Source organism: Nocardioides jejuensis, from assembly GCF_004337475.1.
Taxonomy (GTDB): domain Bacteria; phylum Actinomycetota; class Actinomycetes; order Propionibacteriales; family Nocardioidaceae; genus Nocardioides; species Nocardioides jejuensis.
Genome location: NZ_SJZJ01000003.1, coordinates 1 through 192,498, shown reverse-complemented (window position 1 = coordinate 192,498; position 192,498 = coordinate 1). Strand labels below are relative to the sequence as shown.

Below are 192,498 nucleotides of genomic sequence, written 5' to 3'. Positions count from 1 at the left end.
GGTCATGGGCGGCTTCGGCCGTCCATGACCGCGTTCGTGGGGCTCAGTTCGAGCGGACGGACGTCGTGACGGGCATGTGGAGGGCGGCCTGCGATTCGGTGGCGACGTCGAGTCGCAGGGTGCGGAACGGCTTGAGTGCACGGATGTCGTCGGACATGCGGCCCTCGCCGAGTTCGAGGTTCACGCCGCGGGGGAAGCGGGCCGAGCCAGCAGCCAGCACGTTGGTCTGGTTGAAGGTCTCCTGCCAGCCGTTCGCTCCCTGGGTGTAGGAGGTGAGCGAGGAGACGCGGTCGCCGGAGCGGAAGGTCTTCTGGCGCGGGGTGGCGGCGGAGAAGCCGACGTCGAGGCCGCCGGTCTCGTTGGCCACTCGGGCAGTGCTGGTCTTGGCGTTGATGTCGACGTCGAGGTCGGTGACCCACTTGGGGAAGCCGTATCCGTCGTGGCCGCGGACCTGCGCGATCTCGGTGTTCACCGGCAGGGAGAACACGTAGGAGTGCAGGTGGTCGTTCTTGAGGTCGGTGATCAGGTCGAAGGCTCCGAGCCCACCGTGGCGGGCGGGGCGGACTGCAACGCCGACCGCTGCCTCGGTGTAGAAGTCGATGTCGGCAACGTCGTAGCGGAAGAAGATGACCGACACGAGACCAACGCCGGGGACGAGTTCGAGCGGGGACAGTTCCTTGGGCAGGCGGGCGCGGATGGCAGACGACGGGGCGAGCAGCGTCAGTCGCGCGGACGACATGGCGTAGTAGAAGTTCGGGGTGTAGGTCTCGCCGATGGGCGAGTCGACCTTGGTCTTGCTGAGGCCGCGGAAGAAGTCGACGTTGCGGACCCGGGGGTCGGCCTCGATCTCGTCGAGGTTCGGGTTCATCCGGTAGCGGTCGTACAGGCCGCCCTTCGGGACGCTGACCGTGCGGCTGCCGAGTTCGAACTTGACGGTGTCGGCCTTGGGGGACGATGCCATGAGAGGGGCTCCTTTGCCTGTTGATGTTTGCGGTGCTTACATCACGTTAGCGGCCGATGTGTGCACCGTCAACACCTTGGAAATGTGATCCACGACAGACCACGATGAACGCCAGGAAGATTCGCCGCCCGAAAGGGCGTCTCACCCGACCCGTCCAGGACTCCCAGACCGCAAGCACGTATGTAAGAGTTGCTTACATCACCCGAGGGCGCCACCCCTGAATCGCAATCAGCATTCATCACGGAGCAGAGATGACGAGCACGAACACCGCGGTACCCACCGCACGCAAGATCTCGACCCTTGGCCTCGCGATCGCGTTCGGAGGCGCAGTCGTCCAACTACTGCTCGGCATCTACTACCTCTCCATGGCGCATGCGCCGCAGCCGCACTCACTGCCGATCGGCATCGTCGCGTCCGCGGAGCAGCGGGCCCAGATCGAGCCGCGCCTTGAAGCCGGGGACCAGTTCAAGGTCGAGGCCTACAGGGACGCCAACTCCCTGATCGCCGCGATCAAGAAGCGCGACGCTTACGGCGGCGCCGTATTGGACGGCGACAATCACACGCTGTACGTCGCCAGTGCCGCATCGCCAGCAGTCGCGAACATCCTCAAGGCTGCCTACAACTCCGCGCACGGCGATCAGGTCGCCGCCACCGTTGAAGCCTTGGCCAAGCAAGGGCGAAGCGTCGACATTGCGACCGTTCAGCGCGTCGCCGCCCCCTCGACGATCGTCGACGTCGTGCCGCTTCCCAAGGACGACTCGAACGGTGGATCTCTTGGCTTCATCATCCAGGCGCTCACCCTGGGTGGCTCCATCGCCTCGGTGGCACTCGGACGTCTCGGCAAGTTGACCGAGCGGTCCATGGGCCGCGGAGTCCGTCATGCGGCGGTGCTCGTCCTGTATGCAGCCCTCAGCGCCGGCGTCGCCTTGGCGGCAATGTCGATCTTTGGGGTCGGCGACGGAGCCGCGACCTGGGCGTTGTTCGGAGGCCTGTCACTCGCGTCGCTCGCCATCACCGCATCCGTCGCCGGCGTGGTGGCACTCGTCGGCCCAGCAGGCACGCTTCTCGGCGGGCTCTACTTCTCGCTGGGCATCATCATTTCCGGGGCATCCATCGCGCCGGAGTTGCTACCCGACGGGGGCCGCCTTGCGGGGCAACTTCTGCCACCGGGCGCCGGTGCGACGGTGGTGCGCGACAGCCTGTATTTCCCGGACGCGACGACGGTCGGCGCCTTTGTGGTGCTCGGGTGCTTCGCTGGCGCGGGCCTTCTGGTGGTCCTGTTGACCAATGCGCTCGATTACCGGAGGCCCTTCGAACGCCGCCAGGAGTCCCGGCCTGCGTAGGTCGCCCGCGGGCCCCCGCCTCTCAGCGGCCGGTCGCCCGGATGGCGCCGGCAGACAAGACAGCGGCGAAGGTCGTGCGAACCCGACGGGCGGTTGCGTCCAGGTCGGAGGCATCGAGTTTGCCGTCGAGATGCAGAACTGCCAGGCCGTGCACGAGCGCCCAGCAGGCGGTCGCGAGTGCGTCCAGGTCGTCGCCTTCGAAGAGGTTGTGCAACGCCGTGGCGAGGAGGTCGCGGAGTTCCTGAGCGGCCTCGATGACCTGCGGCGCCGAGTCGGTGCATTCGTTGCCGAACATGAGGCGGAAGACGGCAGGGCGGCGGAGGGCGAAGTGGACGTACGCGACAGCGAACTCGATGAGCCCGTTGACCGTGGCGGGGATGCCGTCGCCGTCTCCGACGAGTGCGACCTTGAGGTCGACGAACCCGTCCGCGGCGAGCGCGGCTTCCAGGGCGTCACGGTCATCGAAGTGACGGTAGGGCGCGGTCTGCGAGACGCCCGCCCGCCGGGCAAGTGCCCGCAGGGAGAACGGCGTTCCCTCTTCGAGCATCTCCATGGCGGTGGCCAGCAGGGTCGCTCGAAGGTCTCCGTGGTGGTAGGTCACATTTGTTGATGTTGACACTGCTCACTCCTCCTCGTACGCTGATGTAAGCAACGTAAACATACATCACTGTTTGAGGAAGGCCCACATGCGCAGCCCCATCTACACCCCGATGACCCTGCCCAACGGCTCCGTTCTGCCGAACCGGCTGGCCAAGGCAGCCATGGAGGAGAACATGTCCGCACCCGGACAACTCCCCGGACAGGACCTCTTCGGCCTGTACCGCCGCTGGAGCGCCGGCGGCGTCGGGCTGATCATCACCGGCAACGTGATGGTCCACGCGGAGGCCCTGACAGGCCCCGCCGGCGTCGTCCTCGATGAGCACACCCCCATCGAGCCGTTCAAGAAGTGGGCCGAGGAAGCCAAGAGCGGCGGAGCAAGCGTCTGGATGCAGATCAACCACCCCGGCCGCCAGATCCTCGCCAACATGCCCGGCGTCGCCTGGGGCCCGTCCGACACCCGCGTCGACCTCGGCAAGAACAGCAAGCGCTTCGCCACCCCCGTCGCCATGACGGCCGAGCAGATCAACGAAACCGTTGGCCGTTTTGCCACCACGGCCCGCCGAGCCGAGGCCGCCGGATTCGACGGAGTCGAGATCCACGCCGCACACGGCTACCTCCTCTCCCAGTTCCTCTCGCCGCTCTCCAACCAGCGCACCGACAAGTGGGGTGGAAGCCTGGAGAACCGCGCCCGCCTCCTGCTCGACATCGTCCGTGAGGTCCGCGCCTCCGTCTCGCCGAAGTTCGCGGTCGCCGTGAAGTTGAACTCGGCCGACTTCCAGCGGGGCGGCTTCGACCTCGACGACGCCGCAAAGGTCATCGCCATGCTGGAGCCGCTCGGGGTCGACATCGTCGAACTGTCCGGCGGCAGTTACGAGGCACCTGCGATGACCGGCCAGGCGAGCGACGAGCGCACCCGGTCACGGGAGGCCTACTTCCTCACCCTCGCCGAGGAACTCTCGGCCAGCAGCCCCCTGCCCCTGATGCTCACCGGCGGCATCGTCCGTCGCGCCGTCGCCGAGGAGGCCCTCGCCAGCGGTGTCGACATCGTTGGCATGGGCACCGCACTCGCAGTCGACCCGTTCCTGCCGCGGAAGTGGCAGGACAACCCCCACGCGAAGGTGACGCTGAAGCCGATCAACATCAAGGACAAGGCCGTCGCCTCGGCCGCCGGCATGGCGCGCGTCCGCCAGCAGTTGCGTCGGCTGGGCGCCGGCCGCCGAACCCGGCCGGGCATCAACCCGAAGGTCGCTCTGGTCAAGGAGACCATCCTGCAGGGCCGCGCCCTCAAGCAGTACCGCACCTGGCTGGAGAGCCGCACGGCCTGAGCCGCACAGCCGCCCCGAACCGCTTCCACAACCTTCATTGGAGATCCAATGCCTGATCGTTCGACCCCGCGACAGTTCGACGTGGTGCTCTTCGGCGCCACCGGCTTCACCGGAGGGCTCACCGCCGACTACCTCGCGGCAAACCTCCCCTCAGGCGCCACCCTTGCCCTCGCGGGACGGAACCAGAGCAGGCTGGAAGCGGTTCGGGAACGCCTCGCCACCATCAACCCGGCGTTTCGCGACGTCGCGCTCCTTCATGCCGACTCCACTGACCGCGAATCCCTGGATGCGGTGGCCAGTGCAGCAAGGGTCATCATCACGACCGTCGGGCCGTACCTGGAGTACGGAGCACCCCTCGTCGCAGCCTGCGCTGCCGCTGGCACGGACTACGTCGACCTGACCGGCGAACCCGAATTCGTTGACCGCATGTACCTCGATCACCACCTGACCGCGGAAAGGACAGGCGCCCGCCTCGTCCATGCGTGTGGATTCGACTCGATCCCGCACGACCTCGGGACGCTGTTCACCGTCAAGCAGTTGCCGACCGGGGCACCCCTCAAGGTCCGGGGGATCGTGCGGACCAACGCCACCATCTCGGGCGGCACGCTTCACTCGGGCCTGGGACAGTTGGCGCGCCTGCGCACCATGCAGCGCACTGCAGCGGCCCGCAACCGCGTCGACACTCCCCCTCCCGGACGGACCTCGCGCGCAAGGTTCGGCGTGCCGCACCGGGACAAGGCCACCGCAACGTGGCTCATCCCGCTGCCGACCATCGACCCCGAGGTGGTCAAGCGGTCTGGGCGCGCACGCGACGACTACGGCCCCGACTTCACGTACTCGCACTATGCGGGCGCCAAGAACCTGTCAACGGTCTTCCTGTCAGTTCTGGGGTTCGCTGCAGCGCTGGTCGCCGTGCAGGTTCCGTTCATTCGACGGGCGATCGGTCGCCGAATTCCGCAGGGCGAGGGGCCGTCCCAGGAACGCCGCGACAAGACTCAGTTCACGGTCGACTTCGTCGGCCGCGGCGGGGGCAAGTCCGTCCAGACTCAGGTCTCCGGTGGCGACCCGGGCTACACCGAGACCGCCAAGATGCTCGCCGAATCAGCCATGTGCCTCGCGTTCGACACCAATCCACCCACGGCGGGCCAGGTGACCACCGCGACGGCGATGGGCGAAAACCTGCTGCGCCGACTCGCCAAGGCGGGCATCAACTTCTCCGTCGTCGAACCCGGCCAGCGCACGCGCCACTTGCGTTCCGTCTGACCACCCACGACTCCGTCCCCACGTCACCGCAGCCTTCCAAGGAACCCGCCATGACTGAGATCGACCCCGACTCCCCTGTCCTTGTCACCGGCGGCAGCGGTTATGTCGCCGGGTGGATCGTCCGGTATCTCCTGGAGGCTGGTCGGGCTGTGCGTGCGACCGTCCGCGATCCTCAGAAGGCCGCAGGGCTCGGTCATCTCCACGCGCTGGCTGCCGCTCACCCAGGTCGGCTTTCACTCCATCGCGCAGACCTCCTCGACGAGGGCAGTTTCACCGAGGCCATGGCGGGATGCGAACTGGTCATCCATACGGCGTCACCGTTCCTTGTCGGCAAACTCGACAACCCGCACGACCAACTGATCCGGCCAGCACTGGAAGGCACCCGCAACGTTCTCGCGAGCGTCGACGCCACGCCATCAGTGAAGCGGGTGGTGCTGACCAGCAGCGTGGCGGCCGTCTACGGCGACAACGCCGACATGGCCGGCAAGGCTGCGTTCACAGATGCGGACTGGAACACCACGAGCAGCGCCACGCACCAGGAATACAGCCATTCCAAGACCCTCGCCGAGCGCGAGGCGTGGAAAATATGCGCGGCGCAAGACCGGTGGGACCTCATCACGGTCAATCCCGGACTGGTGCTCGGGCCATCCATGACGACGAGCAGCGTCTCCGGGAGCATGACGACGATGGGCCACTTCGTCGACGGTTCCCTCACGCTTGGCGCACCGGCACTCTCATTCGCGGTCGTTGACGTTCGTGATGTCGCACTGACGCACCTGTCAGCCGGATTCACGCCCGATGCACGGGGTCGCTACATCGCAGCCTCGGGCGCCCTCAGCCTGCTGGACATCGGCAAGGTCCTGGGCAACGCCTTCGGCCGACGCCGAAGTTTTCCCCGGCGCGAACTACCCACGTCCGTCGTCCGGTTGGTAGCACCGGCAATCGGCCTCACTCGGTTCTATGTCGACCGCAACGTGGGTTGGCCGATTCGATTCGACAACTCTCGCTCCCGAATTGAACTTGGAATCGACTTCCGGCCACCGCAGGAGACGATTACCGACCACTTCGAGCAGATGATCACTGACGGAATCGCCAAGCGATAAACGATCACCGCCGACCCCTCGCTGCGGACCCCGGCCAACTCCCGCGGCCGGGCTCCACCCACGGCATGTGCGGTTCAGGCGACAACCAAGCCGATGTCTGCGCACGCCCTCGTGAGGACCTCCAGACCGAAGGCCTCGGTGGGACCCACGACGCCCGCGGACGATGCTCGTCCGTTGACCAGTTCGATACCTGCCCAGGCCATGAGTTCGGCAGTCAGGTCGTAAACGTTCGGGCCGACGACATGCACTTCGGACACTGCCTTGCCCGCCGCGTTCCTCGCGATCGCGACGGTATGAGCACCGGTCCGGGCACGCTCGGCAGCATCGGGCCCTCCCGTCGGGCCCACCGTCTTGGCCAGGACCTTGTCGACTGCCCTGGCTCCGCGATCCGTCCTTGCAACGGTGGTGGCAACGGCTGTGACGAGCGGAAGAACGCGGCTCATCTCGGGGAACCACCCGTTGTAGACAGTGACCGATGCCAACTGGGGGTACTCACGAGGCAGGAAGAGCACCTCTGTGCCGGTGGCGAGTACAGCCGCCTTGCGATGCCCGCTGATCGTGAAGGTCTTGACCTTCGAGGCGGCGCGCCGGTCGACGAGGGTCCGGTCGTGCCAGAGGGTGACGGGGAGTGTCATGCCCTCGGCGACGGTGGTGCGAGTTCCGTGGCTGAGGCCCTTTCCACCGCGAAGCGACCCGTCGATGAAGTAGCCGATGTCGAGCGAGGCGATCTGTGCACCAGCCCGTTCGATTGCAATTGCGCCCGCGAGGAATCCGGGCACGTAGTCGTTGCCGAAGGCTGGCAGCATGGTCGCGCCTGTCTCGCGCGCGCGAAGGTCGTGCCGTTCCCGAAGGTCGTGAACGAAGCCGACTTCGCCGGTCGAGTCGATGTAGTGGGCGCCCTCGTCCGCGGCGGCCTGCGCAGCGTTGTAGCCGACCTGGTCGAAGGGCCCGACGGTCGTCATGAGGACGTCGCCTGCCCCGACGAGCGCGCGCAGGCTGCCGACATCCGCGGCATCGGCGAGTCGGTACTCAAGGCCGCCGAACTTCTCCGCGGCAGCCTTGATCCGGGACTCGGTCTTGCCCGCGACGACGGGCTTCACTCCGCGGCGGAGGAGGCTCCGCACTGCGAGTTCACCGGCATAGCCAGTGGCTCCGAAGACAACGATCGTGCCAGTCATGGCTTCTCCTCTTGCGTTGGGCATGCCGGTCTGCACACTCGACAGTGTTGACACCGCATACATTGCCTCATATTCTCGATGTTAGCAACGCCAACATTGAGCGACGGGAACATCGGATGAATCGGAAGACAATGGCCCTGCTCGTCCTCAAGGTCGAGTTGTTCGCCTTCTTCGTCGCGGCCGCAGCGCCCTCACCTCTCCTCGTGCCGTTTCAACACGACTTCGGGTTCAGCGCTGCAATGCTCACGGTCATCTTCGCCACCTATGCAGTGGCACTGATGGTGGCGCTGCTCATCGCTGGCGGACTGTCAGACCACATCGGTCGGCGACCGGTCATCATCGGCACGCTCCTCCTGGAGTCGGCGGCGATGCTGGTCTTCCTCTCCGCCCAGAGCGTCGAATGGCTGCTGGCCGGTCGAGCCCTGCAAGGCGTGGCGACAGGCGTCGCGGTGGGAGCACTCAACGCCGCCATCCTCGAAGCCGCTCCCGAGGACTCGCGCCTGGGGGCCCTCATCAACGGCTTTGCACCCCTCGCCGGCCTGGCGGCTGGCGGCGTGGTTACCGGACTGCTGATCCAGAAGGTCTCCGACCCGGCAACGACCACCTTCATCGTCCTGGCTGCGTTCTTCGGTCTTGGCGCGATGGCATCCGTGCGGCTGCCCGAGACGAGTCGCATGCGTCCCGGAACTCTCCGGTCGCTCATCCCGAGGATGTCGTTGCCGCACACGGCACGAGCAACCTTCCTGTCCCTCGTTCCGGGGCTCATCGCACTCTGGGCCACCAGCGGCCTCTACCTTTCGCTCATCCCGGTGGCGATGCGCGAGGTGTTCGACGTGAAGTTTGCTCTTGCGGGCGGACTGGCCATCGGCCTGCTCAACGCCTCGGGCGCGGTCGCTCCCCTCTTGCTCCGCAGGTACCCGGCCTCGTTGAACACCGTCCTCGGCAGCACTGCTCTCCTTCTCGGAGCAGGACTGGCAGCAGCGTCCGTGCTGCTCGCATCTGCGCCAACGTTCCTCGTCGCGACCGTCATGTCGGGCGCGGGGTTCGGCCTCGCATTTTCAGCGAGCCCGCGACAGGTCATGGAGTTCGTTCCAGCCGACCAGCGGGCTTCGACGTTCGCCTCCATCTACGTCGTGAGTTACGTGGCCTTCAGCGTGCCCGCTGTTCTCGCGGGAGTCCTCGTCCACCCGTTCGGCCTTGATGACGTTCTCCTGGGATATGCCGCCGCTGTCATGGTCGCCGCCGGGCTCGGCGTCGTCACTTCTCTGCGGGAGCGTGCGCGTGAGCAGACCACCGATGTCGAAGTCCTGGCAGCCTGACCGCGGATCCGGAATACGAAATCGGTCGGCGTACGCTACGCAAGGCATCTAGCCATGTGGCCAGACATTTCCTGAAGGGACGGTGAGCAGGGTGGCAACACCAGAGACCAAGCAGAGTTACCACCACGGCGACTTGCGCGCTGCCCTCCTGACCAGCGCGATGGAAATGCTTGAAGAGGGCGAGCCGTTCTCACTGCGTGCCGTCGCACGCAAGGCTGGGGTCTCCCCGACCGCACCGTACCGACACTTCGAGGACCGCGAGGCTATCGAGTCGGCGCTGGCAGCACAGGGCCTCAAGGACCTGATGGCTGACCTCACGAACGCCGGCGCGATGCCGTCCAAGCCCGACGACCTCGCCGACTTCGGCATTACCTACGTTAACTTTGCGCTCCGTCGACCGGCCTTGTTCAAGTTGATGTTCGGTCAGGAATGCGACGTCGAGAACGACCAGCGTGTCGAAGCGGCAGCCAAACTGCATGACCTTCTCGCCTCAGTCATGGAGAACGTCTTCCCCGGCCAGGACGCCCACTCACTCGCATCCGGCGGCTGGGCCCTGGCTCACGGACTGGCGTTCCTGCACCTCGACGGCAAGATGAAGGCCGCGACCACGGACGAGGTTGCGGCGCGAGTGCGCGCAGCGTTCCACGCCCTGCTGTCGGCCCAGATCCAGCCGAAGGCCGACTGACCGGTCAGTCGCGGGACAGAGCCATCCCGGCGGCGCGGCCGCTGAAGATGCAGCCGCCGAGGAAGGTGCCCTCGAGCGCGTTGTAGCCGTGGACGCCGCCACCGCCGAAGCCGGCGACCTCGCCCGCGGCGTACAGGCCCGGGATGACCGCGCCGTCCGCCGCGATCGCCTGGGAGTCGAGGTTGGTCTCGATGCCGCCGAGGGTCTTGCGCGACAGGATGTTGCAGCGCACCGCGATGAGCGGGCCGTGCTCAGGGTCGAGGATCTTGTGCGGCTTCGCGACGCGCATGATCTTGCCCGTCCGGTCGCGCCGAGCGTTGTGGATCGCCATGATCTGCGCGTCCTTGGCGAAAGGGTTGTCGACCTGGCGGTCGCGCGCCACGATCTGCCGCTCGATGTCGGCCGGGTCAAGGGCAGGACCGCGTGAAATCTTGTTCATTCCGGCGACCAGGTCGGCGAGGTTATCGGCGACGACGAAGTCCTCACCGTGCTGCTTGAACCGCTCGACCGGGCCGGTCGCGCCCTTTCCCAGGATCCGGTCGGTGAGCATGAGCCGGACGTCCTTGTTGGTCCAGTCGGGGTTCTGCTCGGAGCCCGACAGTGCGAACTCCTTCTCGATGATCGTCTGGTCGAGGATGAACCACGAGTAGTCGTAGCCGGTGGACAGGATCTGGGTCATGGATCCGATCGAGTCGGCGCCGGGCACACCCGACATCCCCTGCAGCCGCTTGCCGTTGGCGTCGAACCACATCGACGACGGGCCGGGCAGGATCCGGATCGCGTGGTCGGGCCAGATCGGGTCCCAGTTGTGGACGCCCTCGACGTAGGCCCACATCCGGTCCTTGTTGACCAGTGTGGCCCCAGCCTCCTCGGAGATGGCGAGCATCCGGCCGTCCACGTGCGCCGGGACGCCGGCGATCATGTGCTCCGGCGCGGGGCCGACCCGGTCGGTCGGCCAGTTGCGGCGCATGAGGTCGAAGTTGTGGCCGATGCCGCCACTGGTGACGACAACTGCTGGGGCTTCAATGGAAAAGTCGCCGACGACGTCGCGGTTGGACCTCTCCCCGCGTGGTGCCTCGTCGGGCGCGAGCAGGGAGCCGCGTACGCCGACCACCGCGCCGCCCACGGTGAGGAGCGCATCAACCTGGTGTCGGAAGCCGAACTGCACGAGGCCAGCCTCCTCTGCTCCCAGGACGGGCTCCAGGAAGACCCGGACCACCTCGGGGCCCGTGCCCCAGGTGATGTGGAAGCGCGGCACAGAGTTGCCGTGGCCTTCGGCACGGCCGTCGCCCCGCTCGGCCCAGCCCACGAACGTCAGGGACTTCAGGCCCAGGTCGCGGACGTAGTCGCGCTTGCCCTCGTTGGTCCAGCGGACGTACGCCTCGGCCCACTGCTGCGGCCAGAAGTCCTCGCCGCGGCCCGGTCCGTCGGACCCGTCGCCGAACCGGTCGAACTGCGCGCTCCCTTGCCAGTCCTGCCAGGCAAGGTCGAAGGAGTCCTTGATGCCCATCCGTCGCTGCTCGGGACTGTCGACGAAGAAAAGCCCGCCGAGCGACCAGAACGCCTGGCCACCGAGGTTGTGGCGGTTCTCCTGGTCGAGGACCAGGACCCGCTTGCCGGCCTTGGCCAGCTCGTGGGTGGCGACGAGGCCGGCGAGGCCGGCGCCGACGACAACCACATCGGGACGAAAAGACACGGTCGCCTCCAGGCGAGGATCGGGGTTGTGGCGATCGTCGTCCCGATCCCCCGTGCGACACCATCTGAATCACCTATCGTGATAGCGGTATCTATCAGATCATCACAATGCCGGGATGTGGGTCCGTGAGCGTTCCTCGTACTGAGACTGCAGCGCGTGCGCAGGCTGACGCCGCTGAACTCGTCGATGCTGTGGTCGCAACGGTGTTCGGCACGATCCCGGCCTACGCGACACTTGATGCCACGCAGGTCGACGAGGTCAAGTCGATCGCAGGATGGACGCTGCGGCGGGTCCTGGACCTTTGGGCGACCGGAACTGAGCCGAACGCGGAGGATGTTCGGCGGTTTCGGAACGTCGGCGGGGTGCGGGCACGCGATGGGCGGCCACTTCCCGCGGTGCTGCGTGCGTATCGGACTGTCGGACCGCATCTTCTTGACATCGTGTCCGAGCGCTACGGAAATGCCCTGTCCGTGCCGGATGTGACCGCGCTCGGACGGACGTACCTTTCTCTGCTCGATGTCATATCGGAGGCGATCCAGGAGGGATACGACGCGAGCACGCGAGCGCTTCTCACGGACCGCGATACGTCGCTGCGCTTGCTGGCGTCCGACATCATGCGCGGACGGCAGACGCACGAAGGGAGCCTCGCTGCGCGTCTGCGCGAACTCGACACGCGGCTTCCGAAATCCTTCGATGTCCTCATTGTTCGGCCAGACGAGGGAGCCACTGGCGCCTCACAGCGGCTCGCAGATGGTCCCGTAGGGGGCGACGCGCTCCTCCAGGCATCAGTCGACGGGCTGAACGTTGCGATGTTTCATCAGGCCGACAGGAGCCTTGTGGGTTCAGGGCTTCGGACTACGGGCACCTGTGGCGTATTGCTGTCAGGGGTAACGACGAGGTCGGCGCCACGACTCTTCCGGATCTCGGCCAGCGCGCTTCACCACCCGGCGTCGCGTCCCGACGTCTTGTTCGGTCGAAGCGATGTGGAGGCGATTGCGGTGCTCACTGGCCATCCGGACGCTGATGGCGACGCTTTCGTCCAGGACACTCTTGGACCGCTGCTCAACGAGCCGGAACTGCTGCGAACGCTGGAGGCTGTTCTGTGGATGGGGTCTGACATCAAGGCCGCGGCAGAACTTGGGCTGCACCCACAGACAATTCGTTATCGCCTGCGGAGCATCGCGGCGTCGACTGGGCGCACCACACGCAGCCAATGGGACCGGTTCGTTCTACACGCCGCCCTGACCGCACGGGGATGATGCGCGCGGCCGACTCCGCTCAGGGTGACTTCGCCAGTCTCCGGTTCTCGATGTGTTGTACAAGATCGACGTGGTCGTCGCGCACTCTGCATGCGTTGTCTACGAACCGGGTGACAGCAGGCGACCGCTCCCCGGTGTGCCATGCGAGTGCGACGATCGACCCAGGCCAGTCCGTGACCTCGACGTAGCGCACGCCTTTCATGGGCGCGTAGGTGGGGACCGCTGCGCTCGTGATGGCTATCGCGGATCCGGCAGCGACAAGCGCCAACTCTTCGGTGACGGACGAGAACGGAACGAACTGTCCGGGAACGCCGGGCGGACGCGCGGCCACAAGCCCCCAGAACGCCCGATAGACGTCGTCGCTCGTGCCAGAGAGGGTCAATGGCCATTCCAGCAACTCAGCGACGGTGGCGGATGACTGTGCCGAAAGTGGGTGGGAGTCTGCGACGGCCGCGATCACGGGGTCCACGAAGAGTGGTTCTGTCTCGATCTTCGCCGTTCCCTGCGGCAGCCGGATGATGGCGATGTCGGTGACTCCGGAGGCGAGCCCGGCTGAAGGGTCGGTCTGCGGGAACTCACGCATGTCGACTGTCACCTCGGGATAGGTCTCGCGAAATGAACTGAGAATCGGCCCTGTGAGTTCGAGCGCTGCGCCTGCACAGAACCCGAGCCGGATCCGCCCGGTCAGGGCTCGATCAGCGCGACGGACATCGGCCACAGAAACGTCGAGGTCGTCGACGATCCGTCGCGCGACCTCGACGAACGCAGCGCCGGCCGCCGTCAGGGTGACGGTACGAGTGGTCCGTTCAAAGAGCCTGACGCCGAGTTCTTCCTCAAGTTCCTTGATCTGGCGGCTGAGGCCTTGCTGGGTCAGGAAGACGCGCGCGGCAGCACGGCTGAAGTGCAGTTCGTCTGCGGCGGCGAGGAAGTAGCGCAGTTTGCGTGTGTGAACGTCGATACCGCGGATGTTAGACCGCCGTACGCGATCCGACATCGGTGATCAGATCGAATCTGCGGTCACGACGGCAGCGGAGCGGGTTCGTGGGACTGCGGGCAGTGCTCCGATCGTGACGACAGCCAGGAGGAGGAATGCCCAGGTCGGTGCGTCCACAAGGACCCCCGTCACACCAGTGACGACGAGCGCACCTAGTTGCCCGGCAAGCCACACGAGACCCGCAGCCGCGCCGGCGGCATCGCCCGCTGCTCGCTCGCTGATCTCCAGGACTATCGGCAACGCCGGAAGGAGCAGGGCGCCGACGACGACAAAGCACGCGAGCGCAACGCTCATGGACGGGGCCACCGCGAGGAGGACGCACGCGATTGTGGTGGCGGCAATGCCCGCGATGAGGGTGCGGCCCTGGCGGTTGTTCTGGGCGGCCCAGACTGGCACTGCGGCACAACCGATGACGCCTGCAACGACGTTGATCAGCAGCAGGATCCCTGCCTGGTCGGCGGTAACTCCTGCGGGCTCCAAGAGGGGCTGGCCCCAGGTGGTGAGGGCCGTGAAGGTCCCGAACGGGACTGGCACCAGCAGGCACATGCGTCGGACGGCTGGATTGCGCCACGCCGCGAGAAAGTCGCTGAGGCCGCCCGAGGGACCGGACGACGCGAAGCGTGGAGCCTGACGAAGGGCGAGGAGCACAGCGCCGCCGGCGAGGACGCCGATGATGGCGTCCAGGTGGAGGACGGCGGTCAGGTCGGCCATGGTGGCGAGCAGGAACGCAACGATCATTCCGGCGAAGGTGGCAGCCGAGGCAAACGCGATTCCCTTGGCCCGGTCACGTTCGGCGAGGTAGCGCGCAGCCATGGGGGTCATGGCGGTGAGGACGAGCGGCTGCGCGATGGCGACGAGGGTCTGCCCCACGAGGGCGGCGGCGTAGTCGTCGGAGAGGACCCGGGCGATGCCGCCGAGTGCCGTGAGCGCCGCGCCGACGATGAGGGTGGGGCGCATCCAGCGATCGAGTGAGAGGCCCGCCGGGATGGCGAGGAGGACGTACCAGAGGGGGAAAACGTTCGCGAGCCAGCCGATGGCGGTCTCGGAGACGCCGTAGTGCTCCGCTGAGGCACTGGTGACTGGGGCATAGGTCAGCCAGAGGAGTTGCGTTACGGCGCCGAGTGCCGCGAACGCAACGATGGTCAGCCACGAGCGCCGGTCGGTGATGTGGTCCATGTGAGAAGGATGAACCTCGGAGGGCGAGTCGCTGAAACAACAAGGTTTCGACCGATTGACGGCATTCCTGATGTGAGTGAGGTTCGGGGATCCGCAACTGAACCCGCATCTTGTTTCGCGGCCGCCCGATTGGCTGGTTGACGTGTCGCCCGGAAGGCGCGTTCTCCGTCGAGTCGGGCCTACCTTGGAGGTGCGACGCGCCACACAGAGCGACAGGAGTGTTGACACTGTAAACACTCCTGTCTAATCTTCATGTAAGCATCGTCAACACCGAGCCCCGGAAACGGAAGAGCGAACCATGCCCAAGCGCATTCTCAACGTCGTCACGAACGTCGCCCACTACGACGACCCGGGCCACCCCACTGGCCTCTGGCTGTCGGAACTGACTCACGCCTGGCATGTCTTCGAGGAGGCTGGCTACGAGCAGACCCTCGTCAGCCCGGCCGGCGGCAAGGTCCCACTTGAGCCGCGAGCCCTCAAGTTCCCCAACTACGACAAGACCGCCAAGGCGTGGTTCAACGACCCCGCGAAGATGGCGCTCCTGGAGAACACCCTCAGCCCCGACGACATCAACTCCGCCGACTACGACGCCATCTACTTCACGGGTGGCCACGCAGTCATGTACGACTTCCTCGACAGCGCGGGCCTGCAGCGGATCACCCGCGAGATGTACGAGCGCGGCGCGATCGTGTCTTCGGTGTGTCACGGCTACTGCGGGCTTCTCAACACGACGCTGTCCGATGGCACCTACCTCATTGCCGGCAAGCACATGACCGGGTTTGCGTGGCGCGAGGAGGAACTCGCCAAGGTCGACAAGTTGGTCCCCTACAACGCTGAGAAGGTCGCCAAGGAGCGCGGCGGCCTTTACGAGAAGGCCCGCCTCCCCTTCGTGCCGTACGCCGTCGTAGACGGCAACCTGGTCACCGGCCAGAACCCTGCGTCCGCCAAGAAGACGGCGAAGGAGGTCGTCGCCCTCCTCAACAAGTAGGGCGATACACGAGCGGTTCCCGGGCCACTCTGTCCCTCCCGGAGATTCCCGGGTGGCCCGGGAACATCGTCCATCGAGCGGCCGCATTGAAGGCGTCGCCCTCGGCACAGGAAGGCGATCGGTTGATGGCTGCGACACTCGGACAAGCGGTCCAGACACCCGAGGACGTAGTGGCTCTGACTGAGTCCGAGCGTCGCACCTTGGCGCGGTGGATCAATCTCATCGACCACCCCGCCCAGGAGAAGCGTGCTCGTATGCGCCGCCTTGGCGTCCTCGTGGCGATCGGTGGCGCGGTATCGCTCGGCCCATGGATCGGTCTGCTGATCGCCACGCTCCCGTCTCAGCATCACACGAGTGCTTGGGCGGTGGCGTGGATCGGGTTTGACGTCGCGCTGACGGGTGCCATGGCCGTCACTGGCTGGCTCGGCTTCCGCAGGCGCCACATGTTTCCCGTGGCCTTGGCAGTGTTGGCGACGCTGTTCACTACCGACGCGTGGTTCGACGTGACCCTGTCGTGGGGTTCGGCTGAGCAGACCGGCAGCCTGCTCTCTGCCGCCTGCGTCGAACTCCCCCTTGCCGCTTTCGCCGCTGTCGGCGTGTACATGCTCATGAATGGACTGGCGAAGATGAGTTGGCGCGACCAAGGGCGCCTGGGGCGGGTACCGCGGCTGAGCCGCGTGCCGTCGATGCTGATCCGCCAAACGGTCGAGGCGGACCCCGACGCGCCAACCTCCTGACCTGTCCAGGGTTAGGCACGCACCGACGACTCTGATTGCCCGAGCGTCATGCGATGAGCACCCGACGAATGGCGTCTGCGACGGCACTCGGCGACTCCCACGGGGTCATGTGGCCGGCGTCCGGGATAGGCGTCGCAGTGATGTGGTCGTCGTTGCGAAGCGCCGCGAAGGATGCGGGGTCGACCCGCTGGTCGAGTTCGCCGAAGACGACATCGACGGGGCAGGTCAGGCCATCAAGGCGGTTCCGGAGAGGACCGTCGAAGAGGTAGGCGTCGATGTTGGCCGATGCCCTCACGAAGGCGCGGCGGCCCGTCGCGCGTAGGTCTCTGACCGCCCTGCTTGGCACGTCTGTTCCGGGGGCGAAACTCGTCTGGGCTCCCTTGGCGAGAGCCGAGTCGGGCAGCAGGTGCCACACGATCTCGCCGACCACGGGCAGGGCCAGGATTCGCTCGCCGCCGCTACGGGCGCTGAGCCGGCTTTCGATGGATGGGGGCGTGTTGACGAGGATGAGTCGGTCAACAAGTTCGGGATAGCGCTCAGCAACAGCGGTGGCAATGAGGCCGCCCATCGAGTGACCGACAAGTACGGCAGGCTCGTGACCGCGACCGATCCTGCGGGCGACCGCATCGGCTTCGGCCTCAATGCTCAGTTCACGACCGACCGAGGGCGCGATGATCCGATCCGCGTCGTGTCGGATCAGCGGCGTGACGCTGTCCCACGTGCCGGGCGAACCAGCGAGGCCGTGGATGAGAACGACGGTGTTCACGAGGCCGCGACCTTCGCCGCCTCGACGGTGCCGAGAGTGTGCTTGGAGGCGTCGAAACGCGAGGTGGCGTTGCGGAAACTGATGGTGGTGCCTGGCCAGAGGTTGCTGTTCCGGCCGGTCGAGTCGAGGTACCAGGAGTCGCAGCCGCCGGAGGTCCAGACGGAGCCGTCGGTGAGCCGGTCGACCTTGCTGACGAAGGCCGCCTGCGCGACGGCGGTCGGCTCGATGGTTGCGGCGTTGGCCTTGTCAGCGTGGCTGATGGCCTTGCGGACGTAGTTAACTTGCGCCTCGAACATCGGGATGACCGAGTTGTGCCCGAGTCCGATGTTCGGTCCGTGCATGAGGAAAAGGTTCGGGAACCCGGCAACCGAGGTGCCGAGGAAGGCCTGCTGGCTGTCGCCCCAGTGCTCGGAGAGTGTTGTGCCGGACGGGCCGTGGACGCGGTCGGTCAGGGGCAGGCGGGAGGTGTCGAAGCCGGTGCCGTAGATGATGACGTCGACGTCGTGCTGCACGCCGGCAGCGTCGATGACGCCGGTCTTCGTGACCTGCTTGACGCCTCCGTTGATGACGCTGACGTTCGGGTTGTCGAGGCTGGCCCAGTAGTCGTTGGACAGCAGGATGCGCTTACAGCCCAGCCGGTAGTCAGGGGTCAGGGTGGCGCGCAGGGCCGGGTCGGAGACCTGTGAGGCGAGGTGCTTCTTCGAAGCCCGCTCGGCCGCCTTCATGAGGACCGGGTAGCGGAACGCAGTGACGAGGAGTTCACGCTGCAGGTAGATGCGCGTCCGTGCGAACTTCTGCGTGAAGGGGCGCTTGGCGAATCGGTCCTGCTCACGCTCAGTGATGGGGTGGTCGTGCTTAGGCATCACCCAGGGGGCAGTGCGCTGGAAGACCGTGACGTGGCCAACCTGGGGCTGGATGGCAGGGACGAACTGGATGGCGGACGCGCCGGTGCCGATAACCGCGACTCGCTTGCCTGTCAGGTCGACATCGTGGTTCCAGCGGGCGGAATGGAACGCCTCGCCCGTGAACTTGTCGATGCCTGGCAGGTTCGGCATCTTCGGGTCGGCCAGGGCACCGGTGGCGAGGATGAGGTGCTCACCCTCGTAGGTGTCGGTGCCGGCCCGGACGGTCCACACGGCGCGGTCGTTGTCCCAGTCGGCGCGCTCGACGGTGGAGTTGAGGCGGATGTGCGGCATCAGGCCGGTGTCGCGGGCGACGTTGCGGAGATACTCGTGGATCTCGGCCTGCTTGGCGAACTGGGACGACCAGTTGGGGTTGGGCGCGAAGGAGAACGAGTAGATGGCGCTCTCCACGTCACAGGCAGCGCCCGGGTAGGTGTTGTCGCGCCAGACGCCGCCGACGTCGGAGGCCCGCTCCAGGACGGTGACCTCACATCCTGCTTCGCGGAGTTCGTAGGCCGCACCAAGGCCGGCGAACCCTGACCCGACGATGATGACCCGGGACTGCTTCGCACCCACTGCTGCTCCTTGTTGTGCCTTTGACGCCCGTGCGGCCTCTTCACGCTCTAGCGTCCGACCAAACTGGAGCATGGAATATGGGCGATGGACGGAATATGCATCGCTGAAACTGTGCAGACGCATAAAGTCGAACCGTGGAACCCGACGTGAACCCGACACCCGCCCCGGCTGTGGGCGGACCGGCGATGGCCCTGATGGCTGCCATCGCGAACGATCTGAGGGGGTACGCCACTGAACTGACCGAGCAGTACCGCGCCGCGGCAGCGGACTACGGCACCGTCGTCTCCGACGCGTTCGAGGAAAACACCGCAGCCGTGCTGCAGATGGCCTTCCACAGCCTCACGGACCCGACCTACACCACGAGCCTCGACGACCTGCGGTTGCTCGTGACGGAGTGGGGAGCCCAGGGCATCCCCCTGGAACTGGTCGCCCACAGACTCCAGGTGGGGGCACGCCGGCTCATGGAAGTGGCCCGTGACCGGGCGAACGAATTCGGCGTCTCGGCGGACGACATCGCGCAAGCGCAGGACTTCGCATGGCAGTGGGCGACGGAGCATGCAGCGGTCATCTACGAGGTCCATCAGGAGCGGGCGCTCGCTCAGGCATCCAGCACCGCTGACTTCATGCGCCGCTTGCTCGCTGGGACGATGCCGCAGTTGGAACTGCGGACCATGGCACCCCGACTTCGTCTCGACCTCGACACGCCCTACGTGGTTGCGTGTGTCCGCTGGGGTGACGCACGGACCCTTTCCGACCTCAGGTCGCGGCTGCGGGTTCAGGGTGGAACATCGAAACTCCCGGTCGTTGACGCTGTCGTTGACGGCACGCACGTTGCGCTGCTGCCGCAATCGCCACCATCGCCCACCGCGGAGGCCTCCGTGGGCATCAGCCAACCCCGGCCACTCAATGAGGTGGGGACGTCGTACGACGAAGCACTCCGCGCGCTCCAGATTGCCGAGACGTTCGACCTCAACGGCATCCACGGGCTCGGCGACCTCGGGGCCCTGCCCTTGTTGGCCACCGCCGCAGACGACGCAGCCGCGCTCCTCGACGACCGCCACCTCCAGCCGCTGCGCGCACAAGGCCGCGCGGCCGAGGAAATCCTGGCCACCGTCGGGGCCTACCTGCGGTACGACCGTCGTGTCGAGGAATGCGCTCGTGCCCTCATGGTGCACCGCAACACGGTTCGGTACCGCCTCACCCGATTCACGGAAGTGACTGGTCTCGACCCGGAACACACCTCGGACCTCGTGGTCATCTGGTGGCTCCTCAATCGGACCAAGCCCGCTCCCGAATGAAGACCACGCCGACCTGCACCAGCGACGAGGGCTTTGCTCAGGGCGGCGCTGGGTTCGTGCCGCGGAGTCGATGAATCCGCTACGCGTCCGTCGGGTTCAGCGCCTTGAACAAGCCACCAGCAACCGCCCCGCCAAGCAGACACGCAACGACATAGACCCAGAGGTTTCCCCAGGCCGACAGGTGCGCAATCGTCACACCCAAACCAACGGCAGGGTTGAAAACTCCACCAGAAACCGGACCGACCGCGACGGCGCCAGTGGCTACCGCGAAACCAATCGCAAGGCCGTAGAAACTGTTGCCGTCGTTCGCGCGAGCCGTGGCCACGTTCAGCACGACCCAGCAGAGCGCGAACGTGAAGATGGCCTCGGCCAGGAACGCAGCCCACAGATCGTGGCCTTCGAAGGCCGGCCCAGCCTTCGGGTAGCCGTAGAAGACATGTGCGACACCCGCAGCGAGGGCTGCGCCAGCGAACTGCGCAGCCCAGTACGGCACCAGGTCGCGTGCGGCGAGCCGTCCTCGTACGAACACTGCCAACGAAACGGCCGGGTTGTAATGCCCACCGGACACGTGGCCACCTGCGTACACGTTGACCATGAGCGCGGCACCAATCGCGAACGGCGCCAACGCCGACCCCGAACGCACCGCGGACACAATCACCAGAACGAACAGGAACGTCCCTATCAACTCGACGAAATACTTGGCGTTGCGAGCCATCAGAACCTCCGGCAGAGAGTGCGTACTGCGCCGACTATCGCACTGGCAACGACTCGATGTCGACACTGCTCACATCGAGGACTTCCGTCCACCCACCCGTCGCGACGCGGGGCCCGATTCGCACCAATCAGGCGTCGGCAGCCGATGTCGAGATGCAGAGAACATTGGCGAGCCTGTGGGGGGACAGGGGTTGACGAATGCGGCGCGGCCGCCGAACTTGTCAATCCTCGGAACAGGAACCCAAGCAGCACCCGCCCAACGACAGAAGGGGCCTAACCCAACAGGTTCGGCCCCTTCGTACTGTCAACTTTCACGGACGTCATACACAATCCGATGACGGCCCATGTCGTCGCAGTGACACAGCATGCGACAGATCAGCGCTGCATGTCGACGAACCGCGAGTAGTGGCCCTGGAAGGCCACGACGATGTCGCGGGTCGGACCGTTACGGTGCTTGGCGATGATGATGTCGGCCTCGCCGGGACGGGTCGACTCGCGCTCGTAGACGTCGTCGCGGTGGAGCAGGACGACCATGTCGGCGTCCTGCTCGAGCGAACCGGACTCACGCAGGTCGGAGACCGCGGGGCGCTTGTCGGCACGCTGCTCGGGACCACGGTTGAGCTGCGAGAGCGCGATGATCGGGACCTCGAGCTCCTTGGCGAGGAGCTTGATGTTTCGCGAGAACTCCGAGACCTCGAGCTGACGAGACTCGACCTTCTTGCCGGAGCTCATGAGCTGCATGTAGTCGATCACGATGAGCTTGAGGTCGTGCTTCTGCTTGAGGCGGCGCGCCTTGGCGCGGATCTCCATCATCGTCATGTTGGGCGAGTCGTCGATGAAGAACGGCGCGGAGGAGACCTCGCCCATCTTGCGGGCGATCTTGGCCCAGTCGTCGTCGGTCATCTGACCGGTGCGGATGTGGTTGAGCGGCACCTTCGCCTCGGCGCTCAGGAGACGCATGGTGATCTCCGAGCGGTTCATCTCGAGGCTGAAGAAGCAGCTGGTCAGGTTGTTGTGGATCGAGGCGGCGCGGCAGAAGTCGAGGGCGAGCGTCGACTTACCCATCGCTGGTCGGGCCGCGACGATGATCATCTGGCCCGCGTGCAGGCCGTTGGTCAGCTCGTCGAACTCGGCGAAGCCGGTCGGCACGCCGTAGACGCCGGCCTCACGGTTGCCGATCGCCTCGATCTCGTCGAGCACGCCCTCCATGACGTCGGAGAGCGGGACGTAGTCCTCCTTGCGGCTGCCGTCGGCCAGGCCGTAGACCTCGGCCTGGGCCTGGTCGACGAGGCCGGCGATCTCGCCCTCACCGGCGTAGCCGAGCTGGACGATCTTGGTGCCGGCGGTGACCATGCGCCGGAGGATCGCCTTCTCCTTGACGATCTCCGCGTAGTACATCGCGTTGGCCGCGATCGGCACGTTGGCCGACAGCGTGTGCAGGTACGGCGCGCCGCCGACCCGCTCCAGCTCGCCGCGACGACCGAGCTCGTTGGCGACGGTGATCGGGTCGGCGGGCTCGCCGCGGCTCAGCGACAGGTCGATGATCGCGTCGTAGATGACCTCGTGCGCCGGACGGTAGAAGTCGACGCCGCGCAGGATCTCGCCGACCTCGGCGACCGCGTCCTTGGAGAGCAGCATCGAGCCGAGCACGGACTGCTCGGCCGCGTTGTCCTGCGGCGGCGTGCGGTCGCCGACGCGACGCGGCGCCTCACCCGGCTCGTACGCCGCGGGGCCGTCGCCCCAGCCGTCGTCAGAGGGCTCGGGGGCCGGCGGGACGCTGTCGAACTCGGTCACGCTCATGGGCTGACGGTAGGCGCTACGCCCGATAGAACCCAACAATGTGACCCATGGTTATCCACAGGGCATGTGGACAACTGGGGTATTCCGTGGAGGACACGCCCGTGGAATGTGCATCAGCTGCGGAGAACCCTGTGGAAAAGCATTCACAGACCCTCGGTATGTGGCACCTGACCTGCGCAAACGTATTTCCACACCTGTGGAGAAAAAACAGTTCACGGCGCGTCGGATAGGTCATGACACCCGTCAAGCGCCTTGTTGGTTTGTCGACAATCGGTAAGTGACCCGCGGGTATGCACAGCTTGTCCACCGCCCTGGCACCGGGCTGCGGCCTGACCTGCACGGATAGCGTGCACCCGTGACCCGACGCCCCGAGGACCGCGCCATCCTGCGGCTGGCCTGGCCGGCGTTCCTCGCGTTGGTGGCGGAGCCGCTCTTCGTCCTCGCGGACGCCGCGATCGTCGGTCACCTCGGCACCACCCAGCTCGCCGCGGCCGGCGTCGCCGGTGCGCTGATGACCACCCTCGTCGGCCTCTGCATCTTCCTCGCGTACGGCACGACCTCCTCGGTGGCTCGTCAGCTCGGCGCCGGCGACACCCGGGGCGCCCTCGCCCACGGCGTCGACGGACTCTGGCTGGCGGTGGCGATCGGCATCCCCGTCTCGGCAGTCGCCGGGGTCCTGGCGCCCGACCTCGTGCACCTGCTCGGAGCCAGCCAGACCGTCGCGGCACCAGCCACCACCTACCTGCGGATCGCCCTGGCGGGCACCACGCCTCTCCTCCTGATGCTGGCCGCGACCGGCGTGCTCCGCGGGCTCCAGGACACCCGGACACCGCTCGTCGCGGCGGTCGGCGGCAACGTCCTCAACATCGTCCTGAACCTGCTGCTCGTCTACGGCCTCGGCCCCATGGACGGGCTCGGCCTCCCCGGCTCGGCCCTCGGCTCGGCGCTTGCCCAGCTCGCCACCGCGGGCCTGCTGGTCGCGGTGGTCGCGCGGGCGGCGCGACGTCACGGGGTGGCGCTCGCCCCGGACCTCGGCGGGGTGCTCGCGGCCGGCCGCGCCGGCGTACCGCTGGTGGTGCGGACGCTCACCCTGCGCGCGGCCATCCTCCTCACCGTGTACGCCGTCGCCGCACTGCCCGCCGCAGACGGCGGGGCCGATCGCGGGCTCGCCGCGCACCAGGTCGCGATGGCGGTCTGGGGCTTCCTGGCCTATGCGCTCGACGCGATCGCCATCGCCGCCCAGGCGATCACGGGCCGCGCACTCGGCAGCGGCGACATCGCAGCCACGCGACGCCTGACCACGCGAATGCTCCAGTGGGGCGTCGCCGCCGGCGTCGTCACCGGACTCCTGCTCGCGGCCTCTGCACCATGGCTCGGGCACCTCTTCACCAGTGACCGCGGCGTCGACGACCTGCTGCTTCCCGTCCTGCTCGTGGCGGCGCTGGCCCAGCCTCTCGCGGGGGTCGTCTTCGTGCTCGACGGTGTGCTGATCGGGGCTGGCGACGGCCGCTACCTCGCGTACGCCGGCACTCTCGTGCTGGTCGTCTACGCCCCGCTGGCCCTGCTCGCGCCAACCCTGACCTGGCTGTGGGTGGCGTTCGGCTTCGGCTTCATGGCCGCGCGCGCCGGCGTACTCCTGCATCGGGCACACGGCACCCGCTGGATGAGGACCGGCACTACGCTGACGCGGTGACCAGCACCCCCGCAGCCGATGCCGCCACCCCGACCGTCCGCCCGATGGTCCTGATCGGTCTCGGCCTGGTCATCTACCTGTTGAGCCCGGGCGTCACGTCGACGACGAAGTCCGGTGACGTCACGCTCCACGGCTGGGACTACCTGCCGGACTGGGCCGGCTGGCTGCTGATCGCCATCGGCACCTGGGCGTTCGCGCGCAAGCTGCCCAGCTTCCGGCTGATGCTCGGGTCGGCGCTCGTGGCGATGCTCGTGTCGGCCGCCCTCTGGGTGCCTGCGTGGCGCGACGAGATCCGCGGCCCGGGTGCCGACCCCGCCCTCCTGTGGGCGGTGTCGCTGCCCGCCCTGGCCTGGCTCGTCCTCTACTGCCTCGCGCTCGCCGGTCTCTCCCGACCCGAGCCGGGAGCCTCGTTCTGGTGGAAGTACCTCGCGGGCATGAACGCCGGCGCAGCCCTCCTGCCGGTCCTCGTCTACGGCGGCAAGATCACCCAGCTCGAGGGACTGCTCGCCGTCCTCGGGTTGATGGGGGCCGTCGGCACGATGGTGTTCAGCTTCTATCACTCCGGCCGCGCGTGGGCCGTCGTACGTCGGACGTCGTGACAGTTTCGCTTGAGGTGACAGTTCGGAACTGTCACGGCTAGCCAAAGTGTCAGTCTGACAGTTTGGCGCGCCCCCGAGCCCCCGCGCCCCCGCGCCCCGCGCTCCCGCGCATGCGAAAGGCCCCGGCCCGCCGAAGCGGACCGGGGCCTTCCTGTGTCAGACGTGTCAGGCAGCGACGACGTTGACGGTGGCGGTGGCCACGATCTCGTCGTGCAGCTTGACGGTCACGGTGTGCGCACCGAGCGACTTGACCGTGGTCTTGACCGCGATCGTGCGCTTGTCGATGGCCTCGCCCGCGACGGCCTCGAGGGCGGTCGCGATCTCGGCAACGGTGACAGCACCGAACAGGCGACCCTCGGCGCCAGCCTTGACCTTGACGGTCGCGGCCGAACCCTCGAGCTTGCCCTTGATCTCCGTGGCGTGACCGAGGTCGCGGGCGGCGCGCGCGAGGCGGGCAGCCTTGATCGACTCGACGGTCTTCTCCGCGCCGCGCGTCCACGCGATCGCGAAGCCCTGCGGGAGGAGGAAGTTGCGGGCGTAACCGCCACGCACCTCGACGACGTCGCCAGCGGAACCGAGACCGGTGACTTCCTGGGTCAGGATGATCTTCGCCATTTCAAAGTCCCCTTTCTCAGCGACCGGTGGACGTGTAGGGCAGGAGCGCCATCTCGCGCGCGTTCTTGATCGCGATCGCGATGTCACGCTGCTCCTGGACGGAGACGCCGGTGACACGACGAGCGCGGATCTTGCCGCGGTCGGAGATGAACTTGCGGAGAAGAGCGGTGTCCTTGTAGTCGACCTTGGTGACACCCGCTGCCTTGAGCGGGTTCGCCTTCTTCTTCGGCTTGCGAATAACAGGCTTCGCCATTGTGGTGCTTCCCTTCTAGAAGCCCGGCTCACGCCGGAATGGTGATGAGTTTCGTCAGGCCCCTACGGAGCCTGGGGGAATCAGAACGGGGGCTCGTCGCCGCCGACGCCGGGGGCGCCCCACGGGTCGTTCTGCTGCTGGGCGGGGGCCGCCGGAGCGCCCCAACCACCCTGGCCACCCTGAGCCGGCGCCGCGGGCGTGGCCCACGGGTCGTCGGCCGGAGCGCCACCAGCAGGAGCACCCTGGGGAGCACCGCCGCCGAAGCCACCGCCGCCGCCACCCTGACGGGTGGTGCGGGAGACCTTGGCGGTCGCGTACTTCAGGGACGGACCGACCTCTTCGACCTCGATCTCGAAGACGGTCCGCTTCTGGCCCTCACGGTCCTCGTAGGTCCGGGCCTTCAGGCGACCCTGAACGACGACACGCATGCCGCGCTGCAGGGACTCGGCAACGTTCTCCGCGGCCTGGCGCCACACCGAGCAGGAGAGGAACAGCGCATCGCCGTCCTTCCACTCGTTGGTCTGGCGGTCAAAGGTGCGCGGGGTCGACGCGATCCGGAAGTTCGCCACTGCAGCGCCAGAAGGCGTGAAGCGGAGCTCCGGGTCGTCGACCAGGTTGCCAACTACCGTGATGACGGTCTCGCCTGCCATGTCAGGTCCCTTTTCTGATTCGTGGATGTCCGGTGCGAAGCATCATCGTGGCGACCACCGACAGTGCGGTAGCCGATGTCCACGATCAGGCGTTGGCGCGGAGGACCTTCGTACGCAGAATCGACTCGTTCAGGCCGAGCTGACGCTCGAACTCCTTGACGGTCGCCGGCTCGGCGTTCAGCTGGAGGACGGCGTAGATGCCTTCCTCGTTCTTCTTGATCTCGTACGCCAGACGGCGACGACCCCAGACGTCCACGTTGTCGACGGTGCCACCGTCGTTGCGGATGACGTTCAGGTACTTGTCGAGGGACGGCTCAATGGTCCGCTCGTCAAGGCTCGGGTCGAGAATGACCATGACCTCATATGCACGCATAGCTGTCTCCACCTCCTCTGGACTCGGCGGCCACGGGATTTCCGTGGCAGGAGGGCTACTGCGATGTCCCTTGACGGATATGCCGACGAGGGACAGGGCAGGCTATCAAGCAGTCCCGGCGGCGACCCAATCGCGCAGGACCTTCCTAGACTCCTCCCCATGACTGCCCGACTCGGAGCCCACGTCGACCAGACCGACCCCATCGCGGAGGCTAAGGCCCGCGGCACCGACGTCGTCCAGTTCTTCCTCGGCGACCCGCAGAGCTACAAGGGCCCCGTCATCGCGTACGCCGGCGGCGCTGACGCCCTGCGCGCGGATGCCGAGAGCGCCGGTGTCGACCTCTACGTCCACGCGCCGTACCTGATCAACGTCGCCACCACGAACAACCGGCTCCGGATCCCCAGCCGCAAGCTGCTCCAGTCGCACATGGACGCCGCCGCGTCGATCGGCGCCAAGGGCCTGATCGTGCACGGCGGCCACCTCAAGGACGACGAGGACCCGGCGATCGGCTTCACCAATTGGCGCAAGGCGATCGAGGCGACCGACATCAAGGTCCCGCTCCTGATCGAGAACACGGCCGGCGGCGACAACGCGATGACCCGTCGCCTCGAGGCGATCAAGGGCGTCTGGGCCGCCATCGAGGGCACTGCGCAGGCCGACCAGGTCGGCTTCTGCCTCGACACCTGCCACGCCCACGCGGGTGGCAACCCGCTCGAGACGATCGTCGAGGACATCCGCGCCATCACCGGCCGCATCGACCTGGTGCACGCCAACGACAGCCGCGACGACTTCGACTCGGGCGCCGACCGCCACGCGAACCTCGGCGCCGGCCACATCGACCCCGCGCTGCTCGCCCAGGTGATCCGCGACGCCGGCGCGCCCGTCGTACTCGAGACTCCTGGTGGGGCGGCGGAGCACACGACGGACATGGCGTGGCTGCGGGAGCGCTGGTGACGGACCGAGTTCGTCACGCCCACGCCACCCGTACGCCGCCGGCCGGTCACCGTCCGCGGCTAGCGTCCGGCGCATGAGCCTCACGCTGTACGTCGACGGTGCGCGGCTGCGAGGCCACCTCACCGCAGTCAGCGATCGCCTTCCGGACCTCGTGCCCGTGGTCCGCGGCAACGGCTCGGGCCTCGGCAACAGCCGCCTCGCGCTCGAGGCCCAGCGGATCGGCGCGGACGTCCTCGCGGTCGGCACCGCCGACGAGTGCGGCCAGGTCGGCGGCCTCTTCGACGGCGACGTGCTGGTGCTGACGCCGTACCGTCCGTTCGGGCCGAAGGCCGACGTGGCGCGCGAGCGGCTGATCCACACCGTCAGCCGGCTGGAGGATCTCGACAGCCTGCTCGAGGCCGACCCGACGGCACGGATCGTGCTCGCCCGGATGACCTCGACCCGGCTCCACGGCCTCTCCGCCCGCGAGCTGCGCGCAGCCGCCCATCGCCTCGCCGAGGTCGGCGTCGGCACGCCCGGCGGACCCACGCTCGAAGGCGTGCTCCTCTCGTTCCCGCTCGCCGGCCCGGGCCGACTGACCGAGCTGCACCGCCTCGGCCAGGACGTCCACGCCAGCGGACTGCCCACCCGGACCCTCTGGGTCGCCAACCTCGGCGAGCCCGAGGTCCTGGCTGCCCGCGGGGCCTGGCCGGACCTCCACCTGCGTCCGCTGCTCGGCGACGAGCTGTGGCTCGGCGGCGCCGACGCGTTCTCCGTACGGGCGCACGTCCTCGACCTGCACCGGCTCGAGCGCGGGTCGACGTTCGGCGAGTTCGGGCGCACGGTGCCGCGGCGCGGCAACCTGATCGTGGTCTCCGGCGGCATGGCCCACGGCATCGGCCTCGAACCACCCACGGCCGACCTCAGCCTGAAGTCGCGAGCCACCTCGCTCGCCCGCGGCAGCCTCGACGCCGCCGGCCTGGTCCGCTCGCCGTACGTCGTCGACGGCAAGCAGCGCTACTTCGCCGAGCCGCCGCACCTGCAAGCCTCGCTCGTCTACCTCCCCGAGGACGCGCGGGTGCCGGAGATCGGTGCGGAGGTCGAGCTGCGGGTCCGCTTCGCGACCACGACGTTCGACCGCACGATCGTCAGCTGAGCGCCGGTTCCGGATCCCGCTCGCGCACTACGTCGTACGCCGGCTGGCGGATGTCGCGGAGCACGATCGCCACGAGGTACACCTCGGCGAGCACCCGGATCACGATGATCAGCCAGTAGAAGACCGGCTGGGCACCCGCGCCCGAGTCGAACTGCCCGTCGAGGTACCACCAGACGCCGGCGAAGTAGAGCAGCTCGCCGGCCTGCCAGATCAGCTGGTCGCGCCAGCGCGGCCGTGCCATGACGGCCAGGGGCAGCAGCCACAGGACGTACTGCGGCGAGTAGACCTTGTTGAGGATCAGGAACCCGGCCACGATCAGGAAGCCGAGCTGCGCGAGGCGCGGCGTCGACGGCGCGCGCAGGCCGATGACGAGGACCACCACGCACCAGACGGCGAAGCCGAGCAGGGACACGTCGTTGACCAGCTTCGTGCCGACCGGCACGCCTGCCTGGGAGAGCACGAGCCAGAGGCTGCCGAGGTCGGCGCCACGGTCGTTGTTGAACCGCCAGAAGTGCATCCACTCGTCCCAGCCGGTCAGCATCGCCGGGAGGTTCGTCACCAGCCACGCCACAGCAGTCGCCGCGAGGACCTTCGCGAACGTGCCCCACGCCCGCCAGCGGAAGCAGATCACCGCGATCCCACCCAGCAGGAAGAGCGGGTAGAGCTTGGTCGCACACCCGAGCCCGATCAGTACGCCGGTCAGCACCGGCCGCCGTCGGGCCCAGGCCAGCAGCGCCCCGGCCACGAGAGCGACCGCGAGCAGGTCCCAGTTGACCAGCGCGTTGGCGATCAGCACCGGCGAGGCGGCGAAGAGCGCGGCGTCGTACGGCCGGCGGCGGTGCACGCGGGCGAGCGCGGCTGCGGCCGCCAAGGTCGCGAGCGCCAGGCCGAAGGTCGTCGCGACGATGAAGCCGCGCTGCTCGTTGAGCACCCCGGGCTGGCGGAGCAGGTCACCCTGACCGACGTCCGCCCGGGCCTCGACGGACCCGCCGCCGACCAGCCAGTGCGAGACGTGCGCAGCAGCCCACGCGGCGTACGCGATGCCGACGGGGTACTCCATGACCTCGTACTTCGCACGCACCTCGGTGTCGTCGTCGTACGGCCAGAGCAGCTCGGCGAACCCTCGCCCCGTGTAGAGGTAGGGCACGTCGGAGTAGCACATCTTGACGTAGCGATCGTGCCCGTCGCCCCAGTCCTCCGACCAGCAGGGCTGCTTCTGCAGCATCCCCAGGGCGAACGCCAGCGTGGCCAGCGCGAGCACGACCCGCACCGGCGTCCACCAGCGCGCGGGGCGCGCGTGGCTGCCGACCGGGCCGCCGATGCCCTCGCTCAACGCGGTCAGGACCGGGTCATCGAGCGAGGGCGCGACGCGCTCGGTCACGGGGTCGACGTCGTGTGAACTGCCCGCGGGTTCGGCGGACAGGTGGTGTGGTCACTTCCGATCATGCCGCAGGGCACGCCGCCACCAGATGGGCCGCCCGTGGGCGGAGTAGACGCCGGGTCAGTCGGCTTCGTCGTCGGCTTGGTCGGCCCCGTCGTCGGCGTCGCCGACTGCGTTGCGGTGGCGGTCTTCGTCGGCTTGGCCGTCTTCGTCGGCGTCGCGGTCTTGCGCGGCGCGACGCAGTTGTCCTGCGACGGCGTCTGCTTGCCCGTGCAGGTGGGCTTCTTCGTCGGCTGCGGTGCGTGACCGGTCTCCGGCGCGTTGCCGTCGACATACGCCGGGGCGGGCAGGCTCTCGACCGGCTCGCCGTCGAGCGCCTCGCGCATGGCCGACGCCCAGGTCATGGCCGGGAAGTGACCACCGAACTCGCTGGAGATGTAGCCCGCGAGCGGCAGCGGCTGACCGCGGTCGCCGGTGCGGTTGTACATCACCGCGGTGGAGAGCTGCGGGGTGAAGCCGACGAACCACGCCGACGAGGTGAAGTCGTGACCACCGTTGGGGTCCTCGGAGGTCGCCGTGCCGGTCTTGCCGGCGGCCGGGCGGCCGAGGGCGCCGGCGGCCGTGCCGGTGCCCGACTTGATCACCTGCTGCATGGCATAGGTGACGTCGGCAGCAACGTCGGAGCTGATCGCCTCGTGCGTCTGCGTGCGGTGCTTGTAGAGGACCTTGCCGTCACGGTCGACGACCTTGTCGATGACGTAGAGCTTCGCGGCCTGGCCGCCGTTGGCGATCGAGGCGTACGCGTTGGCCATGTTGACCGGCGCGATCGTGGCCTGGCCGAGCGCGATGCCGGAGTTGTTCTCCAGGCCCGGGCTCTGGAACATGTTGTTGACGCTGCCGTGCTTGGCGTACTTCGGGATGCCCAGCGCGTACGCCGTGTTGCGGATCTTGTCGGGACCGTCCGGGATCGACATCGTGAGGTCGGCGAAGGCCGAGTTGATCGACTGCTCGGTCGCCTTGATCAGGTTGACCGGGCCCCAGTCGTGGCCGGCGTCCTCGTTGGAGACGTACACGCCGGTGCCCTGGCCGTTGTAGTAGTACGGCGAGTTGCCGTCGAAGCTGTCCTTCAGCGAGTAGCCGGCGGTGAGGCCAGCCGCGAGCGCGAACGGCTTGAACGACGAGCCGACCTTGTCGCCCGCGAGCGCCCAGTTGACCTGGGACTTGAGGTAGTCCTGGCCGCCGTAGAAGCCACGGAGCGCACCGGTGCCGGGCTCGACGTTCGCGATCGCGGTGTGCAGCTGGTCGAGGCCACTCGGGCGGTTCGCGTTGATCGCGTCCTCGTCGGCCTGCATGACCTTCTTGTCGAGGGTCGTGTAGACCTTCAGGCCGCCGCCGTCGATCTCGCTCTCGGTGGCGACGCCGAGGCGCAGGAGCTCGCTCTTGACCAGGGACATCGCGTGTCCGCGCTGGCCGGAGAAGACGCTGCCCGAGCGGTTGCTGGTGAAGTGCGGCAGCTGCTTGCCCGCGTCGGCGGCCTCGATCTGGGTGATCTTGCCCATCGTGACCATGCCGTTGAGCACGCGCTTCATGCGGTCGAGCAGCGCCGCGGCGTTCGCCTTGCCGTTGTCGGGGTTGTAGAGCGTCGGGTTGTTGAGGATCGAGGCGAGCATGACGCCCTGGCGGAGGTTGAGGTCCTTGGCGTCCTCGTGGAACCAGCTCGCCGCAGCGGCCTGGATGCCATAGGCACCGCGGCCGAAGTAGATGGTGTTGAGGTAGCCCTCGAGCACCTCCTCCTTCGACATCTCCTTGTTGATCTTCTTCGCGACGATCGCTTCCTTGATCTTCCGCTTGTAGGAGTGCTCGGAGGAGAGGTAGAGGATCTTCACGTACTGCTGGGTGATCGTCGAGGCACCCTGGCTGTCGTTGCCCTTCGCGTTGGAGAGCGCAGCGCGGATGATGCCCTTGATGTCGATGCCGCCGTTGGTCCAGAACGTGCGGTCCTCGGCAGCGACGACCGCGTCCTTGACGTTCTGCGGCATCTCGGCGAAGGGGATGCGGTCGCGCTTCTGCAGCGCGAACTGGCCGACCTCCTGGTGGCCCCCGCGGTAGTAGACGTGGGTCGTCTCGGTCTCGAAGTCCTTGTTGGGGTTCGGGATGTCGATCGACTTGTAGAGCACCGTGATCGCAAGGACACCGAGGAGCGCGAGCACCACCCCGATGATCAGCACCGGCTTGATGAGTCGACGCAGCTTCGCCGCTGCTCCGGTCGAACGCTTGCCCTGTGCTGCCACTGACGGCCTCCGCGAATCCTGCCGGCGCCCGCCGTACGCCGCGGCGTACGGGTGGCCGGTCCTGCTGGGGTGTGCGCTGGACAGGGTACGCGGCAGGAGCACGGCCGTCAGGCGGCCCGCGGGACGCGTCGTCAGGAGCGTCCGGCAAGTCCTTGCAGACCCCAAGGACACGCCCGGGGTTCACGTCACATTCACCCGGGAGCGATATATCGCTACGATAGGTTGCATGGCACGGCGTGGAGACACCATCGAGTTGGCAGTCCTGGGACTGCTGCACGAGTCACCCATGCACGGCTACGAGCTCCGCAAGCGTCTGAACCTCATGCTCGGATGGCGGAGCCTGCTCTCCTATGGCTCGCTCTACCCGGCGCTCAAGAAGATGTTGCGCGCCGGCTGGATCGAGGAGCACACGGTCCTCAGCGGGGCGACCAGCCGTCGTCCCCGGATCGTCTACGAGCCCACGGACGCGGGTCGCGCCGAGTTCGTGCGGCTGATGTCCGAGGCCGGGCCGAGTGCCTGGGAGGACGACAACTTCGACATCCGCTTCGCGTTCTTCTCGTCGACCGACATGGAGATCCGGCTGCGGGTGCTCGAGGGGCGCCGGATGCGCCTGCAGGAGCGCCTCGAGCGCGTGCAGGGTCAGCTGTCGCTCACCCAGAAGGAGATGGACCGCTACGCCGCGGAGCTCCAGCGCCACGGCGTCGAGCAGGTGGAGCGAGAGGTCCACTGGCTCTCCGAGCTGATCCAGGCCGAGCGTGCCGGCACGACTGCACCCCAGCAGCCGCCCGGCGCCAAGGCCTGACCCAGACCTGAATCAGACCAACAAACACTTCGCAGCAACGAGCAGGAAGAGGAAACGATGGGTTCCGTACGTGTAGGCATCGTGGGAGTCGGCAACTGCGCCACGTCCCTCGTCCAGGGCGTCGAGTACTACAAGGACGCCGACCCGCAGGGCACCGTCCCGGGTCTCATGCACGTCACGTTCGGCGACTACCACGTCTCCGACGTGAAGTTCGTTGCCGCGTTCGACGTCGACGCCAAGAAGGTCGGCTTCGACCTCGCTGAGGCCATCGGCGCCTCCGAGAACAACACGATCAAGATCACCGACGTGCCGCCGACCGGCGTTCTCGTCCAGCGTGGTCCGACGCTCGACGGTCTCGGCAAGTACTACCGCGAGACGATCGAGGAGTCCGACGCCGAGGCCGTGGACGTCGTCCAGGCGCTCAAGGACGCCGAGGTCGACGTCCTGGTCTCCTACCTCCCCGTGGGTTCGGAGCAGGCCGACAAGTTCTACGCCCAGTGCGCGATCGACGCCGGTGTTGCCTTCGTCAACGCCCTCCCCGTCTTCATCGCCTCCGACCCGGAGTGGGCTGCCAAGTTCGAGGCTGCCGGCGTCCCGATCGTCGGCGACGACATCAAGTCGCAGGTCGGCGCCACCATCACGCACCGCGTGATGGCGAAGCTCTTCGAAGACCGTGGCGTCACGCTGGACCGCACGTACCAGCTCAACGTCGGCGGCAACATGGACTTCAAGAACATGCTCGAGCGCGAGCGTCTCGAGTCCAAGAAGGTCTCCAAGACCCAGGCCGTCACGTCCAACCTGACCGGTCCGCTGTCCGGCAAGGTCTACGACAAGAACGTCCACATCGGTCCGTCGGACTACGTGGCGTGGCTCGACGACCGCAAGTGGGCCTACGTCCGCCTCGAGGGTCGCGCCTTCGGTGACGTTCCGCTCAACCTCGAGTACAAGCTCGAGGTCTGGGACTCCCCGAACTCCGCCGGCATCATCATCGACGCCGTCCGCGCCGCGAAGATCGCCAAGGACCGCGGCCACGGTGGCCCGGTCATCGCGGCCTCGGCGTACCTCATGAAGTCCCCGCCGCAGCAGATCGCCGACGACCTCGGTCGCGCGATGCTCGAGGCGTTCATCAAGGGCGAGTGAGCAACGCGAAGGCCGCCGATCCCCTCAGGGGGTCGGCGGCCTTCGTCATTTCGGTCCCGCCGCAACTGGACAGAAGTGGCAGATCCGGGGTGCCGGAACCTGCCACTTCTGTCCAGTTCCGCGCGGTGGCGGCTCAGAGCGTCTCGATGTCGGCCTTCAACGCAGCAAGCGTCTGCTCCATGCCGGCCTGGAGCTCGGCGCAGAAGTCCTTCGTGCCACCCATGAACACCGTGGTCAGGCCGACCGACAGCGTCTTGATCCCGTCGGGCGCCTCGCGCCGCTGCACGACACCGGTGCCGCGCGGGGTCGGCTCGAGGTCGAAGGACCACACCGTGCCGTTGTCGAGGATCCGGAAGGCCAGCTTCCGCTCGCGGTCGAAGTGGACGATCTCGCCGAAGGTCGGCCAGACCAGGAGGCCGCGGCGGTTGAGGTTGGCGAACTTCGTACCGACGGCGGGCTTGCCGAGGACGACGGTGCGCTGGTTCTGCGGGGACCAGCGCTGCATGTTGGCGAGGTTGGACAGGCGGTGCCAGACCTCCGCGGGCGGAGCGGCGATCTCGACGGAGGCTTCCAGGGGCGCGACATCGTGAAGGGCCATGCCCGAAACGCTACGCGCGCAGCCGTGCAACCTGCGGGAGCCGCGGCGTACGTCGTGTCCGTTGTCGAGGCGTTCACCGCGGGTCCAGCCACCGGTCCCCGGCTCCTCCCCCGGGGCTGCGAGAACTGGCCGCGTGGTGACGATGACCCGCCGTGCGGCGGTGCAGACAGGCCTCTACGGAGTCGGCGCGGCGGCGCTGATCGGTGCGACGGGCGGCTGGTCCAGGACAGCGGACGAGACCGAACGCCAACCGGTCTTCGCGCGCGGCACCACGCTCGACAGCACCATCGCCCCGAGCGGCCGCTCGGGTTATCGCCGGCTCGCCTCGCGCGACGGTGAGCCGGTCGTCGTACGCCACGACCTCGCGGCAGCGCGATCCGGCCGGACCGAACGCCGCACCGGACTCGCCGCGCTCGTCCAGATCACCGACCTGCACATCGTCGACACCCAGAACCCGATGCGGTGGGAGTACCTCGACGGCAAGGTGGGCACGGCGTACCGGCCGCAGGAGCTGCTCGGCGCGCAGGGTGCGAACGCTCTCGTCGGGGCGATCAACGCCCTGTCCGTCGGACCGCTGACCGGCCGCCCGCTCGACGCGGTGATCGCGACCGGTGACACCACCGACAACCACAGCGGCACCGAGCTCGACGTGCTGCTCGGCGTGCTCGCCGGCGGCCAGGTCACCCCCGACAGCGGTGGCGCCGACTACGAAGGGGTCGCGAACGCCGGCCTGTGGCGGCACTGGCAGCCGGGCTCGGAGGGCGAGGACCGCTACGCCCGGGCCGGCTTCCCCCACCTGCCCGACCTGCTGCACGCCGCGATGCGCCCGTTCTACGCGCCCGGCCTCGCCGTACCGTGGCTGATGACGATGGGCAACCACGACGACACCGTGATGGGCACCCTGATGACCCGCCCGTTCGCTGAGGAGTGGGCGACCGGCACGCGCAAGATCTACGACGCCCGGGGCGATGCCACGCTCTTCCTCGCCGAGCTGGCCGCGTGCACGGAGCTCGACCCCCGCCGCATCGACCAGGCCGCCGGCCTGCTGACCGACCTCGCGCGTCGCGGCGACACCCGCACGGTGACGGCCGACCCGCGCCGGGCCCCGTTCACGACGGACGAGTACCTCGCGGCGCTGCGTTCCCCGCGCTTCGCGGGCGCCGGTCCGGTCGGCCACGGCTACGAGGCAGACGCCGATGCCAGCCGCCTGCACTACGTCCATCGCCTCGGGGAGAAGGTCGTCGCGATCAGCCTCGACACGACCAACCAGGCCGGCGGCGCCGACGGGTCGATCGGCGCGGGCCAGCTGGCCTGGCTCGGGGAGAAGCTGGCGGAGCACGCCGACGACTACGTGCTGGTCTTCAGCCACCACCCGTCGTGGACCATGTCGAACCTGGTGCCCGACCCGCGCCTCCCCGGCGAGGCCCGCCACGGCGGCGACGCCGTGCTCGACCTGCTGCACGAGCACGCCAACGTGCTGGCCTGGGTCACTGGCCACTGCCACAGCAACACCATCAAGCCACGTCGCCACCGCGATCCGCAGCGTTCGTTCTGGGAGATCAACACGGTCTCCCACATCGACGCTCCGCAGCAGGCGCGGATCATCGAGGTCGCCGGCAACGGCGATGGCACCGTCTCGCTGCTCACCACGATGCTCGACGCCGACTCACCGCTGCGTCCGTCGTACGACGACCTGTCGACCGCCGCGCTCGGCGGCCTCTACCGGGAGATCGCCTTCAACGACCTCGGCCAGCGGGAGCGCGGCGGCGATCCGTCGGACCGCAACGCCGAGCTGGTGCTGACCGACCCCTTCGCCTGAAGAAGGATCCGGTCGGGTCAGCCCCGAGCGGCCCACCAGTCGCGCAGCGCCGCCTCGGCCTGCTCGGGCGTCTTCGGACCCTCGTCGAGGCGGAGGTCGAGGAGCCAGGTGTAGGCCTCGCCGACCGCGCGGCCGGGACCGATGCCCAGGATCTCCATGATCTGGTTGCCGTCGAGGTCGGGCCGGATCGAGGCCAGCTCCTCCTCCTCCGACAGCCGGGCGATCCGCGCCTCGAGGTCGTCATAGGTACGCCGGAGGCGGGCCGCCTTGCGCTGGTTGCGCGTGGTGCAGTCCGCGCGGGTGAGGATGTGCAGCCGCTCGAGCTGGTCGCCGGCGTCGCGCACGTAGCGGCGTACGGCGGCATCGGTCCACTCACCGGAGCCGTAGCCATGGAAGCGCAGGTGGAGCTCGACGAGCGAGGAGACCGCGTCGATCTGCTCGTTGGAGAAGCGCAGCGCCTGCATCCGCTTGCGGGTGATCTTCGCGCCGACCACGTCGTGGTGGTGGAACGTCACCGCGCCGTCGTCCTGGAACCGGCGGGTCCTCGGCTTGCCGACGTCGTGCATGAGCGCCGCGAAGCGCGAGACGAAGTCGGGTGCGTGGCCCCGCTCCTCCTCCAGGTCGATCGCCTGCTCCAGCACGGTCAGCGTGTGCTCGTAGACGTCCTTGTGGCGGTGGTGCTCGTCGCGCTCGAGCGCGAGGGCCGGCAGCTCCGGCAGGACGTACGACGCGAGCCCGGTGTCGACGAGGAGCCGCAGGCCCAGGCGCGGCTGGGGCGCGAGCACGAGCTTGATCAGCTCGTCGCGCACGCGCTCGGCCGAGATGATCTCGATCCGCTCCGCCATCTCGGTCATGGCCGTGACGACCGACGGATCGACCGCGAAGCCGAGCTGCGCCGCGAAGCGGGCGGCGCGCATCATCCGCAGCGGGTCGTCCGAGAACGACTCCTCCGGGGTGCCGGGTGTCCGCAGCACGCGCTGGGCCAGGTCGATGATGCCGCCGTAGGGGTCCTCGAGCTGGCGGCCGGGGATGGTGAGGGCCATCGCGTTGACGGTGAAGTCGCGGCGGCGCAGGTCGCCGTGGAGGCTGGTCCCGTAGGCCACGGACGGCTTGCGCGAGGAGGGGTCGTACGACTCCGAACGCCAGGTCGTGATCTCGATCTGCCAGTCGCCCTTGCGGGCGCCGATCGTGCCGAACTCCTTGCCGAGGTCCCAGACCGCGTCGGCCCAGCCCTTGAGGATCCGCTCGGTCACGTCCGGGTGGGCGGACGTCGTGAAGTCGAGGTCGTTCTGCAGCCGGCCGAGCATCGCGTCACGGACCGGACCGCCGACGAGAGCGAGCTCCTCGCCGGCCTGCTCGAAGCGTGCGCCGAGCTCGTCGATGACCGGAGCAAGCCGGTCGAGCTCCGCAGCCACCCGCTTCTGGACGTCGGCCAGGAGAAGCGGGGCAGGAGTGGGCGCAGACACGAGGGACAAGAGTAGTCGCCGCCGCCGTGGACCTGTGCGGGCTGCCCTAGGGTGAGGGCGTGATCCGACTGCTGGCTGCCCTCCTTGCGCCGCTGGTCGTGATCGCCGGACTGGTGCTTGGACTGCCCAGCCATCACGGCGAGGAGCTGCAGCGCGTCGTCGGCATCCAGGCGGATGCGCCCCAGGAGGCGCCCGCTGCCCTCAGGGAGGCCCTGGCCGACTCACGCAGCTCGACGCGCTCGGCGCTCCGGTCCACCGCGGCCCGGACGACGGCCACGACCGCGAGCTCGACGACGGACAGCGCAACGCCGACCACCCTCCCACTCGGCGTCACCATGACCGGCCTGTCGACGGCGGTCGTCCCGAAGGACAAGGCGGTCATCGTGCGTGGCCGGGTCGTCAACGACAGCGCCGAGACGTGGACCGACATCAACGTCTACGCCTGCACCTCCGGCGTACCGATCACGAGCAGCCACGAGCTGGACCACGCGGCACAGGCGACCACCGACGACGTGGTCTGCGGCCGCACGGCGGTCTTCACGACCATCGACTCGCTCGCCCCGGGCGCGTCCGCGGCGTACCGGCTGAAGGTGGATCGCGACCGGCTCGGCATCGGCGACCGGCCCGGCGTCTACTGGTTCGGCGTCCAGGCCCTCGGCTCATCGGCGGAGGGGCGCGACTCGGTCGCCGACGGCACCGTCCGGACGTTCCTCCCGCAGGTCGGAGACACCGCCGTCCGGCCCTTCGACCGGGCCGCCTTCTCCCTCGTCCTGCCGATCCGGGCCCGCACGCTGCACACCGCCGACGGACGCCTCGCCAACGCGGACACCTGGGCGCGCGACCTCGCCCCGCAGGGCCGGCTGAGCAACGTCCTGGCGCTCGCCGCGAGCGCCCCCGCAGGTGACGCGACCCTGCTGGTCGACCCCGCCGTGGTGGAGGCCGCCCGCCAGATCGCCGCCGGCAACCCCGCCCGCGACCTCGGCACCGCCACCCACGCCACGGATGACGCCTCGGCAGACGCGACCTCCGACGACGCCCCGCAGGATGACGCGGGCAAGGCCGCCGCAGCCGACGCCGAGAGCTGGCTCCGCACCTTCACCACCGTCGCGAAGCGGCTCCCCGTGCTGGCCCTGCCGTACGGCGACCTCGACGTCGCGGGCGCCTCGCACCACGACACCCGCGCCCTGACCCGGGCCCGGCAGGAGTCGGACGCGGTCTTCGCGGACCTCGACGTCGCGACCACGCCGGCGATCGTTCCGCCCAACGGCCTGCTGCCTGCCGAGGCGCGTACGCAGGCCGACGGCGCGACCGTCATCGTCTCCTCCACGGCACTTCCCGAGGACCTGGCCGAGGCGGACGCCGTGCCGTCCGCCGTCACCATCGGCGACCAGCGGGTGCTCGTCGCCAACAGCAGCCTCGCGCTCGGCGGGCCCGGCCCCACCGACGGCAGCCAGGCCCTCGCGCTGCGCCAGCGCCTGCTCGCCGAGGGCCTGCTGCGCTCCGGTGAGGGTGCGGTCGATCCGGCGCTCGTCGTCCTGCCGCACGACGCCGACCCCGGCCCGCGGATCACGCACTTCTTCGACCAGCTCGACCGCCCGTTCGTGCGCATGAGCGGATCGCTCACCGCCTCCGCGACCGCGCCGGCGATCGACGAGCTGGCCTACCCGGCCGGCCAGCTCGATCGCGAGATCCCCCGGAGCACCTTCGCCGAGTCAGACCACCTGACTGACCTGGGTCAGACGCTCGACCGGATCCTCCCGCGCAACGACGGCGTCGGCTCCGCCGCGGCCCGCGAGGCGCTGTCCGCCACGTCGTACTTCGCGCGCGACAGCTCGCTCGCCGCGGCCGGCCTCCAGGGCACCGCCACCGCGAACCTCGGAGGGGCGGTCTCGTGGTTCGCCGACCGGCTCGCGAGCGTCGACGTCGCCGTGCCCCGTTTCGTCATCCTCGGCTCGACCGAGGGGCCGTTCGCGATGACCGTCACCAACGACCTGACCCGGTCGATCCGTCTCGGCATCCGCGCAACGACGAGCGGCGGGCTCGACATCCGCGCCCCGCGCACGATCGACGTTCCCGCGTCGTCGAGCCGCACGGTCAACCTCGTCGCCAAGACCACCGAGCCCGGCGTCCACTCCCTCGTCCTCGTCGTCACCGACGAGGACGGCCACCCGATCCGCAAGTCGCAGGACATCTCGATCCGGTCGCGCGACGTCGGCTGGGTGATCTGGCTGATCATGGGCGGCGGCGCGACGCTGCTCTTCGCTGCGATCGTGATGCGCTGGCGCAAGCGGCTTCGCGCGCGTTCCGCCGTACCCAAGGAGACACCGTGAGCGAGACCCGAAGCGTGATCGGCAACAGCGCGGTCATGGCAGCGGGCACCGTGGTGTCGCGCATGAGCGGCTACCTGCGCTCGATCCTGCTGGCCGCTGCCCTCGGCACCGCCCTGCACGCCGACATCTTCAACATCGCCAACTCGGTGCCGAACATCCTCTACGTGCTGCTGCTCGGCGGCGTGGTCAACGCGGTGCTCGTGCCCCAGCTGGTGCGGGCTGGCCGGGAGGACCCGGACGGCGGCGAGGCGTTCACCAACCGGATCATCACGCTGGCGGGCCTGTTCCTGATCGCGGTGACGGTGATCCTCGTGGTCGCGGCGCCCGCGGTGATGAACCTCTACCTCGACAGCTCGTACAACTCCCCCGAGCTCGCGGCGCAGCGTCAGTCGGTCATCGACTTCGCCCGCTTCTGCCTGCCGCAGGTCTTCTTCTACGGCATGTTCGTGCTGATCGGGCAGGTGCTCAACGCCCGCGGCAGCTTCGCGCCGATGTTCTGGGCACCGATCGCCAACAACGTCATCTCGATCGGGATCCTGGTCGTCTACCTCGTCGGGTTCGGCCCGGCGCGCGATGCCTGTGCGGCGTACGACAGCGGGCCGGAGATGCTGCTGGGCCTCGGCTCGACGCTCGGCATCGCCGCCCAGTTCCTGATCCTGGTGCCGTACCTGCGCAAGGTCGGCTTCCACTACCGGCCGCGTTTCGACTTCCGCGGCTCGGGGCTCGGGCACACCGCCCGCCTCGGCGTGTGGACGGTCGCGCTGATCGTGGTCAGCCAGATCGCGAACCTCTTCGTCGTGCGCCTCGCCTCCAGCGGCACCGCGCACGGCGCGCTGAACGCGTGCGGTGCGGGCAGCGGCAGCCACGGCACCGGTTACACGATCTACTCCAGCGCCAGCCTGCTGACGCTCGTGCCCCACTCGATCGTCACGGTCTCGCTGGCAACCGCGATCCTGCCCCAGCTGACCCGGCTGGCCCACGACGGCGACCGCGCCGGCATGGCCCGGACGGTCAACAGCTCGCTGCGCTCCGCCCTCACCGTGGTGCTGCCGTTCGTGCTGCTGCTGCCGATCATCGCGATGAACCTCTCCAGCCTGGTCTGGGGCTACGGCGCGGCCGCCAAGTCCTTCCGCGACTTCGACCAGACGGTGATCGTGCTCGGCTTCTCGCTGATCTTCTTCACCTCGCACTACCTGATCGTCCGCGGCTTCTACGCCCTCGAGCGGACCCAGCTGGTCTTCTGGATCCAGTGCCTGATCGCGGCGGTCAACATCGCGCTCGCCTACTTCTTCGTGGACCGCGCGCTCGCGCACTCCGTCAGCCCCGCACTCGGCATCGCCTACACCGGTGCGTACGCCGTCGGCGCGCTGACGGCGTACATCCTGCTGGCGCGGGCACTCGGCGGCCTGGGCACGGCGCGGCTGGTGCGCTTCCTGGTCCGGATGGTGCTGGCACTTCTCCCGGCGCTGGTCGCCGCGTGGTTCGTCGGCGGGGAGATCGACAACGTCATCGGCGACAACGCGAACAAGTTCGCGATCCTGGTCTTCCTCGGCGCCGTCGGCGGTGTCTACGGCCTGGTCTTCCTGGTCTTTGCCCGGTTGTTCCGGATTGCCGAAGTGACCGAGGTGGTCCAGGGCTTCACCCGGCGCATTCCGGGCCTGCGCTGACCCTCCACGGCTACGTCCGAGCGACTAGGGTTTCCCCCAGCAGCTCCGAGATCGAGGCGAGGAGGTTCGGCGATGCGACCCGGTGACATCCTCGCGTCGCGCTACCGCCTGACCGTGCTGCTCCACGACCGCAACGGCGGTCGCTTCTGGCGGGCGCACGACCTCGTGCTCGCCCGCGACGTCGCGCTGCACCTGATCCCCGAGGACGACCCTCGCGGGCCGCTCCTCGAGGAGGCCGCGCGGCGTTCGGCCACGGTGCAGGACCCCCGCCTGCTCCGCGTCCTCGACAGCGCGAGCGTCGACGGCCTGCACTACGTGGTCAACGAGTGGGGCGAGGGCGCCTCGCTCAACAACCTCGTCGCCGAGGAGCCGCTCTCCCCGACCCGGGCTGCCTGGCTGGTCTCCGAGGTCGCCTCGATGATCGCCGCCGGTCACGAGGCCGGCGTGGCCCACGGCCGGCTCGTCCCGGAGAACGTCCTCATCGACACCACCGGTGCCGTGAAGGTCATCGGCTTCGCCGTCGACGCCGCGCTCCACGGGCTCCCGCCCGGCCGGGCCTCCGCAGACGTGACCGACCTCGGCGGCCTGCTGTACGCCGCACTCACCGGTCGCTGGAGCGGCGTCTCCGAGTCCGGCGTTCCGTCGGCACCGATCGAGCACGGCCGCCCGCTGCGGCCGCGCCAGGTGCGTGCCGGCGTACCCCGGGTGCTCGACGGGATCTGCGAGAGCCTGCTCGGATCCGGCACCCGCTTCGGCAGCGCCGACGAGGTAGCCGAAGCCCTCACCGACTACATCGGCGACCCGGCGACCGTGGCCGCCGCGGAGGCCGACCGGCTGCGCACCGGCACCACCCCCGTACGCCGCACCGGCACCGACGACACCGACGCGACAGGGGCCCTCGCCGCCGTTCCTGCGCCGGTGGTGCCGGCGCCCGACGTGGTCACCGCCGCAGACCCGGTCGCGCCCGATGACACCGTCCTGACCCCGGTCGTCGCGGCCGACGACGACGTCGAGCGCACCCAGATCGGCGCACCTCTCTTCGACGGCTCCGACCCGGAGTCGGCCGCGATGGCCGACCCCGACTGGCACACGCCGTCGGAGGACGCGCCGGCCCCGCCTCCGCCGTTCGAGAAGGTGCCCGAGCGTCCATTGTTCGCGCCGGACCCGCCCGAGGGGCGGCTGCGCCGTCTGCCTCCCCCGACGTCGGCCGACGCCGGGTTCTGGCCGTTTGGCAACACCGGCGAGCTGCCCGCCACCCCGGCGTACGAGGAGCAGGAGCCGGCCGAGCCGGTGCCCGGACGCAGCTGGCTGCGTGGCGCCCTCGTCCTGCTCGCGATCCTGGTCCTGCTGCCCGTCGCCTACGTCGTCGCCGGCCTGATCCAGGGCGACGGCGACCCGTCGGGGTCCGGCAGCAGCGGGCCCAGCGCGTCGTCGACGCCGATCGCCGGCGTGATGGCGACGGCGTTCGACCCGCTCGGCGACAACGAGGAGCACAACAGCGACGCCAAGCTGGCCGTCGACGGCAACGCGTCGTCCGCCTGGAGCACGTCCGGCTACGACCAGAACCTCGGCCCCGGCGGGCTCAAGGCCGGCGTCGGCCTCGTCCTCGACCTCGGCTCGAGCCAGACGGTGAGCTCGGTCGACGTGACGGTGCAGGGTGGCGCGACCTCGCTGCAACTCTTCGCGGCGGGCGACAGTGCCCCCGGCTCGGTCGATGGGCTCGACTCCGTCGCGACCGGTGACGGCAGCTCCACGATCACGCTCACGCCGAAGAAGTCGGTCACGTCGCGCTTCCTCGTGCTCTGGCTGACCAGCCTGCCGCAGGTGTCGGGCCAGTTCCGCGGCGCCGTCGCCCAGGTCGAGGTCCACGGGTGAGCGACCGCGGGTCGGAGGCGTCGGACGCCGACCTGCTCGCCGCCCACGTCGACGGCGACCACGAAGCGTTTGGCGTGCTCTTCGGCCGTCACCGCGACCGGCTCTGGGCGGTCGCGCTGCGCACGCTCGGCGACCCGGAGGACGCCGCCGACGCGTTGCAGGACGCCATGGTCTCGGCGTTCCGGCGCGCGTCGTCGTGGCGGGGCGAGGCGGCCGTGACCACCTGGCTGCACCGGATCGTCGTCAACGCCTGTCTCGACCGCGTGCGCCACGAACGGATCCGCACCGCCGACCCGCTGCCCGACGACCTCGAGACCCGGCTGCGTACGCCGGAGCGCGCGCCGGTGGATCCCGCCGCCGTGGCGGAGGCCCACGCACGCCGCGACCTCGTGCTCGACGCGCTCGCGTCGCTGCCCGCCGAGCAACGCGCCGCCCTGGTCCTCGTCGACATGGAGGGCTACTCCGTCGCCGACGCCGCCACGATCCTCGACTGCGCGGTCGGCACGGTGAAGTCCCGGTGCGCGCGTGGCCGGTCCCGCCTGGCGCCCCTGCTCGGCGTACTCCGTGAGACCGGGGACACGCCCGATCCGGGGAACCCGCCAGCCGACGTGGACGTCCCATCCACAGCACCCAGCCGCGCACCACCCGCTGACGGCACCGTCCAACCCGCCTGACCCCGCACGCCTGATCCCGCACCCGCTGCACCACCGAGGAGGTGACCATGTCCGACGACCTCACGCCGGCCCAGACCGAGGCCGTACGCCGCGCCCTGCGCGCCGCCCGCCACGAGGCACCGCTGCCGGACGCGGTCGCCGCACGCCTCGACGACCGGCTCGCCGAGCTCGTGAACGAGACCTTCGGCGGCGAGCCCGCCGCGTACTCCACGGTCGTGCCGATCGACCGCTTCCGCCGCCGCAACCGCCGGATGACGCTGCTCGTCGCCGCTGCGGCGGCGACGGTCATCGGCGTCGGAGGCACCCAGTGGCTCCAGCACACGAGCGACTCCCACTCGCTCCAGACGGCCGACCGCGCCGAGGCGACGGCGCCGTCCCCGTCGAGCCTGGCTGGTGCCGATGCCGGCGCCCACGACCTCGACAACACCTTCGACAACCTCAGCGGCACCACCTCCGGTCTGGTGCAGCTGCGGCTGACCCCGGAGCAGCGCGCTTACCTCGCGCACCACGACATCACGCAGGTCCGGCCGATCCGTCCCGTGCTGGCATCGGCGAAGTCGCTCAACAACGTGCGAACCGACTCGGTGCCCCACGCCCAGGTGGACACCGACGGCCCCACCGGGGAGCTGTACGCCGCTGCTGCCGCCGTGTGCCGCACGGACCTCCCGCCGGACCTCCCGGTCGACACCCGGCTCTTCCGCGGACTCCTCCGGTCGAAGCCGGTGATCCTCGTCCTGCGGCCCGAGGACGGCGCGACGTTGGTCGCGGCGTACCCGTGTGACGGCGGCGCACCGACGACGCTCCCTCTGGACTGAGCCCAGGAACGGAACAACGCGCGCCTAGGATCGGTTGAGCACGCCAGCAGCACACGTCACCCGATCCACCGGCCAGGAGGCCATCCGCTCATGAGCGAAGTCCGCAACGTCATCATCATCGGCTCCGGTCCGGCCGGCTACACCGCCGCGGTCTACGCCGCGCGCGCCAGCCTCAAGCCGCTGGTCTTCGAGGGTGCGGTCAGCGCCGGCGGTGCCCTCATGCAGACCACCGAGGTCGAGAACTACCCCGGCTTCCGCGACGGCATCATGGGCCCGGCCCTGATGGACGAGATGCGCGCCCAGGCCGAGCGCTTCGGCGCCGAGCTGGTCACCGACGACGTCACCGAGGTCGACCTCACCGGCGACATCAAGGTCGTCAAGACGTACGACGGCGAGTTCCGCGCCCGCTCCGTCATCCTCGCGATGGGCTCGGCCCACCGGAAGCTCGGTCTCCCCAACGAGGACGAGCTCTCGGGTCGCGGTGTCTCCTACTGCGCCACCTGCGACGGCTTCTTCTTCCGCGAGCAGGTCATCGCGGTCATCGGCGGCGGCGACTCCGCGGTCGAGGAGGCCACCTTCCTGTCGCGCTTCGCCTCGAAGGTCTACCTCGTGCACCGCCGCGGCGAGCTCCGCGCGTCGAAGGCGATGCAGGAGCGCGCCTTCGCCGACCCGAAGATCGAGATGGTCTGGAACGCCGAGGTCGCCTCCATCAACGGCACCGAGTCGCTCGAGTCGATCACGATCCGCGACACCGTGACCGGCGAGACCCGCGACCTGGAGACCACGGGTCTCTTCGTCGCGATCGGTCACGACCCGCGTTCGGAGCTGGTCAAGGGCCAGGTCGACCTCGACGACGAGGGCTACGTGCTGGTCAGCTCGCCCAACACGCACACCAACGTCACCGGTGTCTTCGGCGCGGGCGACCTGGTCGACACGCACTACATGCAGGCGATCACCGCGGCGGGCTCCGGCTGCGCGGCTGCCCTCGACACCGAGCGCTTCATCGCGGCGCTCGACCACGCGGCATCGACCGCCGGCAGCGCCGAGGCGACTGCCGTCGAGGCCGGCTGCAACTGATCACCTGCGTCGGGAATGCATCCTCCCGACGTACTGTTTGAACCCCCGTACCAAGCCTCTGAGCTGACTACCCCGCGCTCGCCAACACCGGTGAAGCAGGGCAACCGAAAGGGAAAACCGTGGGCAACATCCCCGCCGTGACCGACGCCGCGTTCGACGCCGACGTCCTCAAGTCCGACAAGCCGGTCCTCGTGGACTTCTGGGCCGAGTGGTGCGGCCCGTGCCGCCAGGTCGCCCCGATCCTCGACGAGATCAACACCGCCCACGGCGACAAGCTCACGTTCCTCAAGATGAACGTCGACGAGAACCCCGTGACGCCGTCCAACTACCGCGTCACCGGCATCCCGACGCTCGCGGTCTTCCAGAACGGCGAGATCGTCAAGACGATCGTCGGCGCCAAGCCGAAGGGCGCGCTCCTCAAGGAGCTCGAGGCCTTCATCGGCTGACACGCCCCACGCGAAACCCGGGTTTTGGTCCGCCGAAACCCGGGTTTTTGCATGCCCAGACCCGGGTTTCGGCCAGCGCACGCCGCCGCGGGGCACCTGCGACAATGACGACGTGCGCCAGATTCGACAGAGCAAGAAGCTGCAGGGTGTCCGGTACGACGTACGCGGACCGATCCTCGTCGAGGCGCAGCGGCTGGAGGCCGAGGGCCACCGGATCCTCAAGCTCAACATCGGCAACACCGGCCCGTTCGGCTTCGAGCCGCCCGAGCAGATCGTGGCCGACATGGTCCACCACCTGCACAAGGCCGCCGGCTACAGCGACTCCCAGGGCATCTGGTCGGCCCGCACGGCAGTCATGAACTACTACCAGGCGCACGGCCTCCGCGCGGTCGGCGTCGACGACATCTTCATCGGCAACGGCGTCTCCGAGCTGATCTCGATGGTGCTGCAGGCGTTCGTCGACGACGGCAACGAGATCCTCGTGCCGGCCCCGGACTACCCGTTGTGGACCGCCGCGGTCACGCTGTCGGGCGGCACCCCCGTGCACTACCTCTGCGACGAGGAGAACGGGTGGAACCCTGACCTCGCCGACATCGAGGCCAAGATCACCGAGAACACCCACGCGCTGGTGATCATCAACCCCAACAACCCGACCGGCGCCGTCTACTCCGAGGACGTCGTCAAGGGTCTCGTCGACATTGCGCGGCGGCACAACCTCGTCGTGATGGCCGACGAGATCTACGAGAAGATCCTCTTCGACGACGCCGTCCACCACCACGCCGCGACGTACGCCGGGGACGACGTGCTGTGCCTGACCTTCTCGGGCCTGTCGAAGGCGTACCGGGTCTGCGGCTATCGCGCGGGCTGGGTGATGGTGTCCGGGCCGAAGGAGATCGCCACCGATTTCCTCGAAGGCCTGACGCTGATCGCCAACATGCGGATGTGCTCCAACGTGCCGGCGCAGCACGCGATCCAGGCGGCGCTCGGCGGCTACCAGTCGATCGAGGAGCTGATCGTCCCGGGTGGTCGCTTCTACGAGCAGTCGATGCTGGCCGACCGGTTGCTCAACGAGATCCCGGGCGTCTCCAACGTCCGGCCGAAGGGCGCGCTCTACTGCTTCCCGCGCCTGCACCCGGAGATCTACCCGATCGAGGACGACCAGCAGTTCGTCATCGACCTGCTGCGCGCGAAGAAGCTGCTGATCACCCACGGCACCGGCTTCAACTGGCCGAAGACGGACCACTTCCGGCTGGTCACGCTGCCGGACGGAGGCGTGCTCGCTGAGGCGATCGAGCGGATCGCGGACTTCCTCGAGATCCGCCGGCAGGGCTAGGCGTGTCTGACAAACCGCCGCGTAGCAGGCGCAGGGTTTGTCAGACACGCCCTAGTCCCGCACGGCCGGCGGGGCCGGCTTCGGCTGCTTCACCGGGCGTACGGCGCCGAGCAGCGCGCCGATCGCCTGCTCCACCTCGTCCTTCCACGACAGCGTCGAGCGCAGGTCCATCCGCATCCGCGGGTACGCCGGGTGCGCGCGCTGGGTGCGGAACCCCACCGCCGTGAGGAACCCGACCGGCACCACGCACCCGCCACGATCCGGGAATGAAGGCGCCGAAACCCGGGACTCGACGCGCGAAAACCCGGGTCTCGACGCACCGAAGGCTTCGATCGCGACGACGCCCCGGTCGACCAGGTCCTTCGCGGCCGCACGCACGAGCAGCCGGCCCAGCCCGCCACCCCGGTACTCCTCGGCGACCTGCACCGTCAACAGCTGCACCGCATCCGGGGTGACCGGCGCCGTAGGCAGGCCCGCACTCCCGGGAGCGAACGCCGGCGGCGCATAGAACGCGTGCGCGGCGACCCGGCCGTCGTCGAGCAGCACATGGCCGCAGGCGCCCCACTCCAGGAGCACCGACGCGACCCAGTCGCGCTTCTGCTCGGCCGCTTCGTCGGGCGTGAGGCGCTCGCGGCGTACCGGATCGAGCTGCCAGAAGAGGCACTCGCGCGCATGTCCCTCGAACGCCGCGAGGTGGTCGACGGTCAGCCGGACCGGACGACGGGACAAACCCATGGACGCCACCTCCTAAACTTGTCTCCATCATGAGCGACATCTCCCGACGCAGCACGCGGCTCGACCAGTACGTCGACAGGTACGCCGCTCGCACCGAGGGGATGAAGGCCTCCGAGGTCCGCGCACTCTTCTCCGTCGCCAGCCGTCCCGAGGTCGTGAGCCTCGCCGGCGGCATGCCCAACATCAGCGACCTCCCGCTCGACGTGGTCGGCAAGGGCATCGCCGACCTGATCGCCCACGACGGCCCGGTCGCGATGCAGTACGGCTCCGGCCAGGGCACGCCCGAGCTGCGCGAGCAGATCTGCGACGTCATGCGCCTCGAGGGCATCGAGGCACACCCGGACGACATCGTCGTCACGGTCGGCTCGCAGCAGGCGGTCGACCTGGTGACGCGCATCTTCATCGACCCGGGCGACGTCGTGCTCGTCGAGGCTCCCAGCTATCTCGGGGCGCTCGGCGTCTTCCGCGCGTACGAGGCCGACATGGTCCACGTCGAGATGGACGAGCACGGACTGATCCCCGAGGCGCTCGAGCAGGCCATCGCGGCAACCAAGGCGGCCGGCCGGACGATCAAGTTCCTCTACACGATCCCGAACTATCACAACCCCGCCGGCATCTCCCTGAGCGAGGAGCGCCGCCCGGAGATCCTCCGGATCTGCCGCGAGGCCGACATCCTCATCCTCGAGGACAACCCCTACGGCCTGCTCGGCTTCGACGGCCGGATCCACCGCGCGCTCCGCGCCGACGAGGCCGAGGGCGTCATCTACCTCGGCTCGTTCTCCAAGACCTTCGCTCCCGGCTTCCGGGTCGGCTGGGCGCTCGCGCCGCACGCGGTCCGCGAGAAGCTCGTGCTCGCGCAGGAGTCGGCCACGCTGTGCCCCAGCGCGTTCTCCCAGATGGCGATCTCGCGCTACCTGGAGAACCACGACTGGCTCGGCCAGGTCGAGGCGTTCCGCACGATGTACAAGGAGCGCCGCGACGCGATGATCAGCGCGCTCGAGGACTTCATGCCGGCTGCCTGCCGCTGGAACGTCCCGACCGGCGGCTTCTACGTCTGGGTGACCCTCCCGCAGGGCATCGACGCCAAGGCGATGCTGCCGCGCGCCGTCACCGCCCGGGTGGCGTACGTGCCGGGCACCGCGTTCTTCGCCGACGGCTTCGGCTCCTCGTCCATGCGGTTGTCCTTCTGCTACCCGACGCCGGAGCGCATCCGCGAGGGAGTACGCCGACTGGCCGGCGTACTGGAGGCGGAGATGGAGCTGCGCGAGACGTTCGGCGCGACCGGCACCATCCCGGCGATCCGCGCGTCGGACTACGACGCGCCCAGCAACGACCTTTCCTGATCCACCAGACATGGAGACGACCGTGACCGAGAACCCCGTGCCCGCCGCACGCCTGTCAGGTCGGATCGTGGTGCTCGCGGGCGGTCTGTCCCACGAGCGCGACGTCTCGCTCCGTTCCGGACGCCGGGTCGCCGAGGCCCTGCGCTCGGTGGGCCTCGAGGTCGAGGAGCGCGACGTCGACTCCTCGCTGCTGCCCGCCCTGCTGGCCGACAAGCCGGCCTGCGTCGTCCCGATGCTGCACGGCGAGACCGGTGAGGACGGCACGATCCGCGAGGTCCTCGACCTGCTCGGCATCCCCTACGTGGGCGCCGTCGCCGAGGCCTGCCGCGTCGCCTTCGACAAGCCGGTCGCCAAGACCATTGCCGAGCGCGCCGGGCTCCACACGCCGGCGTCCATCGTGCTGCCCGCCGAGTCGTTCCGCGAGCTCGGTGCTGCGGCCGTCATGGACCTCCTGGTCGAGCGGCTGGGGTTGCCGCTGATGGTCAAGCCGGCCAAGAGCGGGTCGGCGCTCGGCTGCACCGTGGTGCGCGCCGCCGACGAGCTGCCGTCGGCCATGGTGAGCGCCTACGCCTACGGCACGGTCGCGCTGCTCGAGCAGTTCATCGACGGCGACGAGGTGGCCGTGCCGGTCGTCGACGACGGCTCCGGGCCGCGGGCCCTGCCGGTCGTGGGCATCAAGCCCGACGGCGGCATCTACGACTTCAGCGCCCGCTACACCGCCGGCAGCACGACGTTCCAGACCCCGGCTGCGCTGTCGGACGAGCTGACCGCCGAGTGCCAGCGCGTCGCCCTCACCGCGCACCAGGCACTCGGCCTGCGCGACCTGTCGCGCTCCGACCTGATCGTCGACGCCGACGGGAAGGTCTGGTTCCTCGAGGTCAACGTCGCCCCGGGCTTCACCGAGACCTCGATCGTGCCGCTCTCGGTGCAGGCGGCCGGGCTCGACATGGGCACGCTGATCGCCGACGTGATCCAGGCCGCCGCACAGCGCTGACCTGCCGGCGTACGTCGGGTAGTGGTTGTTCCTGCCGAACAAGGTTTCACGCCGGATTCACCCCGTGCCGTCAGGAATCTGTCCTCCGGGACCGCCACCATGGCAGTCTGGGGCCCCTCTCCGGCTCCGACGCACGGTCGACCGGTCAGCCACCCGAGGAGCACCCCCGCATGGACATCACCTACCCGATCATCATCGCCGTCGCGAAGTCGTGGTTCCGCGTCGGCCTGAAGGTCGACATGGCGGGTGCAGAGAACGTCCCCGCCACGGGTGGTGCGGTCATCGCGTGCAACCACAACTCCTACCTCGACTTCATCGCCAGCGGCTACCCGGGCGAGCGCAACAAGCGCTACACCCGCTTCATGGCGAAGAAGGAGGTCTTCGACCACAAGGTCGGCGGCCCGCTCATGCGCTCCTTCCACCACCTCGCCGTCGACCGCTCGAACGGCGCCGAGGCCTTCCAGGTCGCCGTCGACGCGCTGAAGAGCGGCGAGGTCGTGGGTGTGTATCCCGAGGCGACGATCTCGCGCAGCTTCGAGATCAAGGAGATCAAGACCGGTGCCGTCCGCATGGCTGCTGCCGCGGGCGTGCCCGTCGTTCCGGTCGTGCACTTCGGCTTCCACCGGGTGCAGACCAAGGGCCACAAGCGCGACCTCAGCCGCGGCACGGCGGTCGTGATCCGCGTGGGCGAGCCGTACTTCCCGACCGGTGAGGACGCCGTGGCGGAGACCGCCGAGCTGCACCGGCGGATGGCTGCCCTGCTCGACGAGTGCATCGCGGCGTACCCGGCCGACCAGAAGCCGGCCGGCGCCTGGTGGCTGCCCGCCCGCCTCGGCGGTTCTGCGCCCACCCTCGAGGAGGCCGAGCGCCTCGACGTCGAGGAGAAGAAGGCGCGCGCCGAGCGCAAGGCCGCCAAGGCTGCCGAGAAGGCTGCGGCCAAGGGCTGACGCCTCAGGGCAGGGGCGGCAACCGCGTAGGAGCCGGTGCCGTCCAGCCACGCCAGATCGTGAGCAGCCGGAAGCCCGTCGTGGCGGTGACACCGATCAGGATCACCGCGACGGTGGGCGCATCGAGGCGCATCGCCGCCACGGTCAACGCCGCGCCGGCGAGCGCCGTGGTGCCGTAGAGCTGCGTTCCCGCGCGGAGGAGCTCCGGGACCTGTCGGGTGAGGACGTCGCGGAGCACGCCGCCCCCGACGCCGGTCATCACGCCCAGCATCGTGGCCGGGACCGGACCCAGTCCGTGCTCGGTCGCCTTGACCGCGCCGGCGACGGTGAAGAGCCCCAGTCCGAACGCGTCGACGATGTTGATCGCCCGCTGGAGCCGGCCGATGGCCGGGTGGAACCAGAAGGTGAGCAGGCCGCCCACCAGCGGAGCGCACAGATAGCGCCAGTCGGAGAGCAGCGGGGACGGCAGTGCCCCGATCAGCACGTCGCGCATCATGCCGCCGCCGATGCCGGACACCGTGCCGAGCACGGCGACGCCCACGATGTCCATGCGCATGCGCACTGCGGTCAGTCCGCCCGCGACACCGAAGACGAAGATCGCGAGCAGGTCGAGCGCCATCATCATGACCGCGAGTGAACCACGTCCGTGCCCGCACGAACGTGCTCCCCCGAATGGACGAGAGAAATGACTAATCGGGGGGTCGCCGCAGAGCCTCGACCGGCCTTCACTGGAAAGTGCATCCCTCGGAGCAGACACAGTGAGCAGACACAGAAAGGCGAGGCCATGAAGACCACCCCCATCGACAGCCGTACGGCGATCCATGTGCGCTCGCTGCTGCTCCAGCTGGCCCGTGACGAGGACGAGATCGCCGCCGACGAGGCCGCGACCACGCCGTACTGGGAGCCGGTCCCGGCGTCCGTCGCGGGCCACCGCGAGGCAGCACTCGCGCTGCGCGCCCAGGCAGACGAGCTGCTGACGGCGATCTGACGCGTCCGGCCCGGGTGAGCGGGTCGGCGCGCAGGTCTTCACCCGGGCGAAGACCTGCACCGCCCGAAGAAACGACAGGCGACGAGACCTTTCACCCAGGTGAAGATCTCGTCGCCTTGTGGTCGTTTCAGTCCTCGAGCACCAGCGGCGCGATCTCGTCGAACACGTCGCCGGGGCCGGGGTTCTCCGGCGCAGTGCTGCCGCCGAGGTGGTGCATGACGCCCCAGACCGCGTTGAGCGCGGTGGTCACCGCACCCTCGGCCCAGCCGGCCGTCCACGACACGTCGTCGCCGGCGAGGAAGAGGCCGCGGCACTCTGCCGGCAGCCGGTCCTGCATGAAGTGCGTGTAGAGCCGCTCCTGGTAGCGGTAGTGACCCGGCAGGTTCGCCTTGAACGCGCCCATGAACGCCTTCTCCGCCTCCCACGAGATCGTCACCGGGGATGCGATGACGTGCGAGCGGATGTCGACGCCGGGGTAGATCGCCCCGAGCGACTTCAGCATCAGGTCCATCCGCGCCTCGGCGTCGAGCGGGAGCAGCTTCAGGGAGTCGTCGGACCACGTGTAGCTGAGGCAGATCAGGCCCGGCTGCCCCTCACCCTGGTCCAGCAGGTACGTGCCGCGGCTCATCCGGTCAGTCAAAGTCATGCTCATCACCTCGCGGCCGGTCGCGGGGTCGAGGTCCTTCCAGAACGGGCGGTCGACGAGCACGAAGACCTTGCTCGAGCCCATGTAGTGCGTGCGCTCGATCGCGGTCCAGTGGTCGATCGGCAGCAGCCCCTCGTCCGTGCGGATCGTGTTGAGCAGCATCCAGGACTGGGCCGTGTAGACGACCAGGTCGAAGGTGTCGATCCGGCCGTCGGCGTCGTGGAGCGTGAACCGGTCCCCCGCCGTACGCCGGATCTCGGTGACGGCGGGCCGCGGCCGACCGTCGTCGTGGAGACCCTGCACCGACGTGCCCTCGGGCCAGTGCGCGGCACCGGAGACCGGTCGCGACCAGAGCCGCTCCGGCAGCTGCTGGGAGCCGCCCACGATGCCGCGATGGTGGTCGTCGGCCGCGGTGAGGACGACACGGAGGATCTCGAGGATGGAGTTCGGGTAGTCGGTGTCCCAGCCGCCGGTGCCGAAGCCGACCTGGCCGAAGATCTCGCGCAGCCGGAAGCTCTTGAAGGCGTCGCTGCGGGCGAGGAAGCCGTAGAAGGTCTCGTCGTCGTAGCGGCGGACCAGCTCGTTCCAGATCTCCTTGAGCCTCGCGGTGTCGCGGGCGCGGATCGCCTCCGTGAGGGCGCCGAGCTCGGCGTGCTCCTCGAGAGCGCGGGTCCAGGCCTCGGCGACCTCGGTGTAGACCTCGGGGAGGTCGGCCAGCGTGCGCGCGAAGTGGGTCTCGCCCTTGAGGTCGACGACGGTGCTGGGGGTGGCCTCGGACAGCGGGTTCGGGAACGCCTCGGTGTGCAGGCCCATCTCGTCGAGGTAGTGGAACAGCGTGGTCGACGACGGGGGAAACCGCATCGAGCCCATCTCGGCGACGATGCCCGGGTGCCCCTCGAAGGGGACCGAGCGCATCCGGCCGCCGATCCGGTCGGCCTCGTAGACCACCGGCCGCAGACCCATCCGGAGCAGCTCGCGAGCGGCGAGCATGCCGGACAGTCCGCCGCCGACGATGGCGACGCGGGTGCCGTGCGCGGCGGTCGGCACGGAGCCGATGCCGGCGGGGTGGGCGACGTAGTCGTCGTACGCGAAGGGGAAGTCCGGGCCGAACATCGTGATCGGCTTGGCGGGCCCGTCAGGGGTGGTGGCGTTGGTGGGGACGGCCGAGGTCATCGGTCGTGCTCCTCTCCGGTGGCTGGGGCGTCACCGGTGCGCGGCTGGATCAGGGATCCGTAGAGCTCCGGCCGGCGATCGCCGAGGTGAGTGTTGTCGGCGCGCGATGCCGCGAGCCGGGCCGTATCGATCTCGGCCAGCAACAGCTCGTCACCGGAGCCTGCACGGGCGAGGTCGGACCCGTCGGGGCCGACCACGCAGCTCTCGCCGCAGTACGTGAGCGGACCCTCGGACCCGCTCCGGTTCGCGTAGGCGAGAAAGACCTGGTTCTCGTAGGCGCGCGCGGGCACGAGCGTGCGCGCGACCACCTCGTAGGGGCGCATGAGCGCGGTGGGGACGGCGACGAGATCCGCGCCAGCCAGCGCGAGTGCACGCACCGACTCGGGGAACTCGACGTCGTAGCAGATCAGGATGCCGAGCCGGACGCCGTCGAGCTCGACGAGAGCATCGAGCGACGACCCCGGCGTGTACGTCGACCAGTCGACGTCGCCGTACAGGTGCGCCTTGCGGTGCTGAGCGAGGACGGTGCCGTCGCGGTGGATCAGGGTCGCGCTGTTGAAGATCTCCTCGCCGTCCCGCTCGGGGTGGCCGTAGAGGATCGCGATGCCCGCCTCGGCGGCGATCTCCGCGATCGCGTCGTGCCAGGCGCCGTCGGCGGGCTGGGCGACCTCGGCGATGCCGGGCACGGCGTACCCGCTGGTGAAGGCTTCGGGCGTGACCAGCAGACGGGCGCCGGCTGCCGACGCTTCGAGCGCGCGCACCCGGAGCCGGCCGAGGTCGGCCGAGCCGGTCTGCCAGACGGCGATCTTCATGGGGCGGCCTTCCTCAACGACCCTGGAGCGCCATCAGGGAGACCAGCTCGTAGGCCACGTGCGACGCCGCGACCGCGGTGATGTCCGCGTGGTCGTACGCCGGGGCCACCTCGACGACGTCGGCGCCGACGATGTTGGTGCCGGCCAGGCCACGGAGGATGCCGAGCAGCTCGCGGCTGGTCAGGCCGCCCGCCTCCGGCGTACCGGTGCCGGGGGCGTGGGCCGGGTCGAGGCAGTCGATGTCGATGGAGATGTAGAGCGGGCGGTCACCGATGCGCTCGCGGAGCGCCTGCACGACAGCGGGGACGCCCTGGTTCATGACGTCCATCGCGGAGGTGATGCCGAAGCCCATGCGGGCGTCGTCGGTCAGGTCCTCCTTGGAGTAGAGCGGCCCGCGGATACCCGCGTGCGTGAGCGCCTCGGTGTCGAGGAGGTCCTCCTCGAACGCCCGGCGGAACGGCGTGCCGTGGGTGTAGTCCGCGCCGAAGTAGGTGTCCCAGGTGTCGAGGTGGGCGTCGAAGTGCAGCAGCGCCACAGGACCGTGACGACGCTTCATCTCACGCAGCAGCGGCAGCGCGATGGTGTGGTCGCCACCGATCGTGACGATCTTCGAGCCGGCGTCGAGGAGGTTCGAGGCACCTTCCTGCACGGCGTCGAGGGCCTCGGGGATGTTGTACGGGTTGCAGGCGATGTCACCCGCGTCGGCCACCTGGACGGCGGCGAACGGGGAGACGTCGAGCCCCGGGTGGTACGGCCGCAGCAGCCGGCTCGCCTCGCGGATCTGGGCCGGCGCGAAGCGCGCACCCGGGCGGTAGGAGACACCGCTGTCGAACGGCACACCCATCACGGCGATGTCGGCACGACCGACGTCCTCGAGGCGGGGCAGCCGCGCGAAGGTCGCGATGCCGGCGAAGCGGGGCGTCTTCGAGGAGTCGACGGGACCGACCGGGGTGGTGGTCGGGGTGGACGTCTCTGACATGTCGGGGTCTCCGATCTGGGTGGGGTGGAACGGGGTCGCCGGCTCAGTCGCGCGACGGCAGGGCCGGCGAGAAGACCCAGAGGACCTGGGTCGTGCCGGACTCGAGGGCACTGCGGAACGTGTGCTGTGCGTGCGGCGCGAAGGTGAGCGTGTCGCCCTGCTCGAGGACGATCTCCTCGTCCTTGAGGGTCACGGCCAGGCGACCGGACACGACGAAGACGAACTCGACGTCGGCCGGCAGGCTGTACGGCTCGTCGCCACTGCCGCCACCGGGCTCGATCTCGCTGAGGATCGCCTGCAGCCGCTGCTCACCGCGGGGGGTGAGCAGGAACTCGGTCATCCCGACGCCGCCGAAGTTGATCACCGGGTACGCCGCGCGGCGTACGACGTCACCGGAGGGCGCATCGAAGAGCTCGCCGACGGAGATCTGCAGCGACTCGCAGATCCGCATGAGCGTCGCGACCGAGGCCGTGGCCTGGTCGCGCTCGATCTTGGAGAGGAAGCCCTTGGTGATGCCGGCGGCCTCGGCGACGTCGGCGAGGGTCATGCGTCGGGCCATGCGCACCGCCTTGAGCTGGGCGCCGAGCTGGGCGCTCTCGGGCTGCCGGGCCTCCGTTGCCGTCATGCCTCGCTCCTCCTCATGGATCCGGTGCCTGACGTGACGGGGGCCACGTCGGTTAACAGCATGAAACACCATCACCCCGTCATGAAACAAGGGTTGACAGTTGAGAAACCATCGATGCATGCTCGGGTGACCCAGGACACATGCACTCCGTCCGGTCCCCGCTCTCTGCCCCGTTTCGCCCCTCACGCTTCGTCCCCCGACACCCCGAGGTGAACCCGCATGAACCCGCTCCTCCGCCGCCGTCCCGTCGCCCTGCTGACCGCCGCCGCGGCCACCTGCGCGCTCGCCACCGCCTGTGGCAGCAGCGACTCCGGCACGCCGAAGTCCGACTCCACGATCGCCACCCAGAAGCAGGACGCTGCTCTCAACGCGAAGCTGCCTGCCGACATCCGCAAGGCCGGTGTCATCAAGGTCGGCACCGAGGCGCAGTACCCGCCGTTCGAGTCGCTGGCCGACGACAACAAGACGATCGTCGGTCTCGACCCCGACCTCGCTGCCGCGGTTGGCCAGGTCCTCGGCGTGAAGCTCGAGTACACCAACATCGCCTTCGACGGCCTGCTGCCGGCGCTCGACTCGGGTCGCTTCGACATGATCCAGGCGGCCGTGACCGACACCAAGGTGCGCGAGAAGCAGTACGACTTCGTCGACTACTTCATGACCGGCCAGGCGATCGTCGTGAAGAAGGGCAACCCCGACAAGATCGCCGGCGTCTCCGACCTCTGCGGTCGCCCAGTCGCGGTCCTCAAGGGCTCGACGCAGCTGAAGATGCTCGAGGGCTTCAACGACAAGGAGTGCGCCTCAGATGCCATCAAGGTGACCGCGCTCCCCACGGACAAGGACGCCCTGCTCCAGCTGCAGACCGGCCGCGCCGACGCGACGTTCACCCAGGACGCGGTGGGCGCCTACAACGTCAAGAACATCGGCGGCGGCAACCAGTTCGAGATCGCCAACTCCGAGGCGCTGCTCCCGACCCCCGTCGGCATCGCGTTCACCAAGGCGGACACGCAGCTCCGTGACGCGATCAGCGCCGCGATCACCGAGGTCATCAAGAGCGGTGCGTACGACGAGATCCTCGCGAAGTACTCGCTGAGCGGCGGCGCCGTCGAGGCGCCGTCCGTCAACGGCGCGGTCGACTGATGTCCGTCGCTGCACCCGAGGCGATCAAGGCGGTCCCGATCCGCCACTACGGCCAGTGGGCCACCGCTGCTGTCGTCATCGTCGCCGTCGGGGCCCTGGTCTGGTCGGTCGGCACCAACGACGCGATCCAGTGGAACGTCGTGGGCGACTACCTGTTCCGCCCGGAGATCTTCCACGGCATCGGCATCACGCTCGCCCTCACGGCGTTCTCGATGGTGGCCGGCATCATCGGCGGCATCCTGCTCGCGGTCATGCGGCTCTCGGGCAACCCGGTGCTGCGCACCGTCAGCACCGGCTACCTGTGGATCTTCCGCGGCACCCCCGTACTGGTGCAGCTGGTCATCTGGTTCAACCTGGGCCTCGTCTTCCCGGCGATCGGCATCGGGTCGCTCAGCACGAGCACCAATGACCTGATCAGCCCCTTCGGCGCAGCACTGTTGGCGCTGGCGCTCAACGAGGCGGCGTACATGACCGAGATCGTGCGCGGCGGCATCCTCTCGGTCGACCCCGGTCAGACCGAGGCGGCTCACGCGCTGGGCTACAGCGGCGCGAAGACGATGCGGCTGATCGTGCTCCCGCAGGCGATGCGGGTCATCGTCCCGCCGACCGGCAACGAGGTGATCACGATGCTGAAGACCACCTCGCTGGTCTACGCGATCGGCGCCCAGGACCTCTTCACCGAGGCCTACAACTTCGGCAGCAAGAACTTCACGCTCTTCGAGATGTACCTCGTCGCCTGCTTCTGGTACCTCGCCATGACCACGATCCTGACCACCCTGCAGTCGCGCCTCGAGAAGAAGTACGCCAAGGGCAGTCACGCCGTTCCGGCAGGTCCCGGCTTCGGCCGGGTCATCGGCAAGGTCCGCATGCTCCGTTCCCCCGAAGGAGGCGCGCGATGAGCGACGTCATGGTGAAGGCAGCGAACGTCCACAAGTCGTTCGGCCACGTCGAGGTGCTCAAGGGCATCGACCTCGAGGTGAAGAACGGCGAGGTCTTCTGCCTGCTGGGGCCCTCGGGCTCGGGCAAGTCGACGTTCCTGCGCTGCATCAACCACCTCGAGCGGGTCACCGCCGGCCGGCTCTCGGTCGAGGGCGAGCTGATCGGCTACCGCGAGGTCGGCGACAAGCTGCACGAGATGAAGCCGAAGGAGATCGCCGCCCAGCGCCGCGACATCGGCATGGTCTTCCAGCGGTTCAACCTCTTCCCGCACCTGACCGCCCTCGAGAACGTCATGCAGGCACCGATGAAGATCCGGGGTGTCTCCAAGGCGGAGGCGCGCACCCAGGCGCTCGCCCTGCTCGACCGGGTCGGCCTCAGCTCCCGCGTCGACAACTACCCGGGGCAGCTCTCCGGCGGCCAGCAGCAGCGCGTCGCGATCGCCCGCGCGCTCGCGATGAAGCCGAAGCTGATGCTCTTCGACGAGCCGACGTCCGCGCTCGACCCCGAGCTGGTCGGCGAGGTCCTCGACGTCATGAAGGACCTGGCGCGCGAGGGCATGACGATGATCGTGGTCACCCACGAGATCGGCTTCGCCCGCGAGGTCGCCGACACGGTCGTCTTCATGGACGGCGGCGTGGTGGTCGAGGCCGGTTCGCCGTCGCAGGTGATCGACAACCCGCAGCACGACCGGACCAAGTCCTTCCTCTCCAAGGTGCTCTGAGCATGGACGAGCGGCCGGTCGCCCTCTACGCAGCGCTCGACGACGACCTGCGCCCGGGCATCGCCGCGCTCGAGGAAGCCGGCTTCCGCGTGGTGGTCGCCGGGTCCGACGATCCGTCGGACCTGGCGGCTGCCGCGCCTGACGCCGTGGCACTGCTCGTCGGCTACGGCCGTGTCGACGACGCGGTGCTCGCAGCCCTCCCCCGGCTGCGGGTCGTCTCGCTGATGTCCCAGGGCCACGACAACGTCGACGTGGAGGCGTGCACCCGCGCCGGCGTCCAGGTCGCGCACCTCCCCCCGGTCGCCACCGAGGAGGTCGCCGTCCACGCCTGGGCACTGACCCTGGCGCTGGTCCGGCAGCTCCCGTTCTACGGCCAGGCGACGACGGCGACCTGGCTCGACCGGCCGGCGTTCCTGCCGCGCCGGCTCTCGGACCTGTCCATCGGGATCGTGGGCACCGGCCGGATCGCCGAGCGGTACGCCGCCCTCGCGCACGGCCACGTCGGGGCACTGCAGAGCTGGTCCCGCAGCGGGCGCTCGCTGCCCGGCGCGACCTCCGTCTCCGACCTGCACGCGCTGGCGGCGAGCTCCGACGTCATCTCGCTCCACCTTCCGCTCTCCGACGAGACGCACTACCTCGTCGACGACGCCTTCCTCGCCGCGATGCGGCCCGGGTCCTGGCTGGTCAACGTCGGCCGGGGCGGGCTCATCGACTCCGCCGCGCTCGCCCGCGCTCTCGACCGGGGCCGCCTCGCCGGTGCTGCCCTGGACGTGCTCGACGAGGAGCCGCCGCCACCCCGCCACCCGCTCACCGAACGGTCCGACGTACTGATCACTCCGCACGTCGGCTGGTTCTCCGCCGAGTCCGAGCGCGGCTACGCCGTCGAGCAGGCGGCCAACGTGGTCGCCTGGCTCCGCACCGGCGCCGTCACCCACCCCGTTTCCTGATCCCTCCCGAGGAGCACTCCATGGACGCCACCGAGTACGACCTGCGCTGTCAGCTCGCAGCGGTCTACCGCCTCGTCGCGCACTACCGGATGACCGACCTGATCTTCACGCACATCTCGCTGCGGCTGCCGGGTCCGGACCACCACTTCCTGATCAACCCGTACGGCCTGCTCTTCGAGGAGATCACCGCCTCCAACCTGGTGAAGATCGACCTCTCCGGCGAGAAGGTCGAGGAGTCGCCGTACCCGGTCAACCCGGCCGGCTTCGTCATCCACTCGGCAATCCACGCCGCGCGCGAGGACGCCCAGTGCATCCTCCACACGCACACCCGTGCCGGGTGCGCGGTCGCCGGGCAGAAGCACGGCCTGCTGCCGATCAGCCAGATCAGCATGGAGTTCTTCGGCCGCACGGCGTACCACGACTACGAGGGCGTCGCCCTCTCGCTCGACGAGCAGGAGCGGCTCGTCGCCGACATGGGCGACAACGACGTGATGATCCTGCGCAACCACGGCCTCCTCACCGTCGGGCGTACGCCGGGCGAGGCGCTGCTGCGGATGATCAACCTCGACAAGGCCTGCCAGATCCAGGTCGACGCCCTCGCGGGCGGCGCCGAGCTGGCGCTGCCCTCGGACGAGCTCGCCACCCGCACCGCGGCCCAGCTCGTCGGCCAGGACACCGAGGGTGACGACTTCGTCGACACGATGGCGCTCGACCTCGCCTGGGAGGCGCTCTACCGGCAGGCCGAGCGGATCGGCCCGGACTTCCGCAACTGATCGGACCCTCGCTCCGGCGCCACGACGTCGCACGTGCGAGGTGGTGCCGGGCCTGACCGCCCTCACCGCCGTCACGACATCGCACGTGCGCGATGGTGCCCGGCGCAGAGCGCCCGGCCCCGGGTGGCGACACCTCCCGGCGCGGTCAGACCGGCTGGACCTCGGCGAGCGCTGTCTCGGACGGGGCCCGCCGGCCGCCGCGCTGTGCGGCCGCACCCGCGAACACCACGACGGTGATGCCCACCAGCTGGCCCACCGACGGCGTCTGGTCGAGCAGGACCGCACCCCAGACGAGACCGATCGCGGGCTCGAGCGCCATCAGGGTGCCGAACGCCGTGTGCGTCATCCGGCGCAGGGCCAGCAGCTCGAGCACGAACGGCAGCACCGGCATCAGCAGCGCGAGGACCGCCGCCTCGGCGAGCAGGGCCGGCGTGAGGTGCGAGGCTGCCTGTGGAACGCCGACCACGGCGACCGTCAGGGCCGCGATCGGGACGGTCATTGACAAGGACCCGATGCCGCTGAACCGGTCGCCGATGCGCTGCGTGAGCAGGATGTAGCCGCCCCACCCGGCACCGGCGAGCGCCGCGAACGCGAGGCCGGCCACCTCGACGTTCCCCCGCCAGGGCTCGGTCATCAGCACGACTCCGACCAGCGCCAGCGCCGGCCAGACAAGCGCGCGACGATGCGGGCTGCGGGCCGCAGCGACCGTGAGCGGTCCGAGGAACTCCACCGCGACCGCCATGCCGAGCGGGATCCGGTCCAGCGCCTCCATGAACGCCACGGTCATCACGCCGGTGGCGATGCCGAGCGCGATCACGACGGGTACGTCGACCCGGCGCAGCGCACGCAGGGGCGGGCGCTGCACGAGCACGAAGACCAGCGCGCCGATGGTGAGGCGGAGCCACGCGGTGCCGGGCGCGCCGATGTCGCCGATCATCGGGACGGCCAGCGCGGACGCGAGCTGCACCGAGAACATCGCGGCGACCGCGAGCGTCCACGGCGGGACGAGGTCGGCGCGTGACTCAGCCACGACTGCCCCGCCGCGTCTCCCAGTCGCCGGCCTCGGAGAGGCGGCGGCGCTGCTGGCGGGCGGCAGCGCGGTCGAGTCCGGTGCCGCGCTGCTCCAGCCGCCCCGCGACGTCCTCGCGGAAGGACGCCGGCTTGTGGTCGTCGTACTTGAACTTCGCCTCGACACGGACCGGGGTCAGCCGGAGGCCGCGGATCCCCGGCAGCATCCGCGCATACGGCGCCTGCTCGGTGTCGACCGCGGCGTGCCGGCCCTCCGGCTGGAGGTCCTGCAGCTGCGCGACGAGGATCTCGGCCTTCGCGTCCGGGTCGTCGACGACCGTCGGCGTGCAGACGAACTGCACCGAGGCGTAGTAGCTCGTCGCGACGCCCTCGTCCTCCGGAGTGCCTTCCGCGGCGCGCCAGTACGACGGCACGAAGGCATAGTCGCCGATGACCGTGAGCCGGACCTCGGTGCTCGCCGCGAGGTGGCTCCAGACAGGATTGGGCCGCGCGAGGTGGAGGACGAGATCCTCACCCATGACGGTGAAGTGCGTGGGCACGGTGATCGGTGCCTGGCCGGGGTCGGTGTTGTTGACGGCGAGCAGGCCGAAGCGCTCGCGACCGGCCAGCCAGGCCTGCCACTCGGCAGCGCCGAGCGAGGCGTCCCAGGGGTGGATCAGCACGTCAGTCCTCCTCTCCGGTGGCTGCGTGGGTGGTCGGGTCGGCGTGGGTCGCCGGCTCGGCCGGGCGGGTCACGCCGACACCCGGCTCGAAGACCGCGAGCGAGAACCGCGCCGGGCCGCCGGCGTCGTGCGCGTAGGAGTGGGACAGGTCGCCGGCGAAGGTGAGCGCATCTCCCGCGCCCAGGCTGACGACCTCCTCGCCGACGGTGACGACGATGCGGCCGGTGTGGACCTGGAGCAGCTCCCGGGTGCCGGCCGTGTGGGCATCGCTCTCGTGGCGCTCGCCCGGCTGCAGCTCCCAGTCCCACAGCTCCACCACGTCGGGCGGCTGCGTCCCGGCGACGAGCACACCGCGACCCCCGTGGGCACCGCTCCACAGCGCAGCCCCCTCGCCCGCGCGGACCACCTTGACCGGACGCTGCTGAGGCGGCTCGACGAGCGCGGGCAGGCCGACACCCAGCGCGTCACTGAGGCGCAGGAGCGTGCCGACGCTCGGGTTGACCGCGCCCTGCTCGACGTTGATGACCATCCGCCGGCTCAGGCCGGCGGCTTCCGCGAGCTGATCGAGGGTCCAGCGCCGCTCGGTGCGCTCGTGGCGTACGCGCGCGCCGATCGCCTGGGCGAGTGCCGTGGTGCCGTCATCCATGCAGTGCACGATAGTGCGCTGCGAGTGCACTGCAAATCCATTTATTCCGTGCGTCACCCCGGAGCAGAATCGACGCATGGACGAGGTGCGCGTCGCGACCCCTGCTGATGCACAGGTGCTCGGCCGGCTGCTGGCCGACTTCAACATAGAGTTCGGCGCCGAGGGCCAGGACGCGGCTGCGTTCGCCAGGCGGTTTGCCTCCTTGCTGCACCGTGACGACGTCCTCGCCCTGCTCTCCGGGGAGCCGGATGCCCCGACCGGCTTCGCCTGGGTGACCTTCCGGCCCACGCCGTACGCCGACGGCCCACTCGCCCAGCTCGAGGAGCTCTACGTCCGCCCGGACCGGCGCTCGGCCGGCGCGGGCGCAGCACTGGTCGCCGCCCTGCGGGCCGAGTCCCGACGACGGGACGCACTGGAGATCCTGATCAACGTGGACGCCGACGACGCCGATGCGCGACGGTTCTACGAACGGCACGGCTTCGGCTGCAGCGATCCCGACTCGGGGTCGCTGATGCTCTGCTACCTGGGCTCGGTCGAAGCCTGATTGGGGTCATGCGGATGACAGAGCGGAACGCGCACAGGACCACGTAGCCTCCGTGCATGGCGATGCTCGAGGTCCCTGACGTGTTCACGATGCTCGTGCCCGACGGGTGGACCGCCACCCGCAGCGACGGCACCTACGAGCTGACCCGGCCCGGAGACGACGGCGCCGCCCACGTCTCCGTGTACGAGCGGGACGGCAGGCCGCTCAGCGACGAAGAGATCGACGGGGTGGTGGCGCAGTTCGTGGCACGGACCGGAGTCAGCGAGATGCCAGCGATCACGGTGCTGAACGAAGGTCGCTCCCAGCGCAGAGCGGTCACGCACTTCACGGCCGAAGCCGACGGTCAGGTGCTCGGCTGGGTCGTATTCGCGGTGATCTGGCCGGACCACCTGCTGCTGTGCTCGTGCACGGCGGGGCCGTCGTCACCGATGCTCGCCGAGTCGGAGCGGATGTTCGCGTCGATCTTCAAGCCAAAGCGCCGTCTCTTCCGACGAGGCTGACGGCGGCCGCGCGGGGCCACGTCCACGTAGCACGCAGGACGTACGCCAGGAGCACCAGCTCCAGCCCGATCGAGAGGCCGTAGAACAAGGTCCACGCCTCGCCGATCGCGTTGAACGCCGATACCGGGACGTACAGCGCCGCCACGACGAGGTTGACCACCCGGGCCGGACGGGCCGGCAGCGCCACCGAGAGCACGACCATGAGGGCCGGGATCGAGACGAGCGCGAGGAAGACGGTCAACAGCCCCTGGCTGATGTCGAACTCCCAGACGGAGCCGCCGCGAAGCTGGTCGACGTACCCCGGCTTGTAGAGCGCGAAGTAGTCGACGTAGATGTAGAGGAACATGAAGCTGGTCCAGCCGGCCGCGAGCTTCGCCCGGACCGACACCGGCTGATCGTGCAAGGTGGTGCTCATGGCTTCTCCGCTCTGAGGGGCCTGATCGGCGTGTGTCCTCAGGCTCGTCGCGGGAGGCCGCCGTGGACCATCGGGTACGTCCCCGACCCGCCCCGGATTCGTCCCCGGCTCGGCCCGCACCAGCCACTCGCGGGTGAGCCGCGGTCAGGCACCCATATCCGCCTGCGCGCGCATCGCGATCCACGCGTCCGCCCGCACCTGCGGATCAGCGAGGGAGCGCCCGAGCAGCGACTCGATCCGCTCGACGCGATGACGGACGGTGTTGCGGTGCACGCCGAGGTCCTCGGCGACCTTGAGCAGCGAACCGTGGTGCCGCAGGTAGGAGTCGAGCGCCTCGAGCAGGGTCGCGTCGTCCGCCAGCGGAGCGAGGTACGACGCGGCGAACGCCTGCGCGCGGGCGTCGTCCAGGAGTGAGAGGACGCCGCTGCGCACCCGGTCCGCCCAGGCCACGACCGGAAGCGTGGACGACGTCATCGCCAGCGCCTCGCCCGCCGTTGCGTGGCTCGTCGCAAGGCCCTCCCGTGCCGCTGCCTCACCGATGCCGACGCGCAGGCCCGCGAGCGCGAGCCTGTCAGCGAGGGCCGCTGCGTCGTTCGCCCGGGCGATGCCGACCAGCTCGACGCCCCCGTCGACCGGTGCCAGCGCCGCGAGCAGCGGCACCGCCTCGAGCATCTCCAGGCCGTCCTCCAGGCGCGGCAGGGTGCCGCGGCACCGCAGCACCACCGCCGTCCGCGGGAGCCGGGGGCGCGGACCCGAGCCCGCGCCGAGCAGGACCGCCGCGGTCCGCAGGTCTCCGGTCGCCAGCAGCTCGACGGCGCGGGAGCGCAGCCGGCGGTCCGCCTCGCGGCTGGCCCGGCGGCGCTGCTCGGCCAGCCCCAACAGCGCGATCGCGGTGCCGACCGTGCTGCGTTCGGTCTCGGTGACCCGGCCCGCGAAGCCGGCGACGAGGTACTGCGTGGGCCGGTCACCCACGCCGATCGGCTGCACGAGGAGTGTGCCGCCGGGCGACGAGAGACTGGCCGCAGCACGGAGACCCTGGGGCCGCATCTTCTCGACCGCCTCGTCGACGAGAGCGAGGTCGAGGAGCTCGGGCCGGGAGCCGAACGGGCCGACGACCAGACCGCCCCGTGCGCTCACGATCGCCGCCATGCCGCCGGCCGCCGCCAGCTGCTCCACAAGCGCCGCCGGATCATCCTCGCGCAGAGCCGCCTGGGTCAGCGCCCGCTGGGCGTCCAACGCCGCGCGCGTCGCGGCGTCCTCCTCCTGCTGGAGGTGGGCCGCGAGGGCCCGGCTGATCGCCACGAAACGGGTCTCCCGTGGCACGACGAAGAGGGCCATCCCTTGGTCCCGACAGGCAGCGGCGAGCGACTCGGGCATCGCCCGGTAGGTGAGCCCGAGCGCAAGACCGATCGCCACCACGCCGACGTCCAGCAGGCGTGCGACGTACGCCTCCCACTCCTGCGACCAGCCAGCCGTCTCGAGGCCCGTGGTGAGCAGCACCTCGCCACCCTCGAGGAACGGCGCGGGGTCGTCGAGCTCGCTGGTCGCCACCCAGCGGACCGTCTCGTCGCGGTGCAGGTCGATGACCGGGACCAGCCCGAGGGCGGTCTCGTCGAGCAGCCGGGCGAGGGTGACCATGGTGACAGTTTCGCACAATAGGATCGCCAAGATTGTGCAAAACAGGCATGCCAATCGATCACCGCGGAGGCCTAGCGTCGACGACGTACCCGACACGACGTATCTGCGGAGGACGCCATGACCATCACCACCCCCGACGCCACCACCACCGGCGGTCCGGCCCTGCCCCAGGAGCGCCGTCTCGTCACCGCGATCCCCGGCCCGAAGTCGCTGGAGCTGCAGGCCCGCAAGTCGGCCGCAGTGGCCAACGGCGTCGGCACCACGCTCCCCGTCTACATCACCGCAGCCGGCGGCGGCGTGCTCGTCGACGTCGACGGCAACTCGCTGATCGACCTCGGCTCCGGCATCGCGGTCACCACGGTCGGCAACGCCGCGCCGAAGGTGGTCGCCGCCGTGCAGGAGCAGGTCGCGGCGTTCACGCACACCTGCTTCATGGTCACGCCGTACGCCGGGTACGTCGAGGTCGCCGAGGCCCTCAACCGGGTCACCCCGGGCGACCACGACAAGCGCACGGCACTGTTCAACTCCGGCTCCGAGGCCGTCGAGAACGCGGTGAAGATCGCCCGCAAGTTCACCGGCAAGACCGGCGTCGTCGTGTTCGACCACGCGTACCACGGCCGCACCAACCTGACGATGGCGATGACGGCGAAGAACATGCCGTACAAGGACGGCTTCGGTCCGTTCGCCTCCGACGTCTACCGCGCCCCGCTCTCCTACCCCTTCCGCGACTCCGGCGTCGACGGAGCGGCGGCTGCCGCCCGCGCGATCGACCTGATCGACAAGCAGGTCGGTGCGGACAACCTGGCCGCGATCGTGATCGAGCCGATCCAGGGCGAGGGCGGCTTCATCGTCCCGGCCGATGGCTTCCTGCGCGCCCTCACCGAGTGGTGCACCGCCAACAACGTCGTCTTCGTTGCCGACGAGGTGCAGACCGGATTCGCCCGCACAGGCGCGATGTTCGCCGTCGAGCACGACGACGTCATCCCGGACCTCATCGTCACCGCCAAGGGCATCGCCGGCGGCCTCCCGCTGTCCGCGGTCACCGGCCGCGCCGAGATCATGGACTCCGCCCACGTTGGCGGCCTCGGCGGCACGTACGGCGGCAACCCGCTCGCCTGCGCCGCCGCGCTCGCCGTGCTCGAGACGATCGAGTCCGAGGGCCTGGTCGCGCGTGCCGCGAAGATCGGGGACCTGATGAAGGAGCGCCTGCACGCCCTGCAGGAGCGCGACGCCCGCGTCGGCGACGTCCGCGGACGCGGCGCCATGATCGCGGTCGAGCTGGTCAAGGCCGGCACCACCGAGCCGGACGCCGACCTGACCAAGAAGGTCGCGACCGCCGCCCACGCGCGCGGCGTCGTCGTCCTGACCTGCGGCACCTACGGCAACGTGCTCCGCTTCCTCCCGCCGCTGTCGATCAGCGACGCCCTGCTCGCGGACGCGTGCGACGTCCTCGACGAGGTCTTCGCGGTGACGGCATGACCGCGGTCGTCGACGCGCAGGTGACCGCACCAGTCATCGCACCGGGCGCCTCCGTCCTCGCCGACGCCCGCGCGCAGCTGCGTACCGCCACGGACGTCCTCGGCTTCGACCGCAGTGTCTTCGACATGCTCGCGACCCCGCGTCGCGAGGTCACCGTCTCCATCCCGCTGCGTCGCGACGACGGCACGTCGGAGGTCCTGATCGGCCACCGCGTGCAGCACAACTTCTCTCGCGGCCCGGCCAAGGGCGGCCTCCGCTACTCGCCGGACGTGACCCTCGACGAGGTCCGCGCCCTGGCGATGTGGATGACCTGGAAGTGCGCCCTGCTCGACGTGCCCTACGGCGGCGCCAAGGGCGGCGTACGCATCGACCCGCGGGACCACTCGCAGGCGGAGCTGGAGCGCGTGACCCGTCGCTACACCTCCGAGATCTCGCCGCTGATCGGTCCCGAGCGGGACATCCCCGCCCCCGACATCGGCACCGACGAGCGCACGATGGCCTGGATGATGGACACGTACTCCGTCCAGCAGGGCCACACCGTCCTCGGCGTCACCACCGGCAAGCCGATCAGCCTCGGCGGATCGCTCGGCCGGGCCACCGCCACCTCGCGCGGCGTCGCCCACGTGGCGTTCGCGGCCCTGGCAGACCGCGGCATCAAGGTCGACGGCGCCACCGCCGCGGTCCAGGGCTTCGGCAAGGTCGGCCGGTACGCCGCCCGCTTCCTCGCCGAGGCTGGCATGAAGGTCGTCTCGGTGTCGGACCAGTACGGCGCGATCGCCGACGAGCGCGGGCTCGACGTACCGGCCCTCGAGGCGCACGTCGACGCGACCGGCTCGGTCGTCGGCTTCCCTGGCTCCGACGAGCTGGACGGCGCGGCACTCCTCGAGCTCGAGGTCGACCTTCTCGTGCCCGCCGCGGTCGAGGGCGTGCTCAACGGCGGCAACGCCGAGCGCGTCAAGGCGAAGGTCATCGTCGAGGGCGCCAACGGCCCCACGACGCCCGAAGCCGACGAGGTCTTCCGCCGCAACGACATCCTGGTCGCCCCCGACATCCTCGCCAACGCCGGCGGTGTGGTCGTCTCCTACTTCGAGTGGGTGCAGAGCAGCCAGGCGTTCTGGTGGTCGGCCGACGAGGTGGAGTCTCGCCTCGCGGCCCGCATGGACATCGCCTGGCGCGACGTCAACGCCGCCGCCCGCCGCCTCGACCTGCCGCTCCGTGACGCTGCCACGGTCCTCGCTGTCGAGCGGGTCGCCCAGGCGCACCTGCTGCGCGGCCTCTACCCGTGAGCCTCCCACTCCGCAACTGGACAGAACTGGCACCGATCCGCGGCCTCGCCGCGCCACTTCTGTCCAGTTCCGACCTCACCTTCAAGGACCCCCGATGACGATCACCACCACGGCCGCCCTCGTGCCGGCCTCCGTCCACGCCACCATCAACCGCCTCGACCCCGAGCGTGGCCAGCACATCGCCGGAGCCGGCATCGCGGCCGGCACCGGCGCGACGTTCGCGGTCCTCGACAAGGCGACCGGCGACCACCTCGCGACGTTCGCCGACGGCGGAAGCACCGAGGCGACCGCCGCGGTCGACGCCGCGGCTGCTGCGTTCCCGGCCTGGGCGGCGACCCCGCCCCGGGTCCGCGCGGAGGCGCTGCGTACGGCGTTCGCGCTCATGGTCGAGCGCTCCGAGGAGCTCGCCGCGCTCATCGCCGCCGAGAACGGCAAGTCGCTCGCGGACGCCCGCGCCGAGGTCACCTACGCCGCCGAGTTCTTCCGCTGGTTCGCCGAGGAGGCCGTGCGTCCCGAGGGCGACTTCGCCGAGTCCCCGGCCGGTGGCACCCGGACCATCGTCACCAGCCACCCGGTCGGTGTCGCCGCCCTCGTCACGCCGTGGAACTTCCCCGCCGCGATGGCCACCCGCAAGGTCGGCCCGGCCCTGGCCGCGGGCTGCACCGTGGTGCTCAAGCCCGCGACCGAGACGCCTCTGACCGCGCTCGCCGTGGCCCGGATCCTCGAGGAGGCCGGCGTGCCGGCCGGTGTCGTCAACGTCGTCACCGGCACCGACCCCGGCGCGATCGTCGGCACCTGGCTCGCCGACTCCCGGGTCCGCAAGGTCTCCTTCACCGGCTCGACCGGCATCGGTCGACTGCTCCTCGGCCAGGCCGCGGAGCGCGTGGTCAACAGCTCGATGGAGCTCGGCGGCAACGCACCGTTCGTGGTGGCGTCCGACGCCGACCTCGACGCAGCGGTGGCCGGCGCGATGATCGCCAAGTTCCGCAACGGCGGCCAGGCCTGCACCGCGGCCAACCGGTTCTACGTCCACGCGTCCGTCGCGGACGAGTTCACCGCAAAGTTCGGTGCCGCCATCGAGGCCCTCACCGTCGGCAGTGCCTTCGAGGAGGGCACGGCGATCGGCCCGCTCATCTCGGCGAAGGCGGTCACCAACCTCTCCGCGCTGGTCGAGGACGCCGTCGCCCGCGGCGCCCGGATCAGCCACCGTGCCGCGTCCAGCCACCTCGACGGCCACTTCTACCCGCCGACGCTGCTGGTCGACGTCCCTGCCGACGCGGAGATCGTCCGCACCGAGGCCTTCGGCCCGGTCGCCCCGATCGTCACCTGGACCGACGAGGCCGACCTGCTCGCGCAGGTCAACGACACCGAGTTCGGTCTCGCGTCGTACGTGTACTCGGGCGACCTGCGCTGGGCGCTGAAGTTCGCTGAGCGGATCGAGGCCGGCATGGTCGGCGTCAACCGCGGCGTGGTCTCCGACCCGGCGGCGCCGTTCGGTGGCTACAAGCAGAGCGGCCTCGGTCGCGAAGGCGCCCGGGAGGGCGTCCGCGCGTTCACCGAGACCCAGTACTTCTCCGTGGACTGGAGCTGATCGCGATGCACGTCACCGACCGCGTGACCCTGCGGGCCGACGAGCTGCGCCGCGACACCGTCCTGCAGGCCTTCGAGCTGCTCCGCCGCCGGGTCGCCGTCGAGCGCACCGGAGCGCCCGGTGCCTCGGCAGGCTTCCCGTCGCTCCGGTTCCACGCGATCCCGCAGGAGGCCGGCACCCTCGTCGTACGCGCCACCCTGGTCGACGCCGGCAGCCGCTGGCAGCGCGTGGAGTACGACGCGACGTTCCGCGCCGCCACCTCCACGGGTACGCCGGAGACGCAACTGGTCGCCCGGGCCGTCGGTCAGACGTGTGCGCTGCCGGTGGCACCGGCGGCCGTCGTCCCCGCCCCGCGCGTGGAAGCGCCGGACGGCGCGCTCACACGCTGACCCCAGGCTCTGTCCGCGCGAGATCTCGCGCAAACACCGGCAAGCCCAGGAGGGGCCCAGCTCATCACTGAGCTGGGCCCCTCCTGGTGGTGCGTGACTGCGTCAGCCGCGGTGCGTGACCAGGCCGCCACTGACGGTGAGCCGGATCGGAGCCTCGGCCAGCTCATCGGCCGGAGCCTCAACCGGATCCACAGCGAAGACGGTCAGGTCGGCGCGAGCGCCCACTGCGATCCGGCCCGCATCGGCCGCACCGTCGGCGTACGCCGCGTGGGTGGTCATCCCTTCGAGCGCCTGCCTCCCGGTCAGCGCCTGCTCGGGCGCGACCGGTGCCTCCGACGTTCCGGGCGCTCGCCGCAGCCGGGCGTGGGTGAGCACCGCGCGGGCGTCGTACGTCGCGATCGGCCAGTCCGACCCCAGCACCAGGACGCCGCCGGCGTCCACGATGTCGCGGCACGCCCACGCACGGGCAGCACGCTCGGGGCCGAGCCGGATCGACCACTCGTCGCTGTGATCGGCCTTGGTGTAGCCGACGTGGCAAGGCTGCATCGAGGAGACCAGGCCGGACCGCACCAGGCGCGGCACCAGCTCGCGGGGCAGCGTCTCGAGGTGCTCGATCCGGTGCCGGATCCCGTGGGTCTCGACGTGCTCAAGCGCCTCGATGACGTGGCGGACGGCCGCATCGCCGATCGCGTGCGTGACCGTCTGGACCCGCGCTGCGGCGAGCTGCTGCACCGCCTTGGTGTACGCCGCGGGGTCGCGCCAGAACGCCTCGGTCCCGGTGCCGTGGCAGTCGGGGTGCTCGAGCCAGGCGGTGCCGCCCTCGACAGTGCCGTCCATGAAGAACTTCACCGCCTGGACCGCCCAGCGACGGCCACGTCGGGCCTGCAGGGCGATGACCTCGTCGACGGTCTCGCCGGGCATGCACCAGGGCGCGACCCGGAGACGCAGCGGGAGGTCTGCGGCCTGCTCGTAGCTGGCGAAGAGGTCGAGTGCGCCTGCCTCGGCATCCATGACACACCCACCGGTCAGACCGGTGGCGGCCATCCCCGACAGCGCCTCACCGAGGCGCTCGCGCAGCAGGGCGTCGGGAAGTGCCGGCATGACGGCCTGGACCAGCTCCATGGCGGCGTGCTCGAGCAGCATGCCCGTCGGCACGCCGTCGCTGTCGCAGATCACCTCGGACCGCTGCTCGAAGCGACGGGGGCCGGTCACACCGGCCCGGCGCAGCGCCTCGACGCTCGCGATCGCCGAGTGGCCGTCGTACAGGCGGATGAAGGTCGGTCGACCGGGCAGGACCTCCTCCAGGACCGCGTTGGTCAGCGGGCCTCCACCGAATGCGTTGTGGTCGAGGCCCCAACCGACGATCCAGCCGCCCTCACCCGCAGTCGCAGCCGACAGCGCTCGACGGAGGTCGTCGAGGTCGAGGCAGCTCGTGAGGTCGGCTCCGTAGAACGTGGCTGCTCCGAAGAGCGGGTGCATGTGACCGTCGACAAGGCCCGGCGTGGTGACGGCGCCACCCAGGTCGACGACCTCCGTACCCGCACCGCGGAGGGCCAGCGCGTCGTCGTCGAGGGCGACGATCCGGTCCCCCGCCACAGCGATGGCGTGAGCCGTCGGCCGTGCCGGGTCCAGGGTCCGGACAGCGGTGCCGACGACCAGGAGGTCCGCGCTCACGGGAGCGACGCCGTCTCGCAGGCGGCAGCGAGGGAGTCGAAGACCTCGCGCCGATTGCGTCGCAGCCAGAACGCCCACCCGAGGCCGATCACGCACGTGACCGGGATGGTCAGCAGCAGGACCTGGTTGACCAGGCCCGTGGTGTTGGTCAGGAACGAGATGTTCTTCGCGGCCAGGACCGCCGCGACGATCATCAGCGCAGCGGAGACCAGCGGAGCGATGACGGTGCGCCAGATGCCCTCGCTGGTCACGCGGCGGCGGAAGTAGACGACGACGGAGACGGCCGCAGCGACCTGGAGCAGAAGGATGCCGAAGATGCCCGGCGTGTTGACCCAGATCAGCAGCTGCGTCCAGGGGTCGGCCTTGGCGAGGGCGAAGCCCACGACGATCGCCAGGGCGAGCGCGGTCTGCGCGAGCCCGGCGACGTACGGCGCGCGGGTCTTGGGGTGGACCTTGGCCAGCGCCGACGGGAGCAGGCCCTCCTCGGCGATCGCGAGCGAGTAGCGGGTGACCGCGTTGTGGAAGGCGACGAGGCTGGCGACCACGCTGGTGGCGATCAGCAGGTGCATGGCGGTGGTGAACCACGAACCGACGTAGGTCTCGCCGGCGACGAAGAACATGCCGACACCGTGCTCGGTGGCTGCGGCGACCGCGCCACCGGCGCCGAAGGCCTGCACGATGGCCCAGACGATGAAGGCGTAGGTCCCGGCCAGCACGGCCACGGCGATGTAGGTGGCGCGCGGGATCGTCCGCCGCGGGGTGCGCGTCTCGGAGCGGTAGATGACGGTCGCCTCGAAGCCCATGAAGGCAGCGAACGCGGTCGGCAGGATCACGGTCATTGGCTGAACGAACATGTTCGACGGAGCGAAGGACTCCAGGCCGAGTCCCTCCTTCGAGCCGCCCTGCACGACGATCGCGATGGCGAGGATCAGCAGGAGCGCGGTCTCCGCGGTGAGCAGCACGGCAAGGAACTTCGCGCCGAAGTCGACGCTGCGGAAGCCGACGTACCAGACGATGAGGATGCAGCCGACCGCGTAGACCCACCACGGCTGGTCGATGCCGAAGACCTCGGCGAAGGTGCCCTGGATGGCGACCCCCGCGAGCCCGTAGACGCCGATCTGCAGCGCGTTGTAGGAGACCAGCGCAACCAGGGCGGCGATGACGCCGCAGGTCCGGCCGAGGCCGACGGCGATGTAGGAGTAGAACGCACCAGCGTTGTCGAGATGCCGCGACATCGTCGTGAACCCGACGGCGAAGATCGCGAGCGCGACGCCGGCGAAGACGTACGCGGCGGGCGCGGCGATGCCACCGATCATGATCGCGAGCGGAGCGACGCCCACCATGACCATCAACGGGGCAGCGGCGGAGACGACGATGAAGACGAGGTCGCTGGTGCCGAGCGCGTTGCGCTTCAGGCCGGGACCGGTGGCGGTCTCCGGATTCGACGGCGTGGTGGTGGCCATCGGGACTCCTTTATCGAAAACGATTAGATTTAGGTTCTGAGCTACTGTAAGTCGGGTCACACCGAAATGGGAAGGGGTCGGAATGTCCGAAGTTCCGCCGCGCCGGGCAGGCCGCCCGAGCAAGGCCGTCCTCGACAGGGGCCGCATCGGCAGCGCCGCGCTCGAGCTCGTCGACGAGACCGGCGACTTCACGCTTCCTGCGCTCGCGCGCCGGCTCGGTGTCCAGGCCGCCTCGCTCTACCACCACGTCGAGGGTCGGGCCGGCGTCATCGAGCTGCTCCGCGAGCAGGTCGCGGCGACCATGGATCTGCGCCCGCTCGACTACCCCGTCTGGGACCAGGCGCTTCTCGGCTTCTTCCGGTCCTACCGCGATGTCTTCGCCGCGCACCCTCGCGTGGTGCCCCTGCTGACCACGGCCACCGTGCGTTCGGCCAAGGTGATCGAGGCCTACGACCGGATGGCTGCCCGGCTCGCCGAGGCCGGCATCCCGCCCGCCCGCGCCATGCGCATCCTGACCGCCCTAGACAACTTCGTGATCGGCTCCGCGCTCGACCTCGCCGCCCCGGATGTGATGTGGGAGGTGCCTTCAGGCGTCGAGGCACCTGCCCTCTCCGCCGCGCTGGCGGCTCAGCCAGCAGGGCGCAACCGCGCCGATGACGCATTCGAGGAGGGCCTCACCCGGCTCCTCGCCTCGCTCGCCACGGAGTTCGGAGTGACTCGGTGACGGACCCCTTCGCCCCCGTGGACTGGCGTGATCCTGCTCGGCTCCGCCACTCGTTCGCGGCGATGGAGACCTTGTTCCCGACGGCTGCCGTCAGCACGGGACCGCCCGCTCCACTCCTCACCTCACCCGCCGACCTCACCTCGATCGTGGTCCCGGGTGGCCACGGCACCGTCGCCGACGTCCTTGCGTCAACCGAGACGGATGCCTGGGTCGTGCTCCACCGCGGCCGCGTCGTCGTCGAGGGTTACAGCCTCCCGATGGGTCCGGCAACCCGACACCTCCTGATGTCGGTGAGCAAGTCGCTCGTCGGCGTCCTCGCCGGCGTCCTCTGCGAGCGCGGCGTCCTCGACCCCGCGCAGCCCGTGACGGCGTACGTCCCCGAGCTCGCGGACAGCGGCTACGCGGGGGCGACGCTGCGCGACGTCCTCGACATGCGCACGGGCGTGCACTTCTCCGAGGAGTATCTCGATCCCGATGCCGAGGTCTGCCTGCTCGACGAGGCCGTCGGCTGGGCCCCCGCACGCCCGGGCAGCCCGGCCACGCTCCGGGAGTTCCTGGCCCGCTTGACCGCAGATCGCACCCACGGTGGCTACTTCCAGTACCGCAGCTGCGAGACCGACGTGCTCGGCTGGGTCCTCGAGGCAGCGACCGGTCAACCCTTCGTCGAGATCGCCACCGACGTCCTCTGGAGCCGGCTCGGCACCGAGGCCGAGGCGACGATCACCGTCGACGCCGAGGGCACCGGCATGTTCGACGGCGGCATCTCCGCCACGCCGCGCGACCTCGCACGGTTCGGGCAGATGCTGGTGCAGGACGGCGAGTCCCTCACCGGCGAGCAGATCGTCAGCCGGGCCTGGGTCGATGACCTCTTTGCCGGCAATCCAGACCTGGTGGCCGCATTCGCGGCCGGGCCGTACGCCGACCTCCTCCCGGGAGGCCACTACCGGAACCAGTTCTGGGTGCCTGCAGGCGGCACGGTGATCCTCTGCGTCGGCATCCACGGCCAGCTCGTCTACGTCGACCGCGCGACCGGGATGGTCGGGGTGAAGCTGTCGAGCTGGCCACTCCCGACCGAGGGCGAGCGGATGGAGAAGACCCTGGCCATGTTCGCGGCGATCTCCGAGAACCTGGATCAGAGATGAGCAACGACACCCCACGAAGAGATCTGCACCAGCGCACCGGCCTCCTCCTCGTCGCGGTCCTCCTCGTCGCCGCCAACCTGCGCCTCGGGGTGACCTCGCTCGGCGCGCTTCTCGACCAGGTCCAGGACGCCACGGGGATGCCGGCAGCCATGGCGTCCTCACTGACCTCGCTACCGGTCCTGTGCTTCGCGCTCATCGGCGCGACGGGCATGACGCTGGCGCGGCGGGTCGGCGTACACCGCGGCATCGGCCTCGCCCTCGTGCTCCTCACCGCGGGACTCGTCGTGCGGGTCCTCGATGGACCCGCACTCCTGCTCGTCGGCACCTTCGTGACGTGCGCCGGCATTGCGCTGGCCAACGTGCTGCTTCCCGCCGTGGTCAAGGAGCACTTCCCGGACCGGGTCGGCTCCGTCACGGGTGCCTACAGCGCGGTCCTCTCGGGTGGCGCCGCGCTCGGTGCCGCAGCGGCCGTCCCGGCCGCAGCCGCGACCGGGAGCTGGCGCGGAGGCCTCGTCGTCTGGGCACTCCTGGCGCTGGCCGCACTCCTCGCGTGGGCTCCGTTCTGCCAGGCCCAGGACCACGGATCCGGTGGGGCTCGCGGGCCGATGCTCTGGCGGAGCCCCGTCGCGTGGGCCGTCACCCTGCTCTTCGCGATGCAGGGCGTCGCGGCGTACGTCGTGATGAGCTGGCTGCCGACCATCTACATCGACGCGGGCTTCAGCCACGGCGAGGCGGGCCTCCTCCTCGCGGTGTCGATCCTCGTCGGCGTCCCGGTCTTCTTCTGCGCTCCCTCGCTCGCGACCCGGCTGCGGACGCAGGGCCACCTGATTGCCGTGCTCAGCCTGCTGATGGCCGCGGGCTTCCTCGGCCTCTGGCTCGCGCCGCTCGGCGGTGCCTGGCTCTGGGCGGTGCTGCTCGGCGTCGGCGGCGGCATCTTCCCGGTCGTGCTCACGCTCTTCTCGCTCCGCACCGCGGACGCCGCGGGCACCGCTGCGCTGTCCTCCATGGGCCAGAGCGTCGGGTACCTCCTCGCCGCACCCGGGCCGATGGTGATCGGGCTGCTGCGCGACGGCACGGGGTCGTGGTCCGTACCGCTGGCCGTCCTCACCGTCTCCGCCGTCGTCCAGATCGCCGCCGGCTACGTCGCCGGTCGTCCCGTCATCGTCGGGACCGCGCGCCCCTGACCCCCTGACATGACGCTGCCCCTGTCCCACACGCGGCGACGGGGAGGACAGGGGCAAACGTGGTGTGACGTCGTACGGGCGGGGAGGTGAGCTCCGCCCGTACGACGTCGGCTCAGTGGCCGACCGTGGCGAGGTCGGTCTCGCGGGTCTCCTTCGCGATGACGGAGGCGATCAGCGAGATCAGGCCCATGGCGGCGAGGTAGGCACCGATCGCGTAGCCGGACTCGAACTTGGTGTAGAGCCAGATCGCGATGATCGGGGCCAGCGAGCCGGCGAGCACGGAGGCCAGGTTGTAGGCCAGCGAGACGCCGGAGTAGCGGACCTCGGTCGGGAAGAGCTCCGAGAAGAACGCGCCGATCACCGAGCTGAACATCGCGAAGATGAAGAGGCCGCCGGCGACCGCGAGCATGATCGCCCCGGCGTTCTTCGTGTCGAGGAGGGCGAAGAAGGCGAAGGCCCACACGACGGTCGCGAGCGAGGCCGCCAGGTAGATCGGCCGGCGGCCGATCCGGTCGGCGAGGATCGCGAAGAGCGGGATCGACACGACCGCAACGCCCTGGCCGACCAGCACCGCATTGAGGGCAGTGGACGACGGCAGGCCGAGCATCTTGGTGACGTAGGTGATCACGAAGAGCGAGTAGATGTAGAAGCCCGCGTTCTCACCGAAGCGCGTCGCCGCACCGAGCAGGACCATCCGCCAGTGCGTGCGGATCACGACACCGGCCGGGAGGCCCTTGGGCGCGCTGTCGGCCATCTTCGCAGCCTCCTCAAAGAGCGGGGTCTCGGTGACGTAGAGACGCAGGACGAGGCCGATGATCACGAGGATGGCCGAGAGGCCGAACGCGACGCGCCACCCCCACGAGAGGAACGCCGCGTCGGACAAGGTGTTGCTCAGCAGCAGCATCACGCCGGCCGCGAGAAGGTTGCCGAGCGGCGGGCCGACGTTCGGCCAGGCGGAGAAGAAGGCCCGCCGCGAGCTGTCGCCGTGCTCCGACACCAGGAGCACCGCACCGCCCCACTCGCCGCCGAGGGCGAAGCCCTGGGTCAGGCGGAGCAGGACCAGGAGGATCGGCGCCGCGACGCCGATGCTGCCGTACGTCGGGAGCAGCGCGATCAGGAACGTCGAGACACCCATGAGCAAGAGGCTCGCGATCAGCGTGGCGCGACGCCCCTTGCGGTCACCGAGGTGACCGAGGACGACGGCGCCGATCGGGCGGGCCAGGAAGCCCACGGCATACGTCGCGAAGGCGAGGACGGTGCCGACGAGCGGGTCGGACGCCGGGAAGAAGAGCGTGTTGAACACAAGCGCCGCGGCGGTGCCGTAGAGGAAGAAGTCGTACCACTCGACGGCGGTGCCGGCGAGGCTGGACGCGGCGACGACGGGGAGGCTGGCCCGACGCTGGGCAGGGACCTCCGGCGGGTCGGTAACATGATTGGCGGTTGCAGACATTGCGTCTCCTCAGGGGTGCGGTGTCGGACCCGGGCCGCGGGAATCACCAGGCCCGGGGTGACTTGGCCTCGACGGCTGTTCGCGCAGCCGTCGAGGCCGTTCCGTCGTCGCAGGAGCGACGCGGAGGGTGGAGCGGCGACTCAGAAGAACCAGTGCTCGGGCTCGGACCCGTGCTGGGTGATGTCGCTGAACTTGCCCCCGAAGAAGCCCAGCGGGTCACCATCCCGCGTGCTCGCGCCGATGACGGCACCGAACACGATCGTGTGGTCGCCTGCCTCGACGACGCGCTCGACGTCGCACTCGAGGTGCGCGAGCGCCTGCGGTACGACGGGCACCCGGTGCCCGGCGTACTCCAGGTCGAGACCGGCGAAGTGGTCCTCACCCCTGGCCGCGAAGCGGAGCGCGATGCCCTGCTGGCGGCGGGAGAGGATGTTGACCACGAACCGCCCCGACGAGACCACGGCCTCGGCCGTACGGGCGCCGTGGTTGAAGCAGACCAGCAGCAGCGGCGGGTCGAGCGAGACCGAGGTCAGCGAGTTGACGGTCATGCCGTGCGGGCCGCTGGCATCCTCGGTCGTGATCACCGCGACGCCGGTGGCGAAGCGACCCATCGTCTGGCGCATGGCCAGCGGGTCGACGAGCGGGGCGGTCATGGTCGACATCTCCTCGTCAGGCCTCGGCGCGCGCGTGGTACCGCACCTCGTAGGTGGTCACGCCCTCGTCGGTCTTCCAGGGGCCGTGCGGCATGCCCGGCGGACGGCAGGCGAACTCGCCGGCGACGAAGGTCTGGTCCAGCGTGAGGTCGTGGAAGGAGCCCTCGATGATGTAGACCTCCTCCCAGAAGTCGTGCCGCTGCACGCCGAGCGCGGTGGAGTCGGCGCCCGGCTCGTAGCGCAGGATCCGGGTGGCGACGCCGCCGACCGGGTCGGTGGCGAGGATGCGTTCCTTGATCAACGGGTTGTCGCCGGGGCACAGCGTGTAGTCGATGTCGGTGACCGGGGTGAACTCGATCTCGGGCTTGCTCATGCCGAAACCTCCTCGAGGGTGGGGGCGGACAGCTCGCCCACGCCGTACGACGCGAGGAACTCCTCGACGGCCTGGAGCGGCTTGTTGTAGTCGTAGTTGCGGAATGCGTAGCCCTTCACGACGAAGGGGGCGCCGGAGTAGAAGAGCTCGTAGCTCTGGTGCCGGCCGGCGAACTCGCTGCCGACGGCGTCCCAGGCGAGCTTGAAGAGCTTCACGCGCTCCTCCGAGGAGATGCCGGGGCTGGAGACGTAGCGCTCCATGTCCTCGGCCGTGTCGGCATTGACCAGCTCGGCGACCGACGACGGCACCTGGAGGACGCCACCACCGACCAGCTCGCGCAGGATGCCGATCACCCGCGGGTGGATCTCGGCCTGCATGCCCATCACGCCGTAGAGCGCCTGGGCGCCCGGGCGGAAGAGGCCCTGCTCGTCGGCCGCGGCAGTGAACTGCGCGGCGTGGAGCGCGGACTCGACGACGGAGACCAGGCTGGCGAGCTCGCCGAGCTTCTCCACGACGCCGGGGAACTTGTCGACGCCGTTGACCGCAGCGACCTTGCGGGCGATGCCGGCGAGGAAGCGGAGCTTGGTGGCGAAGCGGATCTGCGCCTGGAAGTTGCCCAGCACGTGCGCGCCGGTCTCGAAGAACTGCTTCCGCAGGCCGGGGACGTCCTTGTAGACGAAGACGTCCTTCCACGGGATGAAGACGTCGTCGAAGACAAGCAGGGCGTCGGTCTCGTCGTAGCGCGACGAGAGCGGGTAGTCGAAGTCGCTCGTCGTACCGGTCGCGTAGGGGCGGCGGCAGTAGAGCTTGAGGCCGTCCGCGGCCACGGGGACCGTGAACGAGATGGCGAAGTCGGTGTCCTCGGGGGTCAGCGGCTTGATGCAGGAGACCAGGATCTCGTCGGCGACGGCGCCGCCGGTGGCGAGCATCTGGGCGCCGCGGACGACGATGCCGTCCTCGCGCTCCTCCTTCACGCCGACCTGGATGAAGTCGCCGTCCCAGGCGTGTGCGGTGGTCGCGCGGGAGACCTGCGGCGGGATGATCGCGTAGGAGACGTAGAGGTCGTTCTCCATCACGCGGCGCTGGAAGGCGGCGACGTTGCCGGTCAGGTCGCGCTCGTCGGCGAACGCCTCGGGGTGCGCGGAGAACGCCGCGACGAAGGCACCGACGTGGTCGGGCGAGCGGCCCACCCAGCCGTTGGTGTGGTCGGCCCAGACCTGCGCGGAGGCGCGCCAGGCGGCGAGGTCCTCGGCCGTGCGGGGCGCGACGTACATGCGGTTGACGGGGGTGCCGGTGACCTCGTCGGGCACCTGCATGCCGTTGGCCGGGTCGGCGGCGATGTCGAAGAGCTCCCCGACCGTGCGGGCGATCGGCGCGAACGCCGGGTGGCTGGCGACGTCCTCGACGGGGTGGCCGTCGACGATGACGGTGCGGCCGTCGGACAGGGACTTCAGGTAGTCGGTGCTGGTGCGCATCAGGAGTTCCTCACGTTCACGGAGTAGGAGAGTTCGATGGGGGCGTGGCCGGGGACCTCGAGCTGCATGCGCCAGTCGCGGCCGTAGCGGAAGGTGCCGTCCAGGAGCGGCCGGGTGCCGCCGAAGAGGACGAGGGCGACATCGCGGACGCCACCGATCTGGTCCCACTCGGCGAGGACCTCGGTGATCGGGAGCATCGAGGAGAGGGGCCCCTCCTGGTAGAGGTCACCGTCGACCCAGCTGCGGACGACGATCGCGTCCCAGTCGACGAGGGCCGGCGGGTCACCGAGCTCGATGACGGTGGCGGCGACCGGCTTGGGACAGGCAGCCTTGGAGAGCTGGATCCCGACCGTCTCCATCTCGCGGTCGGTGTGGTCCGAGCCGATCGTCAGGTAGTAGGTCCCGTTGGCCCGGATCAGCACAGGCTCAACCTCGCCGGAGCTCTTCGTGCCCTCCACCTCGATGACGTCCCCGGTGGTGAGCAGGTCGGTCTCGAGCGGATAGAACGCCGGGATCGTCTCCGGCTCCGGTACTCCGATCGCGGCGAGCTCGTCGATGTGGTGGCGGACAGCCGCCTGGTCACGGCCGGTGTAGCCGGCGACGACGAGGTGCGTGGGGACCACCTCGACCTCGGTGCCGTCCGCGGTGTGCAGCTGCAGCCGGATGGCGGTGCCGCTGGTCGGGGTGGTGGTCATGCGAACTCCTTGGTGCTGGTCGGGTCAGTGGTCGCGCGCGTGGTCGGGCCCGCCGCGGCGACGGCCCAGCGCCGGTCGGCCAGGGCGGGGAACTCCGCGCGCACCTTGCGCGGGAGAGCGGGGTCGATGTCGGCGTAGGTGAAGCCCTCGTCCTGCCCGGCCTCGACGACGACCTGACCGGTCGGGTCGACGACGCGGCTGTGTCCACCGAGCGTGATGCCGGCCTGCTCCCCGACCGCGTTGACCGCGACGACGTACATCTGCTGCTCGACGGCCCGGACGGTGGTGAAGAGCTGCCAGTGCGCCAGGCGCGCCTCGGGCCAGGCCGCACAGACCGCGGCCATCTCGGCGCCGCTGTCGACGAGGCTGCGGAAGAGCTCGGGGAAGCGGAGGTCGTAACAGGTGGTGATCCCGGTCGGCAGTCCGTCGATGACACTGGTCGCAACCGATGTGCCCGGGGTGAGCAGCTGGGACTCGCGGGAGCCGTAGCCGAAGAGGTGGACCTTCCGGTAGGTGTTGGCGACCCGCCCGGTGCGGTCGATCACCACCGAGGTGTTGTGCAGGTCGCCGGCCGCATCGACCTCCACGAAGCTGCCGAGGTGGACGGTCAGGCCGAGGTCGCGGGCCCAGCCTCGGGCTGCTGCCAGCGTGGGGCCCTCGAACGGCTCGGCCCGGGCCGCGTACTCGTCGAAGGAGAAGTAGCCGGCGGTCCACATCTCCGGGAGGACCAGCAGGTCGGCGTCGCGGAGGCCGCTCTCGTCGCGGACCATGCGGTCGACGCGGGCGAGACGGGCCGTGACGGACTCGGCGTCCGGGCTGGCGAGCTGGAGGAGGGCGATCTGCATGCCCTCAGGGTCATGTGACCGGAGCCACACCCGATATCGGATGTACGCCGCGGCGCACTCGGATTCGCGCAGGCGTCAGCGGCGTGCAGCGAGCACTGCCGACGGCGTGCTGCCGTAGCGCGCCCGGAAGGCAGCGCCGAACTCGCCGAGGTGGAAGAACCCGCAGCGGTACGCCACGTCGGTGACGGTGAGGCCGGGGGCGCCTGAGAGCAGGAGCGCGTGGGCCCGCTCCAGCCGCTGGGACTTGAGCCACTGCACCGGCGTGGTGCCCAGCTCGGAGCGGAACGCCGACTGCAGGCTGCGGACACTCGTGCCGCTGACCTCGGCGATGTCGGTGACGCTCACCGGCTCCGAGAGCCGCTCGACCATGTACTCCATCGCGCGGCGCACCCGCTGGGAGGTCGCCGGCGCCGCCGCGTCGGGCTGCCGGGTGCGGTTGTTGGGCTGGGCCAGGAGCAGGGTCTCGATGATCACCTGCTCGAGCTGCCAGACCAGCTGGGGCCGGTGCTCGCTGGCCGCAGAGCCCACCAGCCCGACGGCCGACTGCAGCAGCCCGTCGAGGTTGCGCACGTCGTCGGCGAGGGCGAGGTCGAAGTGGACCGGGCCGACCTCGCCGGTGAGCGCCGCCGCCACCGACTCGACCCTGGCCCGGTCGAGGCGCACGATCACCTGGTCCCAGGCCTCGTCGAAGGCGAACTCGAAGTCGCGGTGAGGGCCGATGATCACGCCGCGGCCCGGCGTGGCGACGGCCGAGGTCTCGCCGTAGCGGAAGTGGCCGGACCCGGCGACTGGCAGCGTCAGCAGGTAGTCGTCCAGGGGCGCGTCACCGGAGCTGACCGTCACCTCCGCCCCGTAGTGGAGGAGGTTGACCGAGAGGTCCTGGAGCAGCACGTGGTCCAGGCGGGTGGCCAGGCGTGATCCGGGCCGCGGCAGCTGCAGCGTGTGCGGGCGCAAGGCGCCCGTGCACGCATCCGAGACCTCGTCGGGGTCGTCCGTGCCGCTCAGCACCGCACGACCGCGCTCGGCGGTCAGCTGCGCAAGGGCGGGGTTCACCACGGAGGCCTCCGGGTCGATGAGGGTCGGACGTCGTCACTCGATGATCCGGTGCGGCGGCCCGAACTTTCAATGGCCCGTCCAGCGCACGCGCACGGCCGTCAGTCGCGACGCGCCTCGAGCGCGAGGCACAACGCAGCAACGTCACGCGGGCGGTCGAGCCGGCGACCGGTCTTCTCCTCGAACCGGCGCAGCCGGTGCCGGATCGTGTTCGCGTGGCAGAAGAGCCGGCTCGCGGCCTTGTTCGCCGACCCACCGACCTCGACCCAGACCCGGAGCGTCTCCACCAGCACATGGCGCTCCGACTCCGCGAGCGAGTCGAGCGGGCCGAGCACCTCATCAGCCACGCGCTGCATCACGTCGCCGGCGGCGGCTGCCGCGATCCCGACCGGGTCGTCCTCGAAGCGCGCCGCGCCGCCGCCCGCGGGGGCGATCGACGTCGCGAGGCGGGCCAGCTCGACGGACCGGGCGGCCTCGGTGAGCTCGTGGAAGACCGGGCTGATGCCGATCCGCACCGGGCCGAGGGCCTCGAGCTCGTCGATCAGCGTGTCCACCGGCAGCTCGCCAACCTCGACGACGCCGACCTGGACGTCGGGCAGCAGCCGCCAGGCGGACGCGCAGCCGCGGCGAGCCAGGACGGCTTCCACGCCCGGCAGCACCGCCCGGCCAGGGGCGACAAGTGCCGCAGCGACCACCACGAAGTCGCCCGAGACGGTCAGGCCGAGCAGGTCCGCGACCTCCCACAGCGTCCGACGGTCGACGACCGCTCCACTGAGCAGCGCCTCGACCAGGGCGGCGCGCTCTGCTTCGGCGCGCATCAGCTGCTCGGTGAGCGTCGCGTTGTACGCCGCCGACATCGCCTCGGTGAAGACGTCGTGCGCCACGACCGCATCCGCGGCGGCCTCGACGACCACCTCCGCGGGGATCCCGCGCCGCGCACACTCGGCCGCGACGTGCTCCCACATCACCCGGAAGCCGACGCGGTACGCCCCGAGCACGGCCGGCAGCGGCACACCCGCACCAGCCCGTCGTACGCCGGTCGCGGCCGCCGGCTCGGGGTCGCCGATGACCCCGCGACCCAGGCCCTCGACGACGAACCGGAGGTTCTCCTCGCAGCTGACGGCCAGGTCCTCGGCGGAGACCACGCCGCTCTCGCGGTAGAAGGCGATCCGCTCCCGGACCTGCCCGGCGACGTCGATGCTGCGCTGGGGCAGCGTGCCGAGCAGGCCCTCGGTGAGCTCGGCGAGACGGGGGTCGACGGGGCGTGAGCCGGAGTCGGTGACGTCGCTCGTGCTGGTCATGACACGACAGGCTACGAGCCCGGCCCCTCCGTCGACGTCCCGTTGTCACGATCCACAGCCGACCCACCGTGCGTTTGTGAAAAGTGAACGGGATCACATCTGTGCACGGCGCCCGCGGCTCCCTATTGTCGTGATGGCGCGGCCGTGCCGCCTCTCGGATCACTCCCCTCACACCGGAAGGCGCTCCATGGACACCGACAGCACCGACGTCACCGCCGAGGCGCAGGTCGCCTCCTGGCGGGCGCTCGCGAGCACCCGACCGGTGGATGCCGCCGGCGCCGCGTGGGACCGGATCCTCGAGCTCCAGGAGCTCGGCCGCAGCGACCGCAAGCAGGCGGACGCCTTGCTCAACGAGCTCTTCCGCGCCGGCGCTCCGGCCCGCGGGCTCGACGGTCCGACGGACGGCATCCTCGTGCTGACCACGACCACGGCGCTGACCGACGCGGCGTTCAAGGCGCTCACCTCGGTGTGGATGCCCTGGGAGGGCAAGCGCTTCGACGCCGACACCCAGTCCGGCGACAACCGGATGACCGACGAGGCGACCGTGGTGAGCAAGGTGCTCTGGCCGCTCTACTCGATGAAGGACACCCCCGCCGGCAAGATCGCCTTCGACTTCGCGACGTACGTCGAGTCGGGCAAGGACGACCCGGACCGGGAGGTCATGGTCATCGACTACGCCGACATCAAGGACAACCCGCGGCTGCTGATCCGCAGCATTCGCGACGAGCTGGTCGAGCTCGTCGACGGCACCTACCTCGGCAAGATCCTCTACCGCCTGCCCACCCGGTCCTACGCGAAGCTCGGCTACTTCGCCCTGCGCACCTGATCCCGCGCCTCCCCGCATCCCTCGCCCCGCCCGAGCACGTCCTCCAGGAGAACCGATGAGCCCGAAGATCCCGAACCCGCTCAACCTGCAGTGGTACCAGCACCCCTCCCTGCTCCTGCAGCTCAATGCCCTCTCCAACGAGCGCGACGACCTGCGCGAGAAGAACCTCTTCGAGGGCGAGGGCATCCGGCCCGACACGGACCTCGGCGAGCCGACCCCGGACGCGGTGCAGGGGCGTACGCCGGACGGCGCGTTCAACGACCTCGGCTGCCCGCACATGGGCGCCAAGGGCACGGGCTTCGGGCGCAACGTCCCGATCGAGAAGACGATCGTCGACCGCAAGCGGCTGCTCACCCCGGACCCGCGCGAGATCAGCCGCAAGCTGATGGCGCGCGACAGCTTCAAGCCGGCCGGCATCCTCAACGCTCTCGGCGCGGCCTGGCTGCAGTTCGAGAACCACAACTGGTTCTTCCACGGCAACGGCCTCGCTGACCGGGTCATCGACATCCCGCTGCAGCCGGGCGACGACTTCCCGGAGAACCCGATGCGGATCCGGGAGACCATCCCGATGCACGGCGAGATCAAGGACGGCTGCCCCGCGCCGGTCTTCGCCAACGAGGAGACCCACTGGTGGGACGGCTCCCAGATCTACGGCAGCGGCCAGGAGAAGCAGTCCACGATCCGCACGTTCGTCGACGGCAAGATCAAGGTCGACGACGACGGCCGGCTCCCGACGAGCGACATCCCGGGCGTCGACCTGACCGGCATGCAGGAGAACTGGTGGTTCGGCCCCGGCCTGCTGCACACGCTCTTCGCGCGCGAGCACAACGCGGTGGTCACCGCGATCAAGAAGGCGCACCCGGAGTACAACGACCAGCGGCTCTTCGAGCTCGGCGTCCTCGTGGTCTCCGCGCTGATCGCGAAGATCCACACCGTCGAGTGGACCCCCTGCGTGCTGCGGCACCCAGCGCTCCAGATCGGCATGAGCGCCAACTGGTACGGCGCGCTGGGCGAGGCGTTCAAGGACAAGGTCGGCCGCGTCGGTGACTCCGAGGCGCTCTCCGGCATCATCGGCTCGGCGACCGACCACCACTCGGCGCCGTTCTCCCTCACTGAGGAGTTCGTCTCGGTCTACCGGATGCACCCGCTGATCCCGGACGACTGGTCGTTCTACTCGCTGGAGTCGGGCCTGCACCTGTCCGACGCCTACTTCACCGACATCCAGGGCCGCTACACGCGCGACTTCATGGACTCGATGACGATGGGCGACCAGTGGTACTCCATCGGCAAGGCGAGCGCCGGCGCGGTCTGCCTGCACAACTACCCCAACGCGCTGCGCAACCTGACCCGCATCGACGGCCAGGTCACCGACCTCGCCACGCTCGACATCGTGCGCGACCGCGAGCGCGGCGTCCCGCGCTACAACGACTTCCGCGAGGCGCTCCGGATGCCGCGTCGCAAGCGGATCGAGGACATCACGCCCAACAAGCAGTGGGCCAAGGAGATCAACGAGGTCTACAACGGCGACGTCGACGCGGTCGACCTGCAGATCGGCATGCAGGCCGAGCAGCCGCCGAAGGGCTTCGGGTTCTCCGACACCGCGTTCCGGATCTTCATCCTGATGGCGTCGCGCCGCCTGAAGAGCGACCGCTTCTTCACCACGGACTTCACCCCGGAGCGCTACACGAAGACCGGCTTCGACTGGGTCAACGAGGCCACCATGAAGGATGTCCTGCTCCGCCACTACCCGGAGCTGGAGCCGGTCATCGGCGACGTCGAGCGGGTCTTCGCACCGTGGCACGAGCTCGGCGCCACCGAGCCGGGCAAGAAGCCGACGATCATCCGCGCTGCCGACACGGTGAAGTCCTACCTTCCGTGGGGCTGACCCCGGACCCGGTCGCGCGATGACCGAGACCGCGCAGACGCGCGCAGACGCCGGCGTGCTCGCCGTCCTCCTGGACGGCGAGTACGCCGCGTTGCGCGCGCGGGCACGCGACTTCCTCGTCGAGCACGCCTCCTTCCACACCGAGGCGGAGTCGCTGGATCGCGACGCCTACCGCGACGGGGTGCGCGACCTGGTGGTGGCGGCCGCTGCGCAGGGCCTGACCGGATCGGGCTTCCCCGCCGCGTACGGCGGAGGCGACGACTTCGGCGGCAACGTCGCGGCGTTCGAGACCTTGGCGTACGGCGACCTGTCGGTGCTGGTGAAGTTCGGCGTCCAGTTCGGGCTCTTCGGTGGCGCGATCCACCAGCTCGGCACCACTCCGCACCACGAGGCGTGGCTGGCCGACATCGCCTCCGCGCGGCTGCTCGGGTCGTTCGCGATGACCGAGACCGGGCACGGCTCCAACGTCCAGGCGATCCGCACCACCGCGACGTACGACGCGGCGACCGGCGAGTTCGTCATCGACACTCCCGACGACGACGCGCGCAAGGACTACATCGGCAACGCCGCGCGGCACGCGCAGGCGGCCGCGGTCTTCGCGCAGCTCGTCGTCGACGGCCCCGACGGCCAGCCCGAGAACCACGGCGTCCACGCGCTCTTCGTCCCGCTCCGCGACGCGAGCGGCGCGACGCTGCCCGGCGTACGGATCGAGGACTGCGGCACGAAGCTCGGCCTCCAGGGCGTCGACAACGGCCGGATCTGGTTCGACGGCGTCCGCGTGCCGCGCACCAACCTGCTCAACCGCTACGGCGACGTCTCGCCGGACGGCGTCTACTCCTCGCCGATCGACAACCCGGATCGCCGCTTCTTCACCATGCTGGGCACGCTCGTGCAGGGCCGGGTCTGCGTCGGCGGAGCGGGCATCACGGCCAGCAAGGTCGCACTCACCATCGCCACCCGCTACGCAGCCGAGCGCCGCCAGTTCGGCGCGGCGGGGCAGCCCGAAACCGTCCTGCTCGACTACGGCCAGCACCAGCGGCGGCTGATGCCGCTGATCGCGCGCACGTACGCGCTGCACTTCGCCCAGGAGCGGCTGGCCCGCGACTTCCACGAGGTCTTCACCGCGGGCGATGCCACGACCGAACGCCGCCGCCGCGCCCTGGAGTCCCGCGCCGCAGCCACCAAGTCGCTCGCCACCTGGCACGCGACCCGCACGATCCAGGAGTGCCGCGAGGCGTGCGGCGGCGCGGGCTACCTCGCGGTCAACCGGTTCGCCGCGCTGAAGGCCGACACAGATGTCTTCACCACCTTCGAGGGCGACAACACGATCCTGCTCCAGCTCGTCGGCAAGGGGCGGCTCACCGACCTGAAGGACGAGTTCGGCTCCCTCGACGGCGTCGCGATGGCGCGGTACGTCGGACGGCAGGCCGCCGAGACGCTCGCCGAGAAGGTCATTGCCCGCTCGGTCATCGAGCGGGTCCGCGACGCTGCCCGGGGACACGACGAGGGCGAGCCGGGCGGCGACCTGCTCGACCCGGCGTACCAGCTCCGGATGCTGCGGACCCGCGAGGAGCGGATCACCGGCAGCGTCGCCCGGCGGCTGAAGGCCGGCATGGACGCGGGCGTCGATCCGGCCGAGGTGTTCAGCCGGTGCCAGCACCACCTGCTCGCGGCGGCATCGGCCCATGCCGAGCGGATCGTCCTCGAGGCCCTGCTCACCAAGGTCGAGGCGATGCCGGCGGGTCCCGAGCGCGACCTGCTCGCGAAGGTCGGCCACCTGCACGCGCTGTCCGAGATCGAGCGCGACCGCGCCTGGTGGATGGAGCACGGCCGGCTCTCCACCGAGCGGGCCAAGTCCGTGACCCGCGCGGTCGATACGTTGTGTCGTGAGCTCCGCGATGACGCCCTGACCCTCGTCGACGCCTTCGGCGTTCCCGAACCCCTACTCACTCAGGAGATCTGATGGCCCTGGACTTCAAGCACGCCTCGATCGTCGAAGGCGTGCGGTTCACCGCCCAGGTCGGCGTCCCCAACGTCGTGCAGGGTCTGTTCAAGAAGCGGCCCGGCGTCGTGAGCACGGTCGGCAAGCTTCCCGCGGATGCGCTCGCCTTTCGCCTGGTCGCCGGGCTCGCGGCGAAGTACGGCCCCGACCCGTTCTGGGTGCGGGTCGGCGGCGACGAGGCACTCCTGCTCACCCACCCCGACGACCTGCGGGTCGTCCTTGGCGGCAGCCCGTCGCCGTTCGCCTCCGACCCGGACGCGAAGCGCAAGGGCATGACCGCCTTCCAGCCGACCGCGCTGACCATTTCGCGCGGCGACCTCTGGGCCGACCGCCGGGCCTTCGCCGAGGCGGTGCTCCAGACGGCCTCGCCGCTCCACTCGCTGGCTGAGACCTTCGCCGCGGTGGCGGTCGAGGAAGCCGACGCGCTGCTCGCGACAGGCGGCGACCTCTCCTACGAGGCGCTCAACCTGGCCTTCCAGCGGCTCACCCGGCGGGTCGTCTTCGGCGCCGCGGCCGCGGACGACACCGCGCTGACCGACGAGCTCGGCACGCTGATGGCGGCCGGCAACAAGATGCCCGGCGCCCCCGCCGAGGGGTACGACGCCTTCCACGCCCGCCTCGCCGCCTACGTTGCCTCGCCCGACGCCTCGGCTCTCACCGGTCTGGTCGCCGGTGCTCCGAGCACGGACGAGACCGACGTCCCGGGCCAGCTGATCCACTGGCTCTTCGCGATGGGCGACACCCTGCCGACCAACCTCTACCGGACCCTCGCCCTGCTCTCCGCCCACCCCGACGCGCTGGCGCGGGCGCGTGCGGAAGGCGCCGGCGGCGGGTCGGTCGCGGACGTCGCCGGGTCGGCGTACCTCGCGGGGTGCATCCTCGAGGCGATGCGGCTGTGGCCGACCACGGCGCTCTTCGGTCGTGTCCAGGCGGAGGAGTACCGCTGGACCAACGGGCAGAAGACGCCCGCCGGCACCCAGCTGCTGATCCACAACCTGTTCAACCACCGCAACGCCGAGCGGGTGCCGTTCGCGGACCGCTTCGCACCCGAGGAGTGGAGCGAGGGGAAGGCCGGCGAGGACTGGTCGTTCAACTTCTTCAGCCACGGACCGCAGGGGTGCCCCGGCTACGGCCTGTCGATCTTCCTGGGGCAGGCGTTCCTCGGCCGGCTGCTCGCGCAGGCGACGCCGCAGATCTCGCGCGGCACGGCCCTCGACGCGGAGAAGCCGCTTCCCTACGGCTGGGACGTGTACGCCGCCGCGATCGCGCTCGATCCCGCGGAGTGACGCGTCGGCGTCAGTGGGCGCCCTGCAGGTTGAGCACCACGACGCCGGCGACGATCATCCCGAGCGCCGCGACCTTCGCGGCGTTGAGGGACTCGCCTAGCCAGAGCACGCCGATGACGGCGACCAGCGCGGTGCCGAGCCCGGACCAGACGGCGTAGGCGGTGGAGACCGGCATGTGCCGGATGACGAGCGCGAGCAGCCAGGCCGAGAGCGCGTAGCCGCCGAGGACGACCGCGGTCCACACCGGATCGCGGAAGCCGTCGGCGCGCGCCAGGGCGGAGGTCGCGGCGACCTCGAGCGCGATGGCGGCGACGAGCAGGCCGAAGGCGACGTACATGGTGGTTCCTCTCAATATGTAGCAGGTGCTACACATCAATGTAGCACCTGCTACAGTCGGCGTCACGACGACGCAGGAGGCAGCCATCGCCAAGGACCCGCAGCGCCGCGCAGCCTGGACCGAGGTCGCGACGGACTACGTGCTCGCGCACGGCCTGATCGGCCTGAGCCTGCGCCCGCTCGCTGCCGAGCTCGACACCAGCGACCGGATGCTGATCTACCACTTCGGCTCGAAGGACGCGCTCGTCGCCGACGTGCTGCGCTGCTCCAACGACCGGGCCGTGGCCCAGCTCGCTGCCCTGCCGCCGTCGAACGGACTCAGCGACGCGGTCGGCGATCTCTGGGACGCCGTGCAGTCGGCCCCGGCCGACCGCTGCACCCGTATCTACGTCGAGGCCTCGGCTCTCGGCCTCTTCGGCCAGGAGCCCTACGCCTCCGTCGTCCGTGACGCGAACGCCGTCTGGACCGCCGCGCTGGTCGGCCATCTGGTCCGCTCGGGTGTCGCTGCTGACCTGGCGCCGCGTGCGGCCGAGCTGATCGACGCCGCGTTCATGGGCTTCCAGCTCGACCTGCCCCTCGATATCGACCCCGCTGCCCGCCTGCGCGCCGTCGCCGACCTGACCACTGCCGTCACCGCCCTCGCCTGAGCCGCGACGGCTGCCGTGTGTCCGCGGCGTCGCCCGTCGCACGCCCGCTGTAACGCGGTGTTCTCGTGACGTGTGCGCCGCTGCAGAGGGCAGTGGCGACGAGAACCCCGCGTTACAGCTCGCGGGCGGCGCGATCAGCCGTGCGCGTGCATCACGTGCTTGATGCGCGTGTAGTCCTCGAGGCCGTAGCGCGACAGGTCCTTGCCGTAGCCGCTCTGCTTGAAACCACCGTGCGGCATCTCGGCCACGAGCGGGATGTGGGTGTTGACCCACACGCAGCCGAAGTCGAGCTCGATCGAACAGCGGTGGGCCGTGCCGTGGTCCTTCGTCCAGACGCTCGAGGCGAGGCCGAAGTCGACGTCGTTCGCCAGCGCGATCGCCTCCTCCTCGGTCTCGAACGTCTGCAGCGTCACCAGCGGTCCGAAGGTCTCCTGCTGCACGACGTCGTCGTCCTGCCGTACGCCGGCAACCAGCGTCGGCGCGAAGTAGTAGCCCTGGCTCCCCACCCGGGCTCCACCCGTGACGACGCGGGCGTGCGCCGGCAGCGAGGCGACGACGGACGTCACCCGCTCGAGCTGGCTGGCGTTGTTCAGCGGACCGTAGAACGGGTCCTCCACATCCGGACCGGTGGTCACGTCGGCGATCGCCGTCACGAGTGCTGCCTCCAGCGACTCCGCAATCGAGGAGTGCGCCAGGATCCGGGTCACCGCGGTGCAGTCCTGCCCCGCGTTGAAGAACGCTCCGACGACGATGCCCTCGACGGTGGCCGCGAGATCGGCGTCGCCGAAGACGATCGCCGGTGCCTTGCCACCGAGCTCGAGGTGGACCCGCTTCACGTCCGGAGCGGCTGCGGCGGCGACCTGCTTGCCGGCGCCCGTGGAACCGGTGATCGAGACCTGCGCTGCCGCCGGGTGGGCGACGACGAGCTTGCCCGTCTCCCGGTCACCCGCGAGTACGTTGAGCACGCCCGGCGGCAGGATGCCGGCGGCGATCTCGCCGACCAGCGCGGCCGACCCGGGCGTCGTGTCCGACGACTTCAGCACGACGGTGCAGCCCGCGGCGAGCGCCGGAGCAACCTTCCAGATCGCCATCATGAACGGGTAGTTCCACGGCGCGACCTGGCCGACGACGCCGACCGGCTCGCGGCGTACGTACGAGGTGTGGCCGGCCATGTACTCGCCGGCCGCGCTACCCTCGAGCGCGCGAGCCATGCCCGCGAAGTAGCGGAGCTGGTCGATGCCGACGGCGATCTCCTCGTCGCGGGTGAGCGCCTCGGGCTTGCCGGTGTCGCGGAGCTCGGCGGCGAGGATCTCCTCGGCGCGCTCCTCGAGCGCCGACGCCAGCGCGAGCAGCAGCTTCTGCCGCTCGGCAGGCGTCGTCCGACGCCAGGTGCGGAACGCCTCCGTCGCCGCCGCGTACGCCGCGTCGACGTCAGCGGCACCCGACAGCGCGGCCGTGTCGTGGACCTCGCCGGTGCGCGGATCGATGATGTCGCTGGTGCGACCGTCCGCTGCGGGGACGACCTTGCCGTCGATGACGTTGCTGATCATGGTGCTCTCCTTCAGGACGCGAGGATCTGCTGATCCAGGATGTTCTGCGCGAGGCGGGTGCCCATGCGGACCGCCCCGTCGACGTGCTGGAAGCCGAGGCCGGCGATGTCGCTCGACCCGAAGCGGATCGGGCCCACCGGCTCGTGGAGCTTTGCGCCCCAGCGGGTCAGGCTGCCGACGTCGAAGCTGGTCGCGTAGGCGCCGCCGGTGAGCTCCTGGTGCTGCCAGTCGCTCTCGACGTACGTGCGCGGGGTGAGCGCCGCGTCACCGAAGTACGCCGCGAACGACGCCAGGATCGCGGCCCGGCGCTCGTCGGCGGAGACGCGGCCGAGCGCGTCGGCGTTCAGGTCGGAGACGAAGCCGACGAGCGTGCCGGTCGCCTTGCCGTGCAGGGTGTTGTCGTAGACCTCGTGGACGAGCTCCCACGGTCCGAAGCCCGTGCCCGACAGGCCGGCCTCCCGCCAGAACGGGGTGTCGTACTCCGCCTGCACCTTGATCACCAGGCCGAACGACTGGTGCTCGCGGGCGTGGCGGTGCTCGGCGGGCAGCTCCGGCGTGATCCGGATCCGGCGGACGTGCGTCGGCGGCAGCGCGAGGACGACGTTGCGGGCGCCGATCTGCTCACCATCGACGGTGACCACGGCGCCATCTGCGGTCCAGGCCACGTGGGTGACGTCGGCGGAGAGGCGCACCCGGTCGCCCAGACGCGCGGCCAGCGCAGCCGGCACCGAGGCGAGTCCGCCCACAACGCGCTTGTCGAGGATGAAGTCGGCATCGACCAGGTGCGTGAACGAGCCGGCGCTGGCCGACATCAGCACCGCGGTGAGCGCGGAGAACGAGTGCGTCGGCTTCGTCAGCATCGCCGGGCCGAGGTAGAGCGCGATGTTGTCGCGGGCCTCCTGGTCGGTGGTCTGGGCGTCGAGCCACTGCGCGAAGCTCACGGAGTCCAGCGACGCCGCCTGCGGGTGCTCCCACGGACGGTCGGGATCCATCTGCGCCGCCAGGTCGTCGATGACGCCGATCAGCCGGTCGATCTCCTTGCCGGTCTGCTCGTCGACCGGCAGCTCCTCGCCGGTGAAGCGGCGCGCGATGCGGGCGCGGTCGACGTACAGGGACTCGCCCTCGCGGTACCGGGAGTACGTCGACAGCCCGAGCTCGGCGACCAGCGCGATCAGCGCCTCCTGGTCCGGCGACACCCACTGCCCGCCGATCTCGAAGTCGGAGCCGTTGTGGTCCTCGGTGCGGAGTCGACCTCCGACGCGGTCGCGCGCCTCGAGGACGAGGACGTCCTGCCCGCCCTCGACGAGGCGCCAGGCAGCGGTGAGGCCGGTGACGCCGGCCCCGACGACGACGGTGTCGTAGGTCTTCATGATCGATACCAATCTTTGAATGATGTTCAAACTTGGATCCACCGTAAGCCTCCGATGTGTGGCGCGCAACACCCTGCGCCGAAAATCAGTGCGCCCCTGTTTCACGGGAAACCGCCGCGACGAGCGCATCGACGTCCTCCTCGGTCGTGTCGAAGCTGCACATCCAGCGCACCTCACGGGTGGCCAGGTCCCAGTCGTAGAAGCGGAAACCCTCAGCACGCACCCGATCGGCCACTCCCTGCGGCAGCGTGGCGAAGACGCCGTTCGCCTCGGTCGGTCGGTCGAGGCCGACGCCCCGGATCGAGCCGTCCGCGAGGCCCGACTCGACGCCAGAACGCAGCCGCTGCGCCATTGCGTTGGCGTGGCTCGCGTTGCGCAGCCACAGATCCCCCTCGAGCAGGGCGATCAGCTGCGCCGACACGAAGCGCATCTTCGATGCGAGCTGCATGTCGAGCTTGCGGAGGTAGCGCAGCCCGGACGAGGCCGCCGGGTCGAGCACGACCACCGCCTCGCCGAGCATCGCGCCGTTCTTCGTCCCGCCACAGCTGAGGACGTCGACTCCGACATCGCGCGTGATCTCGCGCAGCCCGACTCCGAGGGAGGCGGCCGCGTTGGCGAGCCGGGCGCCGTCCATGTGCACGCGCATGCCGAGCCCGTGCGCGTGATCGCAGAGTGACCGCAGCTCCTCCGGCGTGTAGACCGTGCCGACCTCCGTCGACTGGGCGATCGAGACGACGAGCGGCTGGGCCCGGTGTTCGTCACCCCAGCCCCACGCCTCGCGGTCGAGGAGCTCGGGGGTCAGCTTGCCGTCAGGCGTCTCGACGGGCAGCAGCTTGATGCCCGCAACACGCTCCGGGGCACCCGCCTCGTCCGTGTGGATGTGCGCGGTCGTCGCGCAGACCACCGCACCCCAGCGCGGGAGCATCGACTGGAGCCCGACGACGTTCGCACCGGTGCCGTTGAACACCGGCCAGGCTTCGGCACCCTCGCCGAACTGCTCCGTCATCACCGACTGCAGGCGCTGCGTGTAGACGTCCTCGCCGTACGCGACCTGGTGGCCGCCGTTGGCAGCGGCGATCGCGGCCAGCACCTCGGGATGGATGCCGGCGTAGTTGTCCGAGGCAAAGCCCCGGACGCTTTCGTCATGGAGGGAGGTCACGGCAGCAGCACCTCCGAGCTGCCCACCATCCCCGCGGTGGACTCGATGACGGGTCGCATCTTCTTGTCGAGCGACTCGTAGAACATCGACAGCGGGAACTCGTCGTCGAGCACCGCATCGGTGTAGCCCTTCGGCGCCCCGGCCAGGATCTCGTCCGGCAGCCCGCGCGCCCAGACCGAGGCCGGGTGCGGCGTGAGCGTCGAGCGGATCAGGTCGTACGCCGCGAGCCAGTGCGCCGTCTTCGGCCGGTCGATCGATCGCCAGTAGAGGTCGTCAATCGCTTCGCCGAGCGCGACGACCGCAGCCGGCACCCCGTCCCAGTCGAAGGCGAGCGAGGTGTCGGTCCAGTGCAGGACCCCACGCTGGTGCAGCCACGCGAAGAGCAGCTGGCCGCCGAGCCCGTCGTAGTTGCGGACCCGCGACCCCGTGATCGCGAACCGGAAGATGCGGTCGAAGAGCACGGCGTACTGCACGAGCCGCGCGTGCTCCAGCGTCTCCGCATCCTCGGTCACCGCCTCGAGCCGCACACACTCGCGGTACGCCGTCAGGTCGCACCGCAGCTCCTCGAGCGAGTAGAGGAAGTACGGCATCCGCTGCTTGATCATGAACGGGTCGAACGGCAGGTCGCCCCGCATGTGAGTGCGGTCGTGGATCAGGTCCCAGACGACGAAGGTCTTCTCCGTGAGTGCCTGATCCGCAAGCATCCGGGCCGCCTCCTCGGGGAGGGCGAGGTCCGTGGTGGAAGCCGCGGCCGCGACGACGCGACGGAAGCGAGCGGCTTCCCGGTCCTGGAAGATCGCTCCCCAGCTGAACGTCGGGGTCTCGCGCACGGCGACCGTCTCCGGGAAGAGCACGGCGCTGTTGGTGTCGTAGCCGGGGGTGAAGTCGAGCAGACGCAGTGGGACGAAGAGCCGGTTGCCGTAGTCCCCCGCCTCGAGGTGTGCCACGAACTCCGGCCAGATCACCTCGACCAGCAACGCCTCGACGTGCCGATCGGAGGAGCCGTTCTGCGTGTACATCGGGAAGACCACGAGGTGACGCAGCCCGTCGATGCGCTGCTGCTGCGGCTGGAAGGCGAGGAGCGAGTCGAGGAAGTCCGGTACGCCGAACCCGCCCGCTGCCCAGCGCCCGAAGTCCCGCACGCACGCACGCAGATAGGCGTCGTCGTGGGGGAACGCCGGACGCAAGGCCTCGACGGCATCGGTGATGGTCGCGACCAGGTCCTGCGCGGCCGGGTGGTTGCCGGCATCGGGCACCGAGCCGTCCTGGACCTGGAGCGCCTGCAGTGCGGTCGCTGCTGCCTTGAGGCTCAGCCACGCCTCGCTCGTCTCGACGTCACGCGCCCCAACCACGTCCTCGACGACCTCCGGCTCGCCGATGACGGACTGCGTCGGGCGGGACGGGTGGGCGCCGAGCTGCTGCGTGGACATGGACGGACCTCCGATGCGGAAATCGTGGGAACGGGTTCCCTGCCAGCGTACGGACAGATTTTCCGTTTGCATCGCTCCAGCGCAGGAACTTTTTCGGTTCGTTACCGGTCCTGGCTGCTAGCCTCGCCGTCATGTCCGTGCCCGACGCAACGCCCGCGCCCCTCGACGATCCGATCGACGAGGGCATCGTGCGCGCGATGTGCGCCGACGCCCGCACGACACTGGCCGATCTCTCCGCTGCCGTCGGCCTCTCGGTCTCCGCAGTGCAGACCCGCCTCCGGCGTCTCGAGTCCCGCGGCGTCATCACCGGCTACCGCGCGATGGTCGAGCCCGCCGCGGTGGGCAAGCCGCTCGCCGCCTTCGTCGAGATCACTCCCCTCGACCCGGGTCAGCCGGACAACGCTCCCGAGCTGCTGGAGCACCTGACCGAGATCGAGGCGTGCCACTCCATCGCCGGCGATGCGAGCTACATCCTCTTCGTTCGCGTGGCCTCGCCGCGCCACCTCGAGTCCCTGATCCGCGATATCCGGAGCGCCGCGTCGGTCAGCACCCGGACGACCGTCGTACTCCAGACGTTCTACGAGGGTCGTCCGGTCCTCCCGGCCTGACCCTCCGCTCAGCGCGGAGCGGTGAGGCTCGCGTAGGTGTCCGGGCGACGGGTGTCGAGGAACGGGAAGAGCGTCAGCCAGTCCCGGCGCTGGTCGAGGTCGAGCGTCGCGACGAGGACGGCGTCACCCGACCGCGGCGCCTGGGCCAGGATCCGTCCGTACGGGTCGGAGATGAACGACGATCCGTAGAAGTCGACCCGGCCCTCGTTGCCCCAGCGGTTCGGGACGCACATGAAGAGCCCGCTCGTGATCCCGTTGCCGACGATGACGTGCTGCCACAGCGGCTGGGTGTCGAAGTCCGGGTGGTCGGGCTCCGAGCCGATCGCGGTCGGGTACGCCAGCACCTCGGCGTCGGCGAGGGAGTAGGCGCGGGCGACCTCGGGGAACCACTCGTCCCAGCACGTCGGCAGGCCCAGCCGCGGCGCTCCGGCTAGGTCGGGCACGTGCACCGGGTACGGCTCGTCCGCCGGGCCGTGCCGGAAGAAGAGGTCCTCGAAGTAGCCCTCGGTCACCGGGATGTGCGTCTTGCGGGTCCTGCCGACCAGCTCTCCCCCGGGAGCGACCAGGATCGCGGTGTTGTAGCCGAGGCCGTCGTCCGAACCGTCCGGAGCCGGGGCCGCCTCGTAGAGGGAGGCGTGCACGAAGACGCCGTTGTCGGCGGCCAGCTTCGCGACGAGGGTGCGGGTCGGCCCGTCCTCGAGCGACTCCGCGAGATCCGCCGGACGACCCTCGGGACGGAAGTCCGCGGGGTAGCGCGACAGCGTCAGCTCGGGCAGGAAGACGACCTGCGCACCGGCCTCGGCTGCGCGGCGTACGCCGTTGGCGAGGGCCGCTGCGTGGGCGTCGGCGTCGGGCTGCCAGTGCATCTGGACCACGCCGACGGTGAGCGTGCGGCCGGGGCCCTCGCTGGCGCGGGCGAGGGAGGGCAGGGCGGGAGAGGTGATGAGTTCCATGGGATGTCCTTGGGATCAGTGACGAACGGTCAGGGCACGACAGTCAGGGCTGGACGCGCGGCTGCTGCTGCGTGATGCAGTGGATGCCACCGCCGCGGGCGAAGATCGGCCGGGCGTCGACAGGGACGATGCGTCGTCCGGGATAGGCGTCGGCGAGGACGGCGAGCGCCTCCTCGTCGACCGGGTCCGCGAACGAGCACGCGATGACGGCGCCGTTGCAGACGAAGTGGTTGACGTAGCTGTAGTCGACCCAGCCCTCGTCGTCGCGGAGGGTGGCCGGAGCCGGCAGCCGTACGACGTGCAGCGGCTTGCCGTCGGCGTCGGTCTCGGCCTCGAGCAGGGCGATCAGCTCCCGGGAGACCGCGTGGTCCGGATGCGCCGGGTCGCGCTGGTCATGGACGAGCACCACGCCGCGGTCGGCGAAGGTCGCCACGATGTCGACGTGGCCGCGCGTGCCGAAGCGCTCGCTGTCCCGCGTGAGACCGCGGGGCAGCCAGATCACCTTGCGCGCACCGAGCGTGCGGGTCAGCTCCGCTTCGACGTCGGCCTTCGTCCACCCCGGATTGCGACCGGGGTCGAGCTGGACCGTCTCGGTGACGAGGAGCGTTCCTGCGCCATCCGTGTGGATGCCGCCGCCCTCGTTGACCATCGGCGAGTCGATCCGGGCGGCTCCGGTGGCCTCGGTAGCGACGAGGCTGGCAACCGCGTCGTGCTCCCAGCTGGCCCAGTCCTGCTGGCCCCAGCCGTTGAAGACCCAGTTGACGGCACCGAGACGCCGATCCGATCCTTCGCCCTGGACGACGAACGTCGGGCCGATGTCGCGGTACCAGGCGTCGTCGAGCAGCTGCTCGTGCACGGTGACGCGCTCGTCGAGGAAGCGGGCCGCCGCCGCGCGCTCCGAGGGCGGCACGAGCATGTGGACCGGCTCGAAGTCGACAATCGCGTTCGCCACGGCGGCCCACGTACGCCGCGCCTCGTCCGCCTCGGCGGGGGTGTCGCCGAGCGTGTACGACCCGGAGGGCCAGGCCATCCAGGCCGCGTCGTGGGCAGCGGTCTCGGCCGGCATCATCCGCCCCGCGGACCCGACATCCGTATTTGAACGTGATTCAAACATGGCGCCCAACGTAAGCCCGGACGCGAGCGGCCGCAAGGGATCGCCCCGAGATTTTTCGGGCGCAGACGCACCACGGCCCCGCCACCGAAGCGGTGACGGGGCCTGGCCGCGGAAGGGAGGCGGGGCCTCAGCCACCCGCCCTGGCGGAGAGCTCGGCCGGGAGCAGCGCACGTGCGTGGTCAACCGCAGCATCGATACTCACGTCGTCCTCGCCGAGCACGATCGCGACGCTCAGCCCGTCGAGCAACGCGCAGATCCGGCGGGAGAGGACGGTCGCGTTGTCGACCTCCGCCTCGCCAAGGAGTCGGGCGAGCTCGTCGCGCCACACGGCGTCGAGCTCCTCGTAGGGCGCACGGAGCTCTTCGATGCGGAGCACGCGGGGCCAGACCTCGATCCAGACCAGCCATCGCGGATCCCCCAGGCCCTGCGGCATGAACTGGCGACAGAACAGGTCGAATCGCTCCCCGAAGGTGACCTCCTCGGCGCGCGACTCCTCCCACCGTGCCCACAGCTGAGCCTCGCTCCAACGGAGCACCTCGAGCAGCAGGCCGTCCTTGCTCCCGAAGTAGTAGAGGAGGTGTCCGGCGCTCGTCTCCACGCGTCGTCCGAGCTCCGCGAGCGTCAGGTCGGCGAGGCCGCGCTCGATGAGCAGCTCCCAGGCGACCTCGAGCACTCGCTCCCGGGGACGATCGAGACGACGATGGCGTCGTGGGGATTTTTCCGTGGTCACCCCTTGACCCTAGTGGGAGGCGAGGTTCATAGTTCAGGACACCACAGTTTGTATGTTGTTCAAATCACACTCACGAGGTGACCATGTCGACCCTGTCCGGCCCCACCGAATCGCCCGATGTGGCGACAGCGAGCGACGCCGCTGCCGACGGACCGGGGCTCAAGCCGGTCCTCACGCTGACGGCCGCCATCCTGCTGACGCTCTCGTGCGTCACACCGGCATCGAGCCTCTTCATCATCGTGCCCGAGCTCCTTGCCTCACAGGGCTCGGGTGTCGTCATGACGCTGCTCGTCGGCGTACTCATCTCAGCTGCGGTCGGGGCCTGTTACGCCGAGCTCGGCACGCGTACGCCGAGCAGCGGCGGCGAGTACGCGATGGTCACCCACACGCTGGGCAGGGCCGCCGGCTGGCTGACCTTCGCACTCACCTCGGCCACGCTGATCGTCATCCCGCCGGTCATTGCGCTCGGCACCGCTGACTATCTGGCACCGATCGTCGGGCTCGACCGCGCGACCACCGGCGCCGTCGTCATGCTGCTCGCCACCGCTACCGGCGTGCTGGACATCAAGTCGAACGCGTACGTGACCGGGCTCTTCCTGATCGTCGAGACCGTGGCGGCGTCCGCCGTCGCCTGGCTCGGCTTCTCGCACGCAGAGCGCGGCGTCGACACCCTGTGGCACGCCCAGGTCACGGACGGCAGCTCGCTCTCCCCCTTCACCGCCGGCGTCCTGCTGTCCGGACTCGCCATCGCGATCTTCACCTGCTCCGGCTTCACGACAGCGACCTACCTCGCCGAGGAGATGGTGGCTCCGCGCCGCAACGTCAAGCTGGCGGTCATGGGATCACTGGCGCTGGGTGCCGCGATCATCGTGATCCCCACCGCGGCCACGGTGCTCGGCGTCGGCTCGCTCAACGAGCTGGCAACGGGCACCTTCCCGGACTACGTGACCGAATGGGCGGGCAGCCGCACCTCCGCGGCGATCAGCGTCGGCATCGCCATCGCCATCCTCAACGCCGTCATCGTGATGGTCATCCAGAACTCGCGCGTCGTCTACGCCACCGCACGCGACCGCGCATGGCCGGACGTCGTGAACGCCGCCCTAGCGCGCCTTCACCCGCGCTTCGGCTCCCCCGTCATGGCCACCGTCGTGATCGGCGTTCCGGGTGCGCTGATGGCCTGGCTGATGGACATCGAGGCCCTGCTCGGCATCACTTCGGTCATCCTCGGCGCCGTCTACCTGGTCGTGGCCATCGCCGCCCTCTTCGTACGCCGCACCCCGCACGCCGGGTGGAAGATGCCGCTGTGGCCGGTCACACCGATCCTCGTGATCGTCGGCGTCGGCTACGCCCTGCAGCAATCCGCCATGAAGGACCTGCTGGCTGTGGGTGCGCTGATGCTCATCGCCGCCGCCTACTACGTGGCGTACCTGCGCCCTCGCTCGGAGACGCACTTCCTGGTCGACGACCGGTCTGACGCCTGACCTACGTCCCCGCTGGACGCGGTCTGCTCGAGAACGACAACGGCGCCTGGTCTCCCGATGTTTCACGGGAAACCAGGCGCCGCGTCGTTTTGTCGACTTATCGCCTTGTCGCTCTAGCGACTGAAGGGATCAGATCACCCGGTCGTTGCGGTTGCGCGGATCCATGATGTCCGTGATCCGCCGGAGGTCGTCGAGCGTCGCGAACTCCACCGTGATCCGGCCCTTGGCCTTGCCGAGCTCGACCTTCACGCGGGTCTCGAGGCGGTCACTCAGGCGGTCCGAGATCTCCCCCAGACCGGGCGCGGTGATCTTCGCGCGCTGCGGGCGCTGGGTCGCACGGCCGCCGTGCTCACCGACAGCCACGATCTCCTCGAGGCCACGGACACTGATCCCCTCGGCAACAACGCGCTGGGCGAGCCGGTCCTGGATCTCCGGGTCCTCGACGGCGAGGAGCGAGCGCGCGTGACCTGCGGACAGGACACCCGCGGCTACCCGCCGCTGGACGGCCGGGGAGAGCTTGAGCAGTCGCAGGGTGTTGCTGATCTGCGGACGCGAGCGGCCGATCCGGCCAGCGAGCTCGTCGTGCGTGCAGCCGAAGTCGTCGAGCAGTTGGCGGTACGCAGCCGCCTCCTCGAGCGGGTTGAGCTGGGAGCGGTGCAGGTTCTCCAGGAGGGCGTCCCGGAGCATGTCGTCATCCTCGGTCTGACGGACGATCGCGGGGATGGCGGAAAGGCCGGCCTCCTGCGAAGCGCGCCAGCGCCGCTCACCCATGATCAGCTCGTACGCCTCGGGCCCGGTCTGGCGGACCACGATCGGCTGCAGCAAGCCCACCTCACGGATGGAGTGCACGAGCTCGGCCAGTGCCTCCTCCTCGAAGACCTGACGCGGGTTGCGCGCGTTCGGCACGATCTGCTTGATCGGAAGCTCAGCGAAGTACGCGCCGGCCGGGATCTCCCCACCCGCCACCGCGTTGAGGGACCCGTTGGCCTGTCCCGGAGAGCTCGCACCCGCCGGAGCGGCGGAGGCCGCTGGCACACCGTTGGCGGCCGCAGGAGCACCGTTCAGCGGAGCGGCGGACGCGGGGCCCGTCGACGCTCCCCCAGCCGCCGGAGCGGTCGCCGGAGCGGCGTCCTCCAGAGGTGCCGTCGGGATCAGGGCGCCCAGGCCACGGCCCAGACCACGTCGCTGCTGCTGGCTCATCGCTGCTCCCCCTTGCGGGCCATCTCGCGGGCAGCCTCGAGATACGAGAGCGCGCCCGGCGAGCCCGGGTCATAGGTCATCACGGTCTGGCTGTACGACGGTGCCTCGGAGACCCGCACCGAACGCGGGATGTAGGTCTTCAGGACGGTGTCGCCGAAGTGCTCGCGCACCTCCTCGGCGACGTTCGAGGCGAGACGGGTGCGCGCGTCGTACATGGTCAGCAGGATCGTCGACACGTCGAGGTTCTGGTTGAGGTGCTTCTTCACCATCTCGACGGTCTCCAGCAGCATGCCGAGTCCCTCGAGGGCGTAGTACTCCGCCTGGATCGGGATCACCATCTCCGCACCCGCCACGAGTGCGTTGAGCGTCAGCAGGCCCAGTGACGGGGGGCAGTCGATGATCACGTAGTCGAAGCGGTCGTCGCCGGCCTCGGCAGCGGTGCCGACCCACTCGTGGGCGTAGATCGCCTTCTGCAGCCGCGACTCGCGCGCCACGATCGACACGAGCTCGATCTCCGCACCGGCGAGGTCGATCGTCGCAGGGACGACCCACAGACCAGCCTGATCGGGACACGGCTGCATCACGTCAGCGAGCTTGTCCTCGTTGACGAGCAGATCGTAGGTGGACGGCACCCCACGACGGTGCTCGATGTTGAGGGCCGTCGAGGCGTTGCCCTGGGGATCGAGGTCGATCACCAGCACCCGCTGCCCGAGCTGCGCGAGGGCCGCGGCCAGGTTGACCGTCGAGGTGGTCTTGCCGACGCCGCCCTTCTGGTTCGCGACGACCATCACCCGCGTGCGCTGCGGGCGCGTGATCGCCGGACGGTCCATCGCACCCTGCCGAGCCAGCACAGTGTGCTCGGCAGCTCGTGCCAGTGGAGTCGTCTCGTCCGCGAAAGCCGGACCCGCATCAGCCAGATCGGCGGCGGTCCTGACCACGAAACCCTGACCCGTTTCACGTGAAACCACGAGGTCCTCTTCCTGTGGATGAATTGCGTCTGCCTGTGGATGGTGCGCTCAGAGCGACCTCGCGGGCGGTGGAAAACTCAGGCAGACCCGAGAGCCACACCCCACGAACAGAACGTGTCCGTGCTTCGCGCCCACCCCATGGGTCAGGCGCGAAGACCAAAACTACCGGTGCACCTGCGGCACTCTCCAGTCGCGGTCCACAGGCGGAGCTTCTGCACTTTCAGGTCTTCGCGTCCACTAGGCCGCCTGTGCCCTCGGTGCCGTCGCAATGGTCAGCGGTACGCGCGACTGAAGCTCGCCTGGACGTCGGCGGCTGGCATGCCCAGGCCCGACAGCCAGCAGCGGCCGGCGACCAACCGGCAGGTTGTGGCACTGGGACGTTCGGACAGGCGCCGCACGCGATGGTTCCGTCGCAGCAAACAGGAGGCCGAGCCAGCGGGGCTGATTCTGAAGCCGCGGCTCCGGCGCTCAGCGGCTGCTGCTCAACCTCCAGTTCTGGTCCGGCCCCAGAGCGGCGTTTCACGTGAAACAAGCAGTCCGACTCCCGCCGCTCGCGCGGCACCTCACGCAGCAAGCACCATTGATGCGCACGGCAGCTGCCTGGCGACACGTGCCCATCCCCTTAATCGCAGCCCCGACGCGCGGCACGTGGATCACCCGCCCCGCCTCCCACACCCCACGACCCACCGGCCTGGGCCGTCGTCCACCCGGCCTGGCTCCCCGGCGCTTCGCGCGGGACCTCCTTCGACGGTCATAGGGCCCAGATCAGGGCACCCTCCCGCACAGCCACCCGCGTCGAGCTGGAGTCCCACACGCAAACAGCGAACGCCCCCGACCAGTCAGACCGATCGGGGGCGTTTCACGTGAAACTCAGCGTCGACGCTGCTTTCGCTGGGCAGCTCCATTCGCCTTGCGAGGGCCGGATGCAGACTCGACCTTAAGGACCCGAGAGGCGCTGGCCGGGTCGGCCCACCTGACGCGCACCGCGAGCGTCGGCTCGGGAATCAGACCCTCACCCACCGGCAGCACCTCGGGTTCGGCACACCCGAATTTCCGCAGGACTGCACCAGCCTCTGCGATCTCGTCGGCGATGCCACTGCCCTTCAAGGCGACCAACGCGCCGTCGGCCGCCACGAGAGGCATCGACCAGGTCAGCAGACGCTCGAGCGGAGCGACTGCCCGCGACGTCACCACGTCGAAGCGCTCCTTGCCGTGCAGCGCTTCCGCCCTGCCCCTGATCACCGTCACGTTCGGGAGCGTCAGATCGTCGACGACCTCCTGCAGGTACGTCGTGCGGCGGAGCAGCGGCTCGATCAGGGTGACAGTGAGGTCAGGACGGGCGATCGCCAGGACGAGCCCAGGCAGACCCGCGCCGCTCCCTACGTCAGCGACGGACGCGTCCTGCGGCAGGAGTGCCGCGAGCGCGCCGCAGTTCAGCAGGTGCCGCTCCCACAGTCGCGGCACCTCCCGTGGACCGATCAGACCACGGACGACGCCGGCGGTGGCCAGCGACGCGGCGTACGCCTGGAGGATCGGAAGGCGGTCGGATGAAAACACCCCCTGCACCGAAGCCGGAGGCTCCGGGAGTGCAGGGGGTGTTTCACGTGAAACGTCGTTCACGGATGCATGCCCTTCAGGCCGGCAGGACGATGACGTAGCGGCGGGGCTCGACGCCCTCGGACTCCGAGTTGAGGCCCGCGGCCGCAACTGCGTCGTGCACGACCTTGCGCTCGAACGGCGACATCGCCTTGAGCGAGACCGGGGCACCCGACTCCTTCGCCTCAGCGACGGCCTGCTCTGCGACCTTCACAAGCTCCTCACGCTGGCGCGCGCGGTAGCCGGAAACATCGAGCATCAGACGCGAGCGCTCACCGGTCTCGCGGTACACCGCGAGCCGCGTGAGCTCCTGCAGTGCGTCGAGGACCTCACCCTTGGCTCCGACCAGCTGGTTCAGGTCGGCGCCCACGATGGAGACGGCGGCGCGGTCGCCCTCGACGTCCATGTCCAGGTCACCGTCGAGGTCTGCGATGTCGAGCAGCTCCTCGAGGTAGTCAGCAGCGATGTCGCCCTCGTTCTCGAGGCGCTCCACACGGCTCGGACGCGCAGGGGCAGCGGTCTCGGTCACGGTCGTCTCCGGGGTGGTCTCGTCGCTCACTTCTGGTCTCCCTGGGGGCGGTTCTTCGTGCGCTGGGCACGGGTCTGCTTCTTGGGCTGCTGGCGCCCCGGACCGGCCTGCTCGGGCGCAGTCTGCTCCTCGACCGCCGTGGCGGTGCTGGTCGCGACACCACCGTGGCGAGCGGCCTTGTGGGCGTCACGCTTCGCCTTGGCCTCGGCTGCCGGAGTGCCCGGGACCGGGTTGTTGCGGATGACGTAGAACTGCTGGCACATCGTCCAGAGGTTCGACACGGTCCAGTAGATGAGGACACCGATCGGAAACGCGACACCACCGACGGCAAAGACGACCGGCAGGACGTAGAGCAGGATCTTCTGCTGCTGCGCGTACGGACCCTCGAGCGCCGACTTCGGCATGTTCTTGCTCATCAGCTGGCGCTGCGTGGTGAAGGTCGTGACCAGCATCGCGATGACGAGCGTCAGCGCCATGATCTGGATGCCGCGGTCGCCGTGGGCGCCGTTGAACGTCTGCGAGATGCGCACGCCGAACAGCTCCGCGTGACCGAACTGGGTCGCCTGGGCGTCGGACAGGATGCCGTGACCGGCACCGTGCGAGGCCTTGTTGAGGAGGCGGAAGAGCGCCAGGAAGATCGGCATCTGGAGCAGGATCGGCAGGCACGAGGCGAACGGGTTGGTGCCCGCGTCCTTGTACAGCTTCATCGTTTCCTGCGTCAGCTTCTCGCGGTCGTGGCCGTACTTCTTCTGCAGCTCCTTCACCTGGGGCTGCAGCAGCTGCATGTTGCGCGAGGCCTTGATCTGCTTCACGAAGAGCGGGATCAAGGCAGCGCGGATGCAGAGCGTGAGGGTGACGATGGCCAGCGCCCAGGCGGCACCGCCAGCCGGGTCGAGGCCGATCGCAGTCCACAGCTTGTGGGCTCCGACCAGCACGATGGAGATCAGGTAGTACAGCGGCGTCATGATGAAGCTGCCGATAGCACCGAAGATGGACACTCAGGCTCCTTGAATGGGGGCGGAGGGTGCAGCAGAACGAGTGGGGGGCACCGGGTCGTAGCCTCCGGCTGCCCAGGGGTGACAACGTCCGAGCCGGCGTACGGCAAGCCAGCTGCCACGCAGGCTCCCGTGCCGCTGGACCGCCTCGAGGGCGTACGCCGAGCAGCTCGGGTGGTAGCGACAGACCTGGCCGTAGAGCGGGCTGATGAGCAGCCGATAGAGCTTCAGGAGCCCGACCAGGACGTGCTTCATCGAGCGATCCGCTCCAGGACGGAGTCGAGGTCGCGACCGAGGTCGTCGTACGACGCCTCTGCCGCCGCGGGCAGCGCCCTGACCACGAGCACAGCAGAGCCCGGGAGCGACGAAAGTCGTTCCCGGGCCAGGTGTCGCAGCCGGCGCTTCACGCGGTTGCGGGTGACAGCAGGGCCGACGGCCTTGCTCACCACGAATCCGACACGAGCCGGCGACCCGCCCTCAGGGACCCAGAGATGGGCAACCAGAGTGCGTGTGCCGGCTCGACGGCCATGACGCGTTGCTTTCCGGAAGTCGTCACCGGAGACGAGCCGGTGCTCCCGGGGCAGCAAGGCGATTCAGGACCGAGGCGGACCCGAGCGAGCTCAGACGGCGATCTGCTTGCGGCCCTTGCTGCGGCGCGCCGACAGGATGGCGCGGCCGGCGCGGGTGCGCATGCGAAGGCGGAAACCGTGCTTCTTGTGACGGCGACGGTTGTTCGGCTGGTAGGTGCGCTTGCTCACGACTGCTTCTCCGATGCGGGGAATTGATTCCAGGGATAGTCCACGTCCGGTGTGTCGGCAGGCAGCTTGAGTTCGGCTGGCACCGCCCACCCACGCGCATCCCCGCCTTCATGGAGGGAATGTCGTGGACATGCGGCACCGGTCGACACCGGACAGACTGAGCAACGGTACGGGAGGGCGCTTCGGGGGGTCAAACCACAGGCGCCCCTGCCTGTGGATGAAGCCTTGCTGCACGCCCGTGAATCGGGTTAGGTTCGCCCTCTGACCGGGGGCGGATCGAGCCTCCGACGCCGGTCGGCACGGCGGCTGTGACGTGGGTCATGTGGATCATCGATCAGGCCGCTGACCTGCAGTTACACCTCTCGGGACCCTGTCTTGAGGGGTGTGTTCGAGGGGTTCATCCACACCCCGTGAGCAAGACTCACAACCTGTGGATAAAGTTGTGGAACTCAGGAGTACAACCGACGTCGACTCACGACGACGGGGCGCGAGTGTGACGCAGACGACCGTATGGGGCGGTCGTCGCACAAGGTGAAGGGTCGACGCACAGTGGAGAACTCCCAGGCCAGTCCGGACCTGGCGACCGTCTGGCGCAACCTCGTCAGCGATCTCCAGCCCAACCAGCGAGCCTGGCTGAGCACGAGCGAGCCGGTGACCCTCCACGAGACGACCGCGATCATCGCGGTGCCCAACGAGTTCACCCGCACCCAGCTCGAGGGCCGGCTGCGTACGCGCCTCGAGGACTCCCTCTCGGAGGCCTTCGGCACCAACATCCGCATCGCGGTGACGGTCAACCCGCAGCTTGACCACGGCATCAGCGCCGAGGAGCTCCCGCCCGTCGGGCGCCACGTCGCCGACGCCCAGGCCGCACCGGTTCCCCAACAGTCGATGAGTGGATATGTCGACAACTCGACTTTTGAGGCACCGAGTGCGCTCGAGACCCGCCTCAACCCCAAGTACGTCTTCGAGAGCTTCGTCATCGGCTCCTCCAACCGCTTCCCCCACGCGGCGGCTGTTGCGGTCGCCGAGGCACCGGGCAAGGCGTACAACCCGCTGATGATCTACGGCGACTCCGGCCTCGGGAAGACGCACCTGCTCCACGCCATCGGTCACTACGTCCGCTCGCTCTACCAGGGCGCCAAGGTCCGCTACGTGTCGAGCGAGGAGTTCACCAACGACTTCATCAACTCGATCCAGAACGGCAAGCAGGGTCAGTTCCAGAAGCGCTACCGCGACATCGACGTCCTGCTGATCGACGACATCCAGTTCCTCGAGGGCAAGGAGCAGACGCAGGAGGAGTTCTTCCACACCTTCAACGCGCTCCACAACGCCAACAAGCAGATCGTCCTCACCTCCGACCGCGCGCCCAAGCGACTCGAGGCGCTCGAGGACCGGCTCCGCAGCCGGTTCGAGTGGGGTCTGATCACCGACGTCCAGGCCCCCGACCTCGAGACCCGTATCGCCATCCTCCGCAAGAAGGCTGCGATGGACCGCCTCACGGCTCCGCCGGAGGTGCTCGAGTTCATCGCGTCCAAGGTGCAGACCAACATCCGCGAGCTCGAGGGTGCGCTGATCCGCGTCACCGCCTTCGCGAACCTCAACCGCCAGGAGGTCGACATGACCCTGGCCGAGATCGTGCTCAAGGACCTCATGCCCGAAGGTGGCGAGCCGGACATCACCGCCGCGCAGATCATCGCCCAGACGGCGGCGTACTTCGGGGTCACCATCGACGAGCTGACCGGCCCGAGCCGCGGCAGGCACCTCGTGACGGGACGCCAGATCGCGATGTACCTCTGCCGGGAGCTGACCAACATGTCGCTGCCGCAGATCGGGCGCGAGTTCGGCGGCCGCGACCACACGACGGTCATGTACGCCGACCGCAAGATCAAGGACCTCCTCGCCGAGCGTCGGGCCGTCTTCAACCAGGTTTCCGAGCTGACGAACCGCATCAAGATGCAGACGCGCGCCGGCTGAATCCCGCTCCGCGGACACAACGCAGCCCGAATGACAGGAGTTCCACGGCCCCTCGAGGCTGTGGAACTCCTGTCGTTTCAGGTCCGAATCACAAATGAGTGATCTGTGGACAAGTGTGGGAACAGCGCACATGCCGCTCGCCAGACCACAGGTGCCTGTCATTCATCCCCTGCTCGCCCACAGGGCATGTGCACACGAATTCAGGGTCTGACCTGCACAGACACGAGTTGTCCACAGTTTCCACGGAACCTACGACAACGATGAGACCTATCAAGTTCCCATCGACCGTCCAACGACTTCCTGCTGACTTTCTGGGGACAACCTCTCCCGCGGACCACACGACGGAGCCTCCCGGCGAATGACAGGTTCGACGCTGCCCTCCCGATCACTCCACCCGCATGGCAGGATGCACAGTCCAGTCTTGTCGTTCCCCTGCACGGAGGCAGAAGAGAAGTGAAGTTCCGCATCGAGCGCGACGCCCTCGCCGACGCTGTTGCCTGGGCCGCGCGTTCCCTGCCTGTGCGTCCGAGCGTCCCCGTCCTTGCTGGTCTCCTGATCGAGGCCGGGCAGGAGGGCCTGGTGCTCTCGACGTTCGACTACGAGACCTCGGCCCGCGCGACCCTCGCCGCCGAGGTCGCCGACGAGGGCAGCGCACTGGTCTCCGGTCGCCTGCTCGCGGACATCTGCCGCAACCTCCCGGCCAAGCCGGTCGACGTGGTCCTCGACGGTGCGCGCGTCACGCTCACCTGTGGCTCGGCGCGCTTCTCGCTGCAGACGATGCCGGTCGACGACTACCCGAGCCTTCCGGACATGCCGGCTGCGACCGGTTCGGTCGCCTCCGACGCCTTCGCGCAGGCGGTCAGCCAGGCGGTCACCGCCGCCGGCCGCGACGACATGCTTCCGGTCCTCACCGGTGTCCGGATCGAGATCGAGGGCGAGTCGGTCAACCTGCTCGCCACCGACCGCTTCCGCCTCTCGCACCGCGAGCTCGACTGGAACCCCAACACGCCTGACGAGTCGGTTGCCGCGCTCGTCCCGGCCAAGGTCCTCGCCGACACCGCCAAGTCGCTCACTGCCGGCAGCGAGATCACCATCGCGCTGTCCGCCTCGGGCACCGGCGACGGCATCATCGGCTTCGAGGGCCAGGTCGCCGGCGGCATCCGTCGTACGACGACCCGTCTGCTCGACGGTGAGTTCCCGAAGGTCCGCAGCCTGTTCCCGAGCGAGCACCAGACCGTTGCCGTGGTCGACAAGGCCCAGCTGATCGAGTCGGTGAAGCGCGTCGCCCTGGTGGCCGAGCGCAACACGGCGGTCCAGATGGCCTTCTCCGACGGCGTTCTCACCCTCGAGGCAGGTTCTGGCGAAGAGGCCCAGGCCTCCGAGGCGCTGGCCGCCGAGATCACGGGCGAGGACATCACCACCGGCTTCAACCCGACGTTCCTGCTCGACGGCCTCTCGGCCATCGAGGAGTCGGTCGTGGAGCTCGCCTTCACCCAGGCCAGCAAGCCGGTCGTCATCAGCGGCCGCTCCGAGGGTGCTGCGGGATTCCGCTACCTGCTGATGCCGCGTCGTCTGCTTTCCTGATCGCGACGGGCTCGACCCACGGTGGTCGAGCAGGCGCTCCGGCGCCGTATCGAGATCACTCGACCTACGGAGGACAGCATGGAGATCGGACTCGTCGGCCTCGGCAAGATGGGCGGCAACATGCGCGAGCGACTGCGCCGCGCAGGCCACACCGTCGTGGGCTACGACCGCAACCCTGAGGTCTCCGACGTCGAGAGCCTCGCGGCGATGGTCGACAAGCTTCCGTCGCCGGCGGTCGTCTGGGTGATGGTGCCCGCGGGTGACCCGACGCGTTCGACGATCGGCGAGCTGAAGGAGCTGCTCGCCGAGGGTGACCTCGTCGTCGACGGCGGCAACTCCAAGTACACCGATGACGCGCTCAACGCGGCGAGCCTGGCCGAGAAGGGCATCGGCTTCGTCGACTGCGGTGTCTCCGGCGGCGTCTGGGGCCTGGAGAACGGCTACGCCCTCATGTACGGCGGCAGCGAGCAGGACGCGGCCAAGGTGATGCCGGCGTTCGAGGCCCTCAAGCCGGCGGACACCCCCGACGGGCTGGTGCACTGCGGCCCGAAGCCGGGCGCGGGGCACTTCGCCAAGATGGTCCACAACGGCATCGAGTACGCGATGATGCAGGCGTACGCCGAGGGCTGGGAGCTGCTCGACAAGACCGAGATGGTGGAGAACGTCCCCGAGGTCTTCGCCTCCTGGCGCACCGGCACCGTCGTTCGTTCCTGGCTGCTGGACCTGCTGGTCGACCAGCTCCGCGCCGACGAGCACCTGGACGCGATCAAGGGCTACGCCGACGACTCCGGCGAGGGCCGGTGGACCGTCGAGGCGGCGATCGAGCACGCCGTTCCGATGCCCGCCATCTCGGCGAGCCTCTTCGCACGCTTCGTCTCCCGCCAGGAGGACGACCACGCGATGAAGGCGATCTCCGCGATGCGCAACGGCTTCGGCGGCCATGCCATCAAGAAGGACTGACCGCTGTACGTCAGCCACCTGACCCTGCACGACTTCCGGTCGTACGCCGACCTCGACGTCGCGCTCGAGCCGGGTCCGGTGGCGTTCATCGGACGCAACGGCCAGGGCAAGACGAACCTGGTCGAGGCGATCGACTACCTCTCGCGGCTCTCCTCACACCGGGTCGCGAACGATGCGCCGCTCGTGCGTGCGGGCGCCGGACAAGCGATCATCCGCGCGGCCGTGGTCCGCGACGGTCGCAACGCGACGCTCGAGATCGAGATCAACCCGGGCAAGTCCAACCGCGCCCGGATCAACCGCACGCAGCTCCCCCGCGCCCGTGAGCTCGTCGGGCTCGTGCGGACCGTGGTCTTCGCGCCCGACGACCTGACCCTGGTCAAGGGTGACCCGTCGGACCGCCGGAAGTTCCTCGACGACCTGCTGGTGCTGCGTACCCCGCGGATCGCTGGCGTCCGGTCGGACTACGACCGGATCCTGCGCCAGCGCAACACCCTCCTCAAGACCGCCGGCCTGGCCCGCGGATCCGCACGCGAGGGAGCGCTCGCCACGCTCTCGGTCTGGGACGAGCACCTGGCGCGCGTCGGCGCCGAGTTCCTCGCTGCCCGGCTCCGGCTGGTCGCCGACCTCGCGCCGTACGTCGGGAAGGCCTACGCGACGGTGGCCCGCGGTGCCGGCCGTGATGACGCGGCGATCGAGTACAAGGCCTCGCTCCCCTCGGTTGCTGAGGACGGTGCCCCCGAGGGCGACGGCGTCATGGAGGTCGCCTGGCTCGAGGCCCGCCTCCTCGACGAGGTCGAACGACGACGCAAGGACGAGCTCGATCGTGGCGTCTCGCTCGTCGGCCCGCACCGCGACGAGCTGCTGCTGACGCTCGGCAACAGCGAGCTGCGCCTGCCGGTGAAGGGCTACGCGAGCCACGGCGAGTCCTGGTCGTTCGCGCTGGCGCTGAAGCTTGCGTCGTACGACCTCTTGCGGGCGGAGGGCGACGACCCGATCCTGATTCTCGATGACGTGTTCGCCGAGCTCGACGCCGGACGGCGGGAGCAGCTGGCGGACCTGGTGGCAGGTGCCGAGCAGGTGCTGATCACTGCCGCGGTCGCCGAGGACGTGCCCGCTGCCCTGGCCGGCACCCGCTACGCGGTCGGTGAGGGTGTGGTGACGCGTGAGTCCTGAGGACGAGTCGGACGTCGATCCCGGCCAAGCGGCCGATCTGGAGCCGGCGGCCCCTGACGACCACGACGCGACGGGGCTGGACCTGGCCCGCACCATCGCGCGGTCGATGGCGGGCGCGGCGAAGAACGCACCGCGAGCCAAGCGCAGGAAGCCGAGCGATGCAGCGGAGCGGGCCCGCCGCAAGGAGGGGCCGCGCGTCTCCGGCGCACACCCGGACGAGCGCGATCCGCAGCTGCTCGACACGACGCTCGGACGGCTGGTCGCGGACCATGGCTGGACGCTCGACCTCAAGGTCCACGCTGTCTTCGCCCGCTGGGCCGACATCGTCGGTGCCGAGGTCGCACGGCACTGCCAGCCGACGGCGTTCGCGGATGGCCGGCTCACGGTGCGCACCGGATCCACGGCCTGGGCGACTCAGCTGAAGCTGCTCGCCCCGACCCTCGTCCGCCGGCTCAACGAGGAGATCGGGCACGGTTCCGTGACCGTGATCGACATCGAGGGGCCGACCGCGCCGAGCTGGAAGAAGGGCCGGATCAGCGCCCGCGACGGTCGCGGACCCCGCGACACCTACGGCTGATCCGGGCCTGTCGCCAGCAGCGCCGGAATGGGCCCTGTTGGGCGGGGCCGCCCATAGGGGGACCCAGACGACCCCCTGTTCGGGCGTTCTCGGGGCCGTAGAACGCGGCGTACGGGCTGATTTCTACACAGATCGTCCCCAATTCCGGGGCGGGAACCCCGCTACGCGTGCGTACGCGGGTAACATGGATCACCTAGGTCGCAACGCTCGCGTAGTGCGGCCTTCTGCATGTCTCGCCAGTTACGAAGAGGTTCCCGGGTGTCGGAGCAGGACCAGGTCAACAACGAGTACGACGCTTCGGCGATCCAGGTCCTCGAGGGCCTCGAAGCCGTCCGGAAGCGACCGGGCATGTACATCGGCTCGACCGGTGTCCGTGGTCTCCACCACCTGATCTGGGAGATCGTCGACAACGCGGTCGACGAGGCGCTCGCCGGTCACTGCGACGAGATCCTCGTCCGGCTCAACGCCGACGGCTCGGTCAGCGTCGTCGACAACGGTCGAGGCATCCCGACCGACACCGCGCCGGGTCAGGAGCTCCCGGCCGCGACCCTCGCCCTCACCGTCCTGCACGCGGGCGGCAAGTTCGGCGGCGGCGGCTACAAGGTCTCCGGCGGTCTGCACGGCGTCGGCTCCTCGGTCGTCAACGCGCTCTCCACGACGCTCAAGCTCGAGATCAAGAACCGTGGCTACCTGTGGGAGCAGGAGTTCGACCTCGGTGTCCCGCGCTACGCGCTGCGCCAGGTCCGCCCGCTCGAGGACGGTGAGCGCACCGGCACGACGGTGACCTGGTTTGCCTCGTCGGACATCTTCGAGACGACCGTCTACAACCTCGAGACGATCACGACCCGCTTCCGCGAGATGGCCTTCCTCAACAAGGGCCTCCGCATCGTCCTGCGCGACGAGCGTCCCGAGGCCGCCGAGATCGCGGACGCCGTCGAGGACGACACGATCTCCAACGACATCGACGCGCACCACGAGGACCAGCCGCACCGCGAGGGTGAGGCGCTCGAGATCGTCTTCCAGTACGACCGCGGTCTGGCCGACTACGTCGACCACCTCAACAAGCGCAAGGCCGTGCTCTCGCCGATCATCGCCTTCGACGCGGAGACGTCGGACGACGTCCCGAACCCGATGAGCCTCGAGATCGCGATGCAGTGGCAGGCCTCGTCGTACAACGAGTCGGTCCACACCTTCGCCAACACGATCAACACCCCCGAGGGCGGCACGCACGAGGAGGGCTTCCGTACGGCGCTCACCTCGCTGATGAACAAGTGGGGCGAGACCTGGGGCCTGGTCAAGAAGAAGGAAGACCGCCTCACGGGTGACGACATCCGCGAGGGCCTGACCGCGATCATCAGCCTGAAGATCTCCAACCCGCAGTTCGAGGGCCAGACCAAGGCCAAGCTCGGCAACACCGAGGCCAAGGGCTTCACGCAGAGCGTCGTCAACGACCAGCTCGGCGAGTGGCTGGAGAAGAACCCCACCGAGGGCAAGGACATCATCCGCAAGGCGCAGGCTGCGGCGACCGCGCGCATCGCGGCCCGCAAGGCGCGCGACCTGGCCCGCAACCGCAAGGGCATCCTCGGTGGCGGTGGCCTCCCGGGCAAGCTGGCCGACTGCCAGTCCAACAACCCCGAGGAGTGCGAGGTCTTCGTCGTCGAGGGTGACTCCGCCGGTGGCTCCGCGAAGTCCGGGCGCGACCCGCGGATCCAGGCGATCCTCCCGATCCGCGGCAAGATCCTCAACGTCGAGAAGGCACGCATCGACAAGGTCCTGGGCAACCAGGAGGTGCAGGCGATCATCTCCGCGCTCGGCACTGGCGTGCATGACGAGTTCGACATCGCCAAGCTGCGCTACCACAAGGTCGTGCTGATGGCGGATGCCGATGTCGACGGCCACCACATCAACACGCTCCTGCTGACCTTGCTCTTCCGCTTCATGAAGCCGCTCATCGAGCACGGCCACGTCTACCTCGCGCAGCCGCCGCTCTACCGCCTCCGGTGGAACAAGCCGGCCGAGCACCAGTTCGTGTACTCCGACGCCGAGCGCGACGCGCTCATGGCCGACGGCCTCGCCAACGGCAAGAAGCTTCCCAAGGAAGGCGCGGTCCAGCGCTACAAGGGTCTCGGTGAGATGAACGCCGACGAGCTGTGGGAGACCACGCTCGACCCGAGCCAGCGGATCCTGCTCCAGGTCACGCTCGACGACGCCGCCCACGCGGACGAGATCTTCTCGATCCTCATGGGCGAGGACGTCGAGCAGCGCCGTTCCTTCATCCAGCGCAACGCCAAGGACGTCCGCTTCCTCGATATCTGAGTTTCTTCACAGATTCCTAGATTCGAGTAGACGAGATCAGAGAGACGTATCGTGACTGAAACTCCCGTTCCCTTCGGCGGCCGCGTCGAGCCCATCGAGCTGCAGACCTCGATGCAGCGCTCCTACATCGACTACGCGATGGCGGTCATCGTCGGCCGCGCGCTGCCCGACGTACGCGATGGCCTGAAGCCGGTGCACCGCCGCGTGCTCTACGCGATGTACGACGGTGGCTACCGCCCCGACCGCAGCTACAACAAGTGCGCGCGCGTCGTCGGTGACGTCATGGGTAACTACCACCCGCACGGCGACTCGGCGATCTACGACACCTTGGTCCGCCTCACCCAGCCCTGGGTCATGCGTGCACCGCTGATCCACGGCCAGGGCAACTTCGGTTCGGCCGGTAACGACCCCGCTGCCGCCATGCGTTACACCGAGTGCCGGATGGCGCCGCTCGCCATGGAGATGGTGCGCGACATCGACGAAGACACCGTCGACATGACGCCCAACTACGACGGCAAGACCGAAGAGCCGACGATCCTGCCGGCGCGCTTCCCCAACCTGCTGGTCAACGGCTCTGCGGGCATCGCAGTCGGCATGGCGACCAACATCCCGCCGCACAACCTCGGCGAGGTCGCCGCGGCGGCGACCTGGTCGCTGCAGCACCCCGACGCCACGCGCGAGGAGCTGCAGGAAGCCGTGATGGAGCGGGTCAAGGGCCCCGACTTCCCCAACGGTGCCCTCATCGTCGGCCGCAGCGGCATCGAGCAGGCCTACCGCACCGGTCGTGGCGGCATCACGCAGCGGGCCATCGTCGAGGTCGACGAGGACAACCGCGGCCGCACCTGCCTGGTGATCACCGAGCTGCCCTACATGGTCAACCCGGACAACCTTGCGCTGAAGATCGCCGAGCTCGCCGACTCCGGCAAGATCCAGGGCATCTCCGAGGTCCGCGACGACACCTCGTCGCGCACCGGCCAGCGCCTCGTGGTCGTGCTGAAGCGCGACGCGGTCGCCCGGGTCGTGCTCAACAACCTCTTCAAGCACACCGAGCTGCAGACCAACTTCTCGGCCAACATGCTCGCGCTGGTCGACGGCGTGCCGCGCACGCTCACGGTCGACCAGTTCATCAGCAACTGGGTGACCCACCAGATCGAGGTCATCCAGCGTCGGACGCGTTTCCGGCTGGCGAAGGCCGAGGAGCGGGCGCACATCCTGCGCGGCCTCGTGAAGGCCCTCGACATGCTCGACGAGGTCATCGCGCTGATCCGTCGTTCGCCCGAGGTCGACGACGCCCGCCGCGGCCTCATCGAGCTGCTCGACATCGACGAGCTCCAGGCCAACGCGATCCTCGACATGCAGCTGCGCCGCCTGGCCGCGCTCGAGCGACAGAAGATCATCGACCAGCTCGCCGAGATCGAGCTCGAGATCGCCGACTACCTCGACATCCTCGCCAAGCCGGAGCGTCAGCGTCAGATCGTCATCGACGAGCTCGCCGAGATCGTCGCGAAGTACGGCGACGACCGCCGTACGCAGATCGTCGCGGCCGAGGGCGACATGTCCATGGAGGACCTGATCCCCGACGAGGAGCTCGTCGTCTCCATCACCCGCGGTGGCTACGCCAAGCGCACGCTCGCCTCGGCGTACCGGCTGCAGAAGCGTGGCGGCAAGGGCGTGCGTGGTGCGTCGCTGAAGGGTGACGACGTCGTCGAGCACTTCATCTCCACGACCAACCACCACTGGCTGCTCTTCTTCACCACGGCCGGTCGGGTCTACCGGATCAAGGCGTACAACCTGCCGGAGGCGGGTCGTGACGCGAAGGGCGGCCACGTCGCCGGCCTGCTGAGCTTCCAGCCGGACGAGTCGATCGCCCAGGTGCTCGCGATCCGCGACTACGAGCAGGCGCCGTACCTCGTGCTCGCCACGAAGAACGGCCTGGTCAAGAAGACCCGCCTCGGCGACTACAACTCCCCGCGTCAGGCCGGCGTCATCGCGATCAACTTCCGCGAGGACGACGACGAGCTGATCGGCGCCGAGCTGGTGAGCTCGGACGACCACATCCTGCTTGTCTCCCGCAAGGCCCAGGCGATCCGCTTCCCCGCGAGCGACGACCAGCTGCGCCCGATGGGTCGCGCGACGTCCGGCGTCTCCGGCATGAAGTTCCGCGAGGACGACCGACTGCTGTCGATGTCGGTCATCCGCGCCGAGCAGATCGCTGCCGAGGAGGCCGCGGAGTCGGGTGACGAGGCTGTCGAGGTCGTCGAGCAGTACGTCTTCACGATCACCGACGGCGGCTACGCCAAGCGGACCCGCATCTCGGACTACCGGGTCCAGTCGCGCGGCGGCCTCGGCATCAAGGCCATGCAGCTCACGGACGAGAAGCGCGGCGGCCTGGTCGGCGCCTTCATCGTCATCGAGGGCGACGAGGTCCTGTCGATCACCAACGGTGGTCAGGTGGTCCGCTCCCCCATCGATGACAACTTCCCGGCCAAGGGTCGTTCGACCATGGGCGTGAAGTTCGTGACGCCGAAGAAGGGTGACGCGGTCGCCGTCGTCGCTCGCTCGGTCGAGGCCCGCGACGAGGAGGATGCAACAATCGACGCGTCCGACGCCGAGGGTGACACCGCAGGTGGTGCCCCCGTCGACACCACCGACGTGCAGGCCGTACCGACCGACGAGAGTGAGCAGTGATGAGCGACGAGGCGCCGAAGCAGACGCTGGGTGAGCGGATCAACAGTGCGATCTCGGCCGCCACGGTCGAGATGCGGGCCAACGCGAACCCGGAGTCGAAGGAGCACGCGGACGCGGCTGCGGAGACCTCGGGTCGCCGTCCGCGCCGTGCGCGCCTGCGCCTGACGCGGATCGACCCGTGGTCGGTCATGAAGACGTCGTTCCTGCTCGCGGTTGCCTTCGGCATCGTCACCGTCGTTGCGGTCGCGGTCGTCTGGACCGTGCTCGGCATCGCCGGCGTCTGGGACTCGATCAACTCCACCGTCGGTGGCGTCATGGGTGGCAGCGGCGACGGGTTCGACGTCAACAACTACCTGGGCACCACCCGGGTCCTCGGCTTCACCATGATCATCTCCGTGGTCGACACGGTGCTGATCACGGCGGTGGCCACGCTGACGGCGTTCCTCTACAACATGGCGGCGGCGCTGCTCGGCGGCATCGAGCTGACCCTCGCCGAGGACGAGCGCTGACGCAGGCCCAGGGCCGTTCCGGGCCCCTCGTTTTGCTGCAGAGGCAGGGCCTCCGGTAACGTTCCGCCACGGTTCACACCACGGCCGCTTGCGGCTGTCGCGCCTATAGCTCAGACGGTTAGAGCACCACACTGATAATGTGGGGGTCGGAGGTTCAAGTCCTCCTAGGCGCACCACACCCTCACCGCCCGCAGTCCTTCCGGACCGCGGGCGGTGCGCATTTCGGCCGTGTGCCGGGGCGTTTTCCGTGTGCGTGCGTGGGGTTGGTAGCCTCTCGCCTCATGAAGAAGATCGTTCTCCTCGCTCTGGCCGCTGCCGCCGCTGTCTTCGCCAAGAAGAAGCTCGACGCGTCCCGTGAGGAGCAGGCCCTGTGGGCCCAGGCGACCGACCCGGTCACGCCTGCCTGACCTTCCAACCCTTGCGCGTCCGACGCGCATCGGGGCCTTGGCGCAATTGGTAGCGCACCTGCTTTGCAAGCAGGGGGTTAGGGGTTCGAGTCCCCTAGGCTCCACCACAGGTGAGAGGCCCTTTTCCCATGTGGAAGGGGGCCTCTTTCCACGTCCTGCAGCAGCTGACACGTCAGTGCTCAGCAGCACGCGGTAGCCGTCGGGGCGAGCTCGAGGGGCTCGGATCCGCAGCACGTTCCCTCGCCGTCCGACGTGCCCGAGAACGTCTCGGAGGCCTCGAGCACGGTGTAGATCTCCCACCGCTCGCCGTTCGGAGCGTTCTCGACCCAGAACTTGTCCTGGCGGGCGTAGCAGCAGGTGGTGCCGCGCTCGTCGACGGACGCGAAGCCCGACTCCGTCAGTCGCGCCTGCTCGGCGTCGACGGTGTCGCTGTCGGCGACCTCGACGCCGAGATGGTTGATCGATCCGCCCTGGCCGGGGTTCTCGATGAGGACCAGCTTCAGCGGCGGCTCGGCGATCGCGAAGTTGGCGTAGCCCGGCTTGGTCTTGGCCGGGGTGGCGTTGAACAGGGTCGAGTAGAACGCGATCGACTGGTCGAGGTCCTCGACGTTGAGCGCGAGCTGGATGCGTGACATGGCTTCTCCAATACATAGATCGTTGTCGATATCTGAGATTGCCACGGACATAGATGTCCGTCAACATAGATGCGTGTCGAAATCAGTCCTGGAACTCACGCCCGTCGAAACGGTGGCGTGCTGCTCGCCGCTCGTCTCGGAGCCGCTGACCAGTGAGCAGGCGGAGCGCATCGTGCCGCTGCTCAAGGCGCTTGCCGACCCGGTCCGGCTGCGCTTGCTCTCGCTCGTGGCGGCGCATGACGGTCGCGAAGCGTGTGTGTGCGACCTCAACGACGCCTTCGACCTCTCCCAGCCGACGATCAGCCACCACCTCAAGGTGCTGCACGAGGCCGGCCTCCTCGACCGCGCCAAGCGTGGGACGTGGGTCTACTACTCGATCCGGGCCGAGGCCCTCACCGACCTCGCGGCGCTGATCGGGGGCGGCCTGTGAGCGCCCGTCAGGACGATCTTGTCCGGAAGGTCGCTGCAGAGTTCGTCGGCACCGCCTTCCTCGTCGCGACCGTGATCGGCTCGGGGATCATGGCCACGAACCTGACCTCGGACGTTGGCCTGCAGCTGCTGGCCAACAGCCTGATCACCGGCGGCATGCTCGTCGCGCTGATCCTGACGCTGCAGCCGGTGTCGGCGGCGTTCAACCCCGTCGTGACCGCGGTCGAGGCGTTCTTCGGCGGCGTCTCGTGGCGGGACGCCGCGTGCTTCGCTGCCGCCCAGGTGGCAGGCGGCGCCCTCGGAGCCGTCGTCGCGAACCTGATGTTCGACCTCGACGCCATCTCGATCTCCACGCGAGACCGCTCAGGCAGCGGCCTCTGGATCGGGGAAGTCATCGCCACCCTGGGCCTGGTCATCGTGATCTTCGGAAGCATCCGCTCGGGCCGCACCGAGACCATCGCCTTCGCGGTCGCCGGCTACATCGTCGCGGCGTACTGGTTCACCTCGTCGACGTCGTTCGCCAACCCTGCGGTGACGTTCGCCCGGATGTTCTCGGACACCTTCGCCGGGATCGCGCCCGCCTCGGTGCCGATGTTCCTCGCGATGCAAGTCGTCGGCGCGGGCCTCGCGGTCGTCCTCGTCCGCGTGCTCTACCCGGCTGCAACCCTCACGCAGACTCCGGAATCAGTCCCCCAGCCCAGCGCCTGACACCCGAAGGACCCGCCTCGATGAGCGACAAGCCCACCGTCCTGTTCGTCTGCATCCACAACGCCGGACGCTCGCAGATGGCCGCTGGATATCTCCAGCACCTCGCGGGCGACCGCATCGAGGTGCTGTCCGCCGGCTCCAAGCCGGGCAACGAGATCAACCCGATGGCGGTGGCGGCGATGGCCGAGGAGGGCATCGACATCGCCGCCAACACTCCGAAGGTGCTCACGACCGAGGCGGTCCAGGCCTCCGACGTCGTCATCACGATGGGCTGTGGCGACGAGTGCCCGTACTTCCCCGGAAAGCGCTACGAGGACTGGAAGCTCGACGACCCCGCCGGCCAGGGTCTCGACGCGGTCCGGCCGATCCGCGACGAGATCAAGAAGCGCATCGAGGAGCTCATCGCGAGCCTCGTCTGACCGTATGGTCGGAGCATGGCAATCCCCCTCGGCTCCCTCCTCCTGCTCGTCGTCTTCCTGGTCTTCGTCGTCGGCTTCATCTGGTGGCTGCTCGTCCTCATCGAGGCAGTCCGTACGCCGACCGACGTCTGGCGGGCGGCCGGCCAGGAGCAGCTGGTCCACATCCTGCTGATGATCTTCCTCGGCCTCGTCGGCACGATCGTCTACGTGGTCGTGGCCCGGCCGAAGCTGCGGGCGGTCACCGGCTGACACCGGTCAAGATGGGTCGAGCGCTTACCCTCGACCGGTGCGGATTCTGCTCGGAGCGGCACTGACGGCCGTGGTGCTCAGCGGCTGCGGTGCGCCTGCCGCGCCCGTCACGGCGGAGCCGTCGCCAACCGAGATCCCCTCGCAGCTCGCCCTGCCGGCGCACCCGACCGGTCAGGTGTGGCGCGCACTGGCCCTCGTGCCCGCGGACGCCGAGGTCGTCACGCTGACGGACTTCGACACGATCCGGGCGCGCTTCGGCGTACCGGAGATGACGAGCGACGACCTGATGGCGGACCGGTCGGCGTTCTGGGAGCGGGTCCGGAGCGACGCTGTCGTGCTGACGGACGGTCTGCTCGCGGCGGACCACTCGCGCTTCTGGCTCGACCACGGCTTCACCGAGGACGACGTGGACTGGGAGGTGCGCTTCACCGGCCCCGAAGGCGCGGGCTACGTCGTCGCCTTCCGGCCCGGGTTGCCCATGGCACGGGTCGAGGGTGCGCTCGTAGAGAAGGCGCTGGCGGGGGTGACCGTGATGGCTGACCAGCACCTGCTCGTGAAGGGCGTGGCCCGGGAGGGCGACGCGGTCTGGGCGTCGGACCCCGCGCTTCCGGACCTGACCGACAGCGGTGCCGAGTCGGCGTACCTGCGGCGGGGATGTGTGCCGGTGCGGACGGCGCTCGGCGAGGACGCGACGGCCGAGGACCAGGCGACGCTCGTCGGCGAGCTGGATCCGCGCAACCTGGGTGATCTCCCGGCGTTCTCGGTGTCGTTCGCCGATGGGCTGGCCACCGCGCGGTTCGGAGCCGAGCGGGCTGACCTGGTGGAGCGCGTCGCCATCACGCGGGCATGGCCGGTGATCCGCAGTGCGCCGGGGTTCACCGACGGGTTCCGCCCGGAGGTGCTGGACGATCCGTCGACAGGTCGGATCGGGCTCCGCCCGAAGGCGCCGTACGCCGCAGCGGCGGTGACGCTCGACGACCTGCTGCCGTTCGCGATCTGCAACTCGGTGGAACCCGTCGAGGAGCCGACCGGGCTCTGACGGCTCAGCTGGTCGCGGCGGCGATCACCTGGGTCAGTCGCTTGTGCAGGTCGAGCAGCTCATCGAGCGGCAGACCCAGGCGCTCGACGATCGCCGGCGGGATGGCGAGCGCATCCTCCCGGAGCGCGCGCCCCTTCTCCGTGAGTACGACGGCCAGCGCGCGCTCGTCGTGCGGGTCGCGCTCGCGCCGGATGTAGCCGCTCGCCTCGAGCCGCTTGAGCAGCGGGGAGAGCGTGCCGGGGTCGAGCTGGAGCAGGCGGGAGAGCTCGTTGACGCGGAGTGGCTCCTGCTGCCAGAGGGCGAGCATCACCAGGTACTGCGGGTGGGTCAGGCCCATCGGCTCCAGCAGCGGCCGGTAGGTGGCGATGACGGTGCGCGAGGCGATCGCCAGGGCGAAACAGACCTGCTGCTCGAGGGCGAGGGGGTTGTCGATGCCCTCGAGGGACGGCGGTGTGCTGCGGCTCATGTTGTGAGTGTACCAATGCTTGGTGTACAAATCGTTAGTACACCAACGAAAAAGGAGTGCACCCATGGCCCGCACAGACGTCCTCGTGGACGGCGACTGGCTCGAGCAGAACCTCGGCAGCGTCGTCGTCATCGAGGTGGACGAAGACACCGCCGCCCACGGCATCACCCACATCCCCGGCGCGATCCAGCTCGACTGGCGCGCTGACCTGCAGCACCCGGCTCGTCGCGACGTCATCGACCAGGACGGCTTCAGCGCGCTGCTCTCGGCGAAGGGCGTGACCAACGGCGACACCGTCGTCCTCTATGGCGGCGACAACAACTGGTTCGCGGCGTACGCGTACTGGTACTTCAAGCTCTACGGGCACCAGGACGTGCGCCTGCTCGACGGCGGCCGGAAGAAGTGGGAGCTCGAGGGCCGGCCGCTGGAGTCGACGCCGGTCTTCCGCTCGGCGACGCGCTACGTCGCGCGTCCGGTCGACCTGTCGATCCGGGCCTTCCGCGACGACGTGATCGCCGCCATCGGCGCGACGCCGATCCTCGACGTCCGGTCTCCCGCGGAGTTCTCCGGCGAGATCCTGGCACCGGCGCACTTCCCGCAGGAGCAGCCGCAGGTCCGCGGCCACGTCCCGACCGCGGTCAACGTGCCGTGGGCGAAGTCGGCGGCCGAGGACGGCAGCTTCCTCCCGGACGACGAGCTCCGTGAGCTGTACGCCGACGTGCTCGGCGGTGACGAGGTGATCGCGTACTGCAGGATCGGCGAGCGCAGCGCGCACACCTGGTTCGTGCTCAGCGAGCTGCTCGGCGTCGAGAAGGTCCGCAACTACGACGGCTCCTGGGTCGAGTACGGCAGCCTCATCGGTGCCCCGGTGGAGATCTGACGATGAGCACCGGGCAGCAGCGCCGGCCGCGCCACCTCATGGATCCCGCCAACCCCGTGCGGCCGGTCAACGACGCCAGCCTCACGCAGGTGCAGCGGTGGGTGATGTCGTCGCTCACCGTCGTGACGGTCGCGCACTTCGCGGTCGGCCTGCTGCTTGCGGCACTCGCCCTGCCGACCGATGCCGTCGGTGGCCGGGTGACCCTCGCGGTGATCGCCACGATCCTGTGGCTGGCGGGCATCGCCGCGGCCCGCGCGATCCACGGCGTACGGGTGGTGAGCGGGTGGTTCGCGGTTGGCCTGCTGCTCGGCGCGGTCGGCGTGGCGGTCGTGCTCGTCTGAGCACGGCCCCCACGCTCTGCGTCAGGCGAGGTGGTTGAACTCGGTCTCGTCGTGCGCCGAGAAGATGGTCACCTCGGGGTGGCCGGCGCGCAGCTCGCGCAGGCGCTCCTGGTTGGTGCGGCGCTCCTTCTCGTGGACCGCCATCAGCTTCTGGAAGCCGACGAGTCCGTAGTTGTACGCCGGCGGCCGCTCGAGCTCGCCGTGCCAGAAGTAGCTGTCGCCGGCGTGGAGCAGCCAGCCGCCCTCCGGCGTACGCACCGCGACACCGGAGTGCCCGCGGGTGTGGCCTCGCAGCGGAATCAGGACGACGTCGTCGCCCAGCGCGCGCACGCCGCTGAACCCGAACCAGTCGTCGCCACCGGCCTCGTGCAGCTGCCACTGCGGCCCATGGGCCCACTGGCCCTGGATGTAGCGGCGCTTCTCGAGCAGGGTCGCGGGGTCCATCGCCGCCCGGTGCTCCTCCGCCGCGACGTGGATGCGCGCGTGCGGGAAGTCGCCAAGGCCGCCGGCGTGGTCGACGTCCATGTGGGTGAGGACGACGTCCGTGACGTCCTCGACGGTGAAGCCGAGGTCTGCGACCTGGGCGCGCGCGGTCTGCTCCGGGGCCAGGTCCGGACGGACCAGGCTGAGGAACGGGCGGCCCAGCCGCTTCTTGTCCGCGAGGTCACCGGTGCCGAAGCCGGCGTCGACGAGGACCAGCCCCTCCGGACGCTCGACGAGGAGACAGTGGGCGACCATGCGCCGTGGCATCAGCCGACCGCCCGGGGCGCCGAGGGGATGCATCGTTCCGCAGTCGAGGTGGTGGATCCGCGTCGTCATGCCCTGATCGTAGGCTGGTCGCGTGCCACCTGCCCCGGAACGACGGCCCCATCCGCTGTCGCCTCGCTACTGGGGCGTCCACCTCCTCGCGGTGGTGCTCCTCGCCGCCGCGGTGATGCTCGGCGTCTGGCAGCTCGACGCGTGGAAGACCAAGCGCGAAGCCGCCGTCCGCGACCTGACGACGGTCTCCGCGATCCCGCTCGCGAAGGCGATCGGGCCGGACGACCCGTTCCCCGGTCAGTACGTCGGCCAGCCGGTGTCGTTCGCGGGTCGGTGGCTGCCGAAGTCGACGTTCCTGGTGAGCGGGCGCGAGCGCGCGGGTGTCGAGGGCTACTGGGTCGTGACACCGGTGACGGTCGACGGCACGAAGTCCGCGATGCCCGTCGTGCGGGGCTGGACCCCGTCGCAGTCGTCGGTGCCCGCCGCTCCGTCCGGGCCAATGACGCTCAAGGGCTGGCTGCAGCCGGCCGAGGGCACGGGCGAGGTCGACACCGACACGACCGACGACGTCCTGCCGCAGCTGCGGATTGCCGACGCCCTGCACTTCGTCGACCAGGACCTGTACGGCGCCTACGTCATCGCCTCCGACACCGACCACGGCCTGGATCGTGCGGAGCTGGACCAGCTGCCGCCGGCGCCGCGGTTCTCCGCGATCCGGAACCTCTTCTACGCCATCGAGTGGTGGTTCTTCGGTGGCTTCGTGGTCTTCATGTGGTGGCGCTGGCTCATGGACGACGTGCTGGCCGACCCGGACGCGGACGGCGAGGCAGCCGACGAGGGTGACGAGGACGACGTACCGGCGTAAGGGCAGCGCAGGTACCGTTTCGGCCGTGAAGCTCTTCCCTGCCTACAAGGTCCTCGCCTACGTCGTCGGCACGCTGCTGGTGGCGCTGACGATCGGCATGATCTGCAAGTACCTCTTCCCCGAGGGTGGCTCGATCCAGTCGTTCGGAGAGACCCTGACGCCGATCGTCGCCGTCGGCCACGGCTACGTCTACATGGCGTACGTCGTCGCGGCGTTCATCCTGTCGATGCGCGCGGGGTGGACCTACACGTTCCTCGGCCTGATGCTGCTCGCCGGCCTCGTCCCCGGGCTGATCTTCGTGGTCGAGCGTCGTGTCGAGGCCAAGGTCCGCGCGGAGGCGCCGGCGCTCGTCGGCTGACGCGTCAGCCGAGGTCGGAGTCGACCTCTTCGGTGGGCGCGGGCGGGGCGACCTGCCAGTCGCCGCCGGCGCCGAGCGCTCGGCGTACGGCCATGACGAGGAGTGCGCCGAGGCCGCCGAGGACGACGATCTTCTTGGTCAGGGCTCCGGTGGGCGCCTGGCCGACGTGCTTCTTGGGCACCTTCGCGCCCTTCTCCTTGGCGAGCTTGCGGCCCTTGTTCATCAGCTTGGGACCGGTCGTCGCCAACTGCGTGAACGTCTTCTCGATCTGCGGAGCCCACTCGTCGGGCAGCGCGGCCAGATCCTTCTCAGAGCGCTTCGCCATGCGGCGATCCTGCCGCACGCCGCGGGCTGTCGCCAGCCCCTTGTACGCTCAGGACCGCATTGACTTCGACCCCGAGAGGCAGCCATGTCTGACCTGAAGGCCACCCTGAAGACCAACAAGGGTGACATCACGATCAACCTCTTCCCCAACCACGCTCCCGCGACGGTGGAGAACTTCGTCGGCCTCGCCGAGGGCACCAAGGACTACACCGACGACGCCGGACGCTCGGGCGAGAAGTTCTACGACGGCCTGGTCTTCCACCGGATCATCAAGGACTTCATGATCCAGGGCGGTTGCCCGCTGGGTCAGGGCATCGGCGGTCCGGGCTACAAGTTCAAGGACGAGTTCCACCCGGAGCTCTCCTTCAACAAGCCCTACCTGCTCGCCATGGCCAACGCCGGCCCGGGCACCAACGGCTCGCAGTTCTTCATCACGACGGTCGAGACGCCGTGGCTGACCAACCGCCACACGATCTTCGGCGAGGTCGCCGACGACGCCTCCAAGGCTGTCGTCGACGCGATCGAGGGCGTGGCCACCGGCGCGATGGACCGCCCGGTCGAGCCGGTCGTCATCGAGTCCGTCGAGATCACCCGCTAACCTTGAGCGACCCCGTGACTCCCGCCCCGCAGTGCTACCGGCACGCGGGGCGGGAGACGCACATCTCCTGCCAGCGCTGCGAGCGTCCGATCTGCCCGGACTGCATGCGCTCGGCGGCCGTGGGCTTCCAGTGCCCCGAATGCGTCAAGGACGGCGCCCGGCAGACCCGCAGCGGGCGGTCGGCGTACGGCGGCGCGCGGGTGGCCAACCCCAGCCTGACCTCGGGCGTCCTGATCGCGATCAACGCGGCTGTCTGGCTGCTGATCACCGCTACCGGCGGTGCGGCGAGCCTGTGGGCGGCCCGGCTCTCCCTGATCCCGCGCGCCAGCTGCGTCCAGGGAGGCGGCTCGTACCCAACCGCGACCGAGGCCACGTGCCCGCCGACGGCCACGTGGATCCACGGAGTCGCTGACGGCGCCTGGTGGCAGCTCGTGACGAGCATGTTCACCCACGTCGAGGTCATGCACATCGGCTTCAACATGCTGGCGCTGTGGTTCCTCGGCCCCCAGCTCGAGCTGGCGCTCGGGCGGGCGCGCTTCGTCGCGCTCTACCTGCTGTCCGGGCTCGGTGGTTCGCTCGCCGTCTACTGGCTCGCCCCGACGTACACGTCCACTCTCGGCGCCTCCGGCGCCATCTTCGGCCTGATGGCCGCCCTGCTCGTCGTGGCCTTCAAGGTCCGCGGCGACGTGCAGAGCATCCTCGGCTGGATCGGCATCAACGCCGTCATCACCGTCATCGGCCGCGGCTCGATCTCCTGGCAGGGCCACCTCGGTGGCTTCCTGGGTGGCCTCGCGCTGATGGCAGTCTTCGCGTTCGCTCCGAAGGGTCCGCAGCGAGCTGCGTGGCAATGGGGCGGAGTGGCGCTGTACGCCGTCGTCGTTGTGGGGGGCCTCGCCCTGCGCACGGCTTCCCTCGCCTGACGCATCTTGCGTCGGCACGTCCGCCTGTCCGTCTTCGGACCGGCGCGGCCGCCCGCCGCGCCCGCCCGGGGCGCCGGATCTGCGGCAGTGATCTGTCTGCTCGGTGTTGGTACAGATCTGCTGGCCTAGCGACGGTGGATCTGTACCAACACCGAGCACACGCTCGGCGACCGTCTGCACTCCACAGCCCGAGTTATTCACACTGTGGATAAACCCTGTGGATAACTTACACGTGTGTGATTCCGCAGGTCAGAAGCACAAATGCAGAACGCCCCGCTCGGGAAGAGCGGGGCGTTCGGAGCGTCGTACGGGGGACGGGTCACTCCCACTTCGTGGCGTAGGTGAAGCCCACGGCCATGAAGCCGATGCCGACCATCAGGTTGTACTGCTGGAGGTCGGACAGCAGCCAGATCGCGCCATCGGCGCCCGGGGCCTTGTTGGCGAAGACGTAGAACGTGCAGATCCAGATCAGGCCGATCAGGAAGCAGCCCAGCATGCCGACGACCGGGCCACGCCCGCGGCCGAGCGGGGTCTTGCGGTGCGCGGCGAGGATCAGGCCGACGAAGATCAGGCCGAAGCCGATCACCCAGTTCCAGTTCTTCAGGTCCTTGGTGCCGGGGATGATCGGCTTGGGGTCCTTGGCGGTCGCGGAGTACGTGTCGTGCAGGTAGATCGTCCAGAGCACGACGGCTGCGATGCCGGCCGCGATGAGGAGCAGGGACACGAGGAAGCGCACCGAGAAGATCGGTCCCTTGAGCGGGTCGATGCCCTGCGGCGCCGTTGCAGTGGCCTTGCTCTTCGACACGTGTCCTCCAGTGATCGGGGGCCGCTGCGAACTTCACGCGGCCCCGGCTAGCGTAGTGGGCATGACCACGTCACACCGACAGCGCCGCTCGTGGGCTGTCGTGACCCCCGTGGTCTTCCTTCTCGCCGGCGGCCTCTTCGCGGTGAGCGCAGCCAACAGCGAAGGCACCGACCTCCGCCCCGGTCGTACGACGGACCTGGCCGGCCTGGTCCAGGTGCAGAACCGTGACCTGCGCAAGCTGCGCGACCAGAGCCGCCGCCTGTCCCGCGAGATCGACGCGCTGACGGCGAGCCGCAACGACAGCGGTTCGCGCGAGACCCGTGCTGCCGTACGCCGACTCAAGGGCCCCGCCGGCCTGCAGCGGGTCACCGGGGACGGCGTGACCGTGACCCTCTCCGACGCGCCGCGTGAGGTGCGCGAGTCGAGCGACCAGGACATCAACACCCTCGTCGTGCACCAGCAGGACATCCAGGCGGTCGTCAACGCGATGTGGGCCGCGGGCGCGAAGGCCGTGACGATCGAGGGCCAGCGGGTCGTGACGACGACCGGCATCCAGTGCGCGGGTAGCACGGTCCAGGTCAACGGCCTGTACTTCCCGCAGCCCTACGAGATCACCGCGATCGGCGATGTCGACACGATCGAGCAGCGGATCACCGACGACGGCTACCTGCAGGTCTACCGCGCCCAGGCAGCCGAGCCCGACATCGCGATCGGCTGGACCATGCAGTCCGGCTCCGACCTCGTGGCGCAGCCGTACACCGGACCGATCCGCGCGGAGTACGCCAAGCCGGTCAGCTAGACCGCACAAACCCGGGTCTCGACGCGTCAAAACCCGGGTTTCGGTGCGCCAAAACCCGGGTTTCGGCTCAGTTGCCGAACAGCCCGCCGATGCCGCCGGTGCCACCCGTGCCGGGATCCGTGCTCGGAGTCGTCGACGGCGAGGTCGTCGGGGACGGCGACTCCGTCGGCTTCTCGTACGTCGACACGTAGATCGTGACCGAGGTGCCAGCCGGCGCCTGCTCGGCGCCCGGCAGCTGGTCGACGACCGTGCCCTTCGGCTTCGTCGTCGAGGCGAACGGCTCCACCTTGCAGGTGAACCCGCGTTCGCGGATCGCCTTGCACGCGGCGTCCTGCTTCATGCCGACGACGCGGGGGATCCGCTTGGGACCGGTCGAGAGGTACAGGGTCACCTTGCGGCCCTCGACGACGGTCTGGCCGCCGACGGGGAACTGGTCGACGACCTCGTCCTTCGGCTGGTCGGACTGGCGGTCCTCCGTGTCGACCTTGAAGCCGGCGTCCACGAGGATCCGCCGCGCGTCGTCGACGGAGCGGTTGGTGACGTCCGGGACCTCCGCGGTCGGCGGACCGGCCGACACGACGATGTGCACCGTGCTGCCGATGTCCGCGAGACCACCGTCCGTCGGGTCCTGGGAGATGACCTTGCCCTTGTCGACCCGGCGGTTGGCCTCCGTCGTCACGTCGGGCACGAACTGGTCGGCGGTCAGTGTTCGCACGGCCGCAGCCTGCATCAGGCCGACGACTCGCGGGACGCTGGTCTGCTCCGGAGCCTTGTCTCCGAAGACGGTCATGATTCCGTACGCAAGCAGGCCGGCGAGCAGCATCAGGATCAGGCCCCAGACGAGCCAGCGGCGACGCCGCGGCTCCTCGGCGGGGACCGGGGGGAGACCCACGGCGGTGTGGCTGCCGGCGTACGGCGTCGGGGTGACGGGGACGACGGCGGTCGGGGCGACCGCGGCGACCGGCGGAGCCTGCACCGCGTGGCCGGCCAGGTGGCGCTCGATGTCCGCACGCATCGCGGCGGCGGACTGGTAGCGGTCCTCCACGCGCTTGGTGAGCGCCTTCATCACGATGGCGTCGAGCTCCGGCGTTACGTCCGGGTCGTACGTCGACGGCGGCTGCGCCGGCTCGCGCACGTGCTGGTACGCCACGGCGACCGGCGACTCGCCGACGAACGGCGGCCGCCCGGTGAGGAGCTCGTAGAGCAGGCAACCCGTGGAGTAGACGTCCGAGCGGGAGTCGACCGACTCGCCGCGGGCCTGCTCGGGGGAGAGGTACTGCGCGGTGCCGACGACGGCAGCGGTCTGCGTCATCGTCGACGAGGCGTCGGAGACGGCGCGGGCGATGCCGAAGTCCATCACCTTCACGTCGCCGGACGGGGTCAGCATGACGTTGGCCGGCTTGATGTCGCGGTGGATGATGCCCGCGCGGTGGCTGTAGTCGAGCGCGGAGAGCACGCCCGAGGTGATCTCGAGGGCACGCTCGGGGAGGATCTTGCGCCCCTCGCGAAGGATCTCGCGCAGCGTCCGCCCGGCGACGTACTCCATGACGATGTAGGGCTGGGCGATGCCGTCGATGGCCGGCTCCTCGCCGGTGTCGTAGACGGCGACGATCGCCGGGTGGTTGAGCGAGGCCGAGGACTGCGCCTCGCGCCGGAACCGGTGCTGGAACGTCGCGTCGCTGGCGAGGTCCGTGCGCAGCCGCTTGACCGCCACGACGCGACCGAGCCGGGTGTCGACGCCCTTGCGGACCTCGGCCATGCCGCCGCGACCGAGCAGCTCGCCGAGCTCGTAGCGGCCGCCCACGACTCCTGCCTGGTTCGTCATTGGTTCTGTGCCTTCCGCAGCAGGGGGCTGCTGGTGTCTGTCGGCGACGGGCTCGTCGTCGCGGTGGAGGTTGCGGTGTCTGTCGGCGTCGCGCTGTCCGACGGAGTCGGCGTGGGCGTCGGGGCCGGCCCCCAGTACTGCACGGTGACGTCATCGCCCTTGGTGAGCGGACCCGTCGGTGTGCAGGAGATGACCTGGTCCTCGACCTGATCGCCCGGGTTGGTCTGCTCCTGGGGATCCGCGACGAGGCCGCGGTTCGTGATCGAGGTGGTCACGTCGTCGAGCGTGCCGACGCAGACCGATGCCGGGAGCTCGACGGTCGTGTCGGTCGGCGTCGACGAGACGGTCACGGTCGTCCGCGTGGACGGCTCGTTGGTCGGCGTACGGCCGGAGTCGTGCCAGAAGGTCCACGCGAGGAAGGCCACGAGCGCCCCGACGAGGATGGCCAGGAGCCAGAGCAGGATGCCGCCGCTGCGGTCGTCCGGGCGCGGGGCCGCAGCGACCGGAGCCGTGACGGCCGGCATGACCGAGGTCGCCGGCGCCTCCACGGGTACGCCGAGGCCGGTCGCGACCGGCACGGTCATCGGCGCCACGGTCGACGGATCGCGGAGCGCGGCCGCGAGCGCTGCACCGTCCCTGAACCGGGCCGCGGGGTCCTTCGCCAGGCAGCGGGCGACGACCGCGGCCAGGTCGGCGGGCACGGTGCCGGGCAGGTCGGGCACCGGCTGGCGAATGTGGGCCAGCGCGGTCGCGACGGGCGACTCCGCGTCGAACGGGCGCTCACCGGCGAGCGCCTCGAACAGCACGACGCCGAGCGAGTAGACGTCGCTCGCCGCGGTGGCGAGGCCACCTTCGGCCTGCTCGGGGGAGAGGTACTGCGGCGTGCCCATCACCTGGCCGGTGCGGGTCAGCGCGACCGCGTCACCGGCGCGCGCGATGCCGAAGTCGGTCACCTTGACGCGGCGGTCGGGCGTGACGAGCAGGTTCGCCGGCTTCACGTCGCGGTGGACGATGCCCGCGGCGTGCGCGGCACCCAGTGCGTCGGCGACCTGGACCGCCAGGGCGCGGGCCGGCTCGGCGGGCATCGGGTGCCCCTTGCGCAGCAGGGCCGAGAGCGGCTGGCCCTCGACCAGCTCCATCACGAGGTACGGCGGGTGGCCGGCGCTCGACGTACTGCCGAAGTCGAAGACGGCGGCGATGCCCGGGTGGTGCAGTGACGCCGCGTGGCGCGCCTCGGTCTCGAAGCGCGCGCGGAACTCGGGGTCGTCGGCGAGCTCGGCCTTGAGCAGCTTCACCGCGACCGGGCGGTGCAGCACCGTGTCGGTCGCGCGCCAGACCTCGCCCATGCCGCCCGTCGCGATGCGCTCCTCGAGCAGGTAGCGCTCGAGGTCGTCGGCCCAGCGCTTCTCGGGTCCGGGGGTCACTTGTTGATCACCGCCTCCATGACGGCCTTGGCGATCGGGCCGGCCAGGCCGCCACCGGAGATCTCGCCGTTGGAGCGCTGGCTGTTCTGGATCATCACCGCGACGGCGACCTGCGGGTCGTCGGCCGGGGCGAACGAGGTGAACCAGGCGTAGTTGGAGATGTCCGAGCGTCCGGTCTGGGCGGTGCCGGTCTTGCCGGCGACCCGGATGCCGGGGATGGCGGCGGTGCTGGCCGTGCCCTCCTCGACGACGCCGACCATCATGTCGGTCAGCTGGCGCGCGACGGCGGAGCTGATCGCCCGCTTGTAGACCTTCGCCTTCATCGTCTCGAGCGAGTCGAAGTCGGGGGAGCGGAGCTCGTCGACGAGGTGCGGCCGCATCACGACGCCGCGGTTGGCGATGCCCGCCGCGACCATCGCCATCTGCAGCGGGGTGGCCCGGACGTCGGACTGGCCGAAACCGGAGAGCCCGGTCTGCGGTGCGTCGAGGTTGCCGGGGTAGACGCTCGCGACCTGGCCGGAGAGGTCCTCCAGCGAGGTGTCGTTGAAACCGAAGGCCTCGGCCATCTTCTTCATCTTGGCGGTGCCGAGCTCGTTGGCGATCTTCGCGAACGCCGTGTTGCAGGACCACTCGAGTGCGTACTTGAGCGTGATCGTCGCGGGGTTGCAGGCGCTGCCCGTGGAGTTGTGGACGACCGAGGTGCTCTGGGGCAGCTGGTACGTCGCCCCGGCGGGCACCTGCGAGTCCTCGTCGTACAGGCCGTTCTCGATGGCGGCGGCCGCCGTCACCAGCTTGAACGTCGAGCCCGGGGGCAGCGTCGTGCGGATCGCGCGGTTGAGCTTGGGCTGCGCCTTGTCGCCCTCGAGCCGCTTGTCGGCCGCAGCGACCTTCGACAGGTCGTGCGAGGCCAGCTGGTTCGGGTCGTACGACGGCAGAGAGACCATCGCCAGGATCCGTCCGGTCGTCGGCTCGATCGCCACGACGGAGCCCTGGATGCCGGTGCCGAGCGCCTGCAGGCCGTCGTACGCCGCCTTCTGCGCCGCGGGGTTGAGGGTGAGCTCGACGCTGCCGCCCTTCGGCTGACCGCTGCCGATCAGGTCAGCCAGACGCGGGAGGAAGAGCCGCGAGTCGTCGCCGGAGAGCACGGAGTTCTGCGAGTGCTCGATGCCCGACTGCGAGAAGTAGGAGAACCAGCCGGTCTCGTGCGCGTAGAGCGCGCCACCGGGGTAGCGGCGCTGCCACTTGTAGCGGTCGTCGGCCTTCACCGAGCGGGCCACGGGCTCGCCGTCGACGAGGATCGCGCCGCGCTCGCGGGCGAACGAGGCCTCGATGACGCGCCGGTTGAGCGAGCTGTTGTCGAGGGAGTCGGCGCGGAAGTACTGGAGGTACGTCGCGTTGCCGAGCAGGACGATGAAGAGCAGGCCGCAGAAGAGCGACAGCGTGCGGATCGGCTTGTTCACGGACGAACCGCCTTGACGATCTGGGTGGTCTCGACCTCGGCGGGCTCGTCGAACGAGAGGTCCGGGATCGGGCGCCGGGCCTGGTCGGAGATGCGGAGCACCAGCGCGATGATCACCCAGTTGGCGACGAGCGACGATCCGCCGTACGACAGGAACGGGGTGGTCAGGCCGGTGAGCGGGATCAGGTCGGTCACGCCGCCGACGACGACGAAGACCTGCAGCGCGAAGACCACGGCGAGACCGGTCGCGACCAGCTTGCCGAAGCCGTCGCGGCACACGAGCGCCGCGCGCAGGCCGCGCTCGACGATGAGGCCGTACATGAGCAGGACGGCCATGACGCCCGTCAGGCCGAGCTCCTCGCCGATAGCGCTCATGATGAAGTCGGACTCGGCGTAGGAGGTCCGCCACGGCTGGCCGCCGCCGAGGCCGCGGCCCAGGAGGCCGCCCCACGACATGCCGAAGAGCGAGTTGCCGACCTGCTGCGAGCCGGTCTCCCAGGCGCCGAACGGATCGAGCCAGGTGACGACGCGGCTGTGGACGTGGCTCTCGACGAAGTAGGCGACCGTCGCGCCACCCACGAAGAGCAGCCCGCCGACGACCAGCCAGCCGGGGCGCTCCGTCGCGACGTACAGCATCGTGAGGAAGAGGCCGAAGCAGAGCAGCGAGGTGCCCAGGTCACGCTGGAAGACCAGGATGCCCATGCCGATCAGCCACATCGTGAGGATGGGGCCGAGGTCGCGGCCGCGGGGCAGGTCGATGAAGAGGAAGCGGCGTCCGGCCAGGGCCAGCGCATCGCGGTGCACGACGAGATAGCCGGCGACCGCGACGACGAGGAGGACCTTGGCGACCTCGCCGGGCTGGATGCTCATCGGGCCGAGGTGCACCCAGATGCGGGAGCCGTTCACCTCGCGCCCGATGACCGGGAACATCGGGAGCAGCAGCAGCACGATGGCCGCGAGGCCGCTCGTGTAGGTGTAGCGCTGGAGCACCCGGTGGTCGCGAAGCACGACGAGCGTGCCGATGAAGAGCGCGACGCCGATGGTCATCCAGACGAGCTGGTCGTTGGCGAAGACGTGCGGCGGCTTGCCGGTGCCGGCGGCCTTGTCGATCTGGGCGAGGTCCAGGCGCCGGATCACCGCGAGGCCGAGGCCGTTGAGCGCGGCGACGACCGGCAGCAGCACGGGGTCGGCGTACGGCGCGGCGATGCGGACCGCCACGTGGCAGGCCACGATCAGGATCACCAGCCAGCCGCCGTAGCCGACGATGTTGGTCGGCACGGCACCGTCGACGCCGATGCCGACGGCGGCGTAGCCACCGATGCCGACGGCGAGCGCCAGGATCAGCAGGAAGAGCTCGGCGCCACGGCGCCGGCGATGGACGAAACCGAGGAAGCCCGGCTGCCCGTTGGGGGTGCGACCCATCATCATTCGCCTCCCTGCTCGGCGGCGAGGTTCTGGATCACGTGGCGGGCGTCCTCCAGGGAGCGCGCCTCGATGCCGTTCTCGACGGTGCCCCGGACGTAGTCGCTCAGCGTCGCGACGGCGAGGTCGGACTGCTCGTACGCCGTGCCGAGCTCGACGCCGAGCAGCTCGCTGTCGATGCCGCGGAAGATGGTGACTGCTCCGTCGTGCACGCCGACGTAGTACTGCTTCTGGCTCCAGAACCAGGCACCGGCGGCAGCCATCCAGAGCAGGCCGAGCACGACCGCCGCGGCGCTGAGCCGCTTCAGCCAGACGAACCGTCGCGGCGCCTGCGGTGCGTAGCGGAGCTCCTCATCCCGATCGAGCGGGTCGGAGGTGATGGCGCGTCCGGCTCCCGCCGGGGGGTCGTCCGCGGGCACGGGGTCGAGCTCGCCGGTGTCGCCCGAGCGGTGGCCCCGGAAGCGGCTCGTGCCCGCCGCCGCCAGACCGGTACGCCGGCGCGGCAGCTCCGCGGCAGCTCCGACGAGGAGCGGAGTCGGGTCGATGGGGTCGCCCTGGTCGGCAAGCACGACGTCGGCGACGACGCAGGTGACGTTGTCGCTGCTGCCCGCCTCGAGGCTGGCGCGGACCAGTTCGACGGCGGCGAAGTCGGGGGTGGCGGTGCCGAGAATGTCGGCGATCCGGTCGTCGTCGAGCACGCCGCACGCACCGTCACTGCAGAGCAGCAGCCGGTCGCCCGCGCGGACCTCCTCGGAGAAGAGGTCGGGCTCCGCCTCGTGGACGCCGTCGAGCGCCTGGAGGATCAGGTTGCGGTGCGGGTGGACCCGCGCCTCCTCCTCGCTGATCCGGCCCTCGTCGATGAGCGACTGGACGAAGGTGTGGTCCTTGGTCAGCCGGGTCAGGACGCCGTCGCGCAGGAGATAGGCGCGAGTGTCGCCGACGTGGCCGATGGCGATCTTGTGCCCGTCGAAGAGGGCGAGCGTCGCCGTCGTGCTGGTGCCGTTGAGGGCCGGGTCGTGCTCGACCAGCTCGCCGATGCGGTCGTGGGCGCGGTGCAGGGCACCCGCCACGAGGGCGACCGGGTCGCCCGCGGGCCGCTCGTCGAGCCGACGGAGCTGCTGGACGGCGGTGCTCGAGGCGATGTCGCCCCGCGCTGCGCCGCCGACGCCGTCGCAGACCGAGAGCAGCCAGGGGCCGGCGTACCCGGAGTCCTGGTTGTCGCGGCGCACGCGGCCGACGTCGGAGAGCGCGGCGAACCGGAGCTGGAGGGGCCGGGCCTCCTCGGCGGCTTCCGGAGCCTCGGCGGCCTCCGCGGCAGGGGTCTCGGGGGCAGGGGTCTCGGGGGCAGGGACCTGCTCGTCGACCGGGACGTCCGGGGTCTCGGACACTGCGGTCACTTCCTCAGCTCGAGGATGGTCTTGCCGATCCGGACCTTCGTGCCGAGGGAGATGGCCGTGGGCTGGTTGATGCGCGAGGCACCGACGTACGTGCCGTTGGTGGAGCCGAGGTCCTCGACGAACCACTGGTCACCGGAGGCGGCGATCCGGGCGTGGCGGGTCGAGACGTAGTCGTCGTCCAGGCGGATCGCCGCGTCGGGTCCGCGACCGATCAGGATCGGGGCGTGCTCGAGGTCCGCACGCTCGCCGGCGTTGCCGCCCTCGACGACCACGACGTGGGTCGGCGCGCCGCGGCGCTTGGGCGCGGGCTTGGCAGCGGCAGGCTTCTTCGACTTGGCAGCCTTCGGAGCGGTCTGGCCCGAGGAGAGACGAGCACCGAACATGTCGGTGCGGATCACCGAGATCGCCGACAGGACGAAGATCCAGAGCACGGCCAGGTAGGCGATGCGGATCAGGAAGAGGGTCAGCTCAGACATTTCCATCCTGACTGTCGGTCACCCTGCGCACGGTCACGGTGGTGTTGCCCAGACGTACGACGGAGCCGTCGTAGAGCGTGCCGCTCTGCGCCGGGTTGCCGTCGATGAGGATGCCGTTGGTCGAGCCGAGATCCTGGACCGTCAGGCGGTCGCCCGAGAGGGAGAAGCGTGCGTGCTGGCGGCTGATGCCCGGATCGTTGATCTGGAGGTCGGTCTCCGTGCCACGGCCCACGACCAGGCCGGGTGCGTTGACCGGGTTGCGGGCGCCGTTGACCTCGAGGAACCAGCGCGCTCGCGCCACCTGGGTCTCGGACGCGTGCGTCGTCACCTTGGCCTGCGCCGCGCTGCGGACCCGGAAACGACCGGTGGAGAGGTCGTCGGCGACGTCGAAGTCGATGTGCACCGGGCCCGGGAAGACATAGCTCTGGTGCTCGGCGTGCTCGCGCAGGCTGTCGGTGAGCTCGCCCGCGAGCGTGGTGTCGTAGGGCGCCAGGCGCTCGAGGTCGGTCGGGCTGAGCTCGACGTGGAACGAGTTGGGCACCAGGCGCCGGTCACGGCTCAGCACCTGGGCGTTGTTGTCGACCTCGCGCTGGAGCGCGGCGGAGATCTCCACCGGCTGCACGGCGCTGCGGAAGACGCGCGCGAAAGCCCCCGCCACCATCTGCTCGAGGCGGTCCTCGAAGCGCTGCAGGCCGCTCATCGGCACCTCCTCGTCCGTCTCTGTGCATTCGATGATGCGGCGATCGTATCCACATCAGCCTCAGGAGCCCCCGTGGCACACCGACCCCGGTTTGGGAGAAGAGTCGCGGCTGGGATAACGTTCTGCCTGCTTCACGCGCGAGTGGCGGAACGGCAGACGCGCTGGCTTCAGGTGCCAGTGTCCGAAAGGGCGTGGGGGTTCAAATCCCCCCTCGCGCACGTGATGGAGAAGGGCCCCGGTCAGCAGACCGGGGCCCTTCTTCCTTGTCCGGGGGCTGCCCCGGACCGTGGCCCGATCAACTGTGGCCCGATCAGACGTGGCGCAGGCGTACGCCCGTCTTGTTCAGGATCTCCGAGAGCCGCTGGAACGCCGTGTAGCTCTTCTCGTCGCCGTAGCTGAGGATGCCCAGCGCCGCGACCCGGGTGCTGCCCGGGATTCGCCGGTAGAGCGGTGAGCCGGAGTCGCCGTGGTCCGACACCAGGTCGGTGACGATGATGCCGTCGGCCTTGACCCGCGTGATGTGGCCGCAGCGCGTGCCGCTCGTGCGGCCGGTGGAGCACACGGCCATGCCGACCGCGGGCTTGCCGAGCCGCTCGACCGAGCGGACGGTGCCGGCGTCGACGACGGTCGGGCCGAGGGCGTACGCGCCGTTGCTCCGCACGATGCTCCAGTCGTTCTCCGTGGAGTCGGTGCGGAAGACGCGCTGCGAGGTGCGGCCGATGGTGTGCCAGTCCTTCTCCGCCACCCAGAGCGTGCCCTTGGCGCCGCAGTGGCCGGCGGTGATCAGGACCGGGTGGCCGTCGGAGGCACGACCGTTGAAGCCGTCGGTGCAGGCGACGGCCGAGGTCGAGCCCGTGGACCGGGCGATGCCCCACCCGGCGTGGAACGACGACACGGCCTGGGCGGGACCGGCCGCGAGCAGGCCGGCTCCGAGGCCGGTGGTGGCGAGGACGAGCGCTGAGCGGCGTACGACGAGGTGTGGACGCGGCAGGGCGAAATGGAACACGAGAACTCCCGAGATGAGCGGACGTGACCCCTCGAGGCTAGTCTCCTGACGGGTCGCGTGATCTCGGCACTGCGCACCTGACCGGTATGCCCGGTCTCACTCGCTCGGGGTGGTGATGACATGGCGCTGATGCGTCCCTTCGTGAGGGCTCTGCTCCTCGTCCTGGTGGTCCTGGGGCCGCTGCAGCTCGGCCTGTCGGGGCCTGCGTCCGCGCACGTCCGGGTCGGACTGGTCGCGCCTCTCGACGGCGCCCGGCTCACGGAGATGCCGACGCGTCTGGAGTTCTACGTCTCCGAGCCTGTCGACGCCTCGAAGGTCCGCCTGCTCCACGACGGCGAGTCGGTCGGGCTCGGCTCGGCCGTGCCTGATGGTGCCGGTCGGGCTTCCGTCGCGGTGCCGGCGGGACTTCCGGACGCGAGCTACGTCGTCGAGATCGCGGTCTCCGGCTGGGACGGTCATCCGACCACCGCGCGCTTCTCCTTCGTGGTCGGCGACGGGCCGCTGGTGCGGGCATCGGGCACGGTCAACGGCTCGGCCTCGCCCGGCTCGCTCGTGCTGGTCCTGCGCGACGCCCACACGCTCGGCGTCCTCGCGGTGCTCGTCCTCCTCGGCGGCCTGACGTTCCGGCGCGCCCGACCCGAGCTGCTGGCCGAACCCGGGCCGCGCCGCCTGCTGCTCGCGGCGGCGGTGGTCGCCGTCCTCGCGACGGCCACCGTCGTGCTGCTCCACCCGGCGTACGAAGGAGGGCGCGGGTGGTCCGACGCCCTTCCCTCCCGCGACGTCCTGACGCGTACGCCGTTCCAGCGGCTGACGCTGGTCCGTCTCGGTGCTCTCGTGGCCTGGGCGGCGGTCATCCGGCGTCCCTCCCGAGCGGCCACGAACGTCGCGATCATCGCTGCGCTGGTCGTCGTCCTCACGCTTGCGGGCACCTCGCATCCGATGGCGTCACGCACCGGACTGGTGCTCGGGGCGATCCACCTCGCGGCGCTCGGACTGTGGATCGGCGGCGTGGCCCTCGCTGCGGCGGCACCGCGTCTGACCTGGCCGGACGAGGCGTTCGCGCGGTGGCAGCGGATGGCGCTGATGGCGGCCGGCGCCGCGCTCGCGAGTGGGGTTGCGCTCGCCGGCGTGCTGGTGCTTCCTGCACCGGCGAGTGACGGTCGCACCATGTGGCTGGCGATGCTCACCGCCAAGCTGGTCCTCGTCGCGGTGCTGCTCACCGCGGGCCTCCGGATGCGCACGGCCTGGCTGGGCGGCCGTTCGCTCACCGACGCGCTGCGGGCGGAGGCGGCTCTCGCGGCCGTCGTGGTCGCCGTCGCGGGGCTGCTCGCCTGGCAGCCGCTCTGACCCGCGGCTCCCACCGGCGGCTCCGACCCGCGGCTCCCTACACTCGCGGCATGCCGAACGCCGACCTGACGCCGTACCTCCGTGACCGCTGGAGCCCGCGGGTCTTCGACCCGACGCACGAGCTCGCGCGCGAGGACCTGCACCTGCTGCTCGAGGCCGCCCGCTGGGCGCCGAGCGCCGGCAACACGCAGCGCTGGGCCTTCCTCGCCGGCCTGCGCGGGGACCCGACGTTCACCGAGTTCCAGACGTACCTGTCGAAGGGCAACGCCGGCTGGGTCGCCAACGTGAGTGCCGTGATCGTGGTCTGCTTCCAGACCGGCGCGGCCCCCGAGGACCAGGAGACGCCGTACCTCGACCTGGCGGAGTACGACGCCGGCCAGACCGCCGCGCACGTGACCGTCCAGGCGGCGTCGATGGGGCTGCACGTCCACCAGTTCGCCGGCTTCGACCACCAGGGCGTCGCGGAGGCCTTCGGGGTGCCGGACCACTGGCGCGTCGCCACGGGCATCGGCGTTGGCCGGATCGGCGACCCCGCGACCAGCGAGGTCCACGAGAAGGACCGCTCGGGCCGCAAGCCCCTCTCCGAGATCGCCTACGCCGGCACCTGGGGCACGTCGCTCGGCTGACCGCGGCATCCCGCTCCGCCCTCGTCGTACGCGTGTTTGGATGGCGCCCATGAACCGCTTCGCTGCGAGCCGACGGGCCGCCATCCTCATGGTGGTCGCGCTGCTCCTGCTCTTCACCCTTCCTGCGGCGTTGAGCGTGTGGAACGGGTGGCGCCTCGACGAGGTCGGCGTCTCTACCGAGGCGACCGTGACCGACACCAATGCGGTGCCGAAGGCGAAGCCGACCCAGTTCTTCGTCCGCTACACCCTGCCGGCGGACGCCGATCCGCGCCGCGGTGCCTACATCGCGCGCGTCTCGGAGTCGGCGTGGCAGGACGCGAAGGCGAGCGAGACGATCGAGGCGACCTACCTCGACGGCAAGCCGGGGGTGAACCGGGTCGTGGGCCAGGTGCACAGCAACTTCGGCCTGGTGATGACGGTGCTCGGTGACCTTGCCCTGCTGGCGATGCTCGCTCTTGCGCTGAAGTTCCGGCCGGCTCGCGAGAGGCAGCTGGTCCTGCTCGCGACGGCGGACGTGGTGCGGGCCCGTCCGGGGTTCGCGGTCGAGGAGCACGGCTCCGAGCACGTCGTCCGCGGCGACGTCGTGAAGATCGGCGACGGCGAGATCGCGCTCCACGTCGGCGAGGGCAAGGAAGTCCGCGTCGTGCTGGGGGAGTACCGCAACCCGGTGGGATACCAGCAGCCCGCCGAGGTGCGTGGGCGCCGCTTCACGCCCTGACCCGGCGAGGGCCCCGGCGTCACCAGGTGATGCGGGCCCTCTCGTGCCAGAGCGCCATGCCGTCCTCGACGTTCGCCCCCGGCGTACCGGAGGCCTCCGGGGAGCGGTTCCAGAGCCGCAGGTAGAGCTCGACCGCCTCGCCGGTGACCTGTACGTCGGCCCCGTCGAGGGCCGCGTCGTCGCGGGCGTGGACGCTGGTGACCGCCGGCTCGCTCGTGACGCGCACCAGCCACCCGCGGTCGCCCTGCTCCGGCCGGACCGCGAACGTCACCGGGTCGTCGGAGCGCAGCGTCGACTTCGATCGCGGCAGGAAGCCGCAGAGCAGCTCGTCGATGCCGTCGAGCGCGATCGCGGGACCGATCCAGGTCTGGTCGGCGGTCGGGGCGACGCCGAGGGAGGCGGCGAGGGCGTCGACCGCGTGGATCGTCGTCTCGTGGCACTGGCGGCGGGCCCAGAATGCGCGCGGCGCCGGAGCGTCCTTGAGGAAGACCGGAGCGGCGACGGTCTCGGGCGCCCGGGTCAGCGCCGCCGCGAGCTCGATGGCGCCGTCGCGCAGCCACTCGACGGGATCGACCGCCGTGCGACCCTCGCGCTCAAGGGCGCCGGTGTCGGTCGAGAGCCCGGTCAGCAGGCCGGCCGCCCAGCGATGCACCATGCCCTGGTGGGCGACGAGCTGCCGGACGTTCCACTCCGGGCACGTCGGCACGGCCGCGCGCAGGCCGGCCCGGTCGGCGTACCGCGTGAAGGCGAGGAGCCCCTCGCGGAGCGCGTCGAGGTGGTCGGCGACGGCGAGCGTGGTCGGCATGCGACCCAGCGTGTCAGTCCGGCGGGACGACTGTCTCCGGGGTTTCTGCGGCGATCCGGTAACAGTCCTGACGTGTCCGGCGTCACACGGTTACCGGGACGCCATGTCATTGACACTTTCGGTTTACAGATGCGACCTTGGTGTCAAGACTTTACAAGGTAGAAACGTTTGTAAAGAAGGACACGAGGAGGCACCACCATGGCGGCAGTCGCCGGCACCGTTCCCGAAGGAACGACCGAGATCTGGAAGGACAAGAAGCGCTACCTGTGGCTGTGGGGCCTTATGGTTCCCGGCTTCGGCATCGTCTTCGCTGTCGCCTGGGTGGCGAGTGGCGGCTGGTGGGGCTTCACGCTCGTCGGCCCGCTCCTGATCAACCTGATCATCCCGGCGCTCGACCTGATGTTCGGTCTCGACGGCAGCAACCCGCCGGACGAGCTGATCGAGGAGCTCGAGAACGACAAGTACTACCGCTATGTCGTCATGGCGTTCGTCCCGCTGATGTTCGTGATCCTCTTCGGTGGCTACCAGATCATCAGCGGCGGCAACCCGGTCGAGACCGTGGTCAGCGCCCTCGGTCTCGGTGACTGGGGCCGCGAGCACCTGAGCGCCAACCTGATGGCGACCTCGATCCCGATCACCTGGTGGATGCAGGCCCTGTGGGCGCTCTCCATCGCGGGCGTCGTCGGCGTCGGGATCAACACCGCGCACGAGCTGGGCCACAAGAAGGAGTCGGTCGAGCGCTGGCTCGCCAAGATCACGCTGGCCCCGACGTTCTACGGCCACTTCTACATCGAGCACAACCGCGGCCACCACGTCCGCGTCGCCACCCCGGAGGACCCGGCCTCCTCGCGGATGGGCGAGAACCTCTACCAGTTCCTGCCGCGCACCGTCTTCGGCTCGCTGAAGAGCTCGTGGGAGGTCGAGGCCAAGCGCTACAAGCGCAAGGGCACGCACCCGTTCCACCTCGGCAACGACGTCCTCAACGCTTGGGCCATGTCGGTGGTCCTGTACGGCGCGATCATCGCGCTCTTCGGCTGGAAGGTGGCGCCGTTCATCCCGATCACGGTGGTCTTCGGCTTCGCGCTGCTCGAGGTCGTCAACTACCTCGAGCACTACGGCCTCAAGCGCCAGAAGGTCGGCCCCGAGGGCAAGCAGCGCTACGAGCGCGTGCTCCCGGAGCACAGCTGGAACAGCAACAACATCGTCACCAACATCTTCCTGTATCACCTGCAGCGTCACTCGGACCACCACGCGAACCCGACGCGTCGCTACCAGGCCCTGCGTGACTTCAAGGAGTCGCCGGCCCTGCCGACCGGCTACGCCGGCATGATCAACCTGGCCCTCGTCCCGCCCCTGTGGCGCAAGGTGATGGACCACCGCGTGCTCGAGCACCTCGACGGCGACATCACGCTGGCCAACATCAAGCCGGGCAAGGAGGCGAAGTACTTCGCCATGTTCCCGCCGCCGGCGGTGCACAACCTGCACGAGGACACCTTCGCGCAGGACCAGTCGGGCGAGGTCCTCGCGGCGAAGTGCCCCGGCTGCTCCTACACGTACGTCGTCGAGGTCGGTGACGAGCACCAGGGCTTCGCGGCCGGTACGGCCTGGGCCGAGATTCCGTCGGACTGGTTCTGCCCGGACTGCGGCGTCCGTGAAAAGATCGACTTCGTCCCCGTCGACCCCGAGACCCTGAAGGCGCTGAACTGATGAAGATCGTCGTCGACCGTGACAAGTGCGAGGGGCTCGGCATGTGCGAGTCCATGGCGCACGACTACTTCGAGGTGGATGACGACGACCAGGTCATCATCCACAACGAGAACCCGCCGGAGGAGGACCGCAAGATGGTCCTCGCCGCCGTGAACTCCTGCCCGGTCCTCGCGCTCTCGCTCGAAGGCTGACGTGAGCATCGATCTCGGGATGGCGAACGTCGACGGGGCAGTCACCCTGCGTGACCGCCTCGTCGACGCCGCGACCGTGGTGACCACGACCGAAGGCTGGTCGTCGGTCACCATGGCGCGGCTCGCCGAGGCCGTCGGCGTCAGCCGCCAGACGGTCTACAACGAGATCGGCACCAAGCCCGCGCTCGCGGAGGCGATGATCCTCCGCGAGCTCGCGCGTTTCCTGGAGGCCGCCGACCGGGCCTTCGTCGCCCACCCCGACGACTTCTTCGCGGCACTGGGCGAGACGGTGGAGGGAGTGCTCGCCTTCGCCGAGGGCAACGAGCTGCTCAAGGCGATCGTCTCCGCGACGCACGGCGCCGACACGGAGCTGCTGCCCCTGCTGACGACCCACTCGGCGACCTTGCTGGAGACCGCCAGGATCGTCATCGGCGAGCACATCGCGGCGTACGACCTGCCGGTCGAGGACCAGCGGATGGCCGGGCTCACCGAGACGATCATCCGCGTCGTCCTCAGCCACGTGATGCAGCCGAGCTCGCCTCCCGAAGACGTCGCGGAGACCCTCGTCTGGATGGCGCGCCGGATTATCGAACCCGGAGCCCCCGGCGCGCGTTAGTCTCGATCCGGGAGAGTTTCCGGGCAGGTCCCGGATGGAGTGGGGAGATCGGGTCATGGCACGGACGGGTCGTCGCGCGCGGGTCGGAGCGGCGGTCGCGCTGTCGTTGTCGCTGGCGCTCGCCGGCTGCGGTGGTGGCACCTCCAAGGCGGCGAAGCCGACGGCCACGCCGAAGCCCCAGGTCTCCGTGCCGGTGGTCAGCAAGGACCACTCGATGCCGCAGCCGCCCAGGCTCGTCGGCGGCAACGCGCAAGCCGACATCCTGATCTACGCCTCGAAGGCGCTCTCGCCCGACATGGTGAAGAAGATCCAGGCGATCCGGGCCGGCAAGCAGAAGGTGGTCACGGCGACCGAGCTCTTCTCGCTCGCCTCACCGTCGATCCAGGGCCAGACGTACAACGTCGCGGCGGTCGACCCGGCGACGTACCGACGCTTCTCCCCGGCCGGTCAGCAGGCCGAGATCTGGTCGCGCCTCGCCGCGGGCGAGATGGTGGTGGCCTCGAAGGCGGCGGCCGAGCAGGTGCAGTCGGAGCCGAACTTCATCTCGATCGGCACCGGCGACGACGCCCGCAGCGTGCACATCGGTGCCTACGCGCCCGAGCCGCCGCTGATCCAGCTGGTCGTCAACGCCAAGTGGGGCGAGGACCTCTTTGACGTCCACGACAACGCGCTGCTGATCTCGACCGGCACCCACACGCCGCAGTCGATCCGGAAGCAGGTCGAGGCGATCGTCAAGGGCACGGGTGCCTCGATCCAGCTCATCGACAAGGCCACGCGACTCGGCCTTGACCCGGACGCCGTGCAGACGGCCGTCGCCACCGGTGGCTCGATCGGTGCCGAGATCGGCACGTACCACTACCGCGTCGCGGGCACCCAGGTCATCCCCGACTCGTCGTGGGTCGCCACGCACATCCGCACCGAGGTGATGCCGATCGTCGGCACCGTCAGCTGCGACAAGGTGATGCTGCTCCAGCTGCGCGCGGCGCTCAACGCACTGATCCAGCGTGGCCTGGACAAGTACATCCACACCACGGCCGGCTGCTTCAACGCCCGCTTCATCGCCGGCACCACGAGCCTGTCCAACCATGCCTTCGGCATGGCGATCGACTTCGACGCCCCGCAGAACGCGCGCGGCACCGCGGGCCAGATCCCGCCGGCTGTCGTCCAGGTCTTCAAGGACTGGGGCTTCGCGTGGGGTGGCGACTGGCACTACACCGACCCGATGCACTTCGAGCTCGTGCGCATCATGAAGGTCGTCTGACCCCTGCTGCTGCAGGGCGGGCTGCGCTAGGTTCGCCGGCATGCGCGCCGTACAGGTCACGTCCCTTGCTGGTCCTGCTGCCGTCGAGGTGGTCGACGTACCGGAGCCGACGCCGTGGCCCGGGCAGGTCGTCATCGAGGTGGCGGCCGTCGGTGTCTCCTTCCCCGACGTCCTGCTGAGCAAGGGGGAGTACCAGCTCAAGCCGGAGCTGCCGTTCACCCTCGGCGTCGACTTCGCGGGCACGATCGTCGAGGGTGCCGGGGACCTCCAGGCGGGCCAGCGCGTCGTTGCCTGCCTCCCGTACGGCGGGGCCGCCGAGCGGGTCGCGCACTCGCCTGACTTCGTGTTCGCGCTGCCGGACTCGCTCTCGTTCGAGAAGGCGGCGGCAATCCCGATGAACTACATGACCGCGCACTTCGTGCTGGTCGAGCGCGGCGACCTCGAGGCCGGCGAGACGGTGCTCGTGCACGGTGCCGCCGGTGGCGTCGGCACCGCGACGATCCAGGTGGCTCGTGGTCTGGGGGCTCGCGTGATCGCCGTCGTGTCGACGTCAGCGAAGGGTGAGGTAGCGAAGGCGGCCGGTGCGCACGAGGTCGTGCTGCTCGACGGCTTCCGCGACGCGGTCACCGCGCTCGGTGGAGCCGACATCGTGGTCGATGTGGTGGGAGGCGACGCCTTCACCGACTCGATGCGCTGCCTGCGGCCGCAGGGTCGGCTGATGGTCGTCGGCTTCGCGGCCGGCCAGGGCATCCCCGAGGTCAAGGTCAACCGGTTGCTGCTCAACAACATCGACGTCCGCGGGGCTGCCTGGGGCGCGCACGCGATGGTGACGCCGGGCTACATGCAGTCGCAGTGGGCCGCGTTGCTGCCGCTCATCGAGGACGGCACGATCGACCCGCCGATCGGCCAGACGTACGCCTTCGAGGAGTTCGGCCGGGCGCTCGCGGACATCGACGAGCGGCGCGCGGTCGGCAAGTCGGTCGTTCGGCTGACATGAGCGTTGGGGCGGGTGGCCTAGGGTCGGACGCGTGAGCATTCTCGACGACGCGCGCCCCGGCTTCGACCACACCATCCGTCCGCAGGACGACCTCTTCGGACACGTCAACGGCCAGTGGCTCGCGACCGAGGAGATCCCGTCGGACCGGTCCAGCTGGGGTCCGTTCGTGACGCTGGCCGACCAGGCCGAGGAGCACGTCAAGGCGATCATCGAGGAGCTGGCTGCGGCCACTCCGGACGCGGCCACCGAGCCGGGCAAGATCGCGGCGCTCTACGCGTCGTTCATGGACGAGGCCGCGGTCGAGGCGCGGGGCATCGCGCCGATCCAGCCGCTGCTCGACGCGGTCGCCTCGATCCAGGACACGCGCGACCTGGCGGCGCTGCTCGGTGAGCTCGAGCGGGTCGGCGGCGCGGGCCTCTTCGGCTCCTACATCGACACCGACTCCAAGAACTCCGACCGCTACCTCTTCCACATCACGCAGGGCGGCCTCGGCCTGCCGGACGAGAGCTACTACCGCGACGAGAAGTTCGCCGAGATCCGCACGGCGTACGTCGCGTACCTGGCGAAGATCCTCGGGCTCGCGTCGGTGCCGGATGCCGAGGCTGCCGCCGAGCGGATCATGGCGATCGACACCCGCCTCGCCGCCGGTCACTGGGAGCGTGCCGAGACCCGCGATGTCCAGAAGACCTACAACCTGCGCACGCGCGCGGAGCTGCTCGAGCTCGCTCCCGGCTTCGACTGGACCGTCTACCTGACCAACCTCGGCGCCAAGCCCGCGACGCTCGACGAGGTCATCGTCCGTCAGCCGAGCTTCCTGTCGCACCTGTCAGACGTGCTCGGCGAGGTGCCCGTGGAGCAGTGGCGCGAATGGCTCGTCTCGCGGGTGCTGCGGTCCGCCGCGCCGTACCTGCCGACGGCGTTCGTCGAGGCGAACTTCGACTTCTACGGCCGCACCCTCTCCGGTACGCCGGAGCTGCGGGCCCGCTGGAAGCGCGGCGTCTCGCTGGTCGAGGGCGCGCTCGGCGAGGCCGTCGGGCGCGAGTACGTCGCCCGGCACTTCCCGCCGGTCGCGAAGCAGAAGATGGACGAGCTGGTGGCGAACCTTCTGGCGGCGTACCGGAGCAGCATCGAGAAGCTCGACTGGATGACCGCCGAGACGAAGGAGCGGGCGTACGAGAAGCTCGCGACGTTCCGGCCGAAGATCGGCTACCCGACGACGTTCCGCGACTACTCGGGGCTGAGCATCGGCACCGACCTGGTCGCCAACGTGCAGGCCGCGGCGGCGTTCGAGAGCGACCGGCAGCTCGCGAAGATCGGCTCGCCCGTCGACCGCGACGAGTGGTTCATGCTGCCGCAGACGGTCAACGCCTACTACAACCCGGGCACCAACGAGATCTGCTTCCCCGCCGGCATCCTGCAGAAGCCGTTCTTCTCGCCCGACGCGGATCCGGCGGAGAACTACGGCGGCATCGGCGCCGTCATCGGCCACGAGATCGGCCACGGCTTCGACGACCAGGGCGCGCAGTACGACGGCGCGGGCAACCTCAACGACTGGTGGACCGCCGACGACAAGGCGGCCTTCCAGGTGAAGTCCGCGGCCCTCATCGCGCAGTACGACGCCTTCTCGCCCCGCAACCTGCCGGGCGAGCACGTCAACGGTTCGCTGACGGTCGGCGAGAACATCGGCGACCTCGGTGGTCTGACGATCGGCCACACGGCGTACGCGATCTTCCTGGGGCGTACGCCGACGGCGGAGGAGTCGCAGACGCTCTTCAGCAACTGGGCCTACTGCTGGCGGACCAAGCGCCGCATCGAGCAGGAGCGGCAGTACCTCACCATCGACCCGCACAGCCCGCCGGAGTTCCGCGCCAACATCGTGCGCAACCTCGACGAGTTCCACGAGGCGTTCGGTACGCAGCAGGGTGACGGGCTGTGGCTCGACCCCGCGGACCGCGTCCGCATCTGGTGATCCACAGGCAGGTACGCCGGATGCCGGCCGTGTCAGAGGCCGCTGGTAGACAGTCCGCATGACCTCACCCTCCGCTGACACCGCCGCGCCGACCGTCGACCGGGCGTCGGTGCGCGCGGAGGCGGAGGCGAGCCTGCGCGCGCTCGTCGGGCGCGACGACGCTGCGCTCCGCGACGACCAGTGGACCGCGATCGAGGCGCTCGCCGTCGACCGGCGCCGTGCGCTCGTCGTGCAGCGCACCGGGTGGGGCAAGTCCGCGGTCTACTTCGTGGCGACCGCCCTGCTCCGGGCCCGAGGAGCCGGGCCGACGGTGATCGTGTCGCCGCTGCTCGCGCTGATGCGCAACCAGATCCAGGCTGCGGAGCGCGCCGGCATCCACGCAGTGACGATCAACTCCACCAACCCGGAGGACTGGACGCGGATCGAGGCGGCCATCGCCGCCGGTGAGGTCGACGTGCTCCTGGTCAGCCCGGAGCGGCTCAACAACCCCGGCTTCCGCGACGAGGTGCTGCCGCGGCTCGCTGCCACGACCGGTCTCCTGGTCGTCGACGAGGCACACTGCATCTCCGACTGGGGCCACGACTTCCGGCCCGACTACCGCCGGATCCGGACGATGCTGGCGGACCTGCGCCCCGGCATCCCCGTGCTGGCGACAACCGCGACGGCCAACGCACGTGTCACGCGTGACGTGGCCGAGCAGCTCGCCCCGCCGGAGGCGTCCGACGAGCTCAGCGGCGTCCTCGTCCAGCGCGGCTCCCTCGACCGCGAGTCGCTGCGGCTCGGCGTCGTCCGGCTGCCCACCCCCGACATGCGGCTGGCGTGGCTGGCCGACAACCTCGGCTCGCTCCCGGGGTCCGGCATCGTCTACTGCCTGACAGTGGCCGCGACGCAGGAGGTCGCGGCGTACCTCCGGGAGCGCGGGCACGTCGTCGCGGCGTACTCCGGACAGACCGAGACCAGCGAGCGCGAGGCCCTCGAAGGAGACCTCGCGGCGGGTCGGGTCAAGGCGCTGATCGCCACGTCCGCGCTGGGTATGGGCTTCGACGCGACACTCGGCTTCGTCATCAACCTCGGGGCACCGGCGTCGCCGGTCAGCTACTACCAGCAGGTCGGTCGTGCCGGCCGCGGCACCGACGACGCGGTGGTGGTGCTGCTCCCGGGCATCGAGGACCGTGACATCTGGGCGTACTTCGCCTCCCTCGCCTTCCCGCGCGAGGAGCTCGTGCGCCAGACCCTCTCCGTGCTCGCCGACGCCGGCCGACCGCTGTCGACCGCAGTCCTCGAGACGTACGTCGACCTCAACCGCACCCGCCTGGAGACCATGCTCAAGGTGCTCGACGTCGACGGCGCGGTGCAGCGGGTCAGCGGCGGGTGGACGGCGACGGGGCAGGAGTGGTCCTACGACCGCGAGCGCTATGCCCGCGTCGCCGAGGCGCGCCAGCGCGAGCAGCAGGCGATGCTCGACTACCTGACCTGGGATGGCTGCCGCATGGCTTACCTGCGTGGGCAGCTCGATGACGAAGCGCCCGAGCGGTGCGGCCGGTGCGACAACTGCGGCGGCCTGTCCACCCCGGCCGAGGTCTCCGAGGCCGCGGCTGCCGATGCCCGCGCAGCCCTTGGCCGACCCGGTGTCGCGCTCGCGCCGCGCAAGATGTGGCCGACCGCGCTCGCCAACCTGGGCATCGACCTCAAGGGCAAGATCTCCGACGGTGCAGCGGAGGGCCGGTCCATCGCGCGACTGACCGACCTCGGCCATGGGCAGGCGTTGCGCGAGCTCTTCCGCGACACGACGCCCGACGGGCCCGTGCCGCTGCCGCTCATCCAGGCAATGGTCACCGTCCTGCAGGACTGGCGGCCACGCGTCGACGCGATCGTCTTCGTCGAGTCCGCTCGCCGACCCGCCCTCGTGCGCGACCTCGCCGACGGGCTCTCGCGCTACCTGCAGGTGCCGATCGTCGGCCGTTGGTCGATCGTCGACCCGTCCGTCGACCCCGGACGTGGTGCGGCCAACTCGGCGCAGCGGGTCGCGGCGGTGCTGCGACGTTCGGCTCTCGAGGGGCAGGTCCCGGCGGGGGCTTCCGTGCTCCTCGTCGATGACCGCACGGTCACCGGCTGGTCGCTGACCGTTGCGGCGCGGGCGATCCGGGCGGCGGGTGCGGAGCATGTCGTGCCGCTCGTGCTCGCCGCCGACAGCTGAGTCCGCGCGGATCCGGCGGCGACCGGACGCAACCGGAACGACTCCTCGCGCGTCGGAGGGATGTGGGCCAACGGCGGTCCACCCTTCACCACTCGGGAGTCATGATGAAGAAGCACCTCCTGTCGGCCGGCATCGCCTGCGCCGGCCTTCCTCTGGTCGTCCTCGCCGCCACCCCGGCCGATGCCGCCATCCGCTGGAGTTCCCGCAGTTCGGAGCAGACAGCCGAAGCGACGTTCCAGATCGTCGGTGCGCTCGACGGTGCGCCCGGCAACGTCCACCGCGGCAGTGTGTACGCGTCCAGCCCCGGATCGGTCTCCGGCTACTCGGAGGACTGGACCTGCCCGGAGGGGGAGCTCCCGCCGTACTGGGGCGACGAGCCGATCCCCGTCGAGGGTGGCGGAGGCATCGGTACGCCGGGGGAGCCCGTGCCGCCGGAGCCGATGCCCGAGACCAACTGCGTCTTCGAGGGCGGTCATGACTTCTGGAGCGACGCAGCGGACGTGACGATCTCCAGGAAGCTGGCGTCGGCCACGGTCCGGGGCACGGTCGAGGTCTCGAGCTGGAGCGACGGTGCCGAGGAGCCGACCACCTCGACGGCGGTGGTCGACCTGACCTTCACCGGCGAGGGCGCGACCTCGACCACCACGGAGTACTCGCGGGGCAAGGGCTACGTCTACAAGTACGAGACGACCGAGCGGGCGGCGACCGTCTCCGGGGAGTCGGCGGGTATCGCGCTCGATGGCGTCACCGACTCCTCGGCGACGTTGCGCACCACGAAGTCGTACGAGCGCTACGTCTCGAAGTGAGCGTCTGACTCCTGAAAACAGCGGAGGCCCCCGGGATCACCGGGGGCCTCCGTCGTGCTGTGGATCAGTGCATCATCGCCGCGGGATCGACCGGGGCGACCTTGTGGCGCGGCAGGAACAGCGCCGGGATGAAGCAGAGGCCGACCAGGATCGTGCCGACCACGTAGACCACGCCGAAGGCGTTGCCCATGTCCTCAAGGCCCTTCAGGACCAGGTGACGGAACTGCTCCAGCGGAACACCGAACTTTGCGGCCGCCTGATCCAGGCCGAGGGCGTTAGCCGCACCAGCTGCGCTGATCGCGGTCTGGTCTCCCTTGGCGAACTCGTTGGTCAGGATCACCGCGAAGATCGCGGTGCCGATCGACGCGGCCACCTGCTGGGTCACGTTGAGCAGCGTCGAGCCCCGCGCGATGTGCTCGTGGCTCAGCGTGGCGAGGGCCGCGCTGAACATCGGCATCATCGTGCAGCCCATGCCCAGGCCCATCACGAAGAGGCCCGCGAGGATGCGGAGCGTCGACGGGTCGTGGCCGATGTTGATGAAGAACGCCATGCCGATCGTGTCGAGCACGATGCCGGTCATGACGACCTTGCCGGGGCCGATCTTGTCCGAGAGGACACCGGCGACCGGCATCGTCAGCACCGCGCCAAGGCCCTGCGGGATCAGCAGCAGGCCCGAGTGGAGCGCGTTCTTGCCGAGCACCTGCTGGAAGTAGAGCGGGAAGAGCAGACCCGCGCCGAAGAAGGCGACCGCGAAGAGCGCCATCGCCACGACCGCGATCGTCATCTGCTTGTCGCGGAACAGGCGCAGGTCGATCAGCGGGTGACGGTTGGCCCGGCTGAGCGCCCACGGGATGAACGCCGCGACGAGGGCCGCACCGATGAGCGTGAAGACAACAACCTGCGTCGTCCAGATCGTGTTGTGCTCCTGCTTGGCACCCGGGATCGAGGAGACGCCGTAGAGCAGCGAGGCCAGGCCGGGCGACAGGAGCAGCATGCCCAGGAAGTCGAAGGACTCCGACGGCTCGACGTCGTCGCGCGGGAGGATGACGAGCGCGTAGAGCAGCGTGAGGATGCCGATCGGCACGTTGACCAGGAAGATCCAGTGCCAGCTGGCCGTGTCGACCAGCCAGCCGCCGAGGATCGGGCCACAGATCGGGCCGAGCATCATCGGGATGCCGAGGATGGCCATGACGCGACCGACGTTCTGCGGGCCGGCCTTGTGGGTCATGATCGTCATGCCGAGCGGCATGAGCATGCCGCCGCCGAGGCCCTGGAGCACGCGGAAGACGACGAGCATCTCGAGGTTCTGCGCGGAGGCGCAGGCCGCCGAGCCCAGGGTGAAGAGCAGCACGGCGAGCATGAAGAGGCGCTTCGTGCCGAAGCGGTCAGCGGCCCAGCCGGTCAGCGGGATCACCGCAGCCAGCGCGAGCGTGTAGCCGGTCATCGTCCAGGCGACCTGCGCCGACGTGGCGTCGAAGGTCTCCTGGAACGTGCGCAGCGCCACCGACACGACGGTGACGTCGAGGATGGACATGATGGCGCCGAGGACGACGACGCCAGCGATGAGGAACGTGCCCTCAGGTAGCGGCTCGGTGGCGGCCTTCGCCGCGGCAGGTGGGTCTTGAGTCAGGTCGGAAGTCACAAACATTGATGCTAGGCACAACCACTGACAACGGCATCAGACTTTGGGCGAAGCCTCGGGTGGCACTGACCACAACGTGTGGCATGGCAACAGAGCCAGGTTCAGTCAGTGCCGGAGCCCTCGAGCCGTGCCAGCCGCAGTGAGTGGAGGGGCAGGATCACCCAGAAGATCGTGACCAGGCCGGCGTACAGGACATCGATGACCACGGTGAGGCGGGATCCGAACAGGTAGTCGGTCACGAGGGTGAGGATGCCGAGGATCGACAGGGCCACCAGCCCGATGGCGGCCAGGATCTGGTGGTTGCCGCGGACGACGACCCGCTCCTTGTCGCGCCGACGGAAGGCCATCCGGTGGTGCACGACCGGAGCCACGACGACGATGGCGGCCACGCCCGTGACCAGCAGCGTCAGGTAGTAGACGACCCGCTGGAAGTCCGTCGCACCAGCGAACCCGGCGCTGAACGCGATCACCAGCAGGAAGCCGACGAGCAGCAGGATCCCGCCCTGGATGACCCGGAGCTCCTGGAGCAGCTCGTTGAGCTCGCGATCGAGGTGGTGCGATGCCGCGGGCGAATCACGGTCCGTCATGGCCGCACGCTAGACCCGCGCGGGCGACGGCGGAAGGTGAACGGCGGGTAAATCCTCAGGAAACGGACGTCAGACGAGTGCGTCGATGACCGCGAGCACCTGCGGGTCGTCCGGGAGGACCTGCGGGCTGAAGCGGGCGATGATCGCGCCGTCGGGGGCAATGACGAACTTCTCGAAGTTCCACCGGATGTCGCCGGCCTCGCCCTTCTCGTTGGGCGTCTTCACGAGCTCGTGGTAGATCGCGTTCCGGTCCTCGCCGTTGACGTCGATCTTCTCGGTGAGGGGGAAGGTCACGCCGTAGGTCATGGAGCAGAACTCCTGGATCTCCTCCGACGTGCCGGGCTCCTGGCCACCGAACTGGTTGCACGGGAAGCCGACGACCGTGAAGCCGCGCGCGGTGTACTCCTCGTGGAGCTTCTCGAGCGTCTCGTACTGCGGCGTCAGGCCGCACTTGGAGGCGACGTTGACCAGCAGAGCCGCCCGGCCGGCGGTGATGTCGCCGAGGGTGGAGGCGGTGCCGTCGAGGAGGGCGATCTTCGTGTCCAGGATGCTCACGGGATCGAGGGTACGGGGTCGTCCGCAGGCCGCCGTCGGCGCCGTCGCGGCCGATGTCGGTCCCGCCGCCTAGGGTGGCGGCGTGGGTTTCGTTCCGGTCAGCGGTGCTGCGTCGTTCCGGCTGGGAGAGCCGCCGCGCGAGAGCGTCATCGAGTTCACCGACGCGACGTCCGCGCGGACGATCGAGCTGCCCATGCGATCCGCGTTGCCCGTCCTGACCCGGGCCCGGGTCGACGAGAGCGCACACGGCTCGGTCGGCCTGATCGGCGGAGCCGTGGTGCTCGGCATGCGCCTGGTGGCGGACGGTCGGTTCGAGCCGTCGCCGGAAGGTCCGTGGTGGCAGCCGGTGGAGCTGTCCCCCGAGGAGACCGACCGGCTGGTCCGCCTCGCCGCCTCCCGCGCGTACGACGGCATGGATGCGGCCGCCGCCGAGGGACTGGCCCGGCGGGTGATCGCCGCCGTCGTCGACGCGATGCCGCGGAGCGCGCCGTCGGGATCGGCGGCATCGCTCGTGGCCGGTTCGGATGCGGGCGGATCGACCGGACCCGGGCTGCGGCCGGGAGGTGCGCGGCGTTCGACGCGGAAGGGGGACCCGGAGGCGTTCCAGGCACGGCTGGCGGAGCGGGTCGCGCGGATCCGCGCGGACGGCGGCCCCGTGCCCGACGCGCGCCCCAACCTCGTCACCCTGTCGCTGCGCGTCGAGGCCGCGGAGGAGGAGCTCGTCGCGGGCTCGGTGCGGCTGGTCCTCCAGGTCCATGACGAGCGCAACCCGCTGCACCTCTGTGATGCGGCGCTGCTCTGGACCGATCCCGCGGGGAGTGGCTTCGGTCCGCGAGCGGTGGCCCACACGTCGGTGGCGCTGCGTGCCGCGGCCGACGCCTGGCCGGTGCTGCACCGGTTGCAGGAGCTCCGGGTCCCGGACGAGATCACCCTCGACACCGACGAGCTCGTGTCGCTGCTGTCGCACGGCGTCGGTGCGCTGCGCGAGGTCGGCATCGACGTGCTCTGGCCGCGCGCGCTCGGGCGCGACCTCGTCGCGTCGACGGTGCTCGAGCCGCAGCAGCGGGAGCGGCGTTCGGGCGAGGGTGGCGACGGGAGCCAGCGCGAGGAGGCGCTGCAGGACAGCCCCTTCGGCACCGACAAGCTCTTCGCCTTCAACTGGCGGATCTCCCTCGCCGGCGAGCCGCTCACCGACGAGGAGATGGATCAGCTCGCGGGTGCTGCTGCGCCGGTGATCAAGCTGCGCGACCAGTGGCTCGTGGTCGATCCCGAGTTGGCGCGGAAGGCGAAGAAGCGGCTGCTCCGCACGGTCCCGGCACCGGTCGCCGTGGCGGCGGCCCTGTCGGGCGTCGTCCAGGTCGATGACCGGCCCGTCGGGGTCGCGATCGGTGCGACGCTCGAGAAGGTGCGCGCGCAGCTCCTCGCGGCCGCGACCCGCACGCCCGTCGAGGTGCCCGGCGGCCTCGACGCGACGCTCCGGGACTACCAGCGCCACGGCCTGACCTGGCTCGCCGAGCTGACCTCGCTCGGCCTCGGCGCCTGCCTGGCCGACGACATGGGCCTCGGCAAGACCCTGCAGGTGATCGCTCTGCACCTGCACCGCGCTGCGGCCACGCCGACGCTCGTGGTCTGCCCGACGTCCCTCCTGGCCAACTGGGAGGCCGAGATCCGTCGCTTCGCGCCGGGCATCGCCGTACGCCGCTTCCACGGCGGGGCCCGCGACCTGGCCGATGCGCAAGGCTTCGTGCTCACGACGTACGGCACGATGCGCAACGCGGCGGCTGATCTTGCGAAGGTCGACTGGGACCTCGTGGTCGCAGACGAGGCTCAGCACGTCAAGAACCCCGCCACGTCCACGGCACGCGCGCTGCGCACGATCCCGTCGGCGGCCCGGGTCGCGCTGACCGGCACCCCGATCGAGAACGAGCTCACCGAGCTCTGGGCGATCCTCGACTGGGCGACGCCGGGCCTGCTCGGCTCCCGCAATGCGTTCCGCAAGGCGTGGGCCCAGCCGATCGAGTCGGGCGTCGACCCGGAGGTGACGGCGCGCTTCGCGGACCTCGTCGGGCCGTTTGTGTTGCGGCGTCGCAAGTCGGATCCGGGCATCGCCCCTGAGCTGCCGCCCAAGACCGAGACCGACCACCTGGTCGGCCTCACCCGCGAGCAGACGGTGCTCTACGAAGCGCTGGTCCGCGACTCGATGGAGCGGATCGAGCGCGCCGACCCCGACACCCGTCGCGGACTGGTGCTCGCGATGCTGACCGGCCTCAAGCAGATCTGCAACCACCCCGCGCACTACCTGCGGCAGACCAACCCGCGGCTGACCGGACGGTCGGAGAAGTTCGACCTCTTCGACGAGCTCCTCGGCACGATCCTCGCGGAGGACGGTGCGGTGCTCCTTTTCACGCAGTACGTCGCGATGGGCCGGCTCATCGAGGCGCACCTGACCAAGAGCGGGGTCCCGCACCAGTTCCTGCACGGCAGCACGAGCGTCGCGGAGCGGGCGGCGATGGTGCGGCGGTTCCAGGACGGCGAGATGCCGGTCTTCATCCTGTCGCTCAAGGCGGGTGGCACGGGCCTCAACCTGACCCGCGCCGACCACGTCGTCCACGTCGACCGCTGGTGGAACCCCGCCGTCGAGGAGCAGGCCACCGACCGCGCGTACCGGATCGGCCAGACCAGGCCCGTGCAGGTGCACCGGATCGTCGCCGAGGGGACCATCGAGGAGCGCATCGCGGCCCTGCTGGCGGCGAAGCGTTCGCTCGCCGAGTCGGTGCTCAGCGGCGGCGAGGCGGCCCTGACCGAGCTGTCCGACGCCGAGCTGCGCGATCTGGTCGAGCTGAGGCCGCGGTCATGAGGTTTCGCTCGTGAGGCACCCTGCCTTTCCGCCACGCCGCGGCGGCGTGCGGGCGACCACGTGGTGGGGCCGTGTCTGGCTCCGCACGGTCGAGGACACGGCGTACGACGACGCGGACGTCGCGGCTGGCTGGCGCCTCGCGCGGGCTGGTGCAGTGGGTGCGATCGACGTCGACGGTGGCCGGGTGCTCGCTGCGGTGCGGACGGGTGAGTCTGGTCGCGCGCGGTCCGTCGGGGCGCCGATGGTCGATGCGGACGAGCTGGTCGCGTGCTCGGTGCTCGTCCCTGTGCTCGATGCGGCAGATCGCCAGGCCCTGGTCGAGGTCATCGCGGCCTCCTCGGGGCGCGTGGCCTCCCTGCTCGCCGGCGACCTGCCTACCGATCTCGCCGAGCACGCGGAGGAGGCGGGCGTCTCGCTCCTGCCCGACGACCTCGACTGCTCATGTACCTGTGGCGCGTGGGTCCAGCCGTGTGGCCACGCGCTGGCGGTTCTGGCGCAGCTGGCGTGGCTCTTCGACGCGGATCCGTTCGTGCTGCTGGCGCTGCGCGGGATGCCGCGGGACCACCTGCTGGCCGAGGTGGCGGCGGTGGCCGGCGCGGGCTACGGCGAGGAGCCGACCAGCGCGGACGAGGTGGACCTCGATGTCGCCGGCGAGGCAGCCGAGCGGGCTGCGCGGTTGCTCGACAAGCTGGACTGACACGGCTGTGTCGCCACCGGGCTGCATCTGGGGCGATGGTCTCCCCTGTGAGTGCGGCACAGTCGTGTCGCATTCACCGCCAGATCCCTCTCCCGATCAGGCTCTGGTGGCGACACATGCGTGTCGTGGTGTCCGACGTCAGGCGCGGTAGAGGCTGACTGCCCAGTCGGCGTCGTCGGTGAACGGGTCGAGCTGCCAGGTCGCCCAGCGCGCTTCGCGGGTCCAGCCGACCGCTGCGGCATCGATGTCGAGCTGGTCGTGGGTGTAGGCGCGGTCGGTGGCGAAGCCGAAGACGGCACGACCGCCGGGCCGGAGCACGGACGCCAGGGCGGCGAGGACCGCTCGCTCCGTCCCCGGCTCGAGGTAGACCATCACGTTGCCGGCACTCGCCACGATGTCGAACGAGCCGAGGTCGGGCGACACGTCGCGCAGATCGAGCTGCTGGAGCGGGAGGCCGGGATACAGCTCCAGGCCCGCCTCGACCAGCAGCGGGTCGATGTCGACACCGAGGACCGCGTGACCGTGTGCCGCGAGGTACGCCGAGAGCCGTCCCGCGCCGCAGCCGGCGTCGAGGATCCGCGATCCGCGGCCCGCGACCGCGTCGACCATCCGGGCCTCGCCGTCGATGTCGGTGCCGTTGGCCGCGAGGCGGCGGAACCGGTCGGCGTACTCCGTGCGCTGCTCGACCGACCACTCGTCGAACCAGCGGGCGGACGGCGTCTCGGTCATGCCGGAATTCTGGCAGGTCAGGCGACGCCGAGGGCCCGGAGAGCCATGTCGCGCAGTGTCGAACGCATGGCGCTGTCCGGCAGCAGGGCGCTGTGGGGTGTCGAGTTCAGCAACCCGAACGCCGCGTGCACGCGCGCCCGCGCCTCGACCGGCTTGAGCGCGGGCCGCGAGGTCCGCAGCTGCCTGGCCCACAGCTCGACGTACTTCCGTTGCAGCGAACGGACCTGCTCGCGCGCGTCGTCGGGGAGGGAGGACCAGTCGCGGTCCTGCACGACGATCAGCGCCCGGTGACGGAGCGCGAAGTCGACGTGCCAGTCGACGAGGTGGCCGAGCGCTTCCTCGGGGGTCTTCGCGTCGCGGGTGCGCGAGCGGCCACCCCGGAGCAGCTCGTCGCTCGTGCCGACCAGCATCTCGGCCAGCATCGCCTCCTTCGAGGCGAAGTGCTTGTAGAGGGCCGGGCCGCTCATGCCGCAGGCCTTGCCGAGCTCCGCGACGGAGACGCCGTGGTAGCCGCGGCGCGCGAAGAGGGTCGCTGCGATCTGCAGGATCTCGTCGCGTCGGGTGCCGGCCATGGCGACAGGGTAGTGGTCCGCGAGGTTAATGATCGCTAACCTGAGCGAGTGACGACCTCTCCGACCCTGCGCGAGTTGACCGCTGACCTCCGCGCGCGCCTGGCTGCCGTCCGCGCCGGTGGCGCCGGCGGCTCCGAGTCAGCGCGCACCAAGCACACCGAACGCGGCAAGCTGCTGGTCCGCGAGCGGGTCGAGCGGCTGCTCGACCCGGGCAGTCCGTTCCTCGAGTTCAGCCCGCTCGCTGCCGACGGGGTCTACGACTTCGAGGCGGGGAGCGCGGGCATCGTCACGGGCATCGGGCGGGTGTCGGGTCGCCTCTGCGTGATCATCGCGAACGATGCGACGGTCAAGGGCGGCACGTACTACCCGATGACGGTCAAGAAGCACCTGCGCGCGCAGACCATCTCCGCGCAGAACAACCTGCCCGCGATCGCGCTGGTCGACTCGGGCGGTGGCTTCCTGCCGATGCAGGACGAGATCTTCCCGGACCGTGAGCACTTCGGCCGGATCTTCTTCAACCAGGCGAACGCCTCCGCACGCGGCATCCCGCAGATCGCTGCGGTCATGGGTTCGTGCACGGCGGGCGGCGCCTACATCCCGGCGATGTCCGACGAGACCGTCATCGTCCGCAACCAGGGCACGATCTTCCTCGGCGGCCCGCCGCTGGTGAAGGCGGCGACCGGCGAGGTCGTGACGGCCGAGGAGCTCGGTGGCGGCGACGTCCACGCCCGCACTTCTGGCGTCGCGGACCACCTGGCCGAGGACGACGCCCACGCGCTCGACATCCTGCGCGAGATCGTCGCGACGTTCCCCCAGCGGGCTGGCGGCGTGCCGACGCCGTGGGACACCGAGCCCGTCGAGGAGCCGCTGCTCGATCCCGAGACGCTCTACGACGTCGTGCCCACCGACACCCGCCAGCCGTACGACGTGCGCGAGGTGATCCGGCGGATCGTCGACGGCAGCCGCTTCCAGGAGTTCAAGAAGCTCTACGGCGAGACGCTGGTCTGCGGCTTCGCGCACATCCACGGCCATCCGGTCGGGATCGTCGCCAACAACGGCATCCTCTTCTCCGAGTCGAGCCTCAAGGGCGCGCATTTCATCGAGCTCTGCAACCAGCGCAGGATCCCGCTGCTCTTCCTCCAGAACATCACCGGCTTCATGGTCGGCAAGGAGTACGAGAACCGCGGCATCGCGCGTGACGGGGCAAAGCTGGTGACGGCTGTTGCGTGCTCGACCGTCCCGAAGTTCACCGTCGTCATCGGCGGCTCCTTCGGCGCCGGCAACTACGGCATGTGCGGGCGCGCCTACGACCCGCGCTTCCTCTGGATGTGGCCGAACGCGCGCATCTCCGTGATGGGCGGAGAGCAGGCAGCATCTGTCCTGGCCACCGTGAAGCGCGACGGCATCGAGGCGTCCGGACACGAGTGGAGCGCCGACGAGGAGGAGGCGTTCAAGGACCCGATCCGCGCGATGTACGACGAGCAGGGCTCGGCGTACTACTCCACCGCTCGTCTCTGGGACGACGGCGTCATCGACCCTGCGGACACGCGCCGCGTGCTCGGCATCGCGCTGGAGGCGGCCTCGCACGCCCCGGTCGAGGCACCCTCCTACGGCGTCTTCCGAATGTGAGCCCCCTGGACATGGACACCCTCCTCATCGCTAACCGCGGCGAGATCGCCCGCCGCGTCATCCGCACCGCGCGCGCCCGGGGCATCCGGACGATCGCGATCTTCACCGAGGCAGATCGGCACGCCATCCACGTCGACGAGGCGGACCTCGCCGTGCAGGTGTCGGGCTACCTCGACATCGCTTCGATCGTCGCCGCAGCCACTGACAACGCGGAGGGCCTTTCCACAGGCATCCACCCGGGCTACGGCTTCCTCTCGGAGAACGCCGATTTCGCGCGCGCCGTCGGGAGCGCCGGGCTGATCTGGGTCGGCCCGCAGCCGGAGGTCATCGACGCGATGGGTCGCAAGGACAAGGCCCGCGCGATCGCCGAGGCTGCTGGCGTACCGGTGGTGCCGTCGGCGACGGTGACGACCGGCTCGACCAGCGAGATCACCTTCCCAGTCCTCGTGAAGGCGGCGGCGGGCGGCGGCGGCAAGGGCATGCGCGTCGTACGCGACGCCGCCGACCTCCAGGCGGCCCAGGAGGCAGCAGCGCGCGAGGCCGCGAAGGCGTTCGGCGACGACACCCTCCTCATCGAGAAGTACGTCGAGCGTGGCCGCCACATCGAGGTCCAGGTCTTCGGCGACGCCCGCGGCAACGTCGTGCACCTCTTCGAGCGCGACTGCTCCACGCAGCGCCGTCACCAGAAGGTCCTCGAGGAGGCCCCTGCTCCCACGCTCACCGCCGCGCAGCGCGACGACATCACGACCGCCGCCGTCGCGCTCGCACAGCAGGTCGGCTACCGCGGGGCCGGCACCGTCGAGTTCCTGCTCGACGACGCGACCGGCGAGGCGTACTTCCTCGAGATGAACACGCGTCTCCAGGTCGAGCACCCGGTCACCGAGGAGATCATCAGGGTGCGCGGCGAGCGCCTGGACCTCGTCGCGCTGCAGCTCCGCATCGCCGCCGGGGAGCCGCTCGGCTTCACCCAGGACGACGTCACCACGACCGGCCACGCCATCGAGGCCCGCGTGTACGCCGAGGACGCGTGGGGTGGCTTCCTCCCGCAGGCCGGCGTCGCGTCGTTCGTGCGCTGGCCTGGCCAGAACCCGGGTTTCAACGCGTCAGAACCCGGGTCTCGACGCGCCAAAACCCGGGTCTCGGCGGTCAGGGTCGATCACGCGCTGGAGTCCGGACAGGTCGTCGGCACCGGGTTCGACCCGATGCTCGGCAAGGTCATCGCGACCGGCGCCGACCGTGAGGAGGCGCGCCGCAACCTCGTGGCCGCGCTCGACGACACCGTGATCCTCGGGCTGACCACCAACACCGGCTTCCTGCGCCAGCTGGCGGCGAGCGATGCGTTCCGCGACGCGGCCATCGACACCGCCTGGCTCGACCGCACCGAGCTCACCCGCCCCGACGACACGAACGCCCGCCTCGCTGCGGGCTGGGCCGCGCAGCGCGCCGACGCCGCGCAGCAGCCGAGCGCCCTGTGTCCCGACGGCTGGCGCGACGGCGGACCCGCGGCTCCGGTCGTCCGGCACGGCCTCACCGTGCCCACGCGCGACCCGCACCTCCCGGCGTACGTGCGGCTGGGAGTGGACCGTGACGAGGTGGTGGTCGAGGGTGAGCGGTTCGTCCTCGAGCACCCCGGCGCCGACCGCGACCACGCCGTCACGGCAGGCGGCGACGTCCTCGCGCCGATGCCCGGCACCGTGCTCGCGGTCCGTGTCGCACCCGGCGACCAGGTGGCGCAGGGCGACGTCCTCGGTGTCATCGAGGCGATGAAGATGGAGCTGAGCCTGACCGCTCCGTTCGACGGGACCGTGACGGAGGTCGCGGCGACACCCGGCGACCAGGTGGTCCTCGGCGCCCTGCTCTTCGAGGTCGTTGGGGCAGAATCCACGGCATGAGCACGCGGGGAGGACGCCGATGAGCGCCATGCCCGAGCGGCCCACCCCCCAGCAGTACGTCGCCCGGCTGGTCGTCGAGGCCGGCGCCCGGACCGCGGGCCACGACGCACCGGCCGTCGGCGCGCAGGCCGTCGAACGCCTCCTGGCGCTCGTCGAGGCGGCCTCCGTGCCCGGGCGCGGCACGGAGTACAGCGCCCCGCTGCGCCTCGCCTCGGGCCTCCTCGCCGACCTGCTCCTGCAGCGCGATCCGGGGCCGGGCGAGCACCGACCGGTCACCTGGCCGCGGTTCCGCCGCAAGGGCGTCCTGGTCCTCGGGCCACACGGCGCCGTCCGGGCGACCCGGCTCGCCAACGGACTCGTTGGCGAGGAGCCCCCGCGGCCCGACCAGGTGGTCGTGCTCGGGCTGCCGCTCGACGAGGCGCTCGCCGACGTCTGGTCCGGCCACGTCTGGCAGGGCGAGAACCGCACGTGGGGTGGCATGGTCAGCAGCCTCGCTGCGCGCGACCGGATCCCGCCGCGCGCCGATGCAGCGTCCATCGCGGCCCGGTGGTCGCGCATCGTCGGGAAGGATCGCGTCCACCTCGTGACGCGGCCCGGCACCACCCCCGGCATCACGCGGGCGCCGTTCCGGGTCGTGCATCCGCCGGTCACTGCCGCGGCGATCGAGCTGGTCCGGGCGACCAGCTCCACGCTCGGGATCCTCACCGATAGCGCGACCCAGACCCGGGTCCTCGAGGGCGTCCTCCGGCCGCTGCTCGAGGGCGACGCTGGTCCGCGTCCGCGGGTCCAGCCCGAGCTCGTGCCGTGGCTCGAACGGCGCGCTGCGGGTGTGGCCCGCCGCGCGGCCGCCGGTGGCTACGCTCTCCACGGCGATCCCGCCGACCTCGCGCCCGGCGGGACCGGCAGCGTCACCTGGCCCGGCTCCGCCGACGCCCAGGCCGCGACGCTTGCGGTCGCCGTCCGCACCCTGCTTGCCATCTGTGAGGAGACACCGTGACCAAGGGGCCGATCTACCTCCATGTCGGTACGCCGAAGACCGGCACGTCGTACCTCCAGGACGTGCTCTTCGGCAACCGTGACCGGCTCGCCTCGCAGGGCCTGCTCTACCCGGCGGACCGGTTCGACGGTCAGTTCCTCGCGGCGCTCGACCTGATGCGGCTTCCGTGGGGTGGCCTCGAGAAGGAGGCCGTCGGCGCCTGGGACGCGCTCGCGACGCGGGTCCGCGAGTGGGACGGCCCGGTGATCATCAGCCACGAGATCCTGGCGACGGCCAAGCCGGCCGATGTCACCCGGGCGCTGGCCTCGCTGGGCCACCCGGAGCGCGAGGTGCGCGTCCTCGCGTCCGTCCGCGACCTGGTCCGCCAGATCCCGGCGGAGTGGCAGGAGAACGTCAAGCACCGTCGCGGCATCCGCTACGGCAGCTTCCTCGAGCAGATCCAGGACCCCGAGCGCCCCGGCAAGATCGCGCCCTGGTTCTGGGACGCGCAGGACGTGCCGGCGATCCTCGGTCGCTGGGCCGCAGACCTCCCCGCCGACCAGGTCACCCTCATCACCGTGCCCGGGCCGGGCGCTCCGCGCGACCTTCTCTGGCAGCGCTTCGTCGAGGCCTTCGGGCTGGCGGACTACAAGTTCGAGCTCTTCACCGAGCGGGCGAACCCGTCCATGGGCGTCCCGGAGACGGCGCTGCTGCGTCGCCTCAACCGGGCCGCGACCAAGGTCGTGCCGCCGGCGCACTACCGCGTGCTCGTCCGCGAGCTGCTGGCACACCGCACCCTCGCGCTCCGCACGGACTCGCCGCGCCTCGGCGTACCGACGGAAGTGTGGGCGTGGGCCGACGCCCTCGCGCGGGGCTGGATCGCCACGCTCCAGGAGCGCGGCTACGGCGTCGTCGGCGACCTCGCCGACCTGACGCCGGCCCCCGCGAAGACGGAGTACGCCGACCCGGACCGCCCGCGCGAGCGGCAGGTCGCCAACGCGGCCGTCGAGGCCCTGACCGCGGTGCTGGTCGAGGCATCCCGGCTGCGCGAGGTCGAGGCGGACCTGCGTGCCGAGCTGGCCGAGGCGCGCGCTGCGCTGCACAAGGCCGAGCTTCCGTTCAAGGAGCGCAGCAAGGTGCGGGCCTACGAGTTCGCCAGCAAGCGGGCCTGGGGCCGCCGTGCGATCGAGCGCTACAAGCGGTCGCAGGGCCCGGCCTGACCCGACGTCGTCAGCGCTGACGGGCGGTCTTGACGTTCGCTCCGGCGAATTCGCGTGCGGCGAACCGGCCCAGCTGCCAGGTGGCGAATCCGTCGGCGGTCATGCCGACCACGCCGCCGAGGACCGGGATGCGCTTGCCGGCCGTCGTCGCGATCCGCTTGCCGGCCATGCGCGCGAGCAGCTCGCTCGAGATCTCGATGCTGAGCGCGTGCTCGAGGGCCGGCTCCAGGTCGGTGCCGGTGGCGAGGGCGAGGGGTCGCGCGGGCAGCTTGCCCTTCTTGACCGCCTTCTTCACCGACTCCTCGCCGAGCAGGGTGGCGACCACAGCGGCCCGGACCTTGGGGTCGTCCAGGTCATGGCCGTGGACGTGCGCGATGGCCGCGACCATGCGCACCTGCACCAGGGTCAGTCCGGCGAGGTTGGCCGGGATCGCCGCGATCGCGGTCATCAGGCCGCCGATGTTGGTCACGAAGCCCTGGGCACTTGCGTACGCGACGTGGCTGCGGATCACCGCATGTGCCGCCTTCTCCACATCACCGTGGGCGTCGGCCAGCTTCTTCGCGGCCGTGCGGGAGACGGGGCGCAGCGGTCCGACGCCGGCGATCGCCTTCTCCATCGCCTCGCGGACGAAGTTGTGCGTGGCCCGCGGGGCGAGCTTGCGTCCCACCGTGCGGCCAGCCGTGCTTCCGAGTCCCATGGCGGGGATCGTACGTGCTGGCCGGATCTGCCAGCATGCCGGTGTGAACAGCGCTGGGCAGGGGCCGGTCGAGCCACCGCGATCGCCGTGGCACTTCCCGGATCCGGCGCGCGTCGCGGACTGGGCGGACGACGATCTGGTGGCGATCGGCGCTGACCTGGCGCCGGGCACGCTGCTCTCGGCGTACCGCTCGGGGCTCTTCCCGATGCCCCTGGACGACGAGGACCCGATGGGCTGGTTCTCGCCACAGCAGCGGGGCGTTCTGCCGCTCGGCGGGCTGCGGGTCACCGCCTCGTTGCGGAAGTCGTGCAAGCACTTCGAGATCCGCGTCGACACGGCGTTCGAGGAGGTCATGCGCGCGTGCGGGGATCCGGAGCGCGACGGCTTCTGGATCACCGAGGAGTTCATCGCGGCCTACACCGCGCTGCACGAGCTCGGCTGGGCGCACTCGGTCGAGGCCTGGCGCGACGGCCAGCTCGCGGGCGGCCTCTACGGCCTGGCGATCGGCGGCCTGTTCGCGGGGGAGTCGATGTTCCACCGCCAGCGCGACGCGTCGAAGGTGGCCCTCGTGGGGCTCGTCGACCTGCTCACGGCCGGCGGCACGGACCCGTACGCCGACCAGCGGCTGCTCGACGTCCAGTGGCGCACCGACCACCTCGCGACGCTCGGCGTCGTGGAGATCCCGCGCGCGACGTACCTGCGCCGGCTCCGGACGGCCCTGAAAACGCCGCTGCCGGCCGCCCTCGGGTGAGGACGACCGGCAGCGAGGAGTGCTCTCAGTTGCGGAAGAGCTTCGGGCTCATCTTCGTGGTGCTGTAGTAGCCCGACAGTGCGTCGTCGAAGTACGTCGCCTCGGTTACGGTCGAGGTGCCGTCCTCGGCGGTTCCCTCGGTCTCGGAGAACCGCAGGTGCCCCATGCCCGCCTGGATCCAGCGCGGGCTGGACAGGCAGCCGCGCGGGATGCGGACCTCGATCAGGTTGTTGGTGAAGTCGACGGTGCGGCCGAGGCTGCAGCGAACGTCGTTGCCGTCGCTCATCCGGAACAGATCCGCGAACGACACACCCTCTTCGGAGTCGTAACCGACGGCGACGCCACGGTGGAGGTGCTCGTTGGTGCGGATGTCGCCGAGGAAGACGTGGAAGTCGGTGTCCCGGGTCAGCTCGCGGTAACGGACCCGGAGCACGATCTTGCGCGCGTTGTGCTGGATCGACGCGGCAATCACGTCACCCTCGGCGATCGTGCTGTCGCGGGCGTCGGTGCACTCGCCGTCGGCCATCGGGTCGTCAGCCGGGTACGTGCAGGTGTCGGCCCACACGTCGCCGGCCTTGTCGTAGTACGTGAAGGTGTCGGCGAGGGCGGGACCCGCCAGGCCGAGGGTGAGCGCGGCAGTGCCAGCGAGTGCGCCGAGACGAGCGAGGGTGTTCATGGAGCTCCTGTCCGAGGAAAAGTCGCCTCATCCTCGCGGGAGCTTCACCTCCGCGTCCGGGTTTCCGCCGAATTGATTGGTTGATTCACGCAATGAACGGCGCGGCGCCCGTCTCGCTGACCATCGGGCGTCCGGCAGCCTCCCAGTCGAGCATGCCGCCGTCGAGGTTCACGACGTCGAGCCCCTGGCGCTGCAGCCACATCACGGCCTGCGCGGAGCGGCCGCCCACCTTGCAGACGACGAGCGTCTGGCCGTCGGGCAGCTCGGAGAAGCGCGCCGGCAGGATGCCGAGCGGCACGTGCAGCGCGCCCTCGATGTGCCCGTGTGCCCACTCCTCGGGCTCGCGTACGTCGAGCACGTGCAGGCCCTCGGGGAGCGGGTGGGGGACCTGGTCGAGGGAGACGGTGGGGATCATGAGCCCCATTGTCGCAGCGCGAATCTAGGATGCGGGCATGCCCGAGCTGCCCGAGGTGGAAGCCCTCGCCCAGGACCTCGCCGGCCGCCTCGACGGCCGGGCGATCGTGCGCGTCGACCTCACGGCGTTCATGGCGCTCAAGACGTTCGACCCGCCGCTGGCGGCGCTGTCCGGTGCGTTCGTCGATGGCGTCAGCCGGCACGGCAAGTTTCTCGACATCGAGGCGGGCGGCCTGCACCTCTGCATCCACCTCGCGCGTGCCGGGTGGATCCGCTGGAAGGACTCCGTCCCCGCGCTGCCGGCCCGCCCCAACTCGAAGTCGCCGCTGGCGGCGCGCATCGTCCTCGACGACGACTCCGGGCTGGACATCACCGAGGCGGGCACGAAGAAGAGCCTCGCGCTGTACGTCGTCCGCGACCCGCAGGACGTGCCGGGCATCGCCTCTCTCGGGCCTGACCCGCTCGCGGACGCCTTCACCGTCGACGTCCTCGGCGAGATCCTCCAGCGGGAGGGGCGCAAGCAGATCAAGGGCGTGCTGCGGCACCAGGGCACGATCGCCGGCATCGGCAACGCCTACTCCGACGAGATCCTGCACGCGGCGCGGATGTCGCCGTACAAGCCGGCCTCGTCGATCGAGGGCGACGACCTCGTGACGCTGTACGACGCGATCCGGGGGACCGTCGGCGAGGCCGTCGAGCGTTCGCGCGGACTGGCCGCGTCGGAGCTCAAGGGCGAGAAGAAGAGCAACATGGCCGTCCACGGCCGCACCGGTCAGGCGTGCCCCGTCTGCGGCGACACGGTGCGCGAGGTGAGCTTCGCGGACTCGAGCCTGCAGTACTGCGCCACCTGCCAGACCGGCGGCAAGCCGCTCGCTGACCGGCGGATGTCCAAGCTACTGAAGTAGCCCGACCGCCTTGTTGCAAGTCATTGGCAATAAGATGGCCCGCATGCACGAGCACCAGCGACCCAGCGCGGCGCACTCTCGCCGCCAGGTCGTCGGCATGCTGCTCACGATCGTGGTGCTGAACGTCGTCGGCTGGGGCACGCTCCTGCTGGTCGTCGTCCCGCAGGACTACCGCATCGGCGATGCCGGCGTGTTCGGCGTCGGCGTGGGGCTGACGGCGTTCCTGCTCGGGGCGCGGCACGCGTTCGACGCCGACCACATCGCGATCATCGACAACGCGACGCGCAAGCTCGTCGGTGAGGGCAAGGCGGCGCGTTCGACGGGGCTCTGGTTCGCGCTCGGTCACTCGAGTGTCGTCTTCGGCCTGGCCGCGGTCATCGCGCTCGGCGTGACGGCGATCGCCGGCCCGGTCCAGGACGCCGACTCCTCGCTGCAGCACGCGCTCGGCGTGATCGGCTCCTCGGCGGCCGGCCTCTTCCTCGTCATCGTCGGCCTGATGAACCTCAGCGCGCTCGGCGGCATCATCCACGCGCGGCGCCACCTCCACGCAGGCACGTTCGACGAGCACCAGCTCGAGCACCACCTGCACAACCGCGGCTTCCTGGCGCGGATCTTCGGCCGGGTCACACGGCGCATCGACAAGCCGTGGCACCTCTACCCGGCCGGTCTGCTGATGGGCCTCGGGTTCGACACGGCCACGCAGATCGCGCTGCTGGTCCTGGCGGGCGGCACCGCGGCGTACGCCCTGCCCTGGTACGCCGTCATGGTGCTGCCGGTCCTCTTCACCGCCGGCATGGTGCTCGGCGACAGCATCGACGGTGTGGTCATGTCGCGCGCGTACGAGTGGTCGTCGCTCGACCCCGCGCGCCGGATCGTCTACAACATGGTGGTCACGACGCTCTCCGTGCTGATCGCGCTCACCATCGGCACGGTGCTGCTGCTGCAGCTCGTCGCGGACGAGCTCAGCCCCGCGTGGCTGACCTGGGTCGAGAAGGTCAACCTCGACTACGTCGGCTTCGCGATCGTGGCTGTCTTCGTCGCGGTCTGGGCGACGGGCGTCACCGTCGTCGGCGCTGCCCGCGCGCGCCGCGCCACTGCCGACGCCTGACGGTCGCTCCCGGCTGACGCAGCTCGCGAACGCGACTCGGGTGTGTCGCCAACACCGGGACGTGCGAATGGGGGCCTTCCCGTGACGACGACACAGGTGTGTCGTATTCACGAGAAGACCCCCACTCGTGAGGCCGTCCGGTGGCGGCACAGGCGTGCCGCCACCGGACGTTCAGTTCACTCGGCTTCGAGGTTGGCGACGAGAGTGCCGGTCTGCTCGAGCTCGGTCTCGACGACGCCCGGGCGCGGGATCGTGATGGTGATCGAGCTGACGCCCTTCGTGTACTCGAGTGCGTGCGCCGGGGTCGTGTGGATGTGGAGCTCGCCGGGTGCGTCGGCGGTGACGCGGAGCTCGATCGGCTTGCCGACGGGGACCTTGATGGTCGCGCCGTTGGGGGTCGGCTTGCCGTCCTTGACGGTGATGTCGATGACCTTGGCCGGAGCCGCCGAGTCGCTCGGCGACATCGAGGAGGTCGACGTCGGCGAAGCCGACGGCGTGGTGTCGGTGGTGCCTTCGCTCGCGCACGCGGCAAGGGCGAGGGTTCCGGTGAGGGCCAGGGCGGTGAGTGCGATACGCATGGTGTTCCTTTCGAGGGGTTTCAGACGACGTTGAAGAAGTTCTTCAGCGGGGGGACCCGGCGGAGCACCAGCTGGTCGAGCGCGAAGACCGCGACCAGTGAAGCACCGAAAACCGGGAGGACAAGGGCGAGCCCGATCAGGCCGACGACGGCCAGCCGGCCGGTCCTGACGTTGAGTCGGCCACGCGGTGCGCCCATCGAGGCGCCCTTCGGCCGACGGCGCCACCACATGAGCGGTCCGGCCAGGCACATGAAGATCACCGCGAGGCAGAAGAGGGCGGTCGCGGCGAAGTTCAGGGAGCCGAAGCGGCGTCCCTCGTGGAGCGCGATGCCCTGGTCGACCACCTTGGCGAGCGTGGAGTAGTCGCCGTACCCGTACTGCGCGACGGGCTGGGCGGTGAACTGGTCGACGTGGACCGTCGCCTCCTTGCTCGGGGCGTTGAAGGCGTAGCCCATGACCGAGTAGACGCCCTCCGCATCGGCCGGGACGGCGACGGTCATCGGGTGGGTCAGCCCGCGAGCTTCAGCTGCGGCGACCGCCGCGTCGACACCCACGGGCGTGGCATCCGTGGGCTCCGGCGCGGACGTCGGCACCGGGCTCTTGCCCGCACCCCACGGCACGTTGTGGCTGTGCGGAATCGAGGCGTCGAGCGTTGGCGGAGCCGACTGGGCGCCCGGGTCGGAGGACCACATGCTCGTGCCCTGGCTGGTGGCAAAGGTCTGGACGTGGCCGCCCCACCAGACGGTCCACGGCAGGCCGGAGACGACCAGGCCGAGGAGGCCGACCCCGACGAAGAGGCCGACCGTCGCGTGCTTGTGGCGCAGCGCGGCGCCCTTGGCCTTCGCGAGCTTGCGGCGGGCGCGGGCGGCGCGGCCCTTCCAGTACATGTAGTAGCCGGTGAGGGCCATGACGATCGCCCAGCAGGCGCCGAGCTCGATCAGGTACTGGCCCTTGGTGCCGAGCATCATGTCCTTGTGGGTGTTCTTCGCCCACCCGGACAGGGTGTCGTCGGGGTTGAGCTCGCCGAGGACCTTGCCGGTGTACGGGTCGACGTACACCTCGCGGAGGGTGTCGTCCTCCCAGCTCGGCGTGCCGGGTGCGGCGGTCGAGAGCGAGAAGTCGGTCGAGCGGTTCGGGGCCGACGGCTCCAGGACGGCGGCGATACGGCCGTCGGGGTAGGCCTTCAGCACGGCGGCGGCCTGGTCGTCGTACGACAGGCGGCTGGCGTCGGCCGGGACGTCGACCTTCATGACGTCGGCGTGCATCAGCGGTTCGATCTGGAACCGGAGCAGGTAGATCAGGCCGGTGCTCGCGAGCACCAGCAGGACGGGGATGACGACGAAGCTGGCGTAGAAGTGCCAGCGCCAGAAGGCGCGGAAGAGGCCGCCGGAGGGCTTCCCCTTCCGGTCGGGTGTGGGGGTGGAGTCGTCGACGGGGTCGACGACGAGGGTGTCGGACATGACTCTCCTGGGAGCACGTGGGGACGCCCGAGGGCAGGCCGGAACGGCCGCACCGGGCGGTGTGGTGACGTGGTGCCCGGACTGCTGGGATCAGCAGGCGGGGAGGAGAGCCGGAGGACCCCGGCGTACGACGGAGGAGCCGGTGAGCAGACGTGACTGGAGGCGCAGCGGGCCGGTGGTGACCGCCGTGCGCGGGGCGACGGGGCGGGCAAACGTCACGACCGGCACCGCGCGGAGGACGACCGCGACGAGTCCGGTGGCACGACGCAGGAGGGCGAGCACGTGCCAGAGCGCACGCTCGGCGCGACCGAGCAGGACGCCGGTCAGTGCGGCGGCTGCGAGGTGGGCCAGCATCATCGGACCGTCGGTGAACAGGTCCTCGAGGATGTGGTGGACCGCGTCGGCGAGGGCGCCGTGCACGGTGGTAGCACGCAGACCGCCCTCGTCACCGTGACCGGCGAGCGCTGTCATCGCGAAGTGGATGGTCGTCTGGCCACCGATCAGCAGCAGCGCGAGGCGCGTCCGGGAGGCCCGGCGGTCGAGGGCGAGCGCGGCGCCGACCCCCGTGAGGACGAACATCGCCACGAGCGTCCACACGGCCGGCAGGAGACCGCCGGCCAGGGCGTGCGCGACCGTGGCCAGGAGCAGGGACAGCGCAGCGACGACGGTGGCGCGGATCGCCACCAGGTCTGCCGTCGCTCGGCTCTGCATGCTCGGAATGATCCACGAGATCGGTCCGCGCACTCCACTCCGGGCGGTGTGATCGGCGCGTCATCGGGGTGTGTTGCCCGATTGATCCGGCTCGCCCCGATCTGTGAGGGCGGCGCCGATGCTGGTGCCGGTGACCGGGGCAGGCGCATCATGGTGAGGTGCCCCCGGTCACACCGCTTCCGCTGACGGGCGAGATCTACCTCGACGCCCGGTCGCCCTCGCGCGCGCTGCGGGTGACGTGGCACCACGAGGCGGGGCTGGTCGTCCTCTCGCTGTGGCGCGACACGACGTGCGCGGGCACGTTCCGGCTCGCGATCGACGAGGTGCCGGACCTGATCGACGTGCTGCGCGCGGGGCTGGACGCGTCGTACTCCGTGGCGCTTGACCAGCGTCGCGCGGCCCGGCTTTCCGACGCCGGCTGACCCCGAGACCCGGGTTTTAACGGCCCGAGACCCGGGTTTTCGCGCGTCGAGTCCCGGGTTCTGGCGGATCGATGCGACACGCTAGGTCAATCTAGGGCGAGCCCTAGAAACCCCGATACCGTCACATCGTGGACCCGATCAGGAACCCCTATGCCCCCGGCGCCGGCCAGCGCCCGCCCGAGCTTGCGGGACGTGACGAGCAGCTGGCGGCGTTCGATGTCGTGCTGGAGCGCATCTCCCGCGGCCGTCCCGAGCGGTCGATGGTGCTCACCGGCCTGCGCGGTGTCGGCAAGACGGTGCTGCTCAACGCGCTGCGGTCGGCTGCCGTGCGCAAGCGGTGGGGCACCGGCAAGCTGGAGGCCCGCCCCGATCAGGGGCTGCGTCGGCCGCTGAGCTCGGCTCTGCACCAGGCGATCCGCGAGCTCGGGCACTCCGACGAGGAGTCGGTGCACCACGTGCTGGGTGTCCTGCGCGCGTTCGCGCAGCGCGACGCCGGCCCGAAGGCGACGCTCAAGGAGATGTGGAACCCCGGCATCGACGTGCCCGCCCGCAAGGGCCGCGCGGATTCGGGCGACATCGAGATCGACCTCGTCGAGCTCTTCACCGATGTCGGCGGCCTCGCGGCGGACGTCGGCCGCGGCGTCGCGGTCTTCATCGACGAGATGCAGGACCTCGGGCCGGACGACATCTCGGCGCTCTGCGCGGCCTGTCACGAGATCAGCCAGTCCGGGCTGCCGATCATCGTCGTGGGCGCCGGCCTGCCGCACCTTCCCGCGGTGCTCTCCGCGAGCAAGTCCTACAGCGAGCGGCTCTTCCGCTACCAGCGCATCGACCGGCTCTCGCGCGACGCGGCGGATGCGGCGCTGAGCCGGCCCGCCGACGACGAGGACGCGGCGTACACCGAGGACGCGCTGGCGGCGATGTACGCCGCGACGGGCGGCTACCCGTATTTCATCCAGGCCTACGGCAAGGAGGTCTGGGACCTCGCGCCGCAGTCGCCGATCACCGTGGACGACGTGAAGGTCGCCGCCCCGGCCGCCGAGGCCGAGCTCGCGGTCGGCTTCTTCGGCTCGCGCTACGAGCGGGCGACGCCGGGGGAGCGGGAGTACCTCCGGGCGATGGCCGACGTCGCCGTCGAGATGGCCGCGACCGGGCAGGGCCGCATCGACGACATCGGCTCGGTCGCGACCGCGGACGTGGCGATCCAGCTCGGCAAGAAGCCGCAGTCGCTCTCGCCCGCCCGTGACGCGCTGCTGAAGAAGGGCCTGATCTACTCCGCCGAACGCGGCTTGATCGCGTTCACGGTCCCGCACTTCGGGCGGTACCTGATCGAGCTCGACTGACGCACTTTCGCGGCGCGTCGTCGTCGCAAAACGGGGCGGACCGGGCGCGTTGCGGTGCAAGATCTGGCCATGGAGGTCGTGGCTCATCGCGGTGCTAGTGCAGAGATCGCGGAACACACACTCGGTGCCTACATCGAGGCCCTGGAGGTGGGCGCGGACGCCCTCGAGTGCGACGTACGCCTGAGCGCGGACGGGCATCTGGTCTGCGTGCACGACCGCGACCTCCGGCGTACGGCGGGGGACAAGGGCGTCGTGTCGCGCATGGAGCTCAGCGAGCTGTCCGAGCTCGACTTCGCGAGCTGGAAGAAGCCGTGGTCGGACCTCGACGACGAGGCGCCCGACCTGGATCCCGCGCTCGGTGGCGTGCTGACGCTGCGCACGCTGCTCGCGACGGTCGCGGACTACGGCCGCCCCGTGGAGCTGGCGATCGAGACCAAGCACCCGACGCGCTACGGCGGACTGGTGGAGAAGCGACTCATCGAGACGTTGCGGGAGTTCGGCTGGGCGGGCAAGAAGTCGCCGGTGCGGGTGATGAGCTTCTCGCACACCGCGCTGCTGCGGGCGCACCGTCTGGCGCCCGACCTGCGCATGGTGCAGCTCGTCGAGAAGGCCCACCACTGGCCCGTGCTGCGGCCGGTCGTGCCGAAGGACTGGATCATCGGCCCGGGCATCAAGCAGCTCAAGCTCCACCCCGGGCTGGGGGAGCACCTGGCCCGCGAGGGCCGGCGCATGCACGTGTGGACGGTCAACACCGAGGCCAACCTCCGGATCTGTCAGGACCTCGGCGTGGAAGCGGTCATCTCGGACAAGCCGGACTTGATGTTGCGACTTCTCGGGCGGAAATGACAACGGTTGTTGCGGTCTGGACCGTCAACCGCCTATCTTTCTCTTGCCCGGTCGTTGTTGTATCCCCCGTCGACAACGACCGGGCTTTCACATTTCCTGAGCCTTTTTTCGTGACGCAATCGTTATGAACGACGCTCAGACCAGCTCGTAGACGGTGATCGCCGCGAGCAGGAGGCAGATCCCCGCCCCGACGTAGTGCAGCGTGCTGAGCTTGATCCGGGCCAGCAGCCAGCGGCCGACGAGCACCGCCAGTCCGGCGACGCAGACCAGGGCTGCCGTGGCCCCGCTGAAGACGGAGAACGGCGCGTCGTACTTGGCTGCGAGCGAGAGCACGAGCAGCTGCGACAGGTCGCCCCACTCGGCGGTGAAGAGCACCAGGAAGCAGGTCACGACCGTGGCCCAGGCCCCGCGACGCGTGCCCGCGGCGTCGGCCTTGGCGGCGTACTCCGCCTCGGTCTCGGCCTCGTCGGCGTCGGCTGTGCGCGCCTCGCGCAGCAGCAGGAACGCGCCGACCAGGAAGAGGGCCGCGGTGCCGCCCTTGACGGCCTCCTCGGGCAGGAAGGCCACGACCTTGCCGAGGCCGACGGCGATCGCCATGTGCACGGCGAACGCGCAGCTCACGCCGATCCACACCAGGAGCGGGCGGAACCGGGTGCTCAGCACGAGGGTCGCCAGCATGGTCTTGTCGGGGAGCTCGATGAGGAAGACGGTGCCGAAGGTCAGGGCGATGACTGCAAGATCCATGGTGGGACCAAGTGTAGGGAGCGCCGGAGGCCTCCCCGGCATCACGGCCCTGCGCCATTAGGCTGCCGCCCGTGAACGTCGTCGCGATCCTCGCCCTGCTCGTCGCCGTCGCCGCGCTGGCGGTGGCGGTCGTTGCCCTGCGCCGCGGCGCGCGGCCCGAGACCCCCGTCGGTACGCCGCACAACCCGCTGCCCGAGGACGTCCAGGGCCTGCGCCAGGAGGTCGCCGCGCTGCGCGCCGAGGGCGGCTATGCGCTCAAGCACCTCTCGGTGGTCCGCTACGACGCGTTCGGTGACATGGGCGGCCACCTGTCGTGGTCGCTCGCACTGGCGGACGACGACGGCAACGGCGTCGTCCTCACCTCGATCCACGGCCGGAGCGAGGCGCGGACGTACGCCAAGTCGGTCGCGGAGTGGACGTGCGACCAGCCGCTGTCCCCGGAAGAGGACGAGGCGCTCAGCGCCGCCCGCGGCTGACCACAACCCGCGATTCGACGCGGCAAAACCCGGGTTTCGGCACGCCAAAACCCGGGTTTCGGCACGCCAAAACCCGGGTCTCGGTGTCAGCGCGGGACGCGGACGAGCAGGCGCCCGTGCACGGTCTCGCAGACCAGTTCCTTGCCGGAGCTGATGATGTCGCCGTCGATCTGGCGGGGCACCTCGACCGCGGAGCGCACCACGACGCGGGTGCCGGTGAAGCGGGTCAGTGAGGAGTCGCTGCGCTTCTGCTTGGTCAGCACCTTGAAGGCGAGCGGCAGCCACGACAGGAACTTCTTCGGGTAGAGCAGCACCACGTCGAGCTGGCCGTCGTCGATGGCGGCGTTCGGGATGAGCGGCATGCCGCCCTGGAGGTAGCCGACGTTGCCGATGACGACCGTGCGGGCACGGTGCGAGGTGAACTCGCCGCTGTCGACGGAGATCTCGAGCTTCATCGCCGGGAACATCAGCGCCTTGAGCGCGGAGAGCACGTAGGCGATCCAGCCGACCTTCTTCTTGATGTCCTCGTTGACGCCCTCCATGATCGCGGCGTCGAAGCCCATCCCGGCCATCACGAGGAACGACGTGTTCTCGACGCCGTCACCGGACAGCGCGACCATGTCGATCGCCTTGTCCTGGCCGTTGAGCGCGACGTCGATCGCGGAGCGGAAGTACAGCGGCAGCGACAGGTTGCGGCCCAGCAGGTTGCCGGTGCCGGCCGGGACGATGCCGACCGGGATGCCGGTGCCGGCGAGCTCGGCGCAGACCTCGCGGACGGTGCCGTCGCCGCCACAGACCAGGACGAGGTCGGCGCCTGCGATGGAGGCGTCGTGCGCCTGCCCGGTGCCGGAGTCGTCAGCGGTGGTGTGGTGCCAGACGGGCTCGCTCCAGCCCGACTCGGCGGCCATCTGCGCGACGACGTCCTTGAACGACTCCACCGACTCGACCTTGATCGGGTTGAGAACGACGTGCAGGTCGCGCTTGCCCGAGGGGGTCGTGGCCAGCAGCGGCTCGAGCCGGCGCGCGTGCCCGCGCGGGACCGGGGAGTAGAACGCCAGGACGCCGAGTACCCAGATCGCGCCGAGCAGCGCGCCGCCCAGGACGTCGGTCAGGAAGTGGCGACCCAGCAGGATCCGGTCGGCGCCGATGGCGAGGACCGAGAGCAGCAGGGCGGCGTACATGACGCGGCGCACGGGGGCCTTGCGGACCAGCATCGACACGAGAACGGCGAGCGAGCCGGCGATCGAGGCTGCCCAGGCCGAGTGCCCGGAGGGGTACGCCGCGTTGTGCAGCAGGTCCGAGGCGACCTGCCACTCGGGGCGGTCACGGTCGAAGACCGGCTTCAGCACCTGGGTCGAGATGATCGTGCCCGCGTTGACCATCGCGAAGTAGAGGCCCGCGCGGGGGTGGCCCTTCGACCAGATCAGCAGGGCCCCGACGACCGCCGTGATCTCGGCGGCCAGCGTGTCGGTCACCAGCTCGAACCAGTGCAGCCCCGTGATCGCCCAGTCCGTCCCGTCGACGAGGCGCGCCACTGCATGGCTCACCGAGCGGTCGGCGTCGACCAGCGGCCCCCAGCCGGCGGTCACGAGGACGCCGAGCAGCAGGAACAGGCCGGCGAGAGCGGCGGTCCACGAGAGGAGCCAGCGGGCGGAGCGATCGGTCACGGACGGAAAGTATGCCGTCCGGGGCGTCTCCGGAAGGGATTCGGCGGAGCGGTGGGGGAGCCGGGTCAGGCCCGGAGTGCGCGCAGTCGCTCCAGCGCGCCCGCGCGCGCCGACTCGACGTGGTGCGTCGCCGCGCGCGCGGCAGCCCGGCTGTCACCGGCACGGACGGCGGCGAGCAGGTCCTCGTGCTCGTGGTGGAGCTGCTCGGGAGCGACGTCCTGGGTGATCCGGAAGACGCGGCGCACCTGACCGCTGATCGAGCGGTGCAGCACTGCCAGCTGCGGGTTGTGCGCGGCGTCCATGAGCAGGTCGTGGAAGTCGGCGTTGAGCTGGGCGGCCCGGTCGTGATCCCCGGCTGCGGTCGCCTCGCCCGCCGCGCGAAGCGCGCGGTCGAGGGCGGCGAGGTCGTCGTCGGTACGCCGCTTGGCGGCCGTCCGTGCAGCGAGGGCGTCGAGCGCGACGCGGATGTCGAAGAGGTTGCTCACGTCGTCGACGTCGAGAGGGGCGACCTGGGCGCCGCGGCGGGGGAGGGTCACGGCGAGGCCCTCGCTGACCAGGTGCGCGATCGCCTCGCGCACGACGATCCGGGAGACCTCGAGCTGCTCGGCCAGGTCGCGCTCGACCAGGCGCTCGCCGGGTGCGAGCCGGCCGTCGACGATCCGCGTGCGCAGGTCCTCGCAGGTGAGGTCCTTCAGCGACCGGTAACGGGCGCTGACGGCGCCGTTCTCGACTGTCAAGGTCTCCCCTTCTCTGTCGCGTCCGTGATCCCAGACGCGGTGTCCGCGTCCCCAGACAGATGCCGCTCACAGCCGGTTTCTCCGGAGCGCCCCTGTCGGGAGTCTGGTCACAACCCTAACGGACGCCTTATGGTATACCGTCTACCACCTACCAAACGGAGCAGCGCATGACCGATCTCCTTCTCCGCGAGGTGCGCCTGGCCAGCCAGCCGACGCAGACCGTGGACGTGCTCGTCCGCGACGGAGCGATCGCGGCCGTCGCCCGTGGGTTGTCCGCCCCCGACGGCGTCCCGGTCGAGGACGCTCGCGGCCTCCTCGTCGTACCCGGCCTGATCGATGCGCACTGTCATGTCGACAAGACCCTGTGGGGCGGGCCGTGGGTGCCGCACACCGCCGGCGCGCGACTGGTCGACCGGATCGCCCACGAGCGAACGCAGCGTGCCGCGCTCGGCCTGCCGAGCGCCGACAACGCGACCGCGCTCCTGCGTCACATGGCGACGCTCGGCACGGCCCGCGTCCGCACCCACACCGACGTCGACCCCGGCATCGGCCTCGAGGGAATCGAGGCCGTCGCCAAGGCCGCCGCTGCGGTCGCGGGCATCATCGACGTCGAGCAGGTCGCCTTCCCGCAGGACGGCGTGCTCCGGCGTCCGGGCACCCTCGAGCTCCTCGACGAGGCGCTCAGCGCCGGGGCCACCACCCTCGGCGGCATCGACCCGGCCGGCGTCGACGGTGACCCGGTCCGGCAGCTCGACGCGATGTTCGACCTCGCCGCGCGGCACGACGCCCGCATGGACATCCACCTCCACGACGGCGGCACGCTCGGCGCCTGGCAGTTCGGCCTGGTCATCGAGCGCACCGTCGCCTTCGGGCTGCAGGGCAAGGTCGCGATCAGCCACGCCGACTCCCTCGGCGACCTGACCGACTCCGAGCGCGGGCACCTCGCCAAGCGCCTCGGCGACGCGGGCGTCGCCCTCGTCACCGCAGCCGTGTACGACGTCGCCGTCCCGCCGCTCGCCGAGATGCGCTCGCACGGCGTCACTGTCGCCAGCGGCAGCGACGGCATCCGCGACCTGTGGGGCCCGTTCGGCAACGGCGACATGCTGGAGCGCGCGATGCACGTGGCGTACCGCACCTGGCTCCGCCGCGACGAGGACATCGAGCTCGCGCTCGACACCGCGACGTACGGCGCCGCTGCCGTCCTCGGGGTCGCTGACTACGGCCTCGCGCCCGGCTGCCGCGCCGACTTCTCCCTCGTCGACGCCCGTACGCCGGCCGAGGCGGTCGTCGCCCGCCCGCGCCGCGAGCTCGTGGTCAAGGGCGGCCGGATCGTGGCCCGCGCCGGCGAGCTGGTGCAGCCGTGACGACCGCGGCCCGGCCCGGCGCGTGGGCCTTCGGCCTCGCCCTGGTCGTCGCCGCGCTCAACCTGAGGCCGGCGATCACCAGCCTCAGCCCGCTGATGCCCGAGCTGCGTGCGACGTACGGCCTGACCGAGCTGACGACGGTGCTGGTGATCGCGCTGCCGGTCCTGGTGCTCGGCCTCGGCTCGGTCCTCGCGCCCGTGGTCGCCGCTCGGCTCGGGGCGCGGCGCACGGTCACGGTCGGCCTGCTCGCGGTGGCCGCCGGGATTGGCGTACGCAGCGTCGTGCGCGGCGCCGTCTTCCCCGGCACCGTCCTGGCCGCGCTCGGCATCACCCTCGTCGCGGTGATGCTCCCGGCCGTCGTCCGCGATCGCGGCGCGGCCAGCGCCGGAGCATGGACCGCTGTCTATGGCGTCGCGATGGCCGTCGGCGCCTCCGCAGCACCTACCGTCACCGGGCTCCTCGACGACCGCGGCGTACCGGTCCTGGTCTCGACGGGAGGCTGGGCCGCGGTGGCGCTTGTCTCGGCGGTCGCCTGGCACCTGCTCGCCGGCGGCCGGAGCCCGGTCCCCGCGGCCGGATCCGTGCCGAGGCCGGCCCACACCCGCGTCACGCCGGCCGGCGCACCGTGGCTGCTCGCCGCGCTGTTCGGCGTGCAGGCGCTGCTCTTCTTCGCCATCGTGACCTGGCTGCCGCGCTTTGCCCGGGACAGCGGGCTCTCCGTCGGGCAGGCCGGCGGCCTGCTCGGCCTGTTCAGCGTCGTCGGTTGCGTCGGCAGCCTGCTGGTGCCGCTCTTCGTGGCGCGGCTGCGGGCGCCGTTCGTCCTGCTGATGGCCTTGTCCGCCGGCTCGCTCGCCGGCTTCGGCGCCCTGGCCGCGGGCTGGCCCCCCGTGGTCGGCACCGTCCTGCTGGGACTCGGGCAGGCAGGGGTCTTCCCCCTCGTCATCACCCTCTTCGTCTCCCGCGCGGCCGACAGCGCCGTCGCGGCAACCCTCTCGGCACGCTCCCAGAGCGTGGGCTTCACCGGCGCGGCGATCGGCCTGGTCGCCCTTGCCGTGCTCCACCAGGCGCAGCCCTCGTGGCCGGCGTTCTGGCTGCTCCTGACGGCGCTGGTCGTCGTCCAGGTGCTGATCGGCAGTCGCGCTGCGGTCCGTGACCTCGTGCGCCCGTCCGGCTCCCCTCCCTCCGCCGCATCCCTCCGCACCCCGCAGGTAGCACTCACCCAAGGAGAACTCCGATGAACCGCCTCTACCCCACCGCGCTGGCCGCCCTCGTCCTCGCTGCCGGCCTGTCCAGCTGCGGCAGCAGCACGGCCGACTCCGCGGGCTCCGCGCTCCGCCCCAACGACCGGGAAGCCGTCTCCGTCGATCCCGCCGTCAAGGCGCTCGTCCCTGCGGCGGCTGCGAAGAAGGGCACCCTCACGGTGGCCATGGACGCGTCGTACCCGCCGTTCCAGTTCTTCGCCGACGACAACAAGACGATTATCGGCTTCGACGCCGACTTCGCCTCCGCGGTCGCGGAGCGGATGGGCCTCAAGGCCGACATCAAGAACGTCGGCTTCGACACGATCCTCACCGGCATCCAGGCCGGTCGCTACGACCTGGCCGAGTCCAGCTTCTCCGTCACTCCGGAGCGCGAGAAGATTGTCGACTTCGTGGAGTACCTCCAGGGCGGTGCGGGCGTCGCGGTGAAGCCGGGCAACCCGCAGAAGCTCTCGATGGACCCTGCCGTCCTCTGCGGCCACCGCATCGCCGCCCAGAAGGGCACCACGCAGGCGATCGAGCAGCTGCCGGCGTTCGCGAAGAAGTGTGAGGAGTCCGGTGCGGCCACGCTGACGCCGGTCCTCTTCCCGTCGCAGAACGACGCCGTGCTCGCCCTCACCAGTGGCCGGGTCGACGGCATGCTGGCCGACAGCACGGCCGTCTCGTACCAGGGCAAGCTTTCGCAGGGGAAGTTCGAGCTGGCTCCCGGCGACATCTACGAGGCCCGCCCGACCGGCATCGCGCTGGCGAAGGGCTCGTCGCTCGAGGAGGCCGTCGCCGCCGCCGTGAAGTCGCTGTACGCCGACGGCACCGTCAAGAAGCTCGCCGCCAAGTGGAGCATCCCGGCGTCCAACTTCACCGCTCACCCGGGCGCCTGAGATGAGCACGCTCGCAGAGCCCCTCGACGTCGCCGACGTGGCGACGCAGTTCACCGTCGTACGCCGTCGGCACACCGGCCGCTGGCTGGCCGCTGTCGTGGTCGCCGTCCTCGGTGTCGTCGTCGCCCAGAACGTCCTCAGCAACTCCCGCTTCGGCTGGGACGTGGTGGGGCAGTACATCAGCGACGCCTCGATCATCCGCGGCCTCGGGACGACGCTCTTCCTCACCGTCGTCTGCATGGCGATCGGCACCGCCCTCGCCGTCCTGCTCGCGGTCATGCGGCTGTCGAGCAACCCGGTCGTCAACGGCGCCGCCTTCGTCTACGTCTCCTTCTTCCGCGGTACGCCGGTGCTGGTGCAGCTGCTCTTCTGGTTCAACCTGGCGGCGCTCTACCCGGTGATCTCGTTCGGCATCCCGGGCGTGCACCTGGATGCCAACACCCTCATCACGCCGATGCTCGCCGCGATCATGGGCCTGGCGCTCAACGAGGCGGCGTACATGTCGGAGATCGTGCGCGCCGGCATCCTGTCGGTGGAGTGGGGCCAGTCCGACGCGGCCTCCGCGCTCGGCCTGACCAAGGGCCAGACGATGCGCCGGATCGTGCTCCCGCAGGCGATGCGGGTCATCGTCCCGCCGACCGGCAACGAGACGATCGGCATGCTCAAGACGACGGCGCTGGTCTCGGTCATCGCGGTGCCGGAGCTGCTCTTCTCCTCGCAGGTCATCTACGCGCGCAACTACGAGACGATCCCGCTCCTCATCGTGGCCAGCCTCTGGTACCTCGCGGTGACCGCTGTGCTCGGCGTCGGCCAGTACTACATCGAGCGGCACTTCGCCCGCGGCAACCGCAACCTGCCGCCCACCCCGATCCAGCGGCTCCGGACGTTCGCCCGGGCCATCACCACCAGGAGCACGCGATGACCGCCGTTCCCACGCTGAGCCCCGCGGCCAGCACGACCACGCGCCCGATGGTCCGCGCCGAGCAGGTGCGCAAGTCCTACGGTCCGCTGGAGGTGCTCCAGGGCATCGACCTCGAGATCGCCACGGGCGAGGTGGTCTGCCTGATCGGGCCGTCGGGCTCGGGCAAGTCGACGTTCCTCCGCTGTGTGAACCACCTCGAGACCATCGACGCCGGGCGGCTCTGGGTCGGTGACGAGATCGTCGGCTACCGCCAGCGCGGCACGAAGCTGCACGAGCTGTCCGACCGCGAGGTCTGCCGGCGGCGTACGGACATCGGCATGGTGTTCCAGCACTTCAACCTCTTCCCGCACATGACCGTCCTGCAGAACCTGATGCTGGCGCCGGTCACCGTGCTCAAGGAGGACAAGGAGGTCGTGCGTGCCCGGGCGCTCGCCCTGCTGGAGCGCGTCGGGCTCGCAGCCAAGGCGGACGCGTACCCGCGCAGCCTGTCCGGCGGCCAGCAGCAGCGCGTCGCCATCGCGCGGGCGCTGACCATGCAGCCGAAGCTGATGCTCTTCGACGAGCCGACCTCGGCGCTCGACCCGGAGCTCGTCGGCGACGTGCTCGCGGTGATGAAGGATCTGGCCCAGTCGGGCATGACGATGCTCGTGGTCACGCACGAGATCGGCTTCGCTCGCGACGTGGCCGACCGGGTCGCCTTCTTCGACGGGGGCCGGATCGTCGAGTGCGGACCGGCGGCGCAGGTCGTCACCGATCCCCGGCACGAGCGCACCCGCGAGTTCCTCGCGGCCGTCCGCTGATGCGGTCCCGCTGCCTGCCCGGGAGCGGGTTCGGCAGCGGGCCCGCCAGTGGCTCCGGCAGCGGGTCCGGCCAGCGCGCCGCCTACAGATAGCCTTGCCTCCATGATCGATCCGCGCATCCTCCGCGACGAGCCCGACCGTGTCCGCGCCTCGCAGGCCAAGCGCGGACTCCCTGACGATGTCGTCGACCACGCCCTGGTCGCCGACGCCGGTCGCCGCGCGGCGATCGCGGCGTTCGAGGCGAAGCGGGCGGAGCAGAAGCGCGTCGGCGGCCTGATCCCCCGGGCGTCGGCCGAGGAGAAGCCCGCGCTGCTCGCGCAGACCAAGGAGCTGGCCGTCGAGGTCAAGGCTGCCGAGGAGGCCAACCGCGAGGCCGAGGAGGCCTGGGAGCGCGCGCTGAAGGCGATCCCCAACATCTGCGAGGACGCGACGCCGGCCGGTGGCGAGGACGACTCCGTCGTCATCGAGTACGTCGGCACGCCGCGTGACTTCGCCGCCGAGGGCTTCGAGCCCCGCGACCACGTCGAGCTCGGCAAGCTGCTCGGCGCGATCGACCTCGACCGCGGCGCCAAGGTCTCGGGCTCGCGCTTCTACTTCCTCACCGGTGTCGGCGCGCAGCTCGAGTTCGCGCTGATCAACATGGCGCTGGACCAGGCCCGCGAAGCCGGCTTCACGCAGGTTGTTGCGCCGGCGCTCGTGCGTGCCGAGGCGATGGCCGGCACCGGCTTCCTCGACCAGGTCGACGACGGCGTCTACAAGGTCGACGACCTCTACCTGGTCGGCACGTCCGAGGTGCCGATGGCGGCGTACCACTCCGACGAGATCCTCGAGCCGGCCTCGCTGCCGCGTCGCTACGCGGCGTTCTCGAGCTGCTTCCGCAAGGAGGCCGGCTCGGCGGGCAAGGACACCAAGGGCATCATCCGCGTGCACCAGTTCGAGAAGGTCGAGATGTTCGTCTACACCTCGATCGAGGAGGCGCCGGCCGAGCACAAGCGCCTGCTGGACTGGGAGAAGGCGTTCCTCGACAAGCTCGAGCTGGCCTACCAGGTTGTCGACATCGCCGCGGGCGACCTCGGCCCGTCCGCCGTCCGCAAGTACGACTGCGAGGCCTGGATCCCCACGCAGGGCAAGTACCGCGAGCTGACCTCGACCTCGAACTGCACGGAGTTCCAGAGCCGCCGCCTCAACATCCGCGAGCGCGGCGAGCGCGGCACCCGTCCGGTGGCGACGCTCAACGGCACGCTGACCGCCGTCACGCGGGCCATCGTCGCGGTGCTCGAGACGCACCAGCAGGCGGATGGTTCGGTGCGCGTGCCGACGGCGCTCCAGCCGTACATGGGTGGCCTCGAGGTGCTCACGCCGATCGGCTGAAAGCCGGTTGCGGCCGCCGCTAGTGTCGCTGTCGTGGGGGAGACCTGGCAGCCGCGGCTGATCGCGCTCGACATCGACGGCACCCTGATCCAGTGGGTCGAGGGGCAGGGCCAGGACAACGAGACGATCGCGCCCGCCGTGAAGGCGGCAGTCCACCGTGCGCTTGCCGGCGGGGCGCAGATCGTCCTCGCCTCGGGGCGCTCGATCGATGCGATGGTGCCGGTGCTGCACCTGCTCGACCTGCACCTCGGTGAGCAGGTCTGGATCGTCGCCTCCAACGGCGGCGTGGTCGTGCGCTACCCACCCGTCGAGGTCGTGCACGAGGAGCGCTTCGACGCCGCCGACGCGGTGCGAGCGATCCTGGTGGAGCACCCCACGGCGATCGTCGCCGTCGAGGAGTACGGCGTGGGCTACCGCGTCTCACACGAGTTCCCGCCCGGCGAGTTGAGCGGTCGCCAGCTCATCACCGCGGTTGACGACCTCGTCGCCGAGCCGGTCAACCGCGTCATCATCCGTGACCCTGCTGCGACACCTGAGGACTTCGTCGCGCTCGGCCGCCGCCTCGGCCTGCACAACACCGAGTACGTCATCGGCTGGTCGGCCTGGATGGACCTCTCGCCGATCGGGGTCACCAAGGCCTCGGGTCTCGCCCGTGTTGCGGCGGCCCTCGGGGTGACGGCCGCAGATGCCCTCGCGATCGGCGACGGGCGCAACGACCTCGAGATGCTCCGCTGGGCACACCGCGGCGTCGCGATGGGCCAGGCGATCGACGAGGTCAAGCACGAAGCCGACGACGTCACCGCCCCCGTGGAGGAGGACGGTGTCGCCGTCGAGCTCGCGCGCTGGTTCCCCGCCTCGCGGCCTCAGCCGTAGTAGCGGGCGGTCGCCGTCGTCAGCCCTTCCCGGATCGAGGCGTCCTGTGCGGCGTTCGTCCGCAGGTTCGGCGGGAGCGCTACGACGCAGGCCTCGCCGCGGCAGTCCTTGAACGCCTTCCAGGCCACGTTCAGCTCGCGCTTCGCGGCGGCGTACGCCGGGTCGGCGGTGACCGACTTGAGCTCCAGCGGATCCTTCTCGAGGTCGAAGAGCTCCGACTGGCCGTTGGCATACCTCACGTAGAAGTAGCGGCCGGTGCGGATGCCGATCGCCTGGCGGGCGTCGGTGAAGATCGTCTTCTGCTTGTTGCGGATGTTGGGGATGTGGGCCTCGTAGCCGACCGCCCGGTTCCAGCCGACCTTGGTGCCGATGTCGGGGACGAACGAGCGCCCGTCGACGCCCGGCAGGTGCGCGCCGGTCCAGTCGAGGATCGACGCGGTCAGGTCGATCGTGGTGACGGGGGAGTACTGCCTGGCGCCCGCAGGGATGCCCGGCCCGGCGACCAGCAGCGGCACCCGGTAGGAGGAGTCGAAGCCGATCAGCTTGCCGGCCTGCCAGCGGTGCTCTCCCTCCATGTAGCCGTTGTCGGAGGTGAACGCGATGACGGTGTTGCGCAGCTGCCCGGCGCGGGCCAGCTCGTCCCACACGCGCTGCAGCTGCTTGTCGAGGACGTAGAGCGTCTCGGCGCGCTGCCGGGCCTCGTTGCGGACGGCGTTGCGCTCGCGCTTGCCGAAGGGCTCCTTCGACCGCGTGATGCGCGCCTTGTCGCTCACGTCGGCCTCGGGCTCACCGCTGCGCGGCACACCCGGACCCCGCTGGATCTGCTGGTTGAACTTGCCCTTGACCCACGTCGGCCGCGCCGGCGTGACCAGGTAGGGGTCGTCCTTCTCGACGGGGCCACCGTGGTGCGGCGCGAGCGAGTTGATCATCAGGTACCAGGGCTTCGAGCTGCCGTGGAACTTGTCGATCAGCTTGACGCCCTCGCTGACCAGCAGGCGCGAGTTGTAGACGCCTTGGTGGCCGACGAGCTTGCCGTTCTCGTTCACGGTGGTGTCGAAGTACCGGTAGGTGCTGCCGGCGCGCGGGTCGGACTCGGGCAGCGACGTCGCGTCCGGCGTACCGCGCCACTCGTCCCAGCCTGCGGGGACGTAGGTCGAGGGCTTGTGCGTCGGGTCCGCCTTGGGGCGCATCCGGCCGTAGCCGTTGAGGTACTTGCCGACGTAGCCGGTCGTGTAGCCGGCGGCCTGGAGCGCCCCGCCGATGGTGTGGCGGTCGTCGAAGGCGCCGTAGCCCCACGGCTCGTCGTGCCACCACACGTGGTGGTTGTGGGCGTACTTGCCGGTGAGGAACGACGCGCGGTTCGGGCAGCAGAGGGGAGTGGGAGCGAACATGTTGCGGAAGTCCGTGCCGCGGGCGCCGAGGAACTTGCGCAGGTTCGGCATGTACTTCACGTCGTCGTAGCGCATGTCGTCGGTCATGACGACGAGCACGTTGGGCGCTCCGGTCCGGGCGACGGCCGCACCGGCCGACGTCTCGTGGTTGATCGCACCGAACGTCGGCACGGCAACCGCCAGGGCCGCCACCAGCGAGATCAGCGTTGAACGTCGCTTCATGGTGCCCTCCCCTCTGTTGTCTGTTGTATGTCGAGTGAAAAACTAGACTATGACGATGGCGTAACGCCAGCCGTGACGCCTGTCGGGCGTGTCACACGCCTCGGGGTGACGAGGGGTCAGCGGCCGTAGTAGCGGGCCGTCTCCGTCTCCATGAGGTCGGTCAGCTCACGGGTGCTGGTGGCATCGGTCGTCAGCGACGCGGGCAGGGGGAGGTCGCAGGCGGCACCGCGGCACTGGTGGAAGCGGTCCCAGAGCGTGCGCAGCTCACCCTTCACCTCCGCGTACGCCGGGTCGGCAGCCACCGACGTCAGCTCGACCGGGTCGCGGCGCAGGTCGAAGAGCTCTTCCTGGCCGTTGCTGTAGCGGACGTAGAAGTACTGCGCCGTGCGGATACCGACCGCCGAGGCGTCGCCGCGCTCGAAGCCGGGGACGTCGTGGCGGTTGCGGATCGAGGGGAAGTAGGCCTCGTAACCGAGCGCGTGGTCCCAGCCGCGGCCGGTGCCGATCGCGTCGACGAACGGCTGTCCGTCGGTGCCGGCCAGGTGTGCGCCAGCCCAGTCGAGGACGGAGGCGGAGAGGTTGACGGTGTTGACCGGCATGACCTCCTGGGCGCCCTCGGGGATGCCGGGGCCGGCCATCAGGAGCGGCACGCGGTAGGACGGCTCGAAGCCGATGACCTTGCCGCTGCGCCAGCGGTGCTCGCCCTCCATGTAGCCGTTGTCGGAGGTGAACGC

General features: G+C 69.9%; 187 protein-coding genes and 3 tRNA genes. 105 read left to right on the top strand and 85 right to left on the bottom strand.

Translation table 11 applies throughout. The features are described from left to right. Window positions 1-43: 43 nt before the first annotated feature. Window positions 44-961: an acetoacetate decarboxylase family protein gene (locus tag EPD65_RS03540; RefSeq protein ID WP_131581772.1), complete on the bottom strand. Its 918-nt coding sequence runs from the start codon at window positions 959-961 to the stop codon at window positions 44-46. Between the two features lie 251 nt (window positions 962-1,212). Here EPD65_RS03540 and EPD65_RS03535 point away from each other — a divergent pair, with 251 nt between their 5' ends. Continuing rightward, window positions 1,213-2,304 (top strand): ABC transporter permease, encoded by a 1,092-nt coding sequence (locus EPD65_RS03535; protein WP_131581771.1) that lies wholly within the window; start codon window positions 1,213-1,215, stop codon window positions 2,302-2,304. A gap of 22 nt (window positions 2,305-2,326) precedes the next feature. Here EPD65_RS03535 and EPD65_RS03530 read toward each other — a convergent pair whose 3' ends face one another. After that, on the bottom strand, window positions 2,327-2,905 hold the full coding sequence (locus tag EPD65_RS03530) for a TetR/AcrR family transcriptional regulator (protein ID WP_243640429.1): 579 nt from the start codon (window positions 2,903-2,905) through the stop codon (window positions 2,327-2,329). Between the two features lie 85 nt (window positions 2,906-2,990). Between EPD65_RS03530 and EPD65_RS03525 the strand changes: the two genes are divergently transcribed. From EPD65_RS03525 to EPD65_RS03515, 3 genes are read left to right on the top strand one after another with little or no spacing between them, the layout of a single operon-like run. Further along, on the top strand, window positions 2,991-4,229 hold the full coding sequence (locus tag EPD65_RS03525; protein WP_131581769.1) for an NADH:flavin oxidoreductase/NADH oxidase family protein: 1,239 nt from the start codon (window positions 2,991-2,993) through the stop codon (window positions 4,227-4,229). A gap of 48 nt (window positions 4,230-4,277) precedes the next feature. Beyond that, window positions 4,278-5,492: a saccharopine dehydrogenase family protein gene (locus EPD65_RS03520; protein ID WP_131581768.1), complete on the top strand. Its 1,215-nt coding sequence runs from the start codon at window positions 4,278-4,280 to the stop codon at window positions 5,490-5,492. Window positions 5,493-5,542: 50 nt separating this feature from the next. Next, on the top strand, window positions 5,543-6,595 hold the full coding sequence (locus EPD65_RS03515; RefSeq protein WP_131581767.1) for an NAD-dependent epimerase/dehydratase family protein: 1,053 nt from the start codon (window positions 5,543-5,545) through the stop codon (window positions 6,593-6,595). A 74-nt stretch (window positions 6,596-6,669) separates the two neighbouring features. Here EPD65_RS03515 and EPD65_RS03510 read toward each other — a convergent pair whose 3' ends face one another. Beyond that, on the bottom strand, window positions 6,670-7,773 hold the full coding sequence (locus EPD65_RS03510; protein ID WP_131581766.1) for a saccharopine dehydrogenase family protein: 1,104 nt from the start codon (window positions 7,771-7,773) through the stop codon (window positions 6,670-6,672). Window positions 7,774-7,889: 116 nt separating this feature from the next. Here EPD65_RS03510 and EPD65_RS03505 point away from each other — a divergent pair, with 116 nt between their 5' ends. Continuing rightward, window positions 7,890-9,092, top strand: a complete 1,203-nt coding sequence (locus tag EPD65_RS03505; protein WP_131581765.1) for an MFS transporter — start codon at window positions 7,890-7,892, stop codon at window positions 9,090-9,092. A gap of 91 nt (window positions 9,093-9,183) precedes the next feature. Next, entirely contained in the window at window positions 9,184-9,777 is a 594-nt protein-coding gene (locus EPD65_RS03500; protein ID WP_131581764.1) for a TetR/AcrR family transcriptional regulator, read from the top strand. Between the two features lie 4 nt (window positions 9,778-9,781). On the opposite strand, the gene EPD65_RS03495 is transcribed toward EPD65_RS03500, so the two are convergent. Further along, window positions 9,782-11,473: an FAD-binding dehydrogenase gene (locus EPD65_RS03495; protein WP_131581763.1), complete on the bottom strand. Its 1,692-nt coding sequence runs from the start codon at window positions 11,471-11,473 to the stop codon at window positions 9,782-9,784. A gap of 125 nt (window positions 11,474-11,598) precedes the next feature. Here EPD65_RS03495 and EPD65_RS03490 point away from each other — a divergent pair, with 125 nt between their 5' ends. Then, on the top strand, window positions 11,599-12,732 hold the full coding sequence (locus EPD65_RS03490; RefSeq protein WP_165872863.1) for an RsbRD N-terminal domain-containing protein: 1,134 nt from the start codon (window positions 11,599-11,601) through the stop codon (window positions 12,730-12,732). A gap of 19 nt (window positions 12,733-12,751) precedes the next feature. Here the strand turns inward: EPD65_RS03490 and EPD65_RS03485 are convergent, their stop codons facing one another. Together EPD65_RS03485 and EPD65_RS03480 are read right to left on the bottom strand one after the other, a co-directional pair. Beyond that, window positions 12,752-13,726 carry a LysR family transcriptional regulator gene (locus EPD65_RS03485; RefSeq protein WP_131581761.1) on the bottom strand — a complete coding sequence of 325 codons (975 nt, stop codon included), beginning with the start codon at window positions 13,724-13,726 and terminating at the stop codon, window positions 12,752-12,754. Between the two features lie 6 nt (window positions 13,727-13,732). Next, the gene (locus EPD65_RS03480) at window positions 13,733-14,902 is read right to left on the bottom strand and encodes an MFS transporter (protein WP_131581760.1); all 1,170 of its coding nucleotides are present in this window, start codon (window positions 14,900-14,902) and stop codon (window positions 13,733-13,735) included. Between the two features lie 298 nt (window positions 14,903-15,200). Here EPD65_RS03480 and EPD65_RS03475 point away from each other — a divergent pair, with 298 nt between their 5' ends. Next, entirely contained in the window at window positions 15,201-15,890 is a 690-nt protein-coding gene (locus EPD65_RS03475; RefSeq protein ID WP_131581759.1) for a type 1 glutamine amidotransferase domain-containing protein, read from the top strand. 125 nt (window positions 15,891-16,015) lie between these two features. Continuing rightward, entirely contained in the window at window positions 16,016-16,627 is a 612-nt protein-coding gene (locus tag EPD65_RS03470) for a hypothetical protein (RefSeq protein WP_131581758.1), read from the top strand. Window positions 16,628-16,673: 46 nt separating this feature from the next. Here EPD65_RS03470 and EPD65_RS03465 read toward each other — a convergent pair whose 3' ends face one another. After that, window positions 16,674-17,393, bottom strand: a complete 720-nt coding sequence (locus tag EPD65_RS03465) for an alpha/beta fold hydrolase (protein ID WP_131581757.1) — start codon at window positions 17,391-17,393, stop codon at window positions 16,674-16,676. Further along, window positions 17,390-18,871: a flavin-containing monooxygenase gene (locus EPD65_RS03460; RefSeq protein WP_243640428.1), complete on the bottom strand. Its 1,482-nt coding sequence runs from the start codon at window positions 18,869-18,871 to the stop codon at window positions 17,390-17,392. Before EPD65_RS03460 ends, EPD65_RS03465 begins: the two co-directional genes overlap by 4 nt. Window positions 18,872-19,005: 134 nt before the next feature. Here EPD65_RS03460 and EPD65_RS16500 point away from each other — a divergent pair, with 134 nt between their 5' ends. After that, window positions 19,006-20,169, top strand: coding sequence for a PucR family transcriptional regulator (locus EPD65_RS16500; RefSeq protein ID WP_131581755.1), 1,164 nt, complete (start codon window positions 19,006-19,008; stop codon window positions 20,167-20,169). Between the two features lie 79 nt (window positions 20,170-20,248). Here the strand turns inward: EPD65_RS16500 and EPD65_RS03450 are convergent, their stop codons facing one another. Then, a complete protein-coding gene (locus EPD65_RS03450) occupies window positions 20,249-20,884 on the bottom strand; it encodes an MIP/aquaporin family protein (protein WP_131581754.1) in 636 nt (211 codons plus the stop codon). Between the two features lie 374 nt (window positions 20,885-21,258). Next, entirely contained in the window at window positions 21,259-22,683 is a 1,425-nt protein-coding gene (dnaB, locus tag EPD65_RS03445) for a replicative DNA helicase (protein WP_131581753.1), read from the bottom strand. 355 nt (window positions 22,684-23,038) lie between these two features. Between dnaB and EPD65_RS03440 the strand changes: the two genes are divergently transcribed. Next, window positions 23,039-24,376 (top strand): MATE family efflux transporter, encoded by a 1,338-nt coding sequence (locus EPD65_RS03440; RefSeq protein ID WP_131581752.1) that lies wholly within the window; start codon window positions 23,039-23,041, stop codon window positions 24,374-24,376. After that, window positions 24,373-24,975 (top strand): hypothetical protein, encoded by a 603-nt coding sequence (locus EPD65_RS03435; RefSeq protein ID WP_131581751.1) that lies wholly within the window; start codon window positions 24,373-24,375, stop codon window positions 24,973-24,975. The genes EPD65_RS03440 and EPD65_RS03435 overlap by 4 nt, the downstream gene beginning before the upstream one ends. A gap of 165 nt (window positions 24,976-25,140) precedes the next feature. Here the strand turns inward: EPD65_RS03435 and rplI are convergent, their stop codons facing one another. From rplI to rpsF, 4 genes are all read right to left on the bottom strand, one after another. Beyond that, window positions 25,141-25,590, bottom strand: a complete 450-nt coding sequence (gene rplI, locus EPD65_RS03430) for a 50S ribosomal protein L9 (RefSeq protein ID WP_131581750.1) — start codon at window positions 25,588-25,590, stop codon at window positions 25,141-25,143. Between the two features lie 16 nt (window positions 25,591-25,606). Beyond that, on the bottom strand, window positions 25,607-25,843 hold the full coding sequence (rpsR, locus tag EPD65_RS03425; RefSeq protein ID WP_131581749.1) for a 30S ribosomal protein S18: 237 nt from the start codon (window positions 25,841-25,843) through the stop codon (window positions 25,607-25,609). Window positions 25,844-25,923: 80 nt separating this feature from the next. Continuing rightward, window positions 25,924-26,493, bottom strand: coding sequence for a single-stranded DNA-binding protein (locus EPD65_RS03420; RefSeq protein WP_131581748.1), 570 nt, complete (start codon window positions 26,491-26,493; stop codon window positions 25,924-25,926). Between the two features lie 85 nt (window positions 26,494-26,578). Next, on the bottom strand, window positions 26,579-26,866 hold the full coding sequence (rpsF, locus tag EPD65_RS03415) for a 30S ribosomal protein S6 (protein WP_131581747.1): 288 nt from the start codon (window positions 26,864-26,866) through the stop codon (window positions 26,579-26,581). 159 nt (window positions 26,867-27,025) lie between these two features. On the opposite strand from rpsF, the gene EPD65_RS03410 reads away from it, so the two are divergent. Further along, window positions 27,026-27,820: a deoxyribonuclease IV gene (locus EPD65_RS03410; protein ID WP_131581746.1), complete on the top strand. Its 795-nt coding sequence runs from the start codon at window positions 27,026-27,028 to the stop codon at window positions 27,818-27,820. 73 nt (window positions 27,821-27,893) lie between these two features. Continuing rightward, window positions 27,894-28,955, top strand: a complete 1,062-nt coding sequence (locus EPD65_RS03405) for an alanine racemase (protein ID WP_131581745.1) — start codon at window positions 27,894-27,896, stop codon at window positions 28,953-28,955. On the opposite strand, the gene EPD65_RS03400 is transcribed toward EPD65_RS03405, so the two are convergent. Together EPD65_RS03400 and EPD65_RS03395 are read right to left on the bottom strand one after the other, a co-directional pair. Continuing rightward, window positions 28,948-30,336 (bottom strand): glycosyltransferase family 87 protein, encoded by a 1,389-nt coding sequence (locus tag EPD65_RS03400; protein ID WP_131581744.1) that lies wholly within the window; start codon window positions 30,334-30,336, stop codon window positions 28,948-28,950. The genes EPD65_RS03405 and EPD65_RS03400 overlap by 8 nt on opposite strands. Continuing rightward, window positions 30,333-32,627 (bottom strand): transglycosylase domain-containing protein, encoded by a 2,295-nt coding sequence (locus tag EPD65_RS03395; RefSeq protein WP_165872862.1) that lies wholly within the window; start codon window positions 32,625-32,627, stop codon window positions 30,333-30,335. The genes EPD65_RS03400 and EPD65_RS03395 overlap by 4 nt, the downstream gene beginning before the upstream one ends. A gap of 226 nt (window positions 32,628-32,853) precedes the next feature. Here EPD65_RS03395 and EPD65_RS03390 point away from each other — a divergent pair, with 226 nt between their 5' ends. Together EPD65_RS03390 and EPD65_RS03385 are read left to right on the top strand one after the other, a co-directional pair. Further along, entirely contained in the window at window positions 32,854-33,429 is a 576-nt protein-coding gene (locus tag EPD65_RS03390; RefSeq protein ID WP_131581742.1) for a PadR family transcriptional regulator, read from the top strand. Between the two features lie 57 nt (window positions 33,430-33,486). Continuing rightward, window positions 33,487-34,569, top strand: a complete 1,083-nt coding sequence (locus EPD65_RS03385) for an inositol-3-phosphate synthase (protein ID WP_131581741.1) — start codon at window positions 33,487-33,489, stop codon at window positions 34,567-34,569. Window positions 34,570-34,702: 133 nt separating this feature from the next. Here the strand turns inward: EPD65_RS03385 and EPD65_RS03380 are convergent, their stop codons facing one another. Beyond that, window positions 34,703-35,167, bottom strand: a complete 465-nt coding sequence (locus EPD65_RS03380; protein ID WP_131581740.1) for an SRPBCC family protein — start codon at window positions 35,165-35,167, stop codon at window positions 34,703-34,705. A gap of 142 nt (window positions 35,168-35,309) precedes the next feature. On the opposite strand from EPD65_RS03380, the gene EPD65_RS03375 reads away from it, so the two are divergent. After that, on the top strand, window positions 35,310-36,986 hold the full coding sequence (locus tag EPD65_RS03375; RefSeq protein ID WP_243640432.1) for a TIGR03767 family metallophosphoesterase: 1,677 nt from the start codon (window positions 35,310-35,312) through the stop codon (window positions 36,984-36,986). Window positions 36,987-37,003: 17 nt separating this feature from the next. On the opposite strand, the gene EPD65_RS03370 is transcribed toward EPD65_RS03375, so the two are convergent. Then, the gene (locus EPD65_RS03370; protein ID WP_243640427.1) at window positions 37,004-38,452 is read right to left on the bottom strand and encodes a CCA tRNA nucleotidyltransferase; all 1,449 of its coding nucleotides are present in this window, start codon (window positions 38,450-38,452) and stop codon (window positions 37,004-37,006) included. A gap of 59 nt (window positions 38,453-38,511) precedes the next feature. Here EPD65_RS03370 and EPD65_RS03365 point away from each other — a divergent pair, with 59 nt between their 5' ends. The 8 genes from EPD65_RS03365 to EPD65_RS03330 all read left to right on the top strand — a co-directional run bounded on the left by EPD65_RS03365 (window position 38,512) and on the right by EPD65_RS03330 (window position 48,669). Continuing rightward, window positions 38,512-40,782: a hypothetical protein gene (locus tag EPD65_RS03365; RefSeq protein WP_131581738.1), complete on the top strand. Its 2,271-nt coding sequence runs from the start codon at window positions 38,512-38,514 to the stop codon at window positions 40,780-40,782. Further along, entirely contained in the window at window positions 40,779-42,449 is a 1,671-nt protein-coding gene (gene murJ, locus EPD65_RS03360) for a murein biosynthesis integral membrane protein MurJ (protein WP_243640426.1), read from the top strand. The genes EPD65_RS03365 and murJ overlap by 4 nt, the downstream gene beginning before the upstream one ends. A 72-nt stretch (window positions 42,450-42,521) precedes the next feature. Further along, window positions 42,522-44,324 carry a protein kinase family protein gene (locus EPD65_RS03355; RefSeq protein WP_131581737.1) on the top strand — a complete coding sequence of 601 codons (1,803 nt, stop codon included), beginning with the start codon at window positions 42,522-42,524 and terminating at the stop codon, window positions 44,322-44,324. Then, on the top strand, window positions 44,321-44,998 hold the full coding sequence (gene sigM, locus EPD65_RS03350; RefSeq protein ID WP_131581736.1) for an RNA polymerase sigma factor SigM: 678 nt from the start codon (window positions 44,321-44,323) through the stop codon (window positions 44,996-44,998). The genes EPD65_RS03355 and sigM overlap by 4 nt, the downstream gene beginning before the upstream one ends. 47 nt (window positions 44,999-45,045) lie before the next feature. Further along, window positions 45,046-45,813, top strand: coding sequence for a hypothetical protein (locus EPD65_RS03345; protein ID WP_131581735.1), 768 nt, complete (start codon window positions 45,046-45,048; stop codon window positions 45,811-45,813). Between the two features lie 90 nt (window positions 45,814-45,903). Next, complete coding sequence (gene trxB / locus EPD65_RS03340) at window positions 45,904-46,890, top strand: thioredoxin-disulfide reductase (RefSeq protein WP_131581734.1); 987 nt, start codon at window positions 45,904-45,906, stop codon at window positions 46,888-46,890. Between the two features lie 119 nt (window positions 46,891-47,009). Then, window positions 47,010-47,336 carry a thioredoxin gene (gene trxA / locus EPD65_RS03335; RefSeq protein ID WP_131581733.1) on the top strand — a complete coding sequence of 109 codons (327 nt, stop codon included), beginning with the start codon at window positions 47,010-47,012 and terminating at the stop codon, window positions 47,334-47,336. A gap of 112 nt (window positions 47,337-47,448) precedes the next feature. Further along, entirely contained in the window at window positions 47,449-48,669 is a 1,221-nt protein-coding gene (locus EPD65_RS03330) for a pyridoxal phosphate-dependent aminotransferase (protein ID WP_131581732.1), read from the top strand. A 51-nt stretch (window positions 48,670-48,720) separates the two neighbouring features. On the opposite strand, the gene EPD65_RS03325 is transcribed toward EPD65_RS03330, so the two are convergent. Then, window positions 48,721-49,404, bottom strand: a complete 684-nt coding sequence (locus tag EPD65_RS03325; protein WP_243640425.1) for a GNAT family N-acetyltransferase — start codon at window positions 49,402-49,404, stop codon at window positions 48,721-48,723. Between the two features lie 29 nt (window positions 49,405-49,433). Here EPD65_RS03325 and EPD65_RS03320 point away from each other — a divergent pair, with 29 nt between their 5' ends. The 3 genes from EPD65_RS03320 to EPD65_RS03310 all read left to right on the top strand — a co-directional run bounded on the left by EPD65_RS03320 (window position 49,434) and on the right by EPD65_RS03310 (window position 52,688). Next, on the top strand, window positions 49,434-50,747 hold the full coding sequence (locus EPD65_RS03320; RefSeq protein WP_131581731.1) for an aminotransferase-like domain-containing protein: 1,314 nt from the start codon (window positions 49,434-49,436) through the stop codon (window positions 50,745-50,747). 22 nt (window positions 50,748-50,769) lie between these two features. Beyond that, window positions 50,770-51,741, top strand: a complete 972-nt coding sequence (locus tag EPD65_RS03315) for a D-alanine--D-alanine ligase family protein (RefSeq protein WP_243640424.1) — start codon at window positions 50,770-50,772, stop codon at window positions 51,739-51,741. A 170-nt stretch (window positions 51,742-51,911) separates the two neighbouring features. After that, window positions 51,912-52,688 (top strand): lysophospholipid acyltransferase family protein, encoded by a 777-nt coding sequence (locus tag EPD65_RS03310; protein ID WP_131581730.1) that lies wholly within the window; start codon window positions 51,912-51,914, stop codon window positions 52,686-52,688. 4 nt (window positions 52,689-52,692) lie between these two features. Here the strand turns inward: EPD65_RS03310 and EPD65_RS03305 are convergent, their stop codons facing one another. Further along, window positions 52,693-53,313, bottom strand: a complete 621-nt coding sequence (locus tag EPD65_RS03305) for a trimeric intracellular cation channel family protein (protein WP_131581729.1) — start codon at window positions 53,311-53,313, stop codon at window positions 52,693-52,695. A 159-nt stretch (window positions 53,314-53,472) separates the two neighbouring features. On the opposite strand from EPD65_RS03305, the gene EPD65_RS03300 reads away from it, so the two are divergent. Then, on the top strand, window positions 53,473-53,676 hold the full coding sequence (locus EPD65_RS03300) for a hypothetical protein (protein WP_131581728.1): 204 nt from the start codon (window positions 53,473-53,475) through the stop codon (window positions 53,674-53,676). 127 nt (window positions 53,677-53,803) lie between these two features. Here EPD65_RS03300 and EPD65_RS03295 read toward each other — a convergent pair whose 3' ends face one another. The 4 genes from EPD65_RS03295 to EPD65_RS03280 are packed head-to-tail and all read right to left on the bottom strand — an operon-like array spanning window position 53,804 to window position 57,911. Next, complete coding sequence (locus EPD65_RS03295) at window positions 53,804-55,495, bottom strand: flavin monoamine oxidase family protein (protein ID WP_131581727.1); 1,692 nt, start codon at window positions 55,493-55,495, stop codon at window positions 53,804-53,806. Then, complete coding sequence (locus tag EPD65_RS03290) at window positions 55,492-56,307, bottom strand: carbon-nitrogen hydrolase family protein (protein ID WP_131581726.1); 816 nt, start codon at window positions 56,305-56,307, stop codon at window positions 55,492-55,494. The genes EPD65_RS03295 and EPD65_RS03290 overlap by 4 nt, the downstream gene beginning before the upstream one ends. Before the next feature lie 13 nt (window positions 56,308-56,320). After that, on the bottom strand, window positions 56,321-57,286 hold the full coding sequence (gene speB, locus EPD65_RS03285; RefSeq protein WP_131581725.1) for an agmatinase: 966 nt from the start codon (window positions 57,284-57,286) through the stop codon (window positions 56,321-56,323). Window positions 57,287-57,329: 43 nt separating this feature from the next. Beyond that, window positions 57,330-57,911, bottom strand: a complete 582-nt coding sequence (locus EPD65_RS03280) for a helix-turn-helix domain-containing protein (RefSeq protein WP_131581724.1) — start codon at window positions 57,909-57,911, stop codon at window positions 57,330-57,332. A gap of 219 nt (window positions 57,912-58,130) precedes the next feature. Here EPD65_RS03280 and EPD65_RS03275 point away from each other — a divergent pair, with 219 nt between their 5' ends. Genes EPD65_RS03275 through EPD65_RS03255 form a run of 5 tightly spaced genes read left to right on the top strand, consistent with a single transcriptional unit; the run spans window position 58,131 to window position 62,428 of the window. Further along, complete coding sequence (locus tag EPD65_RS03275) at window positions 58,131-59,048, top strand: ABC transporter substrate-binding protein (RefSeq protein ID WP_131581723.1); 918 nt, start codon at window positions 58,131-58,133, stop codon at window positions 59,046-59,048. Next, on the top strand, window positions 59,048-59,947 hold the full coding sequence (locus EPD65_RS03270) for an amino acid ABC transporter permease (protein ID WP_131581722.1): 900 nt from the start codon (window positions 59,048-59,050) through the stop codon (window positions 59,945-59,947). Before EPD65_RS03275 ends, EPD65_RS03270 begins: the two co-directional genes overlap by 1 nt. After that, the gene (locus EPD65_RS03265) at window positions 59,944-60,708 is read left to right on the top strand and encodes an amino acid ABC transporter ATP-binding protein (RefSeq protein ID WP_279387549.1); all 765 of its coding nucleotides are present in this window, start codon (window positions 59,944-59,946) and stop codon (window positions 60,706-60,708) included. Before EPD65_RS03270 ends, EPD65_RS03265 begins: the two co-directional genes overlap by 4 nt. 2 nt (window positions 60,709-60,710) lie before the next feature. Continuing rightward, entirely contained in the window at window positions 60,711-61,655 is a 945-nt protein-coding gene (locus tag EPD65_RS03260; protein ID WP_131581721.1) for an NAD(P)-dependent oxidoreductase, read from the top strand. Window positions 61,656-61,675: 20 nt separating this feature from the next. After that, on the top strand, window positions 61,676-62,428 hold the full coding sequence (locus tag EPD65_RS03255) for a class II aldolase/adducin family protein (protein WP_131581720.1): 753 nt from the start codon (window positions 61,676-61,678) through the stop codon (window positions 62,426-62,428). Between the two features lie 145 nt (window positions 62,429-62,573). Here EPD65_RS03255 and EPD65_RS03250 read toward each other — a convergent pair whose 3' ends face one another. Genes EPD65_RS03250 through EPD65_RS03240 form a run of 3 tightly spaced genes read right to left on the bottom strand, consistent with a single transcriptional unit; the run spans window position 62,574 to window position 64,765 of the window. Further along, complete coding sequence (locus EPD65_RS03250) at window positions 62,574-63,458, bottom strand: EamA family transporter (protein ID WP_243640423.1); 885 nt, start codon at window positions 63,456-63,458, stop codon at window positions 62,574-62,576. Then, on the bottom strand, window positions 63,451-64,119 hold the full coding sequence (locus EPD65_RS03245; protein ID WP_131581719.1) for an FMN-binding negative transcriptional regulator: 669 nt from the start codon (window positions 64,117-64,119) through the stop codon (window positions 63,451-63,453). The genes EPD65_RS03250 and EPD65_RS03245 overlap by 8 nt, the downstream gene beginning before the upstream one ends. Before the next feature lies 1 nt (window position 64,120). Further along, window positions 64,121-64,765: a helix-turn-helix domain-containing protein gene (locus EPD65_RS03240; RefSeq protein ID WP_207891387.1), complete on the bottom strand. Its 645-nt coding sequence runs from the start codon at window positions 64,763-64,765 to the stop codon at window positions 64,121-64,123. Window positions 64,766-64,841: 76 nt separating this feature from the next. On the opposite strand from EPD65_RS03240, the gene EPD65_RS03235 reads away from it, so the two are divergent. Then, on the top strand, window positions 64,842-65,309 hold the full coding sequence (locus tag EPD65_RS03235; protein ID WP_131581718.1) for a GNAT family N-acetyltransferase: 468 nt from the start codon (window positions 64,842-64,844) through the stop codon (window positions 65,307-65,309). A 56-nt stretch (window positions 65,310-65,365) separates the two neighbouring features. Continuing rightward, window positions 65,366-65,809, top strand: a complete 444-nt coding sequence (locus EPD65_RS03230) for a hypothetical protein (protein WP_131581717.1) — start codon at window positions 65,366-65,368, stop codon at window positions 65,807-65,809. Here the strand turns inward: EPD65_RS03230 and EPD65_RS03225 are convergent. After that, the gene (locus tag EPD65_RS03225; RefSeq protein WP_131581716.1) at window positions 65,775-66,224 is read right to left on the bottom strand and encodes a DUF6326 family protein; all 450 of its coding nucleotides are present in this window, start codon (window positions 66,222-66,224) and stop codon (window positions 65,775-65,777) included. The two genes, EPD65_RS03230 and EPD65_RS03225, sit on opposite strands and share 35 nt — an antisense overlap. Window positions 66,225-66,368: 144 nt before the next feature. Further along, entirely contained in the window at window positions 66,369-67,862 is a 1,494-nt protein-coding gene (locus tag EPD65_RS03220; protein WP_131581715.1) for a PucR family transcriptional regulator, read from the bottom strand. A 117-nt stretch (window positions 67,863-67,979) separates the two neighbouring features. Between EPD65_RS03220 and gabT the strand changes: the two genes are divergently transcribed. The 4 genes from gabT (at window position 67,980) to EPD65_RS03200 (ending at window position 72,607) form a co-directional block, all read left to right on the top strand. After that, complete coding sequence (gene gabT, locus EPD65_RS03215; protein ID WP_131581714.1) at window positions 67,980-69,341, top strand: 4-aminobutyrate--2-oxoglutarate transaminase; 1,362 nt, start codon at window positions 67,980-67,982, stop codon at window positions 69,339-69,341. After that, window positions 69,338-70,627 carry a Glu/Leu/Phe/Val family dehydrogenase gene (locus EPD65_RS03210; RefSeq protein ID WP_131581713.1) on the top strand — a complete coding sequence of 430 codons (1,290 nt, stop codon included), beginning with the start codon at window positions 69,338-69,340 and terminating at the stop codon, window positions 70,625-70,627. The genes gabT and EPD65_RS03210 overlap by 4 nt, the downstream gene beginning before the upstream one ends. Before the next feature lie 94 nt (window positions 70,628-70,721). Continuing rightward, window positions 70,722-72,218, top strand: coding sequence for an NAD-dependent succinate-semialdehyde dehydrogenase (locus EPD65_RS03205; RefSeq protein WP_131581712.1), 1,497 nt, complete (start codon window positions 70,722-70,724; stop codon window positions 72,216-72,218). Window positions 72,219-72,223: 5 nt separating this feature from the next. Next, a complete protein-coding gene (locus EPD65_RS03200) occupies window positions 72,224-72,607 on the top strand; it encodes a hypothetical protein (protein WP_131581711.1) in 384 nt (127 codons plus the stop codon). A gap of 102 nt (window positions 72,608-72,709) precedes the next feature. On the opposite strand, the gene EPD65_RS03195 is transcribed toward EPD65_RS03200, so the two are convergent. Both EPD65_RS03195 and EPD65_RS03190 read right to left on the bottom strand, forming a co-directional pair. Next, a complete protein-coding gene (locus EPD65_RS03195; RefSeq protein WP_131581710.1) occupies window positions 72,710-74,281 on the bottom strand; it encodes an amidohydrolase in 1,572 nt (523 codons plus the stop codon). Next, window positions 74,278-75,744: an APC family permease gene (locus EPD65_RS03190; RefSeq protein WP_131581709.1), complete on the bottom strand. Its 1,467-nt coding sequence runs from the start codon at window positions 75,742-75,744 to the stop codon at window positions 74,278-74,280. Before EPD65_RS03190 ends, EPD65_RS03195 begins: the two co-directional genes overlap by 4 nt. Window positions 75,745-75,826: 82 nt before the next feature. Between EPD65_RS03190 and EPD65_RS03185 the strand changes: the two genes are divergently transcribed. From EPD65_RS03185 to EPD65_RS03175, 3 genes are read left to right on the top strand one after another with little or no spacing between them, the layout of a single operon-like run. Further along, the gene (locus tag EPD65_RS03185) at window positions 75,827-76,468 is read left to right on the top strand and encodes a TetR/AcrR family transcriptional regulator C-terminal domain-containing protein (RefSeq protein ID WP_131581708.1); all 642 of its coding nucleotides are present in this window, start codon (window positions 75,827-75,829) and stop codon (window positions 76,466-76,468) included. Beyond that, entirely contained in the window at window positions 76,465-77,610 is a 1,146-nt protein-coding gene (locus EPD65_RS03180; protein ID WP_243640422.1) for a serine hydrolase domain-containing protein, read from the top strand. Before EPD65_RS03185 ends, EPD65_RS03180 begins: the two co-directional genes overlap by 4 nt. Further along, complete coding sequence (locus tag EPD65_RS03175; protein ID WP_131581707.1) at window positions 77,607-78,794, top strand: MFS transporter; 1,188 nt, start codon at window positions 77,607-77,609, stop codon at window positions 78,792-78,794. The genes EPD65_RS03180 and EPD65_RS03175 overlap by 4 nt, the downstream gene beginning before the upstream one ends. A gap of 112 nt (window positions 78,795-78,906) precedes the next feature. Here the strand turns inward: EPD65_RS03175 and EPD65_RS03170 are convergent, their stop codons facing one another. From EPD65_RS03170 to EPD65_RS03135, 8 genes are all read right to left on the bottom strand, one after another. Continuing rightward, window positions 78,907-80,244 (bottom strand): MFS transporter, encoded by a 1,338-nt coding sequence (locus EPD65_RS03170; protein WP_131581706.1) that lies wholly within the window; start codon window positions 80,242-80,244, stop codon window positions 78,907-78,909. A gap of 140 nt (window positions 80,245-80,384) precedes the next feature. After that, a complete protein-coding gene (locus EPD65_RS03165) occupies window positions 80,385-80,897 on the bottom strand; it encodes a flavin reductase family protein (protein ID WP_243640421.1) in 513 nt (170 codons plus the stop codon). 16 nt (window positions 80,898-80,913) lie between these two features. Then, entirely contained in the window at window positions 80,914-81,270 is a 357-nt protein-coding gene (locus tag EPD65_RS03160; RefSeq protein WP_131581704.1) for a cupin domain-containing protein, read from the bottom strand. Beyond that, window positions 81,267-82,745: a 4-hydroxyphenylacetate 3-hydroxylase family protein gene (locus tag EPD65_RS03155; protein ID WP_131581703.1), complete on the bottom strand. Its 1,479-nt coding sequence runs from the start codon at window positions 82,743-82,745 to the stop codon at window positions 81,267-81,269. Before EPD65_RS03155 ends, EPD65_RS03160 begins: the two co-directional genes overlap by 4 nt. Further along, window positions 82,745-83,440, bottom strand: a complete 696-nt coding sequence (locus EPD65_RS03150) for a DUF2848 family protein (protein ID WP_131581702.1) — start codon at window positions 83,438-83,440, stop codon at window positions 82,745-82,747. Before EPD65_RS03150 ends, EPD65_RS03155 begins: the two co-directional genes overlap by 1 nt. After that, window positions 83,437-84,285, bottom strand: coding sequence for a carbon-nitrogen family hydrolase (locus tag EPD65_RS03145; protein WP_131581701.1), 849 nt, complete (start codon window positions 84,283-84,285; stop codon window positions 83,437-83,439). Before EPD65_RS03145 ends, EPD65_RS03150 begins: the two co-directional genes overlap by 4 nt. Before the next feature lie 75 nt (window positions 84,286-84,360). Beyond that, window positions 84,361-85,338 carry a helix-turn-helix transcriptional regulator gene (locus EPD65_RS03140; protein ID WP_131581700.1) on the bottom strand — a complete coding sequence of 326 codons (978 nt, stop codon included), beginning with the start codon at window positions 85,336-85,338 and terminating at the stop codon, window positions 84,361-84,363. A 101-nt stretch (window positions 85,339-85,439) separates the two neighbouring features. Beyond that, the gene (locus EPD65_RS03135) at window positions 85,440-86,639 is read right to left on the bottom strand and encodes a PucR family transcriptional regulator (protein WP_131581699.1); all 1,200 of its coding nucleotides are present in this window, start codon (window positions 86,637-86,639) and stop codon (window positions 85,440-85,442) included. 187 nt (window positions 86,640-86,826) lie between these two features. Between EPD65_RS03135 and EPD65_RS03130 the strand changes: the two genes are divergently transcribed. From EPD65_RS03130 to EPD65_RS03115, 4 genes are read left to right on the top strand one after another with little or no spacing between them, the layout of a single operon-like run. Further along, window positions 86,827-87,465 carry a hypothetical protein gene (locus EPD65_RS03130; protein WP_131581698.1) on the top strand — a complete coding sequence of 213 codons (639 nt, stop codon included), beginning with the start codon at window positions 86,827-86,829 and terminating at the stop codon, window positions 87,463-87,465. A gap of 55 nt (window positions 87,466-87,520) precedes the next feature. Beyond that, window positions 87,521-89,350, top strand: coding sequence for a peroxidase family protein (locus EPD65_RS03125; protein WP_131581697.1), 1,830 nt, complete (start codon window positions 87,521-87,523; stop codon window positions 89,348-89,350). A 19-nt stretch (window positions 89,351-89,369) separates the two neighbouring features. Further along, on the top strand, window positions 89,370-91,313 hold the full coding sequence (locus EPD65_RS03120) for an acyl-CoA dehydrogenase family protein (protein ID WP_131581696.1): 1,944 nt from the start codon (window positions 89,370-89,372) through the stop codon (window positions 91,311-91,313). After that, window positions 91,313-92,638 (top strand): cytochrome P450, encoded by a 1,326-nt coding sequence (locus EPD65_RS03115; protein WP_131581695.1) that lies wholly within the window; start codon window positions 91,313-91,315, stop codon window positions 92,636-92,638. Before EPD65_RS03120 ends, EPD65_RS03115 begins: the two co-directional genes overlap by 1 nt. A gap of 10 nt (window positions 92,639-92,648) precedes the next feature. Here EPD65_RS03115 and EPD65_RS03110 read toward each other — a convergent pair whose 3' ends face one another. Then, complete coding sequence (locus EPD65_RS03110) at window positions 92,649-92,975, bottom strand: DMT family transporter (protein WP_131581694.1); 327 nt, start codon at window positions 92,973-92,975, stop codon at window positions 92,649-92,651. 25 nt (window positions 92,976-93,000) lie between these two features. Between EPD65_RS03110 and EPD65_RS03105 the strand changes: the two genes are divergently transcribed. After that, on the top strand, window positions 93,001-93,621 hold the full coding sequence (locus tag EPD65_RS03105; protein ID WP_243640420.1) for a TetR/AcrR family transcriptional regulator: 621 nt from the start codon (window positions 93,001-93,003) through the stop codon (window positions 93,619-93,621). A gap of 134 nt (window positions 93,622-93,755) precedes the next feature. Here the strand turns inward: EPD65_RS03105 and EPD65_RS03100 are convergent, their stop codons facing one another. The 4 genes from EPD65_RS03100 to EPD65_RS03085 all read right to left on the bottom strand — a co-directional run bounded on the left by EPD65_RS03100 (window position 93,756) and on the right by EPD65_RS03085 (window position 99,130). Beyond that, the gene (locus EPD65_RS03100) at window positions 93,756-95,171 is read right to left on the bottom strand and encodes an aminobutyraldehyde dehydrogenase (RefSeq protein ID WP_131581693.1); all 1,416 of its coding nucleotides are present in this window, start codon (window positions 95,169-95,171) and stop codon (window positions 93,756-93,758) included. An 11-nt stretch (window positions 95,172-95,182) separates the two neighbouring features. Beyond that, window positions 95,183-96,541 carry a flavin monoamine oxidase family protein gene (locus EPD65_RS03095; RefSeq protein ID WP_131581692.1) on the bottom strand — a complete coding sequence of 453 codons (1,359 nt, stop codon included), beginning with the start codon at window positions 96,539-96,541 and terminating at the stop codon, window positions 95,183-95,185. Between the two features lie 85 nt (window positions 96,542-96,626). Beyond that, on the bottom strand, window positions 96,627-97,700 hold the full coding sequence (locus tag EPD65_RS03090; RefSeq protein ID WP_131581691.1) for a threonine aldolase family protein: 1,074 nt from the start codon (window positions 97,698-97,700) through the stop codon (window positions 96,627-96,629). Beyond that, window positions 97,697-99,130, bottom strand: coding sequence for a DUF6421 family protein (locus EPD65_RS03085; RefSeq protein WP_131581690.1), 1,434 nt, complete (start codon window positions 99,128-99,130; stop codon window positions 97,697-97,699). The genes EPD65_RS03090 and EPD65_RS03085 overlap by 4 nt, the downstream gene beginning before the upstream one ends. Before the next feature lie 131 nt (window positions 99,131-99,261). Between EPD65_RS03085 and EPD65_RS03080 the strand changes: the two genes are divergently transcribed. Continuing rightward, complete coding sequence (locus EPD65_RS03080; RefSeq protein WP_131581689.1) at window positions 99,262-99,738, top strand: Lrp/AsnC family transcriptional regulator; 477 nt, start codon at window positions 99,262-99,264, stop codon at window positions 99,736-99,738. A gap of 8 nt (window positions 99,739-99,746) precedes the next feature. Here the strand turns inward: EPD65_RS03080 and EPD65_RS03075 are convergent, their stop codons facing one another. The 3 genes from EPD65_RS03075 to EPD65_RS03065 all read right to left on the bottom strand — a co-directional run bounded on the left by EPD65_RS03075 (window position 99,747) and on the right by EPD65_RS03065 (window position 102,478). Then, a complete protein-coding gene (locus tag EPD65_RS03075; RefSeq protein WP_131581688.1) occupies window positions 99,747-100,691 on the bottom strand; it encodes a nitrilase-related carbon-nitrogen hydrolase in 945 nt (314 codons plus the stop codon). 43 nt (window positions 100,692-100,734) lie between these two features. Further along, window positions 100,735-101,805, bottom strand: coding sequence for an agmatine deiminase family protein (locus tag EPD65_RS03070; RefSeq protein ID WP_243640419.1), 1,071 nt, complete (start codon window positions 101,803-101,805; stop codon window positions 100,735-100,737). A gap of 127 nt (window positions 101,806-101,932) precedes the next feature. Then, window positions 101,933-102,478 (bottom strand): TetR/AcrR family transcriptional regulator, encoded by a 546-nt coding sequence (locus EPD65_RS03065; RefSeq protein ID WP_243640418.1) that lies wholly within the window; start codon window positions 102,476-102,478, stop codon window positions 101,933-101,935. A gap of 140 nt (window positions 102,479-102,618) precedes the next feature. Between EPD65_RS03065 and EPD65_RS03060 the strand changes: the two genes are divergently transcribed. Further along, window positions 102,619-104,016 carry an APC family permease gene (locus tag EPD65_RS03060; protein WP_131581782.1) on the top strand — a complete coding sequence of 466 codons (1,398 nt, stop codon included), beginning with the start codon at window positions 102,619-102,621 and terminating at the stop codon, window positions 104,014-104,016. Window positions 104,017-104,145: 129 nt separating this feature from the next. On the opposite strand, the gene EPD65_RS03055 is transcribed toward EPD65_RS03060, so the two are convergent. The 8 genes from EPD65_RS03055 to rpmH all read right to left on the bottom strand — a co-directional run bounded on the left by EPD65_RS03055 (window position 104,146) and on the right by rpmH (window position 110,062). Beyond that, window positions 104,146-105,216, bottom strand: a complete 1,071-nt coding sequence (locus EPD65_RS03055; RefSeq protein ID WP_131581686.1) for a ParB/RepB/Spo0J family partition protein — start codon at window positions 105,214-105,216, stop codon at window positions 104,146-104,148. Continuing rightward, window positions 105,213-106,067 carry a ParA family protein gene (locus tag EPD65_RS03050; RefSeq protein WP_279387548.1) on the bottom strand — a complete coding sequence of 285 codons (855 nt, stop codon included), beginning with the start codon at window positions 106,065-106,067 and terminating at the stop codon, window positions 105,213-105,215. Before EPD65_RS03050 ends, EPD65_RS03055 begins: the two co-directional genes overlap by 4 nt. A 987-nt stretch (window positions 106,068-107,054) precedes the next feature. Next, window positions 107,055-107,741, bottom strand: coding sequence for a 16S rRNA (guanine(527)-N(7))-methyltransferase RsmG (rsmG, locus tag EPD65_RS03045; protein WP_131581685.1), 687 nt, complete (start codon window positions 107,739-107,741; stop codon window positions 107,055-107,057). Between the two features lie 76 nt (window positions 107,742-107,817). After that, window positions 107,818-108,309, bottom strand: a complete 492-nt coding sequence (locus EPD65_RS03040; RefSeq protein WP_131581780.1) for a Jag family protein — start codon at window positions 108,307-108,309, stop codon at window positions 107,818-107,820. A gap of 26 nt (window positions 108,310-108,335) precedes the next feature. Then, on the bottom strand, window positions 108,336-109,307 hold the full coding sequence (gene yidC, locus EPD65_RS03035) for a membrane protein insertase YidC (RefSeq protein ID WP_131581684.1): 972 nt from the start codon (window positions 109,305-109,307) through the stop codon (window positions 108,336-108,338). Then, window positions 109,308-109,559 carry a membrane protein insertion efficiency factor YidD gene (gene yidD, locus EPD65_RS03030; RefSeq protein ID WP_131581683.1) on the bottom strand — a complete coding sequence of 84 codons (252 nt, stop codon included), beginning with the start codon at window positions 109,557-109,559 and terminating at the stop codon, window positions 109,308-109,310. It abuts the gene before it with no gap. After that, window positions 109,556-109,891: a ribonuclease P protein component gene (rnpA, locus tag EPD65_RS03025; protein ID WP_131581682.1), complete on the bottom strand. Its 336-nt coding sequence runs from the start codon at window positions 109,889-109,891 to the stop codon at window positions 109,556-109,558. Before rnpA ends, yidD begins: the two co-directional genes overlap by 4 nt. Window positions 109,892-109,924: 33 nt before the next feature. Then, the gene (gene rpmH, locus EPD65_RS03020) at window positions 109,925-110,062 is read right to left on the bottom strand and encodes a 50S ribosomal protein L34 (RefSeq protein WP_131581681.1); all 138 of its coding nucleotides are present in this window, start codon (window positions 110,060-110,062) and stop codon (window positions 109,925-109,927) included. Between the two features lie 510 nt (window positions 110,063-110,572). On the opposite strand from rpmH, the gene dnaA reads away from it, so the two are divergent. The 11 genes from dnaA to EPD65_RS02970 all read left to right on the top strand — a co-directional run bounded on the left by dnaA (window position 110,573) and on the right by EPD65_RS02970 (window position 122,357). After that, the gene (gene dnaA, locus EPD65_RS03015) at window positions 110,573-112,036 is read left to right on the top strand and encodes a chromosomal replication initiator protein DnaA (RefSeq protein WP_131581680.1); all 1,464 of its coding nucleotides are present in this window, start codon (window positions 110,573-110,575) and stop codon (window positions 112,034-112,036) included. A 453-nt stretch (window positions 112,037-112,489) separates the two neighbouring features. After that, window positions 112,490-113,620, top strand: a complete 1,131-nt coding sequence (dnaN, locus tag EPD65_RS03010; protein WP_131581679.1) for a DNA polymerase III subunit beta — start codon at window positions 112,490-112,492, stop codon at window positions 113,618-113,620. A gap of 78 nt (window positions 113,621-113,698) precedes the next feature. Beyond that, window positions 113,699-114,580 (top strand): phosphogluconate dehydrogenase (NAD(+)-dependent, decarboxylating), encoded by an 882-nt coding sequence (gnd, locus tag EPD65_RS03005; protein ID WP_131581678.1) that lies wholly within the window; start codon window positions 113,699-113,701, stop codon window positions 114,578-114,580. 3 nt (window positions 114,581-114,583) lie between these two features. Continuing rightward, window positions 114,584-115,753 (top strand): DNA replication/repair protein RecF, encoded by a 1,170-nt coding sequence (recF, locus tag EPD65_RS03000; RefSeq protein ID WP_131581677.1) that lies wholly within the window; start codon window positions 114,584-114,586, stop codon window positions 115,751-115,753. Beyond that, window positions 115,743-116,330, top strand: coding sequence for a DciA family protein (locus EPD65_RS02995; RefSeq protein ID WP_243640416.1), 588 nt, complete (start codon window positions 115,743-115,745; stop codon window positions 116,328-116,330). Before recF ends, EPD65_RS02995 begins: the two co-directional genes overlap by 11 nt. A 258-nt stretch (window positions 116,331-116,588) precedes the next feature. Then, window positions 116,589-118,646, top strand: a complete 2,058-nt coding sequence (gene gyrB / locus EPD65_RS02990) for a DNA topoisomerase (ATP-hydrolyzing) subunit B (RefSeq protein ID WP_243640415.1) — start codon at window positions 116,589-116,591, stop codon at window positions 118,644-118,646. Between the two features lie 51 nt (window positions 118,647-118,697). Further along, on the top strand, window positions 118,698-121,334 hold the full coding sequence (gene gyrA / locus EPD65_RS02985; RefSeq protein WP_131581675.1) for a DNA gyrase subunit A: 2,637 nt from the start codon (window positions 118,698-118,700) through the stop codon (window positions 121,332-121,334). Continuing rightward, entirely contained in the window at window positions 121,334-121,843 is a 510-nt protein-coding gene (locus EPD65_RS02980) for a DUF3566 domain-containing protein (protein WP_131581674.1), read from the top strand. The genes gyrA and EPD65_RS02980 overlap by 1 nt, the downstream gene beginning before the upstream one ends. 99 nt (window positions 121,844-121,942) lie before the next feature. Continuing rightward, window positions 121,943-122,019: transfer RNA gene (locus EPD65_RS02975), tRNA-Ile, on the top strand. A gap of 105 nt (window positions 122,020-122,124) precedes the next feature. Next, complete coding sequence (locus EPD65_RS16495) at window positions 122,125-122,250, top strand: DLW-39 family protein (protein ID WP_243640414.1); 126 nt, start codon at window positions 122,125-122,127, stop codon at window positions 122,248-122,250. Window positions 122,251-122,281: 31 nt separating this feature from the next. Further along, window positions 122,282-122,357: transfer RNA gene (locus EPD65_RS02970), tRNA-Ala, on the top strand. 72 nt (window positions 122,358-122,429) lie between these two features. Here EPD65_RS02970 and EPD65_RS02965 read toward each other — a convergent pair. After that, on the bottom strand, window positions 122,430-122,885 hold the full coding sequence (locus EPD65_RS02965) for an ArsI/CadI family heavy metal resistance metalloenzyme (RefSeq protein ID WP_131581673.1): 456 nt from the start codon (window positions 122,883-122,885) through the stop codon (window positions 122,430-122,432). A gap of 73 nt (window positions 122,886-122,958) precedes the next feature. Between EPD65_RS02965 and EPD65_RS02960 the strand changes: the two genes are divergently transcribed. From EPD65_RS02960 to EPD65_RS02940, 5 genes are read left to right on the top strand one after another with little or no spacing between them, the layout of a single operon-like run. Continuing rightward, complete coding sequence (locus EPD65_RS02960) at window positions 122,959-123,315, top strand: ArsR/SmtB family transcription factor (RefSeq protein WP_243640413.1); 357 nt, start codon at window positions 122,959-122,961, stop codon at window positions 123,313-123,315. Further along, window positions 123,312-124,022, top strand: a complete 711-nt coding sequence (locus tag EPD65_RS02955) for an aquaporin (protein ID WP_131581671.1) — start codon at window positions 123,312-123,314, stop codon at window positions 124,020-124,022. The genes EPD65_RS02960 and EPD65_RS02955 overlap by 4 nt, the downstream gene beginning before the upstream one ends. Before the next feature lie 20 nt (window positions 124,023-124,042). Then, complete coding sequence (locus EPD65_RS02950) at window positions 124,043-124,441, top strand: arsenate reductase ArsC (protein ID WP_131581670.1); 399 nt, start codon at window positions 124,043-124,045, stop codon at window positions 124,439-124,441. Window positions 124,442-124,456: 15 nt separating this feature from the next. Then, window positions 124,457-124,690 carry a hypothetical protein gene (locus EPD65_RS02945; protein WP_131581669.1) on the top strand — a complete coding sequence of 78 codons (234 nt, stop codon included), beginning with the start codon at window positions 124,457-124,459 and terminating at the stop codon, window positions 124,688-124,690. A 37-nt stretch (window positions 124,691-124,727) separates the two neighbouring features. Further along, entirely contained in the window at window positions 124,728-125,729 is a 1,002-nt protein-coding gene (locus tag EPD65_RS02940; protein ID WP_131581668.1) for a hypothetical protein, read from the top strand. A 4-nt stretch (window positions 125,730-125,733) separates the two neighbouring features. Here EPD65_RS02940 and EPD65_RS02935 read toward each other — a convergent pair whose 3' ends face one another. Next, window positions 125,734-126,195 (bottom strand): MarR family winged helix-turn-helix transcriptional regulator, encoded by a 462-nt coding sequence (locus tag EPD65_RS02935; RefSeq protein ID WP_131581667.1) that lies wholly within the window; start codon window positions 126,193-126,195, stop codon window positions 125,734-125,736. 64 nt (window positions 126,196-126,259) lie between these two features. Here EPD65_RS02935 and EPD65_RS02930 point away from each other — a divergent pair, with 64 nt between their 5' ends. After that, entirely contained in the window at window positions 126,260-127,075 is an 816-nt protein-coding gene (locus EPD65_RS02930) for a sulfurtransferase (protein ID WP_131581666.1), read from the top strand. Window positions 127,076-127,077: 2 nt separating this feature from the next. Continuing rightward, the gene (locus tag EPD65_RS02925; RefSeq protein WP_131581665.1) at window positions 127,078-127,416 is read left to right on the top strand and encodes a hypothetical protein; all 339 of its coding nucleotides are present in this window, start codon (window positions 127,078-127,080) and stop codon (window positions 127,414-127,416) included. A 21-nt stretch (window positions 127,417-127,437) separates the two neighbouring features. Here the strand turns inward: EPD65_RS02925 and EPD65_RS02920 are convergent, their stop codons facing one another. After that, window positions 127,438-128,235, bottom strand: a complete 798-nt coding sequence (locus EPD65_RS02920) for an MBL fold metallo-hydrolase (protein ID WP_131581664.1) — start codon at window positions 128,233-128,235, stop codon at window positions 127,438-127,440. Between the two features lie 22 nt (window positions 128,236-128,257). Between EPD65_RS02920 and EPD65_RS02915 the strand changes: the two genes are divergently transcribed. Together EPD65_RS02915 and EPD65_RS02910 are read left to right on the top strand one after the other, a co-directional pair. Beyond that, window positions 128,258-129,040 carry an SURF1 family protein gene (locus tag EPD65_RS02915; RefSeq protein ID WP_131581663.1) on the top strand — a complete coding sequence of 261 codons (783 nt, stop codon included), beginning with the start codon at window positions 128,258-128,260 and terminating at the stop codon, window positions 129,038-129,040. Between the two features lie 25 nt (window positions 129,041-129,065). Then, on the top strand, window positions 129,066-129,398 hold the full coding sequence (locus tag EPD65_RS02910) for a DUF3817 domain-containing protein (protein ID WP_131581662.1): 333 nt from the start codon (window positions 129,066-129,068) through the stop codon (window positions 129,396-129,398). 4 nt (window positions 129,399-129,402) lie between these two features. On the opposite strand, the gene EPD65_RS02905 is transcribed toward EPD65_RS02910, so the two are convergent. Continuing rightward, on the bottom strand, window positions 129,403-129,723 hold the full coding sequence (locus EPD65_RS02905; protein WP_131581661.1) for a hypothetical protein: 321 nt from the start codon (window positions 129,721-129,723) through the stop codon (window positions 129,403-129,405). 84 nt (window positions 129,724-129,807) lie between these two features. Here EPD65_RS02905 and EPD65_RS02900 point away from each other — a divergent pair, with 84 nt between their 5' ends. Beyond that, a complete protein-coding gene (locus tag EPD65_RS02900; protein ID WP_131581660.1) occupies window positions 129,808-130,320 on the top strand; it encodes a peptidylprolyl isomerase in 513 nt (170 codons plus the stop codon). 14 nt (window positions 130,321-130,334) lie between these two features. Then, window positions 130,335-131,240, top strand: coding sequence for a rhomboid family intramembrane serine protease (locus EPD65_RS02895; RefSeq protein ID WP_243640412.1), 906 nt, complete (start codon window positions 130,335-130,337; stop codon window positions 131,238-131,240). Window positions 131,241-131,559: 319 nt separating this feature from the next. Here the strand turns inward: EPD65_RS02895 and EPD65_RS02890 are convergent, their stop codons facing one another. Next, window positions 131,560-132,045: a cell division protein CrgA gene (locus EPD65_RS02890; protein WP_131581659.1), complete on the bottom strand. Its 486-nt coding sequence runs from the start codon at window positions 132,043-132,045 to the stop codon at window positions 131,560-131,562. A gap of 61 nt (window positions 132,046-132,106) precedes the next feature. Here EPD65_RS02890 and EPD65_RS02885 point away from each other — a divergent pair, with 61 nt between their 5' ends. Further along, window positions 132,107-132,844 (top strand): DUF881 domain-containing protein, encoded by a 738-nt coding sequence (locus tag EPD65_RS02885; protein WP_165872860.1) that lies wholly within the window; start codon window positions 132,107-132,109, stop codon window positions 132,842-132,844. Window positions 132,845-132,911: 67 nt separating this feature from the next. Here the strand turns inward: EPD65_RS02885 and pknB are convergent, their stop codons facing one another. The 7 genes from pknB to EPD65_RS02850 are packed head-to-tail and all read right to left on the bottom strand — an operon-like array spanning window position 132,912 to window position 141,547. Continuing rightward, window positions 132,912-134,669: a Stk1 family PASTA domain-containing Ser/Thr kinase gene (gene pknB / locus EPD65_RS02880; RefSeq protein ID WP_131581657.1), complete on the bottom strand. Its 1,758-nt coding sequence runs from the start codon at window positions 134,667-134,669 to the stop codon at window positions 132,912-132,914. Then, window positions 134,666-136,093, bottom strand: coding sequence for a protein kinase domain-containing protein (locus EPD65_RS16400; protein WP_207891386.1), 1,428 nt, complete (start codon window positions 136,091-136,093; stop codon window positions 134,666-134,668). Before EPD65_RS16400 ends, pknB begins: the two co-directional genes overlap by 4 nt. Next, window positions 136,090-137,553: a peptidoglycan D,D-transpeptidase FtsI family protein gene (locus EPD65_RS02870; protein ID WP_131581656.1), complete on the bottom strand. Its 1,464-nt coding sequence runs from the start codon at window positions 137,551-137,553 to the stop codon at window positions 136,090-136,092. The genes EPD65_RS16400 and EPD65_RS02870 overlap by 4 nt, the downstream gene beginning before the upstream one ends. Beyond that, window positions 137,550-138,977, bottom strand: a complete 1,428-nt coding sequence (locus EPD65_RS02865) for an FtsW/RodA/SpoVE family cell cycle protein (RefSeq protein WP_131581655.1) — start codon at window positions 138,975-138,977, stop codon at window positions 137,550-137,552. Before EPD65_RS02865 ends, EPD65_RS02870 begins: the two co-directional genes overlap by 4 nt. Beyond that, window positions 138,977-140,362 carry a PP2C family protein-serine/threonine phosphatase gene (locus EPD65_RS02860; protein WP_131581654.1) on the bottom strand — a complete coding sequence of 462 codons (1,386 nt, stop codon included), beginning with the start codon at window positions 140,360-140,362 and terminating at the stop codon, window positions 138,977-138,979. Before EPD65_RS02860 ends, EPD65_RS02865 begins: the two co-directional genes overlap by 1 nt. A 5-nt stretch (window positions 140,363-140,367) precedes the next feature. Further along, the gene (locus EPD65_RS02855) at window positions 140,368-140,847 is read right to left on the bottom strand and encodes an FHA domain-containing protein FhaB/FipA (protein ID WP_131581653.1); all 480 of its coding nucleotides are present in this window, start codon (window positions 140,845-140,847) and stop codon (window positions 140,368-140,370) included. Continuing rightward, on the bottom strand, window positions 140,840-141,547 hold the full coding sequence (locus tag EPD65_RS02850; RefSeq protein ID WP_131581652.1) for an FhaA domain-containing protein: 708 nt from the start codon (window positions 141,545-141,547) through the stop codon (window positions 140,840-140,842). Before EPD65_RS02850 ends, EPD65_RS02855 begins: the two co-directional genes overlap by 8 nt. 135 nt (window positions 141,548-141,682) lie before the next feature. Here EPD65_RS02850 and EPD65_RS02845 point away from each other — a divergent pair. After that, window positions 141,683-141,765, top strand: a tRNA-Leu gene (locus EPD65_RS02845). A 92-nt stretch (window positions 141,766-141,857) separates the two neighbouring features. Here EPD65_RS02845 and EPD65_RS02840 read toward each other — a convergent pair. Then, entirely contained in the window at window positions 141,858-142,553 is a 696-nt protein-coding gene (locus tag EPD65_RS02840; RefSeq protein WP_131581651.1) for a S1 family peptidase, read from the bottom strand. A gap of 141 nt (window positions 142,554-142,694) precedes the next feature. Here EPD65_RS02840 and EPD65_RS02835 point away from each other — a divergent pair, with 141 nt between their 5' ends. From EPD65_RS02835 to EPD65_RS02825, 3 genes are read left to right on the top strand one after another with little or no spacing between them, the layout of a single operon-like run. Next, window positions 142,695-143,900: a copper resistance CopC/CopD family protein gene (locus tag EPD65_RS02835; protein WP_165872859.1), complete on the top strand. Its 1,206-nt coding sequence runs from the start codon at window positions 142,695-142,697 to the stop codon at window positions 143,898-143,900. Between the two features lie 50 nt (window positions 143,901-143,950). Continuing rightward, window positions 143,951-144,526 carry a nitroreductase family protein gene (locus EPD65_RS02830; protein WP_131581649.1) on the top strand — a complete coding sequence of 192 codons (576 nt, stop codon included), beginning with the start codon at window positions 143,951-143,953 and terminating at the stop codon, window positions 144,524-144,526. A 49-nt stretch (window positions 144,527-144,575) separates the two neighbouring features. Then, the gene (locus EPD65_RS02825) at window positions 144,576-145,244 is read left to right on the top strand and encodes a hypothetical protein (protein ID WP_131581648.1); all 669 of its coding nucleotides are present in this window, start codon (window positions 144,576-144,578) and stop codon (window positions 145,242-145,244) included. Window positions 145,245-145,263: 19 nt separating this feature from the next. Here EPD65_RS02825 and EPD65_RS02820 read toward each other — a convergent pair whose 3' ends face one another. Beyond that, window positions 145,264-146,049: a maleylpyruvate isomerase family mycothiol-dependent enzyme gene (locus tag EPD65_RS02820; RefSeq protein ID WP_131581647.1), complete on the bottom strand. Its 786-nt coding sequence runs from the start codon at window positions 146,047-146,049 to the stop codon at window positions 145,264-145,266. A gap of 198 nt (window positions 146,050-146,247) precedes the next feature. Between EPD65_RS02820 and EPD65_RS02815 the strand changes: the two genes are divergently transcribed. From EPD65_RS02815 to EPD65_RS02780, 8 genes are all read left to right on the top strand, one after another. Beyond that, entirely contained in the window at window positions 146,248-147,756 is a 1,509-nt protein-coding gene (locus EPD65_RS02815; protein ID WP_131581646.1) for a fatty acid desaturase, read from the top strand. Continuing rightward, window positions 147,756-147,947 (top strand): ferredoxin, encoded by a 192-nt coding sequence (locus EPD65_RS02810; RefSeq protein WP_165872858.1) that lies wholly within the window; start codon window positions 147,756-147,758, stop codon window positions 147,945-147,947. Before EPD65_RS02815 ends, EPD65_RS02810 begins: the two co-directional genes overlap by 1 nt. A gap of 1 nt (window position 147,948) precedes the next feature. After that, entirely contained in the window at window positions 147,949-148,563 is a 615-nt protein-coding gene (locus EPD65_RS02805; RefSeq protein WP_243640411.1) for a TetR/AcrR family transcriptional regulator, read from the top strand. 55 nt (window positions 148,564-148,618) lie between these two features. Then, the gene (locus tag EPD65_RS02800) at window positions 148,619-149,824 is read left to right on the top strand and encodes a M15 family metallopeptidase (RefSeq protein WP_131581644.1); all 1,206 of its coding nucleotides are present in this window, start codon (window positions 148,619-148,621) and stop codon (window positions 149,822-149,824) included. Window positions 149,825-149,864: 40 nt separating this feature from the next. Further along, complete coding sequence (locus EPD65_RS02795; protein WP_131581643.1) at window positions 149,865-150,821, top strand: NADPH:quinone oxidoreductase family protein; 957 nt, start codon at window positions 149,865-149,867, stop codon at window positions 150,819-150,821. 31 nt (window positions 150,822-150,852) lie between these two features. Next, window positions 150,853-152,790: a M13 family metallopeptidase gene (locus EPD65_RS02790; protein ID WP_131581642.1), complete on the top strand. Its 1,938-nt coding sequence runs from the start codon at window positions 150,853-150,855 to the stop codon at window positions 152,788-152,790. Between the two features lie 58 nt (window positions 152,791-152,848). Next, window positions 152,849-154,987, top strand: a complete 2,139-nt coding sequence (locus tag EPD65_RS02785; RefSeq protein ID WP_131581641.1) for a RecQ family ATP-dependent DNA helicase — start codon at window positions 152,849-152,851, stop codon at window positions 154,985-154,987. Window positions 154,988-155,091: 104 nt separating this feature from the next. Then, complete coding sequence (locus EPD65_RS02780) at window positions 155,092-155,793, top strand: hypothetical protein (protein WP_131581640.1); 702 nt, start codon at window positions 155,092-155,094, stop codon at window positions 155,791-155,793. A gap of 64 nt (window positions 155,794-155,857) precedes the next feature. Here EPD65_RS02780 and EPD65_RS02775 read toward each other — a convergent pair whose 3' ends face one another. The 3 genes from EPD65_RS02775 to EPD65_RS02765 all read right to left on the bottom strand — a co-directional run bounded on the left by EPD65_RS02775 (window position 155,858) and on the right by EPD65_RS02765 (window position 158,577). After that, on the bottom strand, window positions 155,858-157,441 hold the full coding sequence (locus EPD65_RS02775; protein ID WP_131581639.1) for a DHA2 family efflux MFS transporter permease subunit: 1,584 nt from the start codon (window positions 157,439-157,441) through the stop codon (window positions 155,858-155,860). 95 nt (window positions 157,442-157,536) lie between these two features. Further along, entirely contained in the window at window positions 157,537-158,022 is a 486-nt protein-coding gene (locus tag EPD65_RS02770) for a DUF6328 family protein (RefSeq protein WP_131581638.1), read from the bottom strand. A 69-nt stretch (window positions 158,023-158,091) separates the two neighbouring features. After that, complete coding sequence (locus EPD65_RS02765; protein ID WP_131581637.1) at window positions 158,092-158,577, bottom strand: glutathione peroxidase; 486 nt, start codon at window positions 158,575-158,577, stop codon at window positions 158,092-158,094. A gap of 82 nt (window positions 158,578-158,659) precedes the next feature. Between EPD65_RS02765 and EPD65_RS02760 the strand changes: the two genes are divergently transcribed. Together EPD65_RS02760 and EPD65_RS02755 are read left to right on the top strand one after the other, a co-directional pair. Beyond that, complete coding sequence (locus EPD65_RS02760) at window positions 158,660-161,434, top strand: DEAD/DEAH box helicase (protein WP_131581636.1); 2,775 nt, start codon at window positions 158,660-158,662, stop codon at window positions 161,432-161,434. A 10-nt stretch (window positions 161,435-161,444) separates the two neighbouring features. Then, window positions 161,445-162,131, top strand: a complete 687-nt coding sequence (locus EPD65_RS02755) for an SWIM zinc finger family protein (protein WP_131581635.1) — start codon at window positions 161,445-161,447, stop codon at window positions 162,129-162,131. A gap of 138 nt (window positions 162,132-162,269) precedes the next feature. On the opposite strand, the gene EPD65_RS02750 is transcribed toward EPD65_RS02755, so the two are convergent. After that, on the bottom strand, window positions 162,270-162,860 hold the full coding sequence (locus EPD65_RS02750; RefSeq protein WP_131581634.1) for a class I SAM-dependent methyltransferase: 591 nt from the start codon (window positions 162,858-162,860) through the stop codon (window positions 162,270-162,272). 17 nt (window positions 162,861-162,877) lie between these two features. Next, window positions 162,878-163,432: a TetR/AcrR family transcriptional regulator gene (locus EPD65_RS02745; RefSeq protein ID WP_131581633.1), complete on the bottom strand. Its 555-nt coding sequence runs from the start codon at window positions 163,430-163,432 to the stop codon at window positions 162,878-162,880. Window positions 163,433-163,480: 48 nt separating this feature from the next. On the opposite strand from EPD65_RS02745, the gene EPD65_RS02740 reads away from it, so the two are divergent. The 4 genes from EPD65_RS02740 to EPD65_RS02725 are packed head-to-tail and all read left to right on the top strand — an operon-like array spanning window position 163,481 to window position 169,149. Continuing rightward, on the top strand, window positions 163,481-165,061 hold the full coding sequence (locus EPD65_RS02740) for a carboxyl transferase domain-containing protein (RefSeq protein ID WP_131581632.1): 1,581 nt from the start codon (window positions 163,481-163,483) through the stop codon (window positions 165,059-165,061). Window positions 165,062-165,072: 11 nt separating this feature from the next. Then, window positions 165,073-166,953 carry an acetyl/propionyl/methylcrotonyl-CoA carboxylase subunit alpha gene (locus EPD65_RS02735; RefSeq protein ID WP_131581631.1) on the top strand — a complete coding sequence of 627 codons (1,881 nt, stop codon included), beginning with the start codon at window positions 165,073-165,075 and terminating at the stop codon, window positions 166,951-166,953. 19 nt (window positions 166,954-166,972) lie between these two features. After that, the gene (locus EPD65_RS02730) at window positions 166,973-167,950 is read left to right on the top strand and encodes a hypothetical protein (protein WP_131581630.1); all 978 of its coding nucleotides are present in this window, start codon (window positions 166,973-166,975) and stop codon (window positions 167,948-167,950) included. After that, window positions 167,947-169,149, top strand: coding sequence for a hypothetical protein (locus EPD65_RS02725; RefSeq protein ID WP_243640409.1), 1,203 nt, complete (start codon window positions 167,947-167,949; stop codon window positions 169,147-169,149). The genes EPD65_RS02730 and EPD65_RS02725 overlap by 4 nt, the downstream gene beginning before the upstream one ends. Before the next feature lie 10 nt (window positions 169,150-169,159). Here EPD65_RS02725 and EPD65_RS02720 read toward each other — a convergent pair whose 3' ends face one another. Next, complete coding sequence (locus tag EPD65_RS02720) at window positions 169,160-169,846, bottom strand: EcsC family protein (RefSeq protein WP_131581629.1); 687 nt, start codon at window positions 169,844-169,846, stop codon at window positions 169,160-169,162. A gap of 43 nt (window positions 169,847-169,889) precedes the next feature. On the opposite strand from EPD65_RS02720, the gene aat reads away from it, so the two are divergent. Then, entirely contained in the window at window positions 169,890-170,597 is a 708-nt protein-coding gene (aat, locus tag EPD65_RS02715) for a leucyl/phenylalanyl-tRNA--protein transferase (RefSeq protein WP_243640408.1), read from the top strand. A gap of 25 nt (window positions 170,598-170,622) precedes the next feature. Here aat and EPD65_RS02710 read toward each other — a convergent pair whose 3' ends face one another. Both EPD65_RS02710 and EPD65_RS02705 read right to left on the bottom strand, forming a co-directional pair. Further along, window positions 170,623-171,273: a hypothetical protein gene (locus EPD65_RS02710; protein WP_131581627.1), complete on the bottom strand. Its 651-nt coding sequence runs from the start codon at window positions 171,271-171,273 to the stop codon at window positions 170,623-170,625. Between the two features lie 85 nt (window positions 171,274-171,358). Continuing rightward, window positions 171,359-171,688: a rhodanese-like domain-containing protein gene (locus tag EPD65_RS02705; RefSeq protein ID WP_243640407.1), complete on the bottom strand. Its 330-nt coding sequence runs from the start codon at window positions 171,686-171,688 to the stop codon at window positions 171,359-171,361. Between the two features lie 37 nt (window positions 171,689-171,725). Here EPD65_RS02705 and EPD65_RS02700 point away from each other — a divergent pair, with 37 nt between their 5' ends. Together EPD65_RS02700 and EPD65_RS02695 are read left to right on the top strand one after the other, a co-directional pair. Further along, window positions 171,726-172,592, top strand: a complete 867-nt coding sequence (locus EPD65_RS02700) for an Fpg/Nei family DNA glycosylase (protein ID WP_131581625.1) — start codon at window positions 171,726-171,728, stop codon at window positions 172,590-172,592. A 43-nt stretch (window positions 172,593-172,635) separates the two neighbouring features. After that, window positions 172,636-173,700 carry a HoxN/HupN/NixA family nickel/cobalt transporter gene (locus tag EPD65_RS02695; RefSeq protein WP_131581624.1) on the top strand — a complete coding sequence of 355 codons (1,065 nt, stop codon included), beginning with the start codon at window positions 172,636-172,638 and terminating at the stop codon, window positions 173,698-173,700. A gap of 176 nt (window positions 173,701-173,876) precedes the next feature. Here EPD65_RS02695 and EPD65_RS02690 read toward each other — a convergent pair whose 3' ends face one another. The 3 genes from EPD65_RS02690 to EPD65_RS02680 form a co-directional block, all read right to left on the bottom strand. Further along, window positions 173,877-174,278, bottom strand: a complete 402-nt coding sequence (locus tag EPD65_RS02690) for a cupredoxin domain-containing protein (protein WP_131581623.1) — start codon at window positions 174,276-174,278, stop codon at window positions 173,877-173,879. Window positions 174,279-174,298: 20 nt separating this feature from the next. After that, a complete protein-coding gene (locus tag EPD65_RS02685; RefSeq protein ID WP_131581622.1) occupies window positions 174,299-175,738 on the bottom strand; it encodes a PepSY-associated TM helix domain-containing protein in 1,440 nt (479 codons plus the stop codon). A 90-nt stretch (window positions 175,739-175,828) separates the two neighbouring features. After that, window positions 175,829-176,449 carry a hypothetical protein gene (locus tag EPD65_RS02680; RefSeq protein ID WP_131581621.1) on the bottom strand — a complete coding sequence of 207 codons (621 nt, stop codon included), beginning with the start codon at window positions 176,447-176,449 and terminating at the stop codon, window positions 175,829-175,831. Window positions 176,450-176,607: 158 nt separating this feature from the next. Between EPD65_RS02680 and EPD65_RS02675 the strand changes: the two genes are divergently transcribed. The 3 genes from EPD65_RS02675 (at window position 176,608) to EPD65_RS02665 (ending at window position 179,060) form a co-directional block, all read left to right on the top strand. After that, a complete protein-coding gene (locus EPD65_RS02675; protein WP_207891385.1) occupies window positions 176,608-176,871 on the top strand; it encodes a hypothetical protein in 264 nt (87 codons plus the stop codon). A gap of 128 nt (window positions 176,872-176,999) precedes the next feature. Then, window positions 177,000-178,214: an ATP-binding protein gene (locus EPD65_RS02670; RefSeq protein ID WP_131581620.1), complete on the top strand. Its 1,215-nt coding sequence runs from the start codon at window positions 177,000-177,002 to the stop codon at window positions 178,212-178,214. 69 nt (window positions 178,215-178,283) lie between these two features. Further along, window positions 178,284-179,060 (top strand): glycerophosphodiester phosphodiesterase, encoded by a 777-nt coding sequence (locus EPD65_RS02665; protein WP_131581619.1) that lies wholly within the window; start codon window positions 178,284-178,286, stop codon window positions 179,058-179,060. A gap of 135 nt (window positions 179,061-179,195) precedes the next feature. On the opposite strand, the gene EPD65_RS02660 is transcribed toward EPD65_RS02665, so the two are convergent. Then, on the bottom strand, window positions 179,196-179,804 hold the full coding sequence (locus tag EPD65_RS02660; RefSeq protein WP_131581618.1) for a TMEM165/GDT1 family protein: 609 nt from the start codon (window positions 179,802-179,804) through the stop codon (window positions 179,196-179,198). Window positions 179,805-179,875: 71 nt separating this feature from the next. Between EPD65_RS02660 and EPD65_RS02655 the strand changes: the two genes are divergently transcribed. Further along, window positions 179,876-180,280, top strand: coding sequence for a DUF4446 family protein (locus EPD65_RS02655; RefSeq protein ID WP_131581617.1), 405 nt, complete (start codon window positions 179,876-179,878; stop codon window positions 180,278-180,280). A gap of 86 nt (window positions 180,281-180,366) precedes the next feature. On the opposite strand, the gene EPD65_RS02650 is transcribed toward EPD65_RS02655, so the two are convergent. Then, entirely contained in the window at window positions 180,367-181,947 is a 1,581-nt protein-coding gene (locus EPD65_RS02650) for a bifunctional phosphatase PAP2/diacylglycerol kinase family protein (RefSeq protein WP_243640406.1), read from the bottom strand. A gap of 65 nt (window positions 181,948-182,012) precedes the next feature. Then, on the bottom strand, window positions 182,013-182,684 hold the full coding sequence (locus tag EPD65_RS02645; protein ID WP_131581616.1) for a GntR family transcriptional regulator: 672 nt from the start codon (window positions 182,682-182,684) through the stop codon (window positions 182,013-182,015). A gap of 167 nt (window positions 182,685-182,851) precedes the next feature. Here EPD65_RS02645 and EPD65_RS02640 point away from each other — a divergent pair, with 167 nt between their 5' ends. The 7 genes from EPD65_RS02640 to EPD65_RS02610 all read left to right on the top strand — a co-directional run bounded on the left by EPD65_RS02640 (window position 182,852) and on the right by EPD65_RS02610 (window position 190,151). Beyond that, window positions 182,852-184,048 (top strand): amidohydrolase, encoded by a 1,197-nt coding sequence (locus EPD65_RS02640; RefSeq protein ID WP_131581615.1) that lies wholly within the window; start codon window positions 182,852-182,854, stop codon window positions 184,046-184,048. After that, window positions 184,045-185,286, top strand: a complete 1,242-nt coding sequence (locus tag EPD65_RS02635; protein ID WP_131581614.1) for an MFS transporter — start codon at window positions 184,045-184,047, stop codon at window positions 185,284-185,286. Before EPD65_RS02640 ends, EPD65_RS02635 begins: the two co-directional genes overlap by 4 nt. Further along, window positions 185,283-186,185, top strand: a complete 903-nt coding sequence (locus EPD65_RS02630) for an ABC transporter substrate-binding protein (protein WP_131581613.1) — start codon at window positions 185,283-185,285, stop codon at window positions 186,183-186,185. The genes EPD65_RS02635 and EPD65_RS02630 overlap by 4 nt, the downstream gene beginning before the upstream one ends. Before the next feature lies 1 nt (window position 186,186). Next, window positions 186,187-187,107 (top strand): amino acid ABC transporter permease, encoded by a 921-nt coding sequence (locus tag EPD65_RS02625; protein ID WP_131581612.1) that lies wholly within the window; start codon window positions 186,187-186,189, stop codon window positions 187,105-187,107. Then, window positions 187,104-187,907, top strand: coding sequence for an amino acid ABC transporter ATP-binding protein (locus tag EPD65_RS02620; RefSeq protein WP_424450235.1), 804 nt, complete (start codon window positions 187,104-187,106; stop codon window positions 187,905-187,907). Before EPD65_RS02625 ends, EPD65_RS02620 begins: the two co-directional genes overlap by 4 nt. Before the next feature lie 102 nt (window positions 187,908-188,009). Beyond that, window positions 188,010-189,278: a serine--tRNA ligase gene (gene serS, locus EPD65_RS02615; RefSeq protein ID WP_131581611.1), complete on the top strand. Its 1,269-nt coding sequence runs from the start codon at window positions 188,010-188,012 to the stop codon at window positions 189,276-189,278. A 33-nt stretch (window positions 189,279-189,311) separates the two neighbouring features. Continuing rightward, a complete protein-coding gene (locus EPD65_RS02610) occupies window positions 189,312-190,151 on the top strand; it encodes an HAD family hydrolase (RefSeq protein WP_131581610.1) in 840 nt (279 codons plus the stop codon). Here EPD65_RS02610 and EPD65_RS02605 read toward each other — a convergent pair. Next, window positions 190,142-191,764: a sulfatase family protein gene (locus EPD65_RS02605; protein ID WP_131581609.1), complete on the bottom strand. Its 1,623-nt coding sequence runs from the start codon at window positions 191,762-191,764 to the stop codon at window positions 190,142-190,144. The two genes, EPD65_RS02610 and EPD65_RS02605, sit on opposite strands and share 10 nt — an antisense overlap. 116 nt (window positions 191,765-191,880) lie before the next feature. Continuing rightward, a partial coding sequence (locus EPD65_RS02600; RefSeq protein ID WP_165872856.1) for a sulfatase/phosphatase domain-containing protein occupies window positions 191,881-192,498 on the bottom strand: 618 nt, incomplete at its 5' end.

Excerpts from the sequence above, each read along its gene's own strand:
- EPD65_RS03345 (WP_131581735.1), top strand. The coding sequence starts at position 45,046 with ATGTCCGACGACCTCACGCCGGCCCAGACCGAGGCCGTACGCCGCGCC.
- rpsR (WP_131581749.1), bottom strand. The coding sequence starts at position 25,843 with ATGGCGAAGCCTGTTATTCGCAAGCCGAAGAAGAAGGCGAACCCGCTC.
- EPD65_RS02640 (WP_131581615.1), top strand. The coding sequence starts at position 182,852 with ATGACCGATCTCCTTCTCCGCGAGGTGCGCCTGGCCAGCCAGCCGACG.
- EPD65_RS02660 (WP_131581618.1), bottom strand. The coding sequence starts at position 179,804 with ATGGATCTTGCAGTCATCGCCCTGACCTTCGGCACCGTCTTCCTCATC.
- EPD65_RS03085 (WP_131581690.1), bottom strand. The coding sequence starts at position 99,130 with ATGTCCACGCAGCAGCTCGGCGCCCACCCGTCCCGCCCGACGCAGTCC.
- EPD65_RS03200 (WP_131581711.1), top strand. The coding sequence starts at position 72,224 with ATGCACGTCACCGACCGCGTGACCCTGCGGGCCGACGAGCTGCGCCGC.
- rplI (WP_131581750.1), bottom strand. The coding sequence starts at position 25,590 with ATGGCGAAGATCATCCTGACCCAGGAAGTCACCGGTCTCGGTTCCGCT.
- EPD65_RS02855 (WP_131581653.1), bottom strand. The coding sequence starts at position 140,847 with ATGTCTGAGCTGACCCTCTTCCTGATCCGCATCGCCTACCTGGCCGTG.
- EPD65_RS02905 (WP_131581661.1), bottom strand. The coding sequence starts at position 129,723 with ATGGCGAAGCGCTCTGAGAAGGATCTGGCCGCGCTGCCCGACGAGTGG.
- dnaB (WP_131581753.1), bottom strand. The coding sequence starts at position 22,683 with ATGAGCGTGACCGAGTTCGACAGCGTCCCGCCGGCCCCCGAGCCCTCT.
- EPD65_RS03170 (WP_131581706.1), bottom strand. The coding sequence starts at position 80,244 with ATGTCTGCAACCGCCAATCATGTTACCGACCCGCCGGAGGTCCCTGCC.
- EPD65_RS02685 (WP_131581622.1), bottom strand. The coding sequence starts at position 175,738 with ATGTCCGACACCCTCGTCGTCGACCCCGTCGACGACTCCACCCCCACA.
- EPD65_RS03115 (WP_131581695.1), top strand. The coding sequence starts at position 91,313 with ATGGCCCTGGACTTCAAGCACGCCTCGATCGTCGAAGGCGTGCGGTTC.
- EPD65_RS03540 (WP_131581772.1), bottom strand. The coding sequence starts at position 961 with ATGGCATCGTCCCCCAAGGCCGACACCGTCAAGTTCGAACTCGGCAGC.
- EPD65_RS03355 (WP_131581737.1), top strand. The coding sequence starts at position 42,522 with ATGCGACCCGGTGACATCCTCGCGTCGCGCTACCGCCTGACCGTGCTG.
- EPD65_RS02965 (WP_131581673.1), bottom strand. The coding sequence starts at position 122,885 with ATGTCACGCATCCAGCTCGCGCTCAACGTCGAGGACCTCGACCAGTCG.
- EPD65_RS02720 (WP_131581629.1), bottom strand. The coding sequence starts at position 169,846 with ATGGGACTCGGAAGCACGGCTGGCCGCACGGTGGGACGCAAGCTCGCC.
- EPD65_RS02735 (WP_131581631.1), top strand. The coding sequence starts at position 165,073 with ATGGACACCCTCCTCATCGCTAACCGCGGCGAGATCGCCCGCCGCGTC.
- EPD65_RS03320 (WP_131581731.1), top strand. The coding sequence starts at position 49,434 with ATGAGCGACATCTCCCGACGCAGCACGCGGCTCGACCAGTACGTCGAC.
- EPD65_RS03220 (WP_131581715.1), bottom strand. The coding sequence starts at position 67,862 with ATGGTCACCCTCGCCCGGCTGCTCGACGAGACCGCCCTCGGGCTGGTC.
- EPD65_RS03130 (WP_131581698.1), top strand. The coding sequence starts at position 86,827 with ATGGACACCGACAGCACCGACGTCACCGCCGAGGCGCAGGTCGCCTCC.
- EPD65_RS03300 (WP_131581728.1), top strand. The coding sequence starts at position 53,473 with ATGAAGACCACCCCCATCGACAGCCGTACGGCGATCCATGTGCGCTCG.
- EPD65_RS03235 (WP_131581718.1), top strand. The coding sequence starts at position 64,842 with ATGGACGAGGTGCGCGTCGCGACCCCTGCTGATGCACAGGTGCTCGGC.
- EPD65_RS02705 (WP_243640407.1), bottom strand. The coding sequence starts at position 171,688 with ATGATCCCCACCGTCTCCCTCGACCAGGTCCCCCACCCGCTCCCCGAG.
- EPD65_RS03155 (WP_131581703.1), bottom strand. The coding sequence starts at position 82,745 with ATGCGCACCAGCACCGACTACCTGAAGTCCCTGTCCGACGGCCGCACC.
- EPD65_RS03450 (WP_131581754.1), bottom strand. The coding sequence starts at position 20,884 with ATGGCTCGCAACGCCAAGTATTTCGTCGAGTTGATAGGGACGTTCCTG.
- EPD65_RS03100 (WP_131581693.1), bottom strand. The coding sequence starts at position 95,171 with ATGATCAGCAACGTCATCGACGGCAAGGTCGTCCCCGCAGCGGACGGT.
- dnaA (WP_131581680.1), top strand. The coding sequence starts at position 110,573 with ATGGGGCGGTCGTCGCACAAGGTGAAGGGTCGACGCACAGTGGAGAAC.
- EPD65_RS02690 (WP_131581623.1), bottom strand. The coding sequence starts at position 174,278 with ATGCGTATCGCACTCACCGCCCTGGCCCTCACCGGAACCCTCGCCCTT.
- EPD65_RS02605 (WP_131581609.1), bottom strand. The coding sequence starts at position 191,764 with ATGAAGCGACGTTCAACGCTGATCTCGCTGGTGGCGGCCCTGGCGGTT.
- EPD65_RS03240 (WP_207891387.1), bottom strand. The coding sequence starts at position 64,765 with ATGGATGACGGCACCACGGCACTCGCCCAGGCGATCGGCGCGCGCGTA.
- EPD65_RS02885 (WP_165872860.1), top strand. The coding sequence starts at position 132,107 with ATGACCACGTCACACCGACAGCGCCGCTCGTGGGCTGTCGTGACCCCC.
- EPD65_RS03515 (WP_131581767.1), top strand. The coding sequence starts at position 5,543 with ATGACTGAGATCGACCCCGACTCCCCTGTCCTTGTCACCGGCGGCAGC.
- EPD65_RS03060 (WP_131581782.1), top strand. The coding sequence starts at position 102,619 with ATGTCGACCCTGTCCGGCCCCACCGAATCGCCCGATGTGGCGACAGCG.
- EPD65_RS02865 (WP_131581655.1), bottom strand. The coding sequence starts at position 138,977 with ATGATGGGTCGCACCCCCAACGGGCAGCCGGGCTTCCTCGGTTTCGTC.
- EPD65_RS02925 (WP_131581665.1), top strand. The coding sequence starts at position 127,078 with ATGAGCACCGGGCAGCAGCGCCGGCCGCGCCACCTCATGGATCCCGCC.
- EPD65_RS03150 (WP_131581702.1), bottom strand. The coding sequence starts at position 83,440 with ATGACCACCACCCCGACCAGCGGCACCGCCATCCGGCTGCAGCTGCAC.
- EPD65_RS02620 (WP_424450235.1), top strand. The coding sequence starts at position 187,104 with ATGACCGCCGTTCCCACGCTGAGCCCCGCGGCCAGCACGACCACGCGC.
- EPD65_RS03410 (WP_131581746.1), top strand. The coding sequence starts at position 27,026 with ATGACTGCCCGACTCGGAGCCCACGTCGACCAGACCGACCCCATCGCG.
- gnd (WP_131581678.1), top strand. The coding sequence starts at position 113,699 with ATGGAGATCGGACTCGTCGGCCTCGGCAAGATGGGCGGCAACATGCGC.
- EPD65_RS03120 (WP_131581696.1), top strand. The coding sequence starts at position 89,370 with ATGACCGAGACCGCGCAGACGCGCGCAGACGCCGGCGTGCTCGCCGTC.
- EPD65_RS02810 (WP_165872858.1), top strand. The coding sequence starts at position 147,756 with ATGAAGATCGTCGTCGACCGTGACAAGTGCGAGGGGCTCGGCATGTGC.
- EPD65_RS02830 (WP_131581649.1), top strand. The coding sequence starts at position 143,951 with ATGCCGAACGCCGACCTGACGCCGTACCTCCGTGACCGCTGGAGCCCG.
- EPD65_RS03075 (WP_131581688.1), bottom strand. The coding sequence starts at position 100,691 with ATGGAACTCATCACCTCTCCCGCCCTGCCCTCCCTCGCCCGCGCCAGC.
- rpsF (WP_131581747.1), bottom strand. The coding sequence starts at position 26,866 with ATGCGTGCATATGAGGTCATGGTCATTCTCGACCCGAGCCTTGACGAG.
- EPD65_RS03275 (WP_131581723.1), top strand. The coding sequence starts at position 58,131 with ATGAACCCGCTCCTCCGCCGCCGTCCCGTCGCCCTGCTGACCGCCGCC.
- EPD65_RS02710 (WP_131581627.1), bottom strand. The coding sequence starts at position 171,273 with ATGAACACCCTCGCTCGTCTCGGCGCACTCGCTGGCACTGCCGCGCTC.
- trxB (WP_131581734.1), top strand. The coding sequence starts at position 45,904 with ATGAGCGAAGTCCGCAACGTCATCATCATCGGCTCCGGTCCGGCCGGC.
- EPD65_RS02920 (WP_131581664.1), bottom strand. The coding sequence starts at position 128,235 with ATGACGACGCGGATCCACCACCTCGACTGCGGAACGATGCATCCCCTC.
- EPD65_RS03260 (WP_131581721.1), top strand. The coding sequence starts at position 60,711 with ATGGACGAGCGGCCGGTCGCCCTCTACGCAGCGCTCGACGACGACCTG.
- EPD65_RS02850 (WP_131581652.1), bottom strand. The coding sequence starts at position 141,547 with ATGAGCGGCCTGCAGCGCTTCGAGGACCGCCTCGAGCAGATGGTGGCG.
- EPD65_RS02900 (WP_131581660.1), top strand. The coding sequence starts at position 129,808 with ATGTCTGACCTGAAGGCCACCCTGAAGACCAACAAGGGTGACATCACG.
- speB (WP_131581725.1), bottom strand. The coding sequence starts at position 57,286 with ATGTCAGAGACGTCCACCCCGACCACCACCCCGGTCGGTCCCGTCGAC.
- EPD65_RS02935 (WP_131581667.1), bottom strand. The coding sequence starts at position 126,195 with ATGAGCCGCAGCACACCGCCGTCCCTCGAGGGCATCGACAACCCCCTC.
- EPD65_RS02945 (WP_131581669.1), top strand. The coding sequence starts at position 124,457 with ATGGCAATCCCCCTCGGCTCCCTCCTCCTGCTCGTCGTCTTCCTGGTC.
- EPD65_RS03165 (WP_243640421.1), bottom strand. The coding sequence starts at position 80,897 with ATGACCGCCCCGCTCGTCGACCCGCTGGCCATGCGCCAGACGATGGGT.
- EPD65_RS02815 (WP_131581646.1), top strand. The coding sequence starts at position 146,248 with ATGGCGGCAGTCGCCGGCACCGTTCCCGAAGGAACGACCGAGATCTGG.
- EPD65_RS03225 (WP_131581716.1), bottom strand. The coding sequence starts at position 66,224 with ATGAGCACCACCTTGCACGATCAGCCGGTGTCGGTCCGGGCGAAGCTC.
- EPD65_RS03265 (WP_279387549.1), top strand. The coding sequence starts at position 59,944 with ATGAGCGACGTCATGGTGAAGGCAGCGAACGTCCACAAGTCGTTCGGC.
- EPD65_RS03485 (WP_131581761.1), bottom strand. The coding sequence starts at position 13,726 with ATGTCGGATCGCGTACGGCGGTCTAACATCCGCGGTATCGACGTTCAC.
- EPD65_RS03160 (WP_131581704.1), bottom strand. The coding sequence starts at position 81,270 with ATGAGCAAGCCCGAGATCGAGTTCACCCCGGTCACCGACATCGACTAC.
- EPD65_RS03280 (WP_131581724.1), bottom strand. The coding sequence starts at position 57,911 with ATGACGGCAACGGAGGCCCGGCAGCCCGAGAGCGCCCAGCTCGGCGCC.
- EPD65_RS03310 (WP_131581730.1), top strand. The coding sequence starts at position 51,912 with ATGGACATCACCTACCCGATCATCATCGCCGTCGCGAAGTCGTGGTTC.
- EPD65_RS03405 (WP_131581745.1), top strand. The coding sequence starts at position 27,894 with ATGAGCCTCACGCTGTACGTCGACGGTGCGCGGCTGCGAGGCCACCTC.
- EPD65_RS03095 (WP_131581692.1), bottom strand. The coding sequence starts at position 96,541 with ATGAAGACCTACGACACCGTCGTCGTCGGGGCCGGCGTCACCGGCCTC.
- EPD65_RS02780 (WP_131581640.1), top strand. The coding sequence starts at position 155,092 with ATGAAGAAGCACCTCCTGTCGGCCGGCATCGCCTGCGCCGGCCTTCCT.
- EPD65_RS03145 (WP_131581701.1), bottom strand. The coding sequence starts at position 84,285 with ATGCAGATCGCCCTCCTCCAGCTCGCCAGCCCGGACGCCGAGTCCGTC.
- EPD65_RS03185 (WP_131581708.1), top strand. The coding sequence starts at position 75,827 with ATGTCCGAAGTTCCGCCGCGCCGGGCAGGCCGCCCGAGCAAGGCCGTC.
- EPD65_RS03525 (WP_131581769.1), top strand. The coding sequence starts at position 2,991 with ATGCGCAGCCCCATCTACACCCCGATGACCCTGCCCAACGGCTCCGTT.
- yidD (WP_131581683.1), bottom strand. The coding sequence starts at position 109,559 with ATGAAGCACGTCCTGGTCGGGCTCCTGAAGCTCTATCGGCTGCTCATC.
- EPD65_RS03255 (WP_131581720.1), top strand. The coding sequence starts at position 61,676 with ATGGACGCCACCGAGTACGACCTGCGCTGTCAGCTCGCAGCGGTCTAC.
- EPD65_RS02785 (WP_131581641.1), top strand. The coding sequence starts at position 152,849 with ATGACCTCACCCTCCGCTGACACCGCCGCGCCGACCGTCGACCGGGCG.
- EPD65_RS02730 (WP_131581630.1), top strand. The coding sequence starts at position 166,973 with ATGAGCGCCATGCCCGAGCGGCCCACCCCCCAGCAGTACGTCGCCCGG.
- gabT (WP_131581714.1), top strand. The coding sequence starts at position 67,980 with ATGACCATCACCACCCCCGACGCCACCACCACCGGCGGTCCGGCCCTG.
- EPD65_RS02930 (WP_131581666.1), top strand. The coding sequence starts at position 126,260 with ATGGCCCGCACAGACGTCCTCGTGGACGGCGACTGGCTCGAGCAGAAC.
- EPD65_RS02825 (WP_131581648.1), top strand. The coding sequence starts at position 144,576 with ATGAACCGCTTCGCTGCGAGCCGACGGGCCGCCATCCTCATGGTGGTC.
- EPD65_RS03475 (WP_131581759.1), top strand. The coding sequence starts at position 15,201 with ATGCCCAAGCGCATTCTCAACGTCGTCACGAACGTCGCCCACTACGAC.
- EPD65_RS02980 (WP_131581674.1), top strand. The coding sequence starts at position 121,334 with ATGAGCGACGAGGCGCCGAAGCAGACGCTGGGTGAGCGGATCAACAGT.
- EPD65_RS03295 (WP_131581727.1), bottom strand. The coding sequence starts at position 55,495 with ATGACCTCGGCCGTCCCCACCAACGCCACCACCCCTGACGGGCCCGCC.
- EPD65_RS03080 (WP_131581689.1), top strand. The coding sequence starts at position 99,262 with ATGTCCGTGCCCGACGCAACGCCCGCGCCCCTCGACGATCCGATCGAC.
- EPD65_RS02750 (WP_131581634.1), bottom strand. The coding sequence starts at position 162,860 with ATGACCGAGACGCCGTCCGCCCGCTGGTTCGACGAGTGGTCGGTCGAG.
- EPD65_RS02700 (WP_131581625.1), top strand. The coding sequence starts at position 171,726 with ATGCCCGAGCTGCCCGAGGTGGAAGCCCTCGCCCAGGACCTCGCCGGC.
- EPD65_RS02630 (WP_131581613.1), top strand. The coding sequence starts at position 185,283 with ATGAACCGCCTCTACCCCACCGCGCTGGCCGCCCTCGTCCTCGCTGCC.
- pknB (WP_131581657.1), bottom strand. The coding sequence starts at position 134,669 with ATGACGAACCAGGCAGGAGTCGTGGGCGGCCGCTACGAGCTCGGCGAG.
- EPD65_RS02665 (WP_131581619.1), top strand. The coding sequence starts at position 178,284 with ATGGAGGTCGTGGCTCATCGCGGTGCTAGTGCAGAGATCGCGGAACAC.
- EPD65_RS02770 (WP_131581638.1), bottom strand. The coding sequence starts at position 158,022 with ATGACGGACCGTGATTCGCCCGCGGCATCGCACCACCTCGATCGCGAG.
- EPD65_RS03110 (WP_131581694.1), bottom strand. The coding sequence starts at position 92,975 with ATGTACGTCGCCTTCGGCCTGCTCGTCGCCGCCATCGCGCTCGAGGTC.
- EPD65_RS03380 (WP_131581740.1), bottom strand. The coding sequence starts at position 35,167 with ATGGCCCTTCACGATGTCGCGCCCCTGGAAGCCTCCGTCGAGATCGCC.
- EPD65_RS02820 (WP_131581647.1), bottom strand. The coding sequence starts at position 146,049 with ATGCCGACCACGCTCGCCGTCGCCGACCACCTCGACGCGCTCCGCGAG.
- EPD65_RS02695 (WP_131581624.1), top strand. The coding sequence starts at position 172,636 with ATGCACGAGCACCAGCGACCCAGCGCGGCGCACTCTCGCCGCCAGGTC.
- EPD65_RS02795 (WP_131581643.1), top strand. The coding sequence starts at position 149,865 with ATGCGCGCCGTACAGGTCACGTCCCTTGCTGGTCCTGCTGCCGTCGAG.
- EPD65_RS03470 (WP_131581758.1), top strand. The coding sequence starts at position 16,016 with ATGGCTGCGACACTCGGACAAGCGGTCCAGACACCCGAGGACGTAGTG.
- EPD65_RS03305 (WP_131581729.1), bottom strand. The coding sequence starts at position 53,313 with ATGATGATGGCGCTCGACCTGCTCGCGATCTTCGTCTTCGGTGTCGCG.
- EPD65_RS03210 (WP_131581713.1), top strand. The coding sequence starts at position 69,338 with ATGACCGCGGTCGTCGACGCGCAGGTGACCGCACCAGTCATCGCACCG.
- EPD65_RS03520 (WP_131581768.1), top strand. The coding sequence starts at position 4,278 with ATGCCTGATCGTTCGACCCCGCGACAGTTCGACGTGGTGCTCTTCGGC.
- EPD65_RS03480 (WP_131581760.1), bottom strand. The coding sequence starts at position 14,902 with ATGGACCACATCACCGACCGGCGCTCGTGGCTGACCATCGTTGCGTTC.
- EPD65_RS03190 (WP_131581709.1), bottom strand. The coding sequence starts at position 75,744 with ATGGCCACCACCACGCCGTCGAATCCGGAGACCGCCACCGGTCCCGGC.
- EPD65_RS03390 (WP_131581742.1), top strand. The coding sequence starts at position 32,854 with ATGGCACGGCGTGGAGACACCATCGAGTTGGCAGTCCTGGGACTGCTG.
- EPD65_RS03205 (WP_131581712.1), top strand. The coding sequence starts at position 70,722 with ATGACGATCACCACCACGGCCGCCCTCGTGCCGGCCTCCGTCCACGCC.
- EPD65_RS02745 (WP_131581633.1), bottom strand. The coding sequence starts at position 163,432 with ATGGCCGGCACCCGACGCGACGAGATCCTGCAGATCGCAGCGACCCTC.
- EPD65_RS02950 (WP_131581670.1), top strand. The coding sequence starts at position 124,043 with ATGAGCGACAAGCCCACCGTCCTGTTCGTCTGCATCCACAACGCCGGA.
- EPD65_RS03290 (WP_131581726.1), bottom strand. The coding sequence starts at position 56,307 with ATGAAGATCGCCGTCTGGCAGACCGGCTCGGCCGACCTCGGCCGGCTC.
- EPD65_RS03175 (WP_131581707.1), top strand. The coding sequence starts at position 77,607 with ATGAGCAACGACACCCCACGAAGAGATCTGCACCAGCGCACCGGCCTC.
- EPD65_RS03230 (WP_131581717.1), top strand. The coding sequence starts at position 65,366 with ATGGCGATGCTCGAGGTCCCTGACGTGTTCACGATGCTCGTGCCCGAC.
- EPD65_RS03505 (WP_131581765.1), top strand. The coding sequence starts at position 7,890 with ATGAATCGGAAGACAATGGCCCTGCTCGTCCTCAAGGTCGAGTTGTTC.
- EPD65_RS03125 (WP_131581697.1), top strand. The coding sequence starts at position 87,521 with ATGAGCCCGAAGATCCCGAACCCGCTCAACCTGCAGTGGTACCAGCAC.
- serS (WP_131581611.1), top strand. The coding sequence starts at position 188,010 with ATGATCGATCCGCGCATCCTCCGCGACGAGCCCGACCGTGTCCGCGCC.
- EPD65_RS02625 (WP_131581612.1), top strand. The coding sequence starts at position 186,187 with ATGAGCACGCTCGCAGAGCCCCTCGACGTCGCCGACGTGGCGACGCAG.
- EPD65_RS02680 (WP_131581621.1), bottom strand. The coding sequence starts at position 176,449 with ATGCAGAGCCGAGCGACGGCAGACCTGGTGGCGATCCGCGCCACCGTC.
- EPD65_RS03535 (WP_131581771.1), top strand. The coding sequence starts at position 1,213 with ATGACGAGCACGAACACCGCGGTACCCACCGCACGCAAGATCTCGACC.
- EPD65_RS03375 (WP_243640432.1), top strand. The coding sequence starts at position 35,310 with ATGACCCGCCGTGCGGCGGTGCAGACAGGCCTCTACGGAGTCGGCGCG.
- EPD65_RS03385 (WP_131581741.1), top strand. The coding sequence starts at position 33,487 with ATGGGTTCCGTACGTGTAGGCATCGTGGGAGTCGGCAACTGCGCCACG.
- EPD65_RS16495 (WP_243640414.1), top strand. The coding sequence starts at position 122,125 with ATGAAGAAGATCGTTCTCCTCGCTCTGGCCGCTGCCGCCGCTGTCTTC.
- EPD65_RS02800 (WP_131581644.1), top strand. The coding sequence starts at position 148,619 with ATGGCACGGACGGGTCGTCGCGCGCGGGTCGGAGCGGCGGTCGCGCTG.
- EPD65_RS03510 (WP_131581766.1), bottom strand. The coding sequence starts at position 7,773 with ATGACTGGCACGATCGTTGTCTTCGGAGCCACTGGCTATGCCGGTGAA.
- EPD65_RS03420 (WP_131581748.1), bottom strand. The coding sequence starts at position 26,493 with ATGGCAGGCGAGACCGTCATCACGGTAGTTGGCAACCTGGTCGACGAC.
- EPD65_RS03055 (WP_131581686.1), bottom strand. The coding sequence starts at position 105,216 with ATGAGCCAGCAGCAGCGACGTGGTCTGGGCCGTGGCCTGGGCGCCCTG.
- EPD65_RS03135 (WP_131581699.1), bottom strand. The coding sequence starts at position 86,639 with ATGACCAGCACGAGCGACGTCACCGACTCCGGCTCACGCCCCGTCGAC.
- EPD65_RS03270 (WP_131581722.1), top strand. The coding sequence starts at position 59,048 with ATGTCCGTCGCTGCACCCGAGGCGATCAAGGCGGTCCCGATCCGCCAC.
- EPD65_RS02775 (WP_131581639.1), bottom strand. The coding sequence starts at position 157,441 with ATGTTTGTGACTTCCGACCTGACTCAAGACCCACCTGCCGCGGCGAAG.
- EPD65_RS03070 (WP_243640419.1), bottom strand. The coding sequence starts at position 101,805 with ATGTTTGAATCACGTTCAAATACGGATGTCGGGTCCGCGGGGCGGATG.
- EPD65_RS03325 (WP_243640425.1), bottom strand. The coding sequence starts at position 49,404 with ATGGGTTTGTCCCGTCGTCCGGTCCGGCTGACCGTCGACCACCTCGCG.